The organism is Pseudomonas sp. R43(2017) (assembly GCF_002112345.1).
Classification (GTDB): Bacteria; Pseudomonadota; Gammaproteobacteria; order Pseudomonadales; family Pseudomonadaceae; genus Aquipseudomonas; species Aquipseudomonas kribbensis.
In genome coordinates, this window is record NZ_NEHJ01000002.1 from 115,343 (window position 1) to 343,506 (window position 228,164).

Annotated in this window: 213 protein-coding genes, 1 pseudogene and 1 riboswitch (2 of these 215 running past the window's edge); of the genes and pseudogenes, 97 read left to right on the top strand and 117 right to left on the bottom strand. The window is 61.5% G+C overall.

The features are described from left to right. The 4 genes from CAG02_RS05070 to CAG02_RS05085 form a co-directional block, all read left to right on the top strand. Positions 1-5 carry the 3' portion of a sigma-70 family RNA polymerase sigma factor gene (locus CAG02_RS05070; RefSeq protein ID WP_085709165.1) on the top strand. Its footprint begins 622 nt before the window's first position, so the window shows 5 of its 627 coding nt (coding positions 623-627); its start codon lies off the left edge, out of view; it ends in the stop codon at positions 3-5. Continuing rightward, a complete protein-coding gene (locus tag CAG02_RS05075; RefSeq protein ID WP_085709164.1) occupies positions 2-676 on the top strand; it encodes an anti-sigma factor domain-containing protein in 675 nt (224 codons plus the stop codon). The genes CAG02_RS05070 and CAG02_RS05075 overlap by 4 nt, the downstream gene beginning before the upstream one ends. 127 nt (positions 677-803) lie before the next feature. Further along, positions 804-1,094, top strand: a complete 291-nt coding sequence (locus tag CAG02_RS05080) for a hypothetical protein (RefSeq protein WP_256576844.1) — start codon at positions 804-806, stop codon at positions 1,092-1,094. Positions 1,095-1,134: 40 nt separating this feature from the next. After that, a complete protein-coding gene (locus CAG02_RS05085) occupies positions 1,135-1,350 on the top strand; it encodes a cold-shock protein (protein ID WP_085709163.1) in 216 nt (71 codons plus the stop codon). Positions 1,351-1,429: 79 nt separating this feature from the next. On the opposite strand, the gene fdhA is transcribed toward CAG02_RS05085, so the two are convergent. The 8 genes from fdhA to CAG02_RS05125 all read right to left on the bottom strand — a co-directional run bounded on the left by fdhA (position 1,430) and on the right by CAG02_RS05125 (position 11,150). Continuing rightward, entirely contained in the window at positions 1,430-2,629 is a 1,200-nt protein-coding gene (fdhA, locus tag CAG02_RS05090) for a formaldehyde dehydrogenase, glutathione-independent (protein WP_011336270.1), read from the bottom strand. 174 nt (positions 2,630-2,803) lie between these two features. Further along, positions 2,804-3,661 carry a formyltetrahydrofolate deformylase gene (gene purU, locus CAG02_RS05095; protein ID WP_007959808.1) on the bottom strand — a complete coding sequence of 286 codons (858 nt, stop codon included), beginning with the start codon at positions 3,659-3,661 and terminating at the stop codon, positions 2,804-2,806. A 49-nt stretch (positions 3,662-3,710) separates the two neighbouring features. Then, entirely contained in the window at positions 3,711-4,343 is a 633-nt protein-coding gene (locus CAG02_RS05100) for a sarcosine oxidase subunit gamma (protein ID WP_085709162.1), read from the bottom strand. A 55-nt stretch (positions 4,344-4,398) separates the two neighbouring features. Then, on the bottom strand, positions 4,399-7,416 hold the full coding sequence (locus CAG02_RS05105; protein WP_085709161.1) for a sarcosine oxidase subunit alpha: 3,018 nt from the start codon (positions 7,414-7,416) through the stop codon (positions 4,399-4,401). Beyond that, positions 7,413-7,742 carry a sarcosine oxidase subunit delta gene (locus CAG02_RS05110; protein ID WP_085709160.1) on the bottom strand — a complete coding sequence of 110 codons (330 nt, stop codon included), beginning with the start codon at positions 7,740-7,742 and terminating at the stop codon, positions 7,413-7,415. The genes CAG02_RS05105 and CAG02_RS05110 overlap by 4 nt, the downstream gene beginning before the upstream one ends. A gap of 13 nt (positions 7,743-7,755) precedes the next feature. Beyond that, positions 7,756-9,006, bottom strand: a complete 1,251-nt coding sequence (locus tag CAG02_RS05115) for a sarcosine oxidase subunit beta (protein WP_003206307.1) — start codon at positions 9,004-9,006, stop codon at positions 7,756-7,758. Between the two features lie 20 nt (positions 9,007-9,026). Next, a complete protein-coding gene (gene glyA, locus CAG02_RS05120; protein WP_085709159.1) occupies positions 9,027-10,280 on the bottom strand; it encodes a serine hydroxymethyltransferase in 1,254 nt (417 codons plus the stop codon). A 159-nt stretch (positions 10,281-10,439) separates the two neighbouring features. Further along, the gene (locus CAG02_RS05125; RefSeq protein WP_085709158.1) at positions 10,440-11,150 is read right to left on the bottom strand and encodes a TraX family protein; all 711 of its coding nucleotides are present in this window, start codon (positions 11,148-11,150) and stop codon (positions 10,440-10,442) included. Between the two features lie 128 nt (positions 11,151-11,278). Between CAG02_RS05125 and CAG02_RS05130 the strand changes: the two genes are divergently transcribed. Together CAG02_RS05130 and CAG02_RS05135 are read left to right on the top strand one after the other, a co-directional pair. Then, positions 11,279-12,319: a low specificity L-threonine aldolase gene (locus tag CAG02_RS05130; protein ID WP_007959802.1), complete on the top strand. Its 1,041-nt coding sequence runs from the start codon at positions 11,279-11,281 to the stop codon at positions 12,317-12,319. 120 nt (positions 12,320-12,439) lie between these two features. Next, entirely contained in the window at positions 12,440-13,264 is an 825-nt protein-coding gene (locus CAG02_RS05135; RefSeq protein ID WP_085709157.1) for an NAD(P)-dependent oxidoreductase, read from the top strand. A 50-nt stretch (positions 13,265-13,314) separates the two neighbouring features. Here the strand turns inward: CAG02_RS05135 and gbcB are convergent, their stop codons facing one another. After that, a complete protein-coding gene (gene gbcB, locus CAG02_RS05140; protein ID WP_085709156.1) occupies positions 13,315-14,415 on the bottom strand; it encodes a glycine-betaine demethylase subunit GbcB in 1,101 nt (366 codons plus the stop codon). Positions 14,416-14,708: 293 nt separating this feature from the next. Here gbcB and gbcA point away from each other — a divergent pair, with 293 nt between their 5' ends. Then, positions 14,709-16,001, top strand: coding sequence for a glycine-betaine demethylase subunit GbcA (gene gbcA, locus CAG02_RS05150; protein ID WP_085709155.1), 1,293 nt, complete (start codon positions 14,709-14,711; stop codon positions 15,999-16,001). Between the two features lie 49 nt (positions 16,002-16,050). On the opposite strand, the gene CAG02_RS05155 is transcribed toward gbcA, so the two are convergent. The 9 genes from CAG02_RS05155 to CAG02_RS05195 all read right to left on the bottom strand — a co-directional run bounded on the left by CAG02_RS05155 (position 16,051) and on the right by CAG02_RS05195 (position 31,558). Then, positions 16,051-17,295, bottom strand: coding sequence for a metallophosphoesterase (locus CAG02_RS05155; protein WP_085709154.1), 1,245 nt, complete (start codon positions 17,293-17,295; stop codon positions 16,051-16,053). A 25-nt stretch (positions 17,296-17,320) separates the two neighbouring features. Then, the gene (locus CAG02_RS05160; protein WP_085709153.1) at positions 17,321-19,189 is read right to left on the bottom strand and encodes a hypothetical protein; all 1,869 of its coding nucleotides are present in this window, start codon (positions 19,187-19,189) and stop codon (positions 17,321-17,323) included. Positions 19,190-19,353: 164 nt separating this feature from the next. After that, a complete protein-coding gene (locus tag CAG02_RS05165) occupies positions 19,354-22,806 on the bottom strand; it encodes an alpha/beta fold hydrolase (RefSeq protein ID WP_085709152.1) in 3,453 nt (1,150 codons plus the stop codon). A 985-nt stretch (positions 22,807-23,791) separates the two neighbouring features. Continuing rightward, a complete protein-coding gene (locus tag CAG02_RS05170) occupies positions 23,792-24,562 on the bottom strand; it encodes an electron transfer flavoprotein subunit beta (protein ID WP_085709151.1) in 771 nt (256 codons plus the stop codon). 9 nt (positions 24,563-24,571) lie between these two features. Continuing rightward, on the bottom strand, positions 24,572-25,792 hold the full coding sequence (locus tag CAG02_RS05175; RefSeq protein ID WP_085709150.1) for an electron transfer flavoprotein subunit alpha/FixB family protein: 1,221 nt from the start codon (positions 25,790-25,792) through the stop codon (positions 24,572-24,574). Further along, positions 25,792-27,741 carry a dimethylglycine demethylation protein DgcB gene (gene dgcB, locus CAG02_RS05180; protein ID WP_085709149.1) on the bottom strand — a complete coding sequence of 650 codons (1,950 nt, stop codon included), beginning with the start codon at positions 27,739-27,741 and terminating at the stop codon, positions 25,792-25,794. Before dgcB ends, CAG02_RS05175 begins: the two co-directional genes overlap by 1 nt. A gap of 155 nt (positions 27,742-27,896) precedes the next feature. After that, positions 27,897-29,957: a dimethylglycine demethylation protein DgcA gene (gene dgcA, locus CAG02_RS05185; protein WP_085709148.1), complete on the bottom strand. Its 2,061-nt coding sequence runs from the start codon at positions 29,955-29,957 to the stop codon at positions 27,897-27,899. A 15-nt stretch (positions 29,958-29,972) separates the two neighbouring features. Further along, the gene (locus CAG02_RS05190; protein WP_007926354.1) at positions 29,973-30,503 is read right to left on the bottom strand and encodes a DUF5943 domain-containing protein; all 531 of its coding nucleotides are present in this window, start codon (positions 30,501-30,503) and stop codon (positions 29,973-29,975) included. Between the two features lie 77 nt (positions 30,504-30,580). After that, complete coding sequence (locus CAG02_RS05195; RefSeq protein ID WP_007959776.1) at positions 30,581-31,558, bottom strand: dipeptidase; 978 nt, start codon at positions 31,556-31,558, stop codon at positions 30,581-30,583. Between the two features lie 234 nt (positions 31,559-31,792). Here CAG02_RS05195 and CAG02_RS05200 point away from each other — a divergent pair, with 234 nt between their 5' ends. From CAG02_RS05200 to CAG02_RS05215, 4 genes are all read left to right on the top strand, one after another. Continuing rightward, positions 31,793-32,194: a lysozyme inhibitor LprI family protein gene (locus CAG02_RS05200; RefSeq protein ID WP_085709255.1), complete on the top strand. Its 402-nt coding sequence runs from the start codon at positions 31,793-31,795 to the stop codon at positions 32,192-32,194. A gap of 212 nt (positions 32,195-32,406) precedes the next feature. Then, positions 32,407-32,661: a type II toxin-antitoxin system RelE/ParE family toxin gene (locus CAG02_RS05205; protein WP_085709147.1), complete on the top strand. Its 255-nt coding sequence runs from the start codon at positions 32,407-32,409 to the stop codon at positions 32,659-32,661. Next, positions 32,645-32,968 carry a helix-turn-helix domain-containing protein gene (locus CAG02_RS05210; protein ID WP_085608908.1) on the top strand — a complete coding sequence of 108 codons (324 nt, stop codon included), beginning with the start codon at positions 32,645-32,647 and terminating at the stop codon, positions 32,966-32,968. Before CAG02_RS05205 ends, CAG02_RS05210 begins: the two co-directional genes overlap by 17 nt. A gap of 32 nt (positions 32,969-33,000) precedes the next feature. Then, a complete protein-coding gene (locus CAG02_RS05215) occupies positions 33,001-33,417 on the top strand; it encodes a DUF3010 family protein (protein ID WP_085709146.1) in 417 nt (138 codons plus the stop codon). 1 nt (position 33,418) lies between these two features. Here the strand turns inward: CAG02_RS05215 and CAG02_RS05220 are convergent, their stop codons facing one another. After that, on the bottom strand, positions 33,419-34,363 hold the full coding sequence (locus CAG02_RS05220; RefSeq protein ID WP_085709145.1) for a GlxA family transcriptional regulator: 945 nt from the start codon (positions 34,361-34,363) through the stop codon (positions 33,419-33,421). 193 nt (positions 34,364-34,556) lie between these two features. On the opposite strand from CAG02_RS05220, the gene CAG02_RS05225 reads away from it, so the two are divergent. The 6 genes from CAG02_RS05225 to CAG02_RS05255 all read left to right on the top strand — a co-directional run bounded on the left by CAG02_RS05225 (position 34,557) and on the right by CAG02_RS05255 (position 39,942). Then, a complete protein-coding gene (locus CAG02_RS05225) occupies positions 34,557-35,501 on the top strand; it encodes a choline ABC transporter substrate-binding protein (RefSeq protein ID WP_085709144.1) in 945 nt (314 codons plus the stop codon). 118 nt (positions 35,502-35,619) lie between these two features. Next, positions 35,620-36,507: a 3-keto-5-aminohexanoate cleavage protein gene (locus CAG02_RS05230; RefSeq protein WP_064380223.1), complete on the top strand. Its 888-nt coding sequence runs from the start codon at positions 35,620-35,622 to the stop codon at positions 36,505-36,507. Positions 36,508-36,648: 141 nt separating this feature from the next. Then, complete coding sequence (locus CAG02_RS05235) at positions 36,649-37,614, top strand: L-carnitine dehydrogenase (protein WP_007959763.1); 966 nt, start codon at positions 36,649-36,651, stop codon at positions 37,612-37,614. A gap of 129 nt (positions 37,615-37,743) precedes the next feature. Further along, positions 37,744-38,220, top strand: a complete 477-nt coding sequence (locus CAG02_RS05240; protein WP_085709143.1) for a thioesterase family protein — start codon at positions 37,744-37,746, stop codon at positions 38,218-38,220. 24 nt (positions 38,221-38,244) lie between these two features. Next, positions 38,245-39,408: a gamma-butyrobetaine dioxygenase gene (locus CAG02_RS05245; protein ID WP_085709142.1), complete on the top strand. Its 1,164-nt coding sequence runs from the start codon at positions 38,245-38,247 to the stop codon at positions 39,406-39,408. A 273-nt stretch (positions 39,409-39,681) separates the two neighbouring features. After that, positions 39,682-39,942 carry a hypothetical protein gene (locus tag CAG02_RS05255; RefSeq protein ID WP_085688602.1) on the top strand — a complete coding sequence of 87 codons (261 nt, stop codon included), beginning with the start codon at positions 39,682-39,684 and terminating at the stop codon, positions 39,940-39,942. 76 nt (positions 39,943-40,018) lie between these two features. On the opposite strand, the gene CAG02_RS05260 is transcribed toward CAG02_RS05255, so the two are convergent. Both CAG02_RS05260 and CAG02_RS05265 read right to left on the bottom strand, forming a co-directional pair. Continuing rightward, positions 40,019-41,122 carry a GlxA family transcriptional regulator gene (locus tag CAG02_RS05260; RefSeq protein WP_065260190.1) on the bottom strand — a complete coding sequence of 368 codons (1,104 nt, stop codon included), beginning with the start codon at positions 41,120-41,122 and terminating at the stop codon, positions 40,019-40,021. 445 nt (positions 41,123-41,567) lie between these two features. Continuing rightward, entirely contained in the window at positions 41,568-42,944 is a 1,377-nt protein-coding gene (locus CAG02_RS05265; protein ID WP_085709141.1) for an L-serine ammonia-lyase, read from the bottom strand. A gap of 434 nt (positions 42,945-43,378) precedes the next feature. On the opposite strand from CAG02_RS05265, the gene CAG02_RS05270 reads away from it, so the two are divergent. From CAG02_RS05270 to choV, 3 genes are all read left to right on the top strand, one after another. Continuing rightward, on the top strand, positions 43,379-44,326 hold the full coding sequence (locus CAG02_RS05270) for a choline ABC transporter substrate-binding protein (protein WP_085709140.1): 948 nt from the start codon (positions 43,379-43,381) through the stop codon (positions 44,324-44,326). A gap of 66 nt (positions 44,327-44,392) precedes the next feature. Next, positions 44,393-45,238 (top strand): choline ABC transporter permease subunit, encoded by an 846-nt coding sequence (choW, locus tag CAG02_RS05275; RefSeq protein WP_085709139.1) that lies wholly within the window; start codon positions 44,393-44,395, stop codon positions 45,236-45,238. Beyond that, the gene (gene choV, locus CAG02_RS05280; RefSeq protein ID WP_085709138.1) at positions 45,235-46,413 is read left to right on the top strand and encodes a choline ABC transporter ATP-binding protein; all 1,179 of its coding nucleotides are present in this window, start codon (positions 45,235-45,237) and stop codon (positions 46,411-46,413) included. Before choW ends, choV begins: the two co-directional genes overlap by 4 nt. 88 nt (positions 46,414-46,501) lie before the next feature. On the opposite strand, the gene betT is transcribed toward choV, so the two are convergent. Then, positions 46,502-48,499, bottom strand: coding sequence for a choline BCCT transporter BetT (gene betT, locus CAG02_RS05285; RefSeq protein WP_085709137.1), 1,998 nt, complete (start codon positions 48,497-48,499; stop codon positions 46,502-46,504). Positions 48,500-48,924: 425 nt separating this feature from the next. Between betT and betI the strand changes: the two genes are divergently transcribed. The 9 genes from betI to yccS all read left to right on the top strand — a co-directional run bounded on the left by betI (position 48,925) and on the right by yccS (position 62,858). Next, complete coding sequence (gene betI, locus CAG02_RS05290) at positions 48,925-49,518, top strand: transcriptional regulator BetI (RefSeq protein WP_085688616.1); 594 nt, start codon at positions 48,925-48,927, stop codon at positions 49,516-49,518. An 88-nt stretch (positions 49,519-49,606) separates the two neighbouring features. Further along, positions 49,607-51,079: a betaine-aldehyde dehydrogenase gene (gene betB, locus CAG02_RS05295; RefSeq protein ID WP_085709136.1), complete on the top strand. Its 1,473-nt coding sequence runs from the start codon at positions 49,607-49,609 to the stop codon at positions 51,077-51,079. A 182-nt stretch (positions 51,080-51,261) separates the two neighbouring features. Further along, positions 51,262-52,965 carry a choline dehydrogenase gene (gene betA, locus CAG02_RS05300; protein WP_085709135.1) on the top strand — a complete coding sequence of 568 codons (1,704 nt, stop codon included), beginning with the start codon at positions 51,262-51,264 and terminating at the stop codon, positions 52,963-52,965. Between the two features lie 272 nt (positions 52,966-53,237). After that, positions 53,238-54,680 (top strand): TldD/PmbA family protein, encoded by a 1,443-nt coding sequence (locus tag CAG02_RS05305; RefSeq protein WP_085709134.1) that lies wholly within the window; start codon positions 53,238-53,240, stop codon positions 54,678-54,680. After that, entirely contained in the window at positions 54,680-56,017 is a 1,338-nt protein-coding gene (locus CAG02_RS05310; protein ID WP_085709133.1) for a TldD/PmbA family protein, read from the top strand. Before CAG02_RS05305 ends, CAG02_RS05310 begins: the two co-directional genes overlap by 1 nt. Positions 56,018-56,177: 160 nt before the next feature. Further along, positions 56,178-57,617 (top strand): multidrug transporter subunit MdtD, encoded by a 1,440-nt coding sequence (mdtD, locus tag CAG02_RS05315; protein ID WP_085709132.1) that lies wholly within the window; start codon positions 56,178-56,180, stop codon positions 57,615-57,617. 80 nt (positions 57,618-57,697) lie between these two features. Beyond that, on the top strand, positions 57,698-59,083 hold the full coding sequence (dbpA, locus tag CAG02_RS05320) for an ATP-dependent RNA helicase DbpA (protein WP_085709131.1): 1,386 nt from the start codon (positions 57,698-57,700) through the stop codon (positions 59,081-59,083). A gap of 170 nt (positions 59,084-59,253) precedes the next feature. After that, complete coding sequence (locus CAG02_RS05325) at positions 59,254-60,432, top strand: NAD(P)/FAD-dependent oxidoreductase (RefSeq protein WP_085709130.1); 1,179 nt, start codon at positions 59,254-59,256, stop codon at positions 60,430-60,432. Positions 60,433-60,674: 242 nt separating this feature from the next. Beyond that, positions 60,675-62,858: a YccS family putative transporter gene (yccS, locus tag CAG02_RS05330; protein ID WP_085709129.1), complete on the top strand. Its 2,184-nt coding sequence runs from the start codon at positions 60,675-60,677 to the stop codon at positions 62,856-62,858. Between the two features lie 153 nt (positions 62,859-63,011). Here yccS and CAG02_RS05335 read toward each other — a convergent pair whose 3' ends face one another. Beyond that, positions 63,012-63,749, bottom strand: coding sequence for an ABC transporter substrate-binding protein (locus CAG02_RS05335; protein WP_085709128.1), 738 nt, complete (start codon positions 63,747-63,749; stop codon positions 63,012-63,014). A 256-nt stretch (positions 63,750-64,005) separates the two neighbouring features. On the opposite strand from CAG02_RS05335, the gene CAG02_RS05340 reads away from it, so the two are divergent. Next, the gene (locus CAG02_RS05340; protein ID WP_085709127.1) at positions 64,006-64,458 is read left to right on the top strand and encodes a GNAT family N-acetyltransferase; all 453 of its coding nucleotides are present in this window, start codon (positions 64,006-64,008) and stop codon (positions 64,456-64,458) included. Between the two features lie 42 nt (positions 64,459-64,500). Here the strand turns inward: CAG02_RS05340 and CAG02_RS05345 are convergent, their stop codons facing one another. From CAG02_RS05345 to CAG02_RS05355, 3 genes are read right to left on the bottom strand one after another with little or no spacing between them, the layout of a single operon-like run. Then, a complete protein-coding gene (locus CAG02_RS05345) occupies positions 64,501-64,797 on the bottom strand; it encodes a helix-turn-helix domain-containing protein (protein WP_085709126.1) in 297 nt (98 codons plus the stop codon). 24 nt (positions 64,798-64,821) lie between these two features. After that, entirely contained in the window at positions 64,822-65,313 is a 492-nt protein-coding gene (locus tag CAG02_RS05350) for a M48 family metallopeptidase (RefSeq protein WP_085709125.1), read from the bottom strand. 40 nt (positions 65,314-65,353) lie between these two features. Continuing rightward, entirely contained in the window at positions 65,354-67,477 is a 2,124-nt protein-coding gene (locus CAG02_RS05355; protein WP_085709124.1) for a bifunctional diguanylate cyclase/phosphodiesterase, read from the bottom strand. 333 nt (positions 67,478-67,810) lie between these two features. Between CAG02_RS05355 and CAG02_RS05360 the strand changes: the two genes are divergently transcribed. Further along, positions 67,811-68,479, top strand: coding sequence for a polysaccharide lyase family 7 protein (locus CAG02_RS05360; RefSeq protein WP_085709123.1), 669 nt, complete (start codon positions 67,811-67,813; stop codon positions 68,477-68,479). 365 nt (positions 68,480-68,844) lie between these two features. After that, a complete protein-coding gene (locus CAG02_RS05365) occupies positions 68,845-69,204 on the top strand; it encodes a DUF6124 family protein (RefSeq protein WP_085709122.1) in 360 nt (119 codons plus the stop codon). Between the two features lie 85 nt (positions 69,205-69,289). Here CAG02_RS05365 and CAG02_RS30165 read toward each other — a convergent pair. From CAG02_RS30165 to tkt, 7 genes and pseudogenes are all read right to left on the bottom strand, one after another. Then, a pseudogene (locus CAG02_RS30165) lies at positions 69,290-69,397 on the bottom strand (fructose-bisphosphate aldolase); the annotation flags it as partial. A 984-nt stretch (positions 69,398-70,381) separates the two neighbouring features. Beyond that, positions 70,382-71,446 (bottom strand): class II fructose-bisphosphate aldolase, encoded by a 1,065-nt coding sequence (fba, locus tag CAG02_RS05370; RefSeq protein ID WP_007959708.1) that lies wholly within the window; start codon positions 71,444-71,446, stop codon positions 70,382-70,384. A gap of 125 nt (positions 71,447-71,571) precedes the next feature. Continuing rightward, positions 71,572-71,904: an MliC family protein gene (locus CAG02_RS05375; RefSeq protein WP_085709121.1), complete on the bottom strand. Its 333-nt coding sequence runs from the start codon at positions 71,902-71,904 to the stop codon at positions 71,572-71,574. Between the two features lie 57 nt (positions 71,905-71,961). Continuing rightward, entirely contained in the window at positions 71,962-72,183 is a 222-nt protein-coding gene (locus CAG02_RS05380; RefSeq protein ID WP_085709120.1) for a hypothetical protein, read from the bottom strand. Between the two features lie 34 nt (positions 72,184-72,217). After that, positions 72,218-73,381: a phosphoglycerate kinase gene (locus CAG02_RS05385; protein ID WP_085709119.1), complete on the bottom strand. Its 1,164-nt coding sequence runs from the start codon at positions 73,379-73,381 to the stop codon at positions 72,218-72,220. Between the two features lie 12 nt (positions 73,382-73,393). Next, positions 73,394-74,446: an erythrose-4-phosphate dehydrogenase gene (epd, locus tag CAG02_RS05390; protein WP_085709118.1), complete on the bottom strand. Its 1,053-nt coding sequence runs from the start codon at positions 74,444-74,446 to the stop codon at positions 73,394-73,396. A gap of 153 nt (positions 74,447-74,599) precedes the next feature. Beyond that, entirely contained in the window at positions 74,600-76,597 is a 1,998-nt protein-coding gene (tkt, locus tag CAG02_RS05395) for a transketolase (RefSeq protein ID WP_085709117.1), read from the bottom strand. Between the two features lie 271 nt (positions 76,598-76,868). Between tkt and CAG02_RS05400 the strand changes: the two genes are divergently transcribed. The 4 genes from CAG02_RS05400 to CAG02_RS05415 all read left to right on the top strand — a co-directional run bounded on the left by CAG02_RS05400 (position 76,869) and on the right by CAG02_RS05415 (position 81,387). Further along, on the top strand, positions 76,869-77,864 hold the full coding sequence (locus CAG02_RS05400) for a metalloregulator ArsR/SmtB family transcription factor (RefSeq protein WP_085709116.1): 996 nt from the start codon (positions 76,869-76,871) through the stop codon (positions 77,862-77,864). 18 nt (positions 77,865-77,882) lie between these two features. Further along, positions 77,883-79,073, top strand: a complete 1,191-nt coding sequence (gene metK / locus CAG02_RS05405; RefSeq protein ID WP_085709115.1) for a methionine adenosyltransferase — start codon at positions 77,883-77,885, stop codon at positions 79,071-79,073. A gap of 142 nt (positions 79,074-79,215) precedes the next feature. Beyond that, complete coding sequence (ligB, locus tag CAG02_RS05410; protein ID WP_085709114.1) at positions 79,216-80,895, top strand: NAD-dependent DNA ligase LigB; 1,680 nt, start codon at positions 79,216-79,218, stop codon at positions 80,893-80,895. Positions 80,896-80,991: 96 nt separating this feature from the next. Continuing rightward, complete coding sequence (locus CAG02_RS05415; protein ID WP_085709113.1) at positions 80,992-81,387, top strand: DUF1090 domain-containing protein; 396 nt, start codon at positions 80,992-80,994, stop codon at positions 81,385-81,387. Between the two features lie 52 nt (positions 81,388-81,439). Here the strand turns inward: CAG02_RS05415 and CAG02_RS05420 are convergent, their stop codons facing one another. Beyond that, complete coding sequence (locus CAG02_RS05420) at positions 81,440-81,889, bottom strand: cytochrome c (RefSeq protein ID WP_085709112.1); 450 nt, start codon at positions 81,887-81,889, stop codon at positions 81,440-81,442. Positions 81,890-82,017: 128 nt separating this feature from the next. Here CAG02_RS05420 and CAG02_RS05425 point away from each other — a divergent pair, with 128 nt between their 5' ends. Further along, entirely contained in the window at positions 82,018-83,190 is a 1,173-nt protein-coding gene (locus tag CAG02_RS05425; RefSeq protein ID WP_085709111.1) for a murein transglycosylase A, read from the top strand. A 49-nt stretch (positions 83,191-83,239) separates the two neighbouring features. Here the strand turns inward: CAG02_RS05425 and CAG02_RS05430 are convergent, their stop codons facing one another. Together CAG02_RS05430 and CAG02_RS05435 are read right to left on the bottom strand one after the other, a co-directional pair. Next, complete coding sequence (locus tag CAG02_RS05430) at positions 83,240-83,623, bottom strand: MAPEG family protein (RefSeq protein WP_085709110.1); 384 nt, start codon at positions 83,621-83,623, stop codon at positions 83,240-83,242. A 35-nt stretch (positions 83,624-83,658) separates the two neighbouring features. Further along, positions 83,659-84,492, bottom strand: coding sequence for an EamA family transporter (locus CAG02_RS05435; protein ID WP_085709109.1), 834 nt, complete (start codon positions 84,490-84,492; stop codon positions 83,659-83,661). A gap of 239 nt (positions 84,493-84,731) precedes the next feature. On the opposite strand from CAG02_RS05435, the gene CAG02_RS05440 reads away from it, so the two are divergent. Further along, on the top strand, positions 84,732-85,997 hold the full coding sequence (locus CAG02_RS05440; RefSeq protein ID WP_085709108.1) for a sodium:proton antiporter: 1,266 nt from the start codon (positions 84,732-84,734) through the stop codon (positions 85,995-85,997). On the opposite strand, the gene CAG02_RS05445 is transcribed toward CAG02_RS05440, so the two are convergent. Further along, the gene (locus tag CAG02_RS05445; RefSeq protein ID WP_085709107.1) at positions 85,998-86,885 is read right to left on the bottom strand and encodes a formate/nitrite transporter family protein; all 888 of its coding nucleotides are present in this window, start codon (positions 86,883-86,885) and stop codon (positions 85,998-86,000) included. A gap of 73 nt (positions 86,886-86,958) precedes the next feature. Next, entirely contained in the window at positions 86,959-87,366 is a 408-nt protein-coding gene (locus tag CAG02_RS05450) for an acyl-CoA thioesterase (RefSeq protein WP_007959686.1), read from the bottom strand. Between the two features lie 197 nt (positions 87,367-87,563). Beyond that, positions 87,564-87,662: riboswitch (S-adenosyl-L-homocysteine riboswitch) on the top strand. 22 nt (positions 87,663-87,684) lie between these two features. Between CAG02_RS05450 and ahcY the strand changes: the two genes are divergently transcribed. From ahcY to CAG02_RS05470, 4 genes are all read left to right on the top strand, one after another. Then, positions 87,685-89,094, top strand: a complete 1,410-nt coding sequence (gene ahcY / locus CAG02_RS05455; protein WP_085709106.1) for an adenosylhomocysteinase — start codon at positions 87,685-87,687, stop codon at positions 89,092-89,094. A 186-nt stretch (positions 89,095-89,280) separates the two neighbouring features. Then, positions 89,281-90,126 carry a methylenetetrahydrofolate reductase [NAD(P)H] gene (gene metF, locus CAG02_RS05460; RefSeq protein WP_085608882.1) on the top strand — a complete coding sequence of 282 codons (846 nt, stop codon included), beginning with the start codon at positions 89,281-89,283 and terminating at the stop codon, positions 90,124-90,126. 168 nt (positions 90,127-90,294) lie between these two features. Beyond that, positions 90,295-91,107, top strand: coding sequence for an ABC transporter substrate-binding protein (locus CAG02_RS05465; protein ID WP_085709105.1), 813 nt, complete (start codon positions 90,295-90,297; stop codon positions 91,105-91,107). Positions 91,108-91,329: 222 nt separating this feature from the next. Beyond that, the gene (locus tag CAG02_RS05470) at positions 91,330-93,204 is read left to right on the top strand and encodes a DEAD/DEAH box helicase (protein WP_085709104.1); all 1,875 of its coding nucleotides are present in this window, start codon (positions 91,330-91,332) and stop codon (positions 93,202-93,204) included. A gap of 69 nt (positions 93,205-93,273) precedes the next feature. Here CAG02_RS05470 and CAG02_RS05475 read toward each other — a convergent pair whose 3' ends face one another. The 3 genes from CAG02_RS05475 to CAG02_RS05485 all read right to left on the bottom strand — a co-directional run bounded on the left by CAG02_RS05475 (position 93,274) and on the right by CAG02_RS05485 (position 96,597). Further along, complete coding sequence (locus tag CAG02_RS05475; protein ID WP_085709103.1) at positions 93,274-93,867, bottom strand: YceI family protein; 594 nt, start codon at positions 93,865-93,867, stop codon at positions 93,274-93,276. 32 nt (positions 93,868-93,899) lie between these two features. After that, on the bottom strand, positions 93,900-94,451 hold the full coding sequence (locus tag CAG02_RS05480; RefSeq protein WP_085709102.1) for a cytochrome b: 552 nt from the start codon (positions 94,449-94,451) through the stop codon (positions 93,900-93,902). A gap of 349 nt (positions 94,452-94,800) precedes the next feature. After that, a complete protein-coding gene (locus CAG02_RS05485) occupies positions 94,801-96,597 on the bottom strand; it encodes a flavin monoamine oxidase family protein (protein WP_085709101.1) in 1,797 nt (598 codons plus the stop codon). Positions 96,598-96,820: 223 nt separating this feature from the next. Here CAG02_RS05485 and CAG02_RS05490 point away from each other — a divergent pair, with 223 nt between their 5' ends. Further along, positions 96,821-98,227 carry an adenosylmethionine--8-amino-7-oxononanoate transaminase gene (locus tag CAG02_RS05490; RefSeq protein WP_085709100.1) on the top strand — a complete coding sequence of 469 codons (1,407 nt, stop codon included), beginning with the start codon at positions 96,821-96,823 and terminating at the stop codon, positions 98,225-98,227. A 152-nt stretch (positions 98,228-98,379) separates the two neighbouring features. Beyond that, entirely contained in the window at positions 98,380-99,099 is a 720-nt protein-coding gene (locus tag CAG02_RS05495) for a 16S rRNA (uracil(1498)-N(3))-methyltransferase (protein ID WP_085709099.1), read from the top strand. Between the two features lie 11 nt (positions 99,100-99,110). Here CAG02_RS05495 and CAG02_RS05500 read toward each other — a convergent pair whose 3' ends face one another. After that, complete coding sequence (locus tag CAG02_RS05500) at positions 99,111-100,352, bottom strand: D-amino acid dehydrogenase (protein WP_085709098.1); 1,242 nt, start codon at positions 100,350-100,352, stop codon at positions 99,111-99,113. A gap of 108 nt (positions 100,353-100,460) precedes the next feature. Between CAG02_RS05500 and CAG02_RS05505 the strand changes: the two genes are divergently transcribed. Continuing rightward, positions 100,461-101,372, top strand: a complete 912-nt coding sequence (locus CAG02_RS05505) for a LysR family transcriptional regulator (RefSeq protein ID WP_085709097.1) — start codon at positions 100,461-100,463, stop codon at positions 101,370-101,372. Here CAG02_RS05505 and CAG02_RS05510 read toward each other — a convergent pair. Beyond that, the gene (locus tag CAG02_RS05510; RefSeq protein ID WP_011336351.1) at positions 101,369-101,986 is read right to left on the bottom strand and encodes a hemolysin III family protein; all 618 of its coding nucleotides are present in this window, start codon (positions 101,984-101,986) and stop codon (positions 101,369-101,371) included. The two genes, CAG02_RS05505 and CAG02_RS05510, sit on opposite strands and share 4 nt — an antisense overlap. A 141-nt stretch (positions 101,987-102,127) precedes the next feature. Between CAG02_RS05510 and CAG02_RS05515 the strand changes: the two genes are divergently transcribed. Then, positions 102,128-103,048 carry a LysR substrate-binding domain-containing protein gene (locus CAG02_RS05515; protein WP_085709096.1) on the top strand — a complete coding sequence of 307 codons (921 nt, stop codon included), beginning with the start codon at positions 102,128-102,130 and terminating at the stop codon, positions 103,046-103,048. 41 nt (positions 103,049-103,089) lie between these two features. Here the strand turns inward: CAG02_RS05515 and madM are convergent, their stop codons facing one another. The 15 genes from madM to pilG form a co-directional block, all read right to left on the bottom strand. Beyond that, positions 103,090-103,854: a malonate transporter subunit MadM gene (gene madM, locus CAG02_RS05520; RefSeq protein ID WP_085709095.1), complete on the bottom strand. Its 765-nt coding sequence runs from the start codon at positions 103,852-103,854 to the stop codon at positions 103,090-103,092. 1 nt (position 103,855) lies between these two features. Beyond that, on the bottom strand, positions 103,856-104,272 hold the full coding sequence (gene madL / locus CAG02_RS05525; RefSeq protein WP_085709094.1) for a malonate transporter subunit MadL: 417 nt from the start codon (positions 104,270-104,272) through the stop codon (positions 103,856-103,858). A gap of 64 nt (positions 104,273-104,336) precedes the next feature. Further along, the gene (gene mdcH, locus CAG02_RS05530; RefSeq protein WP_085709093.1) at positions 104,337-105,257 is read right to left on the bottom strand and encodes a malonate decarboxylase subunit epsilon; all 921 of its coding nucleotides are present in this window, start codon (positions 105,255-105,257) and stop codon (positions 104,337-104,339) included. Further along, a complete protein-coding gene (locus CAG02_RS05535; protein ID WP_085709092.1) occupies positions 105,254-105,874 on the bottom strand; it encodes a malonate decarboxylase holo-ACP synthase in 621 nt (206 codons plus the stop codon). Before CAG02_RS05535 ends, mdcH begins: the two co-directional genes overlap by 4 nt. Continuing rightward, positions 105,868-106,653: a biotin-independent malonate decarboxylase subunit gamma gene (mdcE, locus tag CAG02_RS05540; RefSeq protein WP_085709091.1), complete on the bottom strand. Its 786-nt coding sequence runs from the start codon at positions 106,651-106,653 to the stop codon at positions 105,868-105,870. Before mdcE ends, CAG02_RS05535 begins: the two co-directional genes overlap by 7 nt. After that, positions 106,650-107,501, bottom strand: a complete 852-nt coding sequence (locus CAG02_RS05545; protein ID WP_085709090.1) for a biotin-independent malonate decarboxylase subunit beta — start codon at positions 107,499-107,501, stop codon at positions 106,650-106,652. The genes mdcE and CAG02_RS05545 overlap by 4 nt, the downstream gene beginning before the upstream one ends. Further along, positions 107,494-107,793 (bottom strand): malonate decarboxylase subunit delta, encoded by a 300-nt coding sequence (locus CAG02_RS05550; RefSeq protein WP_003229075.1) that lies wholly within the window; start codon positions 107,791-107,793, stop codon positions 107,494-107,496. Before CAG02_RS05550 ends, CAG02_RS05545 begins: the two co-directional genes overlap by 8 nt. Beyond that, positions 107,793-108,665 (bottom strand): triphosphoribosyl-dephospho-CoA synthase, encoded by an 873-nt coding sequence (locus CAG02_RS05555; protein ID WP_085709089.1) that lies wholly within the window; start codon positions 108,663-108,665, stop codon positions 107,793-107,795. The genes CAG02_RS05550 and CAG02_RS05555 overlap by 1 nt, the downstream gene beginning before the upstream one ends. Further along, positions 108,665-110,335 carry a malonate decarboxylase subunit alpha gene (mdcA, locus tag CAG02_RS05560; RefSeq protein ID WP_085709088.1) on the bottom strand — a complete coding sequence of 557 codons (1,671 nt, stop codon included), beginning with the start codon at positions 110,333-110,335 and terminating at the stop codon, positions 108,665-108,667. The genes CAG02_RS05555 and mdcA overlap by 1 nt, the downstream gene beginning before the upstream one ends. Positions 110,336-110,541: 206 nt before the next feature. Beyond that, positions 110,542-111,012 carry a chemotaxis protein CheW gene (locus CAG02_RS05565; RefSeq protein WP_085709087.1) on the bottom strand — a complete coding sequence of 157 codons (471 nt, stop codon included), beginning with the start codon at positions 111,010-111,012 and terminating at the stop codon, positions 110,542-110,544. Continuing rightward, positions 111,005-116,920: an Hpt domain-containing protein gene (locus CAG02_RS05570; protein ID WP_085709086.1), complete on the bottom strand. Its 5,916-nt coding sequence runs from the start codon at positions 116,918-116,920 to the stop codon at positions 111,005-111,007. The genes CAG02_RS05565 and CAG02_RS05570 overlap by 8 nt, the downstream gene beginning before the upstream one ends. 35 nt (positions 116,921-116,955) lie before the next feature. Then, positions 116,956-119,016, bottom strand: a complete 2,061-nt coding sequence (locus CAG02_RS05575; RefSeq protein ID WP_085709085.1) for a methyl-accepting chemotaxis protein — start codon at positions 119,014-119,016, stop codon at positions 116,956-116,958. Between the two features lie 13 nt (positions 119,017-119,029). Next, a complete protein-coding gene (locus CAG02_RS05580) occupies positions 119,030-119,569 on the bottom strand; it encodes a chemotaxis protein CheW (RefSeq protein WP_085709084.1) in 540 nt (179 codons plus the stop codon). Between the two features lie 10 nt (positions 119,570-119,579). Continuing rightward, positions 119,580-119,945 carry a twitching motility response regulator PilH gene (pilH, locus tag CAG02_RS05585; RefSeq protein WP_011336365.1) on the bottom strand — a complete coding sequence of 122 codons (366 nt, stop codon included), beginning with the start codon at positions 119,943-119,945 and terminating at the stop codon, positions 119,580-119,582. A gap of 60 nt (positions 119,946-120,005) precedes the next feature. Continuing rightward, positions 120,006-120,410, bottom strand: coding sequence for a twitching motility response regulator PilG (gene pilG, locus CAG02_RS05590; RefSeq protein WP_085709083.1), 405 nt, complete (start codon positions 120,408-120,410; stop codon positions 120,006-120,008). A gap of 224 nt (positions 120,411-120,634) precedes the next feature. On the opposite strand from pilG, the gene gshB reads away from it, so the two are divergent. From gshB to CAG02_RS05630, 8 genes are all read left to right on the top strand, one after another. After that, positions 120,635-121,585 carry a glutathione synthase gene (gshB, locus tag CAG02_RS05595; protein WP_085709082.1) on the top strand — a complete coding sequence of 317 codons (951 nt, stop codon included), beginning with the start codon at positions 120,635-120,637 and terminating at the stop codon, positions 121,583-121,585. 107 nt (positions 121,586-121,692) lie between these two features. After that, entirely contained in the window at positions 121,693-122,592 is a 900-nt protein-coding gene (locus CAG02_RS05600) for an energy transducer TonB (RefSeq protein WP_085709081.1), read from the top strand. A 59-nt stretch (positions 122,593-122,651) separates the two neighbouring features. Continuing rightward, complete coding sequence (locus CAG02_RS05605; protein ID WP_085709080.1) at positions 122,652-123,224, top strand: YqgE/AlgH family protein; 573 nt, start codon at positions 122,652-122,654, stop codon at positions 123,222-123,224. Next, positions 123,224-123,661 carry a Holliday junction resolvase RuvX gene (gene ruvX, locus CAG02_RS05610; protein ID WP_085709079.1) on the top strand — a complete coding sequence of 146 codons (438 nt, stop codon included), beginning with the start codon at positions 123,224-123,226 and terminating at the stop codon, positions 123,659-123,661. Before CAG02_RS05605 ends, ruvX begins: the two co-directional genes overlap by 1 nt. A gap of 81 nt (positions 123,662-123,742) precedes the next feature. Continuing rightward, positions 123,743-124,246, top strand: coding sequence for a bifunctional pyr operon transcriptional regulator/uracil phosphoribosyltransferase PyrR (pyrR, locus tag CAG02_RS05615; RefSeq protein ID WP_085709078.1), 504 nt, complete (start codon positions 123,743-123,745; stop codon positions 124,244-124,246). Between the two features lie 27 nt (positions 124,247-124,273). Further along, complete coding sequence (locus CAG02_RS05620) at positions 124,274-125,278, top strand: aspartate carbamoyltransferase catalytic subunit (RefSeq protein WP_025109148.1); 1,005 nt, start codon at positions 124,274-124,276, stop codon at positions 125,276-125,278. Continuing rightward, entirely contained in the window at positions 125,275-126,546 is a 1,272-nt protein-coding gene (locus CAG02_RS05625; RefSeq protein WP_085709077.1) for a dihydroorotase, read from the top strand. The genes CAG02_RS05620 and CAG02_RS05625 overlap by 4 nt, the downstream gene beginning before the upstream one ends. Before the next feature lie 532 nt (positions 126,547-127,078). Continuing rightward, entirely contained in the window at positions 127,079-127,858 is a 780-nt protein-coding gene (locus CAG02_RS05630; RefSeq protein ID WP_256576840.1) for a lipid II-degrading bacteriocin, read from the top strand. Positions 127,859-128,380: 522 nt separating this feature from the next. Here the strand turns inward: CAG02_RS05630 and CAG02_RS05640 are convergent. Beyond that, positions 128,381-128,815: a TM2 domain-containing protein gene (locus tag CAG02_RS05640; RefSeq protein ID WP_085709075.1), complete on the bottom strand. Its 435-nt coding sequence runs from the start codon at positions 128,813-128,815 to the stop codon at positions 128,381-128,383. 248 nt (positions 128,816-129,063) lie between these two features. On the opposite strand from CAG02_RS05640, the gene CAG02_RS05645 reads away from it, so the two are divergent. Next, positions 129,064-129,687 (top strand): C40 family peptidase, encoded by a 624-nt coding sequence (locus tag CAG02_RS05645; protein ID WP_085709074.1) that lies wholly within the window; start codon positions 129,064-129,066, stop codon positions 129,685-129,687. Between the two features lie 51 nt (positions 129,688-129,738). On the opposite strand, the gene CAG02_RS05650 is transcribed toward CAG02_RS05645, so the two are convergent. Beyond that, positions 129,739-130,773 (bottom strand): type IV pilus twitching motility protein PilT, encoded by a 1,035-nt coding sequence (locus CAG02_RS05650; protein WP_085709073.1) that lies wholly within the window; start codon positions 130,771-130,773, stop codon positions 129,739-129,741. Positions 130,774-130,829: 56 nt separating this feature from the next. On the opposite strand from CAG02_RS05650, the gene CAG02_RS05655 reads away from it, so the two are divergent. The 11 genes from CAG02_RS05655 to CAG02_RS05705 all read left to right on the top strand — a co-directional run bounded on the left by CAG02_RS05655 (position 130,830) and on the right by CAG02_RS05705 (position 138,290). After that, a complete protein-coding gene (locus CAG02_RS05655) occupies positions 130,830-131,516 on the top strand; it encodes a YggS family pyridoxal phosphate-dependent enzyme (protein ID WP_085709072.1) in 687 nt (228 codons plus the stop codon). Positions 131,517-131,539: 23 nt separating this feature from the next. Continuing rightward, complete coding sequence (gene proC, locus CAG02_RS05660; RefSeq protein WP_085709071.1) at positions 131,540-132,358, top strand: pyrroline-5-carboxylate reductase; 819 nt, start codon at positions 131,540-131,542, stop codon at positions 132,356-132,358. A 10-nt stretch (positions 132,359-132,368) separates the two neighbouring features. Further along, positions 132,369-132,959 carry a YggT family protein gene (locus CAG02_RS05665; RefSeq protein WP_085709070.1) on the top strand — a complete coding sequence of 197 codons (591 nt, stop codon included), beginning with the start codon at positions 132,369-132,371 and terminating at the stop codon, positions 132,957-132,959. Further along, positions 132,956-133,246 carry a DUF167 domain-containing protein gene (locus CAG02_RS05670; protein WP_085709069.1) on the top strand — a complete coding sequence of 97 codons (291 nt, stop codon included), beginning with the start codon at positions 132,956-132,958 and terminating at the stop codon, positions 133,244-133,246. The genes CAG02_RS05665 and CAG02_RS05670 overlap by 4 nt, the downstream gene beginning before the upstream one ends. 109 nt (positions 133,247-133,355) lie before the next feature. Next, positions 133,356-134,495 (top strand): homoserine O-acetyltransferase, encoded by a 1,140-nt coding sequence (locus CAG02_RS05675; RefSeq protein WP_085709068.1) that lies wholly within the window; start codon positions 133,356-133,358, stop codon positions 134,493-134,495. 7 nt (positions 134,496-134,502) lie between these two features. Then, complete coding sequence (gene metW / locus CAG02_RS05680; RefSeq protein ID WP_085709067.1) at positions 134,503-135,123, top strand: methionine biosynthesis protein MetW; 621 nt, start codon at positions 134,503-134,505, stop codon at positions 135,121-135,123. Between the two features lie 26 nt (positions 135,124-135,149). Beyond that, positions 135,150-135,584, top strand: a complete 435-nt coding sequence (locus tag CAG02_RS05685) for a DUF4426 domain-containing protein (protein WP_085709066.1) — start codon at positions 135,150-135,152, stop codon at positions 135,582-135,584. Continuing rightward, entirely contained in the window at positions 135,581-136,177 is a 597-nt protein-coding gene (gene rdgB, locus CAG02_RS05690) for an RdgB/HAM1 family non-canonical purine NTP pyrophosphatase (RefSeq protein WP_085709065.1), read from the top strand. Before CAG02_RS05685 ends, rdgB begins: the two co-directional genes overlap by 4 nt. Next, the gene (hemW, locus tag CAG02_RS05695) at positions 136,174-137,379 is read left to right on the top strand and encodes a radical SAM family heme chaperone HemW (protein WP_085709064.1); all 1,206 of its coding nucleotides are present in this window, start codon (positions 136,174-136,176) and stop codon (positions 137,377-137,379) included. The genes rdgB and hemW overlap by 4 nt, the downstream gene beginning before the upstream one ends. 20 nt (positions 137,380-137,399) lie before the next feature. Then, positions 137,400-137,723, top strand: coding sequence for a DUF3392 domain-containing protein (locus tag CAG02_RS05700; protein ID WP_085709063.1), 324 nt, complete (start codon positions 137,400-137,402; stop codon positions 137,721-137,723). An 18-nt stretch (positions 137,724-137,741) separates the two neighbouring features. Next, positions 137,742-138,290 carry an RNA 2'-phosphotransferase gene (locus CAG02_RS05705; RefSeq protein ID WP_085709062.1) on the top strand — a complete coding sequence of 183 codons (549 nt, stop codon included), beginning with the start codon at positions 137,742-137,744 and terminating at the stop codon, positions 138,288-138,290. A gap of 65 nt (positions 138,291-138,355) precedes the next feature. On the opposite strand, the gene trmB is transcribed toward CAG02_RS05705, so the two are convergent. From trmB to CAG02_RS05725, 4 genes are all read right to left on the bottom strand, one after another. Continuing rightward, positions 138,356-139,081, bottom strand: coding sequence for a tRNA (guanosine(46)-N7)-methyltransferase TrmB (gene trmB, locus CAG02_RS05710; RefSeq protein WP_085646976.1), 726 nt, complete (start codon positions 139,079-139,081; stop codon positions 138,356-138,358). A 9-nt stretch (positions 139,082-139,090) separates the two neighbouring features. Continuing rightward, the gene (locus tag CAG02_RS05715) at positions 139,091-139,885 is read right to left on the bottom strand and encodes a thiazole synthase (protein ID WP_007953385.1); all 795 of its coding nucleotides are present in this window, start codon (positions 139,883-139,885) and stop codon (positions 139,091-139,093) included. A 60-nt stretch (positions 139,886-139,945) separates the two neighbouring features. After that, positions 139,946-140,146, bottom strand: coding sequence for a sulfur carrier protein ThiS (thiS, locus tag CAG02_RS05720; protein ID WP_007953386.1), 201 nt, complete (start codon positions 140,144-140,146; stop codon positions 139,946-139,948). 72 nt (positions 140,147-140,218) lie between these two features. After that, entirely contained in the window at positions 140,219-140,599 is a 381-nt protein-coding gene (locus CAG02_RS05725) for a DUF423 domain-containing protein (RefSeq protein WP_085709061.1), read from the bottom strand. 74 nt (positions 140,600-140,673) lie between these two features. Between CAG02_RS05725 and mtgA the strand changes: the two genes are divergently transcribed. Next, complete coding sequence (mtgA, locus tag CAG02_RS05730) at positions 140,674-141,396, top strand: monofunctional biosynthetic peptidoglycan transglycosylase (RefSeq protein WP_085709060.1); 723 nt, start codon at positions 140,674-140,676, stop codon at positions 141,394-141,396. Between the two features lie 71 nt (positions 141,397-141,467). Here mtgA and rpoH read toward each other — a convergent pair whose 3' ends face one another. The 4 genes from rpoH to ftsY form a co-directional block, all read right to left on the bottom strand. Beyond that, positions 141,468-142,322, bottom strand: a complete 855-nt coding sequence (gene rpoH, locus CAG02_RS05735) for an RNA polymerase sigma factor RpoH (protein WP_003229146.1) — start codon at positions 142,320-142,322, stop codon at positions 141,468-141,470. Between the two features lie 114 nt (positions 142,323-142,436). Continuing rightward, positions 142,437-143,462 carry a permease-like cell division protein FtsX gene (gene ftsX / locus CAG02_RS05740; RefSeq protein ID WP_085709059.1) on the bottom strand — a complete coding sequence of 342 codons (1,026 nt, stop codon included), beginning with the start codon at positions 143,460-143,462 and terminating at the stop codon, positions 142,437-142,439. Beyond that, entirely contained in the window at positions 143,459-144,130 is a 672-nt protein-coding gene (gene ftsE, locus CAG02_RS05745) for a cell division ATP-binding protein FtsE (protein ID WP_008065082.1), read from the bottom strand. Before ftsE ends, ftsX begins: the two co-directional genes overlap by 4 nt. Then, positions 144,127-145,653, bottom strand: a complete 1,527-nt coding sequence (gene ftsY / locus CAG02_RS05750; protein ID WP_085709058.1) for a signal recognition particle-docking protein FtsY — start codon at positions 145,651-145,653, stop codon at positions 144,127-144,129. Before ftsY ends, ftsE begins: the two co-directional genes overlap by 4 nt. A 345-nt stretch (positions 145,654-145,998) precedes the next feature. On the opposite strand from ftsY, the gene CAG02_RS05760 reads away from it, so the two are divergent. The 5 genes from CAG02_RS05760 (at position 145,999) to CAG02_RS05780 (ending at position 151,336) form a co-directional block, all read left to right on the top strand. Next, entirely contained in the window at positions 145,999-147,354 is a 1,356-nt protein-coding gene (locus CAG02_RS05760; protein ID WP_085709057.1) for a pitrilysin family protein, read from the top strand. Beyond that, on the top strand, positions 147,347-148,834 hold the full coding sequence (locus CAG02_RS05765; protein WP_085709056.1) for a pitrilysin family protein: 1,488 nt from the start codon (positions 147,347-147,349) through the stop codon (positions 148,832-148,834). The genes CAG02_RS05760 and CAG02_RS05765 overlap by 8 nt, the downstream gene beginning before the upstream one ends. Beyond that, complete coding sequence (gene rsmD / locus CAG02_RS05770) at positions 148,834-149,442, top strand: 16S rRNA (guanine(966)-N(2))-methyltransferase RsmD (RefSeq protein WP_085709055.1); 609 nt, start codon at positions 148,834-148,836, stop codon at positions 149,440-149,442. The genes CAG02_RS05765 and rsmD overlap by 1 nt, the downstream gene beginning before the upstream one ends. Before the next feature lie 63 nt (positions 149,443-149,505). Continuing rightward, positions 149,506-150,504: a hydrolase gene (locus CAG02_RS05775; protein WP_085709054.1), complete on the top strand. Its 999-nt coding sequence runs from the start codon at positions 149,506-149,508 to the stop codon at positions 150,502-150,504. A 4-nt stretch (positions 150,505-150,508) separates the two neighbouring features. After that, positions 150,509-151,336, top strand: coding sequence for an AraC family transcriptional regulator (locus tag CAG02_RS05780; protein WP_085709053.1), 828 nt, complete (start codon positions 150,509-150,511; stop codon positions 151,334-151,336). Positions 151,337-151,342: 6 nt separating this feature from the next. Here CAG02_RS05780 and CAG02_RS05785 read toward each other — a convergent pair whose 3' ends face one another. Both CAG02_RS05785 and CAG02_RS05790 read right to left on the bottom strand, forming a co-directional pair. Further along, positions 151,343-152,197, bottom strand: a complete 855-nt coding sequence (locus CAG02_RS05785; protein ID WP_085709052.1) for a sulfurtransferase — start codon at positions 152,195-152,197, stop codon at positions 151,343-151,345. Between the two features lie 27 nt (positions 152,198-152,224). Beyond that, positions 152,225-152,896, bottom strand: coding sequence for a TetR/AcrR family transcriptional regulator (locus tag CAG02_RS05790; protein ID WP_085709051.1), 672 nt, complete (start codon positions 152,894-152,896; stop codon positions 152,225-152,227). A gap of 146 nt (positions 152,897-153,042) precedes the next feature. Here CAG02_RS05790 and CAG02_RS05795 point away from each other — a divergent pair, with 146 nt between their 5' ends. From CAG02_RS05795 to CAG02_RS05815, 5 genes are all read left to right on the top strand, one after another. Beyond that, a complete protein-coding gene (locus CAG02_RS05795; protein WP_085709050.1) occupies positions 153,043-154,473 on the top strand; it encodes a coniferyl aldehyde dehydrogenase in 1,431 nt (476 codons plus the stop codon). 24 nt (positions 154,474-154,497) lie between these two features. Beyond that, positions 154,498-155,043, top strand: coding sequence for a twin-arginine translocation pathway signal protein (locus tag CAG02_RS05800; protein WP_085709049.1), 546 nt, complete (start codon positions 154,498-154,500; stop codon positions 155,041-155,043). A 41-nt stretch (positions 155,044-155,084) separates the two neighbouring features. Then, positions 155,085-156,680, top strand: coding sequence for a GMC family oxidoreductase (locus CAG02_RS05805; protein WP_085709048.1), 1,596 nt, complete (start codon positions 155,085-155,087; stop codon positions 156,678-156,680). A gap of 115 nt (positions 156,681-156,795) precedes the next feature. Continuing rightward, entirely contained in the window at positions 156,796-157,275 is a 480-nt protein-coding gene (coaD, locus tag CAG02_RS05810) for a pantetheine-phosphate adenylyltransferase (protein ID WP_003229157.1), read from the top strand. 102 nt (positions 157,276-157,377) lie between these two features. Beyond that, positions 157,378-157,629: a YfhL family 4Fe-4S dicluster ferredoxin gene (locus tag CAG02_RS05815; protein WP_003195146.1), complete on the top strand. Its 252-nt coding sequence runs from the start codon at positions 157,378-157,380 to the stop codon at positions 157,627-157,629. 38 nt (positions 157,630-157,667) lie between these two features. On the opposite strand, the gene CAG02_RS05820 is transcribed toward CAG02_RS05815, so the two are convergent. The 3 genes from CAG02_RS05820 to CAG02_RS05830 form a co-directional block, all read right to left on the bottom strand. Beyond that, on the bottom strand, positions 157,668-157,991 hold the full coding sequence (locus CAG02_RS05820; protein ID WP_085709047.1) for a multidrug transporter: 324 nt from the start codon (positions 157,989-157,991) through the stop codon (positions 157,668-157,670). 67 nt (positions 157,992-158,058) lie between these two features. Continuing rightward, positions 158,059-158,871: a bifunctional DNA-formamidopyrimidine glycosylase/DNA-(apurinic or apyrimidinic site) lyase gene (mutM, locus tag CAG02_RS05825; protein ID WP_085709046.1), complete on the bottom strand. Its 813-nt coding sequence runs from the start codon at positions 158,869-158,871 to the stop codon at positions 158,059-158,061. 26 nt (positions 158,872-158,897) lie between these two features. Continuing rightward, on the bottom strand, positions 158,898-159,710 hold the full coding sequence (locus CAG02_RS05830) for an HDOD domain-containing protein (RefSeq protein ID WP_170931573.1): 813 nt from the start codon (positions 159,708-159,710) through the stop codon (positions 158,898-158,900). Between the two features lie 266 nt (positions 159,711-159,976). Here CAG02_RS05830 and CAG02_RS05835 point away from each other — a divergent pair, with 266 nt between their 5' ends. The 5 genes from CAG02_RS05835 to ilvD all read left to right on the top strand — a co-directional run bounded on the left by CAG02_RS05835 (position 159,977) and on the right by ilvD (position 166,967). After that, positions 159,977-161,173 (top strand): class I SAM-dependent rRNA methyltransferase, encoded by a 1,197-nt coding sequence (locus tag CAG02_RS05835; RefSeq protein WP_085709044.1) that lies wholly within the window; start codon positions 159,977-159,979, stop codon positions 161,171-161,173. Positions 161,174-161,618: 445 nt separating this feature from the next. Next, positions 161,619-162,692 carry a SagB family peptide dehydrogenase gene (locus CAG02_RS05840; protein ID WP_085709043.1) on the top strand — a complete coding sequence of 358 codons (1,074 nt, stop codon included), beginning with the start codon at positions 161,619-161,621 and terminating at the stop codon, positions 162,690-162,692. Further along, on the top strand, positions 162,689-163,645 hold the full coding sequence (locus tag CAG02_RS05845; RefSeq protein ID WP_085709042.1) for a diiron oxygenase: 957 nt from the start codon (positions 162,689-162,691) through the stop codon (positions 163,643-163,645). The genes CAG02_RS05840 and CAG02_RS05845 overlap by 4 nt, the downstream gene beginning before the upstream one ends. Next, positions 163,638-164,870: an MFS transporter gene (locus tag CAG02_RS05850; RefSeq protein ID WP_085709041.1), complete on the top strand. Its 1,233-nt coding sequence runs from the start codon at positions 163,638-163,640 to the stop codon at positions 164,868-164,870. The genes CAG02_RS05845 and CAG02_RS05850 overlap by 8 nt, the downstream gene beginning before the upstream one ends. A gap of 255 nt (positions 164,871-165,125) precedes the next feature. After that, a complete protein-coding gene (ilvD, locus tag CAG02_RS05855) occupies positions 165,126-166,967 on the top strand; it encodes a dihydroxy-acid dehydratase (protein WP_085709040.1) in 1,842 nt (613 codons plus the stop codon). Positions 166,968-167,028: 61 nt separating this feature from the next. Here ilvD and CAG02_RS05860 read toward each other — a convergent pair whose 3' ends face one another. Then, positions 167,029-168,084 (bottom strand): phosphorylcholine phosphatase, encoded by a 1,056-nt coding sequence (locus CAG02_RS05860; RefSeq protein WP_085709039.1) that lies wholly within the window; start codon positions 168,082-168,084, stop codon positions 167,029-167,031. A 241-nt stretch (positions 168,085-168,325) separates the two neighbouring features. Here CAG02_RS05860 and CAG02_RS05865 point away from each other — a divergent pair, with 241 nt between their 5' ends. Beyond that, a complete protein-coding gene (locus CAG02_RS05865) occupies positions 168,326-169,717 on the top strand; it encodes an L-cystine transporter (RefSeq protein WP_085709038.1) in 1,392 nt (463 codons plus the stop codon). A gap of 40 nt (positions 169,718-169,757) precedes the next feature. On the opposite strand, the gene CAG02_RS05870 is transcribed toward CAG02_RS05865, so the two are convergent. Beyond that, on the bottom strand, positions 169,758-170,270 hold the full coding sequence (locus tag CAG02_RS05870) for a dihydrofolate reductase (RefSeq protein WP_085709037.1): 513 nt from the start codon (positions 170,268-170,270) through the stop codon (positions 169,758-169,760). Positions 170,271-170,355: 85 nt separating this feature from the next. Here CAG02_RS05870 and CAG02_RS05875 point away from each other — a divergent pair, with 85 nt between their 5' ends. Then, positions 170,356-171,729 carry a DUF2868 domain-containing protein gene (locus tag CAG02_RS05875; RefSeq protein ID WP_085709036.1) on the top strand — a complete coding sequence of 458 codons (1,374 nt, stop codon included), beginning with the start codon at positions 170,356-170,358 and terminating at the stop codon, positions 171,727-171,729. Next, complete coding sequence (locus CAG02_RS05880) at positions 171,722-173,098, top strand: GTPase/DUF3482 domain-containing protein (protein WP_085709035.1); 1,377 nt, start codon at positions 171,722-171,724, stop codon at positions 173,096-173,098. The genes CAG02_RS05875 and CAG02_RS05880 overlap by 8 nt, the downstream gene beginning before the upstream one ends. Before the next feature lie 129 nt (positions 173,099-173,227). Here CAG02_RS05880 and CAG02_RS05885 read toward each other — a convergent pair whose 3' ends face one another. The 7 genes from CAG02_RS05885 to CAG02_RS05915 all read right to left on the bottom strand — a co-directional run bounded on the left by CAG02_RS05885 (position 173,228) and on the right by CAG02_RS05915 (position 182,163). Next, positions 173,228-173,785 (bottom strand): phosphonate degradation HD-domain oxygenase, encoded by a 558-nt coding sequence (locus CAG02_RS05885; RefSeq protein ID WP_085709034.1) that lies wholly within the window; start codon positions 173,783-173,785, stop codon positions 173,228-173,230. Next, complete coding sequence (locus CAG02_RS05890) at positions 173,785-174,918, bottom strand: TIGR03364 family FAD-dependent oxidoreductase (protein WP_085709033.1); 1,134 nt, start codon at positions 174,916-174,918, stop codon at positions 173,785-173,787. The genes CAG02_RS05885 and CAG02_RS05890 overlap by 1 nt, the downstream gene beginning before the upstream one ends. Before the next feature lie 128 nt (positions 174,919-175,046). Next, on the bottom strand, positions 175,047-176,072 hold the full coding sequence (locus CAG02_RS05895; protein WP_085709032.1) for a putative 2-aminoethylphosphonate ABC transporter substrate-binding protein: 1,026 nt from the start codon (positions 176,070-176,072) through the stop codon (positions 175,047-175,049). Positions 176,073-176,119: 47 nt separating this feature from the next. Further along, positions 176,120-177,844 (bottom strand): putative 2-aminoethylphosphonate ABC transporter permease subunit, encoded by a 1,725-nt coding sequence (locus tag CAG02_RS05900; RefSeq protein WP_085709031.1) that lies wholly within the window; start codon positions 177,842-177,844, stop codon positions 176,120-176,122. Beyond that, on the bottom strand, positions 177,844-178,920 hold the full coding sequence (locus tag CAG02_RS05905) for a putative 2-aminoethylphosphonate ABC transporter ATP-binding protein (RefSeq protein WP_085709030.1): 1,077 nt from the start codon (positions 178,918-178,920) through the stop codon (positions 177,844-177,846). Before CAG02_RS05905 ends, CAG02_RS05900 begins: the two co-directional genes overlap by 1 nt. A 107-nt stretch (positions 178,921-179,027) precedes the next feature. Beyond that, positions 179,028-179,891: a LysR family transcriptional regulator gene (locus tag CAG02_RS05910; RefSeq protein WP_085709029.1), complete on the bottom strand. Its 864-nt coding sequence runs from the start codon at positions 179,889-179,891 to the stop codon at positions 179,028-179,030. A gap of 16 nt (positions 179,892-179,907) precedes the next feature. Then, positions 179,908-182,163, bottom strand: a complete 2,256-nt coding sequence (locus tag CAG02_RS05915) for a heavy metal translocating P-type ATPase (protein WP_085709028.1) — start codon at positions 182,161-182,163, stop codon at positions 179,908-179,910. A gap of 84 nt (positions 182,164-182,247) precedes the next feature. Here CAG02_RS05915 and cadR point away from each other — a divergent pair, with 84 nt between their 5' ends. Next, entirely contained in the window at positions 182,248-182,697 is a 450-nt protein-coding gene (gene cadR, locus CAG02_RS05920; protein WP_064600182.1) for a Cd(II)/Pb(II)-responsive transcriptional regulator, read from the top strand. Between the two features lie 59 nt (positions 182,698-182,756). On the opposite strand, the gene CAG02_RS05925 is transcribed toward cadR, so the two are convergent. The 3 genes from CAG02_RS05925 to CAG02_RS05935 all read right to left on the bottom strand — a co-directional run bounded on the left by CAG02_RS05925 (position 182,757) and on the right by CAG02_RS05935 (position 185,473). Then, positions 182,757-183,728: a thymidylate synthase gene (locus tag CAG02_RS05925; protein ID WP_085709027.1), complete on the bottom strand. Its 972-nt coding sequence runs from the start codon at positions 183,726-183,728 to the stop codon at positions 182,757-182,759. A gap of 50 nt (positions 183,729-183,778) precedes the next feature. Further along, complete coding sequence (gene lgt, locus CAG02_RS05930; protein ID WP_065258902.1) at positions 183,779-184,594, bottom strand: prolipoprotein diacylglyceryl transferase; 816 nt, start codon at positions 184,592-184,594, stop codon at positions 183,779-183,781. A 96-nt stretch (positions 184,595-184,690) separates the two neighbouring features. After that, on the bottom strand, positions 184,691-185,473 hold the full coding sequence (locus CAG02_RS05935) for a sulfite exporter TauE/SafE family protein (RefSeq protein WP_085709026.1): 783 nt from the start codon (positions 185,471-185,473) through the stop codon (positions 184,691-184,693). Between the two features lie 130 nt (positions 185,474-185,603). Between CAG02_RS05935 and CAG02_RS05940 the strand changes: the two genes are divergently transcribed. Then, a complete protein-coding gene (locus CAG02_RS05940) occupies positions 185,604-186,350 on the top strand; it encodes an NRDE family protein (protein ID WP_085709025.1) in 747 nt (248 codons plus the stop codon). Between the two features lie 31 nt (positions 186,351-186,381). Here the strand turns inward: CAG02_RS05940 and ptsP are convergent, their stop codons facing one another. Together ptsP and CAG02_RS05950 are read right to left on the bottom strand one after the other, a co-directional pair. After that, positions 186,382-188,646 (bottom strand): phosphoenolpyruvate--protein phosphotransferase, encoded by a 2,265-nt coding sequence (gene ptsP / locus CAG02_RS05945; RefSeq protein WP_085709024.1) that lies wholly within the window; start codon positions 188,644-188,646, stop codon positions 186,382-186,384. A 22-nt stretch (positions 188,647-188,668) separates the two neighbouring features. After that, the gene (locus tag CAG02_RS05950) at positions 188,669-189,148 is read right to left on the bottom strand and encodes an RNA pyrophosphohydrolase (RefSeq protein WP_003229203.1); all 480 of its coding nucleotides are present in this window, start codon (positions 189,146-189,148) and stop codon (positions 188,669-188,671) included. 143 nt (positions 189,149-189,291) lie between these two features. Between CAG02_RS05950 and CAG02_RS05955 the strand changes: the two genes are divergently transcribed. Then, positions 189,292-189,948, top strand: coding sequence for an HAD family phosphatase (locus CAG02_RS05955; RefSeq protein WP_085709023.1), 657 nt, complete (start codon positions 189,292-189,294; stop codon positions 189,946-189,948). 22 nt (positions 189,949-189,970) lie between these two features. Here the strand turns inward: CAG02_RS05955 and CAG02_RS05960 are convergent, their stop codons facing one another. Beyond that, positions 189,971-190,396 carry a DUF2269 domain-containing protein gene (locus CAG02_RS05960; RefSeq protein WP_085709022.1) on the bottom strand — a complete coding sequence of 142 codons (426 nt, stop codon included), beginning with the start codon at positions 190,394-190,396 and terminating at the stop codon, positions 189,971-189,973. A 39-nt stretch (positions 190,397-190,435) separates the two neighbouring features. Beyond that, positions 190,436-191,950: a threonine ammonia-lyase, biosynthetic gene (gene ilvA, locus CAG02_RS05965; protein WP_085709021.1), complete on the bottom strand. Its 1,515-nt coding sequence runs from the start codon at positions 191,948-191,950 to the stop codon at positions 190,436-190,438. A gap of 148 nt (positions 191,951-192,098) precedes the next feature. Between ilvA and rpiA the strand changes: the two genes are divergently transcribed. Next, on the top strand, positions 192,099-192,773 hold the full coding sequence (gene rpiA, locus CAG02_RS05970; RefSeq protein ID WP_085709020.1) for a ribose-5-phosphate isomerase RpiA: 675 nt from the start codon (positions 192,099-192,101) through the stop codon (positions 192,771-192,773). Positions 192,774-192,923: 150 nt separating this feature from the next. Here rpiA and CAG02_RS05975 read toward each other — a convergent pair whose 3' ends face one another. The 4 genes from CAG02_RS05975 to CAG02_RS05990 all read right to left on the bottom strand — a co-directional run bounded on the left by CAG02_RS05975 (position 192,924) and on the right by CAG02_RS05990 (position 197,195). Further along, positions 192,924-193,841 (bottom strand): SdiA-regulated domain-containing protein, encoded by a 918-nt coding sequence (locus CAG02_RS05975; protein WP_085709019.1) that lies wholly within the window; start codon positions 193,839-193,841, stop codon positions 192,924-192,926. 106 nt (positions 193,842-193,947) lie between these two features. Next, a complete protein-coding gene (locus CAG02_RS05980) occupies positions 193,948-194,871 on the bottom strand; it encodes an SdiA-regulated domain-containing protein (RefSeq protein WP_085709018.1) in 924 nt (307 codons plus the stop codon). A 223-nt stretch (positions 194,872-195,094) separates the two neighbouring features. Then, positions 195,095-195,760 carry a fumarylacetoacetate hydrolase family protein gene (locus CAG02_RS05985; protein WP_085709017.1) on the bottom strand — a complete coding sequence of 222 codons (666 nt, stop codon included), beginning with the start codon at positions 195,758-195,760 and terminating at the stop codon, positions 195,095-195,097. Positions 195,761-195,800: 40 nt separating this feature from the next. After that, positions 195,801-197,195, bottom strand: a complete 1,395-nt coding sequence (locus CAG02_RS05990) for an FAD-binding oxidoreductase (protein ID WP_085709016.1) — start codon at positions 197,193-197,195, stop codon at positions 195,801-195,803. Positions 197,196-197,401: 206 nt separating this feature from the next. Here CAG02_RS05990 and serA point away from each other — a divergent pair, with 206 nt between their 5' ends. Next, positions 197,402-198,631, top strand: coding sequence for a phosphoglycerate dehydrogenase (serA, locus tag CAG02_RS06000; protein ID WP_085709015.1), 1,230 nt, complete (start codon positions 197,402-197,404; stop codon positions 198,629-198,631). Positions 198,632-198,694: 63 nt separating this feature from the next. On the opposite strand, the gene CAG02_RS06005 is transcribed toward serA, so the two are convergent. Next, positions 198,695-199,120 (bottom strand): DUF4399 domain-containing protein, encoded by a 426-nt coding sequence (locus CAG02_RS06005; protein WP_085709014.1) that lies wholly within the window; start codon positions 199,118-199,120, stop codon positions 198,695-198,697. A gap of 134 nt (positions 199,121-199,254) precedes the next feature. Here CAG02_RS06005 and CAG02_RS06010 point away from each other — a divergent pair, with 134 nt between their 5' ends. Continuing rightward, entirely contained in the window at positions 199,255-199,839 is a 585-nt protein-coding gene (locus CAG02_RS06010; protein WP_085709013.1) for a transporter substrate-binding domain-containing protein, read from the top strand. Positions 199,840-199,957: 118 nt separating this feature from the next. Here CAG02_RS06010 and CAG02_RS06015 read toward each other — a convergent pair whose 3' ends face one another. Further along, the gene (locus CAG02_RS06015; RefSeq protein WP_085709012.1) at positions 199,958-200,443 is read right to left on the bottom strand and encodes a DUF523 domain-containing protein; all 486 of its coding nucleotides are present in this window, start codon (positions 200,441-200,443) and stop codon (positions 199,958-199,960) included. 1 nt (position 200,444) lies between these two features. Further along, complete coding sequence (locus CAG02_RS06020; protein WP_085709011.1) at positions 200,445-201,077, bottom strand: 2OG-Fe(II) oxygenase; 633 nt, start codon at positions 201,075-201,077, stop codon at positions 200,445-200,447. A gap of 108 nt (positions 201,078-201,185) precedes the next feature. Here CAG02_RS06020 and CAG02_RS06025 point away from each other — a divergent pair, with 108 nt between their 5' ends. Further along, positions 201,186-201,938, top strand: coding sequence for a DUF2059 domain-containing protein (locus CAG02_RS06025; protein WP_085709010.1), 753 nt, complete (start codon positions 201,186-201,188; stop codon positions 201,936-201,938). Position 201,939: 1 nt separating this feature from the next. Here the strand turns inward: CAG02_RS06025 and CAG02_RS06030 are convergent, their stop codons facing one another. Continuing rightward, a complete protein-coding gene (locus tag CAG02_RS06030; protein ID WP_085709009.1) occupies positions 201,940-202,890 on the bottom strand; it encodes an alpha/beta hydrolase in 951 nt (316 codons plus the stop codon). A 97-nt stretch (positions 202,891-202,987) separates the two neighbouring features. Between CAG02_RS06030 and CAG02_RS06035 the strand changes: the two genes are divergently transcribed. Continuing rightward, positions 202,988-203,563: a DUF6436 domain-containing protein gene (locus tag CAG02_RS06035; protein WP_085709008.1), complete on the top strand. Its 576-nt coding sequence runs from the start codon at positions 202,988-202,990 to the stop codon at positions 203,561-203,563. A gap of 19 nt (positions 203,564-203,582) precedes the next feature. On the opposite strand, the gene CAG02_RS06040 is transcribed toward CAG02_RS06035, so the two are convergent. The 3 genes from CAG02_RS06040 to CAG02_RS06050 all read right to left on the bottom strand — a co-directional run bounded on the left by CAG02_RS06040 (position 203,583) and on the right by CAG02_RS06050 (position 206,571). Beyond that, entirely contained in the window at positions 203,583-203,843 is a 261-nt protein-coding gene (locus CAG02_RS06040; protein WP_085709007.1) for a bacteriocin immunity protein, read from the bottom strand. A gap of 81 nt (positions 203,844-203,924) precedes the next feature. Further along, positions 203,925-204,263 carry a bacteriocin immunity protein gene (locus tag CAG02_RS06045; protein WP_371856484.1) on the bottom strand — a complete coding sequence of 113 codons (339 nt, stop codon included), beginning with the start codon at positions 204,261-204,263 and terminating at the stop codon, positions 203,925-203,927. Further along, entirely contained in the window at positions 204,175-206,571 is a 2,397-nt protein-coding gene (locus tag CAG02_RS06050; protein WP_085709005.1) for an S-type pyocin domain-containing protein, read from the bottom strand. Before CAG02_RS06050 ends, CAG02_RS06045 begins: the two co-directional genes overlap by 89 nt. 254 nt (positions 206,572-206,825) lie before the next feature. Here CAG02_RS06050 and CAG02_RS06055 point away from each other — a divergent pair, with 254 nt between their 5' ends. After that, entirely contained in the window at positions 206,826-209,237 is a 2,412-nt protein-coding gene (locus CAG02_RS06055; protein ID WP_085709004.1) for a penicillin acylase family protein, read from the top strand. 127 nt (positions 209,238-209,364) lie between these two features. On the opposite strand, the gene CAG02_RS06060 is transcribed toward CAG02_RS06055, so the two are convergent. Both CAG02_RS06060 and CAG02_RS29450 read right to left on the bottom strand, forming a co-directional pair. Beyond that, complete coding sequence (locus tag CAG02_RS06060) at positions 209,365-210,330, bottom strand: GlxA family transcriptional regulator (protein WP_085709003.1); 966 nt, start codon at positions 210,328-210,330, stop codon at positions 209,365-209,367. Continuing rightward, positions 210,327-210,533, bottom strand: a complete 207-nt coding sequence (locus CAG02_RS29450; RefSeq protein WP_085709002.1) for a hypothetical protein — start codon at positions 210,531-210,533, stop codon at positions 210,327-210,329. Before CAG02_RS29450 ends, CAG02_RS06060 begins: the two co-directional genes overlap by 4 nt. On the opposite strand from CAG02_RS29450, the gene CAG02_RS06065 reads away from it, so the two are divergent. Beyond that, positions 210,520-211,161 (top strand): HD domain-containing protein, encoded by a 642-nt coding sequence (locus CAG02_RS06065; protein ID WP_085709001.1) that lies wholly within the window; start codon positions 210,520-210,522, stop codon positions 211,159-211,161. The two genes, CAG02_RS29450 and CAG02_RS06065, sit on opposite strands and share 14 nt — an antisense overlap. Positions 211,162-211,303: 142 nt before the next feature. Here CAG02_RS06065 and CAG02_RS06070 read toward each other — a convergent pair whose 3' ends face one another. From CAG02_RS06070 to CAG02_RS30170, 8 genes are all read right to left on the bottom strand, one after another. Beyond that, positions 211,304-212,194, bottom strand: a complete 891-nt coding sequence (locus tag CAG02_RS06070) for an ABC transporter permease subunit (protein WP_085709000.1) — start codon at positions 212,192-212,194, stop codon at positions 211,304-211,306. Beyond that, positions 212,191-213,072 (bottom strand): ABC transporter permease subunit, encoded by an 882-nt coding sequence (locus tag CAG02_RS06075; RefSeq protein ID WP_170931574.1) that lies wholly within the window; start codon positions 213,070-213,072, stop codon positions 212,191-212,193. Before CAG02_RS06075 ends, CAG02_RS06070 begins: the two co-directional genes overlap by 4 nt. A 35-nt stretch (positions 213,073-213,107) precedes the next feature. After that, a complete protein-coding gene (locus tag CAG02_RS06080; protein WP_085708998.1) occupies positions 213,108-214,250 on the bottom strand; it encodes an ABC transporter ATP-binding protein in 1,143 nt (380 codons plus the stop codon). Between the two features lie 68 nt (positions 214,251-214,318). Further along, a complete protein-coding gene (locus CAG02_RS06085; RefSeq protein WP_085708997.1) occupies positions 214,319-215,416 on the bottom strand; it encodes a polyamine ABC transporter substrate-binding protein in 1,098 nt (365 codons plus the stop codon). Positions 215,417-215,603: 187 nt separating this feature from the next. Next, a complete protein-coding gene (locus CAG02_RS06090) occupies positions 215,604-216,713 on the bottom strand; it encodes a polyamine ABC transporter substrate-binding protein (protein WP_085708996.1) in 1,110 nt (369 codons plus the stop codon). Between the two features lie 171 nt (positions 216,714-216,884). Further along, positions 216,885-218,249, bottom strand: a complete 1,365-nt coding sequence (locus tag CAG02_RS06095; RefSeq protein ID WP_085708995.1) for an aspartate aminotransferase family protein — start codon at positions 218,247-218,249, stop codon at positions 216,885-216,887. 56 nt (positions 218,250-218,305) lie between these two features. Then, positions 218,306-219,664, bottom strand: a complete 1,359-nt coding sequence (locus CAG02_RS06100; protein WP_011336448.1) for a glutamine synthetase family protein — start codon at positions 219,662-219,664, stop codon at positions 218,306-218,308. 94 nt (positions 219,665-219,758) lie between these two features. Beyond that, positions 219,759-220,118, bottom strand: coding sequence for a gamma-glutamyl-gamma-aminobutyrate hydrolase family protein (locus CAG02_RS30170; RefSeq protein ID WP_139831841.1), 360 nt, complete (start codon positions 220,116-220,118; stop codon positions 219,759-219,761). 278 nt (positions 220,119-220,396) lie between these two features. Here CAG02_RS30170 and CAG02_RS06110 point away from each other — a divergent pair, with 278 nt between their 5' ends. Both CAG02_RS06110 and CAG02_RS06115 read left to right on the top strand, forming a co-directional pair. After that, positions 220,397-221,773, top strand: a complete 1,377-nt coding sequence (locus tag CAG02_RS06110) for a glutamine synthetase family protein (protein ID WP_085581012.1) — start codon at positions 220,397-220,399, stop codon at positions 221,771-221,773. A gap of 118 nt (positions 221,774-221,891) precedes the next feature. Then, complete coding sequence (locus tag CAG02_RS06115) at positions 221,892-222,524, top strand: TetR/AcrR family transcriptional regulator (protein WP_085708993.1); 633 nt, start codon at positions 221,892-221,894, stop codon at positions 222,522-222,524. 158 nt (positions 222,525-222,682) lie between these two features. Here CAG02_RS06115 and CAG02_RS06120 read toward each other — a convergent pair whose 3' ends face one another. The 7 genes from CAG02_RS06120 to CAG02_RS06150 form a co-directional block, all read right to left on the bottom strand. Continuing rightward, complete coding sequence (locus tag CAG02_RS06120) at positions 222,683-222,898, bottom strand: molybdopterin-binding protein (RefSeq protein ID WP_007953520.1); 216 nt, start codon at positions 222,896-222,898, stop codon at positions 222,683-222,685. A gap of 27 nt (positions 222,899-222,925) precedes the next feature. Beyond that, positions 222,926-223,732, bottom strand: a complete 807-nt coding sequence (gene ssuB / locus CAG02_RS06125; protein WP_085708992.1) for an aliphatic sulfonates ABC transporter ATP-binding protein — start codon at positions 223,730-223,732, stop codon at positions 222,926-222,928. Then, on the bottom strand, positions 223,729-224,511 hold the full coding sequence (gene ssuC, locus CAG02_RS06130; protein WP_085708991.1) for an aliphatic sulfonate ABC transporter permease SsuC: 783 nt from the start codon (positions 224,509-224,511) through the stop codon (positions 223,729-223,731). The genes ssuB and ssuC overlap by 4 nt, the downstream gene beginning before the upstream one ends. Positions 224,512-224,520: 9 nt before the next feature. Then, a complete protein-coding gene (gene ssuD, locus CAG02_RS06135; RefSeq protein WP_085708990.1) occupies positions 224,521-225,669 on the bottom strand; it encodes an FMNH2-dependent alkanesulfonate monooxygenase in 1,149 nt (382 codons plus the stop codon). A 25-nt stretch (positions 225,670-225,694) separates the two neighbouring features. Continuing rightward, positions 225,695-226,675 (bottom strand): sulfonate ABC transporter substrate-binding protein, encoded by a 981-nt coding sequence (locus tag CAG02_RS06140; protein ID WP_085708989.1) that lies wholly within the window; start codon positions 226,673-226,675, stop codon positions 225,695-225,697. Between the two features lie 89 nt (positions 226,676-226,764). Next, the gene (gene ssuE, locus CAG02_RS06145; RefSeq protein WP_085708988.1) at positions 226,765-227,358 is read right to left on the bottom strand and encodes an NADPH-dependent FMN reductase; all 594 of its coding nucleotides are present in this window, start codon (positions 227,356-227,358) and stop codon (positions 226,765-226,767) included. A gap of 245 nt (positions 227,359-227,603) precedes the next feature. Next, a protein-coding gene (locus CAG02_RS06150) for a peroxiredoxin (protein ID WP_085708987.1) crosses the window boundary here: on the bottom strand, positions 227,604-228,164 show its 3' portion. It continues 78 nt past the right edge of the window; 561 of the gene's 639 nt are visible here — the last part of the coding sequence; its start codon lies beyond the right edge, outside the window — the gene reads right to left on this strand; the stop codon is at positions 227,604-227,606.

Genomic DNA, 228,164 nt, shown 5'->3' on the forward strand with positions numbered 1-228,164 from the left:
CATGAACTACCAGACCCCTGCCCTGCGCCGCGCCCTCGCCGCCGATTACGCCATCGGCTTGATGGCTGCGCCAGCCCGTCGGCGTTTCGAGCAACTGCTGCTGGAGGACGCCGCCCTGCGCGCCGAACTGGCGCACTGGCAGGAAAGCCTCGCCAGCCTCACCGAAACGTTGCCTGAGGTTCCGGTGCCGGAGCGCGTGTGGCACGGCGTTACTGCGCGGATCGAACCGCAAGAACTGCATGTGCCCGAGAAACGTCCGTTCTGGAACTGGTTGCGGGTGACGGCGGCCCTGGCCTCCATCGTGGTGCTGGTATTCCTCGGCTCGCTGTACACCCACGACGATGCCCGCTACCGCGCCACCTTGCTGAGCGCAGACGCGCAACCGGCGCTGAAGGTCGAGGCCCATGACGATTACCTGCAAGTCGAGCCGCTGACGCTGGCGGCGGTCGATCCTCAGCGCAGCCTGGAGCTGTGGGCGATTCCGGCCGATGGCAAGCCGATCTCGTTAGGTGTTATCCCGGCGGGCGGCAAAGGCAAAGTTGAATTGAGCGACGCGCAGAAGGTGCTGATCGGCAAGCCGATTGCGCTGGCGGTGAGTCTTGAGCCGAAGGGTGGCTCGCCGACCGGGCAGCCCACGGGGCCGGTGCTGTATCAAGGGGCTTTGGCGGCCTTGTGAAGGCTGCTTACGCTTGAACAACGCTGCTTATTTCCAGGTTTTATAAACAGCCCGCCGGTTAATCCAAACAAGTCCCAAGGACTGTCAGATCTGACAGTTACCTACAAACTCCACATGGAATACGGTGGTGTTGCATCAACGATTCGGAAACAGCGAGGTGCAAACGCCGGCCATTTCAATGGGAGATACGGTGATGGAAAAGCAATGCGTACCGCGCAATGAACTGCTTGAACCAGACGTCCCGCCGATCATCTTTTGCATAAGCCCGGACGATCCGATCATCAAACATATCAAAGCGGGGCTGAAGGTCACTTATGACTTGGTGCGTGGTGATAACGGTCGGTATTACGCCGTAGACATCAAACTTGCTCACGAGGAGGACGTGTTCATTCCCCCCATATTTTCAGCTCTGTTGTGATGAACCAGTCAATCCATTAATCAAAGCGGGAAGCACGAACATGTCAGGCGAAAGAGAGACGGGTAAGGTCAAGTGGTTCAATGACGAAAAAGGCTTTGGATTCATTACCCGAGATTCTGGAGGCGAGGATCTTTTCGTTCACTTCAGAGCCATTGAAAAGGATGGTTTCAAAAGTTTGAAAGAGGGGGAGTCCGTCAGCTTTGTTGCGGAAAAAGGACAAAAAGGAATGCAGGCAGCGCAAGTGCGCCCCGTGTAAAAGCTCGTAGTTCTGATTTCCATATTTTTTTGCGGATTAAAAACGGCGCTCAAGAGCGCCGTTTTTCATTCGGGTAAATTTACGCCGCACTAAACAACTTATGCGGATCAATCACAAACTTCTTCGGCACGCCCGCATCGAACTCGCCGTAGCCTTCCGGCGCCTGATCGAGGCTGATGACCTGCACGCCCACCACTTCGGCGATGTTGATGCGGTCCCACATGATTGCCTGCATCAGCTGGCGGTTGTACTTCATCACCGGAGTCTGGCCGGTGTGGAAGCTGTGGGATTTGGCCCAGCCGAGGCCGAAGCGGATGCTCAGGCTGCCCATTTTCGCGGCAGCGTCCACAGCACCCGGATCTTCGGTCACGTACAGGCCCGGGATACCGATCTTGCCGGCCACACGCACCACACCCATCAGCGAGTTGAGCACCGTGGCCGGGGCTTCGGATTTGACGCCATCATGACCATGGCCGCGAGCTTCGAAGCCCACGCAGTCCACCGCGCAATCCACTTCAGGCTCGCCCAGCAGTGCGGCGATCTGTTCGTGCAGCGGGGTGTCTTTCGACAGGTCGACGATTTCAAAACCCTGAGCCTTGGCGTGAGCCAGGCGGATGGTGTTGACGTCGCCGACGATCACCACCGCTGCGCCGAGCAGACGGGCCGAAGCAGCCGCCGCCAGACCGACCGGACCGGCGCCCGCGATGTAAACGGTACTGCCCGGGCCAACGCCAGCAGTGACGGCGCCGTGGTAACCGGTCGGCAGAATGTCGGAGAGGCAGGTCAGGTCGCGGATTTTCTCCATGGCCTTGTCGCGGTCCGGCAGTTTCAGCAGGTTGAAGTCGGCGTACGGCACCAGCACGTATTCGGCCTGGCCGCCGGTCCAGTCGCCCATGTCGACGTAACCGTAGGCACCGCCGGCGCGAGCCGGGTTGACGGTCAGGCAGACGCCGGTGTGTTGCTCCTTGCAGGACCGGCAGCGTCCGCAAGCCACGTTGAACGGAACGGACACCAGGTCGCCGATTTTCAGGCTTTCGACGTCGCTGCCCTTCTCGATCACTTCACCGGTGATCTCGTGCCCCAGCACCAGACCGACCTGAGCCGTGGTACGGCCGCGCACCATGTGCTGGTCGGAGCCGCAAATGTTGGTTGAAACCACACGCAGGATGACACCGTGCTCGATCTTCCTGCCGCGCGGATCCTGCATTTTCGGATAGTCGATTTTCTGTACTTCGACCTTGCCAGCGCCGAGATACACCACACCACGATTGCCAGACATGCTTTCACCTCGCTGTTGTTTTTATGGAACCGCGCCGCCCAGGCAGGCAGCGCATTAAGTGCTCGGGTACAGATGCTGATTCTTGTGTTGCCTGTTATGGCCTCATCGCGAGCAAGCTCGCTCCCACAGGGGTACGCATTCCAATGTGGGAGCGAGCTTGCTCGCGAAAGCGATCTAGAGAACGACCGTGCGATTGGCGTTCAGGAACACCCGCCGCTCAATGTGATATCCGACTGCCCGGGCCAGGGTCAGACCTTCGATGTCGCGGCCCTTGGCAATCAGGTCTTCGGGGTAATGACTGTGATCCACCGCCTCGACGCCCTGGGCGATGATCGGCCCCTCGTCGAGGTCGTTGTTGATGTAGTGCGCGGTCGCGCCCACCAGTTTTACGCCCTTGTTGTAGGCCTGGTGATATGGCTTGGCGCCCTTGAAGCCCGGCAGCAGCGAGTGATGAATGTTGATCGCCTTGCCATCGAGCTTGCGGCACAGCTCCGGCGACAACACCTGCATGTAGCGGGCGAGGATCACCAGTTCGGCGCCGGCCTCCTCGATCACCTGCCACACCTGCCGCTCCTGGGCCGGTTTGTCGTTGGGGTCGAGGGGGAAATGGTAGTAGGGAATCTGGTGCCAGTCGGCCAGCGGCTTGAGGTCCGGGTGGTTCGACACTACCGCCGCCACGTCCATCGACAACTGGCCGATGCGCTGGCGGTAGAGCAAGTCATTGAGGCAGTGATCGGCCTTGGAGACCATGATCACCACTTTCGGCCGGTAGTTCGGCGCGGTCAGCTCGAAGATCATGCCGAACGCCTGACCGCGTTCGGCGAGGCCGGCGCGGAAGGATTGCTCGTCAAAACCGTCGGGCTGACGGAATTCCACACGAATGAAAAAACGGCCCGAGAGCCGGTCGTCGAACGAGTGGTGTTCCGTGACGTAACAGCCCTGCTCGAACAGAAAACGCGTCACCGCGTCCACGGTGCCGAGAACGCTGGGGCAGTCGGCGGTCAGAATCCATGTATCCGGGGCGCGGCTCATTGTTGTTTTTCTCCTCTACTCGTCCCCACGCACAGCGTGGGAACGATCATTACGCCTGAACGCTAAGGCCGTATTCGGCGGACGCATCCTGCAACCACAACCACCAGTAATCCGAGAAGCTGCGACGAATCAGCAGCTCCCAGGTGTCTTCGGCGGTGTGGCGAATCATCAGCTGCGACTTGGCGAACACCGTGCCCACGGCCTTGCCGACCGGGAAGTTGTTCGGGTGCACGTCGTAGCTGGTGGATTTCATCAGCACCTGACGCACGTTCGGGCCGCTCAATTCCAGAACCTGCTGGCCGCCGCTGACGTTGACGATTGCAATGTGCAGATCGCCCAGCGCTTCGCGCAATTTCTGCTCGGCAGCGAACTCTTCGCCGCTCGGCACGATCAGCAGCCACTCGTCCGGGCCCATCCATTGCAGGCTGGTTTCGCCTTTGACGATCACACTCAGGGCACCCGGCAACTCGATGCCCAGGGCCTTGTGCACACCGGCGGCGAACGCGGCATCGTGGCCGTCGCCACGGAGGGTCAGATGGCCCAGGAGTTTCTTCTCGCGCACGGTGACACCGGCGCTTTTGCGGCCCTTGCCGACCAGGCTGGCGAGGTCGGCGTGATGCAGCGACGACTCGGCCTTGGCCCCGGTGGTCGGGCGTTGTTGGTACACGTTGGCTGCGGTCATAAAGCACCCTTCCTGAATTCGGTGTCGCTCCCGCGCCAGGCGCGGGAGCGATCAATTAGATGTTCTGGCGATCGCCTTTCGGATCGAAGAACACCGAAGAAACGATTTCCGCCTCGATCACGCTGCCGTCCGCCAGCGGTGCGAACACCCGCTCGCCCAGACGCTTCAGACCGCCCTTCACTACGCCCATGGCAAACGAATAACCGAGAGAGTTGTGCGCGTAGCTGGAGGTCACGTGACCGACCATGGTCATCGGGATCGTCTGCTTGGTGTTGAACACCAGTTGCGCGCCTTCCGGCAGCCATACGTTCGGATCGATCGGCTTCAGGCCGACCAGCTGTTTACGCTGGTCACGCACGCAGTCTTCACGGTTCATGCCACGCTGGCCGATCCACGAGAACGGTTTGGTGCGACCGACGCACCAGCCCATGTTCAGGTCGTCCGGGGTCATCGAGCCGTCGGTGTCCTGACCGACGATGATGAAACCCTTCTCGGCCCGCAGGACGTGCATGGTTTCAGTCCCGTACGGGGTCAGGTTGTACTGCTTGCCCGCCTCGACGATTTTTTCCAGAACACCCATCGCATAGTCGGCCTGGACGTTGACTTCGTACGACAGCTCGCCGGTGAACGAGATGCGGAATACCCGCGCCGGCACACCGCCGACCAGACCTTCTTTCCAGGTCATGAACGGAAACGCTTCGTTGGCCAGATCAATGTCGGTCACGGCGCTGAGCAGCTTGCGGCTGTTCGGGCCGGACAGGGTCATGGTCGCCCAGTGGTCGGTGACGGAGGTGAAGTACACCTTCATTTCCGGCCATTCGGTCTGGTGGTACAGCTCCAGCCACTGCAGGACGCGAGCCGCGCCGCCGGTGGTGGTGGTCATGACGAAATGGTTGTCGGCCAGACACGCCGTCACACCGTCGTCGAAGACCATGCCGTCTTCCTTGCACATCAGGCCGTAACGGGCCTTGCCCACGTCGAGCTTGGTCCAGGCGTTGGTGTACACGCGGTTGAGGAATTCACGGGCGTCCGGGCCCTGGATGTCGATCTTGCCCAGGGTCGAAGCGTCCAGCAGGCCGACGCTGTCGCGCACAGCCTTGCATTCGCGTTTGACCGCGGCGTGCATGTCTTCACCGTTTTTCGGGAAGTACCACGGACGTTTCCACTGGCCGACGTCTTCGAACTCGGCGCCGTTTTTCAGGTGCCATTGATGCAGTGCCGTGTAACGCACAGGTTCGAAGATATGCCCGCAGTGACGACCGGCTACTGCGCCAAACGTCACCGGCGTGTAGTTCGGACGGAACATCGTGGTGCCCATCTGCGGGATGGTCACGTTCAGCGAACGGGCGGCGATGGCCAGACCGTTGACGTTGCCGAGCTTGCCCTGATCGGTGCCGAAGCCCAGCGCGGTGTAGCGTTTGACGTGCTCGACCGACTCGAAACCTTCGCGGGTCGCCAGTTCGATGGCGGCGGCGGTGACGTCGTTCTGCAGGTCGACGAATTGCTTCGGTGCCCGGGAAGTGCCCTTCTCGTGCGGCACCTGGAACAGCGCCAGCGTTGGTTCTTCGTGGCGGCTCAGAGCCTTCGGCAATACACCTTCGACGGTCTGGAAACCAGCTTCGGCTGCGGCGCGCACACCACCTTCAAAACCGTCGGCCAGGGAATCGCCGAGACCGTAGACGCCGTTGATGCCGCCGACGCACACGCGCTTCTGCGGTGCTTCGCCCGGTACAAAACCGAGGATGTCTTCGCGCCAGATTGGTTTGCCGCCCAGGTGCGACGCCAGGTGCACCACCGGGCTGTAGCCGCCGGAGCTGGCGATCACGTCGCAGTCCAGCCATTCGCCGGGACTGGTCACGGCATGGCCTTTCACATCGATGGCGGCCACGCGGGCAGCGGTCACACGCTTGCTGCCACGGGCCTCGATCACGGCGCTGCCGGTGAGGATACGAATGCCTTTGGCGCGGGCTTCTTCCACCAGCGCACCGCGCGGATTGCTGCGGGCATCAGCGATGGCCACCACTTGCAGGCTGGCGTCGAGCCAGTCCAGCGCCACGCGATAGGCGTGATCGTTGTTGGTGGTCAGCACCAGCTTCTTGCCCGGCGCCACGCCGTAACGGCGCACGTAAGTCGAAACCGCACCGGCCAGCATGTTGCCCGGCACGTCGTTGTTGCCGTAGACCAGCGGACGCTCGTGAGCACCGGTCGCCAGTACCACGCGCTTGGCGCGGACACGGTGGATGCGCTGACGCACCTGGCCGATTGGCGCGCGGTCGCCAAGGTGATCGGTGAGACGCTCGTGAATGGTCAGGAAGTTGTGGTCGTGGTAACCGTTGACCGTGGCGCGCGGCAACAGCAGCACGTCCGGGGTGTTCTTCAGTTCGGCAACCACACTGGCGACCCAGTCCACGGCAGGTTTGCCGTCGAGGCTCTCGCGGGAGTCGAGCAGGCTGCCGCCGAACTCTTCCTGTTCATCGGCGATGATCACCCGGGCACCGCTGCGCGCGGCAGCCAAAGCAGCGGCCAGACCGGCCGGGCCGGCGCCGACGATCAGCACGTCGCAGTGCTGGTTCATGTAGTCGTAGGTGTCCGGATCGACTTCGGTCGGCGAGCGGCCAAGACCTGCGGCCTTACGAATGTACTTCTCGTAAGTCATCCAGAACGATTGCGGGTACATGAAGGTTTTGTAGTAGAAACCCGGCGGCATCAGCTTGCCGCCGACCTTGCCGAGAATCCCCATCATGTCGTTGTTGACGCTCGGCCAGCCGTTGGTGCTGGTGGCGACCAGGCCCTGATACAGCGCCTGTTGCGTGGCGCGCACGTTGGGAATCTGGGTGGCTTCGGTCGCACCGATCTGCAGCACCGCGTTCGGCTCTTCGGCACCGGCGGCGAAAATGCCGCGAGGGCGCGAATACTTGAAGCTGCGGCCAATGATGTCGACGCCGTTGGCGATCAGCGCCGAGGCCAGCGAGTCGCCCTCGAAGCCTTTGTAGCTCTGACCGTTGAAGGTGAAGCTCAGCACTTTGTTGCGGTCGATCCGTCCACCGTTGGACAGGCGATTGGTCTGGCTCATACCTTCTCTCCCAGCGCCGGCGTGGCTGTTTTCGCAGGGTCAGCCTTGTCGGTGAATTGCGGCTTGGTGCCGATCTTGTAGGTTTCGAGAATCTCGTAGGTCACGGTGTCGCGGGTGACGTTGAAGTACTGGCGGCAACCGGCGACGTGATCCCACAACTCGTGGTGCAGGCCGCGCGGGTTGTCGCGGAAGAACATGTAGTCGCCCCACTCCTCGTCGGTGCAGCTGTTCGGATCCAGCGGACGCGGGATGTGCGCCTGACCGGATGCGTGGAATTCCTCTTCGGAGCGCAGTTCGCCGCAGTGAGGACAGAAGATATGCAACATGGGATTTCTCCTGTTAGTGGGCGACAGCCGCAGCGCCGTGTTCGTCGATCAACGCACCGTTGTGGAAACGGTCGATGGAGAAAGGTGCGGCCAGCGGGTGCATTTCACCCTTGGCCAGGCTCGCGGCAAACACGTTGCCCGAGCCCGGTGTGGCCTTGAAGCCGCCGGTGCCCCAACCGCAGTTGAAGAACATGTTCGGCACCGGGGTTTTCGAAATGATCGGGCAGGCGTCCGGCGTGGTGTCGACGATGCCGCCCCACTGACGGTTCATGCGCACCCGCGACAGCACCGGGAACATCTCGACGATGGCCTGGATGGTGTGCTCGATCACCGGGTACGAACCGCGCTGGCCGTAGCCGTTGTAGCCGTCGATACCGGCGCCGATCACCAGGTCGCCCTTGTCGGACTGGCTGATGTAACCGTGCACGGCGTTGGACATGATCACGCTGTCGATAATCGGTTTGATCGGCTCGGACACCAGCGCCTGCAGCGGGTGGGATTCGATCGGCAGACGGAAACCGGCGAGCTTGGCCATGTGTCCGGAGTTACCGGCGGTGACCACGCCGACGCGCTTGGCACCGATGAAGCCCTTGTTGGTTTCGACGCCGATGCACACGCCGTTTTCCTTGCGGAAACCGATCACTTCGGTCTGCTGGATCAGGTCCACGCCGAGGGCGTCGGCGGCACGGGCAAAGCCCCACGCCACGGCATCGTGACGGGCCACCCCGCCGCGACGCTGGACGGTTGCGCCCATCACCGGGTAGCGAGTGTTTTTCGAGCAGTCGAGGTAAGGGATTTCGTCCGCGACTTGCTTGGCGTTGAGCAGTTCGCCGTCAACGCCGTTGAGGCGGTTGGCACTGACCCGACGCTCGGAATCACGGATGTCCTGCAGGGTGTGGCACAGGTTGTAGACGCCACGCTGGGAAAACATCACGTTGTAGTTCAGATCCTGAGACAGGCCTTCCCACAGTTTCATCGCGTGTTCGTACAGGTGCGCCGACTCGTCCCACAGGTAGTTGGAGCGAACGATGGTGGTGTTGCGCGCCGTGTTGCCGCCGCCCAGCCAGCCCTTCTCGACCACGGCCACGTTGGTGATGCCGTGCTCTTTCGCCAGATAGTAGGCAGTCGCCAGACCGTGCCCGCCGCCGCCGACGATGACCACGTCGTAGACCTTTTTCGGGGTCGGCGTGCGCCACATGCGCTGCCAGTTTTCGTGGTGGCTGAGGGAGTGCTTGAAGAGGCCGAAGCCCGAATAGCGTTGCATAGTCATTTACTCCAGAACGCTCAGCGATAAACCGGGAAGTCTGCGCACAGGGCCGCAACCTGCTGGGCGACGTTGGCCTCGACATCGGCATCGCCGAGGTTGTCGAGGATGTCGCAGATCCAGCCGGCCAGCGTCACGCACTGCGCCACCTTGAAGCCGCGGGTGGTCACCGCCGGGGTGCCGATGCGCAGGCCGGAAGTGACGAACGGCGACTGCGGGTCATTCGGTACGGCGTTCTTGTTGACGGTGATGTGGGCGCGACCGAGAGCGGCGTCCGCGTCTTTACCGGTGAGGCCCTGACGGATCAGGCTGACCAGGAACAAGTGGTTGTCGGTGCCGCCGGACACTACATCGTAGCCACGTTTGATAAAGACGCTCGCCATCGCCTGGGCGTTGTCGATCACTTGTTGCTGATAGGCCTTGAAGCCAGGCTCCAGCGCTTCCTTGAAGCACACGGCTTTACCGGCGATGACGTGCATCAGCGGGCCGCCCTGGGCACCGGGGAATACCGCCGCGTTGAGCTTCTTCTCGATTTCTTCGTTGGCCTTGGCCAGGATCAGGCCGCCACGGGGACCGCGCAGGGTCTTGTGCGTGGTGGTTGTGACCACGTCGGCGTACGGCAGCGGATTCGGGTACAGACCGGCAGCCACCAGACCGGCGACGTGGGCCATGTCGACGAACAGCAGCGCACCGACCTTGTCGGCGATCTGACGGAAACGCGGGAAATCCAGAGTTTTGGAGTAGGCCGAGAAACCGGCGACGATCATTTTCGGTTTGTGCTCGACGGCCAGGCGCTCGACTTCGTCGTAATCGATCAGGCCGGTGTTGGTGTCGATGCCGTACTGCACGGCGTTGTACAGCTTGCCCGAGGACGAAACCTTGGCGCCGTGGGTCAGGTGACCGCCGTGGGCCAGGCTCATGCCGAGGATGGTGTCGCCTGCCTGGATCAGCGCCAGATAAACCGCGCTGTTGGCCGAGGAACCGGAGTGCGGCTGGACGTTGGCGTAATCGGCGCCGAACAGTTGCTTGGCGCGTTCGATGGCCAGCGCTTCGACCTTGTCGACGTGTTCGCAGCCACCGTAGTAGCGCTTGCCCGGATAACCTTCGGCGTACTTGTTGGTCAGACCGCTGCCTTGCGCTTCCATCACGCGCTTGCTGGTGTAGTTCTCCGACGCGATCAGCTCGATGTGATCTTCCTGACGTTGCTCCTCGGCATTCATCGCCGCCAGCAGTGCATCGTCGTAACCCTGGATCCGGTCTTGCTTGCTGAACATCGCGTCTCTCCCAGCGGCATCTGTGCGCCATTCGTCTCGGTAAGGCACTGGCAATGATGGCAGTGCCCTTTGATGCCGATGGTATGGCCGGCGCAGGGAGGTCAAATGCCTACGGACGCCACGCAAAGGTGCGTTTACGACATGGCGACAGCGACGGACTCAAACAAGCAGCTGGCGCAAGGCCAGAAGAACGAGGAAATGCGCGGGATAGAGCGCATACGCCCAGCGCCGCAGGGGTGGCGCATGGAGGTAAGTGGCATGTCGCAACAGGAACATTCCGGCCACTGGCGCGATCAGGCAGGTCGCAATGCCGAGGACCGCCACGCGGTTGCCGAACTGCGCGGATTCGAAGAGCACCTGCCACTGATTCGCCGCCAGACACACCAGCCCCGGCAGCAGGCTGAAATACCAGGGTTTGCGAAACACCAGCAACGTCGCCAATGGCAGCAGGACGCCGAACAGACCGAACATCAGTCGCTCCGGGAACAATGCGGCCACCAGCAAGGCGCCAACAGCCAGCAATCGCGAAACCAGTGCCTGATCCTGCCAGCCCCGCGCCACCAGCAAACCCAGCGCCAGCGTGGGCATCACGTTCAAGGTGTCGGGATCGGGAACGTACAAACGGTAGGGAATCTCGCTGAACAGACTGAACAGCAGCAACCAGCCCAGATAGCGCCATTCGGTCTTGCGCGCGCCGTCCCGCGCCAGGTTCGCCGCCATCGCCAGACAGAACCACGGGAACGCCAGCCGCCCCGGCACATACAGCCAATCGGCGCTGATCCCGACATATCGCAGGTGATCGAGCAGCATGCTCAGCAGCGCCAGCCACTTGAGCAGATCGAGTGCGCCGTCGCGCCGGCTCAGGTGCATAATCGGCTCGCATCCTTGTAAAGTTCTGACAGCGACATCCCGTGTGCTCCCCGGATGATCTTCGGTACAGTGCGCACCATCATTGACCCCACGAAGCGCCACAAGCGCCTCGATCACGGAAGCCGGCCATGACCGACAAGAGCCAACAATTCGCCAGCGACAACTACTCCGGTATCTGCCCCGAAGCCTGGGCTGCCATGGAACAGGCCAACCACGGCCACCAGCGCGCCTATGGCGACGATGAGTGGACAGCACGCGCCTCCGATTATTTCCGCAAGCTGTTCGAAACCGACTGCGAAGTGTTTTTCGCCTTCAACGGCACCGCCGCCAACTCCCTGGCGCTATCGTCGCTGTGCCAGAGTTACCACAGCGTGATCTGCTCGGAAACCGCCCACGTCGAAACCGACGAATGCGGCGCGCCGGAGTTCTTCTCCAACGGTTCGAAACTGCTGATCGCCGGCACCGAAAACGGCAAGATCACTCCGGCCTCGATCCGCGAAGTCGCGCTCAAGCGCCAGGACATCCACTACCCGAAACCGCGCGTCGTGACCCTGACCCAGGCCACCGAAGTCGGCAGCGTCTACACCCCGGAAGAAGTCCGCGCCATCAGCGACACCTGCAAGGAACTGGGCCTGAACCTGCACATGGACGGCGCGCGTTTCTCCAACGCCTGCGCATTCCTCGGCTGCTCGCCGGCGGACCTGACCTGGAAGGCCGGCGTCGACGTGCTGTGCTTCGGCGGCACGAAGAACGGCATGGCGGTGGGTGAAGCGATCCTGTTCTTCAACCACAAACTGGCCGAAGACTTCGACTACCGCTGCAAACAGGCCGGGCAACTGGCGTCGAAGATGCGCTTCCTGTCGGCGCCGTGGGTCGGCATCCTGGAAAACGACGCCTGGCTCAAATACGCCCGCCACGCCAACCACTGCGCACAATTGCTGGCGGAGCTGGTCAGCGACATCCCGGGCGTGGAACTGATGTTCCCGGTGCAGGCCAACGGTGTGTTCCTGCAACTCTCGGAACCGGCCATCGCCGCCCTGACCGCTCGCGGCTGGCGCTTCTACACCTTCATCGGCAAGGGTGGCGCCCGCTTCATGTGCTCGTGGGACACCGAAGAAGAACGCGTGCGTGAACTGGCCCGCGACATCCGCGAAGTCATGTCGGCCTGATCGCCTCCCCGTGGCGCGGGAGCCTGCTCCCCCGCCACAGCGCCACCCTCCCGTTTCAGCTCCATCGTCTACATTGTCTGTCGAGCCATCGCTCACATAACAATAAGCAGGAGCTTGCGCATGTCGCTAAAAGGCAAAACCTTGTTCATCACCGGCGCCAGCCGTGGCATCGGGCGCGAGATTGCGCTGCGGGCTGCGCGCGACGGGGCCAATATCGTGATCGCCGCCAAAAGCGCCGAACCCCACGCCAAATTGCCCGGCACCATCCACAGCGTCGCGGCGGAAGTCGAAGCGGCTGGCGGCAAGGCTTTGGCCCTGCAGCTCGACGTACGCGAGGAAGAGGCCGTGCGCCAGGCACTGGCGCAGGCCAACGAGCATTTCGGCGGGATCGATGCGCTGGTGAACAACGCCGGGGCGATCAAGTTGACCGGCGTGCAACACATTGAACTCAAGCGCTTCGACCTGATGCACCAGATCAACACTCGCGCGGTGCTGCTGTGCAGCCAGGCGGCCCTGCCCTATCTGAAAAAGACCTCCGGGCACATTCTCAACCTGTCGCCGCCGCTGAACATGGCCAGCAAATGGTTCGCGCAATACAGCCCCTACACCGTAACCAAGTACGGCATGAGCATGCTGACGGTGGGCATGAGCGAGGAATTCGCCAACTACGGGATCAGTGTGAATTCGCTGTGGCCGCAGACCATGATTGCCACGGCGGCGATCGAGTTTCAACTGGGCAATCGCGAGTCGTTCAAGCATGCGCGCACGCCACAGATCATGGCGGATGCGGCACATGTGATTCTGGGCAGCAGCGGACGGCGAATTACCGGGCGGCTGTTGATTGATGAGGAGATCTTGCGGGAGAGCGGTGTGACCGAGTTTGATCATTACCGCTTTGAACCGGGGAGTGATGCGAAGTTGATGACGGATTTGTTTGTCGACTGAACGACAAACCCTGTGGGAACGAGCTCGCTCCCACAGGGTTTATGCCTGCATCAGTATTCGATCCGCACATCCCCCTTCGGCACGCTGCAGCAAGAAAGAATGTACCCCTCCGCCTCGTCGTCCTCGGTGATCCCGCCGTTGTGATCCATCTCCACTTCGCCACCGAGCTTGAGCACCTTGCACGTCCCGCAGATCCCCATGCCGCAGGCTTTCGGGATCATCAGGCCGACCTTCGCCGCCGCCGCATGCACGGTCTCGCCCGGAGCCACGCGGATGCTCTTGTCCGATGAGGTGAACTCCACCAGGTGCAGATCCGCCACCGGGATTTCCGGTGCTTCGGCGGCCTGTTCGGCCTGTTCCACTGCGTCGGCGCGGGCTTCCGGTGGCGTGGCGCCAAAGGATTCCTCGTGGTAGCGCTTCATGTCGTAGCCGGCGTTTTCCAGCAGGCGCTTGACCGCCGTCATGTACGGCGTCGGGCCGCAGCAGAACACTTCGCGCTCGAGGAAGTCCGGCACCATCAGTTCCAGCATTTTGTGGTTGAGGTAGCCGCGATAGCCGGCCCACGGCTCGCCCAGCCCGTGTTTCTCGCAGATCAGGTGCAGGCTGAAGTTGTCGATCCGCGACGCCATGTGCTCCAGCTCGCGGTGGTAAATGATGTCTTTGGGTGAACGGGCGCTGTGGATGAACGTCATGTCAACGTTGCCGTTGGTGTCGTAGAACCAGCGCGCCATGGACATCACCGGGGTGATGCCGACGCCGCCGCTGAGGTACAGCACTTTCGGGCTCGGGAAGTCGATGGCGTTGAACAGCCCGACCGGGCCGTGCACCGCCAGTTCCTGGCCTTCGTGCAGCGTGTCGTGCAGCCAGTTGGACACCTTGCCCCCCGGCACGCGCTTGATGGTCACCGAAAAGCTGTACGGCACCGACGGCGAGCTGGAGATGGTGTACGAACGCATGATCGGCTGGCCTTCGATTTCCAGCTCCAGGGTCACGAACTGCCCGGGCTTGAAGAAGAACAGGATCGGCTGGTCGGCCATGAAACAGAAGGTGCGCACGTCCCAGGTTTCCTGGATGACTTTGACGCAACGGACGATGTGTCGGCCATTGGCCCAGGTCTGGGTGGTGACCGGATTCAGGAAGCTGTTCGACATGCTGTTCTCCACGGCCGACTGTCGGCCTTCATGTGGCGATTCTGCGTATAGCGCGAACGGCCCGTTTACCTATCCGCGACATTCACATACTTATCGCGACCAGCCCCCAACCACCGGGGGTTGCGCGTCGGGAACAGATTGCACCATGTCGCCCATGGATAAGGTTCTCGCCTGCGCCGGCCCCACACTCGCCCCAACACAAACAGATTCTTTACACCTTGCGTAGCACCCTTTAGCCGCACACCCGATCAGCCACTTTCGCGGCCACGCAGATGGCCTTGAGGAATTCATCGATGGACACCGCAAAACTCAGCCTGGGCGACCTGCTGGAACCCGCACGCAAGGCCACCGCGCAAATGCTGCAGGAGCGCGAGCGCACCTATTCGCTGCCGCAACCGTTCTACAGTGACGAGCGCCTGTTCGATATCGACATGCAGGAGATCTTCCAGAAAGAGTGGTTGATCGCCGGCATGACCTGCGAGATCCCGGCCAAGGGCAACTACATCACCCTGCAGATCGGCAAGAACCCGATCATCGTCATTCGTGGCGCTGAAGGCGTGGTGCATGCGTTCCACAACGTCTGCCGCCACCGTGGCTCACGCCTGTGCACCAGCGACAAGGGCAAGGTCGCCAAACTGGTCTGCCACTACCACCAGTGGACGTACGAGCTGGACGGTCGCCTGCTGTTCGCCGGCACCGAGATGGGCGCTGATTTCGACATGAACCAGTACGGCCTCAAGCCGGTGAACGTGAAGACCGCCGGCGGCTACATCTTCATCAGCCTGGCGGAGAACCCGCCGGCCATCGATGACTTCCTGTCGACCCTGAACCACTACATGGAACCCTACGACATGGAGAACACCAAGGTGGCGATTACCACCACCTTGATGGAAAAGGCCAACTGGAAACTGGTGCTGGAAAACAACCGCGAGTGCTATCACTGCAACGGTTCGCACCCGGAATTGCTGAAAACCCTGCTGGAGTGGGACGACGTCACCGACCCGCGCGCCGACCAGGCGTTCAAGGACCACGTCGCCGCGTCTGCTGCCGCGTGGGAAGCCGAAAAGATCCCTTACGCCCATGCCAGTTTCGGCCTGCGCAACCGCATCGTGCGCATGCCGCTGCTCAAGGGCACCGTGTCGATGACCATGGACGGCAAACAGGGCTGCGCCAAACTGATGGGCCGGATCAAGAACCCGGACCTGGGCTCGATGCGCATCCTGCACCTGCCGCACTCGTGGAACCACTGCATGGGCGATCACATCATCGTGTTCACTGTGTGGCCGATCAGCGCCCAGGAAACCATGGTCACCACCAAGTGGATCGTGCACAAGGATGCCGTGGAAGGCGTGGACTACGACGTCGAGCGCATGCGCAAGGTGTGGGACGCGACCAACGATCAGGATCGTCGCCTGGCCGAAGAGAACCAGCGCGGGATCAACTCCACCGCGTACCAGCCGGGGCCGTACTCCAAGACTTATGAGTTCGGCGTGGTCAATTTCGTCGACTGGTACAGCGAGCGTATGCTGAGCAACCTGGGGGCCGAGCCTGCGCCGTACCTCAAGGGTGTTCCGGTTCAGGGCTGATTCGCGTCATTGATCGTTCCCGCGTCCTGCGCGGGAACGATCAAACGGATCACTTCGATGACCACCTCACAGACCCATCCTCGCCAATAAACTCCTCGAAAATCTCCTCCCCCACCAACCTGATCTTCGCGTACCCGTTCAACACCCGCAGCGGATAGTCCGGATCCTTCGCATCCTGGGTCTCGGAAAACAGTATCCGTGGATGCCCGTTCAGCTCGCTGGTGGTGCCATAGGGAATCGCTCCGTGCCCGGCGCAGCGTGCATGCAACCCTCCCTGGGTCGCATAGACGATGCCATTGTGCAGATGCCCCCAGTACCAATAATCCGGCTCGCGCCCCAATGCATCGCACACCGGTTGATACAGCGCGGTCTTGTTGTGCCCGGTGATATCGAAGCCCTGATGATGACTGAGCACCATGAGCTTCTTGCGTTTCGGCAGCGCCTTCATCCACTCGATCTGCGGCTTGTTGAGTGTGCCGTCCATGTACAGGTTCATCACGTCCGAGGCATAGGCCGTGTCCAGTCCGACAATCAGCCAGTCGTCGTTGATCAGGGCAAAGTAGCTGGTGCCCTGCTGCCCCGGAAACCGCGCGGCCAGTTCCTTGAAGTAACCGTGGGCGCCGCTGTACATCTCGTGGTTGGAATTGAGGGTGAACGAGCCGTGGGTGCCCATCGGCCAGCCGGACATGTCGGTGTCTTCCTGGGAGTGAGTGCCCGCGTAATAGACATCCCCCAGGTGAATGGTGAAGTCGGCATTGGCCAGTTGCATCTGGTTGGCCACCGACACCGCCGGCGCGTGACTGTTGAACGGCCCGGTGCCCCAGTCGCCGGCAATCGCCAACGTCACTTCGCGATCCATGGTCACCAGCGCCGGGTCGGTACCGAAGGTCGCGTGATGACGCAGGTTTTCGATCCACTTGAGCAGCGCTTCGCTCCACAGCAGATCCAGCAGTTCCCACTTGCGGCAGCCGAGCAACGTGCCGTCCTTCAGCACCTTGGTCTGCAGTTGATCGGGCGATTGCGGCAACGGCGTTGCATTACCGATGCGCAGGATCGACAACCCGTGGGACAACTCCCACGGCACCGCCGGCTCGTCATCCGGCAACTCGCCGTTTTTCAGCACGTATTGCGCCTGATCATGACCACGCTGGAGCAACTTGATGATGGCCTGGAACTCCTCGGGTTCCAGTTCGCTGATGAGCTTCATCCAGGCCATTTCCACTCGCGTGAACAGGCCGTGCAGACGAACCTTGACCTTGTCGATTTCATGTTTCAGATGACCGACCGCTGACATGGCGTAATCCTCTATCCGTAAGGGTTCACAGGGTTTTCATGAATTCGATCAGCGCGCGTTTGTCGTCGTCCGACAGCGTCGTGCCATACAGGTGACCGCTGTTGTGATTGCCCTCCAGGCGCGTGTCGTACTTGAAGTCCGCCGAGGCTTTGGCCTGGGCGCCACTGGTGACGAAACCAACATTGACCGGGTCGTAGATGTCAGAGCCGGTGATGAACACCTGCGGGCGTTTTTCCGGTGGTTGCAGCAAGTCCCACAGGGTTGGCACCGAGCCGTTGTGCAAGTACGGCGCGCGTAGCCAGATACCGTCGGTGGGCGTGTTGCTGTAGCTCTGGGTCTTGCGGTAGGCGCCGAAATCGAACGGCGGTTTCTTGAAGGTGTGGAACGCCGCCACCAACCCGGTGGTGAACGAGTCGAGGCGATGCGGATCGGTGCCGAGCTGGTCGATGTTGGTGGTGACCTGCCCGGTGTCGGCGCGACCGAAGTCGTGGCAACCGGCGCAATTGGCTTCCCAGATCGGTTTGCCCTGGGCGACTTTGGCCTGATCCAGCGCCCACGGCCACGCGGGTGCCTTGTGTCCAAGCAGCCAGTTGGTCACGCGATTGAAACTCGGCGGCAGCACCGATTCCGGCGTTGCACCCACGGCCATCGCGGCGGCGTAGTTGCGCTCGTGGATCTTGTTGTTATTGCCGTCCCAGTGCAGGTACATCGATTCCCGGGGTTTCTGGTTCCACACTTGCGGCAGGTCGACGGTGCCGATGGTCGAGTCATCCGGGAAGCCGAACACCACCATTTTCGTCGGGTTGAAGGTGTCGGTACGCCCCGGCCCCTGCTGCGGCCGCAACTTCTGCCAGGCGTAGGCCTGCTTCTGTTTGAGCAGCGCGGTCTTGGCCATCGGGATGATCAGGTAACGGTTGTAGAGCCGCTCGAAAAAACCGAGCTGGAACTTGCTGTTGATCGCCGCCATCACCGCGTCGGTGGTGAATTTCGGGTCGCTGGCGCAATCGTAGGCGAACCACTGGAAAGCCTGCAGTTGCAGGGTGTTGGCCGGCGCACTCGGCACATTGACCGCGACGTCGCTGGCATTCGCCCGGTAGGAACCGGTGTGGCACAAAGCGCAGTTCGGCTCGACGGTCGGGTAACCGATCTGTCGCTTGGCCATGCCGATCGGCAAGTCCTTGCCGTTCTCGAACAGGAAGCCAAAGACTTCCCAGCCGCCGGGTTTCGGCATTTTCTCCGGGCACATCTGCGGCAGCACGGAGAACAGGTAATACGGAATCCGCGCTTCGATGCCCAAGCCAATGGCGGCGTATTTGTAGTGATCTTCGTCGGAGGCATATTCCTGCTCCGGCACCACCCGCAGCATCTGATACCAGGTCTGGTAACCGATGAACGCCAGCAGCGCGACCACCACCAGCGTACCGACCTTGAACGCGTGGTTCTGCCAATGCCGCGCCCACGCCGCCCGCCATTCGCGCCAGCCGTCACAGAGCAGCGCCAGCGGACGGTTTTCAGGTGTTGTGCCGAGGTACAGCAGGATGCCGAGGATCAGGAAAAAACTCAGGTCGCCCATCAGCATCGGTACGAACACCGAACCCTGGCTGCTGGTATTGATCAGGTAGATCCAGAACGCCACGGCGATCAGCCGCGTCAGCACGCACAGCCAGGAATGCACCACGTAGCGCGGTGCGTTGAAGCCCGACGGCATGTAGAACACGCTGATGCCCACCAGCAGCATCCCGGCGTTTTCCAGCCACGGGTCGGAGAGTTGCGGCGGCAGGCCGACCACCGATGTCAGCAACCCCGGCGCGAACAGCGCCGGGATCGCGAACACCATGTTCATTGCAATGCCGAGCCAGATGAAACGTTGAAACCAGCGGATGTAGCTGTCCATGTCATCCATTTCCTTGTGCAGACTGGAGAGATGTAGCGACTGACCTGTCGCCATCGCGAGCAAGCTCGCTCCCACAGAGAGCGCAGCCATGCTCAGAATTTGTGCTCGACACAGTCCCCTGTGGGAGCGAGCTTGCTCGCGATGGCAGTCGACTCGGTCCGAGATCAACCGAGGGCCGTTTTCTCCAGGTGTTCAAGGATGATCGGATACACATCGACCACCGCGTTCTTGCCGAACATGCAATCGATGTGGCCATACCCCGGCACCACATGCCGGCTATAGCGCTCCGGCCCGTGCTTCTCGCAGACCCGCTGATAGGTCTTGAGCGTGCTCTCCGGCAAATAGCACTGGTTCTCCGCGCCGCTGATGAAACAGATCGGCATGGTCAGCCGGTCGAAGTGCGGCATGTACACATCGTTGCCCTTGAAGTCCACCAGATGCCCTTTGCGCACGATTAGCGCCAGGTGCTCGAAGGTCTCGATGTTCGACTCGCCGAACAGTTCGTGCAGGTTGTCGTGCAGCGTCTCGTTGAGGGTGTCGTGGCGGTACAGCGAGGCGTACATGAAGGTGATGCGGTGGCACACCGGGTTGGTGCAATAACCCTGGGCTTCGATCCGCGCGTAGCCGTTGAGGGCCTTGTCGTAGAGGCGGTTGAACCAGTTCTCCTTGCTGTCGGCGTAGGCGGTCATGGATTTGATGCCGATGGCGTCGAGCATCCCCGGCAAGTGCAGACCGGCCTTCAGCCCCGTCGCCGTCGCGACCACCGTATCAGCGGCAATCTGCGAGCAGACCACCGAACGCACGCCCTGCAAACCGGCGAGCAACGACATGAAGAACGTGGTCGCGCCGTAGCAATGCACCACGCACTGCACGTCCTTCGCGCCGGTCTGCTGCTGGATCTGCCCGATGGCAGCCTTGAAGTCGTACTGGGCGATCTGGTCGCCGTTCCATTCCTTCTTGCTCGCCGGCAGCAGGATGCTCACGCGGAAATCCAGCAGCCACACGTCGTAGTCGTGCTTGCACAGAAATTCGAGCAGGTTGGTCTGGATCGTATCGGTAGAAAAGATGTTCGAGCCCACACCCAACCCGTGCACCAGCATCACCGGGCCTTTGCTGCCGGCCTGATAGCGGCTCAGGCGCAGTTCCACACCGTCCTCGGTGGGAAAGAAATGCACATCCGGCGTCGGCGCATCCAGCGGCCGTTTCAAGCGTGGCGGTGCGTCGGGGTTGAAGTATTTGTCGCCGGCGAACACCCCGCCGTAACTCTCCCAGAGGATCCCGGCGAAGAACTTGCCGAACCGCGCCAGCCCTTCAATGCGCTCACGCTCGTTGCGTGCATTGAGGACTTTCATGGTGGTCATCTGCTTGGCGAAATCCGCCGGTTTGATGTGCATCACACCCGAGCCGATGACTTCGCCGGACTTGTCCGGGCCGCGATACAGCGTCACATAAAGGGTGCTGGTGTCATGCCAGATGTTCAGCACGCCGTTGTCTTCCGGCACGGTTTTGAAGGCGCTGAAGAAATAGTCGTTGCCGTCCTCGGCGGTCAGTTTCATGTCGTATTTCATGTGGCGTGTGTCGACCTGCTGCTCGAATTGCTCGAACAGGTTGAACACACCGTTGCTGGCAGTCAGCGGCTGCGGCGACAGCGCCGGGGCGATCACCGTGCCGACGATGGTCGCGGCGTGTTCCGGTTCCTTGATCATCCGGTTGAGGTCGTTGGCGGTGATGGTCAGGGTGAAGTCGATCGGCGAGTTGTCCGCCTCGCCGCGTTTGGCCGCCGCTTCGTAAACCTTCAGATCGGTACTCTGCGCTGCGGTGAAGGCTCGGGAGAAGTAGCCCTTCATGGTCTCGGTGAATTGCACGCCGAGAGTCGGTGGCACCGGTTGTTTGCGCGGCGCCGAAGGCAGTGTGTAATCGATCGTCCAGCCACGGTCGGCGGCCAGCAGGCCCATGTTGCGCTCGCTGACGGCGGAGATGGTCAGCAGCGGGTTGACCGCCAGTGACGTCGGAATCACCGCGCCGTCGGTCACGTACAGGTTGGCGTAGACATCGCTGCCGCTCGCGCCGCTGAACACCTGGCCCTTGTGGTTGACCACGCCTTGCGCGGCGTCCTCACCCATCACGCAACCGCCCAGCGGATGCACCGAGACGATGCTGTGCCTGAGTAATTTGGTCCAGATCGGGTTCTCGACCCAGATCCCGCCCAGTGCCTTGGTGCTCTGGTGCAGGCGTTCGTTGCCGATCTTGAAGTTTTCCTGCTCGCCCACGCCAGGCCAGTCGATGCGCAGTTGATCCTTGCTGTCGAGGACCATGCGTCCCTGGCCGCTGTCGTGGCTCATGATCAGGTAGGTCTGCATATTGTGCAGGGCGCCGTAGTAAGGGCCGCGCAGAAAACTTTCGGCTTCGCGCTCCTTGTACTTCACTTTGCCGCTGAAGCTGTCGTCGGTGGGCACCCCGATCATCTCGGCGAACCCGGCCATCGCCGGCACCATCGGCCGCCCGAGGGCGCCGGGAATCGAACCTTCCTCGATGACCATGCGGCTGCTGCGATCACCCTCGTTGCGCATGTCGATGACCGACGTGATGCACGGGCCGACCGGTTTCATCTCCTTCGCCGAGTGCGTGCCGAAACCGATGCCGTTGATGGTCTGCTCGCAGTTGTGGCCGAAGCCGAGGATGTCGCCGTTGCCGCTCATGTTCTCGCCGAGCTGGCCGGACATCGCCAGGCCCTTGTCCCGCGAGCGCAGCAAAATTTCCGTGGAGCCCAAGGTGCCGGCAGACACCACGACAATGTCGGCCTTCACGAACAATGTCGGCGCGTCGAACTTCTCGCGGCCACTGTCGAGGTACTGGAAGTGCACGATCCAGCCATCACCGTCGCGCTCCAGATGCCGTACCTGTGCCTGGCAGAAAATCTCCGCGCCGTGATTGGTGGCGTCCGGCAGATAGTTCATCAGCGTGGTGTTCTTGGCCTTGTTGTTACAGCCTGAAACGCAGTCGCCGCAGTGGTTGCACGGCAGTTGCTCGACGCCGACGTGGTTGAGGTTGTTCGGCAGTTTGTCGAAGGTCACGTTGATCGGCGGCTTGTAAAAGTTCGCGCCTTGCTTGAGGAAGTCCGCGGACTTTTTGTTGGCATCGAGCTTGGGCAGGTTCGGTGCGCTGTCCGGATAAGCGTTGGGTTTGAGCATGGTCCGGGCTTTTTCGTAACCGGCCTTGAGCAAACCATCCTGGTCCTCACGCACCGCCAATGGCCAGCGTGGATCCTTGAACACATCGGCTGTCGGTTCCAGGGAAACGTTGGCATTGATCAACGACGTACCACCGAGGCCACAGCCGACCACCACGTTCTGCTGCGCGTTGACGTGCAGATCGAACAATCCCGTGCGCGAGCCGATGTGGCCGTCCGGGTCGTGCACCTGCAGCTCTTCGGTCGCAGCGATCATGGTGTTGGGGTATTCGCCGGGCTGGATTTCCCGACCGCGCTCCAGCAGGCACACCTTTTTGCCGGCCCGGGACAGGCGCGAAGCGGCAATGCCGCCGCCGTACCCGGAGCCGATGACGATCACGTCGTAGTGTTCCTTGATGTCGCTGATGGGCGTTGCGATCCGTGTCATGAGGTGGTTCCTCTCTCAGGCAGATGGGGCAACTCTGCGGTTGCCTGCAATCGATGGGCGAACGGGCACCTGGCCCCCGGGCAGGCCCGGCGGCAGTACAACGGCGTGGCAGAATTCAGGCGCTATAGACGGGCATGCTGATTGGCGGCACGACGCAAGGTGCGCGTGCGCGGCTTCGGGGCTGACAGCAAGCGGGGTTTGAGGGGTGAGCGATGTGGCTGGGTATCCATCACGCGTTCTCCCTGAACCAGATGTGGATAAGTGACGGCGGTCCTTGTGCCATTGGAGTGAAGACAGCGGCCGGTTTGAAGTCAAGGCAGGCTCTTAGAACTGTATGAAATCTGATCAATTGCCATTTGGACTATAGCCGGCGGGCCTTGCAGGGTTTGGCGAACAAGTTATCCACATAGCCACCCACAGCAAATGGGGACAACTGTGGATGACCTTGGAAAATAATCGGGGTTTTGTGAAGAAAAACCGTGACTTATTCAGAAGCAGCGATTCCATTAGCGATTGACTGTTTTTTGATCAAATCGCCACAAGCAACGGATTACGTGGCTTTCAGAGGATGGCGAACACCTTATCCACAGAAGCGCCAACAGAGTTCGGGGGTAACTTGGCGGGTGCTGTGGAAAAGCGTTGGAAGCGTTGATAAATCGGGGTTTGCGTCGGGTTGGTGGGGTTAAAAGGCTGAATTGATCGTTTTTTGATCAAATCTTTGTAAGCCACGATTTATATGGCTCTTGGAGGATAGCGAACATCTTATCCACAGAAGCGCCAACAGAGATTGGGGGCAAGTCGGGGAGCTATCTTGGGGAAAAAACCCGAAAAAACCGCAAGTTAGGCTGGTTGTTTTTTGATCTTCGGGCTGGAGGGCTTGGTTGGCGTGGGGTTCAGGGATGGGCGAACACGTTATCCACAGATCCGCCAACAGGGATTGTGGGTAAAAACCCTCTTCCAAAGGAAGAGGGTCAAATTCAGGACTCTAGCGGACAACACCTTCTTCTATCAGCAGTTTGAGAATAGCTTCGGCACCTGCCTCGGCAGTCACGCCCTTGAGCACCTGCCCCCCACCCCCACTGGCCTTGGCCGTAGCCGCCTTCATCCGGTCAGCCCCGCTCTTGGCCTTGATCACCTTCAACCGTTTCGGCCGGGGCTTGGCCGGTTGCAGGGTCGCTACCGCAAGCAATTCGTCATCCACCACTTCCACATCTTTTGCCTGAAGAACGCCGCGCCGCGCCGGGCCGTAAGCACTTTGCCGAGGCTTGGGCGCGGCGTTATCCACAGTTGCGAGAAACGGCAGGCGAACCTTCAGCCGGCGGCGCTGACCACGAGGCAACGCTTGCAGCACCAGCGCCGAGCCGTCGTTGATCGACTCGACCTGCGCCAGCCCCACCACCAGCGGCCAGCCCAGCCCTTCGGCCAGCAGGAACGGCAGCATGCCCGAACCTTCACCGGTTTCCGCCTGACTGCCGGTCAACACGACCTGAGCGCCGGCATCCCGCAAATAATCGGTCAACGCCGGCAACGCATCCGCACCGGCCGGTTGTTCCAGCACATGCATCTGCTCCAGGCCCATGCCCAGATAAGCGCGCAACGCAGGTTCTGCAATGTCGCCGGCGTGCAGCACTTGCAGGTTATCCCCAGCCAGTTGCAAGCCGAGTTCCACCGCGCGCGCATCCTGTTCGGCACGACGCGGGCGGCCCGAAGTCGGGTGAGCGCCGATTGAAACCAGACTGATGATCTTTGTGCTCATAACCGTTCCTTAAGCCGCATCGCGCTTGGCTTCGTTGCGGTAGGCCTCTACCGCCGCGATCAAGGCCTGAAGAATTTCCGCGCTTTCGCCGATCACCGACAGGTCGGCACGCTTGATCATGTCGCAGCCAGGATCGAGGTTGATCGCCACCACCTTGTCGCAGGCACCGATGCCTTGCAGGTGCTGGATCGCCCCGGAAATTCCCACCGCCACGTAAACCCGCGCGGTGACCCAGGTGCCGGACGCGCCGACCTGGCGGTCGCGGGTCATGAAGCCGTCGTCCACCGCCACCCGCGAAGCGCCTTCGGTGGCGCCGAGCGCTGCGGCGGTCCTGTGGAAAAGCTCCCAATCCTTGACCCCGTTGCCGCCGGAGAAAATGAACTCGGCTTCGGCCATCGGAATCGCCGCCGGGTCCACCGCCACCGCGCCCAGATCCTCGATCCGCGAAAGGCTGCGCGCCACGGGTGTGGATAACTCCACCGGCAGCGCTTCGTGACGGGTTTCGCTGACCGGCTCGGCGCATTCGGCGGACGCCAGAATCAGCCGCGCCACCGGGCGGGCAAGATCCTGCAACCCGGCACCGGCACGGCCAATGCACTCCTGATCCTTGACCTGCCACACCCGTGTCGCCGGGCGCTCGCCCAGTGCGGCGGCAAAGCGCCGACCGAGTTCGCCGCCACCGCTGCGGCTGTCCGGCAGCAGCCAGTGACGCGGGTTGAACTGGTTATCCACAGCCCGCAGGCCCTGGATCCGTTGCTCCGGTGCATAACCGCTGAATTCTTCGCCTTCCAGCACCAGCAAGCGGTCAACGCCCGCCGTGGCGAAAGCATTTTCCTTGTGCTCGCCGAACACCACGGCAAGCACCGCGCCGTCGCTGCCGGCCAGTTGATGAGCAAGGCCGAGCAGGTCGCGGTCGTGGCTGCTCAAACGGCCGCCGACCATGTCCGGCACCACGCTGATGTAGAACGCCGGGGCCGGCACCAGATGCAGCGGCAATTGCACTTCGACCGCTGCCGAACGTTTGACCGCCCCGCCCTGCTGGGCGCCGCTGCGGTCGATGCGCTTGATGCCGTTCGGCCCGATGAAACCGATGCCGTGCAGGTTCTTGCGGATGATCCCGTTAGGGCCCATCCAGCTGTGTTGCGCCGGTTGCATGGCCGCGTGCAGCGGGTGCAGGCGGTTGCGTGCGATCCATTCGGCGCGGGGGTCGCGGCGGATAATGTCGCTCATCAGTGGGCCTCCGCAGGTTCACGTTTGGCCGGGGTGGCAGGCTTGTTCGGCGCGGCGTCTTCGAGCAGCGCGTCGGCCACCAGTTCGGCGATGTCCTTGATCAACGGACGCGGTTCAACCACGCCTTCGAGCATCGCCGTGCACTGTGGACAACCCACAGCCACCAGCTCGGCGCCGGTCTCGCGGATGTCTTCCATGCGCATGTCGGGGATCCGCTGCTTGCCCGGAATGTCGGTGATCGGCGCCCCGCCGCCACCGCCGCAGCAGCGCGAACGGAAGCCGGAACGCTGCATCTCTTTCACCTCGATGCCGAGGGCGCGCAACACTTCGCGCGGCGCCTCGTACTCGCCGTTGTAACGGCCGAGGTAGCACGGATCGTGATAGGTCACGCTGTTGCCTTTGTGCTGACCGAGGTTCAGCGCACCGGCCTGGATGATTTCCGCCAGATAAGTGCTGTGATGCTGCACGAGGTAGTTGCCATCGAACGCGCCGTACTCGTTTTTCAGCACGTGGAAACTGTGCGGATCGCAGGTGACGATGCGGTTGAAACTGTATTTGGCCAGGGTCTGGATATTGCGTTTGGCGAGCAACTGGAACGTTGCTTCATCACCAAGACGCCGGGCCACGTCGCCGCTGTCGCGCTCTTCCAGCCCGAGCACCGCGAAGTCGACCTTGGCCGCTTTCAGCACTTTGACGAAGGCACGCAGGGTGCGCTGGTTGCGCATGTCGAAGGCGCCGTCGCCGACCCAGAACAGCACGTCGGTGGACTTCTTCTCGCTGAGCAGATTGAGGTTCAGGTCCGCCGCCCAGTTCATCCGCCCGCCCGGGGCGAAACCGCCAGGGTTGTCGGTGGCGATCAGGTTTTCCAGGACTTCGGCGCCCTTGTTCGGGGTCGCGCCTTTTTCCAGGGTCAGGTGACGACGCATGTCGACGATGGCATCGACGTGCTCGATCATCATCGGGCATTCCTCGACGCAGGCGCGGCAAGTGGTGCACGACCACAGGGTTTCGGCATCCACCAGACCGTTGACGATCGGTTGATGCGGATTGCCGCTGTGTTCGCCCACCGCTTTACCCGGATAAGGGCTGCCGGCGAACTGGGCATCGGTGCCGCCGGCAAGGCCGACCACCATGTCCTGAATCAGCTTTTTCGGGTTCAACGGCTGGCCGGCGGCGAACGCCGGGCATGCCGCTTCGCATTTGCCGCACTGCACGCAGGCGTCAAAACCGAGCAACTGGTTCCAGGTGAAATCCTTGGGTTTTTCCACGCCCAGCGGCGCGCTCGGATCATTCAGATCCAGCGGTTTCAAACCGGTGGAACGGCCACCACCAAAACGCTCAGCGCGACGGTGCCAGGCCAGGTGCAACGCACCGGCGAAGGCGTGCTTCATCGGACCGCCCCAGGTCATGCCGAAGAACAGCTCCGACACGCCCCACAACACACCGACGCCGAGAATCGCCGCCAGCACCCAGCCGCCGAAGTTCTCCGGCAGGATCCCCGCCACCGGCAAGGTCACCAGGAAGAACGACGCCGAGAACGCCAGCAGGCTTTTCGGCAGGCGCATCCACGGGCCCTTCGACAGCCGCGACGGCGGGTTGAGCCGACGCCGATAAACGAAGATCGCCCCGACGAACATCACCGCCGTCATCAGCAGCAACGCGTAGCCGAGGATGCGGTTATGCAGGCCGAAACCGTGGACCAGAATCGCCAGCACGATAGACGCCACCGCGCCACCGGCCGTGGCCACGTGGGTGTTGGCGATGTATTTGTCCCGCGCCACCACGTGGTGCAGATCGACCATGTAACGCTTGGGTATGGCGAACAGGCCGCCGATCAGATCGACCTTCGAGGCCCGGCCCCGACGCCACATGGCCACCCGCCGCAACGCACCCAGCACTGCGAGGGCCAGGGCTGCGAACAACAGGATTGGAAGAAGGGTGTTCAACATGGTGAAGCTCCCACCAGTACAGCCTGGAGAAACACGTTCGGCGTGTTCCTGTGGGAGCGAGCTTGCTCGCGAAAGCGCCGGGTCAGTCGATGCAGCGGTGACTGACAGAATGCATTCGCGGGCAAGCCCGCTCCCACAGGGTCATGTGCAAACCTTTAGAAGTCTTTGCACAACCGCAGGGCGTCATAGATCGCAGCGTGGGTATTACGCTGCGCCACGCAGTCACCGATGCGGAACAGCAGGTAACCGTCGCCATTGCTGCTCAACGAAGGTTGCGGCTGGATCGCGAACAGCGCCTCGACATCGATCTGGCCCTTGTTGCGCGAGCCGTCCTTGAGGGCGTAGTAGATTGCTTCGTCCGGGCGCACGCCGTTCTCGACGACCACCTGATCCACCACCCGCTCCTCTTTGGCGCCGGTGTATTCGTTCTCCAGCACGGCGACGAGCTTGTCGCCTTCGCGGTAGACCTTCTCCAGCATCATGTCGCCGGTCATGATCACTTCTTTCGGGTACATGCTGCGGTAGTAGGTCGGGAACGACGTACCGCCGATGGCCACGCCCGGCTTGATGTCGTCGGTGACGATCTCCACCTGGCTGCCCTTGTCAGCGAGGAAGTCGGCCACCGACATCCCGGTGAACTCGCAAATGGTGTCGTAGACCAGCACGTTCTTGCCCGGCGCAACCTTGCCGTCGAGCACGTCCCAGCTGCTGACCACCAGCCCTTCGGCGGCGCCCCAGTGTTCGTTCTGCTCCAGATACGGATGCCCGCCAACGGCCAGCACCACGATGTCCGGGCGCAAGTCCATGATGGTGTCAGCGTCCGCCGCCGTGCCCAGGCGCAGGTCGACTTTCAGCCGCGCCAACTCCAGCTGGAACCAGCGGGTGATGCCGGCGATCTGGTCACGCTGCGGCGCTTTCGAAGCCGTGGTGATCTGCCCGCCGATGAATTCTTTCTTCTCGAACAGGGTCACGTCGTGGCCACGTTCGGCTGCCACGCGGGCAGCTTCCATCCCCGCCGGGCCGGCACCGACGATTACCACCTTGCGTTTCGGCCCGGTGGATTTCTCGATGATGTGCGGCACGCCCATGTATTCACGGGAGGTCGCGGCGTTCTGGATGCACAGTACGTCCAGACCCTGATACTGGCGGTCGATGCAATAGTTGGCGCCCACGCACTGCTTGATCTGGTCGATCTGGCCCATCTTGATCTTGGCGATCAGGTGCGGGTCGGCGATGTGGGCGCGGGTCATGCCGACCATGTCGACGTATCCGCCCTCCAGAATCCGCGTGGCCTGGTTCGGGTCCTTGATGTTCTGCGCGTGCAGCACCGGAACCTTGACCACTTCCTTGATCCCGGCTGCCAGGTGCAGGAACGGCTCCGGCGGATAACTCATGTTCGGAATCACGTTGGCCAGGGTGTTGTGGGTGTCGCAACCCGAGCCGACGACGCCGATGAAATCGAGCATGCCGGTGTCGTCGTAATACTTGGCGATCTGCTTCATGTCCTCGTGGGACAGACCGTCCGGGTGGAACTCGTCGCCGCAGATACGCATGCCGACGCAGAAGTCGTCACCGACCTCGGCACGTACGGCTTTCAGGACTTCCAGACCGAATTTCATCCGGCCTTCAAAGGTGCCGCCCCATTCGTCGGTACGCTTGTTGACCCGCGGGCTCCAGAACTGGTCGATCATGTGCTGGTGCACGGCCGACAGTTCGACGCCGTCCAGGCCACCGGCCTTGGCGCGGCGTGCGGCTTGCGCGTAGTTGCCGATCACCCGCCAGATTTCTTCCGGCTCAATCGTTTTGCAAGTGGCGCGGTGTACCGGCTCGCGGATACCCGACGGCGACATCAGGGTCGGCCAGTGGAAACCGTCCCAACGGGAACGACGGCCCATGTGGGTAATCTGGATCATGATCTTGGCGCCATGCTTGTGCATGGCGTCGGCGAGATTCTGGAAGTGCGGGATGATCCGGTCGGTGGACAGGTTCACCGAACTCCACCATTGCTGCGGGCTGTCGATCGCCACCACGGACGAACCGCCACAGATCGCCAGGCCGATGCCGCCCTTGGCTTTCTCTTCGTAGTATTTGACGTACCGTTCGGTGGTCATGCCGCCGTCGGTCGCGTAGACCTCGGCGTGCGCGGTGCTGAGCACGCGGTTGCGGATGGTCAGTTTGCCAATTTGAATTGGCTGAAACATTGCTTCGAAAGCCATGGCGGGTTCCTCGACTTACAACGGCTTGACGGTGAACAGGCCGTCGTCGTGGCCTTCTTCGGAGCCACCGTAGACCTGCTCGGCCACGGTGCGGATCTTGCTGCCGCGAGCGGCGAGGATCTGGTCCATGGCACCGGCAAACCAGCCGGTGAACATGTAGTCGACCTTGCGCCCGACCTTGCCGTAGACGTAGACGAACGCCGAGTGTTCGAGCTTGACGCTGGCGGTGCCTTTGTCGAGATCGATGTCCTGGATCTTGAACAGGCCCCAGCCGCGCTGCGACAGGCGCTTCATGTAGTGTTCGAACACTGCGACGCCTTCCAGGCCGTGGCACTCGGCTTCTTTTTCACACCAGTGCCAGGCGGATTTGTAGCCGGCCTTGTAGAGGATTTCGGCGTAGGCGTCGGCGCCCAGCACTTCCTCGATGCCCATGTGGTTGTTGACGAAGAAATGCCGCGGCACGTACAGCATCGGCAGGGCGTCGGAGGTCCAGACACCGGTCTCGCTGTCGACTTCGATTGGCAATTGCGGGGCGATCTTGGCCATGGAAACTTAACTCCAGAAAAATTTGGGTGTTGCCCCCGGCGCGGACGGCCGGGGGAAAGTATTCGGGAAGCGGCGGCTTATTCGCCCCAGACGTCTTTCAAGACGTTGACCCAGTTTTCGCCCATGATCTTGCGCACCACACGTTCGGAGTGGCCACGCTTGAGCAGGGTTTCGGTCAGGTTCGGGAACTCGCCGACGGTGCGGATGCCCAGCGGGTTGATGATCTTGCCGAAGTTGGTCAGACGGCGGGCGTAGCCCTTGTCGTGGGTCAGGTATTCGAAGAAGTCCTGACCGTGACCCTGGGTGAAGTCGGTGCCGATGCCGATGGCGTCTTCGCCGACGATGTTCATGGTGTATTCGATGGCTTCGGCGTAGTCGTCGATGGTCGAATCGATGCCCTTGGCCAGGAACGGCGCGAACATGGTCACGCCGACGAAACCGCCGTGGTCAGCAATGAACTTAAGCTCTTCATCGGACTTGTTGCGTGGGTGCTCTTTCAGCCCCGACGGCAGGCAGTGGGAATAGCAGACCGGTTTTTTCGATTCGAGGATGACTTCCTCGGAAGTCTTGGAACCGACGTGGGACAGGTCGCACATGACGCCGACGCGGTTCATCTCGGCGACGATCTCGCGACCGAAACCCGACAGGCCGCCGTCACGTTCGTAGCAACCGGTGCCCACCAGGTTCTGGGTGTTGTAGCACATCTGCACGATGCCGACGCCGAGCTGCTTGAACACCTCGACATAGCCGATCTGGTCTTCGAACGCATGGGCGTTCTGGAAGCCGAAGAGGATGCCGGTCTTGCCCTGCTCCTTGGCCTTGCGGATGTCGGCGGTGGTGCGGACGGGGATCACCAGGTCGCTGTTTTCGCGGATCAGTTTCTGGCTGGCGGCGATGTTGTTGACCGTGGCCTGAAAGCCCTCCCACACCGACACGGTGCAGTTGGCCGCCGTCAGACCGCCCTTGCGCATGTCTTCGAACAGCTCGCGGTTCCATTTGGCAATGATCAGACCGTCGATAACGATGCTGTCGGCGTGTAATTCGGCTGGGCTCATCAGGCGTCCCCTTATTGGCGATTCATGCGCCGAATCGTCTGCCGGCGCTTTGGGGCCAGCATATGCCTCGGTGCGCGACCAGCCGGGTGCAAAAACGACAGGGGAATTGCCGAAAGCGTCAATCCGCGACAAAGCGTCGCCAACCGGTCCGACCAGCCACCTGTTCAAGCCCGCGAGCTTGAGCCAGAATCTGGCGCATCTTGGAAACACCACTGGATTAGAGCGGCGACATCAATGAAATCGATCTTCCTGGCTTTGGCACTGATTGCGACCGGCGTACACGCCGCCGAAGAGTCCGACAACAACCCGTGCGACGCAGTTGAAAACGACGTCCAGACCCTGGAATGCTCGACCTACAGCCGCACCACCGCCGAAGACCTGCTCAAGGACAACTACAAAAGCCTGAACGAACGCATGCAGGCGACCTACGGCAAGAACCCGGCGCAACTGGCCGACATCACCGCCAAACTCAAGACCGCCCAGCAACAATGGCTGAAAACCCGCGACGCCGACTGCGCCGTCGAAGCCTTCCCGGCGACGGACGGCAGCAAGGCGTTCAAGATTGCGCAGAATGATTGCGTGGCGCGGATGAGTGACGAGCGGTCGGAGTTTTTGGAGTCGATCGGGCAGGAGTAATCGCTTATTCACCGGAGAAAGCTGGAAGTATTTTCAGCTTTCTGATGCAAAAGAACCTTTTCCCACAAAACGTTCAGATCTGCCCCACATCACCTGTCCGAAGCCGCTGTTCTAGAGGCTTTGCGCGCAACATGCCGTCAAAGGTTGTTTATTGGCCACCTGAAAAATATAAGCAAAGATTCGCAAATCTTATAAAAGACTTATATTCTGCCATGAACAGCATCCACTGGACTCGAAAGGCCGTTAAGCAACTCCTGAAATTGCATTCCGTTCATCAGTGTCAGGTCAGAGATGCCATCACGGTGCTTGCTGACATGCCTGATGTGGGCAATGTGAAAGCACTGGTTGGTCATGACTACGCCTATCGGCTGCGCGTCGGTAATTACCGAGTCATGTTCGACTGGGATGGCGCGATTAAAGTGGTCAGTATTCAAGAGGTAAAAAAACGCGATGAACGCACTTACTGACATCCAAATCATCAATGATTCCGAGGGCAAACCCGCTTTCGTAGTCATTCCGTACGCGCAATATGTGGCGCAGAAAATGGAGCCTGACCTGATTCCCCATGAGGTGGTCAGTCGCATTGTCGACGGGGCAACTCCGATCAGGGCCTGGCGCGAACATCTCAACCTGACCCAGGAAGAAGTGGCTCGGCGCATGGGTATTTCGCAGCCGGCTTTTGCGCAGCAGGAAACCGTTGCAAAACCGCGCAAGGCCACTCGCGAAAAGATTGCAGCGGCGTTTGGTATCACCGCCAACCAGCTTGAGCTGTAAGCTGCACCTCTTCCGCCAATCAAGGGATTCACATGAACATCTGCGGTATCGAAATCAAAGGCAGTGAAGCGATCATCGCCGTGGCGTCCCTCGACGGTTCGGCGCTGGGCCACGTCGCTCTGAGCACCAAGAAAATCGCCCTGGACGATGACGACGAGGCGGCCAACGTCAAACGGTTCGCCGCGCAAGTGGCGTCGTTCGTGCGCGAGAACTCCATCGATCGCATCGCGATCAAGAAACGCAGCAAGAAGGGTGAGTTTGCCGGTGGGCCGACCACGTTCAAGATCGAAGGCGTTTTTCAGTTGCTGGATGGTTGCGAGGTAACGCTGCTGTCGCCGCAGACGATCAATGCCCAGGCCAAAAAGCACAATTTCGAGCTGCCGGGCACGCTGAACAAGTATCAGCATGAGGCTTACAAAGCGGCCTGCTCGGCATTGATGAAGAAGTAACTCAGGCCTGAGCAGTACGCCGATCTTCCCGTGGACACCGGGCAAACTTCGCCCGGTAGCTGCGGGTGAAGTACGACGGTGATTCAAACCCGCAGGCGATGCTGACTTCCAGCACACTCATGTCGGTCTGGCGCAACAGCTGCCGGGCCTTTTCCAGCCTTAAGCGCAGATAGAAGTTGCTCGGTGTGTCGTTCAGGTGCAGGCGGAACAGGCGCTCCAGTTGCCGCCTAGTCACCTTGATCGACTCCGCCAGCTCCAACGTGGTCAACGGCGGTTCGCTGTGCTGCTCCATCTCGCCGATCACATGCACTAGCTTCTTGTTGCTGATGCCGTAGCGCGTGGCGACTTCCATGCGCTGGTGGTCCTTGCGCGGACGAATCCGCCCCAATACAAACTGCTCGCTGACCTGGATCGCCAGTTGTGGGCCGTGGGCCTGGGCGATCAGGTCGAGCATCAGGTCGATGGATGCGGTGCCGCCGGCGGAGGTGATGCGCCGGCGGTCGATCTCGAACAGTTCCTGGGTGACGCTGAGCTGTGGATAGGATTCCTTGAACGCGTCGATGGCTTCCCAGTGCAGGGTCAGGCGATGACCATCGAGCAGGCTCGCTTCGGCGAGGACGAAGCTGCCGGTATCGATGGCGCCGAGGGTCACGCCTTCGTTGTCCAGCCGTCGCAGCCAGTGCTCCAGCGCCGGAGTGGCGAATTTCAGGGGTTCGAAACCGGCGACTACCAGCAGCGTCGCCCCTTTCTTCAGCGGCTCCAGCGCCGCATCGGCGTTGACCGACATCCCGTTGCTCGCCAGCACCGCCCCGCCATCGGCACTCAACACGTGCCAGCGATACAACTCGCCGCGAAAGCGGTTGGCCACCCGCAGCGGTTCGATCGCAGAGATGAAACCGATGGCGGAAAAACCCGGCATCAACAGAAAGTAGAAATCCTGGGACATGGTGCGCACTCGGTCAGCGGGTAGCGTGCAACGTTGATACGCCAGTTGTCGGCGGCATTCAAGAGCACAGGTCGCTGCAGTGCAAGAGCTGGTCGCCGCAGTGCGTTTTTACGGGGGCATTGCTGCGTAATTTGAGCATCACCGGCGCATCAGACGCCGGGACCCACAATAACGACCTGCCGAGGAACCCGACATGAAACGACTGATCAGCAGCTGTGTTCTCGCACTCAGCGGTACCGCGTTTTTAAGCGCCAGTGTCATGGCGGCCGAACCTGCCTCGTGCCAGAACGTGCGCATGGGCGTCGTGAACTGGACCGACGTTATCGCCACCAGCGCCATGACCCAGGTTCTGCTCGACGGCCTCGGCTACAACACCAAACAGACCAGCGCCTCCCAGCAAATCATTTTCGCCGGCATCCGCGACCAGCGTCTGGATCTGTTCCTCGGCTACTGGAACCCGCTGATGACCCAGACCATCACCCCATTCGTCGATGCCAATCAGGTCAAAGTCCTTCCGGCGCCGAGCCTGAAAGACGCCCGCGCCACCCTCGCCGTGCCGACCTATCTGGCCGACAAGGGCCTGAAAACCTTCGCCGACATCGCCAAGTTCGAGAAAGAACTGGGCGGCAAGATCTACGGCATCGAGCCAGGCTCGGGCGCCAACACCCAGATCAAGGCGATGATTGCCAAGAATCAATTTGGCCTCGGCAAGTTCCAGCTCGTGGAATCCAGCGAGGCCGGCATGCTCGCCGCCGTCGACCGCGCCGTGCGCCGCAAGGAAGCCGTGGTGTTCTTCGGCTGGGCGCCGCACCCGATGAACGTCAACGTGCAGATGACCTACCTGACCGGTAGCGACGACGCCCTGGGCCCGAACGAAGGCATGGCCACCGTGTGGACCGTCACCGCGCCGAAATACGCCGAGCAATGCCCGAACGTCGGCCGCCTGCTGAGCAACCTGACGTTCACCGCCGAAGACGAGAGCCGGATGATGCAGCCGCTGCTCGATCACAAGGACGCCTTCGAATCGGCCAAGCAATGGCTCAAGGATCACCCGCAGGACAAACAGCGCTGGCTCGAAGGCGTGACGACCTTCGATGGCAAACCGGCGGCTGAAAACCTCCAGCTCACCAGCAAATAAACCTCAATTGAAAAGCCCCTCACCCTAACCCTCTCCCGGAGGGAGAGGGAACTGACCGATGTTTCGCAGCCCGCCCCGGGCTGCGGACAGACCCATCACGCCTGAAGGAAAACGCACCATGAATCACGACGTCATCATCACCTGCGCACTCACCGGTGCTGGCGACACGACCGCCAAGAGCCCTCACGTGCCGGTCACTCCAAAGCAGATCGCCGCAGCCGCCGTCGAAGCGGCCAAGGCCGGCGCCACCGTCGTGCACTGCCACGTCCGCGACCCGCAGACCGGCAAGTTCAGCCGTGACGTGGCGCTGTACCGCGAAGTCATGGAGCGCATCCGCGAAGCCGACGTCGACATCATCGTCAACCTCACCGCCGGCATGGGGGGCGACCTGGAAATCGGCCCGGGCGAGAACCCGATGGAGTTCGGCCCGAACACCGATCTGGTGGGCCCGCTGACCCGTCTGGCCCACGTCGAAGAGCTGCTGCCGGAAATCTGCACGCTGGATTGCGGCACCCTGAACTTCGGCGACGGCGACACCATTTATGTCTCCACGCCTGCGCAACTGCGCGCCGGCGCCAAGCGCATCACCGAGCTGGGCGTGAAGGCGGAGCTGGAGATTTTCGACACCGGTCACCTGTGGTTCGCCAAACAGATGATCAAGGAAGGCCTGCTCGACAACCCGCTGTTCCAGCTGTGCCTGGGCATCCCGTGGGGCGCGCCGGCCGACACCACCACCATGAAAGCCATGGTCGACAACCTGCCGGCCGACGCCGTGTGGGCCGGATTCGGCATCGGCCGGATGCAGATGCCGATGGCCGCGCAAGCGGTGCTGCTCGGCGGCAACGTGCGGGTAGGCCTGGAGGACAACCTGTGGCTGGACAAAGGCGTACTGGCGACCAACGGCCAACTGGTCGAACGCGCCACCGAGATCCTCAGCCGCCTCGGCGCCCGGGTGCTGACCCCGGCTGAAGGTCGCAAGAAGATGGGGCTGACCCAGCGCGGCTGACGGCCACACATCAAACCCTGTGGGAGCGAGCTTGCTCGCGAAGAGGCCGGTACATCCGAAGCATCTTCATCAGCAGTGCCGCCGCTTTCGCGAGCAAGCTCGCTCCCACAGGGAATCACCGAATTTTCCTAGGAAATAACCATGAGCTTTATCACCGAAATCAAAACCTTCGCAGCACTGGGCAGCGGCGTCATCGGCAGCGGCTGGGTCGCCCGCGCCCTCGCCCACGGCCTCGACGTGGTGGCCTGGGACCCGGCGCCGGGTGCCGAAGCGGCGCTGCGCAAACGCGTGGCCAACGCCTGGGGCGCGCTGGAGAAAAACGGCCTGGCGCCGGGCGCTTCGCAGGATCGCCTGCGCTTTGTGGCGACCATTGAAGAGTGCGTGCGCGACGCGGATTTCATCCAGGAAAGCGCCCCGGAACGCCTCGAACTGAAACTGGAGCTGCACAGCAAGATCAGCGCAGCGGCCAAGCCGAATGCGCTGATCGGTTCCAGCACTTCGGGCCTGTTGCCGAGCGAGTTCTACGAGAGCTCGACCCACCCGGAACGTTGCGTGGTCGGTCACCCGTTCAACCCGGTTTACCTGCTGCCGCTGGTGGAAGTGGTCGGCGGCAAGAACACCGCGCCGGAAGCGGTTCAAGCGGCGATGAAAGTCTACGAATCCCTCGGCATGCGCCCGCTGCATGTACGCAAGGAAGTGCCCGGTTTCATCGCCGACCGCCTGCTCGAAGCGCTGTGGCGCGAGGCGCTGCACCTGGTCAACGACGGCGTGGCGACCACCGGTGAAATCGACGATGCGATCCGCTTTGGTGCCGGCCTGCGCTGGTCGTTCATGGGTACGTTCCTGACTTATACCCTGGCCGGTGGCGATGCCGGCATGCGCCACTTCATGTCGCAGTTCGGCCCGGCGTTGCAGTTGCCGTGGACGTACCTTCCGGCACCGGAACTGACCGACAAGCTGATCGACGATGTGGTGGATGGCACCAGCGATCAACTGGGCCGCCACAGTATTTCGGCGCTGGAGCGCTATCGTGATGATTGTTTGCTGGCGGTGCTTGAGGCGGTGAAGACCACCAAAGAGAAGCATGGAATGAGTTTCAGCGAGTAATCCTTGCGCCAGCAATTCTGGCCTCTTCGCGAGCAAGCTCGCTCCCACAGGAGACTGCATTTCAACTGTGGGAGCGAGCTTGCTCGCGAAGACGGCAGCCCAGACAACATCAATGTTGGAACAGATACCATGCCCACCCTCACCACCTACCAGACCCGCATCATCCCCGACTGGGTCGACTACAACGGCCACCTGCGCGATGCCTTCTACCTGCTGATCTTCAGCTACGCCACCGACGCCCTGATGGATCGTCTCGGCATGGACAGCAACAACCGCGAAGCCAGCGGAAACTCGCTGTTCACCCTCGAACTGCACCTCAACTACCTGCACGAAGTGAAGCTCGATGCCGAGGTCGAAGTGCGTACACAGATCATCGGTCACGACCAGAAACGCCTGCACCTCTATCACAGCCTGCACCTGGCCGGTGGTGACAAGGAGCTGGCCGGCAACGAACAGATGCTGCTGCACGTCGACCTCGCCGGGCCGCGCTCGGCACCGTTCACCCCGGACACCCTGAGCCGCTTGCAAGCCATCGTCGCCGAGCAGGCCGACCTGCCCGCTCCCGCTTATATCGGCCGGGTCATCGCCCTGCCACCAGCCCGGTAAATCCACCCATCGCAAGGAGCCGCCATGCAAACCGCCGCCGCAGTTGCCGATTTCCGTACTTATCCGTTGATCAGCGCGCTGAACGGCGTGCAGAACCTTGCGGATCGCGTTCTGATCGAATGGGCCGACGGGCGCGTCAGCCCGTTCCACCACGTGTGGCTGCGGGACAACTGCCCGTGTCCGCAGTGCGTCTACAGCGTTACCCGCGAGCAAGTGTTCGAGATCGTCGATGCGGCGCAGGACCTGTCGCCCTCCGCCGCGCATATCGACACCGACGGCTGCCTGCGCATCGACTGGCAGGACGGCCACCTCAGCCGCTTCGATGCGGGCTGGTTGCGGGCCCACGCCTATGACGACGAATCCCGTGCCGAGCGCCTCGCCGCCAAACCGAAAGCCTTTCTGTGGCACAGCGATTTGCAGTTGCCGGTGTTCGACTATTCAGCGCTGATGAACGACAACGCCGCACTGCTGCAATGGTTGTTGGCGGTACGCGACATCGGCCTGACCCAGGTCCGCGGCGTGCCCACCGAACCCGGCTCGCTGAAGCTGATCGCCCAGCGCATTTCGTTCATCCGCGAGAGCAATTTCGGCGTGCTGTTCAACGTGCAATCCAAGGCCGATGCCGACAGCAATGCCTACACCGCATTCAACCTGCCATTGCACACCGACCTGCCGACCCGCGAGCTGCAACCGGGGCTGCAATTTCTGCATTGTCTGGTGAACGAAGCCGAGGGTGGCGAGAGTATTTTCGTCGACGGTTTTGCGATTGCCGAAGCGTTGCGCCAGGAAGATCCCGCGTCGTTCAAGGCGCTGTGCGAGATCCCGGTAGAGTTTCGCAACAAGGACCGCCACAGCGACTATCGCTGCCTCGCGCCGATCATTGCCCTGGATGCGCTGGGCCGGGTTGCGGAAATCCGCATGGCCAACTTTCTGCGCGGTGCATTCGACACGTCCGTGGAGCAAATGCCGCTGCTGTATCGAGCCTATCGGCGCTTCATCGCCATGACCCGCGAGCCGCGTTTCCAGGTGATGCAGCGGCTCAATCCCGGCGAGTTGTGGTGCTTCGACAACCGCCGCACCCTGCATGCGCGCAACGCCTTCGACCCGACCACCGGGGCCCGGCATTTTCAGGGCTGCTACATCGACCGGGACGAGTTGCTGTCGCGGATTCTGGTGCTGCAACGCTAGACCGCGTCATCGTTATTCGCAGGCAAAAAAAGCCCCGATACAAGCCGTGACAGGATCGGGGCGAGGGTACTGTTGAGGAGCTGCCATGCCGAGGGTGACCAAACCTTCGTGAAGCGAGCTGAGGCCAGTGTGCCCACTCCCCTGGCCGGCGAGTTAGCCGAAAACGACCTGTTCATAGTCGTCGCGGCCACTGCGACAAATCGCCCTTGCCGTGCCTGTACAGGCCTACCAGAATCGAGTCACGACCTCCGTTGCCAAAGAAGGATTCGCGTCATGATGTATGCCGATTTGATCGATCAGGAAGACCTGTTGGGCCAACTCAAGTCGTTGGGATTCGAAGTACCGTCCGGCTCCACGGCCCAGCAGGCCTGCGAGTGCGCCGTGCGCGGTCTGGACGATGTGCGGGCCAACACGCTGCGCACCATGGTCAAGCAGATGTACACCAGCAGCGCGAGCATCCAGCCGATCGTGCGCGAAGCCATCGACAAGCAATTGCTGCCGGCCCTGGCGCAGTACCAGCAGACCCGCGCCTGATACCTGACCGAAAAAAGATCGCAGCCTGCGACAGTGCCTTTCCTGAAGGCGCTGTCGCAGGCTGCGATCTTTCGTTTCAGAGACGCACGCTGGCGAAGGTCGACTCGTTGCGCGCCTGGCTCAGCGCCGACATCGGCCCGGACAGCGGCGACATCACGATGGCTTGCGGCAGCGGCAGCATCGCCACCTGCTGGGTGGTGTTGGAGCCGACGCGTTCGTCACGCGGCGGAATGCCGAAGTATTCGCGGTAGCACTTGGAGAAGTGCGGCGTCGACACGAACCCGCAGACCGACGCCACTTCGATGATCGACATCGGCGTCTGCTTGAGCAGTTGCCGGGCACGGATCAAACGCAGCTTGAGGTAGTAGCGCGACGGCGAACAGTGCAGGTATTTCTGGAACAGGCGCTCGAGCTGGCGACGGGACACGGCGACGTACACCGCCAGTTCGTCGAGGTCGATCGGCTCCTCCAGGTTGGCTTCCATCAGCGCGACGATTTCCTGCAGTTTCGGCTGGTTGGTGCCGAGCATGTGCTTGAGCGGCACGCGCTGGTGATCCTGCTCGTTGCGAATGCGCTCGTAAACGAACATCTCGGAGATCGCGGCGGACAGTTCACGGCCGTGATCGCGGCTGATCAGGTGCAACATCATGTCCAGCGGCGCGGTGCCGCCGGAACTGGTGAAACGGTTGCGGTCGAGGGTGAACAGACGGGTGCTCATCGCCACACGCGGGAAAGCTTCCTGCATCGCTGCCAGACATTCCCAGTGCACGCTGCAATCGAAGCCGTCGAGCAGGCCGGCGCAGGCCAGTGCCCAACTGCCGGTGCACACGGCGCCGAGGCGACGGGACTGGCGCGCCTGGCTTTGCAGCCACGAGACGTGTTCACGGGTAACGGTGCGTTGAATGCCGATCCCGCCGCACACGATGATGGTGTCGAGGGCCGGGGCTTTGTGCATGGAGGCGTCGGGGGTGATCTGCAGACCGTCACTGGCCCAGACCTGGCCACCGTCGACGGTGAGGGTGGTCCAGCGATACAGCTCGCGACCGGACAACTGGTTGGCCATACGCAGCGGTTCGACTGCGGAAGCCAGGGAAATCAGCGTGAAATTGTCCAGCAGCAGAAAGCCGATGGATTGAGGCGCACGGTTCTGGGGTTGAGCCCCGGAGTTGAACGACGTCATCGCGGTATCTCCTCACACAAAGCAGGTGATGGCCTCAGGCGGAGGCTCTTGTTATTGCCATCGTTCTCTTGCGTGAGACGGGGCTTTGTTATGACAGAGCAATTGCCATGCCTAAAATTGAATGGCTGTTCAATAACTCCTGAAAACGACGTCGCGACGCGTCTATACAAGCCGTCCGACGAAAGGTTGTTCGAAGTGCCATCAGCGGCGGTGAAAGCCCTGCCCCGGCGTGCGTGAGCAGATCGGTAGCACTTGTGGGAACAGGGCTGCGGGGGATTGTCCTACAGTGTCACCGCTGGCACGGATGACGGACGGTAGCCGGCGCGAATCCGGCCATGCGGGTGGGAAACACTCTTATCTGATTGCGACGCGCCAAAAGGTGGCGCGTTTTATTGTCGATGCTCACTTGGTGCGCAGTTTTGACTGGTCTGGCGCTGTCGGCGTATCAGCACTCCACCGCGCTGACCGCCAATCCACCCCGTGAAGTTTCCTTATATTTGTCATGCATGTCGGCGCCGGTATCGCGCATGGTGCGGATCACCCGGTCCAGCGAAATAAAGTGCTGACCATCGCCGCGCAAGGCCATCTGCGCCGCGTTGATCGCCTTCACCGCCGCAATCGCGTTGCGCTCGATGCACGGCACCTGGACCAGACCGCCCACCGGATCGCAGGTCAGACCGAGGTTATGCTCCAGGCCAATTTCCGCCGCGTTGCACAACTGCTCCGGCGTGGCGCCGAGCACTTCCGCCAGCCCCGCCGCCGCCATTGCGCAGGCAGAACCGACCTCGCCTTGGCAACCGACTTCAGCGCCGGAGATCGAGGCGTTCTTCTTGCACAGAATCCCCACCGCCGCCGCGCCGAGGAAATAATCGACCACGTTGGAGTCGGTCACCGCTTCACTGAACTTCATGAAGTAGTGCAGCACCGCAGGAATGATCCCGGCTGCGCCGTTGGTCGGTGCCGTGACCATGCGCCCGCCGGCCGCGTTTTCTTCATTGACCGCCAAGGCGAACAGGTTGACCCACTCCATGGCGCTGAGGGTCGAGCCGATCACGTTGGGCTTGTTCAATTCCTGAAGACTGCGGTGCAACTTGGCCGCACGCCGACGCACATTGAGGCCGCCCGGCAGGATGCCTTCGTGCTTGAGGCCCTGCTCGACACAATCCTGCATCGCCCGCCAGAGCTTCATCAGCCCGGCGCGGATTTCCTCTTCGCTGCGCCAGACTTTTTCGTTGGCCATCATCAGTTCGGCCACGCGCAGGTTGTTCTGCTTGCATAGCTCCAGCAGTTCGACGGCGCTGGAGAAGTCATAGGGCAATTCGGTGCGATCCAGATCTACCACACCGCTGGACGCCTGCGCCTCATCGACGACAAAACCGCCGCCGACCGAATAGTAGGTGTCGCGATGTATCTCGCCGTGATCGCCTTCGGCAACCAGGGTCATGGCGTTGGGGTGGAACGGCAGGTTCTCGTCGATCAGGCGCATGTCGCGGGCCCATATAAAAGGCACCGACAAACGACCATCCAGTAAAAGGGTATGGGTTTCGCGCAGGGCCTGGATCCGCGGGCCGATCTGCGACGGGTCGATTGCGTCCGGCCACTCGCCCATCAGGCCCATGATCACCGCGTTGTCGCTGCCGTGACCGACGCCGGTGGCCGACAGCGAACCGAACAGTTGCACTTCAATCCGCCGCACTTGTTCCAGCAGAAATTTGTCGCGCAGCGACTCGACGAACAGCGCCGCGGCGCGCATCGGCCCGACGGTGTGAGAACTGGAGGGACCAATGCCGATTTTGAACAGGTCGAAAACGCTGATAGCCATTGATGCAGAGCTCCTGAGAGTGCCGGTCCGGGGCGTGAAGCGCCCGCTGGCGGAGCTGCTACGCTCAAGCTGCGATCCGCCGGAATGCCCGCATCATCAGGCTTTTCCCGGGTCGCACGGCGTCTGACACCGACGCACTCATGCCCACGAACGCCGTGCCGGTTTTCGCCCGTGTTTTCGCCGTTTTTATGCGGTTCAGATGGCCAAACAGGGCTGAAAAAAGCTGTAAACGACGTCACTGACACTGGATGCGACCATCCCTGTACTGGATACGACGCACCCTGTAGGCGTCAGATTTTCACTGGTACATGATCGTATCGACTCGATTGCAAGGCGCCGTGACAGAGCTGTCTCCAGAACGCCATCCAACCGCAACCTATAAGTGCGGTGGTCCAGTCGGAACACTGCCAAAAAAAACACCAAGGAGTCCATCCATGAAAGGTTCCCCGTCGTTGTTGTTGGCCGCCATGCTGAGTCTGCCGTTACTGGCTCAAGCCGCAGAACCGGCGCAGTGCAGTACCGTTAACTTCTCCGATGTCGGCTGGACCGACATCACCGCAACAACCGCGACCACCAGCGTGGTGCTCGACGCCCTCGGCTACAAGACCAAGACCACCATGATCTCCGTGCCCGTGACCTACAAGTCGCTGGCCGACGGCAAGAACATGGACGTATTCCTCGGCAACTGGATGCCGACCATGGAAAACGACATCAAGGCCTACCGCGACGCCGGCACCGTGGAAGTGGTGCGCACCAACCTCAAGGGCGCCAAATACACCCTCGCCGTGCCGCAGGCGCTGTACGACAAGGGCCTGCATGACTTCGCCGACATCGCCAAATTCAAGAAAGAGCTCGACGGCAAGATCTACGGCATCGAGCCTGGCAACGACGGCAACCGCCTGATCCAGAGCATGATCGACAAGAACGCCTTCGGCCTGAAAGACGCCGGCTTCAAGGTCGTCGAATCCTCCGAGGCGGGCATGCTCTCGCAGGTCGACCGTGCGCAGAAGCGCGACACCGCCGTGGTGTTCCTCGGCTGGGCGCCGCACCCGATGAACAAGCGCTTCAAGATTCAATATCTGACCGGCGGCGACGACTTCTTCGGCCCGGATTTCGGCGCCGCTACTGTCGCGACCAACACCCGCAAGGGCTACGTCGAGGAATGCAGCAACGTCGGTCAGTTGTTGAAGAATCTGGAGTTCACCGTCGACATGGAAAGCACCCTGATGGGCAACATCCTCGACGACAAGATGAAGCCTGAAGCGGCCGCCAAAGCCTGGCTGAAAAAGAATCCACAGGTGCTCGATACCTGGCTCGCTGGCGTGACCACCATTGACGGTAAACCTGGCCTGGAGGCCGTGAAAGCCAAGCTGAATCAGTAATCGCTTATGCCGGGCGGGCCAGTCCCGCCCGGGCTGTTATTTCCTTGCATGCGGACGTTCACTACCATGCTGATTGATCAGAAAATCCCTTTAGGCCAGTACATCGCGGGCTTCGTTGAATGGTTGACGCAACACGGCGCCAGCACCTTCGACGCAATCGCCGTGACCCTGGAAACGATGATCCACGGCGTGACGTTTGCGCTGACCTGGTTCAACCCGCTGGTGTTGATCGGCCTCATCGCTCTGCTCGCGCACTTCATTCAACGCAAATGGGGCCTGACCGCCTTCGTGATCGCCTCCTTTCTGCTGATCCTCAACCTGGGGTACTGGCAGGAAACCATGGAAACCCTCGCCCAGGTCATGTTCGCGACCCTGGTCTGCGTGGTCATCGGCGTGCCGCTGGGCATCGTCGCCGCGCACAAACCGATGTTCTACACTTTGATGAGGCCGGTGCTCGATCTGATGCAGACCGTACCGACCTTCGTTTACCTCATTCCTACCCTGACCCTCTTCGGGCTGGGCGTGGTCCCGGGCCTGATCTCCACGGTGGTGTTCGCCATCGCTGCGCCGATCCGCCTGACCTACCTGGGCATCCGCGATGTCCCGGAAGAACTGATGGACGCCGGCAAGGCCTTCGGCTGCTCGCGTCGCCAACTGCTTTCACGGATCGAATTGCCCCACGCCATGCCGAGCATCGCGGCCGGCATCACCCAGTGCATCATGCTGTCGCTGTCGATGGTGGTGATCGCGGCACTGGTGGGCGCCGACGGACTCGGCAAACCGGTGGTCAACGCACTGAACACTGCTGATATCGCCCTGGGCTTCGAAGCGGGCCTGGCGATCGTACTGCTGGCGATCATGCTCGACCGTATCTGCAAACAACCCGACGCCAAAGTAGGGGGTGACGCATGAGCATAATCCGCTTCGACAACGTAGACGTTATCTTCGCCAAGGATCCGCGCGAGGCACTCAAGCTGCTGGATCAGGGCATGACCCGTAACGAGATCCTGAAAAAGACCGGGCAGATTGTCGGCGTTGAAAAAGCCAGTCTGGACATCGAGAAAGGCGAAATCTGCGTACTGATGGGTTTGTCCGGCTCCGGCAAGTCCAGCCTGCTGCGCTGCATCAACGGCCTCAACACCGTGAGCCGTGGCAAGCTGTTCGTCGAGCATGAAGGCAAACAGATCGATATCGCCTCCTGCAGCCCGGCCGAACTGAAAATGATGCGCACCAAGCGCATTGCCATGGTGTTCCAGAAGTTCGCCCTGATGCCGTGGCTGACCGTGCGCGAGAACATCAGCTTCGGTCTGGAAATGCAGGGCCGTCCCGAGAAAGAACGGCGCAAACTGGTGGATGACAAACTTGAGCTGGTGGGCCTGACCCAGTGGCGCAACAAGAAACCCAACGAACTGTCCGGCGGCATGCAGCAGCGTGTGGGCCTGGCCCGGGCACTGGCGATGGACGCCGACATTCTGCTGATGGACGAACCGTTCTCGGCCCTCGACCCGCTGATCCGTCAGGGCCTGCAGGACGAATTGCTGGAACTGCAACGCAAGCTGAGCAAGACCATCGTGTTCGTGAGCCACGACCTCGACGAGGCGCTCAAACTCGGCAGCCGCATCGCAATCATGAAAGACGGCCGGATCATCCAGTACAGCGTGCCGGAAGAGATCGTGCTCAACCCTGCGGACGACTACGTGCGCACCTTCGTCGCCCACACCAATCCGCTGAACGTGCTCTGCGGTCGCAGCCTGATGCGCACCCTGGACAACTGCAAACGCATCAACGGCTCTGTGTGCCTCGATCCGGGCGGCGACTCATGGCTGGACCTGGCCGAAGGCAACACCATCAAGGGTGCACGCAAGAACGGCTCGGTGCTCGACCTGCAGAACTGGGTGCCGGGGCAAGCGGTGGAAGGCCTCGATCGTCGTCCGACGCTGGTGGACTCGAACATCGGCATGCGTGACGCGTTGCAGATTCGTTACCAGACCGGCAACAAACTGGTGCTGCACGACAATAACCATGTGGTGGGGATTCTCGGGGACAGCGAGCTGTATCACGCGCTGCTTGGGAAGAACCTGGGGTAAAGAGAGCAGACACAAAAACGCCGCGAGAGGATCGCGGCGTTTTTGTTTTCATCATTCCCACGCAGAACGTGGGAATGAACAATCGCTTTTAGCTGTACACCCGGCCAAGGAGCTGCCGATGGCTTTCAAACTGATCGAGCACATCGCGTGTGATCTGATCCTGCGTGAAGCCCATCAGGTCGTAATCCTGGCTGCCGTTGTGCAGGTACACCTCGGCGCGGTAGTAACGCTGGCGCGCTTCATCGGACTGGGCCGATTCGGTCGGGGTCGCCAGGTAGCCGTCCAGGCTCACTTCGTAGACGAAAGGGTTGCCCTCTTCCATCTCGACCCGCACGCCCATGCAACGCTTGGATTTACCCAGCAGCGTCTGCACTTCCAGGCCTTGGGCACGCAGCTGTGCAGCCGCATCGTCCAGCGCCGGAGTGACGTGTTTGTCCATGAAGCGCTGCACCACCGACTGGCTCGGTTGCAGGTCCAGTTGAGTCAGACGCTCGCTGAAACCACGACGACCGCGCTCAGCCAGTTGCGCTTGCTCCTGTTCGATCTGCATGTCCTGGCGCATCGCCTTGTGCAGGCCGAACATAAAGCACACCAGCACCACCGAGAACGGCAGACCGGCCAGCACCACCATGGTCTGCATGGCTTCGAAGTTACCGGCGAACAGCAGGCCGATGGTCACCAGGGTAATCACGACCGACCAGAAGATCCGCAGCCAGTGCGGGGCATCTTCGTCGACAGTGCCGCCCTTGCACGACAGGTTGGCCATCATCACCGCGCCGGAGTCGGCCGGGGTCAGGAACAGCACGAAACCTACAAAGATCGACACACCGATGACGACTTTCGACGCCGGGTAGTGTTCCAGCAACTGATAGATCGCCATCGACGGCTGTTCCAGCGCCGTTTTGCCGAGCTCCACCGCACCGTGGTTCATCACCAGGTCCAGTGCCGAGTTACCGAAGATCGACAGCCACGCCAAGGTGAAGCCCAGCGGAATCAGCAGCACACCGGCCACCAGTTCACGCACGGTACGACCACGGGAAATACGCGCGATGAACATGCCTACGAATGGGGCCCAGGAAATCCACCATGCCCAGTAGAACAGAGTCCACAGGCCCAGCCAGCGGTCGGACTTGGCACTGTCGCCTTCATAGACGTACAGGTCGAAGGTCTTCATGACCACGCCGTTGAGGTAGTCGCCGATGTTCTGCACGAAGCCGTTGAGCAGGTGCAGGGTCGGGCCGAACAGCAGCACGAAAATCAGCAGGCCGCTGAACAGGATGATGTTGAGGTTGGACAGACGACGGATGCCGTTTTCCACGCCGGACACGGCAGCGATGGTCGCCACGGTGCTCATCACGATGATCACGATCAGCAGGTTGGTGTTGCTGTGCTCCATGCCGAACAGGTTTTCCAGGCCCGAGGACACTTGCAGCGAGCCGATCCCCAGGTTGGTCACCAGACCCAGCAGGGTCACGAACATGCCGAAGCCGTCTACCGCATGACCGGCAGCGCCCTTGACCCAACGCTCGCCCACCAGCGGGTACAGCGCCGAACGCAGTGCCAGCGGCTGGTTGTGACGGTAAGCGAAATAGGCCACGGCCAGACCGACCAGTGCGTAGATCGCCCAGCCGTGCAGGCCCCAGTGCAGGAAAGTCAGCTGGACAGCCTGACGTGCCGCCAGGTTGGTAGCCGATGCGCCTTCCGGCGGGTTGAAGTAGTGATCCAGCGGCTCGGACGCGCCGAAGTACAGCAGCGAAATACCGATACCCGACGAGAACAGCATCCCCGCCCAGGCGCCGTAGCTGAAATCAGGGGTGTCGTCCTTGCTACCCAGTTTGAGTTTGCCGTAGGAGGAAAACGCCAGGCCCACCACGAAAACGAGGTAAGCGGCGATCACCACCATGTAGTACCAGCCGAAGCTGCGGGACAACCAGGCCTGAGCCACTCCCAACATTCTGCCGGCCTCTTGCGGGGCGATGATCAGAATGGCGGTCAACAACAGAATCAGCACGGTAGAGGTGTAGAACACCCAACCGTTGACCGTCACCTTCTCGGGCGGGGTCTTTATAAGCGAGGCAGAACTCATGGCACAAATGCTCCAGGCAGTGCGAGAGAAGAACACAAGGCAACACGGAACCCGACCAATCGGTTAGTTGGCAGCCGACCGGCGGGTGATATAAAGACACCCCGAAAAAAGCCCGAACCTGCAGAGATGGCACCGCGAATCGCCGTCGTGGCCGAGGTCCGGACGTTCATCCGAAACCTGGCCTCGAGCGTCTTGCCCATTCAACACGTCCATCGAACGTCGAACCGCGCCTTGCCCCGCGCAGGTTTCGAGCATTTTCGGATGTCGGTTTATCGCCACTTACTCGTAGGAAAAATCTGTAGGCAGCGACGATTTGTCGCAGATCTTATTCTTTGTTGATTGAACGTTCAATCAAAACAAAATAGACTGGCCCTCAATCCGATCGGCGTTTATCGCCCGTCGGAAGGCCTAAGGAGATGTGCAAGATGCCCAAGGTCGGTATGCAACCCATCCGCCGCCAACAACTGATCGAAGCCACTTTGCAGGCGGTCGATCAGGTCGGAATGGGGGACGCCAGCATTGCGCTGATCGCCCGTCTGGCCGGTGTCTCGAATGGCATCATCAGTCACTATTTTCAGGACAAGAACGGCCTGATTGCCGCCACGATGCGGTATCTGATGAGCGTCCTTAGCGAGAACGTCACCGCGCGCCGTCAGGCGCTGGCAGACAGCAGCCCCCGGGCGCATCTGCAGGTGATCATCGAAGGCAACTTCGACGCCAGCCAGGTCAATGGCCCGGCAATGAAAACCTGGCTGGCCTTCTGGGCCACCAGCATGCACCAGCCGTCTTTGCACAGGTTGCAGCGGATCAACGATCACCGTCTGTATTCCAACCTGTGCTGCGAGTTCCGCCGTGTGTTGCCGCTCGAAGATGCGCGCACCGCCGCCCGTGGACTGGCAGCTCTCATCGACGGCTTGTGGTTGCGCGGCGCGCTGTCGGGAGACGCTTTCGACACTGCGCAGGCGCAACAGATCGCTTACGAATACATGGATTTCCAATTGGCCAAGAAGGTGAGCTAGAGCACAGAGAAAACGCTCGGCCCCTGAACGCCACCGCAGCCTGATCGCGGTGGTCAACGCCAACCACTTATGCACTTGCGAGGACACTATGGCCCGTTTCGAACTGCAAAAACTCTACATCGATGGCGCGTACTCCGACGCCGGCAGCGATGCCACCTTCGAAGCCATCAACCCGGCTAACGGTGAAGTCCTCGCACAAGTGCAACGTGCGACCAAGGAAGACGTCGAGCGCGCAGTAGTCAGCGCCGAAAAAGGCCAGAAAATCTGGGCTGCGATGACCGCCATGGAGCGTTCGCGCATCCTGCGTCGCGCCGTCGACATCCTGCGCGAGCGCAACGATGAACTGGCTGCCCTGGAAACCCTGGACACCGGTAAAGCCTTCTCTGAAACCAAGTACGTCGACATCGTCACCGGCGCCGACGTGCTGGAATACTACGCAGGCCTGGTACCCGCCATCGAAGGCGAGCAGATCCCGCTGCGTGACACCGCATTCGTCTACACCCGTCGCGAGCCGCTGGGCGTGGTTGCCGGTATCGGCGCGTGGAACTACCCGATCCAGATCGCCCTGTGGAAATCCGCTCCAGCCCTGGCGGCCGGTAACGCGATGATCTTCAAGCCAAGCGAAGTCACCTCGCTGACCACCCTGAAACTGGCCGAGATCTACACCGAAGCCGGCGTTCCAAACGGCGTGTTCAACGTCCTGACCGGCAGCGGCCGTGAAGTCGGCACCTGGCTGACCGAGCACCCGCGCATCGAGAAAATCTCCTTCACCGGCGGCACCGACACTGGCAAAAAAGTAATGGCCAGCGCTTCGGCTTCGTCGCTCAAAGACGTGACCATGGAACTGGGCGGCAAGTCCCCGCTGATCATCTGCGACGACGCCGACCTCGATCGCGCCGCCGACACCGCCATGATGGCCAACTTCTACAGCTCCGGTCAGGTCTGCACCAACGGCACTCGCGTATTCGTGCCGAGCCACCTGAAAGCCGCTTTCGAAGCCAAGATCGTCGAGCGCGTTGCGCGCATCCGCGTTGGCAACCCGGAAGACGAAAACACCAACTTCGGCCCGCTGGTCAGCTTCGCGCACATGGAAAACGTGCTGGGCTACATCGCCAAGGGTAAAGAAGAAGGCGCCCGCGTTCTGTGCGGCGGCGAGCGCATGACCGACGGCGAATTCGCCAAAGGCGCGTTCGTGGCACCGACCGTATTCACCGACTGCACCGACGACATGACCATCGTCCGTGAAGAAATCTTCGGCCCGGTAATGGCGATCCTGACCTACGAAACCGAAGAGGAAGTGATCCGCCGCGCCAACGACACCGACTTCGGCCTGGCCGCCGGTATCGTCACCCGCGACCTGAACCGCGCCCACCGCGTGATTCATCAACTGGAAGCCGGTATCTGCTGGATCAACGCCTGGGGCGAGTCCGACGCAAAAATGCCGGTTGGCGGTTACAAGCAGTCGGGCGTCGGCCGTGAGAACGGCATCAGCTCGCTGAACAACTTCACTCGCATCAAATCGGTACAGGTCGAGCTGGGCGATTACGTCTCGGTGTTCTAAAACCCGCGTCTTGTATTGCCTGCGAGGGCCTCTTCGCGGGCAAGCCCGCTCCCACAGGTTTGTGTGTCGCCCACCAAATCCGTGGCAACTCCCAATCCTTGTGGGAGCTGGCTTGCCAGCGATTCGAGTGCACAGCACTCGCCGAGGCCCCGACCTGACCACATATAAAGAGGGTGCATTCAATGTCCCAGGAATTCGATTACATCATTGTGGGTGCCGGTTCTGCCGGTAACACCCTGGCGACCCGTCTGACTGAAGACGAAGGCGTCACCGTCCTGCTGCTCGAAGCGGGCGGCCCGGACTACCGCATGGACTTCCGCACGCAGATGCCGGCCGCACTGGCCTTCCCGCTGCAGGGTCGTCGCTACAACTGGGCGTACGAAACCGATCCGGAACCGTACATGGACGGTCGTCGCATGGAATGCGGCCGCGGCAAGGGCCTCGGCGGCTCCTCGCTGATCAACGGCATGTGCTACATCCGCGGCAACGCGATGGACTACGACGGCTGGGCAAAACTGCCAGGCCTGGAAGACTGGACTTACCTCGACTGCCTGCCGTACTTCCGTAAAGCGGAAACCCGCGACATCGGTCCGAACGACTACCACGGTGGCGAAGGCCCGGTCAGCGTGACCACGCCGAAGGCAGGCAACAACCCGCTGTTCCACGCCATGGTTGAAGCCGGCGTGCAGGCCGGTTACCCGCGTACCGAAGACTTGAACGGCTACCAGCAGGAAGGCTTCGGCCCGATGGACCGCACCGTGACGCCGAAAGGCCGTCGTGCTTCCACTGCCCGTGGTTACCTGGACGTGGCTAAGAAGCGTTCGACCCTGACCATCGTCACTCACGCCCTGACTGACAAGGTTCTGTTCGAAGGCAAGCGCGCCATCGGCGTGCGTTACCTGGTCGGCGCTGCCGAAGAGCGCGTTGAAGCCCGTGCCCGTAAAGAAGTCATCGTCTGCTCCGGCGCGATCGCTTCGCCGCAACTGCTGCAACGCTCCGGCGTCGGTCCGGCGAAACTGCTGGAAAGCCTCGATATCCCGGTCGTTCACGATCTGCCGGGCGTCGGCGAAAACCTGCAGGACCACCTCGAGCTGTACCTGCAATTCGCCTGCACCCAACCGGTCTCGCTGTACCCGTCGCTGCTCTGGTACAACCAGCCGGCCATCGGTGCCGAGTGGCTGTTCAACGGCACCGGCATCGGCGCCAGCAACCAGTTCGAAGCGGGCGGTTTCATCCGCACCCGTCCGGAATTCGAATGGCCGAACATCCAGTACCACTTCCTGCCGGTAGCGATTAACTACAACGGCAGCAACGGTGTGAAAGAGCACGGATTCCAGGCGCACATGGGTTCCATGCGTTCGCCGAGCCGTGGTCGCATCCAGGTCAAGTCGAAAGACCCGCGCCAGCACCCGAGCATCCTGTTCAACTACATGGCCACCGAGCAGGACTGGCAGGAATTCCGCGACGGCATCCGCCTGACCCGTGAAATCATGCAACAGCCTGCACTGGACGCTTTCCGTGGCCGTGAAATCAGCCCGGGCATCGAAGTGCAAACCGATGAGCAGCTGGACAAGTTCATCCGCGAGCACGCCGAAACCGCGTTCCACCCGTCCTGCTCGTGCAAAATGGGCACCGACGAAATGGCGGTCGTGGACGGCCAGGGCCGTGTGCATGGCATGCAGGGTCTGCGCGTGGTCGATGCCTCGATCATGCCGATCATCACCACCGGCAACCTGAACGCCCCGACGATCATGATGGCCGAGAAAATCGCCGACAAGATCCGTGGCCGTCAGCCACTGCCACGCAGCAAGGCGCCGTACTACGTCGCTGGCGATGCGCCGGTGAAAGGCAAGGCACTGCGTGATGTGAGTGCTGTTGCTCAGTAATTCAGCTACACCGCATCAAGGCTAATCGCGAGCAAGCTCGCTCCCACATTTGGAATGCATTTCAACTGTGGGAGCGAGCTTGCTCCGGGCGGCGTTCCGACGATGGGGTCCTCACATTCAGCACAAATCCCTCTGTTTCAAGTAAATTCTCCTACACCCCCTCTTCACTTGATCCTACCCCGACGCAGGCCTACTCTAGTCCTCGCGCAATCGTTTCACCCCTCCCCGCCGAATCCGCTTCGCCGCTACTCCCATAACAAGGAGGTTCCCTGATGTTCGATTTCCACCCCCAGCTCAAGCAGCGCTTCGCTGCCTTGCGCACGGGCGCCGAGTTTTTTTCCTTGCGGTATGTACGCGAGTCCGGCCAGTACCTGTCGGTGCGCAAGAACGTCGCCGAGCCGCCGAGCCTGAGCCGCGATGAAGGCGCGATGCTCACCGTTCGCGTCAACGGCGTCGAAGCCTACGCCGCGACCAATGACCTGTCGCAACAAGGCCTGCAAGCCGCCCTCGAGCGCGCCGAACAGCAGGCCCGGCGGATCAAGCCCCACGCCCTGCTCGACCTGAGCCGGCAGCCGGTGTCCAGCGACCGCGCCGACTACTTTTCACCCAATCTGGAACAACCCTTCCCGTCCCTGAGCGAATGCTTCGAGCTGCTCGGCGCGGAATCCGCCTCGGTGCCAAAGGATGAGCGCCTGGTGAATTGGGAAGTGAGTATCGGCATCACCCACGTCGAACAGATCTACCTGAGCAGCGCCGGGGCCGAATTGCGCCAGGCCCAGCGCTTCGTCTATCCGGGCCTGGACGTCACCGCCTACGACGGCAACGACAGCCAGACCCGCAGCCTCGGCCGCGAGAACTTCGGCCAGCAGGGCGGCGCCGACGTGATCAGCCGCTGCGGCTTGATCGGTGCCGGTCCGCAAGTCGCCGATCAGGCGCTGCAACTGCTGCTCGCGCCGAACACTCCGCAAGGCCCGCGCGACCTGCTGCTGATGCCCGACCAGATGATGCTGCAGATCCACGAATCCATCGGCCACCCGCTGGAACTGGACCGGATTCTCGGCGACGAGCGCAATTACGCCGGCACCAGTTTCGTCAAAGCCTCGGACTTCGGCAGCCTGCAATACGGCTCGAAACTGCTCAACGTGACCTTCGATCCGGACATTCCCGAAGAGCTGGCGAGCTATGGCCACGATGACGACGGCTCCAGGGCCAGCAAGCAATTCCTGATTCGCGAAGGCCTGCTGGTACGGCCGTTGGGCGGTGCGCTGTCGCAGTACCGCGCGGGCCTGGACGGTGTCGCCAACAGCCGTGCCTGCGGCTGGAACCGACCGCCGATCGACCGCATGGCCAACCTCAATATCGAGCCGGGCGACCAGTCGCTGGAACAACTGATCGGCGGCATCGAAAACGGCATCCTGATGAGCACCAACCGTTCGTGGTCGATCGACGACGCGCGGAACAAATTCCAGTTCGGCTGCGAATGGGGCCAGTTGATTGAAAACGGCGAACTCAAGGGCGTGGTGAAAAACCCCAACTACCGGGGCATTTCCGCGCACTTCTGGAAAAGCCTGCGCGCAGTCGGCAACGCCAGCACCACCAAAGTGCTAGGCACACCGAACTGCGGCAAGGGCGAACCGAACCAGGTGATCCGCGTCGGCCACGCTTCGCCGGCCTGCGTGTTCAGCAATGTTGATGTGTTTGGGGGAGACGCCTGATGAGTATTTCCAAGAGCCAGGTCGAGGCCTTCAAGGTGCTGGTCAACTGGCTGCGCGATGCCGTGCGCGAGCCGGAACAGTTCACGCTGAGTTACGACGCCGAATCGTCGGCCTTCGTGCGCTTCAATCACGCGAAGGTGCGTCAGGCCGGGCAAGTGCAACAAGCCGGTATCGGTCTGAAACTGATCGACGATGGCCGCCATGCCGACCTGCACATCACCCTGTCCGGCGAGCAATCGACCGACCTGCAACGCCTCGCCGAAGGCCTGCAACAACTGCGCGAAACCCTGCCGCTGCTGCCGCAGGATCCGTACCTGCTGCTCAACCACAACGGCTGGCAGAGCCAGAACGTGCAGGAACATCCGCTGCCGGACACCGAGCAGGTGGTCGCTGAAATCGCCGAGGCGGCCGAAGGGCTGGATCTGGTCGGTTTCTACGCTGCCGGCCCGATCAGCCGTGGTTTCGCCAGCTCTTCCGGCGCGTTCGGCTGGCATCAGGCCAACAGCTTCAACTTCGACTTCAGCCTGTTCCACGAGAACGGCGAAGCGGTGAAAGCCAGCTACGCCGGGCATGACTGGAACAGCGAAGAGTTCGCCAAACGCTTCCAGCAGGCCCGCGAACAACTCGCGTTTCTCGGTCGTCCGTTGCGCACCCTGCCACCGGGACAATACCGCGCCTATCTGGCACCGGCAGCCCTGGAAGAAATCATGGGCATGTTGTGCTGGGGCGGTTTCTCGGCGCAGTCGATTGCCAGCAAGAGCAGCCCGTTGCAGAAACTCTATGCCGGCGATCAGACGTTCAGCCCGCTGGTGTCCCTCGACGAGAAAGTCAGCGGCTCGCTGAGCCCGGCGTTTTCCGGTGAAGGTTATCCGCGCAGCGATTTGCGGTTGATCATCGAAGGCAAAGCGGGTGACCAGTTGGTGGGTTCGCGCAGTGCTGCCGAGTACGGTCTGACGGCCAACGGTGCCGGCGGTGGCGAATCACCGAGCGCGCTGAACATGGGCGCCGGTGATCTGCCGCAAGCGGAGATTCTCAAGCAACTGGGCACCGGGCTGTACATCAGCAACCTGTGGTACCTGAACTTCTCGGATCAACCGGCGGCGCGCCTGACCGGCATGACCCGGTTTGCCACGTTCTGGGTCGAGAACGGCGAGATTCAGGCGCCGGTCAGCACCATGCGTTTCGACGACAGTGCCTACAGCCTGCTGGGTTCGCAGCTGGAAGCGTTGACTGCCGAGCGTGAGTTGCTGCTGTCGGCGAGCACCTACAGCCAGCGCAATACGTCGTCGGCGTTGTTGCCGGGAGCGTTGGTGAGCCGATTGACCTTGACCTTGTAACACCCTGTGGGAGCGAGCTTGCTCCGGGCGGCGATCCGACGAATAGGCCTGTTCATCCAACATTGAAGTTGACTGACAGACCGCTTTCGCGAGCAAGCTCGCTCCCACATTGACCGAGCTCGACCATGGATATGCATTAACTCCAACTACAAGAGGTTCCATGCCCAACCGCCCGCCTCTCGACGCCATCACCGCCCGCTGGTTGCCGTGGGTCGTCGCCATCGCTTTCTTCATGCAGTCCCTCGACGGGACCATCCTCAACACCGCCCTGCCGGCCATGGCCAGGGATCTGGCCGAAGACCCGTTGCGCATGCAAGGTGTGGTCATCGCTTACATGCTCACCGTGGCGTTGCTGATTCCGGCCTCGGGCTGGATCGCCGACCGCTTCGGCACCAAGAAGATTTTCTTCGGCGCGATCCTGCTGTTCAGCATCGGCTCGCTGCTCTGCGCCCTGTCGAGCAGCCTGACCATGCTGGTCGGCGCCCGGGTGATTCAGGGCCTCGGCGGTGCACTGATGCTGCCGGTCGGGCGATTGGTGGTGTTACGCGCCTACCCGCGCTCTGAACTCGTACGGATCATGGGTTTCATCACCATTCCCGGCCTGCTCGGGCCGCTGATCGGCCCGACCATGGGCGGCTGGATGGTGCAATACCTGACGTGGCACTGGATCTTCCTGATCAACCTGCCGGTCGGTGTCATCGGTTGCTATGCGGTGTGGAAGTTCATTCCCGACCTGCGCGGCACCGAGCGCACGCGCTTCGATAGCCTGGGTTTCCTGCTGTTCGGCGCGGCGATGATTCTGATCACCATCGCCATGGAAGGCCTTGGCGAATTGCATCTGCCGCACCTGCGGGTGATGTTGCTGCTGTTCGGCGGCATGGCCTGTCTGGCGGCGTACTGGCTGCGCGCAGGGCGTGTCGAGAACCCGCTGTTCGCGCCTTCACTGTTCAAGACCCGGACGTTTGCAGTGGGGATCATCGGCAACCTGTTCGCCCGTCTGGGCAGCGGCGCGTTGCCGTTTCTGGTGCCGTTGCTGCTGCAAGTGGCGCTGGGTTATTCACCGTCGCAGGCCGGGATGAGCATGCTGCCGCTGGCCGCCGCAGCGATGTTTGCCAAGTGGATGGCGCGGCCGCTGATCGAGCGTCTCGGCTATCGTATCGTTTTGACCGGCAACACGCTGGCGCTGGGGATCATGCTGGCGAGCATGGGCCTGGTCAGCGAGCAGACACCGTATTGGCTGCTGTTGTGCCTGCTGGCGATTCTCGGCGCGATCAACTCGCTGCAGTTCACCGCGATGAACACCGTGACCCTTATCGATCTCGACGACGCCAGCGCCAGCAGCGGCAACAGCCTGCTGTCGGTGGTTGCGCAGTTGTCGCTGAGCCTCGGGGTGGCCTGCGCCGGTGCGTTGCTCGGCGGCTTCACGGCGGAAATCGGCAATGATGGCGTTGAAACCGTGCTGGGCGCGTTCCAGCTGACGTTCGTGACCGTGGGTGTCATGGCGATGCTGGCGGCGACCATCTTCTCGCAACTCTCGAAAGAGGACGGGCGGCGCGTCAAACGTCCCGATGAACATCCGGACGAACACATCGAACATTAATCGCTGTTCGTCCAGAACTTTCGAGGAAAGTGGCACGGGGCTGCTACACTGCGCGACATTTTGTTTTGCAGGCCAGTCCCGTGACCACCATCGCCACCGCTTTTAATACTTTGCCGCTGTCCGCCGCCATGCTGGCTAACCTCGAATCTCTCGGTTATGCCCAGATGACGCCGATCCAGGCGCAGAGCTTGCCGGTGATCCTCAAGGGGATGGACCTGATCGCCCAGGCCAAGACCGGCAGCGGCAAGACCGCCGCGTTCGGCATCGGCCTGCTGAACCCGATCAATCCGCGCTACTTCGGTTGCCAGGCACTGGTCATCTGCCCGACCCGCGAGCTGGCCGACCAGGTCGCCAAGGAAATCCGTCGTCTGGCCCGCGCCGAAGACAACATCAAGGTCCTGACCCTGTGCGGCGGCGTGTCGTTCGGCCCGCAGATCGCCTCGCTGGAGCACGGCGCGCACATCATCGTAGGCACCCCGGGGCGCATCCAGCAGCACCTGCGCAAGGGTTCGCTGGTCCTCGATGGCCTGAACACGCTGATCCTCGACGAAGCCGACCGCATGCTCGACATGGGTTTCTACGACGCCATCGAAGACATCATCGAGCAGACCCCGACCCGCCGTCAGACCCTGCTGTTCTCGGCGACCTACCCGGTGGGCATCAAGCAACTCGCTTCGAAGTTCATGCGCGATCCGCAGACGGTCAAGGCCGAAGCGTTCCACGACGACACCCAGATCGAGCAGCGCTTTTACGAAATTTCCCCGGAAGAGCGCATGAGTGCGGTGACCAAGGTCCTGCACCACTTCCGTCCGGCCTCCACCGTGGCGTTCTGCTTCACCAAGCAGCAAGTGCAGGAAACCGTCGACCACCTGACCTCCAAGGGCATTTCCGCCGTCGGCCTGCACGGCGATCTGGAACAGCGTGACCGCGATCAGGTACTGGCGATGTTCGCCAACCGCAGCACGTCGGTGCTGGTGGCCACCGACGTCGCGGCCCGTGGCCTGGACATCGATTCGCTGGACATGGTGATCAACGTCGAGCTGGCCCGGGATTCGGAAATCCACATTCACCGCGTCGGCCGTACCGGTCGTGCCGGCGAGAAAGGCATCGCGGTCAGCCTGGTGGCGCCGTCGGAAGCGCACCGCGCCCAGGCCATCGAACAACTGCAGAAAACCCCGCTGAACTGGGATCAGGTGGACAACCTGAAATCCCAGGGCGGTGCCCCGCTGCAACCGCCGATGAGCACGCTGTGCATCGCTGGCGGGCGCAAGGACAAAGTGCGTCCGGGCGATATTCTCGGCGCACTGACCGGTGAAGCCGGGATTCCGGGCACCCAGGTCGGCAAGATCGCGATCTTCGACTTCCAGTCCTACGTGGCCGTCGAGCGCACCGTGGTCATGCAGGCGCTGCAGCGCTTGAACAACGGCAAGATCAAGGGTCGTTCGCTGCGCGTTCGCGTTTTGTAAGCGGTCTACCATCCAAAGTAGATCCCTGTGGGAGCGAGCTTGCTCCGGGCGGCGATCCGACGAATGCAATCTGTCAGTTGATATCTTTGAGACTGACACACCGCTATCGCGAGCAAGCTCGCTCCCACATTGGTTTCCGGTGAATTTGAATTTAGTGTGAGGACACCGTTTTGCGCTCTACCGAAGTCGTGATCATTGGCGCTGGCGCCGCAGGGTTGATGTGTGCACTGACCGCCGCCGGGCGCGGGCGTCAGGTGCTGCTGCTCGACCACGCGAACAAGGCCGGCAAGAAAATCCTGATGTCCGGCGGTGGGCGCTGCAACTTCACCAACATGTACACCGAACCGAGCAATTTCCTCTCGCAGAATCCGCACTTCTGCAAATCCGCCCTGGCCCGCTACACCCAGTGGGATTTCATCGGCATGGTCGCCAAGCACGGCGTGCCCTATCACGAGAAGAAACTCGGCCAGCTGTTCTGCGATAACAAATCCAGCGACATCCTCGGCATGCTGCTGGACGAGTGCGATCAGGTCGGCGTCAACCTGCACCTCGACACTTCGATCCAGACCATCGAGAAAGTCGAGGGCGGTTACCTGCTCGACACCACCCTCGGCCAGATCCAGTGCCAGTCGCTGGTGATCGCCACCGGCGGCCTGTCGATCCCGACGCTGGGCGCCACCGGTTTCGGTTACCAGGTCGCCAAGCAATTCGGCCACGACCTGCTGCCGACCCGTGCCGGCCTCGTGCCGTTCACCATCACCGATCAGCTCAAGGATCTGTGCACCGAACTGTCCGGCACCTCGGTGGATTGCCTGGTCAGCTGCAACGACCAGAGCTTTCGCGAGAACATTCTGTTCACTCACCGCGGCCTCAGCGGCCCGGCGATTCTGCAGATTTCCTCGTTCTGGGAGCCGGGTGACACCGTCGAGATCAACCTGCTGCCCGACCACGACGCCGCGAGCTGGCTGCAACAGCAAACCGCCGAGCGCCCGAACAGCGAACTGAAAACCCTGCTGGGGGAAATCTTCACCAAGAAGATGGCCAACCTGCTGGCGGACAACTGGTTCGTCTCCAAACCGATGAAGCAGTACACCCACGCCGAACTGGCGAACATCGCCGAGAAGCTCGGCAGCTGGAAAGTCGTCCCGGCCGGCACCGAAGGCTACCGCACTGCCGAAGTCACCCTCGGTGGCGTCGACACCCGCGAAGTCTCGTCCAAGACCATGGAATCGCTGAAAAGTCCGGGTCTGTACTTTGTCGGCGAAGTGCTGGATGTCACCGGGCATCTGGGCGGATTCAACTTCCAGTGGGCCTGGGCTTCTGGCTACGCGGCCGCGCAGTACGTCTGACCCAAAGCCCTATACAAAACCCTGTGGGAGCGGGCTTGCTCCGGGCGGCGATCCGACGAATGCAATCTGTCAGTCGACACATATGCTGAATGACATACCGCTTTCGCGAGCAAGCCCGCTCCCACAGTGGTATGTGGTGCATGAAAGGAACACTTTTTGCTGTCAGATGTGATCGGCGCCATTGCGTCGGCGTCATTACTGGCTCAATTTAGCGGCATCGCCTCGGAAGGCCTTCGCACTTCATGTCCTCGACCTCGTTTCGTCAGTCTTTGCGGCGCCTGTGGGCGCTGGATAAATTCAGCTACAGCGTGCGGGTGTTCATCGCCCTGACCGGCAGCATGGCGCTGTGCTGGTATCAGGATGAAATGGGGCTGCTGATCCCGCTGTTCCTCGGGATCATCGCCAGCGCCCTGGCCGAGACCGACGACAGTTGGCAGGGCCGCCTCAACGCACTGGCGGTGACGCTGGTGTGTTTCAGCGTTGCGGCGCTGTCGGTGGAATTGCTGTTCCCCTACCCCATCGTGTTCGTCATCGCTCTGGCACTGGCCAGTTTCGGCCTGACCATGCTCGGTGCGCTTGGCGAGCGTTACGGCGCGATTGCTTCGGCGACGTTGATTCTCTCCGTCTACACCATGATCGGCGTGGACCAGCGCGGCGGCGCGGTCACGGATTTCTGGCACGAGCCGATGCTTCTGGTGGCCGGTGCCGCGTGGTACGGCTTGCTGTCGGTGTTGTGGCAGGCGATGTTTTCCAACCAGCCGGTGCAGCAGAGCCTGGCGCGGCTGTTCCGTGAACTGGGTTATTACCTGAAGCTGAAAGCCTCGCTGTTCGAGCCGATCCGTCAGCTGGACGTCGAGGCGCGGCGACTGGAACTGGCCCAGCAAAACGGTCGTGTCGTCGCAGCCCTGAACAGCGCCAAGGAAATCATCCTGCACCGCGTCGGCAACGGCCGCCCCGGCTCGAAAGTCAGCCGCTACCTGAAGCTGTACTTCCTCGCGCAAGACATTCACGAACGCGCCAGTTCTTCGCACTATCCCTACAACGCGCTGGCCGAGGCGTTTTTCCACAGCGACGTGCTGTTCCGCTGCCAACGCCTGCTGCGCCAGCAAGGCAAGGCCTGCCGGGCGCTGGCCGAATCGATCCAGATGCGCCAGCCGTTCATCTACGACGCGACATTCGCCGAAGCCCTGAGCGACCTGCACGCTTCCCTCGAACACCTGCGCATCCAGAGCAACCCGGCCTGGCGCGGGCTGCTGCGTTCGCTGCGGGCGCTGGCGGCAAACCTCGGCACTCTTGACCGCTTGCTCAGCGATGCCAGCAACCCTGATGCCCTGGCCGATGCCACCGACAGCAGCCTGCTCGACCGTTCGCCACGCAACTTCAAGGATGTCCTGACCCGTCTGCGCACGCAGCTGACGCCAACGTCATTGCTGTTCCGCCATGCCTTGCGCCTGCCGCTGGCGCTGAGTATCGGTTACGGCATGGTGCATTTGATCCACCCGTCGCAGGGTTACTGGATCATCCTCACCACGCTGTTCGTCTGCCAGCCGAACTACGGCGCCACCCGGCGCAAACTCGGCCAGCGGATTCTCGGCACCGCCATCGGCCTGACCATCGCCTGGGCGCTGTTCGATCTGTTCCCGAGCCCGCTGGTGCAGTCGTGCTTCGCCATCGCCGCCGGCGTGGTGTTCTTTACCAACCGCACCACCCGCTACACCGTGGCGACCGCCGCGATCACGATCATGGTGCTGTTCTGCTTCAACCAGGTCGGCGACGGCTACGGGCTGTTTGTGCCGCGCCTGTTCGATACCCTGCTCGGCAGCCTGATCGCCGGCCTGACGGTGATCCTGTTCCTGCCGGACTGGCAGGGTCGGCGCCTGAACAAAGTGCTGGCCAACACCCTGACCTGCAACAGCATCTACCTGCGCCAAATCATGCAGCAATACGCCGCCGGCAAGAGCGACGACCTCGCCTATCGCCTCGCCCGCCGCAATGCGCACAACGCCGACGCAGCGCTGTCGACTACGCTGGCAAACATGCTGATGGAGCCGGGGCATTTCCGCAAAGAGGCCGACGTTGGCTTCCGCTTCCTGGTGCTGTCGCACACGCTGCTCAGTTATCTGTCGGGCCTTGGCGCGCACCGGGAAACCCAGTTGCCGGCCGAGGTGCGTGAGCATCTGATCGATGGCGCCGGGGCGAAACTGGCCAGCAGCATCGACGAGATCGCCCAGGGGCTGGCGAGCAAACAGCCGATTGCGATCCAGAGCGATGAAGAAGAAGCGCTGGCCAATGAACTTGAGCAGATGGCGGACGAGATCGATGAAGGCCAACGGCTGGTGCAGACGCAACTGGCGCTGATCTGCCGTCAGCTAGGCCCGTTGCGGACGCTGGCGGCGCACTTGATCAAGGACACCGCCGAAGACTGAGTTGGCCGGACAGGCCTCTTCGTCGGATCGCCGCCCGGAGCAAGCCCGCTCCCACAGGACAGCGGCAGTTCACATACTTTGTGTACCACACCGATTCTGTGGGAGCGGGCTTGCCCGCGAAGGGGCCAGTTCGTGCACTAAAAATCTTTCAGACTACATTCCATGCTGCCTGAGCAACTTGTCATAGCTGCCATCGGCCTTCATCGCCGCAATCGCCTTGTCGAACCCGGCCACGATCTGTTCGTGCTCCGGGTTCTTCAGGCTGACCAGAATGTGCAGGCTGTTTTCGCTCAGAGGCTTGGGCAGGAACTCCACGGCGTTGCGCACTTTCGGTGATTCACGGGCCAGGTAATAACGAGCGACGTATTCATCTTCCAGGGTCAGCTTGACCCGATCCGCCGCCAGCATGCGCACGGCCATGGCGAAGTTATGCACAGGGACTTTCTGCAGCGCGGTGTCGGCATCGAACGGCGCCGAATAGGCGTAGCCGCGCACCACTGCAATCGGATAGGTGTGCAGTTCCTGCAGGTTGTTGTATTCGATGGGCGTGTCTTTGCGCTTGAGAAAACGCACGCGGTTGAGCAGGTACTCGTCAGAAAACTGCCCCAGCTTCGTACGCTCGTCGTTGTACCAGGCGTTGACCAGCACGTCGTAACGCCCCTCGCCAACCCCGAGCAGCGCCCGCGCCCACGGCACCTGTTCGTAATCGCTGGCATAACCGGCCCGGGCCAGGGCCGTGCTGACGATGTCCGTGGCCAACCCGCCGTTGACCAGTGTGTCATCGGTAAAGGGCGGCCAGACGTCGAAGACCAGGCGCAGTTTCTCCGCTGCAGCGCTTTGACCCAGCAACAGCAATCCGATCAAAGCCAACGCTCGATGCAATCGCGGCATGCTTGAAAATCCTTAGCGGGCGGGCCGCCCGGCGTGTTTTCAGTCAAAACCCCAAGGCCCCTTACCGGCGAATCCCAGGCCCTAACATTAGCTCATTGAAGCCGTTGCACAGCGCTTCTCAGCAGATTACACAAAGATGTCGGCGCCGCCAGAAGGGAATGATGGCATTTTGGCCTTTGTCACAGATTTCTCAGCCATACAGACATATTTCGACGTGGCGCTTAGTATCGGGCGACGTAGTTCAAGGAATCGGAAGATGACAATCGAGTGGGTCTGCAAACATCACAGCGATCTGGGACTGGAACAGCTGTACGCCATTTTGAAATTGCGCTCGGAAGTATTCGTGGTCGAACAGCGCTGCGCCTACCTGGACCCGGACGGGCAGGATCTGGACGGGGACACCTGCCATTTGATGGGTTGGGAGGGTGATCAACTGGTGGCTTATCTGCGCTTGCTGGACCCGGAATCCCAGGGCGGCGACGTGGTGATCGGCCGTGTACTGACGGCGCCGGCCGGGCGTGGCAAAGGGCTGGGGCATGAAATGATGGAGCAGGCGCTGAAACAGGCCGAGAAGCGCTGGCCGGAAGTGCCGATCTATCTGTCGGCCCAGGCGCATTTGCAGGGGTATTACGGGCGGTACGGGTTTGTGGTGGCGGGTGAGGAATATCTGGAGGATGACATTCCGCATATCGGGATGCGGCGTTCCTGAGATTTCCCCTTCGCGGGCTTGCCCGCGAAGGGACTACTCAGGTCAGGGATACTCCAAAACCGCTTTAATCTGCCGCAAATTCCGCTCGATCCACCCCCGATCAATCGCCCCCCACTCGCGAATCCGGTAGCGCCCCGCATGGTTGCGCGCACCCTCTTCCTGTTCGAACTCGCAGACGATATCCAGATCCGCCAGTGCCGTAATGGTGTCCTGCGCCGTGCGCCGGGGCATGCCGGTGATGTCGGTCAGCGCCGGCACGCTGCTGGCCAGGCCGCTGTCGATCAGATACGCCACGTACAAGCGCCGGTAGAAACTGCTCTTGGTCTTGCTCACGTCCATGCATGCGCTCCGTTGTTTGATGTCTTATTGCATGTCCCGCCACGTCAGGTACACCCGTAGATCGAACTCGATCTGGTGATAGCCCGGCAGCATGTGCTCACATAATTTATAGAACGCCTTGTTGTGATCCGACTCCTTGAAGTGGGCCAGTTCGTGCACGACGATCATCTTCAAGAACTCAGGCGCGGCCTCCTTGAACAGCGAGGCGATGCGGATCTCTTTCTTGGCCTTGAGCTTGCCGCCCTGCACCCGCGACACCGTAGTGTGCAGGCCGAGAGCGCGGTGGGTCAGGTCGAGGCGGTTGTCGAACAGCACCTTGTCGATGGCCGGGGCGTTGCGCAGGTATTCCTGTTTCAGGTCCAGCGCGTAGCCGTACAACGCCTTGTCGCTCTGCACATCGTGGCGGCCCGGATAACGTTGGCTCAGGTAATCACCGAGGCGATCGTCGGCAATCAATTGGCGCACCTGATCCTGCAATTGCGCGGGATAGGCCTGGAGGTATTTCAACGCGGTCATGGGCGGCACGGGTCATGAAAAGGCCGCCAGTGTAGCGAATTCAACCGGCCAACGCGCTCCAGTCGAACGGCTCGGCGAAGCGCGTCGCGTCCTCGGCGACCAACGGCCGCGCCACCAGGAAGCCTTGTACGTACTCACACCCATGGGCTTGCAGCCATTGATATTGCTCGACGGTTTCCACGCCTTCGGCAATCACCAACAACCCGTATTCCTTGCACAGCTCGATGACCGTGCGCACCAGCGAAGCATCACGCGACGAGTCGGGCAATCGGGCGATCAGATGGCGATCGAGCTTGAGCGTATCCAGCTCCAGATCCCGCAGATGCGACAGCGAGCAGGACCCGGAACCAAAATCGTCCAGCGCCACCCGCACCCCGAGATTGCGCAGCAGTTTCAGTTGTTTGCGGGTCTCGTCCGGGTTGATCGTCAGCGCCTCCTCGGTCACTTCCACTTCCATCTGATGCGGCTGCAAGCCATGGCGCTCCAGCACCTGGCGCAACTCGGTCACCAGATTTGGCAGGCCGAACTGGGTATTGCTCAGGCTCACCCCAAGCACCAAATCCCTGGAAAACGCGGACTCCCAGGCCTTACGCTGCCCGGCGCTGCGGTGATAGATCCAGCTGCCGAGCCGGCTGATCAGCGTCGCCTCTTCCAGCAACGGCAGGAACAGCCCTGGCGGCACGTCGCCGACGCTCGGATGCTGCCAGCGCAGCAACGCCTCGAAACCACGAATCCGGCCGTCACCAATTGCCACTTGCGGCTGATACACCAGATTGAAATCGCGGTTCTCGATGGCGTTGCGCACGCTCTCTTCCAGCATCAGCCTTGAGCGCGCACGGCCGTTCATTTCGTGATCGTAGAAGCGATATTGCTGACGCCCGGCGCGCTTGGCTTCGTACATGGCGATGTCCGAAGCGCGCATCAAACCGTCGAGGTTATTGCCGCAATCCGGGTACGTAGCGATGCCGATACTGGCGCCCAGGGCAATGTCCATGCCTTCGATCTGCTGACAGATCGACACCCGTTCGATGAGCTTTTCGGCAATCTTCGCCGCTTGTTCGGGGAATTCCAGATCCAGCAGCGCGGTGAATTCGTCACCGCCCATCCGCGCCAGAATGTCGAACGGTCGCAGGCAGGCTTTCAATTGTTCGGAGACCCAGCGCAATACCCGGTCGCCGGCGTCGTGGCCGAGAGAATCGTTGACCCGTTTGAAGCCATCGAGATCGAGGTACATCAGCACCCAACTGCTGTCACTGCGCTCACCGCGCAACAGCAGGTTTTCCACCGTCTGGTAGAAGCCACGGCGATTGAGCAGCCCGGTCAACGGATCGGTGACGGCCTGAAATTCCAGCTGCTGATGCAGATGCCGCACCACCGACATGTCCAGCACCGTCACCACCATCGCATGCTGTTCGCTCGGCAGCGGCGCGCAGGACAGCGCCACCGGCACTTGTTGCCCCGGCGCGGTACGCAGCAACGCATCGTGTAAGCGCAGCGTCTCGCCGCGTTTGTAACTGGCATAAAACTCGGAATCGGCCCACAGCGGAATGTGCGGTTTCTGCAGGAAATCGAGAAACTCCTGCCCTTCCAGTTCCTTCACCGGCGCATTGAGCAAGCGGGAAATCGCCGGGTTGGCGAAACGGATCAAGCCATCCTCGGCCAATACCAAAATCCCTTCGGCGGCGTTATCCAGCACCGACGCATTGAAGGCCCGCGCCGATTCCAGATCCTGACTCAGGCGCTGCAACGCCCGGCGATTGCGCTGATGCTCCAGCAACGCCTGGACCTTGGGCTTGAGAATCTGCGGGTCGAAGGGTTTGAACAGGTAATCCACCGCACCACTGGCATAGCCCTTGATCACGGCGTCCTGGGACTGTTCATTGGCGGTAAGGAAAATGATTGGAGTGAGCCGCGTTCGCTGGCTGCCGCGCATCAGGCGCGCGACTTCGAAACCGTCCATGCCCGGCATCTGCACATCCAGCAGCACCAGATCGATGTCGTGTTCGAGCAACAGGCTGAGGGCTTCGAAACCGGAAGCCGCGGTCATGACCTGCCAGTCCTGGCGCTGCAGCAACGCGCGCATGCTGATCAGATTTTCAGGGTAATCATCAACGATCAAAAGGACGGAGCTGCCTTCACCTGGCTGGGTTTGCGCGCATTCCATGCTGCTTCTCTTGTCGGGACATCCAATCGGGACGCGGCCGGTTTCTCGTGAAAACCGTACTGTTACTGAGCCTTCACTCTAGTCCTGGATCCGAAAAAGCAGTAGCTGTCATCAGGCCATCATTTAACCAAACCGGTAAGTAGCCGACTAACGGTCATCGCTGCAGCCCCCGAAAACCGGGAAACATGGCATTTCGACAGGATGTTGGCGCCAATCATCCGCCAGACGGCCGTTAACAAAAAATCCCTCTACGCTTATAAAGGCCGCCCCCAAGAACCGCGAGCTAGAGCTTCTGGCACGCGTGTGCAGCAAAAAGAGAGTGGAAGAACCGACATGATCGACCTCGCAACCTGGAACCTCAGCGTTCCCGTTGGCAGCCCGCCCTACACCGTCGAAACCTCCAAACTGGTGAACGGCTTCAAGGATCAGTACTTCCATTCCGACACCGGCACCCTGTTTTTCTGGTCCCCGGTGACCGGCTCGAAAACCGAAAACGCCATCTACCCGCGCACCGAACTGCGCGAGACCTTCAGCAACGGAACCCTGCGCAACTGGTACTACCCGGACGCCGACAACCTGCTGCGCGCGACCCTCTCGGTCAACAAGGTGCCCAGTTCCGGCAAGATCGTCATCGGCCAGATCCACGCCTATGAAAGCCAGAAGCCGCTGGTGAAACTCGAGTATCAGTACAAGAGCAAACTGGATTCCGGCAACCTGGTGATCAAGGTGAGGATGCACCCGGATGACGACGAAGGCCGGGTGATTACCCTGGCGACCGGAATCAAACTGGATCGCGAATTCAATTACCTGATACACCTCAGCCCCGGTGGTGCGCTGGGTATCAGTGCGGCCGGGTATCAGTGGGACTCGCAGATCAGCGCGACCTGGCGCAACAAGCCGCTGTACTTCAAGGCGGGCGTGTATGTGCAAGACAACACCGGGTACACCAGCGAGGGTGGGCAGGTGACGTTCAGCAAGCTGGATATTGATCACGATAAATAGTGGCGGCGTGACCGTTTAAGGCTGCTGTTTAAAGACGGCTCGCGTTACTTCCTGAAGCCTACAACGGCTTGCGTCGCGGCCTACCGGTACTCCAGAATCCGCCGGCTTGTGCGCCTGGAGGGCCGTCGGTAACTTGATTCGGGTCACTGATTCGCAGTGATCGGGTTTAGTAGCCTGTGGTGTTTTCAGCTACGTGCAAGCGCTGTCCATCAGACATTCCAGTCTGACTGTGATGGTGGCTGTGCGCAGGGCGCTTCGGCGCGCCGGTCAATGCTGAATACTCCCCGGTCTACTAACCTGCGCACAGCTGCCACCCTTCTTTTAGTAGGGAAGGACCGGCAGCTCCTTACAGGAGTTTTCAGCATATGTTCAAACCTACGCCTAACCCGCCAGAAACAGATCTGGCCTCCCCCTACGATTCCCTCGACCCCAAAAAACTCAACGAAGCCGCCGAACGCGCCCTCGACCACTACCTCTGCCCCGGCGCCCGCATCATGGCCACGGTCAACGAACCCGACCCCATGTACTTCGCCAACCCCGCCTGCAACACCGAATCCCTGCTGGCCAACGCCAGCGAAACCCTCGGCTCCGCCAGCGAAATGCTCAACAACTTCGCCGCGATACTCCCGCCATCCCACCGCAAAACCGCTCTGGGTATCGCACAAGTGGTGATGCTTGGGGAATTGGCGGTGAATCAGGCGCTGGATCACGTCGAGCCCAAGTAAGCGCCGCTAATCGGCCTGAATAATTCAGCTCAAAAAAAAACCCGCCTCTCGGCGGGTTTCTTTTAAATCAGCTCAACACCCAGTCTCAATTGACCTTGGCGTTCAACTCACCCTTCAGATAACGCTGATACATCGATTTCAGCGGAATCAGCATGATTTTCGAAACATCACCCTTAGCACCGGAAGCCTGCCAACAAATCCGCCACCGATTTAATAAATAAATCCGCAAACTATTTGAGAGACAACTCAAGGCACTCCAAACTCAAGAGACGTTATAGTCTCTCCCGGCGGTGGCAACAACGTTTCCCGCAGTATTTATTTGGTCGAAAGAAACCGTGTAGACCCCAGGAATAGTCAAACCAGCCGTCGAAAAAACATTTAGCATTTTCGAGTGCAAAAATTCATTCCAATAATTTGCACCGCGAACAGATCCATTGTTGCCACTGGAGATAAAAGAATTTAGCAAAGAAGAATCCAGTGTAATCGTTAGTGGATTCGAGCCTGAAGGTGGAGTAGAGCGTGTTGAGTTAAAATTCGCCGAATTGGAGGTTAGGGCATCTGTAAAATAAATATTCAGTATGTCACCAACTCTAGTCGACCTCATTAGGTAATACCATATTTCCGAATACGTCTGATTCGGCAATCCAGACGGACCTCCGGGACCATATATTGCTGGACCTGGCCCCCTTAAGACAGGCCCTACGTATGGCGGACTAATTATAGACGCGGGAGTGATCACAGGAGCAGGAAATGCTGCCACAGGTGCGACAGGTGTAAAGTTCATATCAGCAACCCTCTAGTCACGTATATTTAGCGCAAAAAATAACACCAGTCCGAGCCACCGCAAATTTATCAAGCTACGCCCCTATTTGGACCTGTCATTTATGACAGTTTTTTATAACATTTTGTACTTAAGGGGACTGTACTTAAGGGGGCAGATTTATTTATCTGAATAAAAGGGGACGGATTTATTTAACCGCCAACCTCACACTAAAACTGCTACAAGCTGCGCAGACCATGAAAAAGTCACCCATATCGGACTTGGGCCCAGCAAATCCAGATTTTGTCCGTTACAGGTGACATTTCACCCAATAGAAATATGAGCTCGCCATGAAATTTCAGGCAAAAAAAACCCGCCTCTCGGCGGGTTTTCTTTAAATCAGCTCAACACCCAGTCTCAATTGACCTTGGCGTTCAACTCACCCTTCAGATAACGCTGATACATGCTTTCCAGCGAGATCGGCTTGATCTTCGAAGCGTTGCCGGCAGTACCGAAAGCCTCGTAACGAGCGATACATACATCGCGCATCGCCTTGACGGTTTCGCCGAAGAATTTACGCGGGTCAAACTCGCTCGGATTGGTGGCCATCAGGCGACGCATGGCGCCGGTGGATGCCAGACGCAGGTCGGTGTCGATGTTGACCTTGCGCACGCCGTGCTTGATGCCTTCGACGATTTCTTCAACCGGTACGCCGTAGGTTTCTTTGATGTCGCCGCCGTACTGGTTGATGATCGCCAGCCACTCTTGTGGAACCGACGAGGAACCGTGCATCACCAGGTGGGTGTTCGGGATGCGTTTGTGGATTTCCTTGATGCGGTCGATCGCCAGCACGTCACCGGTAGGCGGCTTGGTGAACTTGTAGGCGCCGTGGCTGGTGCCGATGGCGATGGCCAGGGCATCAACTTGAGTCTTCTTGACGAAGTCAGCGGCTTCTTCCGGGTCGGTCAGCATCTGGCTGTGATCCAGAACGCCTTCGGCGCCGATGCCGTCTTCTTCACCGGCCATGCCGGTTTCCAGCGAACCCAGGCAGCCCAGCTCGCCTTCAACCGAAACGCCGCAGGCGTGAGCCATGGCGACGGTTTGTTGGGTCACGCGGACGTTGTATTCGTAGTCGGTCGGGGTCTTGCCGTCTTCGCCGAGGGAGCCGTCCATCATTACCGAGCTGAAGCCCAGCTGGATCGAGCGCTGGCAGACGTCAGGGCTGGTGCCGTGGTCCTGGTGCATGCACACCGGGATGTGCGGGAATTCTTCGATCGCGGCCAGGATCAGGTGACGCAGGAACGGCGCGCCGGCGTATTTGCGGGCGCCGGCCGAAGCCTGGACGATCACCGGGGAGTCAGTCTTGTCAGCGGCTTCCATGATGGCGCGCATCTGCTCAAGGTTGTTGACGTTGAAGGCTGGAACGCCGTAGCCGAACTCGGCTGCGTGGTCCAGCATCTGGCGCATGCTGATAAGTGCCATTGTGTGTGTCTCTCCCGGTTTGGGTCGTTAATCGTGCCAGCCTGCCGGAGCGGCGGCGGCTATTCAAGTGATTGCAGATCGGGGGTTGAGGCCCGGCCTGTTGATTCGATAAAGCAAATTCTGTTTTATTCGGCTTTGCAGCCCCGGCCGATCAGATCATTGGTAGCGACCCAGTAGACCAGGCCTTCATTACCTTTGATGTGAAACGCCAGCATGTCGTCGCTGTACAACGCACCCGAGGCGCCCGGCTCTTCTTTCAGGCGATAGACCTGATCGCCACCGCCCAGCCGCACATCGACTTCCTTCTGGCCGGCATCGGTGTAGCGCCACAGCACCTTGGCCTGGCTGTCGCAGGTCCAGGTGGTCCAGTTATCCACAGGGGCGGACGACTGGAACGGGTTCCACTGCGCACAACCACCCAACAATCCCAGTGCCGCAACGGCGATCAAGCCTTTCATCCGTGTTCCTCGACCGGCAGCGCACGCCGCCGGCCCTGAGTTAAAGAGTCAGACCGGTCAAGGGCAACCATGTTCCTTGGCCGGGGTTTGCGTCTCGTATTTGTCCAGGCCTTCCGGCCCCGAGCGCTTGTTCAGCACCGGGTTGGTTTCGGCCTGCCAGTCGGCCTGGTAGCAGCCTTTCTGTGCCTCGCCGGGTGCCGGTGTCGGCTCGGCCTTCGGGTTACTCCCGCAGGCCGTCAGCGTACCGGTCAGCAGCAACAGCGCTAACGACTTGACCATCTGAACACTCCTTTGCCTGGCCAAACGGGCGGCCTCAGGCCTTGGCCCGGCTTTCCAGGACTTCAACGGCCGGCAGCACCTTGCCTTCGACGAATTCGAGGAACGCGCCACCGCCGGTGGAAATGTAGGAGATCTTTTCAGCCACGCCATATTTATCGATGGCCGCCAGGGTGTCGCCACCGCCGGCAATCGAGAACGCCGCGCTTTCGGCGATGGCTTCGGCCAGCACTTTGGTGCCGTTGCCGAACTGATCGAATTCGAACACGCCGACCGGGCCGTTCCACAGGATGGTTTTCGACGACTTCAGCAGTTCGGCGAAGTTGGCCGCGGTTTGCGGGCCGATGTCCAGAATCATGTCGTCGGCAGCGACGTCAGCGATCAGCTTCACAGTCGCTTCGGCGCTTTCAGCGAATTCCTTGGCAACCACCACGTCCACCGGAAGCGGCACGCTGACCTTGGCGGCGATGGCGCGGGCAGTGTCCAGCAGGTCCGGCTCGTACAGCGACTTGCCGACCGGGTGACCGGCAGCAGCCAGGAAGGTGTTGGCGATGCCGCCGCCGACGATCAGTTGATCGCAGATCTGGCTCAGGCTGTTCAGCACGTCGAGTTTGGTCGAGACCTTGGAACCGGCAACGATGGCCGCCATCGGCTTGGCCGGTGCGCCCAGGGCTTTGCCCAGTGCATCCAGTTCAGCGGCCAGCAGTGGACCGGCAGCGGCGACTTTGGCGAACTTGGCCACACCATGCGTCGAACCTTCGGCGCGGTGAGCAGTACCGAAAGCGTCCATCACGAACACGTCGCACAGGGCAGCGTATTGCTGGGCCAGGTCGTCGGCGTTCTTTTTCTCGCCCTTGTTGAAGCGCACGTTTTCGAACAGCACGATGTCGCCGGCCTTGACGTCAACACCGCCCAGGTAGTCAGCCACCAGCGGCACTTCGCGGCCCAGGGCCTTGCTCAGATAGTCGGCGACAGGCTTGAGGCTGTTCTCGGCGGAGAATTCGCCTTCGGTCGGACGACCCAGGTGCGAGCAGACCATCACGGCCGCGCCTTTTTCCAGGGCCAGCTTGATGGTCGGCAGCGAAGCCAGGATACGCGCATCGCTGGTGACAACACCGTCCTTGACTGGGACGTTGAGGTCTTCGCGGATCAATACGCGCTTACCTTGCAGATCGAGGTCGGACATCTTCAACACGGTCATGGGTCGCACTTCCTACGGTTTTTTTGAAGTCGCTGTTTGCAGATAGTGTTCTGCAACATCCAGCATTCGGTTGGCAAAACCCCATTCGTTGTCGAACCAGGCCAGGATGTTCACCAGCCGTGGGCCGGAAACACGGGTCTGACTGGCATCGACGATGGCCGAATGTGGGTCATGGTTGAAATCACAACTTGCGTGGGGCAGCTCGGTGTAGGCCAAAAGACCTTTGAGCGGGCCGCTGGTGGCAGCCTCGCGCAGGATCCGGTTGACCTCGCCGGCGTCGGTGTCGCTCGCGGTCTGCATCGTGATGTCGAGGCAGGACACGTTGACCGTCGGCACGCGTACGGCTTTGGCCTGGATTCGCCCGGCAAGTTCCGGCAGCAGACGCTCGATACCACGCGCCAGACCGGTGGACACCGGGATCACCGACTGAAACGCCGAACGGGTGCGGCGCAGGTCTTCGTGGTGATAGGCGTCGATCACCGGCTGATCGTTCATCGCCGAGTGGATCGTGGTGATCGACACGAATTCCAGACCGATCGCCTTGTCCAGCAGACGCAACAGCGGCACGCCGCAGTTGGTGGTGCAGGAGGCGTTGGACACCAGCAGTTCATCGCCGGTCAGGCAATCCTGATTGACGCCGTAGACGATGGTGGCGTCGACATCCGCCTCGCTGGCCATCGGCTGCGAAAACAGCACCCGCGGCGCGCCGGCGTCGAGGAAACGCTGGCCGTCTTCACGGGTGTGCCAGGCGCCGGAGCATTCGAGCACCAGGTCGACGCCAAGGGACGCCCAATCGATGCCTTCGGGGGTGGCACTGCGCAGGACTTTCACGCAGTTGCCATTGATATGCAGACAATCGCCGTCGACCTTCACCTCGCCCGGAAACCGGCCGTGGGTGGAGTCGAAGCGTGTCAGGTATTCGATGCTGGCCATGTCGGCCAGATCGTTGATCGCGACAATTTCAAACCCTGCCGTCGAGCCTCGCTCGAACAACGCACGCAAGACGCAACGACCAATCCGGCCGTAGCCGTTGAGTGCAACTTTGTAGGGACGCGGTTGAGGCATGGGGTTCTCGATTACCGTGCAGATTCAGTTACAGCATTGCCTGAACTTCCGCTTTCGCGAGCAAGCCCGCTCCCACAGGGGAATGCATTCCAATGTGGGAGCGGGCTTGCTCGCGAAGACGTCAGTTCAGACGACATCCTTTCTGGATCAGTCTCAGTCTTCCAGCAGCTCTTCAGCCTGACCCAGGATGTTTTCCAGGGTGAAGCCGAACTCTTCGAACAGTGCCGAAGCCGGAGCCGATTCGCCGTAGGTGGTCATGCCGATCACGCGACCTTCCAGACCCACGTACTTGAACCAGAAGTCGGCGTGAGCCGCTTCGATCGCGATACGCGCGCCAACCTGCAACGGCAGGACCGATTGCTTGTAGGCGGCGTCCTGAGCGTCGAACGCGCTGGTGCATGGCATGGAAACCACGCGAACCTTGCGGCCCTGCCCGGTCAGTTTGTCGTAGGCCTGAACGGCCAGGCCGACCTCCGAACCGGTAGCGATCAGGATCAGCTCTGGCTCGCCTGCGCAGTCTTTCAGCACATAACCGCCACGGCTGATGTCGGCGATCTGGCCGGCATCGCGAGTCTGGTGCTGCAGGTTCTGACGGGAGAAGATCAGAGCGGACGGACCGTCCTTGCGCTCCAGAGCGTTTTTCCAGGCCACTGCCGATTCAACGGCATCGGCTGGACGCCAGGTGTCGAGGTTCGGCGTGCTGCGCAGGCTGGTCAGTTGCTCGATCGGCTGGTGCGTCGGGCCGTCTTCGCCCAGACCGATGGAGTCGTGGGTGTAGACGTGGATCACACGCTGCTTCATCAGAGCGGACATGCGCACCGCGTTGCGGGCGTATTCCATGAACATCAGGAAGGTCGCGCCGTAAGGCACCAGACCACCGTGCAGGGCAACGCCGTTCATGATCGCGGTCATGCCGAATTCGCGCACGCCGTAGTACATGTAGTTGCCGCTGGCGTCTTCGGCGCTGACGCCTTTGCAGCCTTTCCACAGAGTCAGGTTGGAACCGGCCAGGTCAGCCGAACCGCCCAGCACTTCAGGCAGCAGCGGGCCGAACGCGTTCAGGGCGTTCTGGCTGGCTTTACGGCTGGCGATGGTTTCGCCCTTGGCCGCGACTTCGGCGATGTAGGCGTCAGCCTTCTCGGAGAAGTCAGCTGGCAGCTCGCCGCTCAGGCGACGGATCAGTTCGTTGGCTTCGGTCGGGAACGCGGCGGAGTAGGCAGCGAAGCGCTGGTCCCACTCGGACTCGACGGCGCGGCCCTTTTCCTTGGCATCCCACTCGGCATAGATGTCGGCCGGGATTTCGAACGGACCGTAGTTCCAGTTCAGCGCCTGACGGGTCAGGGCGATTTCCGCGTCACCCAGCGGGGCGCCGTGGCAATCTTCCTTGCCCTGCTTGTTCGGCGAACCGAAACCGATGGTGGTCTTGCAGCAGATCAGGGTCGGCAGCGGGCTCTTGCGCGCGGTCTCGATGGCGGTCTTGATCTCTTCCGGGTCGTGACCGTCGACGTTACGGATCACCTGCCAGTTGTAGGCTTCGAAACGCTTCGGCGTGTCATCGGTGAACCAGCCTTCGACTTCGCCGTCGATGGAGATGCCGTTGTCATCGTAGAAGGCGATCAGCTTGCCCAGGCCCAGGGTACCGGCCAGGGAAGCGACTTCGTGGGAAATGCCTTCCATCATGCAGCCATCACCCAGGAACACGTAGGTGTGGTGGTCGACAATGTTGTGGCCAGGACGGTTGAACTGCGCGCCCAGTACCTTTTCTGCCAGGGCGAAGCCCACGGCGTTGGCCAGACCCTGACCCAGCGGGCCGGTAGTGGTCTCGACACCCGGGGTGTAACCGAATTCCGGGTGGCCCGGGGTGCGGCTGTGCAGTTGACGGAACTGTTTCAGGTCGTCGATCGACAGGTCGTAACCGGTCAGGTGCAGCAGCGAGTAGATCAACATCGAGCCGTGGCCGTTGGACAGCACGAAGCGGTCACGGTCGGCGAAGGATGGATTGCTCGGGTTGTGCTTGAGGTAGTCGCGCCAAAGCACTTCGGCAATATCTGCCATACCCATAGGGGCACCGGGATGGCCGCTGTTGGCTTTTTGCACGGCATCCATGCTGAGGGCACGAATGGCGTTGGCACGCTCACGACGGCTAGGCATCGCTGATCTCCTGGGTGTGAATAGATTGAAACGGAAAAAAGGAGGGCATTTTCCCTCACCCGAGCGCCTCGGGGCAATGACAGATAGTCATCCGGAGGCGTTTTTCCAATGGATAACATCGGTTTCGGCTGGTGAAACCTTTCCGCTGTTCGTCTGTAGAGTTAACCGGTCAGTGAGAAGTGCAATAAAAAGTGCCACCCATCGAGCAATATCAAAACTTTTTGATATTGGCCTTGCGGTGTTTTCCGGCCGTCTCTAGACTGCTGGCCCTATGAACTTACGCGTGCCTTCCATTCGCCATGACGATTGCGACGAGCTGGCGGCCCTGTGCAAGGCCGGCGGTGATCCGCTGCGGCTGAATGTATTGCGCGCCCTGGCCAACGATTCGTTCGGCGTACTGGAACTGGCGCAGATTTTCGATATCGGTCAGTCCGGCATGAGCCATCACCTCAAGGTGTTGGCACAGGCCGATCTGGTGGCGACTCGCCGTGAAGGCAACGCGGTTTTCTATCGCCGCGCCCTGCCCCACACCGAGTTGCTGGGCGGCAAGTTGCACGCGGCGCTGTTAGAAGAAGTCGACAATCTGGCGCTGCCGGCCGACGTGGAAACACGAATCGCACAGGTCCATGGGCAGCGCGCTGCCAACAGCCAGGACTTTTTCGCACGGGTCGCGGAGAAATTCCGCGCCCAGCAGGATTTGATTGCCGGCCTGCCGCAGTACCGTGAAAGCGTGCTGGCCCTGCTCGACAAACTGAACTTCAATGGCGCTGCCACGGCCATTGAAGTCGGCCCCGGCGATGGTGCATTCCTGCCGGAACTGGCGCGTCGCTTCGGCACCGTAACCGCACTGGACAACAGCGCGGCGATGCTCGAACTGGCCCGTCAGGTATGTGAACGTGAAAAGCTGACTAACGTCAGCCTGCAATTGGCCGATGCATTGAATGGCGTGAGCCTTCAGGCCGATTGCGTGGTGTTGAACATGGTGTTGCACCATTTCGCCGCGCCGGCCGAAGCGCTCAAGCACATGGCCAGCCTGCTGCAACCGGGCGGTAGCCTGCTCGTGACAGAGTTATGTAGCCACAACCAGAGTTGGGCCAGGGAGGCCTGCGGTGATCTGTGGTTGGGGTTTGAACAGGACGATCTGGCCCGTTGGGCCACCGCTGCGGGACTCGTTCCCGGGGAAAGCCTCTATGTAGGCTTACGTAATGGTTTCCAGATCCAGGTCCGCCATTTTCAGCGGCCGGCTGGCGACACTCACCATCGGTAAATTCAGGAAAACATCGAGATGAGCGAATACTCCCTCTTCACCTCCGAGTCCGTGTCTGAAGGACATCCGGACAAAATCGCCGACCAGATTTCCGATGCAGTGCTGGACGCCATCATCGCCCAGGACAAGCACGCACGCGTTGCCGTGGAAACCCTGGTCAAGACTGGCGTGGCCATCGTTGCCGGTGAAGTGACCACCAGCGCCTGGGTCGACCTGGAGCAGATCGTTCGTGACGTGATCTGCGACATCGGCTACACCAGCTCCGACGTCGGCTTCGACGGCGCTACCTGCGGCGTGATGAACATCATCGGCAAGCAGTCCCCTGATATCAACCAGGGCGTTGACCGTGCCAAGCCTGAAGATCAGGGCGCCGGCGACCAGGGCCTGATGTTCGGCTACGCCAGCAACGAAACCGACGTGCTGATGCCAGCACCGATCACCTTCTCCCACCAGCTGGTTCAGCGCCAGGCCGAAGCCCGCAAATCGGGTCTGCTGCCTTGGCTGCGCCCGGACGCCAAGTCGCAAGTGACTTGCCGTTACGAAGGCGGCAAGGTTGTGGGTATCGACGCTGTTGTTCTGTCGACCCAGCACAACCCTGAAGTGTCGTACAAAGACCTGCGCGAAGGCGTGATGGAGCTGATCGTCAAGCACGTGCTGCCTGCCGAACTGCTGAGCAAGGACACCCAGTTCCACATCAACCCGACCGGCCAGTTCATCATCGGTGGCCCGGTTGGCGACTGCGGTCTGACCGGTCGCAAGATCATCGTCGACAGCTACGGCGGCATGGCCCGTCACGGCGGTGGCGCGTTCTCCGGCAAGGATCCATCGAAGGTTGACCGTTCGGCTGCCTACGCTGGCCGTTACGTTGCCAAGAACATCGTGGCGGCCGGCCTGGCCGAGCGTTGCGAGATCCAGGTTTCCTACGCGATCGGTGTGGCCCAGCCTACTTCGATCTCGCTGAACACCTTCGGCACCGGCAAGATCAGCGATGACAAGATCATCAAACTGGTCCGCGAAGTGTTCGACCTGCGTCCATATGCAATCACCACCATGCTCGATCTGCTGCACCCGATGTACCAGGAAACCGCAGCCTACGGCCACTTCGGCCGCGCTCCGCAGACCAAGACTGTTGGCGAAGACACCTTCTCCACTTTCACCTGGGAAAAAACCGACCGCGCCGACGCCCTGCGTTCCGCTGCCGGCCTGTAATTTCCTGGCGGTACAAAAAGCCCCGCACGGTTCGCCGTGCGGGGCTTTTTCATGGCCGCGAAACACCCGGCAAAACAGCCGACCGGCCCGCTGGAAAATCCCGGCTAGCCTTCAGGTATCTCTCTGAGCAAGGACGCTCACGATGCTTGCCACACTGCGCCTGTTTTGCATTTTCCTGCTGCTTTCCATCCATCTCGGTGCCTTCGCTGGTGATTGCCCCACCTGGCCAGCCGACCGGGCCCGAAGCGAAATCACTGCCCTGCAACAGCAGATCGATCAATGGGACGGCGCCTATCACCGTGAAGGCCGGTCACTGATCGCCGATGAACTCTACGATCAGTCCCGCATCCGGCTTGGCGAATGGCGCCAGTGCTTCAAACTTCCATCACCGGCCAAGCCGTTACGCACCGCATCAGGCCCGGTGGCGCACCCGATCGTCCACACCGGCCTCGACAAACTTCACGACGCATCCGACATCGAAGCCTGGCTGCGCGACCGCAAGGACGTCTGGGTACAACCCAAGGTCGATGGTGTGGCCGTCACGCTGATCTATCGCGCCGGGCGGTTGCAGCAGGCGATCAGTCGCGGCGACGGCGTTCGCGGGCAGGACTGGACTGCATCGGCACAAAAGATCAACGCCATTCCCCGGCAACTGACCCAACCGCTGGATCTGTCGGTACAGGGCGAGCTCTATTGGCAACTGAACGACCATATCCAGGCCCGCGCCGGCAGCGCCAACGCCCGCGCAACAGTCGCCGGACTGATGGGACGCAAGGATCTCAGTATCGAACAGGCAGCGGGCATCGGGCTGTTTGTCTGGGACTGGCCGCTGGGACCGGACAACCTGACAGAGCGAATCACGGGTCTGGCAACACTGGGCTTTGCCACGACGGAACCTTACAGCCATCCCGTCAGTGGTCTTGCCGATGCGCAGCAGTGGCGCGATCACTGGTATCGCTCGCCACTGCCCTTTGCCAGCGACGGCATCGTCCTGCGTCAGAGTCAGCGTCCTGCTGCCGAACGCTGGCAGGCGCGCTCGCCTTACTGGGCCGTGGCCTGGAAATACCCGTTCGCCCAGGCATTGGCCGACGTACGCAAGGTGGATTTCAAGGTCGGTCGCACCGGGCGCATCACCCCTGTGCTGGAACTGGCGCCGGTCATGCTCGATGACCGCCAGATCAGGCGGGTCAGCGTCAGCTCACTCAAACGCTGGCAGGAACTGGACATTCGTCCCGGCGATCAAGTGGCGATCAGTCTGGCCGGGCTGACGATTCCGCGACTCGACAGCGTTGTGCTGCGCAGCACGGAGCGTATCGAGCTGGACGTTCCTCTCGCCAGCGACTTTCACCCGCTAAGCTGCTGGCAACCGACGCCCGGATGCGAGAGTCAGTTCCTCGCGCGCCTGGTCTGGCTTGGCAGCAAGCAAGGGCTGGCACTGCCCCATGTCGGTCGCGGCACGTGGGAGAAACTTCTGGATACAGGCCGCCTGAACAACCTGCTGGATTGGTTGGCCCTCGACGAGCCAGAGCTTGCTAAGATTGCCGGCCTCGGCGAGCGCAGCAGCGCCCGTCTGCTCCAAAGTTTTTACAGCGCTCGCCAGCGGCCGTTCACCCAGTGGCTCAAAGCCCTGGGGTTGCCGCCGACCGGTCAGGCCTCTTTGGCTGATTCATGGCAAGCGCTGGCACAACGAAATACCGAACAATGGCAGGCAGAACCCGGAATCGGCCCCGGTCGCGCGGCGCAATTGAGCGCTTTTTTCCGCGACCCGCAGGTGCTGGCCCTGATTGAAACCTTACGCACCGCCGGAATCGACGGTTTCTGAACATGCATCCCGGCAAGCCGGGAACCCAACGGTCGCCGAAGCGCTCCAACAGCGCAGTGCTTTCCCGACCCGATTGCCTTTGCACATGGAGCTTTTATGAAATTTCTCGCACCGCTCGCCATGCTGACTCTTTGCGCCGTAATGGCCGCACCCGCGATGGCTGGCGAAGACGCCCCGGGCCTGACCGGTTGTGCCGCCAAGAAGCAAGGCATCATCAATCAGATCGAACAGGCCAAATCCCGTGGCAACGCTGACCAGCAGGCTGGCCTCGAAACCGCCCTGCGCGAAGTCACCGAACACTGCACCGACGCCGGCCTGAAGAAGGAACGTGAAAACAAGGTGCTCGACGCCAAGCACGAAGTGAGCAAGCGCCAGGCCGACCTCGACAAGGCCATGAAGAAAGGCGACCCGGAGAAGATCGACAAGCGCAAAAACAAACTCGCCGAGTCGCGCAAGGAATTGCAGGACGCGCTGGACGAACTGGACAAGTAATCCGGCAGGCAATGTGCGGTGAAAGAGTCCTCTCCGTCACCGCACCTCAGGATCAATGATCCCGAAACTCTTTATGACAGGCACTGCAGGCATCTTCGACCTTCTGCACCGCCGGCCCCAGGTTGCTGGCCTTGTACGGCTGAACCTTGCTGGCGATCACCAGCTCACCGGTGGCCGTCTCAAGGGTGCGGGCCATTTCCTGGAAACGTGCCTGTCGCTGCCAGACATCGTCCTTGGCGCTGGTGTGATCTTCTTCGCGCACCGACGGGAAATGCTTCCACGGTTCATGGGACAGTGCGTCGAGCTTGACCGCGCCTTCCGTGAATTTCGGCCCGTCGAAGGGGATGCGCCCGCGCAGCATGCCGCCCAGGTCTTCGCCGGTTTTGAGCATCTGCTTGAAGATCGCCTTGCGCTGGCCCAGCGGGGAATTGGGATCAACACCGCCACAGGCGGACAAGGTCAGACAGGCCAGCAATACAACAGAAAGTCTTTTAAGAGTCATGGTGGCTTCAGGTCACGGAATTCGGCGGCCAGTATCCTCGCGTCACCGCCAAACACCAATAGCCCTATTAATAATATGGGTTGCTGGCGCGCATGGAGCACGCCTGCAACCGACACAGGAAATTCTCCATGAACAGCCGTTTCAAGGCCTGGCGCCACCCACTCATCGCAACCCTGCCGCTGCTGGCCATTCTTGCCGGCTGCACCGGAGGCGACAGTGCCAAGCCGAAAACCCACGCACTGGCCACGTACTCCAGCGCCACCTGGGAAGCCCTGCCTGCGGTTTCCGACAACGATCTGGTGGCCGGTTTCGGTTCGTGGCGCAGTGCCTGCACCCGGCTCAAGGCTGACCCGATCTGGGGCGCCACCTGCGCGGCGGCGGCCAATGTGCCGCAAAGCGCTGGCGATATCCGCACGTTCCTCAAGCAAAACCTCGATGTGTTCGGCCTGCGCGCCGAAAATGACAACCCCAACGGTCTGATCACCGGTTACTACGAACCTGTCTATCCCGGCAGCCTGACGCAAACCGCAACTGCCAATGTGCCGGTCTACGGCGTGCCCGACGACATGATCATCGTCTCCCTGGACAGCATTTACCCGGAGCTGAAAGGCAAGCGCCTGCGCGGACGCCTCGAAGGTCGCGTGCTCAAGCCTTATGACGACGCCGCGACCATCGAGAGCAAAGGGGTCAAGGCGCCAGTGGTGGCGTGGCTGACCGACCCGATGAACCTGCAATTTCTGCAGATCCAGGGTTCAGGGCGGATTCAGACCGATGACGGCCGGCAACTGCGCATCGCCTACGCCGACCAGAACGGCCACCCGTACCGGCCGATCGGCCGCTGGCTGGTGGAACAGGGCGAGCTGAAGAAAGAAGACGTGACCATGGGCGCGATCAGCAACTGGGCCAAGGCCAACCCGTCGCGCATTCCGGAATTGCTCGGCAGCAACCCGAGTTATGTGTTCTTCACCCGCAATCCGGACAGCAACGAAGGCCCGCGCGGCTCGTTGAATGTGCCGCTGACCGCCGGTTACAGCGCGGCGGTGGATCGCAAGGTGATTCCGTTGGGCAGCCTGTTGTGGCTGTCGACCACCCGCCCTGACGGCACGGCGCTGGTACGCCCGGTAGCCGCGCAGGACACCGGCGGCGCAATTGCCGGCGAGGTTCGTGCGGATCTGTTCTGGGGCACCGGCGATGCCGCCGGGCAACTGGCCGGCGACATGAAGCAGCAAGGGCAGATCTGGATGCTCTGGCCAAAAGGCGCGGCATTGCCACAAGTGCCGCAGGTGGCCGACAAGCAGTAAGCGAAACGCAAAGGATCGCAGGCCTCGTCAGCCTGCGATCCTTTCAGCGTCAGACCGAAACGAAGAAGAAACTGGCAATCAGCCCCATCCCGACAAACCACACCAGCGACCGCAGAATCGCCCAGTCCGCCAGATAGCAGATGATGTAAAGCAGACGACTGGTGATGAACAGCACTGCCAGCACATTGACCGTCACCAGCTGCGCCGTGCCCACCAGGTGCGCAACGATCACCGCCGCCGCAAAGGCCGGCGTCACTTCAAAACTGTTCAGTTGCGCCGCATGGGCCCGTCGCGCCACACCGTTCAGGCTTTCAAGAAAATCCCGGGGATCGTGATTGTCGCTGAGCCGGTAACCACCGACAGCCTTCGCCACGCCCGTGCACACATAGGGCAGAAAGATCGCAATGAAAACGCACCACAGAGCCACCGTCATAACGCCGTCCTTTTTCAGTTTTTAGAGTTGGCGGGTCAGAACTTCATCACCAGCATGCCGATCAGCACCAGCCCACAGGCTAAGAGCCGTGGCCGGCCGAAAGGTTCTTTCAGGTAGCGCATGCCGAACAGCACCACCAGAATCACGCTGATCTCGCGCAACGCGGCGGCCTCGGCAATCGACCCCAGCTGCATCGCCCACAGCACCAGAGCGTAGCTGAACAACACGCAGAACCCGACCGCCAGCCCCAGCTTCCATTGTTCGCGCCAGAACAGCATGAACGCCGGCCGCCTAGCGACCCACGCCAGCAGCGGGAACGGCCACGCGCTGAGCAGCGTGACCCAGACCAGGTAATCCAGCGGATGCGACCAGCGCCGCAAGGCCTGGCCATCGATGTAGGTGTAACAGCCGATGCACAGCCCGATCAGCGCCACCACCGGCAGCATCGACCACGGCAAGTGTTTCCCGCCACCGCCCTGCCAGAGCAGGCAAGCCATGCCCAGCGGGATCAGCATGATTCCGAAGATCTGCTGGGTGGTCAGCACTTCGCCGGCGAAGATCAGGGTCAGCGCCAGTACCACCAGCGGCGACAGCCCACGCATCAACGGATAGACCAGCCCCAGGTCACCGACCCGATAGGCCTGGATCAACAGATAGCGATAAAGCAGCTCGAACGCCGCCGACGCCAGAATCCACGGCCAGATTTCCTGCGGCGGCAGGCTGATGAAAGGAAACGCCAGCGCGACGAACAACAGCGCCACGGTGTCCATGCAGGCCACCACCAGCAACCGCTCGGCGCTGAATTTGATCAGGGTATTCCACGCGGCGTGCAACAGCGCCGCCACCAACACCAGAGCTGTCGCCAGCACGTGTCACTCCTTCATTCTTGTTTTTGAACCCGAGCCATTTGATCAGGTCTTTGATTCGCGATGTGTCAGGCGCTGTTTATACGTCAAGCGACCTCGCCACACCTGGTCGCGCGCAGACAAATGCCAAAAAAAACCTGCCCGGGCCACACAATTGTGCCCCCGTCCGGTGTCTACCCATCCAACCCTTGTGCCCATGAACAGGCGCGCTGTCTTTTCACCCCCCATCCAAAGGACCCCGGATGCTTGAACTTGTCGCCGCTTTCATCTGCCTCACCACCCTCCTCACTTTCGTGAATTTCCGCTTCATCGGTTTGCCTCCGACCATCGGCGTGATGGTTACCGCACTGATGTTTTCCCTGTTGCTGCAAGGCCTGAGTCTGCTCGGTTATCCCGGCCTCGAAGAGCGCGTGCAGCAACTGATCGGCCAGATCGACTTCGGTGATCTGCTGATGAACTGGATGTTGTCGTTCCTGCTGTTCGCCGGCGCCTTGCACGTCAACCTGAACGACCTGCGCAGCTATCGCTGGCCCATCGGCCTGCTGGCGACCTTCGGTGTATTGATCGCCACCGCCGTGATCGGCAGCCTCGCCTACTACATCTTCGCCCTGTTCGGCTGGCACGTGAGCTTCCTTTACTGCCTGTTGTTCGGCGCACTGATTTCCCCGACCGACCCGATCGCGGTACTCGGCGTGTTGCGTACGGCCAACGCCTCAAAGCCGTTGAAAACCACCATCGTCGGCGAATCGCTGTTCAACGACGGCACTGCCGTGGTGGTGTTCACCGTGTTGCTGGGCATCGCGCAACTGGGCGAAACCCCGACCATCGGCGCCACCGCCATGCTGTTTGCCCATGAAGCCATCGGCGGCGTGCTGTTCGGTGGGCTGATCGGTTATCTGGTGTACCTGATGATCAAGAGCATCGAGCAGCACCAGATCGAGGTCATGCTGACCTTGGCGCTGGTGATCGGCGGGTCGGCGATGGCCACCGAGCTGCACGTCTCGGCGCCGATTGCGATGGTGGTTGCCGGTCTGATCATCGGTAATCTGGGGCGCAACCTGGCGATGAACGACATGACGCGCAAATACCTGGACGGTTTCTGGGAATTGCTCGACGACATGCTCAACGCCCTGCTGTTCGCGCTGATCGGCATGGAGCTGTTGCTGCTGCCGTTCAACTGGTTGCACCTGGCGGCGGCAAGTCTGCTGGCGCTGGCGATTCTGTTGTCGCGCCTGCTCACCGTGGCCCCGGCCATCGTCCTGCTGCGGCGCTGGCGCACCGTGCCGCGCGGCACCATCCGCATCCTGACCTGGGGCGGTTTGCGCGGCGGTGTTTCGGTGGCCTTGGCTTTGGCCCTGCCGCTGGGCCCGGAGCGCGATCTGCTGCTGAGCATCACCTACATCGTGGTGCTGTCGTCGATCCTGCTGCAGGGTCTGACCATTGGCAAACTGGTCAAACACGCCACCCGCGATGAACCGGCAACCATTGCCGAACCTGCGCACCACTGATCATTTATTGATCTGCTGCGGGTCGGGCTTTTCCGCCTGATCCGCAGACTCCTTCGGTTTGCCGCTTTCGCTGCGGATCTGCGCGTGGCTGATCAGGGCGAAGATGAAACTGCCGCCGATGATGTTCCCCGCCAGGGTCGGCCCGGCAAACACCGCCCAGAAATCACTCCACGGCAACTCGCCGGCAAATACCAGATACGACACCTCCGCCGAACCCACCACGATGTGCGTAAAGTCGCCCAGCGCCATGAGGTAGGTGATGAGGATGATGATCCACATCTTCGCGCTCTCCATGGACGGGATCATCCAGACCATGGTGGCGATCATCCAGCCGGAAACGATGCCCTTGGCGAACATCTGGCTCGCGTGGTTTTCCATGACCTTGCGGCCGATTTCGAGGAAGGCGGCGTCGGTCTTGCTGTCGAAGATCGGCAGTTCGAGCATCACGTAGGCCACCAGAATCGTCCCGCACAGGTTGCCGAACAGCACCACTGTCCAAAGCCGTATCAGGCGGCCGAAATTGCCGAGCGTCGGTTTGGTCATGACCGGCAGGACAGCGGTCAGGGTGTTTTCGGTGAACAACTGCTGGCGAGCGAGGATCACCGCGAGAAAACCGGCGCAGTAGCCGAAGCTGGCGATCACCTTGAATTCGTCACCCTCGGGCAGACGGGAGTTGAGCAAGCCCATGCCCATCAGCGACAGGCCCATGGTCAGCCCGGCCGCCAAGGCCGACCACCATAGCGCGGCAATGCTGCGCTCCAGTTCCTGGTCGCCCTGTTTGCGAATGATTTCATGCAGGACCGCCGCCCGGGGCGGCTGGTTTTTCTCGACTTCGTGTTGTTCCTTGGCCGAGAGGTCGGGAGTCTTGCCGTCTGTTGGCGTGGTCATGGCGGGAAACCGGTGGCGGGGTCATAAAGCTACGACACGCGCCGCTCGGCTTCCGTTCTGTGGGGTGCGCCGATTACTCGGTAACGGGCGTTTCATCCTTGAACTGGTCTTTGACGTATTTGATCTCGGTCCGCCCGTGCGGTGCCGGCAGACCGTCTTCGCCGAGGTTGACGAAGACCATTTTCTCGACGGTCAGGATGCTCTTGCGGGTGATCTTGTTGCGCACTTCACAGGTCAGGGTGATCGAGGTGCGGCCGAACTCGGTGGCGGTGATGCCCAGTTCGATGATGTCGCCCTGGCGCGAGGCGCTGACGAAGTTGATCTCGGAAATGTACTTGGTCACCACGCGCTGGTTGCCCAGTTGAACGATGGCGTAGATCGCCGCTTCTTCGTCGATCCAGCGCAGCAGGCTGCCGCCGAACAGGGTGCCGTTGGGGTTGAGGTCTTCGGGTTTTACCCACTTGCGGGTGTGGAAATTCATCTTCACTCCTGAGCGTCTTGCCGAATGATGGCGCCATCTTGGCAGACTGAGCGGTCATGCTCCATGAGGCTTCTACTATGGTCGCTATTAGCGATCTTCATTTGGCCGACAGAAACCCTTTGGAAGATCAGTCTAGACGGCTATAATCGCCCCCGTTTCAAAACGGTAACGTTCACTTGATACCGTTTTCCCGCCACCTGTCCGAGGGGCGCTGCAGCAGGTTCAACCTGTCAGGCTCGGATGGGGCGTTGACTGGCTCAGGCCGGACACTAAACGCACAACGGCGCCCATTCGCATACATTACGAATGGAGGCTCTCATGAGCGCTGTTATCACGCCTGCAGATTTTAACGATTACAAAGTTGCCGACATGTCCCTGGCTGCCTGGGGCCGTCGCGAAACCATCATCGCCGAGTCGGAAATGCCGGCCCTGATGGGTCTGCGTCGCAAGTACGCTTCCGAGCAGCCGCTGAAAGGCGCAAAAATCCTCGGCTGCATCCACATGACCATTCAGACCGCCGTGCTGATCGAAACCCTGGTTGCCCTGGGTGCCGAAGTTCGCTGGTCGTCCTGCAACATTTTCTCGACTCAGGATCAGGCCGCTGCCTCCATCGCCGCTGCCGGCATCCCGGTTTTCGCCTGGAAAGGCGAGACTGAAGAAGAGTACGAGTGGTGCCTGGAGCAGACCATCCTGAAGGATGGCCAGCCATGGGACGCCAACATGATCCTCGACGACGGCGGCGACCTGACCGAGCTGCTGCACAAGAAATACCCACAGGTTCTGGACCGCGTTCACGGCGTGACCGAAGAAACCACCACCGGCGTACACCGTCTGCTGGACATGCTGGCCAAGGGCGAACTGCGCATCCCGGCCATCAACGTCAACGACTCGGTGACCAAGTCCAAGAACGACAACAAGTACGGCTGCCGTCACAGCCTGAACGACGCCATCAAGCGTGGTACCGACCACCTGCTGTCCGGCAAGCAAGCGCTGGTCATCGGCTACGGTGACGTGGGCAAGGGTTCGGCCCAGTCCCTGCGTCAGGAAGGCATGATCGTTAAAGTCTCCGAAGTCGACCCGATCTGCGCCATGCAGGCCTGCATGGACGGTTTCGAACTGGTTTCGCCGTTCATCGACGGTATCAACGACGGCACCGAAGCAAGCATCGACAAAGCGCTGCTGGGCAAGATCGACCTGATCGTGACCACCACCGGTAACGTCAACGTTTGCGACGCAAACATGCTCAAAGCCCTGAAGAAGCGCGCCGTTGTCTGCAACATCGGTCACTTCGACAACGAAATCGACACCGCTTTCATGCGCAAGAACTGGGCATGGGAAGAAGTGAAGCCACAGGTACACAAGATCCACCGTACCGGCCCGGGCGCATTCGACGCTCAGAACGACGACTACCTGATCCTGCTGGCCGAAGGCCGTCTGGTGAACCTGGGCAACGCCACTGGTCACCCGAGCCGCATCATGGACGGTTCGTTCGCCAACCAGGTTCTGGCGCAGATCTTCCTGTTCGGCCAGAAGTACGCCGACCTGTCGCCAGCCCAGAAAGCCGAGCGCCTGACCGTTGAAGTACTGCCGAAGAAACTCGACGAAGAAGTGGCCCTGGAAATGGTCCGCGGCTTCGGTGGCGTGGTCACTCAACTGACCAAGCAACAGGCTGACTACATCGGCGTGACCGTCGAAGGCCCGTTCAAGCCGCACGCTTACCGCTACTAAGAGCAGCTGCGAGCTTCAAGCTTCAAGCGGCAAGCAAGGCCACAAGCCGGGCTTGCCGTACGAAGTTTGAGAGCTCTGCCCCTATTTCAAAACAGTTTCAGGCAGCAGGAATCACGCACGAGAGATCAGCGCACCTCCGCTTCTCTCGAAGCTTGTAGCTTGCCGCTCGTGACTGGAGGTCCCCCGATGTCCCAAGACCGTCGCTACAGCTTCGAGTTCTTCCCGACCAAGACCGATGCCGGGCATGAAAAACTGCTCGCCACTGCCCGTCAGCTGGCCACCTACAACCCTGATTTCTTTTCCTGCACCTACGGCGCCGGCGGCTCGACCCGTGACCGCACGCTGAACACCGTGTTGCAGCTGGAAAGCGAAGTCAAAATCCCCGCCGCCCCGCACCTGTCCTGCGTCGGCGACAGCAAGGACGACCTGCGCGGCCTGCTGAACGAATACAAGGCTGCCGGCATCAAGCGCATCGTCGCTTTGCGCGGTGACCTGCCGTCCGGCATGGGCATGACCAGCGGCGAGCTGCGTCACGCCAATGAGCTGGTTGAGTTCATTCGTGAAGAAACCGGCAATCATTTCCACATCGAAGTGGCCGCTTACCCGGAGATGCATCCGCAAGCGCGCAACTACGAAGACGATCTCGCCAACTTCGTGCGCAAGGCCCGTGCCGGCGCCGACAGTGCGATCACCCAGTACTTCTTCAACGCCGACAGCTACTTCTACTTCGTCGACCGTTTGCAGGCGCTGGGCGTGGACATTCCGGTGGTGCCGGGGATCATGCCGATCACCAACTACAGCAAACTCGCGCGTTTCTCCGATGCCTGCGGTGCGGAAATCCCGCGCTGGATCCGCAAGCAACTGGAAGCCTACGGCGATGACAGCCAGAGCATTCAGCGCTTCGGCGAGCAAGTCGTCAGCGAAATGTGCGAACGCCTGCTGCAAGGCGGCGCTCCTGGCCTGCACTTCTATTCCATGAACCAGGCCGAACCTAGCCTGGCGATCTGGAACAACCTGAAGTTGCCACGCTGAGACCGCTGTACGCTTCAAGCTGAAGGCTTCATGCAACAACAGAAGATCGCAAGTTTCGACAGCTCCTGCGGGGTTGTCGCAACTGCGATCTTTTGCTTTTAAGGCCCGAAACAGAGCTTCTGCAGGCAGTTTCTGGCTCTTTGGCGTTTCTCGTCGTAATCTCAAGTCATGCCTTTGATCACGCAGTTATTCGCCGTGCTGGTTTTTGCTTGCCTGAGCTTTGCGGCTCGAGGCGAGAAGCTGCGTATCGTCACCGAACCGTGGGCGCCATACGTTTACGAAGAGAACGGCAAGAACCTCGGGCTGGACTACGAAACCACTGCCATCGTGTTCAAACGTCTGGGCATCGATGTCGAGTGGCAGTTCCTGCCATGGAAGCGTTGCCTGTCGATGCTCGAAACCGGCCAGGCCGACGGTGCGCTGGACATCTTTCACAGCGACGAACGCGACGCCACCCTGCTCTACCCGAGCGAACCGCTGTCGGACGTCGAGTTCGTGATGTTCTACGCCAACGACCGACCGCACCCTTTTCGCAGCCTTGAAGACCTCAAGGGCCTGACCATCGGCACCTCGCCGGGTTATCTGTACAGCCCGGACTTCAGTGAATCGACCCTGTTCAACCGGGAACCGGCCCCGACCCACGAAGCCAATTTCGGCAAACTGGTGCGCGGGCGCATCGACCTGCTGATCACCGATCGCCGCGTGGGTCAGCATTTGCTCGATGAGCTGAATATCCGCGATCAGATCACCGAAAACCCCACCGTCATTAGCCGTCAAAGCCAGTTTCTGGCCGTGCGGCGCAATGCGGGGATGGATTTGCTGGTGCAACGCTTCGGCGCCGAGCTCAAGCGTTTCAAGCGAGAGCCGGCCTATGCCGAGCTGAGCGCACGCTACGGTGCAGCCCCGGTTTCGGAAAAACCCTTGAGCAGCGCCACCGCCAGTGGCAAAACCGTTGAGCAGCAGGAAAGCGGCGCGCGGTGATTGCTCTGTTATACTCCGGCGTTCCCGCCAGGCTCACGCCCGGACGCCCGGAACCGTTACAGGCCTCCCGACCCGCTACAGCGCAGCTTTTCAGCCCGCGCGAGCGCTCCGGACGTGCCTTCGGAACCGCAGCAGGACCGGACGGGATTGCGTCCTCTTAAACGCCATTCGCGCCAGGCAAGACTCCCATTGGGCCAAGCCCTAACTAAAACAGGATTACTCATGTCCTTTGCTTCCCTCGGTCTCTCCGAGGCTTTGGTCCGCGCTATCGAAGACGCGGGCTATACCGAGCCTACTCCGGTGCAACAGCGGGCCATTCCCGCCGTGTTGCAAGGTCGCGACCTGATGGTTGCGGCACAGACAGGTACCGGTAAAACCGGCGGTTTCGCCCTTCCGATCCTGGAGCGGCTGTTCCCCAACGGTCACCCGGACAAATCCCAGCGCCACGGCCCGCGCCAGCCGCGCGTCCTGGTCCTGACCCCGACCCGCGAACTCGCGGCCCAGGTACACGACAGCTTCAAGATCTACGCCCGTGACCTGAAATTCGTCAGCGCCTGCATCTTCGGCGGTGTCGGCATGAACCCGCAGGTTCAGGCCATGTCCCGTGGTGTGGACGTACTGGTTGCCTGCCCGGGTCGTCTGCTCGACCTGTGCGGCCAGGGCAGCATCGATCTGTCCCACGTTGAAATCCTCGTGCTGGACGAAGCCGACCGCATGCTCGACATGGGCTTCGTCCATGACGTGAAGAAAGTCCTCGCCCGCCTGCCGGCCAAGCGCCAGAACCTGCTGTTCTCGGCGACCTTCTCCAAAGACATCACCGACCTCGCCGGCAAGCTGCTGCACAACCCGGAACGCATCGAAGTGACGCCGCCGAACACCACGGTCGAGCGCATCGAGCAACGCGTCTTCCGTCTGCCGGCCAGCCACAAGCGTGCGCTGCTGGCGCACCTGATCACCGCCGGCGCGTGGGAACAGGTGCTGGTGTTCACCCGCACCAAGCACGGCGCCAACCGTCTGGCCGAGTACCTGGACAAACACGGCCTGCCGGCTGTGGCGATCCACGGCAACAAGAGCCAGAACGCCCGCACCAAGGCCCTGGCCGACTTCAAGGCCAACCAGGTACGCATTCTGGTTGCCACCGACATCGCGGCGCGCGGCCTGGACATCGACCAGTTGCCACACGTGGTCAACTTCGAACTGCCGAACGTCGATGAAGACTACGTGCACCGCATCGGTCGTACCGGCCGTGCCGGTCGTTCGGGCGAGGCGATCTCACTGGTTGCGCCGGACGAAGAGAAACTGCTGAAAAGCATCGAACGCATGACCAAGCAGAAAATCGCCGACGGCGACCTGATGGGCTTCGATGCCAGCACCATCGAGGCCGAGAAGCCTGAAGTGCGCGAGCGTCCGGACATGCGCAACCCGCGCAACGGTCGTGGCCCGCGCGGCGACGGCCCGAATGGCGGCGGTGGCGGCGGTCGTAAAGACAAAGGCAAGGACAAGGGCAAGGAAAAACCTGCCGGCGAACGCGGTGAGCGTGGCGAGCGTCCAGCCCGTCAACAGAAACCGCGCGAAGGCACCCCGGCCCGCGAACAGCGCCAGCCAAGCCAGCCGCCACGTGCTGCGGCTGATCGTGCACCGGACGAGTTCCTCGACGACGATATCGATAACTTCGGCAACCGCGTTGACTACGTGCCGAAGCAGGCACCTGCAGGTGGTCGCAACCGTCGCCCGGGCGCTCCGGCGCAAGGTGCAGGTTCGGGCGCGCCACGCGGCGGCCAGTCGCAAGGTCGTCAGAACGGCCCGCGCAACAGCAACGGTTCGAGCACCGGCACCCCGCCGGGCAAACGCAACGGCCCGCGCAACGGTGCCCCGCGTGACGGCCAGGGTCGTCGCGACGAAAACTCGCGCAACCGCCGTCCGGCCCGTGACGATCAGCAACGTGCCGAACCGGCCGTGCAGAACCCGCGCAGCAGTGGCCCGAAGATCATGCACAAGGAATCGAAAGCCGACCGCTTCCCGACGCCTGAGCAGCTGGATCAACTGCCAAGCCGCCCACGCGGTGAAAAACCGGCCTTGCTGACTCGCAATCGCTGAGTTTCGACAAGGCAATAAAAAACGCCCCCGGTCGCAAGACCGGGGGCGTTTTTGTATGTCTGGCGAAAATTACTTCGCTTTGACACCTTCGAACGTCACGTACAGATCAACGGCATCGGACTGCGGGCCCAGGTCCATCATCTTGCCGAAGTCAGAGCGCTTGATGCTGGTGGTGCCTTCGAAGCCTGCACGGTAGCCGCCCCAAGGATCCTTGCCTTCACCCAGGAAAGTGGCCTTGACCACAACTGGCTTGGTGACACCGGCAATGGTCAGGTCGCCCGTCACGTCAGCAGTGACTTTGCCATCGGCGTTCTTGCCGGTGGTTTTAACGCTGGTGGACTTGAAGGTCGCTTTCGGGAAATCGGCAACTTTCAGGAAGTCTTTGCTGGAGATGTGCTTGTCACGCTCGGCGTTGTTGGTGAAGACGCTGGCGGTGTTCACGTTGAACTCGATCTTGCTGTCTTCAGGCTTGGCAGCGTCGAAGCTGAAAGTGCCGTCGATGTCCTTGAAAGTACCGGTGATGTAGCTATAGCCCAAGTGGCTGATCTTGAAGTCGACGAAGGCGTGCTGGCCTTGTTTGTCGACGGTGTAGTCAGCGGCCATCACGTTGGCGGACAGCACAGCGGAACCGATTGCCAGAGCGGCGAGAGTCTTTTTCAACATGCTTTGTTTTCCTTGGGAGTCGAGGTTGAACTTCAGGCTTTGCGACCGAGCATTCGCTTGAGGGTCACATCACGGTCGATAAAGTGGTGCTTCAATGCTGCCAACGCGTGGAGGCCGGAAAAAATTACCAGCGCCCATGCCAGGTAGAGGTGAATCGCACCGGCGTTGTCTGCCTGATCCGGTAGACCGGAAACCAGTGCAGGCACTTCAAACCAGTCAAACACCGGGATCCCGACGCCTTCTGCGGTGGAAATCAGGTAACCGGCAATCATCACAGCGAACAAGCAGAGATACAAAAAGGCATGGCCGAACTTGGCGCCCAGACGCGTCATGCGGCTGTAGCTGGCCAAGGTTGGCGGTGGTGGACTGATAAAGCGCCACAACACGCGCAATACCATGACGCCCAGCAGGATCAGACCGATGCTCTTGTGCAGATCCGGCCCTGCCTTGCGCCAAGGGTCGTAGTACCCGAGACCGACCATCCACAGTCCGAGGCCGAACAATCCGAAGACCGCCAGCGCCACAGCCCAGTGCATGAAGATGCTGACCCAACCGTAGCGCGAAGAAGAATTACGTAGCTGCATTGCCCAAATCCTGTGAGAACTGCGAACCAAGACTAGCGAGTTATCTATCGAATTAAAGCGGAAAATTTCGCTTTGAAATATCGAGAAATACGATCAAGAGTCTTGAACAGGGGAGTTAAGGAAAGATTAAAGGGAAAAGTGTGACGGGAGATTAGCTGGCGGCCGAATACTTTCAGGTGCCGGTTCTGGCCTCTTCGCGAGCAAGCTCGCTCCCACAGTGACCGGTGGCGTTCACAAGAATCACGTTCAAAGCCGAAACCTGTGGGAGCGAGCTTGCTCGCGATTGCTTTTTCACAGGCAATAAAAAAGCGCGGCCTGAAAGCCGCGCTTTTTCATTCACCGCAAAGCCTTACTGCGCTTTGGTATCGCTCGCTGCCGCCGGGGCCGCTGCCGGTTTGGCGGCTGGCTTCTTGGCCGGTTCAGCCTTTTTCGCTGCCGGTTTGGCCGGGGCTTTTTTTGCCTCGGTCTTGGCCGCAGGTTTCTTCGCTGCCGGCTTGGCTGGCGCTTTCTTGGCTGGCTCGGCTTTCACCGGGGCCGCTGGCTTCGGCGCTTCCACCGGGGCTGGCGCAGGTGCCGGAGTCGGTGCAGGCGCCGGAGCGGCTGGAGCAGGTGCCGGCTCTGGCGCTTTCACTGGCTCTGGTTTCTTCTCGTCATCCGAACCACCGAACAGGTTGGTGAAGAAGTTGCCTTTCTTCGCCGCCGTGGCCGCACCCGCTGCGCCTGCCGCTGCTGCTGCGGTGGCCGCTGCCGGGCCGACCTTGATCGGTTCGAAGGATTTGCCTGCCGCCAGGTCTTCAACCTGACTGGCCGCACGCTGACCAGTGCGCAGTGCGCCTTCCAGGGTGCCCGGATACAGGGTGTCGGTGTGCTCGCCGGCGAACGCTACGCGCTGCAGCGGACGCTCCCACAGACGCCAGTATTTGCTGATCTGACCAGGGCCGAAGGCCAGGTACGAACCGCCAGTCGACGGGTCGGTGCTGTAGCGGCGGATTTCATAACCGGTGAACGCGCCACGGGCCTGTGGATAAAACGCGTGCAGACGAATCAGCACCTGATCGACCATCTGCTTGTCGCCGAAGGCCTGCATGACGCGGGCGTTGTCGCCGGACAGGTTGATCACCACGTTCGCGCCGCCCTTCAGGGCCGGCTCGATCCACAACATGCCCAGACCGGTGTTGCTGTAGATCTCGCCGGACATCCGCGCCTTGCTTTCCCAGACCGGCGTCTTGAACTTCAGCATGATCTGGTCGCGCCAGCCGTAGTTGGTGCCCTTGATCGCGGCCAGGTGCTGGGCATCCAGGGCCGGGGTCAGCTGAATCTTGTCGAGGGCGCGCAATGGCACCGCCAGTACGACGTAGTCTGCCTGGTAGCCCACGCTGCCGACTTTGACGGTCACGCCGTCCTTGTCCTGGACGATCGCGGAAACCGGCGAGCTGGTCTTGATGGTTTTCAGTTGCTTGACGAAGGCCTGGGCCAGCACCGGGCTGCCGCCGACCAGACGCGAAGCGCGCATGTCACGGTCGGACACGCCGCGATAAACACGGCTCTGCTGTGCGTAGTACAGCAGCGACAGACGCGAAGGCTCGTCGTAATGGGTGCGGATATCCTGGTTGATCAGCTGACGCGCAGTGGCCGGCAGGTTCTGCTTGTCGAGCCAGCTCGACACGTTGATCTGGTCCAGCGCGTGCAGGGTGTTGGTCGCCGCCGGGTTCTGCGGATCGTCAATCGAGCGCGCCAGATCGTCACGGGTTTTCTCGAAGGTTTTCAACGCCTGCGCGGTGGCCGGTTGCTTGGTGGCCAGGTCGGCGGCAGAGAAATACTCGCCATCGATCAGATAACCCGGGGTACGCACGAATTCAGGGGCCGGCGTGGTGCTCAGCTTGAAAGTCGAGACGTACTTGTTCAGCACAGGCTGAGCCTTGTCGTTGCCGATCCACTCGCTGGTGGCCATGCCCGAGCGACCGCCCAGGCTCGGTTTGGCTTCCAGCAGCGTGACCTGCCAGCCCTTGTTCTGCAGTTCGTAAGCCGCGGTCAGGCCCGACAGGCCGCCGCCGATCACGATCGCGGTTTTTTCCTTGGCCAGCGCCGTAACGCTGAAAAGCCCCAACACCACAAGCGCACAGGCGCGCAGCCAACCGACAGACATTCAGCGAACTCCGGAAAAACACGTAGGAAAAAGCAGTTTTGCGGGTCAGTTGACCCAAAGAACCGCGAAGAATACGTCAGCCATCAAAACGCCGCCAGCGACGTCTATCGGCCCATACAAAGTAGCTCAATCGACGCAATGGGTTGTCCCGGCGCGACGCATTGCATAGGCTTGCGCGATTGTTTGCCCGCGCCTGACGCGAGCCGCCTCGAGGAGACTGAACATGGGCCTGAACAACCAGTGGATGCAACGCGATCTCGCGGTGTTGTGGCATCCCTGCACCCAGATGAAAGACCACGAACAGCTGCCGCTGATCCCGATCAAGCGCGGTGAAGGCGTGTGGCTTGAGGACTTCGAAGGCAAGCGCTACCTGGATGCCGTCAGTTCCTGGTGGGTCAACGTGTTCGGCCACGCCAACCCGCGTATCAACCAGCGCATCAAGGATCAGGTCGATCAGCTGGAGCACGTGATTCTCGCCGGTTTCAGCCATCAGCCGGTGATCGAGCTGTCCGAGCGTCTGGTGAAGATGACACCGGAAGGCCTGAACCGGGTGTTCTACGCCGATAACGGTTCGTCCTGCATCGAAGTCGCGCTGAAAATGAGCTTTCACTACTGGCTCAACCGCGGCCAGCCGAACAAGAAGCGCTTCGTCACCCTGACCAACAGCTACCACGGTGAAACCATGGCGGCGATGGCGGTCGGCGACGTACCACTGTTCACCGAGACCTACAAAGCGCTGCTGATGGACACCATCAAAGTGCCGAGCCCGGATTGCTACCTGCGCCCGCAGGGCATGAGCTGGGAAGAACACTCGCGCAACATGTTCGCCGCTATGGAACAGACGCTGGCGGAAAACCATGACAGCGTTGCGGCCGTGATCCTCGAGCCGCTGATCCAGGGCGCCGGCGGCATGCGCATGTATCACCCGGTGTACCTCAAGCTGCTGCGCGAAGCCTGCGACCGTTATGGCGTGCACCTGATCCACGACGAAATCGCCGTCGGCTTCGGTCGTACCGGGACCATGTTTGCCTGCGAACAGGCCGGCATCCGCCCGGACTTCCTGTGCCTGTCCAAAGCCCTGACCGGTGGTTATCTGCCGCTGGCGGCGTGCCTGACCACCGACGAGGTGTACAGCGCGTTCTACGACGATTACCCGACCCTGCGCGCCTTCCTGCACTCGCACAGCTACACCGGCAACCCGCTGGCCTGCGCGGCAGCATTGGCGACCCTGGATATTTTCGAACAGGACAACGTGATCGAGAACAACCGGGCGCTGGCGCAACGCATGGCGACTGCGACCGCGCATCTGGTGGATCATCCGAATGTTTCGGAAGTCCGTCAGACCGGCATGGTACTGGCCATCGAGATGGTCAAGGACAAGGCCACGAAAGAGGCTTATCCGTGGCAGGAACGTCGCGGCCTGAAAGTGTTCCAGCATGCCCTGGAGCGTGGCGCGCTGCTGCGTCCGCTGGGCAGCGTGGTGTATTTCCTGCCGCCGTACGTGATCACCCCGGAGCAGATCGACTTCCTCGCCGAAGTCGCCAGCGAAGGCATCGACATCGCCACCCGTGACAGCGTCAGCGTGTCCGTGCCGAAGGATTTCCATCCCGGGTTCCGTGATCCGGGCTGATTCGGCTTACTTGAGATTTGCGGTGCCTGGACCGTCCCGTTCGCGAGCAAGCTCGCTCCCACAGGGAAATGCATTCTAAATGTGGGAGCGAGCTTGCTCGCGAATGAAGTCGACTCCGATCCAACTGATTCACATTTTTTCAGAGAACCACCATGAGACTGTCCCGCTTCTTTATCGACGCCCCGCTCAGCACCGGCGAACACGAACTGCCGGAAGCCCAGGCGCATTACATCAGCCGCGTGCTGCGCATGGCCGAGGGCGATGCGGTGCAGCTGTTCGACGGTTCCGGCCACGAGTTTCGCGGATCGCTGGTGGAAGTCGGCAAGAAGCGTGTCGTGGTGCAGATCGACGAGCAGTTCGCCGGTCAGGTCGAATCACCGCTGCACATCCACCTCGGCCAGGGCCTGTCCCGGGGCGAGCGGATGGACTGGGCGATCCAGAAAGCCACCGAACTGGGCGTGAATGAAATCACCCCGATCTTCAGCGAACGCTGCGAAGTCCGGCTCAAGGACGAACGCGCCGACAAACGCCTGCTGCACTGGCGCCAGGTGGCGATCAGCGCCTGCGAGCAATGTGGTCGTTCGCGGGTGCCGGTGATTCATCCGCCGGTGCTGCTGGCCGACTGGCTGAAACAGACCGAGGCCGAACTGAAACTGGTCCTGCACCCGGTAGCCGAGCCGTTGGTCAGCCATGCCAAACCATCGACCCTGGCGTTCCTGATCGGCCCCGAAGGCGGTTTGTCCGACGCCGAAGTCGAGCAGGCCAAGGCCAACAGCTTCCACGCCGCCCGTCTCGGCCCGCGCGTGCTGCGCACCGAGACCGCGCCGGTTGTGGCGCTGGCAGTAGCGCAGCAACTGTGGGGTGATTTCTAAGCATTTGGCTTTCACGCCGCACGGGGATTGAGCCCGTGCAGATCAATGGATGTGCGCTGCTGGCCGATCAGTTCGCTGAGCAACTGCCCACTGCCGCAGGCCAGAGTGAAACCGAGCGCGCCGTGGCCGAGGTTGAGCCACAGATTGCGATACGCCGTGGCGCCCAGCAGCGGTACGCCGGTGGGGGTGGCCGGGCGCATGCCGGCCCACTCGATGGCGGCGTCGTAGTGGCCGGCGTCGGGAAAGGTGTCGCGGGCCTGGCGCTTGATCAGTGTCAGCCGCTCGGGATCCACTGCCGGGTCGAATCCGACGATGTCGACCATCGCCGCCACGCGCAACTGTTCACCGATGCGCGCGTAGACAATCTTGCGGTCGTAGTCGGTGATGCTCACGTCCGGCGCCCGATTCTCGCTGCCGATTGGCACGGTCAGGCTGTAGCCCTTCAGCGGATACAGCGGCAGGCGCAGGCCAGGCAGCCCCAGCGACGGGCTGCGATGGCCGGCGGCGATTACCAGTTGCTCGACCGGCAGGGTTTCGTCGCCTAGCTCAATGGCCGTGACGGTGCCGTGGCTGTGTCGAATACCGGTTACTGGCTGGCCGAGGCGAAACTTGCAGTGGCCCGACGCTTTCAATCGCGCCGCCAACTGTTGGCAAAAACCGTGGCAGTCGCCGACTTCTTCATCGGGTGTGTAGATCGCGCCCACAAACGGCGCGTCGGCCAGTGCCGGTTCCAGTTGCGCACATTCGGTGGCGGACAACACCTGCTGTTGTTGCGGATCAGCCAGGCCCTGGCGTGCATGGTCGAAGCTGGCGGCGTTGCGAAAGGTCACCAGTTTGCCGTTGCGCCGCCAGTTGAAGCCGGCGAGTCCGTCGTCCTCGCGCCAGCGTTTCAGCGTGCTCTGGCTGAACAGCGCCAGACGCAACAGATGCGCCGCGTTTTCGCGGTTGACCGAGGTGCGGCAAGCGGCGAGAAACGAGGCCATCCAGCGCCACTGCGCCGGGTCCAGACGCGGGCGCAGCTTGAGCGGTGAATCGCCGCGCAGCATCCAGCCGATGGCCTGCAACGGCACGCCGGCATCGGCCAGCGGCGCCACATAGCGGTAGGACAACTGGCCGCCGTTGGCGAAACTGGTTTCGCTGCCCAGCGACTGCCGCGCCTCGACCACCGTCACCTCGAAGCCGTCGCGCACCAGCGCATAGGCCGTTGCCAACCCGATCACGCCGCCGCCGATGATGCACACACGCTGAGCCATGTCCGTCCCTAATTCTTTTTGAAGACGAGGCTGAGGTTAGGGTGAGGTGACAGGCGCCGAACAATGAATAAAGATGCCAGACCTATAAACAAAGGTTATGGGATCGTCATGCGCCTTCGTCATATCGAGATTTTCCAGGCCATCCGCCAGACCGGCTCGGTCAGCGCCGCTGCGCAATTGCTGCACGTCTCGCAACCGGCGGTGACCAAAGTGCTGCAGCACGCCGAGCAACAGCTGGGCTTTCCGTTATTTCTGCGGGTGCGCGGCAAGTTGCAGGCGACCCCGGAAGCGCTGGAGCTGGAGCGCGAAGTCGACAAGGTCACGGAAAGCCTGCAAGGCGTGCGGCGCCTGGCCCAGAGCCTGCGTCGCGAGCCCGGCCACAGTCTGCGAATCGGTGCGACCCCGGCGCTGGCGCTGTCGTTGCTGCCGCCGGCGATCCGGCAATGGACAGCGCAGTTCCCGGACATCGCCTGCGAACTGTCCAGCGCCCACAGCCGCGAGCTGATGCAGAACCTGCTGATGCGCGAAGTGGACGTGGCCCTGACGTTGCAGTTGCCGGATCATCCGGGGCTGAAAGCGCAGGCATTGGCCTCGGGGGTTCTGGTGGCGCTGGCGCCGAAAGGTTATTGGCCGCAGGAAGACGCCGGCCAGCCGTTGCCGCTGATGGCTCTGGCCGGGGCGCCGCTGATCGGGCTGTCCAGCGCCGATCCGCTGGCCGCGCGCCTCGACAGTTATCTGGAAGCGGTCGAGCCACCGCCTCGGGTGCGGATCGCCGTGCAGACCTATTCTCTGGCGCGGGCGATGGTTGAATCCGGGGCCGGCGTGGCGGTGATTGATCCGTTCACCGCGCTCGGTGCCTCATCGGCCACCACCACTATCCGCCCTCTCGCCCCGCCGCTGCCGATCACGCTGTACGCCGTGACCCGCGCTACCGAACCTCCGCCCCACACCCTGAATGATTTGCTGCAGATCTTCAGTCAGCGCGCCGGGGAACAACTCGACCGATTGATGCGCCCTTAAAGGACGTAAAACAGAATCGCCACAAAGTGCAGCAGACTCCCGGCGATCACAAACAAATGCCAGATCCCGTGGGCATGCCGCAACCTGTGATCAAGGGCAAAAAAGATAATCCCCACGGTGTACAACACGCCGCCCGACGCCAGCCAGGCGAACCCCGCCGTTCCCAGCGCCGCAATCAGCGGCTTGACCGCCACCAGCACGATCCAGCCCATCACCGCGTAGATCACGATCGACAGGATCCGCGCCTCCGAGCGCGGCTTGATCTCTTGCAGGATGCCGATCAGCGCCAGCCCCCAGACAATCCCGAACAGCGTCCAGCCCCACGGCCCGCGCAGGGTCACCAGACAGAACGGCGTGTAACTGCCGGCGATCAGCAGGTAGATCGAAAAGTGATCGACCTTCTTCATGATCGCTTTCTTGCGCCCGCGCACGCTGTGGTAAACGGTGGACGCGCTGTAGAGCACCAGCAAGGTGAAAGCGTAAATCGCCACGCTGACGATCTTCCAGGGGCTGCCGTCGAGGCTGGCAATCACCAGCATCCAGACGCCCCCGACAAACGCCGCTACCGCCCCGACCAGATGCGTCCAGGCGTTCAGTTTTTCTCCGTGATACATGTGTCGCACACCTCGATTTCATTACCGCAGCGCGCAAGGCTCGGGCCTTGAGCGTAAAAGCGCAATGTTTCCGTTCAACGCGGGCCTGCACCTGTCCTGATATTTGGGCACAATCGAGCGATACCAAGAAGAGTCCGCGCCATGCTGATCGACGAAGAATTGACCCTGAAGAAACTCGAGGTGTTCCTCGCCTTCATGCGCACCGGCAACCTCGCCCGCGCCGCCGCCGAGCTACAGACCAGCAACGTCAGCGTGCACCGTGCGATCCATTCGCTGGAAAGCGCCCTGCGCTGCCCGTTGTTCAAGCACGAAGGGCGCAACCTGACGCCGCTGGAAAGCGCCTACGTGCTCGAAGAACGCGCACAGAAGCTGATTCAGGACGTGGTCGAAAGCGTGCGCCTGACCCGCGAAGCCGCCGGGTTCTCGGCCGAGCGCTTCAAGCTCGGCTCGCTGTATTCGCTGACGGTGAAAACCGTGCCGCAGCTGATCATGGGTTTGAAGATCCGCCGCAGCGAACTCAACATCGACCTGATCCTCGGCTCGAACATCGACCTGCTCTACAAGCTGAAAAACATGGAAGTCGACGCGATCCTGGTGTCGCTGGACGACAGCGTCAACGATCCGGACTGCGAGCAGATTCCGCTGTTTTCCGACGACATCTTCCTCGCCACCCCGGCCGACTCCCGCTTCGCCCAACGCAGCGAAGTGGATCTGGCGGAGGTGCGCGACGAAACCTTCATCACCCTCACCCAAGGCTTCGCCACTCATCAGGACGGCATCCGGGTGTTCCGCCAGGCGGGGTTCGAGCCGAAGGTGGCGATGCAGGTCAACGACATCTTCACCCTGCTGAGCATGGTCAGCTCGGGGGTGGGTTATGCGTTGCTGCCGGGGAGGATTGCAGCGGTGTACGAGAACCGGGTGAAGCTGATTCCGTTGCAGGAGAAGTACCGGTTGCAGCAGCACATCGGGGTGGTGTTTTTGAAGGCCAAGGAGCGGGATCCGAATTTGCTGGCGTTGTTGGCGGAGTGTCGGATGTATGCCAATCGCCAGTTGGCGGTGTGATGATCGTTCCCACGCTCTGCGTGGGAACGATCAACGATCTGTTAGCCCACAATCCCGCGGACGATGAAGAACAGCAGCGAAGGCCCAAGCAGGCACCCAAGCCCGGTGTGGAAAGTAGCGGTCAACGCCCCATAAGGCACCAACCGCCGATCCGTCGCCGCCAGCCCCGCCGTCACGCCACTCACCGTCCCGGCCAACCCGCCAAACACCATCGCCGAACGCGGGTTATCCAGGCCCATCCAGCGCGCCGCCACCGGGGTGCCGACCATCACCAGAATCGCCTTGATCAACCCGGTGGCAATCGACAGCGCCATCACATCCGAGGTCGCGCCAATCGCTGCGCCGGTCACCGGGCCGACGATGTAAGTCACCGCACCCGCCCCGATGGTGGTCATGCTCACGGCATCGCGATAACCGAACGCGTAAGCCATGCACGCGCCGACAATGAACGGCAGGATCGTGCCCAGCAGCAACGCGATCACGCCAATCAAACCGGCCTTCTTCGCCTCGGTCGCCTGCACCTCGAACGCCGTGGCGACGATGGCAAAATCCCGCAGCATCGCACCGCCCATCAGGCCGATGCCGGAGAACAACGAAAGATCCGCCAGACCCTTTTGCCCACCGGTCATGGTCCCGCCAACCCAGGCCAGCACCAGGCCAATGACGATGGCAATCGCCGAGCCGTGAATCCGCCCGAACGTCAGGCGTTTGGAGAGAATCACCGAGACCCACATGATCACGCCGACGAAGGCGAACGCCGTGATCAGACCGTTGTGTTCCAGACCCTTTTCAATGAGATCCCACATATCAGCGACCTCCTACCGGTGTGCCGACCGGGGAGACTTCCGCCGGTTCATCGGGCAACGGCTCGCCCTTGTGGGTGCGGCTGATCAGGGCAATGGTGCAGCCACAGACCACCACCGAACCGATCGCCGCCAGCACCGCCACCGGGCCGCCGTGCAGGGCGGTGACAACGTTCTGTTGCGCGGCCATCGCCACCACCACCGGAATGTACATGGCGCCCCAGAAGCCGACGCCCATCTCGCAATCCTTGGTCATGCCGCCGCGCTTCTGCATCCACAACCGCGCGCAGATCAACAGGATCATGGCAATGCCGACCCCGCCGACGTTGGATTTGACTCCCAGCAGCACGCCGAGCAGGTCACCCATGATCACCCCTGCCAACGTACAGATCGCCAGCAGCGCCACACCGTAAATAATCATTGTTGTAGTCCTCAAAGTGCATCGTCGAATGTTGTTTTTGTTGTTCGAAGCCTGAGTCGGTGATTTAGGGTCGTCGGCCCTCCTCCTCTCGCAACAGCGCCTGCAAGGTGTCGAGCCGGGCACTGTCGAAGGCAGTGACAGTCCCCTGTTCGAATACCCGGCGCGCCAGCCCGGTCAGCACCGCACCGGGCGGCAGTTCGATCTGTAGTCGCACGCCGCGCTCGTAGGCGCTTTGCACGGTGCCACGCCAGTCCACCACGCGGCACATATTGAAGGCGAGGTCGTCGCGCAGCGCTTCTACCTTGGTCACAGGCCTTGCGCGACTGCCGCTCAGGTAAGCGATTTTTGGTGTTTTCAGTTCTACCTTTTTGAACGCTTCGGCGAGTGTTTGCGCAGGTTCATCCAGCAGCGGGCAGTGCGACGGCACGCTGACCGCCAGACGTTTTGCCAGCCCGGCGCCACGACTGCGCGCCAGCTCGGCGACCGCGTGCATCGCCTGATCACTGCCGGCGATCACCACCTGGTTATCAGCGTTGATATTGGCCAGGTACACCGGCGTTTCTGCGCCGTGCACCTGCGCCAGCAGCGTTTCGACGGTGGATAATTGCAGACCGATGATCGCGGTCATGCCGAAGCCCTGTGGATAAGCCTGCTGCATCAACTCGCCGCGCAGGCTGACCAGATGCAACGCATCGCTGAAACTCAACGCGCCGGCGACCACTGCTGCCGGATACGCACCGATGGACAGGCCGGCGACGTAATCGGCGGTGAGTCCGTCCTGCAACAACTGCCGCGACGCCGCGACGCCGGCGATCAGCAGGCAAAGCTGAACCGCCCGGGTGCTGCGCAACGCCTCGGCGGAGTCCAGGCGCAAGACATCCTCACCGAGGCTATCGCTGGCCTCGATCAGCGTTTCCCGAGGCAAACGCTGGAGCATGCCGGGCTGTTGCGCGCCCTGACCGGGAAACACCAGCAGGCTGCTCACGCTGCCTGCTCCTGCGGGTTCCACGGATCAGATACCAGACAGGCTTCATGGGCGCTTTTCAGCAGCACCCGCGAAGTATTCCCGGCCCATTCGCGCAGGGCGACGGCACCGAATGGCGTCTGCAATTGCATGTCGACCCGGCAGATCGCCTGATCGAAAACCGCGACCAGTTTGCGTGCCTGATTACGGGTGATGAGTTGCGGTGTGCGCAGGATCAGATCGAGATCGCTGGCCTCATGCATTGCCGCAAAACCGCTCGCCAGTTCAAACCCGACGCTGCCACTGACGCCCCAGACCCAACCGCAATCATCGAGCACCGGCCGCAGTTGCCGGAGCACCCGCATGACCGGCAAATCACGTTCGCTCTCGACATGACAAAGTGCTTCCGGGCTGACCCGACAGGTAATCGAATCGGCAGACATGAACGCCGCCAGCCGCTGCTCGCGCAACCGACCGCGCACGCCCACCGGCACGAAACCGTCTTCACTCAGCGCCCGCCGCACCACCACCGGTTGCCCGGCCGCCAGCGAGTCAATCGCCCATTGCGGCGCATCCGCCGGCAACTGCTCAGGCGTCATGCCCCACAGCAGGTCGTGGGCGAGAAAGCGGTTCACCACTGCGCCCTCAGCAGCTCACGCACGCGGCTGGAGGCTTCGCGATTTTTAGCGCCGAGACGATTGCTCAAATCCGTCGCGCCAATATCGCCGATGGCCTGCTTCAGGCATTCGCCGACCCGCGCCAGATCCTCCGCTGTCGGCTGTTCGATCTGTTGCACCGACAAGGTTTCCCAGAGCAAGCCGAGGCTGGCGTAGCTGTCGATGTCATAAGCCATCGGCGGCACGCTGGACGCCAGGGCTTCCAGTTCTTCGACGCTGCGCAGGGTCACCCGCGCCGCCGACGCCTTGCCCATCGCATGCACCATCACCCCCGGATCACGCAGGGCGATCAAGCGGTTGGCCTGATAACCGTGGGCCAGAAACGCCCCGGACATGGCCTTGCCCACCAGCAGCGCAATCACCGGATGCCCGGCCAGGCGAGCGCGGGCGTATGCATCCGCCGCACCGGCCAGGGCCTGATGAATGCCGAGGGCTTCTTCGCGACGACCGTAGGCCTGGCTCGGCACATCGACGATGGCAATCAAGGGACGTTTTTGCGTTTTGTCTTGGTCGGCGGTGATCGCATCATCCACAGCCGTGGCCAGGCCCCAGCCTTCGAGCAAACCGACTTCGCCGTTGCGAGCCCGAGGGAAACGGTTTTGCGGATCGGCGACCACGGCGATAAAACGCCCGAGTGCCCCGTCGGCGACCTTCAACGATGGCGGCAAACCCTCAACGGCATTCGCCCCGGCGCTCAAGGCGTTGAACCAGTTCAAACCGCGCACGGAATAACCACTCATGAGCGCTCTCCTTGAAACAGATCGCGAACCACCGAAGGCTCGATTTGCTTGTCAGTGTCCAGGCTCGTCAGGCGTTGCAGGAACCACTCGGCCCGCTGACTGCGCGGTTGCAGCGGCAAGCCTTGTTGCAGCAATTCGCCGACCTGCTGGCGAATCTGCGCCACGTCATCGGCGACATAACGGTCAACCAGTCCACTGGCGAAACGTTGCTCACCGCCGGTCAGGCTCCAGATGAAAGGCCGGTCGCGGGAGTCGTATTCCTCGATCCCGGCTTCCTGCTCGATCACCTGCGGGCCGTTCAGGCCGAGGCGTGCTTCCTGAGTCACCAGCAAGTAGCTGCACAACGCGGCGGCAATCGACATACCGCCGAAACAACCGACGCTGCCAGCCACCACACCAACCACCGGTTGGTACTGCTGCAGATCGACAATCGCTGCGTGGATGTCGGCAATCGCCGCCAGGCCGAGGTTGGCTTCCTGCAAGCGCACGCCGCCGGTCTCCAGCAGCAGAATGGCGCGGGTCGGGATGCCTTTGCGGTTGTCTTCAGCCGCCAGTTCCAGTGCGCCGGCGATTTTGGCGCCACCGACTTCACCGAGACTGCCACCCTGAAACGCGCCTTCAATCGCCGCGATCACCACCGGCAAACCGTCGAGGTTGCCCTTGGCGATCACCACGCCGTCATCGGCCTGCGGCACCACGCCCTGGCGTTCCAGCCATGGCGACATCACGCGCTGAAACGGGTCGAGCAGTTCGCGGAAGGTGCCGGTATCGAGCAAGGCTTTCGCACGCTGCCGTGCGCCGAGTTCGACGAACGAATGTTTGTGCAGAAGCGTTGAGGTATCAGTCATGGCCGATCTCCTCGAAGCCTTGTTCCAGTCGCAGGCGAACCACGCCCGGCGTCGCGCCGAAGTCGTGGATATCGATGGCCATCGCCGGTGGCGTGGTGCCATCGAACATCCGCGCAAACAGATGCTGCCAGCGCTGCTGCGCGCCGTTGACCGAGGTCTGCACATTGATTGTCAGCTTGCCGGCGAGGCCCGGTTCGATCAGCACTTCCAGATCGCCCGAGCCGACACAACCGACCAGCGCCCGACCCCGTGGCGGCTGCCCGGCGGGGAATTCAAAGGATAAGGTTTCCATCAAAACGCTCCCTGAAGGATGCCGTCGCGCTCGATCCGGTCGAGCAGCAGCGTGGCGGCGAGCAAGTCGGCGGCGCCACCGGGCGAGGCATTCAATGCGATGAGTTGTTGATCCAGTTCGTGCAGGCGGCGGCGACCGGTAAGGCTGGCACTGCCCCCGGCGTCGAGCACCGCTTGAGCGCCGTGCTGCATGACGTGCAGGCCCGGTTCGCCGGCGCGGTACAGCACGCAGGTGTCGGCAAGGTCGGTCATGATCGCCAGCAAGGCATCGAGCCGGGCGTTCTGTTCACCATGGCCGGCGGCGCGGCTGCGTTTGAGCTGCGGCAGGCCACGCTGCACCACGGAGGGGAAGCCGAGCTGCGCTTCTTCCCGGGCACCGCGAGCGCCGTAACGTTGGGCGACTTGCGCGCCGTGGCTCAGTGGACGCGGCGCATGACGGTCATCGAGCAACGCCAGACGTGCGGCGCGTAGGGTAACGGCGCCAGCGCTGGTGGTTTTCGTGTCCAGCGCAGCGGCCGTGACCAGCAGGCCCAATGCCCAGATTGCACCGCGATGGGTGTTCACGCCGTGGGTGGTGGCGAGCATCGCTTGTTCGCCTTCACGGCCGATGCGGCCAATGGCTTCGCGCAGCGGCAAGCCGATCTCGCCGAACTCAAGCGCGGCCTCGGCCATTTCCTTGAACGCCGGCCACAACGCCAGCGCCGAGGCGTGCATCAATCCCAGGTGCAGGTCGGTGTGCGCACCGTTGCCACGACGGTCGACTAGCGCCGGTTTCGGCGACAGGTCGGCTTCGTCGATCAGTGCATCCACGGCCAGATCCGCTAACCGGTCGGCCAAGGAAACAGGTTTCGCTTTCAGGTTGAGTGCGTGCATTACCAGCTCCTGAACTTGGCGGGCGGGTTGTAGAGGCCGCCGGACCACTCGACCAGATCGGCCACGCTTTTCGCCGCGAGCAATTCGCGGGTGGCGTCGGTGCGGCGGATACCAAGGTCTTCGGGCAAGGCGATCAGCCCTTCGCGGCGCATGCGCTCGGTGTCTTTCGGGTTGTGGCGCAGGCCGATGACGGTGACACCCGCAACGGCGGCGATCATCGCCTGACGCTCTTCCAGCGAGCGCGCCTTGTACAGGTAGGCGATGCCTTCTTCGGTGAGCAGATGGGTGACGTCGTCGCCATAGATCATGATCGGCGCCAGCGGCATGCCGCTTTTTTTCGCTACTTCCACCGCGTCGAGGGTTTCGACGAAGGTCGGTTTGCCGCCCTCCTGGAAGGTCTCGACCATCTGCACCACGAGTTTCTTGCCGCGTTCGAGCATCGGTTGCTGCGAATCGTCATGACGCATGTCGAGCCACGCCGGGGTGCCGTGCCGGCGACCGCGCGGATCGTGGCCCATGTTCGGTGCGCCGCCGAAGCCGGCGAGGCGGCCTCGGGTAACGGTGGAGGAATGGCCATCGCCATCGACTTGCAGGGTCGCGCCGATGAACAGGTCCACTGCGTATTGCCCGGCCAGTTGGCAGAACATCCGGTTGGAACGCAGCGAGCCGTCACGGCCGGTGAAGAACACGTCAGGGCGGGCGGCGATGTAGTTCTCCATGCCCAGTTCGGTGCCGAAGCAATGCACGCTTTCGACCCAACCGCTTTCAATCGCCGGGATCAAAGTCGGGTGCGGATTGAGGGTCCAGTTGCGGCAGATCTTGCCCTTGAGGCCGAGGGATTCGCCGTAGGTCGGCAGGATCAATTCGATGGCGGCGGTGTTGAAACCGATGCCGTGGTTCAGCGACTGCACGTTGTGTTTTTCGTAGATGCCACGGATCGCCATCATCGCCATCAGCACGTGCACAGGCTTGATGTGGCGAGGGTCGCGGGTGAACAACGGTTCGATGTAGAACGGCTTGTCCGCCACCACCACGAAATCCACCCATGACGCGGGAATGTCCACGCGAGGCAGTTCACTGACGTCGTCCACCAGTTGATTGACCTGGACAATGACGATGCCATCGCTGAACGCCGCCGGTTCGATCAGCGCCGGGGTGTCTTCAGTGCTCGGGCCGGTGTAGATGTTGCCGGCACGGTCGGCCATGAACCCGGCCGAAAGCACGACGTTGGGGATCAGGTCCACCACCAGCCGGGCGTAGAGTTCGATGTAGGTGTGGATCGCGCCGACTTCCAGCAGGCCGTCTTCGAGCAACTGGCTGATGCGCAGGCTCTGGGTGCCGGCAAAGGAGAAATCGAGCTTGCGGGCGATGCCGCGCTCGAACAGGTCCAGATGCTCGGAGCGGCCGACGCTGGGCATGATCATGTGCAGGTCGTGGAGCTTTTCAGGATCGGCCTTGGCCAAAGCACGGGAAAGAAAATCCGCCTGCTTCTGGTTGTTGCCCTCCAGCACCACACGGTCGCCGGGCAGGATCAGCGCTTCGAGCGCCGCGACGATCCTGTCGGTGGGCAACACCGCACCGTCGGCCAGCCCGCGCACCTTGTCGAGGCGCCGCTGCTTCTCGTCGCGCCGCCGCGTCCAGCGCGAGTCGGGGGAAATTGTTGTTGTCATGCTCACTCCACGGGGTTCGCTGTCGTGGAGCTACCTTAGGAGTGTCGGGTGGGGGCATCAATCAAGCGCGGTGGTGAATCATTACGCTCAGCGTAATGGTTGGAATCGCTATCGCGAGCAAGCTCGCTCCCACAGGGGGAACGCATTTCAAATGTGGGAGCGAGCCTGCTCGCGATGAGGCCAAACCGAACACTGCAGACTCTGGATCAATGAACTAGTCCCGCGTCCACCAACAACTTCTCCAGCGCCAACAGATCCGGCACCTTCGCCACCTGCTCCCCGACCTGCACCGCCGCCTGCTCCAGCGCACACAGCGGCACGTCGACATAACTCAACTGGCTGTCGAGCTTGTACGAGCGCGGAATCCCCTGCACCAGCAAGGCAATGAAACGCAGCGTCGGCAATCCGCCGAGGGCGTTGAGGATGACGATCCTGGCCCGTTCGCCGATGACGATCTTGTTGCCGCACGCCGACTCGAAACTCAGCAGCGGTATCTGCCGCTCACGCCAGGTCACCCGGCCCAGATACCACGGCGGTGTATCGAGATCGAAGGCGCTGGACTGATAGTCGATCAGCTCGGCGACGGCGACGTTGGGCAGGATCAGATTCCGGTCGGCCAGCGGCAGCAACAGCCCGGTGAGCTGGCTGCTGCGCTGGTTATGACGCCGCTCATGCATGTTTTTTGCTCCACAGGGCAATGCTTTCGAGCAGCACCGATTCCTGGTACGGCTTGCCGAGGTAGTCGTTGACGCCGATGGCCATGGCGCGGTCGCGGTGTTTCTGCCCGGTGCGCGAGGTGATCATGATGATCGGCAGGTGTTGCAGGCGTTCATCGTGGCGCACCTGGGTCGCCACTTCGAAGCCGTCCATGCGTGGCATTTCGATGTCGAGCAGCATCAGGTCCGGCATGTGTTCTTCAAGCAGTAGCATCGCATCGACCCCGTCCTTGGCGGTCAGTACGTTCATGCCGTGGCGTTCGAGCAGGCGGCTGGTGACCTTGCGCACGGTGACCGAGTCATCGACCACCAGCACCAGCAGCGGCTTCTGCGGTTCACTTTCGATTTCGTGACCAGTCGGACGCTGCGGCAATCGCGCCTGCATGGCGCGGATCGGCGCCAGCAGATCGAGAATCAGCACCACCCGGCCGTCGCCGAGGATCGTCGCCCCGGACACGCCCTGCACCGCCGCGAACTGCGGGCCGAGGCTTTTGACCACGATCTCGCGGGTGCCGGCCATGGCGTCGACCTGCACCGCGATGTGCCGGTCGTTGCACTGCACCAGCAGCACCGGCAGCGGCAGGCTCTGGCCCAGCAGTTTCGGCCGTGGCGCGGTTTTCAGCAGTTCGCCCAGATAGCACAGTTCATAACGCTGGCCGCCGTACTCGTAACGCGGCGGATCGTGACGGAAATGCCCGTCCAGTTCATTCGGCAACACGCGAACGATGCCGTCGATGGTGTTCAGCGGAATCGCGTATTGATCCTCGCCGCACTGCACCATCAGTGCGCGGTTGACCGACACGGTGAACGGCAGGCGAATGCGGAAATGCACGCCCTGCCCCGGCACCGAATCGATGCTCATGGTGCCGCCCAGTTGTCGCACTTCTTCGTGGACCACGTCCATGCCCACGCCGCGCCCGGAAATCTGGGTGATTTTTTCGGCGGTGGAGAAGCCCGGTTGCAGGATGAACTGCAACACTTCGCGGTCGCTGATTTCCGCGTTCGGTGCCAGCAGGCCACGCTTGATCGCCTTGCGTCGCACGGCGTCCAGCGGCACCCCGGCGCCGTCGTCGCGGATGTCGAAAACGATGTCGCCGCCCTCGCGGGACAGGTCGAGGCTGATCTGCCCCTGAGCCGGTTTGCCGGCAGCGAGTCGCACGTCGGCAGGTTCCAGACCATGGTCGACGGCGTTGCGCAGCATGTGCTCCAGCGGCGCCGCCATGCGTTCGAGAACGTTGCGATCCATCTCGCCTTCGGCGTTGCCGACGGTGAACGCCACGTCCTTGTTCAGCTCTTCGGCGACCTGACGAACGATGCGCTTGAGTCGCGGCAGCATGCGCTCGAACGGCACCATGCGCGTGCGCATCAGGCCTTCCTGCAATTCGGTGTTGATCCGGCCTTGCTGTTGCAGCAGGTTCTCGGCGTCGTGGGTGCGCCGGTCGAGGGTTTCCTTGAGGTCGAGCAGGTCGGAGGCGGATTCAAACAACGCCCGGGACAACTGCTGCAACTGCGAGTGGCGATCCATTTCCAGCGGATCGAATTCTTCGTAGCCCAGACGTTCGGCGTCCACTTGCTGACGGCTGAGAATCCGCCCCTGGGTTTCGGTGTCGAGCCGGCGCAACTGGTCGCGCATACGCTCGATGGTGGTTTCCATTTCATTCAGCGCGGTCTGTGCATCGCTGACCTGCTGTTCGATACGCCCACGGAAAATCGAGGTTTCGCCCGCAAGGTTGACCAGTTCATCCAGCAGTTCGGCGGAGACCTTGACCATGTCCGCGCCGGCCTCGGCAGCGGGCGCGGCGGGTTCGGTCTTCAAGGGCACCGGCAATATCGGCGCTGGCGTTTCCACCGCCACCGGGTGGCTGAAATTCTGGATCGCACCGATCAGTCGATCCGCCGGCGGGCATGGCTGGCCGGCGCGCACCGCATCGAGCATTTGCGCCAACCGGTCATGGCCGCGCTGCAACAGGGCGAACAGTTCGGCGCTGCTTTGCAGGGTGCCGGAGGACAGGCTTTCGTAAAGGTATTCGAGCTCATGGGCGAGGTCGCCAATCGGGCCGATCTCCACCATCCGCGCGCCACCCTTGAGGGTGTGCAGGTCGCGCAGCAGGGTTTCCACTTCCTGGCGGTTGCCGGGTTCGGCCTGCCAGCGCAGCAGCGCGGCACCGGAGTTTTCGATGATGTCGAAACCTTCTTCGAGGAAGATCTCCAGCAGTTCCGGGTCGTGTCCGGCGCCTTCATGGCTGGCGGCCTCCGGCGGTGCCTCGGGACTGCCGGCCTGGCCCTGACGGAACTGGCGGATCGCGTCGATCAGGTCCGGCGCCGGTTTCAGCGGTTGATGGTCATGCAGTTGATCGAGGTACAACGCCAGGCGCTCATGGCTTTGCAGCAACAGCCGGCCCAGTGCATCGCTGTGGTTGTAGCGGCGATCCACCAGTCCTTCGTAAAGGTTTTCCAGCTCCTGGGCCAGGTCGCCGATCGCCTCGACCTCGGCCATCCGCGCACCGCCCTTGAGGGTGTGCAAGTCCCGTTGCAGCGACGACAGCGGCGCGCCGTTTTCCGGGTCGTTCAACCAGCGCTGCAAGGCTTGCCCGGCGCTGTCGAGAATGTCCACCGCCTCTTCGAGGAAGATCTCGACGATCTCGTCATCCGCGCCCATTCCGTGAGTGCTTTTTTGCAGTTCGGCAGTGGCGCTGCCCAGCTCGGAAATACTCAGGGTTCGGCTGCCGTCGCTGCGGATCAGGCCCATGGCCGACGGGTCGAGGCCTTCGTCGAGCAGTTCGTGCAGCGCACGGATGCGCTGGGGTTGCGGGGTGATTTCCTGGCCGGCGGCGAGTTCGTCGAGCATGTTGATCAGCGCTTCGTGGGCCTGCTGCGCCTCATGGAAAAACCGCTCGCTGACCGCGAGACTGCTTTCTTCCACCGCGCCATACAAATCCAGCAAGGCTTCGCACAACACATCCACCGGCAGCAGGTCCGCCAGGTGCGCGGCCTCGCCGAGGGTCGTCAGTTCATCCAGCAGCGCACTGAGTTCCTGGCGTTCACCGGGGTGCTGTTGCCAGCGCTGCAAGAGGTTCTCGGCGTCGAGCAGGATGTCCATGCCCTGAGCCAGGAAGTTGTTGATCAGCTGCGGATCGCGCTTGACCCGCAGGGCACTGCTCGGTGCGTTGAGGATGGATTCCAGCCGCTCGCTCAGCAGGGTTTCGGTGCGCTTGATCAGCGACTGCGCACCGACAATCGGTGCCAGCGGGTCGTGTTTGAGCTGGCGCAGGCCGACACGGAACAAGCCTTCGGCTTCCAGCAGCAACTCCACTTCGTCCAGGTCCAGGGCCAGTTGGTGGGCCTTGAACTCCCGGGCCAGTTTGTCCAGCGGCGCCGCCAGTTCGGCGATCGGCAATACACCGGCCATCGACGCACTGCCCTTGAGGGTGTGCAGCGCACGCTGCAGTTCATCGCTGGCCTGCAACGGCACGTGTTCGGCGGCCTGATCAAGGAAGCGGTTGAGGCTGGCGAGGTGGGTTTCGGCTTCGTTGCGGAAAATCTCCAGCAGCAGCGGATCGAGCGCCGCGACGTCTTCCACGTCTTCGGCCGGCAGCGGCGTGTCGCCCTTGGCCAAGGCATGGGCCCGGGCCGCGAGGTGATCGACATCCTGGCGCTGACGCTGACCATTGATGGCAAATTCAGCAATCAAATCCGGCAGCAACAACAGCGTATCGGCGAGCAATTGCTGCACCGCCGGGCCCGGCTCAACGCTGTGCTCCAGCACACGGTTGAGCAGGTTTTCCACCGCCCAGGCCAGTTCGCCGAGCACCAGCGCACGCACCATGCGCCCGCTGCCTTTCAGGGTGTGAAAGGCCCGGCGCAGCTCACTGAGAGCTGCACGGTCCTGCGGATCGGCGGTCCAGCGCGGCAGGTAGTCGCGCAGCACATCGAGCACTTCCTCGGTCTCTTCGAGGAACACTTCACGCAACTCATCGTCCACCGGCTCTTCATCGGCGGGCGGCGGCAGAAGGCTGCCGGGCGTAGTCAGTGCCGGCGGGTTGACTGCCGACACCGGGCTGGCCAGCACATCGGCCAGCGACTGGGCGATTTGCGGGTCATCGAGTTCCTGCAGGTCCTGCATCACCAGCGCTTCGCTGGGGCTGAGCACATCTTCGAGCACGGGCACGTGCTGTTCGCTGGGCGGCTCGTCAGGAAAGTAGCCGAGACGGGCCAGGCTCTTCTGCGCGACATCCAGCAGCTGCTCGCTCGGTGCCTGCGGGTCATCGGTCAGGCGTTCGAGGTAATACTCGAGACTGGTGATGACGTCCGCGAGGTTATCCAGTTGCTGCCAGCCCGGCTCGTGGGGATCGAGCAGCAGATGCTCGCGGATGAAGCCGTTGCAGGCTTCTAGCAAACTCGCCGCACGGGTCAGCGGAATCATCGCCAACGCGCCACGCACCTGAGTCAGCAGCGCCGGCAACGGTTGCAGTTGCTGGCGATCCCAGTCGGCGTCGATGTAGTCGACGATCATGTCCTTGGCCTGTTGCAGGCAGATGCGTGCTTCCTTGATCACGATCTGATGGATCTGCGTCAGGTCGGTGGTCGGCAGGCGCGAGTCTTCCGGGCTCTCCGGTTCCACCGTGCCGACCATCCCGGCCAGCGTCGCTTCGACGTAGAGCAAGGCACCGGCGACGTCCATCAGCGTGGCGTCGTTCGGTTCGCGCTGGCCCTGAGCGAGGCTGAGCACCACCGCCAATTGATCGATGATGACCTTGCGCGGCTGGCCGAAACCGAGCACCGCGAGGGTGTCGGCGATCTGACGCAGCGGCGCCAGCAGGCTGTCCAGATCCGAGGTGTGCTGACGGTCGCTGCGCACGAACAGGTCGAGGCGTTCCTTGACCCGCACCAGCTCTTCACACAACGCCGCAAGCACCGAACGCATGGCATCGCGGTCGGGGCCGGCCAGACGTGCGCGTTCTTCGTCGACTATCGCGCTGTCGGGCAACGCGTCGTCCAGAGAGTAGCGATCTTTCATGGTCAGCATCTGCCCGGTGGGATGTTCGGCTTTGGCAATATAGAACAGCAGGCTTTTGAACAGCTCGGGCGGCGGTGGCTGGTTGAGGCCGGCCATGCCTTGTTCGAGCAGGCGCTTGAGTTCCTTGTCGGCGTCCTTGAACAGGCTGCGCAGGGCCGGGCTGTTGGCGATCCGCCCTTCGCGCATGCCCTCGACCAGTGCCGAGGCGACTTGCCACAACGGACTCAAGGGTGCATCGCCGCTCAAGGCTTCGAGGCGGGTGAAGACTTTGCTCAGGTAACCGAGGTGCGTCTGATCGTCCTGTTCGCGGAGCAAGCCCACCAGCGCCATCTGCAACATCTGCCGCAACTTGCGCAGCACATTGGGCAGCTCCGCCGGTTCCAGCAGGGCCAGCGCTTGCGGGCTCAGCGGCGGCAACTCCGGCAATTGCGGGCTGAACAGGCTGGTCTCGGACAACAGGCTTTCGCCCCGGGCACTGCGCAGATCGTTGATCAGCGGCAGTACCACCAGCGGCAAGTCACGGCGAGCACTTTGCACGCGGTCGAGGTAGGTCGGCAGTTGGCCGAAGGCCTGCAACAGCAGGTGCAAGGCTTCGTCGCGGTGGCTGACACGGTCGTTCTGCAAGGCTTCGACCAGATGCTCCATCTCTTCGGCGAGCAAGGCCGCGCCGTAGAACTCGACCATCTGCAGACTGCCGTGGACCTGGTGGATACACGCCAGGCACTCGTCCAGCCCGGGCACGGACTGCGGATCGTCGAGCACGGCTTCGATGGCCTGATGCGCTTGCCTCAGCGTTTCGGCAATTTCGCCCTTGACCCATTCGAGGGCCACGTAGTCGTGCCGGTCGCCCATAACCACTCCGCTCGACATGATCTCGCCCGCAGGCCTCACGCCTTGCCCGTGGCGGGCGTTGCCGCCGCCGGCAAGGTGAACCCGGACACCGAACGCCGCAACTGGCTGGCCATTTTCGTCAGGTTGCCGATGCTTTCGGCGGTGGCCGTGGAGCCGGACGAGGTCTGCGAGGTGATCTGCTGGATCACGTTCATCGTCAGGGAAATCTGCCCGGCCGAAGACGTCTGCTGCTGCGCCGCGTTGGAAATGCTCTGGATCAGCGCCGCGAGGGTCTTGGACACGCCTTCGATTTCTTCCAGGGCCACACCGGCATCCTGCGCCAGCCGCGCGCCGCGCACCACTTCGGTGGTGGTCTGTTCCATGGAAATCACGGCTTCGTTGGTGTCGGTCTGGATCGCCCGCACCAGCGTCTCGATCTGCCGGGTCGCGGCGGACGAACGTTCGGCCAGCCGTTGTACTTCGTCGGCAACCACGGCAAAACCGCGCCCGGCATCACCGGCCATTGACGCCTGAATCGCCGCGTTGAGGGCGAGGATGTTGGTCTGGTCGGCAATGTCGTCGATCAGGCTGACGATGTCGCCGATTTCCTGGGACGACTCGCCCAGGCGCTTGATGCGTTTGGCGGTGTCCTGAATCTGTTCCCGAATGTTGTCCATGCCGTGGATGGTGTTGTGCACCACCTCGTTGCCCTTGTTGGCGATCTCCACCGAACGCTCGGCCACCGCCGAGGATTCAGCGGCGTTGGCCGACACCTGGTCGATGGACTGGGCCATGTCGTTGATCGCCGTCGAGGCTTCGGAAATCTGCTGGGCCTGATGCTCCGAGGCCTGGGCCAGGTGCATGGCGGTGGCCTGGGTTTCCTGCACGGCGGCGGCAACCTGGCCGGCGGTGAGGTTGATGGTCGCCACCAGATCGCGCAACTGGTCGACGGAATAGTTGATCGAGTCGGCGATGGTCCCGGTGAAGTCTTCGGTCACCGAGGCGGTCACCGTCAGGTCGCCGTCGGCAAGGTCTTCGATTTCGTCCAGCAGGCGCATGATCGCGTTCTGGTTGCGCTCGTTTTTCTCGGCAGTCTCGCGCAGCTGACGATTGGTTTCCCGGACCATGACCATGCCGATCAGGATGATCGACGCCAGTGCCAGCAGGCCCAGCACGTAGCCGCCGATGGTGTCGGTACTGCGCCCGCCGGCGAGGTTTTCGAAACCGGTGGCCAGGTGCGAGGCTTCGTCGAGCAGGGTCTGCGACAGGCTGAAGATGTTGGTGGCGGACTCGCGGACCTTGAACAGCTCCGGCGAGGTCTCGAGGATTTCATCCACCGAACCGGAAACGAACTGGAACAGCTCGGCGATTTCGCTCAGGCGCGCACGGGCATCACGGTCCTCGACCTGGCTGATCTTCAGCGTCGGATTACCTTGCAACATGCCGTTGAGCACCTGACCGAAGCGCGTGGCGTCACGGCCGAAGGCATCGGCGGCCTGTTGCGAATTTTCGTCGCCGGAGAGCACGGTGTTGACCGCACCGAGAATCCGCTCGGCCAACAGCGACTGCCGCTGGGCCATCGCCACCTGCGCCGCCGGGGCGCCGCGTTGCAAGAGGATCTCGACGACTTTTTCGTATTCGATCTGCAACTGCGGCACGGTTTCAGCGAGGGTCGCGGCGACCTGATGCAGGGACAGCACGGTCTGTTCGCTGGACAGGATGGCGTCAGTGTTTTTCAGCAGGCGTTCCCAGTCCAGCTGCACGGCGCGCATTTCCGGGCGCACGGTGGACGGTGCCGGCGGCAGGCCGGTGGCCGGGTCGCCCTTCTTCAGATACCCCCAGCGCTGGGCGAAATCGTTGCGCGCATCGCTGAGCAGCTTGAACGCGGCGGCCTTGCCGGCGGCGGCTTCGGTGGCGTTTTTGGCGATCCGCTGCGACAGCACCCGCAGCTCGCCGGCGTGGCCGATGTACTGTTTGTCGTAGTTGGCCTGGGTGTTGAGGTAAGCGAAATTGGCGAACAGCAGCATGATGAACACGATCAGCGCGATGAACAGCACGATGATCTGCGAGCGGCTGCGCGAGCCTTCTGCGGGCTTGCTGGTTTTTGCTTTGATCATCGGTCCTCGCCTGTTAAACCGCGACGTGCATGAAACTCGGTGACTGCGCCAGCGCAAACAGGCTGAACACTCGCCAGTTCTGCTCGCGCCGGAAATAGCCTTTGACGAACTCGCCCTTGGAGCCTTGCCGCTTACGGATCGAGACGGGTTCGAAGCTGTCCTGCTCGAAGTGCTGCAAGCCGAAAACCTCATCGACCAGCACACCGGCAAACACGTCCTGATGCTCCACGACCAATACCCGCCGCTGCTTGCGCATCGGTGACAGCTCATGGCCGAAGAATCCGCACAGGTCCATGATCGGCAACAACCGCCCGCGCAGATTGGCGACGCCCTTGACCCAGGGCTTCACCCCCGGCATCTGGGTGAAGCGCGGTTCGGGCAGCACTTCGCTGACCTCGCCCATCGGCGCGACGTACCAGTGCTCGCCGAGGCGAAAGCCGATGCCGCTCCAGCGATCCTGGCGCGCCGGTTGCGACGGCAGGTCCGCCGCCAGCAGGCGACAGCGCTGGTCGATCTGCCACAACAGTTCGAACGCGGTCAGCGACTCGCTCATGGCGGCGCGATCAACCGGCCAGCACGTTGTTCAGGGTCTTGATCAGCGTGTCTTCGTCAACCGGTTTGGTCAGGTAATCCCTGGCGCCCTGGCGGGTACCCCAGACCTTGTCGGTTTCCTGATCCTTGGTGGTGATGATGATGACCGGGATGTGGCTGGTTTCAGCGTCCTTGGTCAGTTGGCGGGTCGCCTGGAAGCCGTTGAGGCCGGGCATGACGATGTCCATCAGCACCGCGTCAGGTTTTTCCTGACGGGCCAGGGCCACGCCGTCGGCGCCGTTTTCGGCTTTCAACACTTCGTGGCCATGCTTTTCCAGCATGCCGGTCAGTTTGTACATTTCGGTCGGCGAGTCATCGACGATCAGAATACGTGCCATGGTCTTCCCCATTTTTCTTGTCGACACCGGGCCCGCTGGCCGAGCGTCACTGTGCGTGTCTTACTGCGGCAAATCAGCGGCAAAGCCCGGAACATGGGCCGCAATCGCGTCGAGCAGTTCTTCCTTGCTGAAAGGCTTGGTCAAAAATTGATCGGAACCGACAATCCGCCCCTTGGCCTTGTCGAACAGCCCGTCGCGGGACGACAGCATGATCACCGGCGTCGCCTTGAAGGCACTGTTGTTCTTGATTAAAGCGCAGGTCTGATAACCATCCAGACGCGGCATCATGATGTCGACAAAAATGATCCCGGGGTGGTTGTCGGCGATCTTCGCCAGGGCGTCGAAACCGTCGATCGCCGTGATGACTTCGCACCCTGCATTTTTCAACAGGGTCTCGGCGGTGCGACGAATCGTTTTCGAGTCGTCGATCACCATGACCTTCAAGGCGCTGGACTGCTGTTCCATAAGGGGGCTCTACCGTCGCCTTTGCGAATCAATTTGTCCGTTTTGCGATGACTGATGGCTGGAAACCCTTGATGTTCAAGGGCCAGCACGGCTGGGAGCCTTTTTAGCACAGTCTCCTGACGCAATCTATCGACGGGTTTTTCCTTGACCGAAAACCCGCCCGGAGCCACTCTGGCGGCACTTTTTTCATACCGATCCGGTAGCCAATTTTCGAGGAAAACCCAATGAGCGTTCGCGTCGGGATAGTCATGGACCCAATCGCCAGCATTTCCTATAAAAAGGATAGCTCGCTGGCCATGCTGCTGGCGGCGCAGAAGCGCGGCTGGGAACTGTTCTACATGGAACAGAAAGACCTTTATCAAGGTGAAGGTCAGGCACGGGCACGGATGAAGCCGCTGAAAGTCTTCGCCAACCCGGAAAAATGGTTCGAACTGGGCGCCGAACAGGATTCCCTGCTGAGCGACCTGAACGTGATCCTGATGCGCAAGGATCCGCCGTTCGACATGGAGTTCGTCTACTCCACCTACCTGCTCGAACAGGCCGAATCCGCCGGCGTGCTGGTGGTCAACAAGCCGCAGAGTCTGCGCGACTGCAACGAGAAGTTGTTCGCCACCCTGTTCCCGCAGTGCACGCCGCCGACCGTGGTCAGCCGCCGCGCCGACGTGCTGCGTGAATTCGCCGCCAAGCATGGCGACGTGATCCTCAAGCCGCTGGACGGCATGGGCGGCACGTCGATCTTCCGTCACCGCGTCGGCGACCCGAACCTGTCGGTGATCCTCGAAACCCTGACCGCCCTCGGCACCCAGCAGATCATGGGCCAGGCCTACCTGCCGGCGATCAAGGACGGTGACAAGCGCATCCTGATGATCGACGGCGAGCCGGTGGATTACTGCCTGGCGCGGATTCCGGCCCAGGGCGAAACCCGTGGCAACCTCGCCGCCGGCGGCCGTGGCGAAGCCCGTCCGCTGACCGACAAGGATCGCTGGATCGCCGCTCAGGTCGGCCCGACATTGCGCGCGAAGGGCCTGCTGTTCGTCGGCCTGGATGTGATCGGCGAGCACCTGACCGAAATCAACGTCACCAGCCCGACCTGCATCCGCGAGATCGACAACGCGTTCGGCACCGACATCGGCGGGATGCTGATGGATGCCATCGAGAAAAAGCTGCAAGGTTGATGTGTGTCACATGCAGCCTGTCGCTTGATGCTTGAAGCCCAAGGCGTGAAACCAACATTGCGTTATCATGCGCGGCCTGTGAAAAACGCGATGTTGGTTTTCTTGTCATGACACTTCCGTCCGATCTGCCTGCTGAACTCGCCCACCGCGGCGTGCGCCCGGTCGATCGCCTCGGATTTACCCTGTTTCTCGCGGCGCTGATCCATCTGGCGCTGCTGCTCGGCGTGGGTTTCACCATGGTCGAGCCCAAGCAGATCAGCAAAACCCTGGAAATCACCCTCGCCACCTTCAAGAGCGAAACCAAGCCCAAGAAGGCCGATTTCCTCGCTCAGGAAAACCAGGAAGGCAGCGGCACCCTCGACAAGAAGGCGATCCCCAAGACCACCGAGGTCGCGCCGTTCCAGGACAATCAGGTCAAGAAAGTCACGCCACCACCAGCCGCCAAGCCGGAAGTGCAGGAAGCCGCGCCCAAGGCAGCGGTGACCACCGTCGCGCCGAAGCCGAAAAAGGCGCCGACCAAGAAAGAAGAAGCCAAGACCGAGACCAAACCGACGGTCGATGCACCGACTTTCGACAGCTCGCAGCTCTCCAGCGATATCGCCAGCCTCGAAGCCGAACTGGCCAACGAACAACAGTTGTACGCCAAACGCCCGCGCATCCACCGCCTGAGCGCGGCCTCGACCATGCGCGACAAGGGCGCCTGGTACAAAGACGAATGGCGCAAGAAGGTCGAGCGCATCGGCAACCTCAATTACCCCGAAGAAGCCCGGCGCCAGCAGATTTACGGCAATTTGCGCCTGATGGTGTCGATCAACCGCGACGGCTCGCTGTATGAAGTACTGGTGCTGGAATCTTCCGGCCAGCCACTGCTGGATCAGGCGGCGCAGCGCATCGTTCGCCTGGCCGCGCCTTTCGCACCGTTTACCGGCGACCTGTCGGACATCGACCGGCTGGAAATCATACGCACCTGGAAATTCGCCCGGGGCGACCGGCTGTCCAGCAACTGAGCCGATCTTTTGACCGCTCCAGCTTGTCAGTTCGCCCCCCGAACGCCACACTACCGCACATGAAAAACGTCAGCCCCAGCTACCTCAAGCATCACTTCCTGATCGCCATGCCACACATGGCCGACCCGAACTTTGCCCACACCTTGACCTACATCGTCGAGCACACGGCCAATGGCGCAATGGGGCTGGTGGTCAACCGACCGCAAGAGCTGAATCTGGCCGACATCCTCGAGCAACTGCGCCCGGACATCGATCCGCCAGCGCTGTGCCAGCATGTGCCGATCTTCATCGGCGGCCCGGTGCAGACCGATCGCGGTTTTGTCCTGCATCCGGCGGGCAAGACGTTCCAGGCCACCGTCGAGCTGGAGGGCGACCTTGCACTGTCCACCTCGCAAGACGTGCTGTTCGCCATCGCCGACGGCGTCGGCCCGGCAAAAAGCCTGATCACCCTCGGCTACGCCGGTTGGGAAGCCGGGCAACTGGAGGCTGAAATGGCCGACAACGCCTGGCTGACCTGCCCTTACGACGCCGACATCCTGTTCAACACCAGCAGCGAACTGCGCCTGGAAGCGGCGGCCAAGCACCTGGGGATCAACCTCAACCTGCTGACCAGCCAGGCAGGGCACGCCTGATGGCCCTGCGCCTGATCCTCGGCTTCGACTACGGCACCAAACAGATCGGCGTGGCGGTCGGCCAGGTGATTACCGGCCAGGCCCGCGAACTGTGCACTTTGAAGGCGCAGAACGGCGTGCCGGACTGGAATCAGGTCGAAGCCCTGATAAAGGAATGGAAACCCGACGCCGTGGTGGTCGGCCTGCCGCTGAACATGGACGGTACGCCCAGCGAGATGTGCGCCCGCGCCGAGAAATTCGCCCGCCGCCTCAACGGCCGCTACAACCTGCCCTTCTATACCCACGACGAGCGCCTGACGACCTTCGAAGCCAAGGGCGAGCGACTGGTGCGCGGCGGACAGAAGGGCAGTTACCGCGACAACCCGGTGGATGCCATCGCTGCTGCCCTGCTGCTGCAGGGCTGGCTCGATGAAAACACCGCACTGTTTGAATCCTGACAAGCGCTACGGCGCTTTTCTTTTGGCTACAACCCGAGCCCCGGTTCGCGAGAACCGGCTCGACCCCGAGAAGGAGCAACCATGAGCCTGCCCAATCCCGCCGATCTGATCAGCCAGATGGCGACACGCCTCAAGGCGCACCTTGCCCAGCGTGGTATCAGCGAACCGCGTTACATCGGCATCCGCACCGGCGGCGTCTGGGTCGCCCAGGCCCTGCTCGCAGAGCTGGGCAGCGATGCGCCCTTGGGCACGCTGGATGTTTCCTTCTACCGCGACGATTTCAGCCAGAACGGCCTGCACCCGCAAGTGCGCCCGTCCGCCCTGCCCTTCGAAATCGAAGGCCAGCATCTGGTGCTGATCGATGACGTACTGATGAGCGGCCGGACCATCCGCGCCGCCATGAACGAACTTTTCGACTACGGCCGCCCGGCCAGCGTGACGCTGGTCTGCCTGCTGGACCTGGACGCCGGCGAGCTGCCGATCCGCCCGAACGTGGTCGGCGCGACCCTGTCGCTGGCCGCCCACGAGCGGGTCAAGCTGTCCGGCCCGGAGCTGGCCCTCGAACTGCAAGACCTTGCCCTTTAATCCGCCCTATTGAGAGTCCCCTTCGCGATGACGCCTCTAGATACCAAGCGCCCGCTGCAGCTCAATGATCAGGGCCAGCTGCGCCACTTCCTCTCGCTCGACGGCCTGCGCCGCGAGTTGCTGACGGAAATCCTCGACACCGCCGACTCGTTCCTCGAAGTCGGTGCCCGGGCCGTGAAGAAGGTCCCGTTGCTGCGCGGCAAGACCGTGTGCAACGTGTTCTTCGAAAACTCCACCCGCACCCGCACCACCTTCGAACTGGCGGCCCAGCGGCTGTCGGCGGACGTGATCACCCTGAACGTGTCGACCTCGTCGGCCAGCAAGGGCGAAACCCTGCTCGACACCCTGCGCAACCTCGAAGCCATGGCCGCCGACATGTTCGTCGTGCGCCACGGTGATTCGGGCGCCGCGCACTTCATCGCCGAGCATGTCTGCCCGCAGGTGGCGATCATCAACGGCGGCGACGGCCGTCACGCGCACCCGACCCAGGGCATGCTCGACATGCTGACCATCCGTCGGCACAAGGGCAGCTTCGAAAACCTCTCGGTGGCCATCGTCGGCGACATCCTGCACTCGCGGGTCGCGCGCTCGAACATGCTCGCCCTGAAGACCCTCGGTTGCCAGGACATCCGCGTGATCGCGCCGAAGACCCTGCTGCCGATCGGCATCGAGCAGTACGGCGTGAAGGTATACACCGACATGACCGAAGGCCTGAAGGACGTCGACGTAGTGATCATGCTGCGCCTGCAGCGTGAGCGCATGACCGGCGGCCTGCTGCCGAGCGAAGGCGAGTTCTACCGCCTGTTCGGCCTGACCACCGCGCGCCTGGCCGGCGCCAAGCCCGATTGCATCGTCATGCACCCGGGGCCGATCAACCGTGGCGTGGAGATCGAGTCGGCGGTGGCCGACGGCCCGCACTCGGTGATCCTCAATCAAGTTACCTACGGCATCGCGATCCGTATGGCCGTGCTGTCCATGGCCATGAGCGGGCAGACTGCCCAGCGCCAATTCGAGCAGGAGAACGCCCAGTGAAGCTCAGCATTCTCGGCGCCCGCGTCATCGATCCAAGCAGCGGCCTGGATCAAATCACCGATATTCACGTTGAAGCCTGCAAGATCGTCGCCCTCGGCGCGGCACCGGCCGGTTTCACCGCTGTGGAAACCATCGACGCCCAAGGCCTTGTCGCCGCTCCGGGTCTCGTCGACCTGAACGTTGCCCTGCGCGAGCCGGGCTACAGCCGCAAAGGCACCATCGCCAGCGAAACCCGCGCCGCGGCGGCCGGTGGCGTGACCAGCCTGTGCTGCCCGCCGAAGACCAAACCGGTACTCGACACCTCCGCCGTGGCCGAGCTGATCCTCGACCGCGCCCGCGAGGCCGGCAACACCAAGGTGTTCCCGATCGGCGCCCTGAGCAAAGGCCTGGATGGTGAACAACTGGCCGAGCTCGTTGCCCTGCGCGACGCCGGTTGCGTGGCGTTCGGCAACGGTCTGGAGAGTTTCCGCAACACCCGCACCCTGTGCCGGGCGCTGGATTACGCGGCAACGTTCGACCTGACGGTGATTTTCAACTCCCAGGATCACGACCTTGCCGACGGTGGCCTGGCCCACGAAGGCGCCACCGCCAGCTTCCTCGGCCTGCCGGGTATCCCGGAAACCGCTGAAACCGTGGCCCTGGCCCGAGACCTGCTGCTGGTCGAGCAGACCGGCGTGCGCGCGCACTTCAGTCAACTGACCAGCGCTCGCGGCGTGGCCCTGATCGCTCAGGCCCAGGCCCGTGGCCTGAAAGTCACGGCGGATGTCGCCCTGTATCAGCTGATCCTGACGGATGAAGCGCTGATCGACTTCAGCAGCCTGTATCACGTGCAACCGCCGCTGCGCACCCGCGCCGACCGCGACGGCCTGCGTGAAGCGGTGAAGTCCGGGGTGGTTTCGGCGATTTCCAGCCATCACCAGCCCCATGAGCGCGATGCGAAACTGGCACCGTTCGGCGCTACCGAGCCGGGCATCAGCAGTGTCGAACTGCTGCTGCCGCTGGCGATGACGCTTGTCGAGGATGGTCTGCTGGACCTGCCGACCCTGCTGGCACGTCTGAGCGCCGGCCCGGCCGACGCCCTGCGCCTGCCGGCAGGCAAGCTGGCAGTAGGTGGCGCGGCGGATATCGTGCTGTTCGATCCGAAGGCCTCGACCGTGGCCGGCGAGAGCTGGCTGTCGAAGGGCGAGAACTGCCCGTTCCTCGGTCACAGCCTGCCGGGCGTGGTGCGTTACACCCTGGTGGATGGCCGGATCAGCCATCAGGCATGAAGACTGGAGGTAGCAGGCTGCAATGGCCTGCTACCTCTTGAACTTCATTTGATAGCGACAAACATCCTTATTGGAAAATTTTCGCTCAAAGTCACTGTTCGCAACATCAAATCTCCCTCACCGGTCTTCTGCCGTTAGATCTGCACCAAGTGGCGCAGGAAAGCGGCTACCCGCCATAAAGAAATCTCCGACGTTTTACACCCGCCCTGTAAAAACAGCCGCGAAATAATCAGAAACAGCCTACAAAGTTCTCGTAGGTAACATCTACATAGAGTCATTAACATAAAACCGTCAGAAGGATAACTAATACCCACAAGGATGAGCACATGAAAAATGGACTTACGCTTCCCCCTATTATCACCAAAGGTACAACAGGAAACTCTGGCGGTTTACAGTCGACTCCGGATTCAGATGGGGGACCTATGCAACAGCAGATTGGCAGGGCGCAGGAGAGGCCATCATCACCCATGACGGTCAAACCTATTCACTGCCACTGAGCAATGGCCCCGTAATAACCTCAGCAGAAATGGATATGTTTCATGCCTGGCTTGAGATGAAATCCGGAATCAAAGCCTTCACCTATGAACTGCAAATGGTGAACAAGGCAATTAACAACGATGCTCTGGGTGGAATCCGCGACCTCTGGAGGATCACGGAAAGCGACAACTACTTATTGAACAGCTCCACCATTATCAGCCATGGTTATTTCAAGAACAAAGTCATCAACTTCAGCTTGGCTGACTCATTTGCGGCACAGCAAAAACTAAGCCCCATAGAAGCACTGATCAAAGTCGCAGCGACGGCTCCGTACAACCTGAATTACGAAACGCTCACAACCGAGCTTTCCGGAGGTACCTTCAGCCCGATCAAAGCCTTCGCTCATTATCTCTGGGGAAAGGGTGAGAGGATGAGGGTCAACATCAACAACATTGGCCTGAACGTCAGAGCCAATGAACTACCATTACTGGCAAGCTCTATTGCAAGCACTCGAGAAGCTGGTACTTATTACTTGTCCGACCCCAGGATTCCTTACGCTACCATCAATGACAGCAACGTCACCGGAGCTTATCTAGGAAGAATAACGATAAAAATGGAGGGAAACTTCATCAGAGACAACACAGGATCCTGGGTTTTCGATGGCGTTATCAGAGCATATACTGACACTTACGATTTCGACGCAAGCAACAGATCAACTGCCCTTGAGTTATTAACGACAGCAGGCAGAGTATTTTCTGGAACACATTACGAAATCGACATTTTTGGTGAGCATAAAATAAGGCTAAGCGGAACTGGGTTTAATCCTGCCCAGTAAGCTTCAGCATTCTTACAGACATCCGAACGATGGAGAGCGAATGGACAGGACCTGCAGATTATTGAGATATCTATACCCGATCGCTCTCGTACTTACATCTGGCGCAGGAGTGCTCGTACTAATAGAAAATCTCAAATCAGAAACGTATGACATAAGCCAGGATACAATCGGCTTGCCCATTGGTGTGACGCTGATGATTTTCCTGACACTTGCACTAATGCACCTACTGCAGATTCTCCTATTAGGCTGGGCAAACACCAATTCGCTCAGAGGTCTGTTATTGAAAATATCAGCCTACTTGATAGCGACACTATCGCTATTGATTCTGGTTGACAGGATTGTGTATTGGTCCATGCCCCATCACACCGTCATTGCAATACTTTATGGTGTCACTGCCCTTACGTTTGTCGCTTTCCAAATGCAAACCTTCGCGCAATCGAAATAGCACAGATGCAAAACCGGAAGTCGAAGGGGGACCTGCCAGCGCACGAACTGCGCCGGCGGTTCTCCCCTCGCCATCACTTACTGAAAAGCGCCCCGCCCTTCGGCATTACGCACCGACACCTGATCATTCAGCGTCCAGAAGTCATACAGCACGCCCAGAAAGAACAACCCGCCGGTCAGCAGGTACAGCAAGCCTGTGATCCACTTGCCCTGATACATCCGGTGCACGCCGAACGCGCCGAGGAATGTCAGCAGAATCCACGCCACGTTGTATTCGATCGGCCCCGCAGCAAAGCGCAGGTCCGCTTCCCGGTCCATTGCCGGGATCAGGAACACGTCGATCAGCCAGCCAATCCCCAGCAGGCCGAAGGTGAAAAACCAGATCGTGCCGGTCACCGGCTTGCCGTAATAGAAGCGGTGCGACCCGGTAAAACCGAAGATCCACAACAGGTAACCGATCACCTTGCTATGGGTGTCCTTTTCCTTCACTTGTGGCAGTTGATAGCGGTTCATGAAGACCTCGATACACGCGATAGATAAATTTTCTTTAATTCTTTGTGACTTTTTTACATGTAGCCGACGTACGGCAAATGCTACCTTGTGGTCCGTCAAAGCCTTATAGCACCTGACTTCTGTCCGACAATTGCGTCTATTTGCCGCTTGTTTGGTTCCGTTGCCCGCCTTTTGAATCGACCAACGGCCTCGGAAGGGACAAAAAAGCTGTTATAAAGTTGCGCGCTAACACATAAGAGCCCTGCCTAATGCGTCCATTTTTCAAGACATGGCTAACTATTTGCCTATTAATGCCACTGGCCGCCCACGCCACCAATCGTGAGCAACGTCTTCCCAACGTTAACGGTTTCACTCCCAAATCCCATGCCTCTGCTCCCTCGAACAAAGGCAAGCAAACGAAACACACCACGCTCGCCAGCAAGGGTCACGGCAAGCTGGTTCCACCGATGGCGAACAAGGAAAGCAGCAACGTCCTCAGTCGTGCGGTGAACGTCCTCGGTACACCTTACCGTTGGGGCGGCAGCAGCCCGAGTAAAGGCTTCGACTGCAGCGGCCTGGTGAAATACGCGTTCAACGACGCGACTTTCGACCTGCCCCGCACCTCGAATGCCATGGCCAGCGGTCATGGCGAGAAAGTCGAGCGCAAGGATCTCAAGCCTGGCGACCTGATTTTCTTCAACATCAAGAGCCGTCGGGTCAACCACGTTGCCATCTACCTGGGCAACGACCGCTTCATCCACGCACCGCGCCGTGGCAAAGCGGTGAGCATCGATACGCTGAACAAGCCGTATTGGGAACAGCATTACGTGGTTGCCAAGCGCGTGCTGCCGAAAGAACCGGGCGGCAAGCAGATGCGCGTCGTACAGCGCTGATCCTTGCAGATCACAAAAAACGCAGCCCTCTGGCTGCGTTTTTTTTCGTCACTAGAAATTATCCGGTGTCCGCGCCTTCTCCCGCGCATGTTCGCGACTGATCAGGCCCTTGGTCACCAGATCCTTCAGGCACATGTCGAGCGTCTGCATCCCCAGCGACCCGCCGGTCTGGATCGCCGAATACATCTGCGCCACCTTGTCCTCGCGGATCAGGTTCCGGATCGCCGACGTTCCCAGCATGATCTCGTGGGCCGCCACCCGGCCGCCGCCGATCTTCTTGATCAGCGTCTGCGACACCACGGCCAGCAACGACTCCGACAGCATCGAGCGCACCATGGACTTCTCATCCCCCGGGAACACGTCCACCACCCGGTCGATGGTCTTGGCCGCCGAGGTGGTGTGCAGCGTGCCGAACACCAGATGCCCGGTTTCCGCAGCGGTCAGCGCCAGGCGGATGGTTTCCAGGTCGCGCATCTCGCCCACCAGGATCACGTCCGGGTCTTCACGCAGCGCCGAGCGCAGTGCCGTGGCAAAACTGCGGGTATCGCGGTGGACTTCACGCTGATTGATCAGGCATTTGCGCGATTCGTGGACGAATTCGATGGGGTCTTCGATGGTCAGGATGTGGTGATGACGGTGGGTGTTGAGGTAATCGATCATCGCCGCCAGGGTGGTGGACTTGCCGGAACCGGTCGGCCCGGTCACCAGCACCAGACCACGCGGGGCGTCGGTGATCTTGCGAAAGACATCACCCATGGCGAGGTCTTCCATGCTCAGCACTTTCGACGGGATGGTGCGGAACACGGCGCCGGCGCCACGGTTCTGGTTGAAGGCGTTGACCCGAAAGCGCGCCACACCCGGCACTTCGAAGGAAAAGTCGGTTTCCAGATGTTTCTCGTACTCCACCCGCTGGGTGTCGTTCATGATGTCGTAGATCAGCTCGTGCACCTGTTTGTGATCCAGCGCCGGCAGATTGATCCGCCGCACATCGCCATCCACGCGGATCATCGGCGGCAGTCCGGCCGACAGGTGCAGGTCGGAAGCGCCCTGTTTGGCGCTGAAGGCCAGCAGTTCAGTGATATCCATAGCGTCCCTCAATTCCAGTAGAATGCCGCGAACCTTCAGACCGCTGGCGCCTCTTGATGTCCACGATAGCAGACAACATTCTCCAGGTTAGTTCGCGCATTAAGGCAGCCGTCAAAGCCGCCGGCCGCGACGAAAACAGCGTCCAGCTGCTGGCCGTGAGCAAGACCAAACCCGCCCAAGCCCTGCGCGAAGCGTACGCCGCCGGCCTGCGCGACTTTGGCGAGAACTATCTGCAGGAAGCTTTGGGCAAACAGCTCGAACTGGCCGACCTGCCCTTGATCTGGCACTTCATCGGCCCCATTCAGTCGAACAAGACCCGCTCGATTGCCGAGCACTTCGCCTGGGTGCACTCCGTGGATCGTCTGAAAATTGCCCAACGTCTCTCCGAGCAACGTCCGGCGGATCTCCCGCCACTGAATATCTGCATTCAGGTCAATGTCAGCGGTGAGGCCAGCAAGTCCGGCTGCACCCCGGCCGACCTGCCGGCCCTGGCCCAGGCCATCAGCGCCCTGCCGCGCTTGAAGTTGCGCGGGCTGATGGCGATTCCCGAGCCTACCGAAGATCGCGCCGAGCAGGATGCTGCATTCGCTGCCGTCCAGAAGCTGCAGGCAGGTCTCGATCTGCCGCTCGACACACTTTCCATGGGCATGAGCCACGACCTCGAGTCGGCCATTGCCCAGGGCGCCACCTGGGTCCGTATCGGTACGGCCCTGTTTGGCGCTCGCGACTACTCCCAATCTTGATGATTTCCAGATAAGGACCTGACATGAGCAACACGCGTATTGCCTTTATCGGTGCCGGCAACATGGCCGCCAGCCTGATCGGCGGCCTGCGGGCCAAGGGTCTGGAAGCCGCACACATCCGCGCCAGCGATCCGGGCGAAGAGACCCGCAACCGGGTCAGCGCCGAACACGGCATCGAAACCTTCGCCGACAACGCCCAGGCCATCGACGGCGCTGACGTTGTCGTGCTGGCAGTCAAGCCGCAGGCCATGAAAGCCGTGTGCGAAGCGATTCGCCCGAGCCTGAAGCCGAACCAACTGGTGGTGTCCATCGCCGCCGGCATCACCTGTGCCAGCATGACCGCATGGCTCGGCGAGCAGCCGATCGTGCGCTGCATGCCCAACACCCCGGCGCTGCTGCGTCAAGGCGTGAGCGGTCTGTACGCCACCGGCGAAGTGAGCGCCGAACAGCGCCAGCAGGCTGAAGAGCTGCTGTCCGCCGTGGGCCTCGCCCTGTGGCTGAACGAAGAGCAGCAACTGGACGCGGTCACTGCCGTCTCCGGTTCCGGCCCGGCCTACTTCTTCCTGCTGATCGAAGCCATGACCGCCGCCGGCGTCAAACTCGGCCTGCCGAAGGAAACCGCCGAGCAACTGACCCTGCAAACCGCGCTGGGCGCCGCGCACATGGCCGTTTCCAGCGACGTCGACGCCGCCGAACTGCGCCGCCGCGTGACCTCGCCAGCGGGCACCACTGAAGCTGCGATCAAATCGTTCCAGGCCGGCGGCTTCGAAGCCCTGGTGGAAAAAGCACTCGGCGCCGCCGCGCACCGCTCGGCCGAGATGGCCGAACAACTGGGCAAATAAGGAGCCTTACATGATTGGATTGAACACCGCAGCGGTCTACGTGCTGCAAACCCTCGGCAGCCTGTACCTGCTGATCGTGCTGCTGCGCTTCGTCCTGCAACTGGTACGGGCGAACTTCTACAACCCGCTGTGCCAGTTCGTGGTCAAGGCCACCCAGCCGCTGCTCAAGCCACTGCGCCGGATCATCCCGAGCCTGTTCGGCCTCGACATGTCCTCGCTGGTGCTGGCAATCCTCGTACAACTGGCACTGATGGCACTGACCCTGCTGCTGACCTACGGCACCACCGGCAACCCGTTGCAACTGTTCATCTGGTCGATCATCGGTGTGACCGCGTTGTTCCTGAAGATTTTCTTCTTCGCCCTGATCATCAGCGTGATCCTGTCGTGGGTCGCTCCGGGCAGCCATAACCCGGGCGCCGAACTGGTCAACCAGATCTGCGAACCGGCCCTGGCGCCGTTCCGTCGCTTCCTGCCGAGCATGGGCGGCCTGGACCTGTCGCCGATCTTCGCCTTCCTCGCGCTGAAGCTGATCGACATGCTGGTGATCAACAACCTCGCGGCGATGACGATGATGCCGGAAATCCTGCGCCTGTTGATGTGAGCTGGTTCCGTTGGGACGGTGACGACTTGATCCTCGAGTGTCACCTGCAACCTGCAGCCCGCAGCGATGACTTCGCCGGGCTGCACGGTGATCGCCTGAAGATCCGCCTGACCGCGCCGCCGGTCGAGGGCAAGGCCAATGCGTATCTGATGGGGTTTCTGGCCAAGGCTTTTGGGGTTTCCAAGAGCCAGGTCAGCCTGATCAGCGGTGAGTTGAACCGGCAGAAGCGGGTAAAGATTTGCTCACCGAAGAAACTCCCGGATTTACCCGGTTTAGCTCTTCCTTGATCGCTCCCACGCTCCGCGTGGGAACGAGCGCAAATCAGGCCTGATCGTTGCTTGCCGCTGGGGGCAGCGGTCTTTAGACTTACGCCTCATTTCAACGAGAGCAGGGTCGATGCCAGCTGCCTTTCCCCCCGATTCTGTTGGTCTGGTGACGCCGCAAACGGCGCACTTCAGCGAACCGCTGGCCCTGGCCTGCGGCCGTTCGCTGGCCGCTTATGACCTGATCTACGAAACCTACGGCACGCTGAACGCGCAAGCGAGCAACGCCGTGTTGATCTGCCACGCCTTGTCCGGCCACCACCACGCCGCTGGTTATCACAGCATCGACGACCGCAAGCCCGGTTGGTGGGACAGCTGCATCGGCCCCGGCAAACCGATCGACACCAACAAGTTCTTCGTGGTCAGCCTGAACAACCTCGGCGGCTGTAACGGCTCCACCGGCCCGAGCAGCCTTAACCCGGACACCGGCAAGCCATTCGGCGCCGATTTCCCGGTACTGACCGTGGAAGACTGGGTGCACAGCCAGGCACGCCTGGCCGACCTGCTCGGCATCGGCCAGTGGGCGGCGGTGATCGGCGGCAGCCTCGGCGGCATGCAGGCGCTGCAATGGACCATCACCTATCCGGATCGCGTGCGTCACTGCCTGGCCATCGCCTCGGCCCCCAAGCTGTCGGCGCAGAACATCGCCTTCAACGAAGTGGCGCGCCAGGCGATTCTCACCGACCCGGAATTCCACGGCGGCTCGTTCCAGGAACAAGGCGTGATCCCCAAGCGCGGCCTGATGCTGGCGCGGATGGTCGGGCACATCACCTACCTGTCCGACGACTCCATGGGCGAGAAATTCGGCCGTGGCCTGAAGAGCGAAAAGCTCAACTACGACTTCCACAGTGTCGAGTTCCAGGTCGAAAGCTACCTGCGCTATCAGGGCGAAGAATTCTCCGGGCGCTTCGATGCCAACACCTATCTGTTGATGACCAAGGCGCTGGACTACTTCGATCCGGCGGCGAACTTCGACGATAACCTGGCGAAAACCTTCGAAGGCGCGAAAGCCAAGTTCTGCGTGATGTCGTTCACCACCGACTGGCGCTTCTCCCCGGCCCGTTCGCGGGAACTGATGGACGCGCTGATGGCCGCGCGCAAGGACGTCAGCTACCTGGAAATCGACGCACCCCAGGGCCACGACGCCTTCCTGATTCCGATCCCGCGCTATTTGCAGGCGTTCGGCAATTACATGAACCGAATTACGGTGTGAACAAGCCATGAGAGCTGATCTGGAAATCATCCAGGAATGGATCCCCGCCGGCAGCCGCGTGCTCGACCTCGGTTGCGGTGACGGCGAGTTGCTGACCTGGCTGCGCGACCACAAGCAGGTCACCGGTTATGGCCTGGAAAACGACCCGGACAACATTGCCGAGTGCGTGGCCAAGGGCATCAACGTCATCGAACAGGACCTGGACAAGGGCCTGGGCAACTTCGCCAGCAACAGCTTCGACGTGGTCGTGATGACCCAGGCCCTGCAGGCCGTGCACTACCCGGACAAGATCCTCGACGAAATGCTGCGGGTCGGTCGCCAGTGCATCATCACCTTCCCCAACTTCGGCCACTGGCGCTGCCGCTGGTATCTGGCGAGCAAGGGCCGGATGCCGGTGTCCGAGTTCCTGCCGTACACCTGGTACAACACGCCGAACATTCACTTCTGCACCTTCGAAGACTTTGAAGAACTTTGTCGCGAACGTGAGGCGAAGGTCATTGATCGGCTTGCCGTGGATCAACAGCACCGCCACGGGTGGGCCAGTAAGCTATGGCCTAATCTGTTAGGTGAGATCGGTATCTACCGCGTCAGCAGCCCGGGGCTGCAGGATCACAAAATCGCGGTCTGAACCACGACATTGCGAGGAGAACGAACATGGGACGCCTGATTACCACGCTGCTGGCCGCCTGCCTGAGCCTGTCGGCCATGGCAGCCGATGCCATCAAGAGCGAGCGCCAGGAAACCTTCGGCGACGTGACGGTGCACTACAACACCTTCAACTCGACCTACCTGCAACCGGACATCGCCAAGGCTGCCGAGCTGATCCGCAGCAAGAATCAGGGCGTGATCAATGTCTCGGTGATCAAGGACGGCAAGCCGTTGATCGCCAACGTCACCGGCACGGTGAAAGATCTGACCAGCCAGACCGTGACCCTGAATTTCCGTCAGGTCACCGAACAGGGCGCGATCTATTACATCGCCCAGTACCCGGTGGAACAGCAGGAAACCCGCACCTTCGAAATCAAGGTGCAGAACGGTGACAAGATCAACACCATCAATTTCAACCAAGAGCTTTTCCCCGGCGAATGATGAACCTCAAGCAACTCGTACTGGCCAGCCATAACGCCGGCAAACTCAAGGAACTCCAGGCCATGCTCGGCGAATCGGTGCAATTGCGCTCGATCGGCGAGTTCAGCAGCGTGGAGCCGGAAGAAACCGGCCTGTCGTTCGTCGAGAACGCGATCCTCAAGGCCCGCAATGCCGCGCGTATCTCCGGGTTGCCGGCGCTGGCCGACGATTCGGGGCTGGCGGTGGATTTCCTCGGCGGTGCGCCGGGCATCTATTCCGCTCGCTACGCCGACGGCAAGGGCGACGCGGCGAACAACGCCAAGCTGCTCGACGCCTTGAAGGATGTGCCTGAAGCCGAGCGCGGCGCGCAGTTCGTCTGCGTGCTGGCCTTGGTGCGTCACGCCGACGATCCGCTGCCGATCCTCTGCGAAGGCCTGTGGCACGGGCGCATCCTGACCGCCGCCAGCGGCGAGCACGGTTTCGGCTACGATCCGCTGTTCTGGGTGCCGGAGCGTAACGTGTCCAGCGCCGAACTGAGCCCGAGCGACAAGAATCAGATCAGCCACCGCGCCCGTGCAATGGATCTGCTGCGCCAGCGTCTGGGCTTGAAATGACCCGTGATTCTTCTGCGTCGCCACTGATCGTCGGTGGCGCCGCCCCCTCGCCTCGGGCGCCGTTGCCGACGCTGCCGCCCCTGGCACTGTACATCCACATCCCGTGGTGCGTGCGCAAATGCCCGTATTGCGACTTCAACTCCCACACCGCCAGCCCGGTGCTGCCGGAGCAGGAATATGTCGACGCGTTGCTTGCCGACCTTGATCAGGATCTGCACGCGGTGTACGGCCGTGAGCTGAGCTCGATCTTCTTTGGCGGTGGCACGCCGAGCCTGTTCAGTGCCGAATCACTGGGCCGCTTGCTCGAAGGCGTCAAACAACGCATCCCGTTTGCCGAGGACATCGAAATCACCCTGGAAGCCAACCCCGGGACTTTCGAGCAAGAGAAGTTCGTCGCCTACCGCAAACTGGGGATCAATCGCCTGTCGATCGGCATCCAGAGCTTCCAGCAGGAAAAGCTCAAGGCCCTCGGCCGCATCCACAACGGCGACGAAGCGGTGCGTGCCGCCGGCATGGCGCGCCAGGCCGGGTTCGATAACTTCAACCTCGACCTGATGCACGGCCTGCCGGACCAGTCACTGGACGATGCCTTGAGCGATCTGCGCCAGGCGATCGAGCTGCAACCGACGCACATCTCCTGGTATCAGCTGACACTGGAACCGAACACCGTGTTCTGGAACCAACCGCCGGTGCTGCCGGAAGACGACACGTTGTGGGACATTCAAGAGGCCGGACAGGCGCTGCTGGCCGAACACGGTTACGCGCAGTACGAGGTTTCGGCCTATGCGCAAGCCGGTCGTCCGGCGCGGCATAACCTCAATTACTGGAGTTTCGGCGACTTCATCGGTATCGGCGCCGGTGCTCACGGCAAGCTCAGCCATCCGGACGGGCGCATCGTGCGCACCTGGAAAACGCGCTTGCCGAAGGACTACCTCAACCCGGCCAAAAGTTTCCAGGCCGGCGAGAAAGCCCTGACCAACGAAGAGATGCCCTTCGAGTTCCTGATGAACGCCCTGCGCCTGACTGCCGGCGTCGAATCACGCCTGTATCCCGAGCGCACCGGCCTGCCGCTGGAAAGCCTCGACGAACACCGCCGCGAGGCCGAACAAAGCGGTCTGTTGCAGGTCGAACCGTCACGTCTGGCGGCTACCGAGCGCGGACAACTCTTTCTCAACGATTTGCTGCAGAAATTTCTGAGCTGAATGGCTCCCGGGGAAACCGCATGGATTTGATACTCGACCTGCTCGCCACTGTCTCCCGCTGGAGCCGCAGCAACCTCTCGGAAATCGCGCTGGCCCTGGTGGGCTGCCTGCTGGTGCTGTTCGGCGCCGACTTCAAAGGCTGGGTCGAGCAACGCCTGGGCAGCATCGCCGGCGCCCTGCGCGTCCCGCTGATGGCCCTGCTGTGCATGGTCGGCAGCGGCGCGGCGCTGATCTACGCCACACCGTGGGTGGTGAAGGGGCTGAGCCAGTTCAACAACTACAGCCTGGCGCCGGTGTTGTTGGTGGTGCTGGTTTTGATCGGCGTAGTCGCCGACCGCCGCTGAATACCGACAGGGAAGTTCATGAGCAAGAAACTGCTGGACGAAACAAGCAAATTTCTCAGCTTCGTGCTGCGTCATGAGCCACAGGCGATTGGCCTGACGCTTGACTCTGAAGGCTGGGCAAACATCGACGCCTTGATCGATGGCGCGGCACGGGACGGTAGAACGCTGGATCGCACGCTGATCGAAAACGTTGTGGCCAGCAGTGACAAAAAGCGCTTTTCGATCTCTCCGGACGGTCAGTCGATTCGCGCCGTACAGGGCCACTCGACGAAAAGCGTGGAGCTGCAGTTCGAAGAAAAGCAGCCTCCGGAAACGCTTTATCACGGCACCGCGACGCGTTTCATGGACTCGATCAACGAACAGGGATTGATCCCGGGATCACGTCATCACGTGCACCTTTCCCAGGAAACCGCCACGGCTTCGGCGGTCGGGCAACGTTACGGAACGGTCGTGATTCTGCAGGTCGCCGCGCGGCAGATGCAGGAACAGGGGTTCAAGTTCTATCAGGCCGAGAATGGTGTCTGGCTGACAGAGCGGGTACCGGCAGAATTCCTTTCTACGGTGTAATGACCGAGTACTGCTAAAACAACTGTGGGAGCCAATGGCTCCCACAGTTTTTTATTGCATAAGGCTTAAGCGAGCTTTTCGAACTTCAGATCCCACACGCCATGCCCAAGACGTTCGCCACGGCGTTCGAACTTGGTGATCGGACGTTCGGCCGGGCGTGGCACGCACTTGCCGTCTTCGGCGAGGTTGCGATAGCCCGGGGCGACGTTCATCACTTCCAGCATGTATTCGGCATACGGTTCCCAGTCGGTGGCCATGTGCAGAATGCCGCCAACCTTCAGCTTGCTGCGCACCAGTTCAGCGAAGGACGCCTGGACGATGCGGCGCTTGTGGTGACGGCTCTTGTGCCACGGATCCGGGAAAAACAGCATCAGGCGATCGAGGCTGTTGTCGGCGATGCAGCGGTTGAGCACTTCGATCGCGTCGCAATCGTAGACCCGCAGGTTGGTCAGACCCTGGGTCAGCACGCCATTGAGCAGCGCGCCGACACCTGGACGGTGAACTTCGACACCGATGAAATCCTGTTCCGGCGCAGCGGCTGCCATTTCCAGCAGCGAGTGGCCCATGCCGAAACCGATCTCCAGCGAACGCGGCGCGGAACGGCCGAACACCTGATCGTAATCCACCGGCGCATCGGCCAGTGGCAGGACGAACTTCGGCGCGCCCTGATCCAGGCCGCGCTGCTGGCCTTCGGTCATGCGCCCGGCGCGCATCACGAAACTCTTGATGCGGCGGTGTTGGCGCTCGTCGCCTTCTTCCGTCTGGATTGGCGTGTCGTTCGATTCAGTCATCAATAGCTCTTACTTGATCAGACCATCCAGCGGCGAAGAGGCGCTGGCATAGAGTTTTTTCGGCATGCGGCCGGCGAGGTAGGCCAGGCGGCCCGCGACGATCGCGTGTTTCATGGCTTCGGCCATCATGATCGGCTGCTGGGCGTGGGCGATGGCCGAGTTCATCAGCACCGCGTCACAGCCCAGCTCCATGGAGATGGTGGCGTCGGAAGCGGTACCGACACCGGCATCCACCAGCACCGGGATCTTGGCTTCTTCGAGGATGATCTGCAGGTTGTACGGGTTGCAGATCCCCAGGCCCGAACCGATCAGGCCGGCCAGCGGCATCACCGCGATGCAGCCGATTTCCGCCAGTTGCCGGGCGATGATCGGGTCATCACTGGTGTAAACCATCACGTCGAAACCTTCCTTGACCAGTACTTCGGCGGCCTTGAGGGTTTCGATCACGTTGGGGAACAGGGTTTTCTGGTCAGCCAGCACTTCCAGCTTCACGAGGTTATGGCCATCGAGCAGCTCACGGGCCAGGCGGCAGGTGCGCACGGCTTCGACCGCGTCGTAGCAGCCAGCGGTGTTCGGCAGGAAGGTGTAGCGATCCGGCGACAGCACTTCGAGCAGGTTCGGCTCGCCTTCGATCTGGCCCAGGTTGGTGCGGCGCACGGCGAAGGTGACGATCTCGGCACCCGAGGCTTCGATGGCCAGGCGGGTTTCTTCCATGTCACGGTACTTGCCGGTACCGACCAGCAAACGCGACTGGTAAGTACGACCGGCCAGAACGAAAGGCTTGTCGCTACGAACGATGCTCATGGGAAATCCTCTGTTGGGGTGAGGGTCTTGCAGAATTCTCGGCCCATGCAGGCCTGGCGACTAGCCGCCGCCGATGGCGTGCACCACTTCGACGTTGTCGCCGTCATTCAAAGTGGTGTCGGCATGCTGGCTGCGCGGGACGATATCCAGATTGAGCTCGACCGCGACGCGGCGTCCGGTCAGGTCCAGACGGGTCAGCAGGGCCGCAACGGTTTCACCGTCGGGCAGTTCAAAGGATTCACCGTTCAACTGAATGCGCATGCGCAACGCCGCCATCACTTTTTAGGGGGTGGCATTCTAGCCCGATCATGACCTAAAGGTCAGCACCAAGCGTCAAGCGGTTGGCTGCAGGCGCCAGGCGGCGAGTCCGAGGCACAGCCAACCGATCAGGAACGCCAGGCCGCCGAACGGAGTGATGATGCCGAGCTTGCCGATGCCGACGGTGGTCAGCAGGTACAGACTGCCGGAGAACAGCAGGATGCCGATGCTGAACGAGATACCGGCCCAGGCGACCAGACGCCCCTGAAGCTGCGTGGCCAGCAGCGCCACGCCGAACAGCGCCAGCGCATGCACCAGTTGATAGGTGACGCCGGTGTGGAAGATCGCGAGGTACTCGGGGGTCAGGCGGTTTTTCAGGCCATGGGCGGCGAATGCGCCGAGGCCGACACCGGTGAAACCAAAGAAGGCAGCCAGCATCAGAAAGCTACGCAGCATGTAGAACTCCACTCAGACTCGATCGGCAGGGTCTGTATAATGGCCCGCTCAACCGGTTCGGCCAAGCCATCTCTATGCTGCGTTTATTTCTCCGTCGTTTCACGAAGGCCCTGCTCTGGTTCGCGGGCGGCAGCGTATTGCTGGTGTTGGTGTTTCGCTTTGTGCCGCCGCCGGGCACGGCGCTGATGGTCGAGCGCAAGATCGAATCCTGGGTCGACGGCGAGCCGATCGATCTGCAACGTACCTGGAAGCCGTGGGACGAGATCTCCGATGACCTGAAGGTCGCGGTAATAGCCGGCGAAGACCAGAAATTTCCCGAGCACTGGGGTTTTGACCTGAGTGCGATCAAGGCCGCACTGGCCCACAACGAACTTGGCGGTTCGATTCGCGGTGCCAGCACGTTGAGCCAGCAAGTGTCGAAGAACCTGTTTTTGTGGTCCGGCCGCAGTTATCTGCGTAAAGGTCTTGAGGCGTGGTTTACCGCGCTGATCGAAGTGTTCTGGCCCAAGCAGCGAATTCTTGAGGTGTATCTGAACAGCGTCGAGTGGGATGACGGCGTATTTGGCGCTGAAGCGGCAGCACGGCATCACTTTGGCGTTTCTGCCAAGTCTTTGTCCCGCCAGCAGGCGAGTTATCTGGCGGCTGTGCTGCCCAATCCCCGGGTCTGGAGTGCCAGTCACCCGACTTCCTATGTTTCACGTCGGGCCGGATGGATTCGCCAGCAGATGAGCCAGCTGGGTGGCGACAGCTATCTGCTGACACTCGATGATTCACGCCGCGCGCCCTGGGCCCAATGAGCTTCTGAAGCGCACACAAAAACGCCCCGATCATCACTGATCGGGGCGTTTTTTTATTGCCGGACTACCGGTTACGCGGCAATCGACAACTTGAGCTTGTTCATCGCGCTCTTCTCGAGCTGACGGATCCGCTCGGCCGACACGTTGTACTTCTGCGCCAGGTCGTGCAGCGTGGCTTTCTCTTCTGCCAGCCAGCGCTGGTAGAGGATGTCGCGGCTACGTTCGTCCAGCACTTCCAGCGCTTCGTGCAGGTTGTGATTGGAGTTGTCGCTCCAGTCGGCATCTTCCAGTTGACGCGCCGGGTCGTACCGGTGGTCTTCCAGATAATTGGCCGGCGACTGGAAAGCACTGTCGTCGTCGGCTTCGGCAGCCGGGTCGAAGGCCATGTCATGACCGGTCAGGCGACTTTCCATCTCACGCACTTCACGGGGCTCGACACCGAGGCTTTCCGCCACACGGTGGACTTCCTCGTTGTTCAGCCAGGCCAGACGTTTCTTCTGGCTGCGCAGGTTGAAGAACAGCTTGCGCTGGGCCTTGGTGGTCGCGACTTTCACGATCCGCCAGTTGCGCAGGATGAACTCGTGAATCTCGGCCTTGATCCAGTGCACCGCGAAGGACACCAGACGCACGCCCATTTCCGGGTTGAAACGCTTCACGGCCTTCATCAGGCCGACGTTGCCTTCCTGGATCAGGTCAGCCTGAGCCAGACCGTAGCCGGAATAGCTACGGGCAATGTGTACGACAAATCGCAGGTGGGCGAGCACCATCTGCCGAGCCGCCCCAAGATCCTGCTCATAGTAGAGACTCTCGGCCAGTTCACGCTCCTGCTCCGGCGTCAGCAATGGAATGCTGTTGACGGTGTGCACATAGGCTTCCAGGTTTGCGCCCGGAACCAATGCATACGCAGGTTGCAAAGAATTGGTCATACGAAAAAACCTCCGACTTACATACTCGCGCCTTTCGGCACTGCGAAAAATTGACCGGGAACTCAGGTACAAGTTCCCAAAAAACCGCAAGGTCAATCACGCGCAAAAAAGATTCTACTTCGGCGCCAGCTCCCTGAGATGACGTGCGACTGCAATCCATGCACCGATATAACCCAACAGCACCGCGCCAAGCAAGAGCGACAGACCGTCGGCAACTGGCACTCCGGCCAGTGCGAAATCACTGCCGTACAAGCCGGCCAGCCCGACCACCGCGTCGTTCAGCCAGTTCAGGCCGAACGCCAGCACACCCCAGGACAGCAGCCCCGCACCGAAGCCATACAACGCGCCCATATAAAGGAAGGGACGACGCACATAGCTGTCGGTGCCGCCGACGAGTTTAATCACTTCTATCTCTGTGCGGCGGTTTTCAATATGAAGACGAATGGTATTGCCTATCACCAAAAGTAATGCGGAAACCAGCAACACCGTCAGACCGAAGACAAAGCGGTCGCCGAGCTTGAGGATGGCAGCCAGACGCTCGACCCAGACTAGATCAAGTTGCGCCTGTTGTACCTTGGGCAGCTCGGAAAGTTTTTGTCTTAATGCTTCCAGGGTCGGCTTGTCGACCTCGTTCGGCGTCACCAGCACAACGCCCGGCAGCGGGTTTTCCGGCAGCTCGCGCAAGGCTTCGCCCAGTCCGGACTGCTGCTGGAATTCTTCCAGTGCCTGATCGCGGCCGACATATTCAGCATCAGCTACGCCGGGCATGCCCTTGATCTGGTCACGCAGCGCTTCGCCCTGAGCCGGGCTGGCCTCAAGCTCCAGATAGAGCGAGATCTGCGCCGCGCGCTGCCAAGAACCGCCCAGGCGTTCGACGTTGTTCAGCAACAACGACAAACCCATCGGCAGGCTCAGCGCAACCGCCATCACCATGCAGGTGAAGAAGCTGCCAATCGGCTGCTTGCCTAGACGGCGCAGGCTGTCCAGCAGGCTGGCACGGTGGCTTTCGATCCAGGCGTGAAACAGCGTGGCGAAATCCGGACCATCGTCCTCGTCGTGCTTTTTCTTCTTTGGCGGCTGTGGATCGGCGGCCTTCGGGGCCACGCGCTCGGAAACCTTCGGACTACGTGTTGCACTCATTCGCCAGCCTCCCCGTCGCCGATCAATCGGCCGCGTTGCAGGGTCAGCATGCGATGGCGCATGCGCGCAATCAGGGCCAGGTCGTGACTGGCGATCAGCACGCTGGTGCCCAGACGGTTGATGTCTTCGAACACACCCATGATCTCGGCCGCCAGACGCGGGTCGAGGTTACCGGTTGGTTCGTCCGCCAGCAGCAGGGCCGGGCGGTGCACGATGGCGCGGGCGATGCCGACGCGCTGTTGCTGACCGGTGGACAGGTCGCCGGGGTACAGATCGGTCTTGTCCGACAGCGCCACGCGCTCCAGCGCCGAATCGACGCGCTTGGCGATTTCCGCCTTGGACAGCCCGAGGATCTGCAACGGCAGTGCGACGTTGTTGAACACCGTGCGATCAAACAACAGTTGATGGTTCTGGAACACCACACCGATCTGCCGGCGCAGGAACGGAATCTGCGCATTGCTGATGGTGCTCAGATCTTGCCCGGCCAGCAGCAGTTTGCCGCTGGTCGGACGCTCCATCGCCAGCAGCAGGCGCAACAACGTGGATTTACCGGCACCGGAGTGGCCGGTGACAAACAGGAACTCGCCGCGACGGACTCGAAAGCTCAGCTCATGCAAGCCGACGTGACCGTTCGGGTAGCGCTTACCGACCTGTTCGAAACGAATCATGAACGCTCCCGCTCGGCAAACAGTGCCTGGACAAAGGGTTCGGCTTCAAAGGTACGCAGATCGTCGATGCCTTCACCGACGCCGATGTAGCGGATCGGCAGGCCGAATTGCTTGGCCAGGGCGAAAATCACCCCGCCCTTGGCGGTGCCGTCGAGCTTGGTCAGCGCCAGGCCGGTCAGTTCGACGGTCTGGTTGAATTGCTTGGCCTGGTTGATGGCGTTCTGGCCAGTGCCGGCGTCGAGCACCAGTAGCACTTCGTGCGGCGCATCGGCGTCGAGCTTACCGATCACCCGGCGAACCTTTTTCAGTTCTTCCATCAGGTTGTCTTTGGTGTGCAGCCGGCCGGCGGTGTCAGCGATCAACACATCGATGCCACGGGCCTTGGCGGCCTGCACGGCGTCGAAAATCACCGAGGCCGAGTCCGCGCCCGTGTGCTGGGCGATCACCGGAATCTTGTTGCGCTCGCCCCAGACCTGCAATTGCTCGACCGCCGCAGCGCGGAAGGTGTCACCGGCGGCGAGCATGACTTTCTTGCCTTCCAGTTGCAGCTTCTTCGCCAGCTTGCCGATGGTGGTGGTCTTGCCGGCGCCGTTGACGCCAACCACGAGGATCACGAACGGCTTGTTCTGCGAAGCAATCTTCAGCGGCTGCTCGACCGGTTTGAGCATCGCGGCCAGTTCGGCCTGCAGGGATTTGTACAGTGCGTCGGAATCGGCCAGTTCTTTGCGGGCGACCTTCTGGGTCAGGCGCTGGATGATCACCGAAGTCGCCTCGACGCCGACGTCGGCAGTCAGCAGACGGGTTTCGAGGTCGTCGAGCAGATCATCATCGATGGCTTTCTTGCCAAGGAACAGGCTGGCCATGCCCTCGCCGATGCTGGCGCTGGTCTTCGACAGTCCTTGCTTGAGGCGGGCGAAGAAGCCGGCCTTGGTTTCTTCGGTGCGCGGAGCCTCCACCGGCGTTTCGACGACAGCGACTGGCGCTGCGACGACCGGTGCAGGTGCAGGTGCAGGTGCAGGTGCAGGTGCAGGTGCAGGTGCAGGTGCAGGTGCAGGTGCAGGCTCGGGCGCAGCAACAATCGGTGCAACCGGCGCAGCGACCACAGGCTCGGGAATGACAGGAGCAGGTTCGGCCACCGGCGCTTGAACAGGCTCGGGAGTGAATGCAACCGGTGCCGGAATCGGCGGCGTGATGTGCGGCGCAGCCTCTTCGACCAGCGCCACCGGCTCTTCCGCCACGGGCAAGGTCAGCCATGGCTGGGCAGCCGGGGTCAGCGGCAGTTCAGCGGCAGCCGGCGCTTCAGGCTCGACTTCGGCCACCGGTTGCAACACCGGTTCGGCAATTGGCAGCACAACCGGGGCCGGCGCTTCTTCTATTACCGGAGCGGGCGCCGGGGCAGGCTCAGGAATGGCAGTCGGCTGTTCGACGACGGGTTCCTGCGGCTTTTTGCGCAGCCATCCGAACAGGCTTTTCTTCTCGCCAGCCGCAGCTGGGGTCTTCTTGTCGTCGTTGGAACCAAACATGGAGGACGGCTATCTCACGGTAGCGACGCGCCACAGGGGCGCCCCGGCAAATAAATATTCGATGCAGAACAGACTGTGTTTCACCCAGCTTGTTCACGCGCAACATTTTGTCGAGGCGCCAAAAGCACCTCAAAGGTCTTTAAATACGAAGGACTGGAACGGCATCGTCGGCGAAAACGCAGAGTTTAGCTGACAAACTCAAAGCTTCTGCCGGTAACCCGTACAACCTATAGACCGATCAGTGGCCTGATAGGCGTGGCCGCCAGTAAAACGGATCAGTATCCTAGCACCTCCTCGCCCGCCTAGGCTAAGACCAAGCGGGCAGCCGAACAGGTTTAAAAACGAATGAATGCTCTAGCCCGCCGCGCCGCAGGCCTGCTGCTCAGCACAGTCTGCCTGCCCCTTTCGGCCCTGGCGGCCGACCCGCAACCGACCCACGAATTCACCCTCGACAACGGTCTGAAAGTCGTCGTGCGCGAAGACCATCGCGCGCCAGTGGTGGTGTCGCAGGTCTGGTACAAGGTCGGTTCCAGCTACGAAACCCCGGGCCAGACCGGTCTGTCCCACGCCCTCGAGCACATGATGTTCAAGGGCAGCGAGAAAGTCGGCCCCGGCGAAGCCTCGCTGATCCTGCGCGACCTCGGCGCCGAAGAGAACGCCTTCACCAGCGATGACTTCACCGCCTATTACCAAGTGCTGGCCCGCGATCGTCTGGGCGTAGCCTTCGAACTGGAAGCCGACCGCATGGCCAATCTGCGCCTGCCGGCCGACGAGTTCGCCAAGGAAATCGAAGTCATCAAGGAAGAGCGCCGTCTGCGCACCGACGACAAACCGATGTCCAAGGCCTACGAACGCTACAAGGCCATGGCCTACCCGGCCAGCGGCTACCACACGCCGACCATCGGCTGGATGGCCGACCTCGACCGGATGAAGGTCGAAGAGCTGCGCCACTGGTATCAGTCCTGGTATGTGCCGAACAACGCCACGCTGGTGGTGGTCGGCGACGTGACCCCGGACGAAGTGAAAACCCTCGCCCAGCGCTACTTCGGGCCGATCCCGAAACGCGATGTGCCGCCAGCGAAGCAGCCCCTGGAACTGGCCGAACCCGGCGAACGCCAGATCACCCTGCATGTGCAGACCCAATTGCCCAGCCTGATGCTCGGTTTCAACGTGCCGAGCCTGGCCACGGCCGAAGACAAACGCTCGATCAACGCCTTGCGCCTCATCTCGGCGCTGCTGGACGGCGGCTATAGCGGGCGCATCCCGACCCAGCTGGAGCGCGGCGAAGAGCTGGTGTCCGGCGGTTCGTCGAGCTACGACGCCTACACTCGCGGTGACAGCCTGTTCACCCTGTCGGCCACGCCGAACACCCAGAAGAAAAAGACCATGGCCCAGGCTGAAGCCGGCCTGTGGAAACTGCTGGAACAGCTGAAAACCACTGCACCGTCCGCTGAAGAGCTGGAGCGCGTGCGGGCGCAAGTCATCGCCGGCCTGGTTTTCGAACGCGATTCGATCACCAGCCAGGCCACCGCCATCGGCCAACTGGAGACCGTCGGTCTGTCGTGGAAGCTGATGGACACCGAACTGGCCGATCTGGAAAGCGTCACCCCGCAAGACATCCAGAACGCCGCCAAGCTGTATTTCACCCGCGAACGTCTCAGCATCGCCCACGTCCTGCCACTGGAGACGACTCATGAGTGAGCGCAAAACCCCACGCCTGCTGCTCGGCCTGATCGCCGTGGCAGTCATTGGCTCCGCCGCGCTCTATCTGGCGCCGAGCGACAACAGCAAGGCCAGCGAAGCGCTGGATAACGCCAAATCCAGCCAGAAGCTGCAATCGCTGGCCGAACTCGACGGCAAGGCCCCGGCCAGCCGCAAACTCGACGTGCAGACCTGGAACACCGCCGAAGGCGCCAAGGTGCTGTTCGTCGAAGCTCGCGAATTGCCGATGTTCGACATGCGCCTGATCTTCTCCGCAGGCAGCAGCCAGGACGGCAACGCGCCGGGCCTGGCCCTGCTGACCAACGCCATGCTCAACGAAGGCGTGGCCGGCAAGGATGTCGGCGCCATCGCCCAAGGCTTCGAAGGCCTCGGCGCGGATTTCGGCAACGGCGCCTACAAGGACATGGCCATCGTTTCATTGCGCAGCCTGAGTGCCGCCGACAAACGCGAGCCGGCACTCAAACTGTTCTCGGAAGTGATCGGCAAACCGACCTTCCCCGCCGATTCCTTCGCACGCATCAAGAACCAGATGCTCGCCGGTTTCGAGTACCAGAAACAGAACCCCGGCAAACTCGCCAGCCTGGAATTGATGAAGCGCCTGTACGGCGATCACCCGTACGCACACTCCAGCGATGGCAGCGCGCAAAGCGTGCCGAAGATCACCCTGGCGCAACTGCGTGAGTTCCATGCCAAGGCCTATGCCGCCGGCAACGTGGTGATTGCACTGGTCGGCGACCTGTCCCGCAGCGAAGCCGAGGCGATTGCCAATCAGGTTTCCGCGGCCCTGCCGAAAGGCCCGGCGCTGGCGAAGATTGCCCAGCCGCAAGAGCCGAAGGCCAGTGTGGGCCACATCGAGTTCCCGTCGAAGCAGACCAACCTGATGCTCGCGCAACTGGGCATTGACCGAGATGACCCGGACTACGCCGCACTGTCGATGGGCAACCAGATCCTCGGTGGCGGTGGTTTCGGCACCCGTTTGATGAGTGAAGTCCGCGAGAAGCGTGGCCTGGCCTACGGCGTGTATTCGGCGTTCAGCCCGATGCAGGCGCGCGGCCCGTTCATGATCAATCTGCAGACCCGCGCGGAAATGAGCGAAGGCACTCTGAAACTGGTGCAGGACGTACTCGCCGACTACCTGAAGACCGGCCCGACCCAGAAAGAACTCGACGACGCCAAGCGCGAACTGGCCGGCAGCTTCCCGCTGTCCACCGCCAGCAACGCCGATATCGTCGGCCAGCTTGGTGCCATGGGTTTCTACAATCTGCCGCTGAGCTATCTGGACGACTTCATGCGTCAGTCCCAGAGCCTGACCGTCGAGCAGGTCCGCGACGCCCTGAACAAACACTTGAGCACGGACAAAATGGTCATCGTCAGCGCTGGCCCGACCGTGCCGCAAAAGCCGTTACCGGCCCCATCTGATAAACCTGCCGAGCAGCCGCTCGGGGTTCCGGAGCATTAATGGCCAGCCCAAAGAAACCTGTACAAAAACTGCACAACGGTGTGAACCAGTTGCGCATCATCGGCGGCGAATGGCGCAGCCGAAAGCTGAGCTTTCCTGATGCGCCGGGCCTGCGCCCGACGCCGGACCGTGTGCGTGAAACCCTATTCAACTGGCTCGCGCCGTACGTTGCCGGGGCCAAGGTGCTCGATCCGTTCGCCGGCAGCGGCGCGCTGTTTCTGGAAGCGCTGTCCCGTGGCGCGTCCATGGGCCAGGCGCTGGATGCCAGCCATGTCGCGGTCTCCAGCCTGAAAGAACACCTCGGCACCCTGCGCTGCACCAACGGCCAGGTGCAGACCGCCGACGCCTTGCGCTACCTGGAAACCCAGACCGCGACCGCGTTCGACCTGGTGTTCCTCGACCCGCCGTTCAACCAGAACCTGCTGCCCGCCGTGTGCACATTGCTGGAAGAGCGCCAATGGCTGGCCGATGATTCGTGGATCTACACTGAAAGCGAAGCCGCGCCATCGACCCTCGGCCTGCCAGGCAACTGGCGCCTGCACCGCGAGCAGAAATCCGGGCGGGTGTACTACGCGTTGTGGCAACGTATGGCAGTGATCGCCGGTTAACCGACCGGCCTGAAAAAGCGGCGAGCCTCAGCCGAGGCTCGCTGCGCTGCATCGAGAGCAATCGTGTCCCCTTCGTCAAAACCGTTCATCCCCGCCTTCGGCCTCGGCAACCCGCACCTGCAAACCTTGTGGGGGCCGCTGTGGCGCAAGACCGTGCACCTTGATCGCCAGCGCGAACGCCTGTGGCTGGAGGACGGCGACTTCCTCGACCTCGACTGGCACGGCCCGCACAGCGCAAACGCGCCTCTGGTGCTGGTGCTGCACGGGCTGACCGGATCTTCCAACTCGCCTTACGTCGCCGGGATTCAGGCAGCGCTCGCCGCCCAAGGCTGGGCCAGCGTCGCATTGAACTGGCGTGGCTGCTCCGGCGAACCGAATCTGTTGCCGCGCAGCTACCACTCCGGGGCCAGCGAAGACCTCGCCGAAACTATCAAACACCTGAAAGCCAAGCGGCCACTGGCGCCGCTGTATGCGGTCGGTTACTCCCTTGGCGGCAACGTGCTGCTCAAGCATCTGGGGGAAACCGGCAGCGCCAGCGGTGTACTCGGCGCGGTGGCGGTGTCGGTGCCGTTTCGACTGGATCAATGCGCCGACCGTATCGGCCAGGGGTTTTCGAAGGTCTATCAGGCGCACTTCATGCGCGAGATGGTGGCCTACATCAAGAACAAGCAGCGCCAGTTCCAGCATGACGGGCGCGAGGATGGTCTTGCCGCACTGGCCGCCCTCGGCTCGCTGGAAAACATGCGCACCTTCTGGGATTTCGATGGCCGGGTGACCGCACCGCTGCACGGGTTTGCCGATGCCGAGGATTACTATCGCCGGGCATCGAGCCGCTACTTTCTGGGCGAAATTCGCACGCCAACCCTGATCATTCAGGCAGCAGACGATCCGTTCGTGTTTCCCCACAGCCTGCCGCAGGCCAGTGAGTTGTCGAGTTCGACCGCGTTTGAATTGCAGGCCCGGGGCGGGCATGTCGGCTTCGTCGACGGCTCATTCCGCCAACCGGGTTATTACCTGGAGCGGCGCATTCCCCAATGGCTGGCCGAATCGGGGCGCGGGTGACGGCATGAGCGATCAGGGCGAGTCGATCCGTTTCTGGCAAACCGCGCCACTGGCCGGCGTCGAGCTGCTTTCGGCGCGCTACATCGAGCATCGTTTCGCCCCGCACGTCCACGACGGCTATGTGATCGGCATGATCATGGCCGGCGCCCAGCGCTACCGTTATCGCGGTGCCGAACACCTGGCTGGCAGCGGCACGCTGGTGCTGATCAACCCGGACGAATTGCACACCGGCCACAAAGGCACCGAGGACGGCTGGCTGTACCGGGCGTTCTATCCGGATACCGACAAGATTGTTTCGCTGCTTGAAGAACTGGAGCTGCCAACCGCACCAATGCCGGCCTTTGGCGCGACGCTGTATCGCGACCCGGATCTGGTCAACGGCTTCAGCCAGTTGCACCGCTTGCTGGAAAGCCCAGCCACCGCGCTGCAGCAGCAGACGGTGTGGCGCGAAATGATGATGCTGCTGTTGCAACGCCACGCGGCGGTGCAGATCAACGGCAAACCCGGAAAAGAACACCGCGCAGTAGTAATGGCCAAGGAGTTGCTGCACGCACAACTGGCGGCGCCACCCTCGCTGGAGGAACTGGCGGCGGTGAACCTCTCGCCCTTCCACTTCGCCCGGGTATTCCGCCGCGCCACCGGCATGCCGCCGCACACCTGGCTGATGCAACAGCGGATCGCCTGCGCGCGGGGCTTGTTGCAGAGCGGCTGCCTGCCGGTGGAAGTTGCCACGCAACTGGGCTTTGCCGACCAGAGCCATCTGAGCCGGCAGTTCAAACAGGTTTACGGCGTGGGGCCAGCGGCCTATCGCAGTGCGCGACTGGAGCGCTGAACGCGCTTACTCGCCCGTGGCGATACCACGCGACGGCTCGTTGATCCATTCGCTCCACGATCCGGCATACAGCGTACCCAACGGATAACCCGCCAGACACAGGGCAAACAGGTTGTGACACGCCGTCACCCCGGAACCGCAATACGCCACCAGATCGCTCGGCGAACGCTCACCGAGTTTCGCGGCAAAGCGCTGCTTGAGTTGATCAGCGGGAAGGAAACGCCCATCGCTGCCCAGATTCTCGGTAAACGCTGCGCATTGCGCGCCGGGAATGTGCCCGGCAATCGGATCGATCGGCTCCACTTCGCCCTTGAAACGCGGCAAGGCGCGGGCATCGAGCAGGGTCAGGGCCGGTTGGCCGAGGCGCTGCTGCAATTGCTCGGCGCTGAGCAGCAAATGCTTGTCCGGCTGACCGCTGAACGTCCCCCGCGCCACCGAAGGCGCATCCAGGCTCAGCGGCAGGCCGGCCGCGTGCCAGGCCTTGAGTCCGCCATCGAGAATGAACACGCCGTCGCGCTTACCCAGCCACGCCAGCAACCACCAGGCCCGTGCCGCATAGGCACCGGGGCCGTCGTCATACAGAACCACGTCGCTGTCGTTGTTGATGCTGAACGCTTGCAGACGCTCGATCAACGCCGCCGGCTCCGGCAGCGGATGACGTCCGGTCACGCCCTTGGTCACCGGTCCGCTCAGGTCACGTTCAAGATCGGCGAAACTCGCCCCGGCAATGTGCCCTTCGGCATAACTGCGCTGGCCGTAATCCGGGTCTTCGAGGGCAAAACGGCAATCGAGAATCACCAGCCCCGGTTGCTCCTTGCGGGCATCCAGCGTGGTCGGGCTGATCAGTTGCGCAATCGGCATAGCGAACGACTCCTGTGAGCGGATGGGTCAGGACCTTTCTTCGAGGGCCTGGGCCAACGGTACGTAGAATTCTTCGAACAGTGCATTGACCTCATCGCGGGCCTGCTCGGTGACAAATCCCGCTTCCAGCACCAGCACCTGATACACGCCACGTTTAATGGCCTGTTCGCTGAGGTGGTTGGAGTTTTCCCGGGTGGTGCACAGAAAGCGTACCCAGGAGGTGAGGATGATCCACGCGTTGAGGGTCAGGGATTCGATTTGCACCCGGTCCATTTTCAGGATGCCGGCAGCGACGAAACCTTCATAGATCGCCGCGCCCTGAATCACGCAGCGCTGGGAAAAGCGCCGGTAACGCCCGGCCAGGTCCGGGTCGCTGTCGAGCAAGTGCTCGAGATCACGGTGCAGAAAGCGGTAACGCCACATCGCTGACAGCAGTTCCTTGAGGTAGAAACGCTTGTCTTCGACCGTCGCCGCACGCCCCTGAGGCGGGCGCAGGAAGCTGTCCACAAGGCTTTCGTACTCACTGAACAACACGGCGATGATCGCCTGCTTGTTGGGGAAGTGGTAGTACAGGTTGCCCGGAGAAATCTCCATGTGGGCGGCGATGTGATTGGTGCTGATGCTGCGCTCGCCCTGCTGATTGAACAGCTCGAGGCTGTTCTGCACGATGCGCTCGCTGGTTTTGATCCGTGGGGCCATGGCTTGAGCTTTAATTCAGAGTGCGTTGGGGGGCATCTTACGACCTAACCGGAATTGGATAAAACCATGATGCCCAAGGAAGTCATTTGACTTTCTAGAGCATAGACTCTAGAAAGTTCCTCACGACAACAAATCCGGAGCCGACAATGACCGCCGATATTGCCTACCTGCAATCGTTGCAACAGCCGCTGGAAGAGCTCAACCGGTTGTTCGACGCGCAGCGCGCCGCCTACGCCGCCAACCCGATGCCGCCGGCCGCCCAGCGTCAGCAGTGGCTCAAGGCCTTGCGCGATCTGCTGAGCAGCGAACGGCAGGCGCTGGTCGAGGCGATCAGTTCGGATTTCAGCCATCGCAGCGCCGATGAAACCCTGCTCGCCGAGCTGATGCCGAGCCTGCACGGCATTCATTACGCCAGCCGGCATATCAGCCAGTGGATGAAGCCTTCGCGGCGCAAGGTCGGCGTCGCCTTCCAGCCGGCATCGGCAAAAGTCGTGTATCAGCCACTGGGCGTGGTCGGCGTGATCGTGCCGTGGAACTACCCGTTGTTCCTGGCCATGGGCCCGCTGACCGGCGCGCTCGCGGCAGGCAACCGGGTGATGCTCAAGCTCAGCGAATCGACCCCGGCCACCGGCCTGCTGCTCAAGGAATTGCTGGCGCGGATTTTCCCTGAAGACCTGGTGTGCGTGGTGCTGGGCGAGGCCGATGTCGGTGTGGCCTTCTCGAAATTGCGCGTTGATCACCTGCTGTTCACCGGCGCCACCAGCATCGGCAAGCACGTGATGCGCGCGGCGGCGGAAAACCTCACGCCGGTGACTCTGGAGCTGGGCGGCAAATCCCCGGCCATCGTGTCCCACGACGTACCGCTCAAGGACGCCGCCGAGCGCATCGCCTTCGGCAAGACCCTCAACGCCGGCCAGACCTGCGTGGCCCCGGACTACGTGCTGGTGCCGGAAGAGCGTGTCGGCGGTTTCGTCGAAGCCTATCGTCAGGCCGTGCGCGGGTTTTATCCGACCCTCGCCGACAACCCGGACTACACCGCCATCATCAACGAGCGCCAATTGGCGCGGCTCAACAGTTACCTCAGCGACGCCACCAGCAAGGGCGCGCTGCTGATTCCGCTGTTTGAGCAGGGCCAGGGCCGACGCATGCCTCACAGCTTGCTGCTGAATGTCAGCGACGAAATGACAGTGATGCAGGACGAAATCTTCGGCCCGCTGCTGCCGATCGTGCCGTACCGGGACCTGGATCAGGCATTTGCTTACATCAATCAGCGCCCACGTCCTCTGGCTCTTTACTACTTCGGCTACGACAAACGCGAACAGAACCGCGTGCTCCACGAAACCCACTCCGGTGGCGTCTGCCTCAATGACACGCTGCTGCATGTGGCTCAGGACGACATGCCCTTCGGCGGTATCGGGCCGTCGGGGATGGGGCATTACCACGGACACGAAGGCTTTCTGACCTTCAGCAAGGCCAAGGGCGTCCTGGTTAAACAGCGCTTCAACGCGGCGAAGCTGATTTACCCGCCGTACGGCAAATCCATTCAGAAACTGATCCAGAAACTGTTCATTCGCTAACGTCACCGCCGGGTAATAACAACAATGCACCCAAGCCTGACCGAAACACCCGCCCTCTCGCGCCGTGGCCTGCTGAAATTCAGCCTCGGTGCCACGGCTTTCCTCGCCACTGCCGGCCTCGGCGCCAGCCTCAGCGGCTGTTCGTCGAGCGTATCGGCCAACGGATTCGCCGCGTTGCGCAGCGGTGACCTGCTGTTTTTGCGCGCGCTGATTCCGGTAATGCTCGGGGGCGCCGTCGCGGTGGAAAAGATGCCCGCCGCTGTCGATGGAGCGCTGAAGTCCCTGGACTACAGCCTCGATCACCTGTCGCCGGAGATGCTCAAGCTCACCCGACAGCTGTTCGATGTGCTGGGCATGGCCGTGACCCGGGGACCGCTGACCGGCATCTGGGGCAGTTGGGAAAATGCCAGCCCCGAGGCGATCCGCCACTTTCTCGAGCGCTGGGAAAACAGCTCGTTGAGCCTGCTGCGCATGGGTCACAGCTCCCTGCAGCAAATGGTGATGATGGCCTGGTACACCCGCGCCGAATCCTGGGCCCACTGCGGTTATCCCGGCCCGCCCACGGTTTAAGACTCGCGCCTCCCCCGAACAATAATAAGAGAGCCTGATTGATGCCCGTACCCGACCCGTTTCGCGAAGGCCTTGCCCGTGGCTGGAAAACCTACAACGGCGCGCAACTCACCGATGACCTGACCCTGGAAGCCGACGTGGCCATCATCGGCAGCGGTGCCGGCGGCGGCACCACGGCGGAAATCCTCAGCGCCGCCGGCTACAAGGTGCTGCTGATCGAAGAAGGCCCGCTCAAGACCAGCAGCGACTTCAAGATGCTGGAGGACAAGGCTTACAGCAGCCTCTATCAGGAAGGCATCGGCCGTATGAGCAAGGACGGCGCGATCACCATCCTTCAGGGCCGCGCGGTCGGCGGCACCACCCTGATCAACTGGACCTCGAGTTTTCGCACCCCCGAGCCGACCCTCGAACACTGGGCCAAGGAACACAACGTCAAAGGTCACAGCCCTGTCGACATGGCGCCGTGGTTCGAAAAAATGGAGCAACGCCTCGGCGTCGCCCCGTGGATGGTGCCGCCCAACGCCAACAACGACGTAATCCGCAAAGGCTGCGAACAACTCGGCTACAGCTGGCACGTGATCCCGCGCAACGTGCGCGGCTGCTGGAACCTCGGCTACTGCGGCATGGGCTGCCCTACCAACGCCAAACAGTCGATGATGGTCACCACCATTCCGGCGACCCTGGAAAAGGGCGGCGAACTGCTCTATCTGGCCCGCGCCGAAAAACTGCTGATCAACGGCGACAAGGTCACCGGGCTGCAATGCGTGGCGATGGACGAACGCTGCGTCGAGCCGACCGGGCGCAAGATCACGGTCAAGGCTCGCCATTACGTGCTGGCCGGCGGCGGCATCAACAGCCCCGCCCTGCTGCTGCGCTCGGATGCGCCGGACCCGCATCAACGCCTCGGCAAGCGCACGTTCTTGCACCCGGTGAACATGTCCGCCGGGCGCTTCGACGAGGTCATCAACCCGTTTTACGGAGCCCCGCAGTCGATCTACTCCGACCATTTCCAGTGGAAGGACGGCACCACCGGGCCGATGGCCTTCAAACTCGAAGTGCCGCCGCTGCACCCGGCGCTGGCCGCCACCCTGCTCGGCGGCTTCGGCCAGGAAAACGCACAGCACATGGCCGATCTGCCCCACACCCACGCCATGCTGGCGTTGCTGCGTGACGGCTTTCATCAGGACAGCCAGGGCGGCAGCGTCGAATTGCGCGGTGATGGTTCGCCGGTGCTCGATTATCAGGTGTCGCCCTACGCCTGGGACGGTTTGCGCCGGGCCTTCCACGTCATGGCCGAGATTCAGTTCGCCGGCGGCGCCAAAGCGGTGATGTCGATGCACGCCGATGCGCGTTATGTGAACAGCCTGGCCGAGGCACGCAAAATGATCGACGGCTTGAGCCTTGAGCTGTATCGCACCCGCCTGGGCAGCGCCCACGTCATGGGCGGTTGCGCGATGGGCGAAGACCCGAAAAGCGCCGTCACCGACAGCCTTGGCCGCCATCATCAGTTGCGCAATCTGTCGATTCACGACGGCTCGCTGTTCCCCACCAGCATCGGCGCCAACCCGCAATTGTCGGTGTATGGTCTGACGGCGCAACTGGCGACATCCCTCGGCGAACGGCTGAAAAACCCGTGAAAAAGCCGAAGATTCGTACCGTCCATAGTGCTTTCTTACCCAAAAGGCGACTTGGCCGACCGGGACGGCTGCGATACCATCCGACTCCCCAACGGATTCCCGCCAGGACGACGCGATGAACCGAGTGTTGTACCCAGGTACCTTCGACCCTATTACCAAGGGCCATGGCGATCTGGTCGAACGCGCCTCGCGCCTGTTCGACCATGTGATCATCGCCGTCGCCGCCAGCCCCAAGAAGAATCCGCTGTTCCCGCTGGAACAACGGGTCGAGCTGGCCCGCGAGGTCACCAAACACCTGCCCAACGTAGAAGTGGTCGGCTTCTCGACGCTGCTGGCGCATTTCGCCAAGGAACAGAACGCCAATGTGTTCCTGCGTGGTTTGCGCGCGGTGTCGGACTTCGAATACGAATTCCAGCTGGCCAACATGAACCGTCAGTTGGCGCCGGATGTGGAGAGCCTGTTTCTCACCCCGTCCGAGCGTTATTCGTTCATTTCCTCGACCCTGGTGCGGGAAATTGCAGCCCTGGGCGGCGATATCAGCAAGTTCGTCCACCCGGCCGTGGCTGACGCCCTGACCCTGCGCTTCAAGAAGTAACGACCGTTCAAACGGCGCCCGCGTGCACTGCGGGCGCCAATGCGGCACAATTGCGCGCATTGATTCATAGCGCCCGGGCTCCCCGCCCCGGCTGGAGTTAGCATGTCCCTGATCATCACCGACGATTGCATCAACTGCGACGTCTGCGAACCCGAGTGCCCGAACGCCGCCATTTCCCAGGGCGAAGAGATCTACGTGATCGACCCGAACCTGTGCACCCAGTGCGTCGGCCACTACGACGAACCACAGTGCCAGCAGGTCTGCCCGGTGGATTGCATTCCACTGGACGAAGCCCATCCGGAGACTGAAGAACAGTTGATGGAGAAGTACCGCAAGATTACCGGCAAGGCTTGAGTCGCTGACCGTGATCGCAGCGCCAGGCTGCGATCACGTCATTCACGCTGCTCGAATCCTTCCCCGGTACAGCCCAGGCAACGCACGAACGCCGCTTTCGCCGGCGCCACCACCAACGCCTCCCCCGCATCGCCGACACCGCCACCCAGCGCGGTAAACGGCAACGACACCACAAACACGCCTGCACCGATCACTGTCGCCGCCACCAGCAAGGGGCGGGCAATCAGCAGATCGCCGATCATGGCGTAGGCCGGTGGATTCTGGATGGCGTATCGCGGATCACCACTGCCGCCTTCCGTGGCCTGAACGATCAGGCTGGAACACAGCAGCAGTGCGAGGAGCAGGGCTTGCGAGGACTTCATGGCACGATCCTTCGGGCTGAACAGTGAGACAACTCACTATAGACCGTAGGACTTTTTCAGCTTTTCGTCAGGTCTGGCAGCGCGGGCAGAAGACACTGGCCCGCTGGCCCAGCTTCACTTCCCGCAGGCCGGTGCCGCAGACCTTGCAGTGTTCGCCACCGCGACCATAGACAAACAGTTCCTGCTGGAAATACCCCGGCTGCCCGTCGCCACCGATGAAGTCGCGCAACGTGGTGCCGCCGCGCTCGATGGCGGCGGCGAGGATGCGTTTGATCTCGATCGCCAGCTTCAGATAACGCGCCCGGGAAATGCCCTTGGCTTCGCGGCGCGGATCGATGCCGGCGGCGAACAGCGCTTCGGTCGCGTAAATATTGCCGACCCCCACCACCACCGCGTTGTCCATGATGAACGGCTTGACCGCCATCGACCGGCCGCGTGACAGCTGATACAACCGCTCGCCGTCGAACAGATCGGTCAACGGCTCCGGCCCCAGACGAATCAGCAATTCGTGATTGAGCGGATCGTTGCTCCAGAGCATCGCCCCGAAACGTCGCGGATCGGTGTAGCGCAGGGCCAGACCCGACTCCAGTTCAATATCCACATGTTCATGCTTGGCCGCCGGCATCCCGACCTCGACCAGCCGCAAATTGCCCGACATGCCCAGGTGGCTGATCAGCGTGCCGACTTCGGCATTGATCAGCAGGTACTTGGCGCGCCGCTCGACCAGCACGATGCGCTGCCCGGACAGGCGCACATCGAGGTCTTCGGGAATCGGCCAGCGCAGCCGCCGGTCACGCACGATCACCCGGCTGACGCGCTGGCCTTCCAGGTGCGGGGCGATCCCGCGACGGGTGGTTTCGACTTCCGGCAATTCAGGCATGTGGGGTCTCGAATCAGTTTGCTAAATCAGTGTGCGCCGAGTTCGCGGATCGTCTGCTTCAGGGTTTCGAAGTCGTAATCCGAGAGACCGATGTATTCCAGCACCAGCGGCCCGACAGCCTGCCACTCGAAGTCTTCGCTCTGATTGCCCAGCACCCGGTACGACGCGCAGATGTGCTCGGCCATTTTCAGGATCGCCAGCAGGTTTTTCATCTGGCTGTTGCGCGAAGTCTCATCGCTGAAGATCGCCATGGCGTTGTGGTGATTGGCGATGGCCGCACTGACATGCTCCGGCAGGCGCCAGGACTTGGCCGTGTAGTAACCCACCACCGAATGGTTGGTGTTGTAGACACGGTTCTCAGTGTCCACCACCCGGCAATCGGCACTGGCGTTGGCATAAGCCTCTTCAAGTGTCTTCATATAATCCGGGAAACGCTGAAGCATCAGCGGCACGCCGCAGTCATGGAACAGGCCCAAGGCGTAGGCCTCGTCACTCGCCTCGGTGCCGACGCGCTTGGCCAGGGTCAGACAGGTCATGGCCACGTCCTGGGCGGTATCCCAGAAGCGGTTCAAGGTGACGATGGTGTCGTCATTCATCTCGCCCTTGATCGACATCGCGTTGATCAGATTGATGATCGAACGACTGCCCAGCAGGTTCACCGCGCGCTTGATCGAGGTGATCTTGTTGCTCAGGCCGTAATACGGCGAATTGACGATTTTCAGCAACGAGCCGGACAGGCCGGGGTCCTGGGAGATCAGCTTGGCGATCGTCTCCAGGTCCGGGTCGGGCATGTACTGCTCCATTTGCAGATCCACCATGATCTGCGGTTGCGCCGGCACGCTGATGCCTTGCAGGGATTGTTGAATCTGTTCGGTGGTCAGCTCTTGGGACATAAGTACATACTCTTGGACAGGCGGCGATTCTAACCCCTAAAAACCGACGAACGACACATCAGGGGTAGATCGGCGGAAACTTTCATTCAAGACCATGGACAGAATTCTGCCTTCGTCCGTTTGCGCGCCGCGCCTGTGCGCCACATGTCCAGCACCGAACCCGCCTGCGTCGCAACACGGTATACTCCCGCTCTTTTTTCCGGAGCGACGTCATGTCCCTGCCTAGCTTGCGCCTCAAAGCCAACGCCGACCGTCGCCTGCGCGCCGGCCACCTGTGGGTCTACAGCAACGAAATCGACGTGGCCGCCACCCCGTTGCACGGCTTCAAGGCTGGCGACCAGGCCATCCTCGAAGCCGCCGGCGGCAAGCCGCTGGGCATCGTGGCCATGAGCCCGAACAACCTGATCTGCGCCCGCCTGCTGTCGCGCGACATCAAGTTGCCGCTGGACAAGTCGCTGCTGGTGCACCGCCTGAACGTGGCCCTTTCCCTGCGTCAGCGCCTGTTCGACAAACCGTTCTATCGCCTGGTCTACGGCGACTCTGACCTGCTGCCGGGCCTGGTGGTCGACCGCTTCGGCGACATCCTCGTGGTGCAGATCGCTTCTGCCACCATGGAAGCCCATAAAGATGACGTGATCGCGGCGCTGACCCAGGTGCTCAAGCCGAGCGGCATCCTGTTTAAGAACGACTCCGCCGCCCGTGACGCCGAAGGTCTGGAGCGCTACACCGAAACCGTGTTCGGCCTGGTGCCGGAGTGGGTAGCTCTGGAAGAGAACGGCGTGAAATTCGAAGCCCCGGTGATCCAGGGCCAGAAGACCGGCTGGTTCTACGACCACCGCATGAACCGCGCACGCCTGGCGCCGTACGCCAAAGGCAAACGCGTGCTGGACCTCTACAGCTACATCGGTGGCTGGGGTGTGCAGGCTGCCGCGTTCGGCGCCAGCGAAGTGTTCTGCGTCGATGCCTCGGGCTTCGCCCTCGACGGCGTCGAGCGCAATGCCGCGCTGAACGGTTTCGCCGACAAGATGACCTGCATCGAAGGCGACGTCTTCGAAGCCCTGAAGGAGCTCAAGGCCAGCGAAGAGCGCTTCGACGTGATCGTGGCCGATCCGCCTGCGTTCATCAAACGCAAGAAGGACATGAAAAACGGTGAAGGCGCCTACCGCCGCCTGAACGAGCAAGCCATGCGCCTGCTCAACAAGGACGGCATCCTGGTCAGCGCTTCGTGCTCGATGCACCTGCCGGAAGACGATCTGCAGAACATCCTGCTGACCAGCGCTCGCCACCTGGATCGCAACATCCAGTTGCTGGAGCGCGGCGGTCAGGGCCCGGATCACCCGGTGCACCCGGCCATTGCAGAAACCCGCTACATCAAGAGCATCACCTGCCGTCTGCTGCCGAACAGCTGACAGACGCACGGCATTGACGCTATCGAAAGGGGAGCCCATGGGCTCCCCTTCTTTTTGTCTTGCACTTTGCTTTCCTACATTTATCGTCCTGCCGTCGTGCAGGATATTTCCTTAACTATTCTATTTAGTGACATTCAACTTACACACTTACTTCCAGCCAAAGATCACTCCGACAAAATTACTGGATTATTCCTACTTAATATTTGCTTGCGATTAATCCATTACAAACTATTATTAAGTCGTCACCACGAAGGTGGCACCAACTAACCACGAAGCAACAATGAACAAGGAGTTCAATCATGAAAGCAATTACTCTGGAATCCCGCACCCTCGCAAACCTGGCTTTTCTGGTCGCACCTAAAGCCCGTTAAGTAAGGTGGGCGCTGGGTATGCCGGCTACCCAGCGCCTCTGGCAAAACACTCATCCAGAGCAGCGTGCCCCAACATGCATATAAATCCTTATTTATTCATACTGCCACGAACGCCCGGCCAGATAGTCTGGAACTACAAAGACCATACTCAGCACGAACTTGATTTCGAATACTCTTCTCGACTGGCACAACTTATTCACGAGCCGGCTTTATATGACAGCAACAACACAATAGACACGCAACTTCTAAATGCCGGAATACTGACTTCCTTAAAAATCGCAGCGCCGGTCTGGGGCTGGGATGAACTGTCCAGGATCTACCATATCGGCACCCGGAATATTCCCTGCGAACACACGCCCCGAAATATTCAGGAATGGTCCAGGCAATACCTCGAACACTGCAACACCGTGCTTGCCACGTCGCCTCCGGCCGATGTCCCTCTGGACACCGCCCCGAACGCACTCATCGCCCTGCCCGCACCACTGGCACTGAATGACGACAGCCTGTCGGGTTCACTGATGCGGCGAAAGACTTGCCGATCCTTCACCGGCGCCCCCCTGTCGCTGGACGATGTCGGCACCTTGTTATACCTGTCCCTCGGTTACCTGCGAGAACGCGAAGCCGACTGTGACGACAGCATCGCCGAAGGGCTTGGCGCGCGGCGCGGCAGCCCTTCCGGGGGCGGTCTCAATGCCTGCGCCGGGTTTGTGCTGGTGCAGAACGTCGACGGACTGCCACCCGGCATATACGCCTATCACCCGGCCGAACACGCCCTGAGCTTCATCAACCCCTGGCCCGACACAGCACTGGGTAATCTGCTGGGAGGCCAGCACTTCATCAATAACTTGCCACTGGGCCTGTTCATCACCGCCCGCTTCGACAGGCTCTGGTGGAAATACCCGCACTCGCGCGCCTACCGAATGGCATTCGCCGAAGCCGGGCATCTCTCACAGACGTTTCAACTGGTGGCCACGGCCCTGGGCATGAACACCTGGCTGACCGGTGCGTTTTCCGACGACCAGGTCGAGAGCTTGCTGAAACTCGAGAGCAGTGCGGAACAACCCTTGTTCTTCGTCGGTTGCGGAGAAAGCGACGGTCAGGCGATGTGCCAGGAAATGCGCGACCTGCTGCGCGAGACGCCAGCATGAGCCTTCTCTCCCAGGCCCCGGTCTTCGAGTTTTCACTGGGCGACTGGAGCACTCGCGCTTCAGTGCGTGCCAGCGCCCACGATTACCGCTTGCCGGATGACGTAGCGCAACAGCTGGAAACCCGTCACTGGTTCCCGCCGGCATTTCTGCCCTACCTCGCCCACCCGGCCATCGAAGCTGCGGGCCGCTCGGTAGTGCACCGGCTCACGGCCAATCATCTGGTGCACTTTCTCGATTACACCACCCTGCTCGAACACCGCATCGTCAATCGCGCCGTGGAAGTCATCGTCCACGGCGAATTGCCGGTCGATGTTCCGCCCCCCATGAAAACCGCCGCGCTGCAACTCTACACCGATGAGGGCTACCACGCCCTGTTCTCCCATCAGGTCGCGGAACAGATCGCCAGGTTCTACGGCATCAACGGGCGCCCGGTGATGCCCAGGCGGATCACTCGCATGATCAGGCTGATCGACGAAACCCTTCCGCAGCAGCGACCGCTGACATGGTTTCTGCTCGGTTTCGTCTCGGAAACCATCATTGCCCGGGAACTGCTCGACGTCTGCCGGGACAGCCTGGTGTCCGGGGTCAACGACATGCTGCGCGACCACCTCACCGACGAGGCGCGACACAGTCGCTACTTCACCGAAGTGTTCCACTATCTCTGGCTGCATCTGGGGCTGCAGCAAAGAACGTTCGCCGCCACCACCCTGCTCGAGATCTTCGGGATTTTCTTCGAAACCGATGAACAGTGGCTGCGACAAAGCCTGTGCGATGCCGGGATTGCCGACGGTGCCGTGCTGGAAATACTCGAAAGCCTGACAACAGCGCAAGCCTCCCGACGACGTGCCCGGACGGGCAGCATCGCCACATTGAATGCACTGAAGAAAGCCGGATTTTTCGCTGAACCTAACAACCAGATACTTTTCGCCAGGGCGGGATTGATCGATGGATAAAGGAAAATCCGGGGTGACGACCCGACAGCGTCGCGGGGCCGTCAGCCTGTTGCTGGCGATGGTGTTGCTGGGTGTTTTTCCGCTGGATGTCGTGCTTCCTTCGTTTCCGGCGCTGGCCGAACACTTTCGCAGCACCCCGGCCGACATCGCGCTGTCCATCAGCCTGTTCGCCGTCGGCATCGCCTTCGCCCAGTTGCTGATCGGGCCGCTGTCGGATGTGATCGGGCGCAAAGGCCTGTTGCTCGCCGGCATGAGCGTTTCAATGCTCGGTGCCCTCGGCTGCGTGATGACCACCGACTATTCGCTGTTCCTGATGTTCCGGGTCGTGCAGGCACTGGGTTGCGGTTGCTTCGTGCTGTCCCAGGCGCTGGTCCAGGACCTGTTCGAAGGCGAGGAACGCGATCGCCTGCGAATCCTGATGGTCACCGCCGGCGGGATTTTCATCTCGGTATCGCCTCTTGTCGGTACTTTCCTGCAGGCGACACTGGGATGGCGTGGCAGCTTCTGGGTGTTCATCGCATTATCGGCCGTGGTGCTGCTCAAGGCCTGGCTGTTTCTGGAAAACAGCCGACCGACCACCCGTGGCACACGCACGAACTTCCTCACGGCTTACCGACGGGTGCTGGGAGATTTCGACTTCGTCGGCTACTGGCTGATTTCGGCCTTTGCGTTCGCCTGCCACTTTTCATTCATCGTGATCTCGCCGCTGATCTTCATGGACCGGCTGCAATTGTCCGCCTACGAGTTCTCGTTGATTCTGCTGATATACGGTGCGGCTTACGTCACCGGAGGCATCCTCGCCAGCGTGCTGAGCAGGCGCATCAGCAGCGGCCAACAGATCGTCGTCGGTCTGAGCCTGATCCTGTTTGCCGGCGTGACCATGTTGTACCTGTCGTCGAGTTTTGCACTGGCACCGGCAACCGTGCTGATCCCGATGCTGATCTGCACCGCCGGCACCACCATTGCCCGGCCGGCTGCCACCTCCCGGGCCATGAGCCTGTTTCCGGACAACGCCGGCACCTCGGCCTCGGCCGGCAGCACGATCATCTTCATCTGCGGCGGGTTGATCAGTGCCTTGATCAGCCTGAGCCCGGCCAATCTGCAATCCACCCTGGGTTACAGCTTTGTCCTGCTCAGTTGCGTGGCGCTTGCCCTGAGCAACCGGATCAGCCGTCGCGCCAAAGTCCTGCTAGCCGACGCCATCGCACAGACGGGCGGCGATTAAACCTGCCAGTCGTCATTCCACACGCGGCGTCAGCACTGGAACAACGTTTTGCGCCATTCCCTCCTGACGCCAGCGGTGTAGAATCGCGAGATTCATCGCCATTCATCCCCGGCGGGTTTATGAGCTCAGGCTGAGACCAGCGGCGATCCCGCAACGTCATCGGCAACTTCAGGACACACGGCCATTTCTGAGTGTTCCAGACGTCAATAGAAGCTCACTCCCTTTTGATACCTGATTAGCCGCCCGGAGTGCTCCATGCCAGATTACCGCTCGAAAACATCCACCCACGGCCGCAACATGGCCGGCGCCCGCGCACTGTGGCGCGCCACCGGGATGAAAGATGACGACTTCAAGAAGCCGATCATCGCCATTGCCAACTCCTTCACCCAGTTCGTACCGGGCCACGTGCACCTGAAGGATCTGGGCCAGCTGGTTGCCCGTGAAATCGAACGCGCCGGTGGCGTGGCGAAAGAATTCAACACCATCGCCGTGGACGACGGCATCGCCATGGGCCACGACGGCATGCTGTATTCGCTGCCAAGCCGCGAGATCATCGCCGACTCCGTCGAGTACATGGTCAACGCCCACTGCGCCGATGCCATCGTCTGCATCTCCAACTGCGACAAGATCACCCCGGGCATGCTGATGGCCGCCCTGCGCCTGAACATCCCGGTGATCTTCGTTTCCGGCGGCCCGATGGAAGCCGGCAAGACCAAACTGGCCAGCCACGGTCTCGACCTCGTCGACGCCATGGTCATCGCCGCCGACTCCAGCGCTTCTGACGAGAAGGTTGCCGAGTACGAGCGCAGCGCCTGCCCGACCTGCGGTTCGTGCTCCGGCATGTTCACCGCCAACTCGATGAACTGCCTGACCGAAGCCCTGGGCCTCGCATTGCCGGGCAACGGTTCGACCCTGGCCACCCACAGCGATCGCGAACAGCTGTTCCTGCAGGCCGGCCGCACCATCGTCGAACTGTGCAAACGCTACTACGGCGAGAACGACGAGTCGGTACTGCCGCGCAACATCGCCAACTTCAAGGCGTTCGAAAACGCGATGATGCTCGACATCGCCATGGGCGGTTCGACCAACACCATCCTGCACTTGCTGGCCGCCGCCCAGGAAGCCGAAATCGACTTCGACCTGCGTGACATCGATCGTCTGTCGCGCAAGGTGCCGCAGCTGTGCAAGGTCGCGCCGAACATCCAGAAGTACCACATGGAAGACGTGCACCGCGCCGGCGGCATCTTCAGCATTCTCGGTTCGCTGGCCCGTGGCGGCCTGCTGCACACCGACCTGCCGACCGTGCACAGCCGCAGCATGGAAGAGGCCATCGCCAAGTGGGACATCACCCAGACCGACGATGAAGCCGTGCACCATTTCTTCAAGGCAGGCCCGGCCGGCATTCCGACGCAAACCGCGTTCAGCCAGTCGACCCGTTGGGAAACCCTGGACGACGACCGTGAAAACGGTTGCATCCGCAGCTTCGAACACGCTTATTCGAAAGAAGGCGGCCTGGCCGTACTGTACGGCAACATCGCCCTGGACGGCTGCGTGGTGAAAACCGCCGGCGTCGACGAGTCGATCCACGTCTTCGAAGGCAACGCGAAGATCTTCGAAAGCCAGGACAGCGCCGTGCGCGGCATCCTCGCTGACGAAGTGAAGGAAGGCGACATCGTCATCATTCGCTACGAAGGCCCGAAAGGCGGCCCGGGCATGCAGGAAATGCTTTACCCGACGTCGTACCTGAAATCCAAAGGCCTGGGCAAAGCCTGCGCCTTGCTGACCGATGGCCGTTTCTCCGGCGGCACATCCGGTCTGTCCATCGGCCACGCTTCGCCAGAGGCAGCAGCCGGCGGCGCGATCGGCCTGGTGCAGGACGGTGACAAGGTGCTGATCGACATTCCGAACCGCTCGATCAACCTGTTGATCAGCGACGAAGAACTGGCGGCACGCCGGGTCGAGCAGGACAGGAAAGGCTGGAAACCGGTCGAGAAGCGTCCACGTAAAGTGACCACCGCCCTCAAGGCCTACGCCCTGCTGGCCACCAGCGCCGACAAGGGTGCGGTGCGTAACAAGGCCATGCTCGACGGCCTGTAAGGGTCAAATCGCAGAAACAAAAATGCCCCGCCAAGTGCGGGGCATTTTTTTGCCTTGAGGCTTACTGAATCTCTTCCGGCTTCACGATCACCCAGTTCTTGTCCGCCGTCACCGGCAAACCTTCGTTCGCCTGGGCCGCCGCGTGCTTGGCCATCATGCCGTTGAGCTGGGTCATGTATTTGTCCTTGCGGTTGACCCACAGGTGAATGCCGCCCTTGGCCACGTCGACGCTGTGGAACAGCATGTAGCCGTCGCTGCTCGGAGTGTCGCCGCCTACCAGTACCGGTTTTTTCCATTCGTCGATGTAAGTCAGGATCGCCGCATGCTTGCCGGCCATCCAGGTCGCCGGGGTCCACAGGTACGGGGTCAATTCGAGGCCGAGGTTGGCCTTCTCGTCATACTTGCCGGCGGTGATCTGCTTGCGCGCAGTGGTCAGTTCGCCGGTCTCGCGGTTCTTCAGCAAGGTGGTTACACCGATGACGTTCTGCGGTTTGACGTTGTAGCCGTACTTCGGATCGGCCGCGACCATGCGCACCAGTTCTTCGGAGGCGGCGGTCATCACGTAGACCTCGATGCCGTTCTCCATCAGTTTGTTGTACAGCTCGGCCTGACCGGCGAAGACTTTCGGCGGCTGCACGTCGATGTTCTTCACCACATCGCCTTCGTAATAGGTCGCCGGTACCGGCTTGCCCGAGGCCATCAGCTCGTCGACGTAGCCTTTGAGTTCCTTGAGGGTGAAGCCGGAGAACACCTGCGCCACCCATGGGTAGCAGACCATGTCGTCGACTTCACAGAGGCGGTAGTAGTAGCTGAACAGGCTTTCCTTGTGGTCGGCGGTGTCCTTGAACGGGATCAGTTTCAGCGACGGGTCCAGCTTGTCACGGGTGATCAGGCCCTTGTTTTCCATGAACGGCAGCAGCGACTCTTCGAGGTCGTAGCGGTAACTGGTGTTGTCCATGTCGAACACCGCGTAGTTACCCTTGTTGGCGTTGGCCGCAATCATCGCGTCCAGTGCCTTGGCCTGGTCCGCCGGCCAGTGCTTGAGGTCAGTGGCGAACGCTTGGCCAACAAGGCCGAAGCAGAGTGCGGCAGCCAGCAATTTAGGTGCGAACTTCATTCTGCGTTTCTCCCCGATTGAAAGAGATCGACGCTAACAAATCAGTGTGACAGTTACCGTCTGTCAGCGACTGTCCACGTCCCTTTTGCGCCAACTGCATCCCCGAGAGCGACACCCGCTTATTCCAAAAACGACGGACAACCTTTGATTTCGGTATTAAATCATTGGAAATCAAACTGTTAGGCTTGCCGGTTCGCAACAGCCCCGGAAGGTTGTTGGCACAGTCTTTTCTGGAGTCCTCATGAATCTGCCCCTGATTCTCAACTTGCTGGTGTTCCTCGCCCTGCTCTTCGGCCTGGCGCAAACCCGTCACACCACGTGGAGCCTGGCGAAAAAAGTCCTGCTCGCCCTAGTGCTGGGCGTGGCGTTCGGCGTCGCGCTGCACACGATCTACGGTGCCGGCAACCCGGTGCTGAAAGCCTCGATCGGCTGGTTCGATCTGGTGGGCAATGGTTACGTGCAACTGCTGCAGATGATCGTGATCCCGCTGGTGTTCGCCTCGATCCTCAGCGCCGTGGCCCGTCTGCACAACGCATCGTCGCTGGGCAAGATCAGCTTCCTGACCATCGGCACGCTGCTGTTCACCACGGCGATTGCGGCGCTGATCGGCATCGGCCTGACCAACCTGTTCGGCCTGACCGCCGAAGGTCTGGTCGCCGGCACGCAGGAAATGGCCCGTCTGCAAACCATTCAGACCGACTACGCCGGCAAGGTCGCCGACCTGAATGTGCCGCAACTGCTGCTGTCGTTCATCCCGCAGAACCCGTTCGCCGACCTGGCCCGGGCCAAGCCGACCTCGATCATCAGCGTGGTGATCTTCGCCGCGTTCATGGGGGTAGCCGCGCTGCAACTGCTCAAGGATGACGCCGAGAAAGGTCAGAAAGTGATCAACGCCATCGACACCCTGCAAGCCTGGGTGATGCGTCTGGTGCGCCTGGTGATGAAGCTGACCCCGTACGGCGTGCTGGCGCTAATGACCAAAGTGGTCGCGGGTTCCAACCTGCAGGACATCATCAAGCTCGGCAGTTTCGTGGTGGTGTCGTACTTCGGTCTGGGCCTGATGTTCGTCGTGCACGGCCTGCTGGTGTCGGCCGCCGGGATCAACCCGCTGCGCTTCTTCCGCAAGATCTGGCCGGTGTTGACGTTCGCCTTCACCAGCCGCTCCAGCGCCGCAAGCATTCCGCTGAGCATCGAAGCGCAGACCCGTCGTCTGGGCATTCCACAGTCGATCGCAAGCTTCGCCGCTTCCTTCGGCGCGACCATCGGCCAGAACGGTTGCGCCGGCCTGTACCCGGCAATGTTGGCGGTGATGGTTGCGCCAACGGTCGGCATCAACCCGCTGGATCCGCTGTGGATCGCGACGCTGGTGGCGATTGTGACCCTGAGTTCGGCCGGTGTGGCGGGCGTAGGTGGCGGCGCGACCTTCGCGGCACTGATCGTGCTGCCGGCCATGGGCTTGCCGGTTTCGCTGGTGGCGTTGCTGATTTCGGTCGAGCCGCTGATCGACATGGGACGTACGGCGCTGAACGTGAGCGGTTCGATCACCGCTGGCGCGATTACCAGCCAGGTAATGCAGCAGACCGACAAGGCCCTGCTGGATGCCGATGAGCATGCGGAGCTTGCTCAGGCTTGATTGAAGCTGTGGCGGGGGAGCGTGCTCCCTCGCCACGGATTCAGGCTTTTTCCCAGACTTCGAAGTGGTAAGCCGGCTTGTCGCCTTCAGCCGGATTCGGCACGTTCGACACCAGTTTCCACTGGTTCAGATCGAACTCCGGAAACCACGCATCCCCTTCCGGGCTCAGCGCCACACGGGTCAGATACAGACGATCCGCCTGGGCCAATCCCTGCGCATACAATTGCGCCCCGCCAATCAGCATCAACTCGTCGACGCCCTGCTCTTTCGCCCATTCTTCGGCGCGAACCACGGCGGCTTCCAGCGACGGATAGACTTCCGCCCCTTCCAGCACCAGATCGGCCTGACGGCTGACTACGATATTCAGACGGCCCGGCAACGGACGACCCAGCGAATCCCAGGTCTTGCGACCCATAATGATCGGCTTGCCGAGCGTCGTGGCCTTGAAGTATTTGAAATCCCCCGGCAGGTGCCAGGGCATGCTGTTGTCGACGCCGATCACGCGGTTTTCACCGAGGGCTGCGATCAGGCTGAGGGGGAGTGATTTAGTCATGCCGGCGAGGATACCAGAGCCGCGCTTACCCCGATAAGCGCCACAGCGGTTATGCTCACGGCTCAATCAAGCATCGGGATGCCGCGTGACTGAACTGACTCCACTGCAAAACCTCTGGCTCACCGAAACCGTGCGCCTGCGCGAAGAACACGCAGGCCCGCTGGACGATCAGGAAGCCAATCGCCTGGCCCGCGCGGCCGGCGGCGATCTGCCGGGACGCATTCAACGCCGCGCCCTCTGGCTGGCCGAGCGCGATGGCCTGACCTCCGCGCTCAAGCACTGGCTGCAAGGCGCGCGCCTGGCGCTGGTGCTGCTGGCGATCCTCGCGGTATTGAGCGGTGCCGGTCTGGCCTTCGCCGCACTGGGCCAGACGCCGGTCAACGTGTTCTGGGCCTTGGGCAGCCTGCTCGGGCTGAATCTGATCTTGCTGTTGAGCTGGGCGCTGGGGCTGGTCTTCGCTGGCGAACACGGCGCCACCCTTGGCCGCTTATGGTTGTGGCTCAGTGAAAAACTCGCCCGTGACGCCAAGGCGGCGCAACTGGCTCCGGCCTTGTTGCTGATGCTGCAACGCAAGAAACTCAATCGCTGGGCGCTCGGCACACTGGTCAATGGCCTGTGGTTGCTGGCGATGGTCAGCGCGCTGGTTCTGCTGCTGACGCTGATGGCGACCCGGCGCTACGGCTTCGTCTGGGAAACCACGATTCTCAGCGCCGACACCTTCATCAACATGACCCAGGCCCTCGGTGCCTTGCCGGCGTTGCTGGGATTCAACGTGCCAACCGTGGACATGATCCGCGCCAGCGGCGACACCGCGCTGAACATCGAAAGCGCCCGTCAGGCCTGGGCGACCTGGCTGGTCGGCGTACTAGTGGTGTACGGCGTGCTGCCGCGTCTGCTGCTGGCGCTGTTTTGCTTCTGGCGCTGGAACAGTGGCAAAGCAGCGTTGCGTCTGGACCTGAACCTGCCCGGCTACGCCCAACTGCGCGAACGCCTGATGCCGACCAGCGAACGCCTCGGCATCACCGACCCCGAGCCTGCGCAATTGCACCGCGTCGAAAGCGCCGTCGGCGAACACGCCAGCGATGGAGCGTTGCTGGTGGCAATCGAACTCGACGATCAACACCCGTGGCCACCGACGCTGCCGAAAAACGTCAGCAACGCCGGCATCCTCGACAGCCGTGAATCGCGCAACAAACTGCTCGAACAGCTCAGCCGTTTCCCGCCGGCGCGTCTCGCGATTGCCTGCGACCCACGACGCTCGCCGGATCGCGGCAGCCTGGCGCTGATTGCCGAGCTGGCGCGCAATGCCGCCGCGACCCGGGTCTGGCTGTTGCAGGCGCCGCAAGGACAGGCGCTGGACGCCGAACGCCTTGGCGACTGGCATGTAGCGCTGCAACAGCTTGAGCTGGAGTTTGCCGATTGCGCCCCGTTGAACTGGCTGGAGCACGGACATGACTGATGCCTGGAAAGCGCCGCTGAAACTGGCAGTGGTCGGCCACACCAACGTCGGCAAGACTTCGCTGCTGCGCACCCTGACCCGCGACGTCGGCTTCGGCGAAGTGTCCCATCGCCCGAGCACCACGCGGCATGTCGAAGGCGCGCGGTTGTCGGTGGATGGTGAGCCGTTGCTTGACCTCTACGACACACCCGGCCTGGAAGACGCCATCGCCCTGCTGGATTTTCTCGAGCGACTGGAGCGCCCCGGCGAACGCCTCGACGGCCCGGCGCGGCTGGCGCGGTTTCTCGACGGCAGCGAAGCGCGCCAGCGTTTCGAACAGGAAGCCAAGGTGCTGCGGCAACTGCTCGACTCCGATGCCGGCCTGTATGTGATCGATGCCCGGGAACCGGTGCTGGCCAAGTACCGCGATGAACTGGAAGTGCTGGCCAGCTGCGGCAAACCGTTGCTGCCGGTGCTGAATTTCGTCAGCAGCGCCAACCACCGCGAGCCGGACTGGCGTGAAGCACTGGCGCGTCTCGGCCTGCATGCGCTGGTGCGCTTCGACAGTGTCGCTCCGCCCGAGGATGGCGAACGGCGGCTGTATGAAAGCCTCGCGTTGCTGTTGGAAAACGCCCGTCCGCAATTTGAACGGCTGATCGCCGATCAACAAGCCCAACGCCTCGCCCGCGAGCAAAGCGCGGCGCGCCTGATCGCCGAACTGTTGATCGATTGCGCCGCGTGCAGACGCAGCGTGGCGAGCAACGCCGAGCAGGAACAACAGGCCATCAGCGAACTGCGCAAGGCCGTGCGCCAGCGCGAACAAAAATGCGTCGAAGCGCTGCTCAAGCTCTACGCCTTCCGCCCGCAAGACGCCGCCGCCAGTGATCTGCCGCTGCTCGACGGCCGCTGGGGCGATGACCTGTTCAACCCGGAAACCCTCAAACAACTGGGCGTGCGAGTCGGCGGCGGGATTGCGGCCGGTGCAGCCGCTGGTGCGGGTGTGGATTTGCTGGTCGGCGGCATCACCCTCGGTGCCGCCGCTCTGGCCGGCGCGATTGCCGGCGGCGCCCTGCAAACCGCCCGCAGCTACGGCAATCGCCTGCTGGGCAAGATCAAAGGGCAGCGAGAGCTGACGGTCGACGACAACGTGTTGCGCCTGCTGGCTCTGCGTCAGCGGCAACTGCTGCAAGCGCTGAATGCCCGTGGTCATGCGGCGATGGATGCCGTTCAGGTGGCGACACCGCAGGACAAGACCTGGCGCGAAGGCAAGCTGCCCGAAGCGTTGAACAAGGCCCGGGCGCATCCGCAGTGGTCTTCGCTCAACCCACATCCGAAGCTGAATCAGGCTGAGCGGCAGGAGCAGATTGAGTTGCTGGCCACAGAGCTGTAGTGCCTGAGCCATCGTCTTCGCGAGCAAGCTCGCTCCCACAGGTACTTTGAGCGTTCACAGGGTCTGTGTTTACCAAAGATCATTGTGGGAGCGAGCTTGCTCGCGAATGCAGCACCTCGATCCAAAGACTTACGCAGCAAGCAGCCGAGCTGCTTTGTCTTTCAGCACGCCCAGATCCATCACCGGCACCGCCATCTCCTTCGCCAGTTCATCCCACTGACGCATCCGCAGGCTGACGGCGCACAGCGGATCCTGCTCGAACGCATCGGCTTCGGCCTCGGTCATCACCCCGCCCTGATATTCCAGGGTGCGGCGGCTGGCTTCGCTCAAGCGCTCGTAATAACCCGGCTCCCTGAGCGTCAGATAGCGCTTGGCCTGGACGTGATACTCCACCAGCCGCGCCAGGCGCTCGCTGAATCCGGCTTCACGCAAATAGTCGGCACCGAGGCGCTCGTGGCTGACCACGCCGTAACCACCCATATTCTCCGCACCTTCGGCACACAAGTGGCCGATGTCGTGGAAGAACGCGGCGAGCACCACTTCGTCGTCGAAGCCCTCGGCGATGGCCAGTTGGGCCGCCTGGGACATGTGCTCGATCTGCGACACCGGTTCGCCGATGTAGTCGCTGGCGCCGAAACGCTCATAGAGGCCGAACAACCGGTCGATGACTTGTTCGTGATTCAACATCAACGCTCTCCAAAAAGCTGTGCAACATTGCGCTCGGCCATGGCCGGGCCGACGCTCATGCCGACGCCGCTGTGCATCAGCGCCACGCTCAGCCCCGGCACCGGACGCAGGAACGAAAACGGCCCCGGCCCCCGGGAACCATAGACACCCTGCCAGCGCTCGACCACTTGCACCTTGCAGCCAAGGGTCTGCTCGGCCAGTTCGAGCATCCAGTTGTCGACCTGCTCGGCGTTGAACGGTGAAGGATCGCTGCCGTAATGGTGCGAGTCGCCGATGATCAGTTCGCCGTAAGGCGTCGGGCTGATCAGCAGGTGAATGCCGTTTTCCTGCAGGTGCGGTTGCTCGCGCAGGATCTGCGCCTGCACTGCGGCCGCTTCGGGCAGATCGGCGAAGGCGCCGTAATGCACGCAGCTGAGGCCGGTGAGCAAAGCGTGTTGCAGATTCAGGTCGATCTGCGGCCGGGCGCGGAGCATTTGCAGGCGGCAGATCTGCGGGTCGAGGGCGGCAATCGGCTCGGCCAGCAGGGTCTGATAATCGTGGCCGGAACAGACGATGATCTGCTCGGCGGTGAAAGTGCCGGCAGTGCTTTGCAGCCTCCCTGGCTCGACGTCGCGCACCAGCGTCGAGAAGTGAAACTCGACGTCGAGTTCACGACGCAGGTATTCGATCAGCGCCGGAATCGCTTCCCGGGAATACAGCTGTTGATCGTCCATGCCGTGCAGCGCGGCGCGGTGATGGCTGAACTGGCCGCCATACAGATCACGCAGCGCGGCACCGCGCAGCAGTTCGACGCGGTAGTCGTGCTTCACGGCGCGCCCGGCACAGAAGGCTTCGAGCAAGTGCTCTTCGGCCTCGGTGCGAGCGAACAGATACGAGCCGTTGCGCTTGAGTTGCAGGCCGGCGAGCTGCGCCCACTGGCCCCAGATTTCGCGACTGGCCTTGGCCAGTTCGAGCATCGGGCCCGGTGGCTGGCCGGTGACCAGTGCCTGGCCGAAGTTGCGTACCGATGCGCCGATTGGCGTGGCGGTACGTTCGAAAACCCTGACCTTGAGACCGCGCCGGGCCGCGGCGTAAGCGTGGGACAGACCCAGGATGCCGGCACCGACGATCAGCAAGTCTTTGTGTTGTGTCATCTAGAGGTGCTCTGAATGAGAGACCGCTTTCGCGAGCAAGCTCGCTCCCACACTGGAACGCATTCACAACGCAATTCCCTGTGGGAGCGAGCTTGCTCGCGAAGAGGCCCTGTCAGTCGATGAAGTTTTTACTTGGCAGCGACTTTCTCGGACTTGCCGTCATAGCGCTTGCGCCATTCGGTCAGGATCTCGTCGCGGTTCTTCGAGGCCCAGGCAAAGTCGTTCTTGATCAGGCGCTGCTCGTAGTCGGCCGGCAGTTCGGTCTGCGGCTTGGCGATGCCCGGCTGAGCGAGGACGGCGAAGTTTTCCTTGTACAGATCCATCGCCGGGGCGCTGGCGGAGAAGTCGGCCAGTTTCTTCGCGGCCTCTTCATGCGGCGTGCCTTTGATCACGGCAGTCGCTTCGATCTCCCAGCCCAGGCCTTCCTTCGGCAGGATGATGTCCAGCGGCGCGCCCTGACGCTTCAGCTGAACGGCCGGGTACTCGAAGGAAATCCCGATCGGGAATTCGCCAGCGGCCGCCAGTTTGCAAGGCTTGGAACCGGAGTGAACGTACTGGCCGATGTTCTGGTGCAGACCGTCCATGTAGGCCCAGCCCTGTTTCTCGCCGAAGGTTTGCAGCCAGGCGCTGACGTCGAGGAAACCGGTGCCGGACGAGGCCGGGTTCGGCATCACGATCTTGCCTTTGTACTCAGGCTTGGTCAGGTCCTGCCAGCTCACCGGTTTGGTCAGGCCCTGCTTCTCGGCCTCGACAGTGTTGAAGCAAATGGTCGCGGCCCAGACATCCATGCCGACCCAGGCTGGCGGGTTGGCGGCGTCGCGATAGTTCGCGCCGATCTTGCCCAGGTCCTTCGGCGCATAGCTTTGCAGCATGCCTTGCTGATCGAGGATCGCCAGGCTCGAAGCGGCCAGGCCCCATACCGCGTCAGCCTGCGGGCGATCCTTTTCGGCCAGCAGTTTGGCGGTGATGATCCCGGTGGAGTCACGCACCCACTTGATCTCGACGTCCGGGTTGGCTTTTTCGAACGCAGCCTTGTAGGCGGTCAGCTGTTCGGCTTCGAGGGCGGTGTACACCGTCAACTCGGTTTTTGCCGCGAAGGCATTCAGGCTGAAAGTAGCGAGCACAGCAGCGGCCAGGGCCATAGGCTTGAACATGATCGTTTTCCTGTAGGTGAGTTGAGGCTAAAGGGACAAGTCGTGGATCAGTGGCCGGGCGCCGTTTGCCGCCAGGCCTGGGAACGGCGCAGCAAGCCGCGCGAAGCCCACGCCAGCAGCAAGGACACGCCCGCCGAGGTGAACAGAATCAGGGTCGACATCGCCGCCGCACCGCCGACGTTGCCGGCGTCATCCATGTTCAGCACCGCCACCGCTGCGAGGATGGTGTCGGGGCTGTAGAGGAAGATCGCGGCGGAAACGGTGGTCATGGCCGAGACGAACAGGTAGCGCACGATGTCCAGCAGCGCCGGCAGGCAGATCGGCACGGTGACCCGCAGGTAATGCCGGTACAGCGGCGCCTTGAGCGACAGCGCGGCGGCTTCGAACTCGGCGTCGAGCTGGCGCAGCGCGGTGGTGGCGGTCATCTGCGCAGTGGTCAGATAGTGAGCAATGGTGCAGACGATCAGCAGGGTCATGGTCCCGTACAACACGTGCAGCGGGTTGCCGGTGAGGTTGAAGAAGAAGACATAACCCAGACCCAACACCAGCCCCGGCACCGCCATCGGTACGAAACTGAGCATGCGTAGCGTCAGATTCAGCCCGCGCTGGCTGCGGGTCTTTTCCATCAGGTAGGCGCCGGTGAAGATCAGCACACTGCCGATCAACGCCGTACCCAGCGCCATTTTCAGACTGTTGCCGTAGGCCAGCCAACCACCGCCGGCGGTCTCGTTGAACTGGTAGTGGTTGAGCGACAGCGACAGGTTGTACGGCCAGAACTTCACCAGCGACGAGAACACCGCCATGCCGAACACCAGCAGCAACGCCGCGCTGATCAGCAGGACGATGGCCAGATAACAAGCGTCGCGCGTCTTCGACGGCGCCGGTTTGAACACCTGGGCACGGCCGCTCATGGAGTCGCCGTGCCGCCGACGCAGCCAGGCATCGACACCAAAGCTGAACAGCGCCGGCAGCAGCAGAACCATGCCGATCAACGCACCGCGACCGAATTGCTGCTGGCCGACCACCGCTTTGTAGGCTTCCAGCGCCAGCACTTGATAGTCGCCACCGACCACTACCGGCACACCGAAATCGGTGATGGTCAGGGTGAACACCAGACAGAATGCGGCGAACACAGCCTGGCGTGTCGCCGGCCAGGTGATGCTGCGGAAGGCTTTCGCAGGACTGGCGCCCATGCTCGACGCAGCGTCGAACAGTCGCGCATCCGCCAGCGACAGGGCTGACAGCAAAATCATCAAGGCGTGTGGGAAGGTGTAGATCACCTCACCCAGAACAATCCCCCAGAAGCCGTAGATGTTGTCCGACAGCAGCCCGCGCAACATCCCCTGATTGCCGAACAGATACACCAGCGCAATCCCCGGCAGCATCGACGGCGCCATCAGTGGCAGCAGGGAGATCCCGCGCCAGATGCCCTTTGCCGGAATCAACGTGCGCTGCAAGGCGTAGGCAAACAGGTAGGCCAGCGGTACGACGATGGCCGCCACGCTCAGGGAAACTTTCAGGCTGTTACCGAGCAGCCAGTGGAAGTTGTCACTGGTCACCAGCTCCTTCGCGGCGAGCCAGCCTCCGCCCTGCCCGGCTTCGCTGCTGAAGCCGCGCCAGAAGATCGCCAGCAATGGCAACAGCACCGCCACACCGAGCAGCACCAGCAGCAGAAGTTTGCCGCCGAGGACAAAGATCCGGTCGCCGACCTCGGCCCCGGACACCTGCCGCGCCTGCTTTTGCGGTAGCGGCAGTGCGAGGTTGCTGTTCATCAGGCAAACACCTGCAGGCTGCGCGGTGGCAAGGCGACCATGATCTGCTGGGCGCCAAGACGCGGCATGGCTTCCGGCGCCAGTTCAGCAAGCAAGGCATGACCGGGCAATTGATCGAGTTCGAAGCTCATGCGGCAGCGGTTGCCGAGGAAGGTGATCTCGCGGACCTTGGCCGGGAACAGGTTTTCCTCATGCACCAGCGGATTGACGTTGATTGCTTCCGGGCGGCAGAACAGTCGGCCTGACGGGCTGTGGACGCTGCCATCGGCCAGACGCAGGTTCATCCCGCCGACCTTGGCGTGGCTGTCGCTGCTGCGCTGGAACGGCAGCCAGTTGCCCTGGCCGACGAACTCGGCCACGAACGGCGTGGCCGGGCGGTTGTAGATTTCCTGCGGGGTGGCGTACTGCTCGACCTTGCCGTTGTTCATCACGGCGATGCGGTCGGCCATCAGCATGGCTTCGTCCTGATTGTGGGTGACCATCAGGGTGGTGATTCCGAGGTTGCGCTGCAGCTGGCGCAGCTCGGTGCACAGATGCTCGCGGACCCGGGCGTCTAGGGCCGACATCGGTTCGTCGAGCAACAGCAGCGACGGCGCCGGCGCCAAGGCACGAGCCAGCGCCACCCGTTGTTGCTGGCCGCCGGACAACTGACCCGGGTACTTTTTCTCACTGCCGCTGAGGCCGACCAGTTCCAGCATCTGACCGACTCGACGACGTACTTCATCGCGACCACTGCCGGCGAGGCCGTAGGCAATGTTCGCTTCGACGGTCAGATTGGGGAACAGCGCGTAGGACTGGAACAGGATCCCGTAGTCCCGAGCCTGGGGCGCGAGGTGGGAAACATCGCGATCGCCGAGGTACAACTCGCCGCTGTCCTGTTTCTCCAGACCGGCGATGCAACGCAGCAGCGTGGTCTTGCCGCAGCCCGAAGGGCCGAGCAGGCACACCAGCTCACCGGCCGCGACATCGAGGGAGACGTTATCCAGCGCCGTGAAGGCGCCGAAGCGCTTCTGCACGCCGCGCACTTTCATCGGAGCGCCGGGGTTGGTCAGGGCAGTTGCGATTGCAGGGTTCATGGACAGGCCTCATCAAGCAGATGAGACGAATCCTAGAGTTGTAATGCGTCGGTCATATGGCAACAAGGCAAAAACGACCGATAGTGGTATTCAGGGATTTTGGTTGATCAGGCCGGAGACATTTCCTGCGCCAGCCCGAGAAACGCTGCCGGCAACCGCGCGTTCTTGCGTTCCTTGAGGCAGTAGAGGTATTCGGGGATCTGCGGCGCATTCTCCAGGGTCAGCACCCGCAACTGCGGATCGTGCGGCACTTCCTGGCGGGCAATGATGCTGATGCCGATGTTGCGCAGCACTGCTTCGCGGATCGACTCGCGGCTGCCGATTTCCAGCAACGGGCCGAAACTGACTCCGGCGCCGGCCAGCAATTCTTCAGTCAGACGACGGGTGGTCGAGCCCGGCTCGCGCATCAACAGGGTATGCCCGGCCAGCGCGTTCAGCGTCACATGGTCGTGCGCCGCCAGCGGATGATTGCGATGCACCGCCAGCACCAGCGGATCGCTGCCGAGCACCCGACGGATCAGCCGCGCATCGTCGAGCAATTGCGACGACGCCGCGACATCCACCCGGTAATCCTCCAGCGCTTCCAGCACTTGCTGTGAATTGCCGATTTCCACCGACACTTCCACCTGCGGCAAACGCTCGCGGAAGGTCTTCACCAGATCGAGGATGTAATACGGCGCCGTGGCGGCGATACGCAGCGTGCCCTGCACCTGGCCGCTGTTGCGCAGGAAGAACTCGATGTCGGCTTCCTGCTGCAACAGCGCCTTGACCATCGGCAGCAGCCGCGCGCCTTCATCGCTGACACTCAGGCGCCGGCCGCCACGGTAGAACAGCTCCACCGAGTACTGGCTTTCCAGATTGCGGATCTGGGTGGTCACGGTCGGTTGGCTGAGGCTGAGCTTCTTCGCCGCCAGCGTGATGCTGCCCAGCCGGGCCACCATGTAAAACGCTTTCAGCTCGGCACTCAGCACAACTGTCCCTCTTCCTCTATTTGCGCAGCAGGCGCAAACCGTTGAACACCACCAGCAGGCTCACGCCCATGTCGGCAAACACCGCCATCCACATGGTGGCGAGCCCGGCGAAGGTTACCCCAAGAAAGATAGCCTTGATCACCAAAGCCAACGCAATGTTCTGTTTCAGGATGCTGGCCGTGTTGCGGGACAGGCTGATGAAGGCCGGAATCTTGCGCAGATCGTCGTCCATCAGGGCGACATCGGCGGTTTCAATCGCGGTATCGGTGCCGGCTGCCGCCATCGCAAAACCGATCTCGGCCCGAGCCAGTGCCGGCGCATCGTTGATGCCGTCGCCGACCATGCCGACCCGGCGCCCCTGCGCGTACAGGTCTTCGATGGCCTGCAGTTTGTCGGTCGGCAACAAGTCGCCCTTGGCCTGATCGATGCCGACCTGCGCCGCAATCGCCTGCGCGGTGTGGACGTTGTCGCCGGTCAGCATCAGGGTTTTCACGCCCAGGTCGTGCAGTTGGCGGATCGCCTCGCGGCTGGTTTCCTTGACGGTGTCGGCCACGGCGAACAGCGCCAGCGGGCCGGAACGGTCGAGCAGCAACACCACGGACTTGCCCTGTTTCTCCAGCGCGAACAGCTTTTCTTCCAGTTGCGGCGAGCACAAGCCCAGTTCTTCCACCAGTCGGTGATTGCCCAAATGGTAGGCCTGACCGTTGACCTCACCCTTCACACCGCGCCCGGCCAGCGCTTCGAAGTTATCCACAACCAACGTGGCGAAACCTTTATCCACAGCGGCATTGGCGATGGCCAGGGACACCGGGTGATCGGAACGCCCGGCCAGCGCGGCGGCAATGGTCGGGGCTGTGGCGTCGGCAGTCGGGTCGAGGGACAGGTAATCGGTCTGCACCGGCTTGCCGTGGGTGATGGTGCCGGTCTTGTCGAGGGCCAGATAGTCGAGCTTGAAACCGCCCTCAAGGTACACGCCGCCCTTGACTAGAATGCCTTTGCGCGCCGCCGCGGCGAGGCCGCTGACGATGGTCACCGGGGTGGAAATCACCAGTGCGCACGGGCACGCGACCACCAGCAGCACCAGCGCACGGTAGATCCAGTCGAACCATACGGCGCCCATGAACAGCGGCGGGATGATCGCCACGGCCAGGGCCAGAACGAAGACCACCGGGGTGTAGATCTTCGAGAACTGATCGACGAAGCGCTGGGTCGGCGCACGTGCGCCTTGCGCCTGTTCCACGGCGTGGATGATCCGCGCCAGGGTGGAATTGTTTGCCGCTGCGGTCACTGTGTATTCCAGTGAGCCGGCCTGGTTGATGGTGCCGGCGAAGACTTTGTCGCCGACGGTTTTTTCCACCGGCAGGCTTTCGCCGGTAATCGGCGCCTGATCGATGGTCGAACTGCCGCTGACGACTTCACCGTCCAGCGCAATGCGCTCACCGGGTTTCACCCGCACGCGGGCGCCGAGATCGATGCTTTTCACATCCAGTTCGACCCAGTTGCCGTCCGCCTGCAACACAGTCGCCTGCTCCGGCGTCATCTGCATCAGACCGCTGATGGCGTTGCGTGCGCGATCCAGCGAGCGCGCTTCGATCAGCTCGGCCACGGTGAACAGGAACATCACCATCGCTGCTTCCGGCCACTGGCCGATCAACACGGCGCCGGTCACGGCGATGCTCATCAGGGCGTTGATGTTGAGGTTGCGGTTCTTCAGGGCGATCCAGCCCTTCTTGTAGGTGGTGAGGCCGCCGCTGAGGATCGAGATCAGCGCAATGATCGCCACCACCCAGGTCGGGGCAGCGCTGGTGAAGTGGATCACTTCGGCAGCGAGCGCACCGACGCCGGACAGCGCCAGCGGCCACCAGTGTTTTTTCACCGGGGCGGCGGCCGGGGCATCAACGCCCGCCTCCAGCGGCTCGGCCTGCATGCCGAGGGATTTGATCGCGTCGATGATCGGCGCGGTGTCCGGCAGATTGTGGGTCACGCCGAGCACGCGGTTGATCAGGTTGAATTCCAACTGCTGGATCCCGGCCAGTTTGCCGAGCTTGTTCTGGATCAGCGTCTGCTCGGTCGGACAGTCCATTGCTTCGATGCGGAAACTGCTCAACCGGGCGTCGGCGCTTTTCGCTTCGCTCAGTTGAATCAGCGACGGGGCCGCGGCTTTTGATGCACAGCAGGAATCAGCGCCATGGTCATGTTTATGCACAGGCTGCAATTTGTGGCTGTGGTCGTGTCCCGCGTGGGATTTGTGGGTGTGCTGGGAATCGCTCATTGGTCGCGTCCATGAAGGTGCCTGTTGCCAAGTAAAGACCCTGTAGCCACTATAGGGTCAAGCACCCATTTGGAGATTGCCGTCATGAAGATCGGAGAACTGGCGAAACAGACCGATTGCGCCGTGGAAACCATCCGCTACTACGAGCGCGAAAACCTGCTGCCGGAGCCGGCCCGCAGCGACGGCAACTACCGCGTCTACACCCAGGCCCACGCCGAGCGCCTGACCTTCATCCGCAACTGCCGCACCCTCGACATGACCCTCGAAGAAATCCGCAGCCTGCTCGCCTTGCGCGACAGCCCGCAGGATCAGTGCGAAAGCGTGAATGCGCTGATCGACGAGCACATCCAGCACGTCAAGGCGCGGATCGACGGGTTGCTGGCGTTGCAGACGCAACTGCTCGACCTGCGCCAGCGCTGTGGCGAAGGGCCGGAGGCGGATCAGTGCGGGATCCTGCAGCGGCTTGAGGTGAGTGGCGGGGTTGTGGCGACGGAAGTCGAGCATTCGCATGTGGGCCGCAGTCACGGCCATTAAGAACCCCGGAAACGACTGAGGGAGCCATTTGGCTCCCTCAGCGTTTTGTCACTCGTGCATCAGACCGCCATCGGCGCAGTCATCGGCGCATGGTGCTCGTAGCCTTCCAGCGAGAAGTCGCCCGGCTCCACCAGCTCCAGCCATTCCGGCTGATAAACACCCGTCTTGGCGAATTCCGGCACACGATCCGAAATCTTCAGCTTCGGCATGGCGAACGGCTCGCGCTTGAGCTGTTCGTTGAGCATGTCGAGGTGGTTTTCGTAGACGTGGGCATCACCGATGAAATAGGTGAACCAGCGCGGCGTGTAGCCGGTCAGGCGACCGATCAGGCTCAGCAGCGCGGCGCCTTCGGTGAGGTTGAACGGCGTGCCCAGGCCCAGATCGTTGGAGCGGATGTAGAGGGTCAGAGAAATCTCTTTGGTCTCGACATTCGGGTGGAACTGGTACAGCAGATGGCACGGCGGCAGGGCCATTTCATCGAGCTGGGCGCAGTTCCAGCCGTGGAACAGGATGCGGCGGCTGCCAGGGTCCTTGATGATCGTGTCGACGCACTGGCGCACCTGATCGATGGCTTTGTACAACACCACGTAGGCCTGGCCGTCTTCTTCGCCCTGGGCAATCTGCTTATAGCCATTGCTCAAGGTCTGTTCGATGGCGGCGGAGTTGCTCAGCGGGATCTGCTTGTACGCCGGCCATTTGCGCCATTGCACGCCGTAGATTTCGCCGAGGTCGTCTTCGCCCTGGCGGAACGGGTTGGCCAGCCACTGGGCGTTTTCGTTGGCGTTCTGATCCCAGACCTTGCAGCCCAGCGCACGGAATTCGGCGGCGTTGTTCACGCCACGCAGAAAGCCGCACATCTCGCCGATGGCCGATTTGAACGCCATCTTGCGGGTGGTGATCGCCGGGAAACCTTCCTGCAGATCGAAGCGCAGCATGGCGCCCGGAAAGCTGATGGTGTTCACGCCGGTACGGTTGGCCTGTTTGGTGCCGTTGTTGATGACGTGCGACACCAGATCGAGATATTGCTTCATGAGTTACCTGTGTCCTTGAGCCCCGGCCAACTGCGCCGGGGTTCGAATATTTAAGCTGTCGGTGCAACCGGCGCCGACGGGGCACGGCGGTAGGCCAGCCAGATCAGGAACAGCCCGCCGATGATCATCGGTACGCAGAGGATCTGACCCATGGTCAGCCAGTTCCAGGCCAGGTAGCCCAGTTGCGCGTCCGGCACGCGGACGAATTCGACGATGAAACGGAAGATGCCATAGAACAGCGCGAACATGCCCGAGACCGCCATGGTTGGACGCGGCTTGCGCGAGAACAGCCAGAGGATCAGGAACAGTGCCACGCCTTCGAGCGCGAACTGATACAGCTGCGACGGGTGACGCGGCAGTTGCGCCGGGTCGCTGAACGGCGGGAACACCATGGCCCACGGCACGTCGGTGGCCTTGCCCCACAGCTCGGCGTTGATGAAGTTGCCGATACGCCCGGCGCCCAGACCGATCGGCACCATCGGCGCGACGAAGTCCATCAGCTGGAAGAACGACTTGCCGTTACGCTTGCCGAACCACAACGCCGCCAGCATCACGCCGATGAAGCCGCCGTGGAACGACATGCCACCCTTCCACACTTCGAAAATCAGTGTCGGGTTGGCGATGTAGGCGCTCAGATCGTAGAACAGCACATAGCCCAGCCGCCCGCCGACAATCACCCCCATCGACAGCCAGAACACCAGGTCGGAGAGTTTCTCCTTGGTCCAGGTCGGGTCGAAACGGTTGAGCCGGCGCGACGCCAGCAGCCACGCACCGCCGATGCCGACCAGATACATCAGGCCGTACCAATGGATTTTCAGCGGACCGATGGCCAGGGCCACCGGGTCGATCTGCGGGTAAGGCAGCATTGCGACTCCTCGTTAGAGTTCAAATCTTCAAAATTCCCGGGCGACGCTGCCACCTCAGGATTAAGCCAGGATTGTGGCCTGCTCGGAACAGACGCCTCAGAACAGAAAGCTCAGCCCCACGCAGAACAGCAAAGCGGCGAACAGCCGTTTCAGCAACTTCGGCGACAACTTGTGCGCCAGCCGCGCGCCGATCCGGGCGAACACCATGCTGGTCAGCGCAATGCCCAGCAGCGCCGGCAGATACACAAACCCGAGACTATGGGCCGGCAGCAACGGATCATGCCAGCCCAGAATCATGAAACTTATTGCACTTGCCAAGGCGATCGGCAGGCCACAGGCCGACGAAGTCGCCACGGCCTGCTGCATCGGCACGCTGCGCCAGGTCAGGAACGGCACGGTCAGCGAGCCGCCGCCAATGCCGAAAATCGCCGACGCCCAGCCGATCACACTGCCGGCCACGGTCAGACCGAGTTTGCCCGGCACCGTTCGGCTGGCCTTGGGTTTGACGTCCAGCGCCAGCTGCGCCGCGATCACCAGGGCGAACACACCGATGATCTTCTGCAGGTTGGGCCCGGAGATCGCTTCGGCGGTCAGCGCCCCGAAACCGGCACCCAGCAGGATCCCGACGGTCATCCAGGCGAAAATCGGCCAGCGCACCGCCCCGCGTCGATGATGTTCACGCACGGCGTTGACCGAGGTGAAAATGATCGTCGCCAGCGACGTGCCGACGGCCAGGTGGGTCAGGATCGACGGATCGAAACCCTGCAAGGTGAAACTGAACACCAGCACCGGGACGATGATGATCCCGCCGCCAACCCCGAACAGCCCCGCCAGCACGCCTGCACAGGCACCCAGCGCCAGATAGAGCAGAAATTCCATGACTGCCTCCAGAGGCGCATCCCAAAACCGGAGCGGCATGGTAACGGATGCATGGCCTTCGGCTCCACTGGCGATGGATGCACGGACGATGTCTGCGTAGAGTGGGCAAAAAACACACAAGGACCACCTTATGTGCCTGATCGTTTTCGCCTGGCGGCCGGGGCATGCCCAGCCGCTGATCGTCGCGGCCAACCGTGACGAGTTCTATGCCCGGCCCAGCCTGCCGCTGGCCCAGTGGCCCGAGTCGCCGCACGTCCATGCCGGACGGGATCTGGAGGCCGGCGGCACCTGGCTCGGCCTCGGCGCCAGCGGCCGTTTTGCTGCGCTGACCAACATCCGCGATCCGCATCAGCCTCCGGCCCGGCGCTCCCGGGGTGAACTGGTGGCGGGATTCCTGACCGGAAACCTGTCGATCGATGACTATTTGTCCGACGTTGTCGCCCGCTCGCCGGAATATGCCGGGTTCAATCTGCTGCTGGGCAATGCCCACGAGCTGTGGCATTTCAACGCGCGGTCTTCGGAACCGGTGATGTTGCAGCCGGGCATTTATGGACTTTCAAATGCGGAGCTGGATACGCCGTGGCCGAAACTGCTCAAGGCCAAGGCGGCATTGAGTGCGATGCTGGATGATCCGCAGCCCGAGCAATTGCTCGCGCTGCTGGGGGATGCGCAGACGGCACCGTTTGCCGAGCTGCCGGATACCGGCGTTGGGCTGGCGACCGAGTCGTTGCTGTCGAGTGTGTTTATTGCCAGCCAGAGTTACGGGACCCGGGCGAGTACGGCGCTGATCGTGCAGGCGGACGGGACGCGGCGGATGGTGGAACGCAGTTTCGGGCCGTACGGCGGGCATTTGGGGGAAGTGGAGATCAACCTTTGAAGATCGCAGCCCGAAGGCTGCGATCTTCTGTTCAGAGCGGTTTGACCATCCGCGATAACCCGAGACTCTTCAGCGCCAGTTGCAGCGAGCTGTGGATAACTTGCGGGTTGTCGATGGTCATCAGTTCCGCCAGCAGATCCTTGGCCTTGCTCAGGTTGATCTGACGCAGCATCCACTTCACTTTCGGCAAGTTGGTGGCGTTCATCGACAGGCTGTCGAAGCCCATCGCCATCAACAGCACCGCTGCCGCCGGGTCACCGGCCATCTCGCCGCAGATGCTCACCGGCTTGCCTTCGGCATGGGCGTCGCGCACGACGATCTGCAAGGCTTGCAGCACCGCCGGGTGCAGGTAGTCGTAGAGGTCGGCCACGCGCGGGTTGTTGCGGTCCACGGCCAGCAGATACTGAGTCAGGTCGTTGGAACCCACCGACAGGAAATCCACCATCCGCGCCAGTTCTCGGGTCTGGTAGACCGCCGCCGGAATCTCGATCATCACGCCCACCGGCGGCATCGGCACATCGGTGCCTTCGTCGCGCACTTCGCCCCAGGCCCGGTGGATCAGGTGCAACGCCTCTTCGAGCTCATGGATGCCGGAGATCATCGGCAACAGGATCCGCAGGTTGTTCAGGCCTTCGCTGGCCTTGAGCATCGCACGGGTCTGCACCAGGAAGATTTCCGGGTGGTCGAGGGTGACGCGGATCCCGCGCCAGCCAAGGAACGGGTTGTCTTCCTTGATCGGGAAGTACGACAGCGCCTTGTCACCGCCGATGTCCAGCGTACGCATGGTCACCGGTTGCGGGTGGAACGCGGCGAGTTGCTCGCGATAGATCGCCAGCTGTTCCTTCTCGCTCGGGAAGCGCTGGTTGATCATGAACGGCACTTCGGTGCGATACAGGCCGACACCTTCGGCCCCACGCTTCTGCGCCCGCGCCACGTCCGCCAGCAGGCCGGTGTTGACCCACAGCGGCATGCGGTGACCGTCGAGGGTCACGCACGGCAAATCGCGCAGGGTATCGAGGCCCAGGGCCAGTTGCTTCTCTTCTTCCACCACGTCGGCGAATTGCTTGATCAGCACTTCGCTCGGGTTGGTGTAGATTTCGCCCTTGATCCCGTCGACGATCATCGGGATGCCATCGACCTTGGCGTACGGCAAGTCGACGACACCCATCACCGTCGGAATACCCATGGCCCGGGCCAGGATCGCGACGTGGGAGTTACCCGAACCCAGTACCGAGACCAACCCCACCAGCTTGCCTTCCGGCACTTCACCGAGCTGGGTGGCGGTCAGCTCTTCACTGACCAGGATGGTGTTGTCGGGGAAAACCATGTTGGTCGTACGGTCTTCCTGCAGGTAGGCCAGCAGACGGCGACCGAGGTCGCGCACATCCGACGCCCGCTCACGCAAGTATTCATCGTCCATCAACTCGAAACGGTTGACGTGGTCGGTCACCACCTGACGCAGCGCGCCCTGGGCCCACTGACCGGTCTTGATCACGGTTTTGACTTCGTTACCGAGGGACGCGTCATCGAGCATCATCTGGTACACGTCGAACAACGCGCGCTCTTCGGGACGCAACTGGGTGGCCAGTTTGGTCGACAGGTTGCGCATGTCGGCGCGCACGCCTTCAAGCGCCTTCTTGAACAGTTTTATTTCGGCATCGATGTCGTCGACAGACTTGTCCGGCACGACATCGAGGTCCGCCGGCGGCAGCATGACCACCGCCGTACCGACCGCCGCGCCCGGCGAACCCGGCACACCGACGAACTTGGCTTCCTGGATGCCCTTGCCCTGACGGCCCAGGCCACGGATCGAACCGGTGGCCTCGGCGTGGGCGATTACACCGGCGAGCTGCGCGCTCATGGTCACGAGGAAGGCTTCTTCACCTTCATCGAACTGGCGGCGTTCTTTCTGCTGGATGACCAACACGCCGACGACGCGGCGGTGGTGAATGATCGGCGCCCCGAGGAACGAGGCGTAGCGCTCCTCGCCGGTTTCGGCGAAGTAGCGGTAGCGCGGGTGATCCGCGGCGTTTTCGAGGTTCAGGGGTTCTTCACGCGTGCCGACCAGACCGACCAGACCTTCGTTGGGTGCCATGCTGACCTTGCCGATCGAGCGCTTGTTCAAGCCCTCGGTGGCCATCAGGACGAAGCGGTTGGTCTCGGGATCAAGCAGATAGACCGAGCAGACCTGGCTGCCCATGGCCTCTTTGACGCGCAACACAATAATCCCCAACGCCGCCTTGAGATCCTTGGCGGAGTTAACTTCCTGGACGATCTTGCGCAGCGTATTGAGCATGGCTCGGGGTCGAACTCCGTCGTCAGTCGCGCGCTAAAAGGCGCGGGGCAAGCTCTTTGAGAGCGCGGCGATACACCTCGCGCTTGAATGTCACCACCTGGCCCAGCGGATACCAATAGCTGACCCAGCGCCAGCCATCGAACTCCGGTTTACCGGTCAAATCCATCCGCACCCGCTGCTCGTTGGAGATCAGGCGCAGGAGAAACCACTTCTGTTTCTGGCCGATGCACAGCGGTTGGCTGTGGGTTCGCACCAGACGTTGCGGCAAACGATAGCGCAACCAGCCCCGGGTACAGGCGAGAATTTCAACATCTTCGCGTTCCAGGCCCACTTCTTCGTTCAACTCGCGGTACAAGGCGTCTTCCGGCGTTTCCTCGGGATTGATTCCTCCCTGTGGAAACTGCCAGGCATCTTGATTGATACGGCGAGCCCATAGCACCTGTCCGGCGTCATTCGTCAGAATGATCCCGACATTAGGACGGAAACCATCGGGGTCGATCACGGCAACAACCTCGCAAACGCATGTCGCCGCATTGTTCCACAAAGCTTGTGAAGGCGGCAACGAAGGTTCCGAGCTTATGTGCACTCTTGTGAAAAGACCGTATTCTTGTGGCCTTTTTACTGACTTTTCAGCGGGTAACTGCAATGCGCCTGGCTTTATTCGATTTGGACAACACCCTTCTGGGCGGCGACAGCGATCACGCCTGGGGCGACTATCTGTGTGAACGCGGCTTCCTCGACCCGATCGCCTACAAGGCGCGCAACGACGAGTTCTACCAGGATTACCTGGCGGGCAAACTGGATAACGCCGCGTACCTGAACTTCTGCCTGGAAATCCTCGGCCGCACCGACATGGCCGTGCTCGAGCAATGGCACAGCGACTTCATGCGCGACTGCATCGAGCCACTGATGCTTCCAAAAGCGGTCGAGCTGTTGAAAAAGCACCGCGACGCCGGCGACAAACTGGTGATCATCACTGCCACCAACCGTTTCGTCACCGCACCGATTGCCGTGCGACTGGGCGTTGAAACCCTGATCGCCACCGAGTGCGAGATGCAGGACGGCCGCTACACCGGCCGCAGCACCGACGTGCCGTGCTTCCGCGAAGGCAAGGTGACGCGCCTGAACCGCTGGCTGGAAGAGACCGGGCATTCGCTGGAAGACAGCTATTTCTACAGCGACTCGATGAACGACTTGCCGCTGCTGGAGCAGGTTGTGAATCCGGTCGCTGTTGATCCGGACCCGAATCTGCGGGCCGAAGCCGAGAAGCGTGGCTGGTCGGTCATCTCGCTGCGCGATTGATGTCGAGACCGGGCGTCGGGCCTTAAACCGGCTTGGCGCCCATCAATCCGGCAATCGCGACAAAGCAGACGAAACTGAACAGCGCCAGGGCAAAGCTGAACCGGCCGACGCCGCCCGGCGCCTTGCGCAAGCGGTTCAAGCGCACCAGCAGCCAGAACCACGCCAGCGCCGCCACGGTGTACAGCACGCTGGAGGCCAGAATCCACGTCTGCCCCAGCGGCCAACCCACCAGATGCACCATCCACCAGCCGGTGAACGGCATGCTCAGCAGCGCCAGGCCCATCAGCAGCCAGACAAACACCCGTGGTCGCTGCAACGTGCGGCTGCCCGCCGTCGCATCACCCTTGCGTCGGGCCAGTAAAACCCAGACGCCCAGCCCCAGCGCACTCGCCAGCAGAACCACGGTGGCGACCATGTGCGCCGTTTTCAGGGCAGTTAACGTTTCCATTGTCGAATTTCCTTAAGGCCTGCCCATCAGCGTAGCCGCTCAGCCAAGAAACAGCTGATAGGCCGGGTTGTCGCTTTCGTCCCAGTACGGGTAGCCGATTTCCGCCAGCGCAGCGGGAACCAGATGTCGCTCGTCGTGAGGCACCTGCAGGCCGGCGACCACACGACCGTCCGCCGCGCCGTGGTTGCGATAGTGGAACATCGAGATGTTCCAGCGCCCGCCGAGCTTGTTGAGGAAGTTGAACAGCGCGCCCGGACGCTCCGGGAACTCGAAGCGCAGCACCACTTCATCGACCACCTGCGCCGCGCGCCCGCCGACCATGTGGCGGATGTGCAACTTGGCCAGTTCGTTGTCGGTGAGGTCGAGTACCGGGAAACCCTGCTCGGTCAGGCTCGCCAGCAGTGCGCTGCGCGGATCGTTTTCCGGGTGGGTCTGCACGCCGACGAAGATGTGCGCTTCGCTGCCGGTGTTGTAGCGATAGTTGAATTCGGTGATCTGGCGCTTGCCGATGGCTTCGCAGAACGCCTTGAAGCTGCCGGCCTGCTCCGGGATGGTCACGGCGATGATCGCTTCACGGCCCTCGCCCAGCTCGGCGCGCTCGGCGACGTGGCGCAGGCGGTCGAAATTGACGTTGGCGCCGGAATCGATGGCGACGAAAGTCTGGCCGCTGACGCCGCGCTGTTCGACGTACTTCTTGATCCCGGCCACACCCAGGGCGCCGGCCGGTTCGGTGATCGAACGGGTATCGTCGTAGATGTCCTTGATCGCCGCGCAGATTTCATCGGTGCTGACGGTGATCACTTCATCGACGTAATCCTTGCAGATATCGAACGTGTGCTGGCCGATCTGCGCCACCGCCACGCCGTCGGCGAAGATGCCCACGGTCGGCAGCACCACGCGTTCGCCCGCAGCCATCGCTGCCTGCAGGCAGTTGGAGTCGTCGGGCTCGACGCCGATGACCTTGATGTCCGGCCGCAGGTATTTCACGTAGGCCGCAATGCCGGCGATCAGACCGCCGCCGCCCACCGGCACGAAGATCGCGTCCAGTGGCTGCGGGTGCTGGCGCAGGATTTCCATCGCCACGGTGCCCTGCCCGGCAATGGTGTGCGGATCGTCGTACGGGTGGATGTAGACGTAGCCTTTTTCATCGACCAGTTTCAGCGAGTAGGCCAGGGCTTCCGGGAACGAATCCCCGTGCAGCACCACTTTGCCGCCACGGGAACGCACGCCTTCGACCTTGATCTCCGGGGTGGTCTTGGGCATCACGATGGTCGCCTTCACGCCCAGTACTTTCGCCGCCAGGGCCAGCCCCTGCGCATGGTTGCCCGCCGACGCAGTGACCACGCCACGGGCGCGTTCTTCGTCGCTCAACTGGGTCAGCTTGTTGTAGGCGCCGCGAATCTTGAACGAGAACACCGGCTGCAAGTCTTCGCGCTTGAGCCAGATGTCGTTGCCCAGCCGCTCGGAGAGCTGGCGGGCGTTCTGCAGCGGGGTTTCTACGGCAACGTCATAAACGCGCGAGGTGAGGATCTTCTTGACGTACTGTTCGAGCATCGGAAAGCATCACTGAGCGGGTTGGGCAGGGCCAACGAGTCTAACCCGGCTTTCGGCCGGACGACCACACGATTGCAGAGGTTTTACCCCGGCTTGCGGCTATAATGCCGGCCTTTCCGTTCTTACCTTGCCCGCTTCCGGAGCCCGCATGACCCAGGATCAACTCAAACAGGCCGTGGCCCAGGCCGCCGTCGACTTCATCCTTCCGAAACTCGACGACAAGAGCATCATCGGCGTCGGCACCGGCTCCACCGCCAACTGCTTCATCGACGCCCTCGCCCAGCACAAGGGTGCGTTCGATGGCGCGGTCGCCAGCTCCGAAGCCACCGCCGCGCGCCTCAAGGGCCACGGGATTCCGGTGTACGAGCTGAACACCGTCAGCGACCTGGAGTTCTACATCGACGGCGCCGACGAAAGCGACGAGCACCTGAACCTGATCAAGGGCGGCGGCGCAGCCCTGACCCGCGAGAAGATCGTAGCGGCCGTGGCCAAGACCTTCATCTGCATCGCCGACGGCAGCAAACTGGTGCCGGTACTCGGCGCGTTCCCGCTGCCGGTGGAAGTCATTCCGATGGCTCGCAGCCACGTCGCCCGCCAACTGGTGAAACTGGGCGGCGATCCGGTCTACCGTGAAGGCGTGCTGACCGACAACGGCAACATCATCCTCGACGTGCACAACCTGCAGATCACCAACCCGGTGGAGCTGGAAGCGCAGATCAATGCGATCGTCGGCGTGGTCACCAACGGCCTGTTCGCGGCGCGTCCGGCGGATCTGCTGTTGCTGGGGACCAGCGAAGGAGTGAAACCCCTGAAGGCTGAGTAACCCAGTCTGCCCACATTCTTGTAGGCGAATGCTTCCCCCTGTGGGAGCGGGCTTGCTCGCGAAAGCGGTGGGGCAGTCGACATCTGCATTGACTGATCCACCGCTTTCGCGAGCAAGCCCGCTCCCACATTTGGTTTTTTGGGGCGTCAGTCAGTTCTGCGCAGTCTTCTTGAAGACGTAGAACAGATTAGGTTCACTCACCAGATACAACGTCCCGTCGTCATCCATCGCGATACCTTCCGCCTGCGGCACGGTTTTCTTCAGTCCTTGCCGGCCACCGCTCAACGACATCGTGCTCAACGGGCGTCCGTCCACATCCAGTTCCAGAATCAGCCGCGACTCGTCCGACAGCGCCAACAGATGGCCGCTGCGCTCGTCGTATTGCAGGCTCGACAGGTCACGCACGAACATCCCGGCATCGCGCTTGGGGTTGTTGATCACATGCACTGCGTAGGACTTTTCCGGGTTGAAGTGCGGAAAGCCGTGCACTTCGTAAATCAGCATCGGGTCGCGCTCCTTGGCCACGAACAGACGCTTGCCCACCGAGTCGTAAGCCAGGCCTTCAAACCCTTTATTACCGCTCATGTGCACGCCGAGCGTCATCTGCTCGGCGTCCGCCGCATCGAGGAACGTGGTGTCGTGCTCCAGATGGATCTTGATCAGACGCTGCTGACGCTCGTCGCTGATGACGTAGGTATCGGCGCTGATGAACTCCACCGCCTCCGCATCGCCGAAGCCGATCAGTGCGACACGGCGCAGGATCCGGCCCTCCAGCGACAGCTCGATCAGCTCGGCATTCTTGTTGGTGACGGTGAACAGGCTCTTGCGCAACGGATCGAAGGTCAGCGCGGAGACATCGTCGTTCAACCCCTCAATAGTCCGGGCCTCGATGTCCACGCGGTACTGATCCAGATTGATGGCTTCAATGCTGTGGGGCTGCCAGTGACTTTGCAGGTTGAACCAGGCGCGCTCGAACAGACGCAGGTATTGGCCGATCGCAATCAGTGCGATCAGGGCAATCACCGAAAGGATGATCAGAAGTGGCTTGGGACGGGCAAATCGACGCATGCGGGTTGGGCTCGGGATCAAAACAGGCGGATGAAATATCACGCCTGTCTGAATCGAAGCTTAAAGGCCACTTGCCCGGAAGGACAACCTTGCGGCGGCGGGCTGGTTATTTCTGCTTTTCGAAGCGGTAGAACAGGTTCGGTTCGCTGACCATATACAGCGTGCCCTGCTCGTCCATGGTCACGCCTTCGGCGCGGGGAATGGTGTTCTTCAGACCGTTGAAACCGCCGAGCAGGGTCATGAAGCTGACTTGCTCGCCCTTCTCGTCCAGCTCCAGCAGCAGGTGCGAGTCGGCGGACAGCACCAGGGTATGGCCGGTACGCGGATCAATGGCCAGCGCCGAGAGGTTGCGGATGTCCAGATCGTCGTTCGGCAGCTTCTGCTTGTCGCCGGTGAGGATCTGGGTGCCGTCGCTTTTCCAGGTAAACAGCGCCGGTGGCCGCTCTTCGCCCAGCAACAGTCGTTGATTGCGGGCGTCCCAGGTGATGGCTTCGAAGGCCTTGTTCTGGTTTTTCGACGGACCGAGGTCGTATTTCGGGAAATCGTCGCGCTTCAGCTCGCGGGTACCGGCATCGACCTTGACGATCGACAGCATGTGCTCACGCTCGTCGACGATGGCCAGCAAGCCATTGCCCATGACCGTCACGCCTTCCGGATTGATCCAGCCCACCAGCGGCATCTTGCGCAGCACGTCGCCCTGCAAGGTCAGCTCGACCAGGAACGGGTTCTTGCCCATCACCGAAAACAGGGTCTTGGTCTGCGGGTCGTAGGACAGGTCCGAGGCCTCGTCCTTCTCCATGCCCGGCAGCAATTTGCCGTCGATCACCACCCGATAGTCCGGCAACCAGACACTTTCCTTGCGCTCGGTCGGGCTTTCAAAGCGCTCGCGCACCCAAAGCAGGCCGCGGTCATCCCAATGCATGGCATGCGCCAGACCGTAAGCGGCAGCGACCACCAGCAACAGCCAGTAATACCAGCGCAGGGCGAAACGTGAACGACGGGCAGGGTTGAGCTGAGTTTGAGATGACATCAGAGGACGCGTTCCGAAAATTCAGGCTATGGGTAATAGCACAAAGAGGCCGGCTCAGACGCCAGGATGACCGGAATTATCCGGACAAGATGTGAAAAAAACGGCAAATGGCGGGATTGCCCTGCGTCTTTGCAGGCTCGATCACAAAACAAAAACGGGAGGTTGCCGGCTTGAGTACTCAACTCGAACCGGCGACCTCCCGCTCGGGAACGCGATGCCCGGATCAGCGCACGCTGCTGGTGAAGCGACTGGCGCCCGGCAGTTCCAGCACGATGTCATCGCCAACGTTCAGTGGCCCCACACCCACCGGCGTACCGGTCAGGATCACGTCACCGGCCTGCAGCGAGAAGCAGCCGGCCATGTGCTGGATCATCGGCACGATCGGGTTGAGCATCGCGCTGCTGTTGCCGTCCTGGCGCACTTCGCCATTGATGGTCAGGCGGATGCCGATGTCGGTCAGGTCGGCAAAGGTGCTGCCGGCCACGAACGGTGCGATCACCGCCGCGCCGTCGAACGACTTGGCGATTTCCCACGGCAGGCCCTTGGACTTGAGTTCGGCCTGCTTGTCGCGCAGGGTCAGGTCCAGTGCCGGAGCAAAACCGGAGATCGCGTCCAGCACTTCTTCACGGCTTGGCTTGGTCGACAAAGGCTTGCCGATCAACACGGCGATTTCCGCTTCGTAATGCACGGAGCCGCGCTCGGTCGGAATGCTGAAACCGCCTTCCAGCGGCACCACGCAACTGCCCGGCTTGATGAACAGCAGCGGCTCGGTAGGGACCGGGTTGTCCAGCTCCTTGGCGTGCTCGGCGTAGTTACGGCCGATGCACACCACTTTCCCCAGCGGAAAATGAATCCGCGTACCGTCGACATACTGGTGCTGATAGCTCATTACCGACTCCTGCCTTCATTGATTCATCAGGGATTGCCAATCAAACCGCGAAGATCTTGCCCGGGTTCATGATGCCGTTCGGGTCGAACACCGCCTTGACCGCTTTCATGTATTCGATTTCCACCGGCGAGCGGCTGTAGGTCAAGTAGTCGCGCTTGGTCATGCCCACACCGTGTTCGGCGGAAATCGAACCGTTGTACTTCTCGACGGTTTCGAACACCCACTTGTTGACGGTGGCGCACTTGGCGAAAAACTCGTCCTTGCTCAGGTTGTCCGGCTTGAGGATGTTCAGGTGCAGGTTGCCGTCGCCGATGTGGCCGAACCAAACGATTTCGAAATCCGGGTAGTGTTTGCCGACGATCGCGTCGATTTCCCGCAGGAACGCCGGGACTTTCGAGACAGTGACCGAGATGTCGTTCTTGTACGGCGTCCAGTGGGAGATGGTTTCGGAGATGTACTCGCGCAACTTCCACAGGTTCTGCAACTGGGTTTCGCTCTGGCTCATCACGCCGTCCAGCACCCAACCCTGCTCCACGCAATGTTCGAAGGTTTCCAGGGCGCTGTTGGCCACTTCTTCGGTGGTCGCCTCGAACTCCAGCAGTGCGTAGAACGGGCAATCGGTTTCGAACGGTGCCGGGACATCGCCACGGCCCATGACCTTGGCCAATGCCTTGTCGGAAAAGAATTCGAACGCGGTCAGGTCGAGCTTGCCCTGGAAGGCGTGGAGTACCGGCATGATCGAGTCGAAATCGGCGGTGCCGAGGACCATCGCGGTCAGGTTTTTCGGCGCGCGATCCAGGCGCATGGTGGCTTCGACCACAAAGCCGAGGGTGCCTTCGGCGCCGATGAACAGCTGCCGCAGGTCGTAACCGGTGGCGTTTTTGATCAGGTCCTTGTTGAGTTCCAGCACATCGCCCTTACCGGTGACCACTTTCATGCCCGCCACCCAGTTGCGGGTCATGCCGTAGCGAATGACCTTGATCCCGCCGGCATTGGTGCCGATATTGCCGCCAATCTGGCTGGAACCAGCGGAAGCGAAGTCCACCGGGTAGTACAGGTGATGTTCTTCGGCCGCGTTCTGCAGTTGCTCGGTGACCACGCCCGGCTGGCACACGGCGGTGCGGTCGGTGAGGTTGATGTCGAGAATCTGGTTCATGTAGTCGAACGACACCACCACTTCGCCATTGGCGGCCACGGCAGCGGCGGAAAGACCGGTGCGCCCGCCCGATGGCACCAGCGCCACCTTATGTTCGTTGGCCCAGCGGACGATGGCCTGCACTTGCTCGATGGTCTTGGGAAACACGATGGCGCTCGGCGCCGGGGCGAAGTGCTTGGTCCAATCCTTGCCATACGCGTTCAGGGAGTCGGCATCGGTCAGGACCTTGCCAGGCTCGACCAGGGTCTTCAGTTCATCAATCAGGGCAGGATTGGTCATCGACAGAACTCTCGAACAATTCATGGTCATCCTGAGAACGCTTCACGTCGCAGGAATGAGTGATTAGCGGGGCGGCTATGCTAGCATACCGACCCCGCAGGCCAGTGCCCAAGGCCTGTTCTGCGGCGACGGCATTCTTGCCGTGCGGGTCAGCTCCAGGCTGCTCCCCTCCCTGCCATTTTTCTCCGGGATACAGGTTTACGCAGATGAGCAAGACTTCTCTCGATAAGAGCAAGATCAAGTTCCTTCTTCTCGAAGGCGTCCACCAATCGGCTGTCGACGTCCTCAAGGCGGCGGGCTACACCAGCATCGAATACCTGACTGGCTCCCTGCCGGAAGACCAGCTCAAGGAAAAGATCGCTGACGCTCACTTCATCGGCATTCGTTCGCGCACCCAACTGACCGAAGAGATCTTCGATCACGCGAAGAAGCTGGTCGCAGTCGGCTGTTTCTGCATCGGCACCAACCAGGTCGACCTGGAAGCGGCCCGCGAGCGCGGCATCGCCGTGTTCAACGCACCGTACTCCAACACCCGCTCCGTGGCCGAGCTGGTGCTGGCCGAAGCGATCCTGCTGCTGCGCGGCATCCCTGAGAAAAACGCTTCCTGCCACCGTGGCGGCTGGATCAAGTCCGCAGCCAACTCCTTCGAGATCCGTGGCAAGAAACTGGGCATCGTCGGCTACGGCTCGATCGGTACTCAGCTGTCGGTCCTGGCTGAAGGTCTGGGCATGCAGGTATTCTTCTACGACACCGTGACCAAGCTGCCGCTGGGCAACGCGACCCAGGTCGGCAACCTGCACGAGCTGCTGGGCATGTCCGACATCGTCACCCTGCACGTTCCGGAAACCGCTGCGACCCAGTGGATGATCGGTGAGAAGGAAATCCGCGCCATCAAGAAGGGCGGCATCCTGATCAACGCTGCACGCGGCACCGTGGTCGAACTGGATCACCTGGCCGCTGCGATCAAGGACAAGCACCTGATCGGCGCCGCCATCGACGTGTTCCCGGTCGAACCGCGCTCCAACGACGAAGAGTTCGAAAGCCCGCTGCGTGGCCTGGACAACGTGATCCTGACCCCGCACATCGGCGGTTCCACCGCTGAAGCGCAAGCCAACATCGGTCTGGAAGTGGCAGAAAAACTGGTCAAGTACAGCGACAACGGTACTTCGGTATCGTCGGTGAACTTCCCGGAAGTGGCCCTGCCGGCTCACCCTGGCAAGCACCGTCTGCTGCACATCCACGAGAACATCCCGGGTGTGATGAGCGAGATCAACAAGGTCTTCGCCGAAAACGGCATCAACATCTCCGGTCAGTTCCTGCAGACCAACGAGAAGGTCGGCTACGTGGTAATCGACGTCGACGCCGAGTACTCGGAGCTGGCGCAAGAGAAGCTGCAACACGTCAACGGCACCATCCGTAGCCGCGTGTTGTTCTGATCCGGCGCTGAGCCACAAAAAAGGGAGCCCTTCGGGGCTCCCTTTTTCATGCCGGTGGAAAAATCATTCCACGGTGATGGTGATTTTCTTCGAGACCACGGGCGGATCGAAAGCCATGTGGTTCTTGTCGCCCAGCTCCAGCTGCAAGGTGTGCTTGCCTGGCGCCAGTTTGATTTCTGCGAACGTCTGGGCCTTGCCGAAGTGCATGTGGTTGGCGTCGGTCGGCACCACTGCGCCGGCCGGAACAATCTCCTTGGCGTCGATCAGCAGATGGTGGTGACCGGTATTCGGTGTGGCATCACCGGCCGGTGCCAGCGCGACATCCTTGGTGCCGAACTTGACGGTGAAGGTTTGCGAAACCTTTGCTCCGTCTTCGGGAGAAACGATGAACACTTCGGCTCCCTTCGGCGCCGGCGTGGCCGCACTGGCCAGCACCGAAACGCCCATCAGCAAACCAGCCAAAGCAGCACGTGACATGAATGTTTTCATTCTCTTCTCCAGTTTTTCCGTAAAATCCGCGCGGTCATGACAACTTCATGACCATTCGTTGTCGAAGGCACTCGACAACCATAGCAAAGCGAGCCTGACCAACAGGCCGCGACAATGATTTCAAAGGAGTGACCATGCGTTTTCTGCCTGGCCTGATCTGCCTGCTACCCCTTCTGAGCCCGCTGGCTCACGCCGAACTGATTGATGACGTCTACGACCGTGGCGAGATGCGCATTGCCATTGAGGCTAATACACCGCCCTTCAATTTCAAGGACGGCGACACACTCACGGGGTTCGAGGTCGAGCTTGGGCAACAGCTGGCCAACGAGCTGGATGTACGCGCCGACTTCATCGTCACCGACGAAGCCGATCTGCTCCAGGGCGTCGAAAGCGGCAAGTACGACGTCGCGCTCAACCACATAGCACTGACCCCGGAACTCAAGGATCGTTTCGACGTGAGCCAACCTTACACGCAGGTCAATGCGCAGCTGCTGGCGAAAAAGGATGAACAGCCCCGCCCGCTGGTGCTGGTCCAGGCGCTGACGGAAGAGAAACCGAAGGTCGGGCCGCCGGTGGATCTGGCGATTCCGTTTCAGAAGGGCAATCCGGCGTTTCACGCGAGTTTAGATAATGCGTTGCAGCGGATCAGGGCGGATGGGCGGCTGGAGGCGTTGTCGCAGAAGTGGTTGAGCGTGCAGGCCACTGAAGACCTGAAGTGAACACAATTACCATGTGGGAGCGAGCTTGCTCGCGAAAGCGGCCTGTCAGCCACAAATATCGGTACTGACAATACGCAATCGCGAGCAAGCTCGCTCCCACAGTGTTGTTGATATGTGATTAGTCGAGAAGTGTCAGCGCTTGTGCAGCCTGCGGCAGTTCGAGTTCGCTGAAGACCTGCACCCCATGGCGCTTCAACAACGCAGCAGTAACCCCCTCGCCACTCACCTTCACCCCACTGAACGTCCCGTCATAGGTCAGCAGATTCCCGCACGAAGGGCTGTTGGCCTTGAGCACCGCCACCCGAATTCCGTGTTTCTGCACCAGCTCCAGCGCCTGGCGGGCACCATCGAGAAACTGCGCACTGACGTCCTCGCCTTCGGTGGTGATCACCGCCGCAAGGCCATCGAGCACTTCACCGCCCTGCCCACCCGGAATCTCCGCCGCCGCCCGAGGCGTCGGCAAACCACCGGCGACTTCCGGGCACAACGGCACGACGCGCCCGTCGGCAATCCACTGTTCCAGCAGATCGAACGGCCCGCTGGCGCCACCGTCGTAACGCACGCGGTGACCCAGCAGGCAGCGGCTCACAAGGATTTTCTGCATCTCAGAACGGCTCGTTGCCGCGACGGCGGAACCAGCCGGTCAATGACAGGCGCTCGCGCTGCGCCGGCAACACTTCGTGGGGCACTTCACCGGAGAGGAACACCACCAGACAACCGCCGGTGGGTTGCACGTCATGGACCCGATCACCTTCCAGATACATGCGCAACTGTCCGCCATCCTCCGGCAGCCAGCCGTCGTTGAGGTAGATCACCGCCGAGACCATGCGCCGGTCATCGTCGCGAAAACGGTCGACATGCTTGCGGTAGAACGCACCCGGCGGGTACAGGGCGAAATGGCATTCGAAATCTTCCAGACCCAAGAACAACCCACGATTGAGGGCCTCGCGCAGGCTGTCCATCAGGTTCAGATAACGGTCGCTGGCCTCGGCCTGACCAGGATCGATCCATTGGATATGGTCGCCGCGAATGCCCTCGCGGACCTCCGAAAACGGCCCGCGGCCGACGCCCGCCGGTGCCAGTTCACCTTCGGCCTCACGTTTACGGCACTCGGCGGCCAGCGCGCGGGTCAGATCCGCAGGCAGGAATATGTTCTGCTGCGACCAGCCACGCTCGGCCAGGTCGTCGACGATACGTAACAGCAGCGGGTGTTCAGAGGATATTTGCATGGCGCGCATAGTATGCCTGCGGCAAGAATTCCGACAGAGCCACGCGGCGGCTTGATACGAATTCTCGACAAGTACTGGCACCGCACGGAGAATAGTCCGCTGCCGACAGGAGTCCCTATGCGCCGTTTGCTTTTTTCACTGTTGATGTTCTGCGTTTTGCCCGCCTGGGCAGACGGCCACGACCAGTTGTACAAGGTCGCCGGCTGGCCGGACCAACGTGCGCATTTCAATGACGCCCTGAGCGCCGCGCAACAGCGTTACCAGAGCAGCCTGCCGCCGGCGGTGTTTCAGGCGCTGGTGAACAACAGCAATCAGCGTTTTGCTCCTCAAGCCGTGGATCAACGCGCCGAAGCGCAACTGCGCAAGAACCTTGCCGATCCGAAACCGGCCCTGTCGTTCTTTCAGTCACCGCTGGGCAAGAAGATCGCTGCCGCCGAACTGTTGGCGACCCGTCGCGACCAATTGGCGAAAAACGCCAAGGGCCTGCCGAAGATGCCGGCCAGCGACAGTCGCCTTTTGATCATCGGCCACCTCGCCCAGGCCCTGCCCGCCCGCGAAGCCGGTGCCGAAGTCAGCCTGGCGATTGCCGGCGTGGCGGCGGACAGCCTGAGTTCGATGATTCCCGGCCTGCTCGGCGGTGGTCAGGCCCAGGGAATGTTGAACGGTCAACGTCAGCGTCTGATGGATCAGATCGGCGCCGACCTGAACAACACGCTGCTGTACGTTTATCGCGACCTGTCGGATGAAGAACTGGAAGAGTTCGCGACCTTCGCCGAATCCACCGAAGGCAAGGCCTACTATCAGGCCGCGCTGTCAGCAATCCGCGCCGGGCTGGCCGTGGGGCAAAGCACCTCGAACCTCAGCCAGTGATCTAGGGATTACGGCCCTTGATCCGCTTGTTCAAGAACTCAAAATACTCCTCGCGCATCTCTGCCGTTTCATTGGCCAGGTGATGCCGCGCCTCGGCCAGCAGCAGAATCTGCGGCCGGTCGAACTTCCATTTCATCACTTGCAGGTTGTGCTGCCAGTCCACGGTCATGTCTGCCTGGCCCTGGACGATCAGCGGCCGGCGCGGACTTTTCTTCGCGTATTCCACCCGTTTGATCCAGCGTGACAGCGCCCCGACCCAAGCCGTTGGCAGGCGCTTGGGCTGCAACGGATCGGCCTGCAGGAACGGCAGGAAATCCGGGTCGTTGGAGTTCTCGCTGAAACGCCGGGCGATGCCCCGGACGAAGGGCCGCAACAGGTAATAACTGAACTGCGACCAGCCCCAGGCCCGTGGGCGCACCAGCGGCGCCAGCAAAATCAACTGGCCCTGGGCCGGGCTGTTCTCACCGTGATTGAGCACGTGATCGACAATGATCGCCCCGCCGGTGCTTTGCCCGCACAGGTGCCACGGTTGCGGCAACGCAATCGAGCGCGCCTCGGCAAACAGACCTTGCAGCGCATCCTGATACTCGGAGAAATCGCGGATGCTCGCCCGTGGCCCGCTCGACAGACCATGCCCGGGCAAGTCACAGGCAATCACTGCGAACCCCAGATCCAGCGCCCACTCGATCACATGCCGGTAGAGGCCGGTGTGATCATAAAAACCGTGCACCAGAAACAGCGTGGCCTTGGCCGTTTCCGCCGGCCACCAGCAATGGCTGACCAGTTCATAACCATCGACGTCGAAGCGACCCATGCCGCGCCAGACATCGCGCTCCGGGAAGTCGGTCTGGTAGAACCGCTGATACGCCTTCGCCTCCTCGGACAACGGCTGCCACTCGGCCAACGGCTTGAGGCTCGCGCGCAGATGATCGGGATCGAAAGCAACAGACATGGGCAATTCCAGAACGGTAAACGGACTTTATCGGCCTGCGATATTCATCTGTCGCGGCAAGCATGGCAAGCTAGCGCGCTCTCAAGGAACCAATTCCATGCGCCCGCCCTACCGCACCGCACTGTTTGCCAGCCTGCTCGCCATCGTGTGTGCCGGTGTGCTGTGGGCTGCGTACGACTGGTTTCAGGGCCGCTATCTGCGGGCCTTCAGCGAACACACCGCGGTGTTTTCCGGCGATCCGCTGCGCCTGCCCGACGACCTCGCCGGCCCCGGCAATATCCGCCTGGTGCATTTCTGGGACCCGGCCTGCCCGTGCAACGTCGGCAATCAACAGCACCTGACCGAGATGGTCGAACAGTTCGGCCCCAAGGGTGTGGAGTTCTTCGCCGTGCAGAAGACCGGCAGCCACGGTCAGTTGCCCGCCACTCTCAGCAATCTCAAGACCATCGCGGTGCTGCCCGGCTCCGAACAGATCCCCGCCAGCCCGGCCGTGGCGATCTGGGACCGCAGCGGCAAACTGGCTTACTTCGGCCCTTACAGCGAGGGGCTGACCTGTAATTCCAGCAACAGTTTTATCGAACCGATCCTGCAGGCGTTGAGTGATGATCGTCCGGTGAATGCCACCCACACGCTCGCGGTCGGTTGCTACTGCCCGTGGTTGAGTGGGGAGTGAGAATTTTGCCACTCCACAACTAAACCACTTTAAAACCAGGCTTGCCGTTGGCGGCCCGCCATGCCTTCACCCCTTCAACCACTGCTGTTGGCCCACTTTTTCCTGGCTCCGGATAAAAGATCAGATCTGAACCGGATGGATGCTCGCTCAAAGCCTTGAACTCTAAAACAGCATCAATATGCTGCTCCTCAGTATCGTAGTCATTATTATAAACTCTTGTAATAAAGCTCAAAAATTCAGACTCCGACAGATCGCCTATTCGCTTATTACCCACCGACATGGCAATCACCAACCTAATTAATGTCTCACCACAAAAAAGTGCCCTTACCGCCACTCAGACAACAAGGGCACTGCTAACGATCTACTCCGATTTAAATCCAGACTTTCCGTTCGAAGCCCGCCACTCTTTAACTTCCCGTACAACTCCCTCCGGACTATCTTCCCTACCTTCCCGTGGGTAATAGATCAAATCTGAACCACTCGGATGCTCTGTTAAACGCCTAAACTCCGAAACCATTGCAACACCTTCCTCCTCCGTGCGTGAGCTTGGATCGAATATTGCGGAAACAAACTCCAAAAACTCTCTCTCCGTAAAGTCTGAAATCGTCTTGTTAATCATTTGGCCGCTGTCCTCTGTGGATTTCTTTATGTCGGCTAGGCGTGACCACAGTAATATTTTCCAAACCATAGACACTGCCATTATTCGAAATATAAATTTTATGATGTAGCTCGAATTTCCCGGCACCTCCTGCCCGTTCTATTTCTGGAGCAAAAGGCGCATTTCCATTTGCCATTTCAAGAGTGTTTACTGTTTTAAATTGACGAGACAACTCCGGATCCCCGGCCACAGCCTTCCAAAACGCCTCCCGAAACGCCCGAAAATTCCTGAACTCCCGCCCTCGCAACTGATCGGCGATCTGTACTGGCACCGGCGCACCTTCGCCCTGCGATGCACTGGCAAGCCAGTTCCCCGACACCACCTGCCCTACTCCTGTCGCGACGCCCGGATCCTCCCGCCGGTCCCGAAACATGATGTAGTTCGGCGGCAGCCCGGAGTCCAGCGGGAACACCAGGACATAGTCATCGAATCCGGCTTCGGTAACCGCCGGGAACGAATCGAGGCGGCCCTCGACCGGGATTACAGTCGCTCCGGTGTAAGCAGGTGAATCCGTCGGTTCGGCCGGTGAGATCGTCGAGCTGTTGCCCGGATTGACGATCGGGGTCCAGGTCAGGGTGCGTGGCGGAACATCGGCGGTGGTCGCGGTGTAGACGTTGCGTTCGGCGTCGTAAGCAGCCGCCACCACCCTGGTGGCCGACGGAATACTCCGCCCATCAGTCTTGACGACAAAAACCTCTGACTGCCCATTCGTGTCGGTCTTTGAACTGACACGGTAAGGCAGATCAACCGTCCCGCCAGCCGCCGCGATGGCGTACAGATCTGGCGCAAATTCTGGCGCGAGGTCCGACAGTGGCGTACTGAACGCGTAACGGTCCGGCAACTCCCCGTTGCCCAGCTTCGACGAGTAGACCAACGCTGAAACACCGACGACAGCGCCCGCCCCGACGCTGGCCGCCAGACTGCCCAAAGCCGCGATGGCGCTGCGAACCGCCGCTTGCAGGCTGGCCGAAGCGGCCTCGGCAACCGCCAGGACTCCCGCCGACGTCATGAACAGCGGCCCGACCGCAGAAGTGACACCCGGCGCGCGGAAGGTATGGGCGGAACGAAGAGCCTCTGCCGCTACCCGCGCTTGCTCATCGGCTATGCGTCTTGCTTCTGCCTCGGCGGCAATTCGCGCTTCTTCCCGTATACGCGCCTGCTCCTCGGCAACACGCCGGGCTTCAGCCTCCGCAGCTAAACGCGCCTGCTCCTGCAACTGCCGGGCTTCCTGCTCCCGGGCAAGGCGTATCTGCTCCTGCAGACGCTCCGCCTCTTGGGCCCGGGCGATCAGACCGGCAAAAGCGTCCGCAGCCGCAGCCATGTGCCGGGCGCTTTCCGAGTGCAGAAGTGACGCGTGATAGTCCTGCCAGCGCTTGCCCAGATCCGTAGTGGCCTGCAGGTCCACCAGGTTCTTCAGTGCTTCGAGCTCAGGCTTGCTCAACGGTGCGTTGATGGCCGGGTTGGCGATTGCATAGGGCCGGACTGCGGCCTGCTCGGCGGCGCTGATACTGTCCGCTGCAAATTTATAGTTCGTGAGCGTTTGAGAGAGACTGCCGCCGGTTGTGCCCGCAATGGCGGCCATTCTTTCAACGAGAAAACCCGGCAGAAACTGGAAGCGGATATTCGTTTCCAGATTGACCACGGAGAGCCTTTCAGCAGAAAGAATTTGCTGGGCGTCCCGAGTGGTTTGAGTCGCAGTTTCGACCTGGATTCTTCTTGCCGCCAACTCCGGAAGCTGATTGGCGATAATCGCCATCACCCAAGAAAGCCGCCTCAGCTCCATTGCTGCGCGGTAGGCCCTGTCGATGGCGGCATACGCAACGGAGACATCCGGAACGGGCGACGCCAGACTTTCCCGGATTTTCCTGAAGGACAGATCCTTCATCAGAAAGAATGGATTATGGCCATACAACGAGTAAGCAGTCTCGGCATGCGCGCGATATTCCAATAACTTTGCGTGAACAACCTGAAGGGTTATTTCCTGATCGGCCTTTACTTTCTGAACCGGAGACAGGCCAACACCGGCAACTTGCCTGGCGTGTTCTACTTCATTGTTCGAGGCCATCAGGATATTGCTGAATACTCCAGCGTACTCAAGATCAATATGTGCCTGAGCATTCTGCTGCTCATGCATCAAGTCATCCCAAATGAACGGGGTTAACGGATCAAGTTTGCCGGAGCCTTGCCCGGTGCCTCTGTGCGGTCCTTCATTCAACCCCCAACTTCCCGAAAAATAGCCACCCTGCCCCAATCGAACCGGCGCAAATGTCCGAACGGGTATCGGTGCCAGTTCATATTTCCCCGGTGCGATTTGTTTGTGCGGCCCAAGATAATTTCCAACATCACTCATACGACTTCTCCATGTCAGTTATTCCATGTATCGAATTCGCAAACTTTGTTTTGGTCCTCTGTTTTTTCTCGAGGTCTTTTATAGGCCTGCCCCGTTAAACGCCGCAATAACAAACCTGTAGTGCACTTCCCGAAAACCTGAAGGAAACTTCCTATTCGAGAAATACTGTGTTATGAAATCCCGGTTGCGAGCTTCAACTAGATCAGCACCATCAATGCCTTCATATAAATAGAACGACAGGGAGCAGAATTTTCATGAAACGAGGCCTGACCGTACTTGCGTTGCTGATCGTCATTCCCGCCATCGGGGTTGGCGGCTACCTCTACAGCAAGCAACCGACGCGTCAGGGCCAGGTGGAACTGCGCAACCTGCAAGGCTCGGTGACCGTGCGTTACGACGAGCGCGGTGTGCCGCACATCCGTGCCGAAAACGAAACTGACCTCTATCGCGCCCTCGGCTACGTGCATGCCCAGGACCGGTTGTTCCAGATGGAAGCCATGCGCCGCCTGGCCCGGGGCGAACTGGCCGAAGTGCTGGGACCGAAACTGCTCGACACCGACAAGTTGTTCCGCAGCCTGCGCATCCGCGAGCGCGCCGCCAGTTACGTGGCCGGCCTCGACAAGCAGTCACCGGCGTGGAAGGCCCTGCAAGCCTATCTGGACGGCATCAACCAGTATCAGGACTCGCACGCCGCCCCCGTCGAGTTCGACGTGCTGGGCATCCCCAAGCGGCCGTTCACTGCCGAAGACACCATCAGCGTCGCCGGCTATATGGCCTACAGCTTCGCCGCTGCGTTTCGCACCGAACCGCTGCTGACCTACGTGCGCGATCAACTGGGCGCCGACTACCTGAGCGTCTTCGACCTCGACTGGCAGCCCAAGGGCGTGCTCGCCAAGGGCCGTGCCGGCACCGCACCGGCTCTCGCTGCCGAAGACTGGAAAGACCTGAACGCCCTCGCCCGCCTCAGCGAACAGGCACTGATCGACAACGGCCTGCCGCAGTTCGAAGGCAGCAACGCCTGGGTGATTGCCGGCAGTCGCAGCAAGGGCGGCAAGGCGTTGCTGGCCGGCGACCCGCACATCCGCTTCTCGGTGCCATCGGTGTGGTACGAAGCGCAGCTGTCGGCACCGGGTTTTGAACTTTACGGCCATCATCAGGCGCTGGTGCCGTTTGCGTTCCTGGGGCACAACCTGGATTTCGGCTGGAGCCTGACCATGTTCCAGAACGATGACCTGGACCTGATCGCCGAGAAGGTCAATCCGGACAACCCGAATCAGGTCTGGTACCACGGCCAGTGGACCGACATGGTCAGCACCGAGCAGCAAATCGCCGTGAAAGGCCAGGCACCGGTGACCATCACCCTGCGTCAGTCGCCCCACGGGCCGATCGTCAACGACGCCCTCGGCACTGCCGCCGGAAAAACCCCGATTGCCATGTGGTGGGCATTCCTCGAAACGCCAAACCCGATCCTCGAAGGTTTCTACCAGCTCAACCGCGCCGACACCCTGGCCAAGGCCCGTGCCGCAGCGGCCAAGGTGCAGGCGCCGGGGCTGAACATCGTCTACGCCAACGCCAAGGGCGATATCGCCTGGTGGGCTTCGGCGCTGCTGCCCAAGCGGCCGGCCGGGGTCAAACCCGAGTTCATCCTCGACGGCAGCAGCAATCAGGCGGACAAGGACGGCTACTTCCCGTTCAGCGCCAACCCGCAGGAAGAGAACCCGGCGCGGGGCTATATCGTCTCGGCCAACTTCCAGCCCGTATCGCCGACCGGCATGGAGATTCCCGGTTACTACAACCTCGCCGACCGTGGCCAGCAACTCAACCGCCAGCTCGCCGACAAGAACGTGAAGTGGGACAACGAAGCCAACCAGAAGCTGCAACTGGGCACCACCACCGGTTATGGCCCGCGCGTGCTGGCGCCGTTGTTGCCGGTACTGCGTGAAGTGGTGACCGCCCCGGCGCAGCTGACACTGGTCGAGCAACTGGCGCAGTGGCAAGGCGACTACCCGCTGGATTCGGTCAGCGCCACGGTGTTCAACCAGTTCCTCTACGACCTGGCCGACGCGGCGATGCGCGATGAGCTGGGCAACGACATGTTCGAGACTCTGCTGTCGACCCGCGTGCTCGATGCAGCGCTGCCACGCCTGGCGGCGAATGCCGATTCACCCTGGTGGGACAACCGCAACACCCCGGGCAAGGAAACCCGCGCCGACACCGTGCGCACCGCGTGGCAGGCCAGCATCACGCACCTGAAACAGACCCTCGGCGACGATGCCTCCGGCTGGCAATGGGGCAAGGCCCACACGCTGACCCACGGTCATCCGCTGGGGCAGCAGAAACCGCTGGACCGGATTTTCAACGTCGGCCCGTTCGCCGCACCCGGCTCCCATGAAGTACCGAACAACCTCTCGGCGAAGATCGGCCCGGCGCCGTGGCCGGTGACCTACGGCCCGTCGACACGGCGGCTTGTGGACTTCGCCGACCCCGCCCACAGCCTGACCATCAACCCGGTCGGCCAGAGCGGCGTGCCGTTCGACAGCCACTATGACGATCAGGCGGAGGCGTATGTGGACGGGCTGTATGTGCAGGCGCATTTCAGTGATGAAGAGGTGACGGCGAATACGCGGAGTACCCTGAAGCTGTTGCCGGCACGGGCAGCTCAATAGATTTTTGCTGACTGGAGCGGCCCCTTCGCGAGCAAGCTCGCTCCCACATTGGATCGCGGTTTCCTGTGGGAGCGAGCTTGCTCCGGGCGGCGTTCCGACGAAGGGGTCAGTCAGAACAAAACAGATCTCAAACCATCGCCGCAAAATTCAACCGAAACTGCTGCGGCGTCACCCCCAACCGCCGGTTGAAGACACTGCGCATATGTTGCGCATCGCGAAACCCGCATTGATACGCCACGGTCTTCAGCGGCGCCGTGGTGCTTTCGAGCATCACCCGCGCCGCATCCACCCGCGCCCGTTCGACGAACTCCGCCGGGGTGACTTTCGCTTCGCGAGCAAACACCCGGGAGAAATTCCGCGCACTCATGTTCGCGGCATTCGCCAGGTCGGCGATGGTCAGGTCGCCGGTGAGATTGGCCAGTACATACAGCTGCACCATCGCCACCGCTGACGTCGGTTCGGCGTGAGGCGTGAGGAACGGGCTGAATTGCGACTGCCCGCCCGAGCGCTGGGTAAACACCACCAGCCGCTTGGCCACGCTCAGCGCCACTTCGGCTCCGTAGTCACGCGCCAGCAGGTACAGCGACAGATCGATCCCCGCCGTCACCCCCGCCGAGGTGTAGAGCTGGCCATCCTCGACGTACAACCGATCGGCCTCAACACGACTCGACGGGCACAACTGCGCCAGCGCCTCGGCGTCGTTCCAGTGGGTGGTGACCGTGCGCCCTTCCAGCAACCCGGCACGGGCGAGCATGAACGCTCCGTTGCAGATCGAACCGAACCGCCGGGCCCGCCCGCAAGCCTCGCGCAACCAGGCATCGAACGTGCTGCCGAAATCCAGGAACGGCAACTGCGGCCCACCCGCCACCAGCAGCAAATCGCAGGCTTCCTGCACGTCGCTGAAATGCCGATGCGCACTCAGGGTCAGCCCGTTGGAACACGCCATCGGCCCGCGTTCGACGCCGATCACTTCAAGCTGGTAATGATCCTCCGGCGCCAGGAAGCGGTTGGCCTCGGCGAACACATCCATGGGCCCGCTGACGTCCAGCGCCTGCACGCCGGGGAACACCACGATGGCGACGGTTCTGTTCATGGCGATGTCGGCTCCCGGGAATGGCGGATCAGCGCCAACCCTAGCCAATCCGCGCCGCAGAAGCGAGCTGGCACGATTTGCAGGTTGAATGGCAAGGATCGCAGCCATGGATCGATTGTCCGGTTTTGCCCCCGGGAACAGACTTTCTCCATCAGCGCCGCAATGGCGTTTTCGACGAGGAAGCTCAACATGACCACGACCATCGCCGGTATCCAGATCCCCGACAGCGCCCTGGCCCGGGCCACCACCGAGTACATCCGCGACATCGAATCCGACCTGCTTTACCACCACTCGCGCCGGGTGTTTCTGTTCGGTGCCTTGAGCGGCGAACGCCGGCAACTGGCCTACGATCCGGAGCTGCTGTACGTCGGCGCGATGTTCCACGATCTGGGTCTGGTCGACGGCCACCGCAGCGACGACGAACGTTTCGAAGTCGATGGCGCCAACGCGGCAGCGGCGTTTCTCAAGCCCTACGGGTTGAGCGACGACGACATCGAACAGGTCTGGCTGTCGATCGCCCTGCACACCACGCCGGGCGTACCGAAGCATCTGCGTCCGACCGTGGCGCTGGTGACGGCGGGTGTCGAGATGGATGTACTGGGCATGGACTACGCGGCGTTCACCACGGTGCAGCGCGAGGCGGTGGTGCATGCGCATCCACGGGGCGAGGGTTTCAAGGAGTGCATCATCTGCGCGTTTGCCGACGGCTTGCGTCATCGCCCTCAGACCACGTTCGGCAATGTGAAGACCGATGTGCTGAAAGATCAGATGCCGGGGTTCAAGCCGATGAACTTTGTCGAGGTGATCCGCAACTCTCCTTGGTCGGCCTAAAACCAACTGTGGGAGCGAGCTTGCTCGCGAAGGGGGCGTATCTGCCAACATTGATGTTGAATGACACACCGCTTTCGCGAGCAAGCTCGCTCCCACAGTTTGGATTGGGGTTGATCACAGAGTTGTGATCAACCCCACTTACTTAAGCCGCTTCCGGCGTCTGCGCCCGGCGCACGTCCGGTTGTTTCCACGAGTCGGCAGCGCCTTCTTCGATGGCTTGCTGGATCGCCTTGCGCCGCGACTCTTCGGCACGGCGGCTGAAGAACCAGACCATGAAGGTCACCAGCGACACCGCCAGCAGAATCAGGCTGGCCACAGCGTTGATCTCGGGCTTCACGCCCAGACGCACGGCCGAGAACACTTCCATCGGCAGGGTCGTCGAGCCCGGGCCGGAGACGAAGCTCGCCAGCACCAGGTCGTCCAGCGACAGCGCGAACGACATCATGCCGCCCGCCGCCAGCGACGGTGCGATCATCGGGATGGTGATCAGGAAGAACACCTTCCACGGCCGCGCACCCAGGTCCATCGCCGCTTCTTCGATCGACAGGTCCAGCTCACGCAGACGCGCCGACACCACCACCGCCACATACGCCGCACAGAACGTCGTGTGGGCGATCCAGATGGTGACGATGCCACGCTCCTGGGGCCAGCCGATCATCTGTGCCATGGCCACGAACAGCAGCAACAGCGACAGACCGGTGATCACTTCAGGCATTACCAGCGGCGCAGTGACCAGACCACCGAACAGCGTACGGCCCTTGAAGCGGGTGATGCGGGTCAGCACGAAGGCCGCCAGCGTACCCAGCGCCACTGCCGCGACGGCGGTGTAGCAGGCGATTTCCAGCGAGCGCACCACCGAGCCCATCAACTGGGTGTTGTCGAGCAGGCCGACGTACCACTTGATCGACCAGCCGCCCCACACCGTCACCAGTTTCGAGGCGTTGAACGAGTAGATCACCAGGATCAGCATCGGCAGGTAGATGAACAACAGGCCGAGCACCAGCATCAGGCTGGAGAAACGGAAGCGCTTCATTCTTTACCCTCCATTTCCTTGGCCTGACTGCGGTTGAACAGGATGATCGGCACGATCAGGATCGCCAGCATCACCACCGCCAGGGCGGACGCCACCGGCCAGTCACGGTTGTTGAAGAACTCTTGCCAGAGCACTTTACCGATCATCAGGGTTTCCGGACCGCCGAGCAGTTCCGGGATCACGAACTCGCCCACCACCGGGATGAACACCAGCATGCAGCCGGCGATGATGCCGTTCTTGGACAGCGGAACAGTGATTTTCCAGAAGCTGTTGAAGGTGCTCGAACCCAGGTCGGACGCGGCTTCCAGCAGGCTGGTGTCGTGTTTAACCAGGTTGGCGTAGAGCGGCAGGATCATGAACGGCAGGTACGAATAGACGACGCCGATGTACACCGCGAGGTTGGTGTTGAGGATCTGCAGCGGCTCGTCAATCAAGCCCATGCTCATCAGGAAACCGTTGAGCAGGCCGTTGTTGCTGAGGATGCCCATCCACGCGTAAACGCGGATCAGGATCGCGGTCCAGGTCGGCATCATGATCAGCAGCACCAGCACCGTCTGCACTTCCTTGCGGGCGCTGGCGATGGCATAGGCCATCGGGTAGCCGATCAGCAGACACAGCAGCGTGCTGAAGAACGCCATCTTCAGCGAACCGAGGTACGCCGAGATATACAGTTCGTCGTCGCCGAGCATCGCGTAGTTGCCCAGGTTCAGCAGCAATTGCAGCTTCTGCTCGGCGTAGGTGTAGATCTCGGTGTACGGCGGAATGGCCACGTCCGCTTCGGCGAAGCTGATCTTCAGAACGATGAAGAACGGCAGCATGAAGAACAGGAACAGCCAGATGAACGGCACCCCGATGACCAGTTGGCGGCCACCGGGAATTATTCGATTGAGCCGGCGTTTGAATTTGCGCATGTTCATGAGCGAAGTACCACGCCGCTGTCATCTTCCCAGTACACGTAGACCTGATCGCCCCAGGTCGGACGTGCGCCACGGCGTTCGGCGTTGGCCACGAACGACTGCACCAGCTTGCCGCTCGGCAATTCGACGTAGAACACCGAGTGCCCGCCGAGGTAGGCGATGTCGTGCACCTTGCCGCTGGACCAGTTGTACTCGCAGGTCGGCATTTCGGCGGTGACCAGCAGCTTCTCCGGACGGATCGCGTAGGTCACGGACTTGTCCTGCACCGAGGTGCTGATGCCGTGGCCGACATAGATCTGCCGGTCGAGGTCCTTGCAGGTGATGGTCGCGTGACCTTCGGCGTCGTCGATCACTTCGCCTTCGAAGATGTTCACGTTGCCGATGAATTCGCAGACCAGACGGCTGGTCGGGGTTTCGTAGATGTCGATCGGGCTGCCGATCTGGGCGATCCAGCCCAGGTGCATGATCGCGATGCGCTCGGCCATGGTCATGGCCTCTTCCTGGTCGTGGGTCACCATCACGCAGGTCACGCCGACGCGCTCGATGATCTCGACCAGTTCCAGCTGCATCTGCGAACGCAGTTTCTTGTCCAGCGCGCCCATCGGCTCGTCGAGCAGCAACAGCTTCGGCCGCTTGGCCAGCGAGCGCGCCAGCGCCACACGCTGACGCTGGCCGCCGGACAACTGGTGCGGCTTGCGCTTGGCGTACTGGCTCATCTGCACCAGCTTGAGCATCTCGGCCACGCGGGCGTCGATCTCGGCTGCCGGGATCTTGTCCTGCTTGAGGCCGAACGCGATGTTCTGCGCCACGGTCATGTGCGGGAACAGAGCGTAGGACTGGAACATCATGTTGATCGGTCGCTCGTACGGCGGCATGTCGGTGATGTCGACGCCGTCGAGGAAAATGCGCCCCTCCGTGGGCCGTTCGAACCCTGCCAGCATCCGCAGCAGAGTGGATTTGCCCGATCCCGAACCGCCGAGCAGGGCGAAGATCTCGCCCTTCTTGATTTCCAGGGACACATCGTCCACGGCAACCGTCTCGTCGAACTTCTTCGTGACCCGGTCGATTTTAACCAGCACCTGTTTCGGTGTCTGGTCGCCCTCGAGGGCTTTCTTATAGGCGCCGGAGGCAACTGCCATTTACGAAACTCCCAGAAAAAAAAGAGTGCAGTTCGCCCACGCAAGACGAACCCAGGATGGTTTGCGCGTTATTTACCCGACTTGACCTTGGTCCAGCTGCGGGTCATCAAACGCTGAATATTCGGTGGCAACTCGATCGACACATAGGTCTTGTCGAGGACGGCCTGCGGTGGATAAACCGCTTCGTCGGTGCGGATGGACTGCTCCATCAGCTTGTCCGAACCCGGGTTGGGGTTGGCGTAACCGACGTAATCACTGACCTGGGCAATCACCTCAGGTTTCAGCAAATAGTTGATGAAGGCGTGGGCTTCTTTGACGTTGGCCGAATCCTTCGGAATCGCCAGCATGTCGAACCAGAGCGCGCCGCCCTCTTTCGGGATGGCGTAGGCGATGTTGACGCCCTTCTTGGCTTCTTCGGCACGGTGTTTGGCCTGGAAGATGTCGCCGGAGAAACCGATGGCCACGCAAATGTCGCCGTTGGCCAGGTCGCCGATGTATTTCGAGGAGTGGAAGTAGGTCACGTAAGGACGCACCGCCAGCAATTTGGCCGTGGCTTTCTCGTAATCCTTGGGATCGGTGCTGTTGGCGTTCAGGCCCATGTAGTTGAGCACGGTCGGCATCATTTCATCGGCCGAATCGAGGAACGCCACGCCGCAGCTGTGCAGCTTCTTGATGTTCTCGGGTTCGAACAGCACGCTCCAGGAATCGATCTTGTCGACGCCGAGCACGGCTTTCACTTTGTCGACGTTGTAGCCGATGCCGTTGGTGCCCCACAGGTACGGCACGGCGTACTGGTTGCCCGGGTCGTTCTGTTCCAGGCGCTTGAGCAGCACCGGGTCGAGATTGGCGTAGTTCGTCAGCTGCGCCTTGTCGAGCTTCTGGAACGCGCCCGCCTTGATCTGCTTGCCGAGGAAGTGGTTCGACGGCACGACCACGTCGTAACCGGTGCGCCCGGCGAGCAGTTTGCCTTCCAGGGTTTCGTTGGAATCGAACACGTCGTAGACCGGCTTGATCCCGGTTTCTTTCTGGAAATCGGCCAGGGTGGTCTCGCCGATGTAATCCGACCAGTTATAAATATGCACAGTACCGGCGGCTTGGGCACCGACAGCGAACGTCAGGCCGGCAGCGGCCAGCAGGGCATTGCGCAAAGAAGAAAAAATAGGCAAGTGGAGGTCCTCTAATTTAGTTGGGCCCAAGTTGCCCCGCGCTGCATGACAGCCACGGTTGCCCGGCAACAAAACCGGCGCGCAACTTACCCTCGAAAAACCGTTCCAGCAAAACTTTCTGTCATTTAATTGCACCGCTGGCCGCCCGGGTGAAGGCGACGGCCAGCGGTTGCGGCTTCAAACCGGCTTATTTGCCGGATTTGATCTTGGTCCAGCTGCGCGTCATTTCACGCTGGGTTGCCGCCGGCAGATCGGCGATGGCATACAGCTTGGCCTGCACGTCGGCTGGCGGGTAGATGCCTGGATCGCTGGTGATGTCTTTCTCTACCAGTGGTGTTGCAGCAGCGTTACCGTTCGGGAAGCGTACGGCGTTGGTGATGCCGGCCATGACTTCAGGCTTCTGCAGGAAGGTCATGAACTTGTAGGCGCCTTCAACGTTTTCGGCATCCTTCGGAATGGCGACCATGTCGAAGAAGCTGCCAGCGCCTTCCTTCGGAATGGCGTAGCTGACTTTCACCTTGTCACCGGCCTCGGCGGCACGGGACTTGGCCTGCTGCACGTCACCCGAGTAGCCGACCGCTACGCAGATGTTGCCGTTGGCCAGGTCCGAGATGTACTTGGAGGAGTGGAAGTAGGTGATCGAAGGACGAATCTTGAGGAACAGGTCCTCGGCTTTCTTGATGTCTTCTTTCTTCTGGGAGTCGGTTGGCAGGCCCAGGTAGTGCAGCGCGACCGGCAGCATCTCGGTCGGCGAATCGAGGAAGCTCACACCGCAGCCCTTGAGCTTGGCGATGTTTTCCGGCTTCAGCAGCACGTCCCAGGAATCGATCTTGTCGACGCCCAGCGCAGCCTTGACCTTCTCCGGGTTGTAGCCGATGCCGATCGAACCCCACATGTACGGGAAGGCGTGCTTGTTGTCCGGGTCGCTGACCGACACGGCCTTGAGCAGGTCCTGGTTCAGGTTCTTCCAGTTAGGCAGCTTGGAGCGATCCAGTTCCTGGTACACGCCGGCCTTGATCTGCTTGGCCAGGAAGTTGTTGGACGGCACGACCACGTCGTAGCCGGACTTGCCCGCCAGCAGCTTGGCTTCCAGGGTTTCGTTGGAATCGAATACGTCGTAGACGACCTTGATCCCCGACTCTTTCTCGAAGTTCGCAATAGTGTCCGGAGCGATGTAGTCGGACCAGTTGTAGACGTGCAGCACTTTGTCGTCCGCGTGAACCGCGCCCGCCATCATGCCCGCGACGGACAGGGCCAGAAGTGTCTTGCCAGCAAGCTTTTTACCTAATGCCTTCATGCGTCATGCTCCAAATTTTTCTTTTTTGAACCACTTTGTTCAGCGGCCGAACCCGGACAACTGGAACCGCGGCTAGTCTGGCAAGATACGAGGCGGTCTTTCAAGAAAAGACCAGCCTTTCCAACTGCTCCGAGCGACAGCGCAACAGCTCCATCGCTCGAAGCCTAGCACTTAGCCCTGCAATGCACTGAGGGTCAGGTCCAGGCACTTGCGTGCTTTTGTAACCAGCTCATCGATCTCCGCCTTGCTGATCACCAGCGGCGGCGCAATGATCATAGTGTCGCCCACGGCGCGCATGATCAGTCCGTTGTCGAAGCAGAACTGGCGGCAGATCATGCCCACACCCTTGCCTTCGTAACGCTTGCGAGTGGCCTTGTCCTGCACCAGCTCGATGGCCCCCAGCAGACCAACCCCGCGCACTTCCCCCACCAACGGGTGATCGTTCAGTTCGCGCAGACGTTTCTGCAAATACGGTGCCGTTTCGTTGTGTGCGTTCTCGATAATTTTTTCGTCGCGCAGGATCCGGATGTTTTCCAGACCCACCGCCGCCGCCACCGGGTGACCGGAGTAGGTGAAGCCGTGGTTGAAATCGCCGCCCTCGTTGAGCACCGCCACCACTTCGTCACGCACGATCAGGCCACCCATCGGGATGTAGCCGGACGTCAGGCCCTTGGCGATGGTCATCATGTGCGGCTTGAGGTCGTAGAAATCGCTGCCGAACCATTCGCCGGTACGGCCGAAACCGCAGATCACTTCGTCCGCCACGAACAGGATGTCGTACTTGGCGAGGATTTCCTTGATGCGCGGCCAGTAGGTGTCTGGCGGAATGATCACGCCGCCGGCGCCCTGGATCGGCTCGGCAATGAAGGCACCGACGTTGTCGACGCCGACTTCGAGAATCTTTTCTTCCAACTGATTGGCCGCCCAGATCCCGAACTCTTCCGGGGTCATGTCGCCGCCTTCGGCGAACCAGTACGGCTGGGCGATATGGACGATGCCCGGGATCGGCAGGTCGCCCTGCTCGTGCATGTAGGTCATGCCGCCCAGGCTGGCGCCGGCCACGGTGGAGCCGTGGTAACCGTTCTTGCGGCTGATGATGACTTTCTTGTTCGGCTGGCCCTTGATCGCCCAGTAGTGGCGAACCATGCGCAGCATGGTGTCGTTGCCTTCGGAGCCGGAACCGGTGAAGAACACGTGGTTCATGCCCTCAGGCGCCACGTCGGCAATGGCCTTGGCCAGCTCCAGTGCCGGCGGGTGCGCGGTCTGGAAGAACAGGTTGTAGTAAGGCAGTTCGCGCATCTGTTTGGCGGCAGCATCCGCCAGCTCATCGCGGCCATAACCGATCGCCACGCACCACAGACCCGCCATGCCATCGAGGATCTTGTTGCCCTCACTGTCCCACAGGTACACGCCCTTGGCGTTGGTGATGATCCGCGGACCCTTTTCTTTCAGCTGCTTGAAGTCGCTGAACGGGGCCAGGTGGTGCTCGCTGCTGAGGGCTTGCCACTCACGGGTTTGCGGGTTGTTGCTGGTCATGCCAATTCTCCTTGTTATCGGTGAAGGCGCGGCGGCTGGCCACCGCGCCCGGCGTATCAGACGGCGAAGAGCAGGTACTCACGCTCCCAGGAACTGATCACGCGCTTGAAGTTTTCATGCTCGGCCCGCTTGACCGCGACATAGCCGGTGATGAAGGTCTTGCCCAGGTATTTCTCGATGGTTGCGCTGTTTTCCATACGCTCCAGCGCGTCTTCGATGGTCAGCGGCAGGCGCAGGTTGCGGCGCTCGTAACCACGGCCCACCACCGGTGCGCTCGGGTTGATGCCTTCGACCATGCCGATGTAGCCGCAGAGCAGGCTCGCGGCAATCGCCAGGTACGGGTTGGCGTCAGCGCCCGGCAGGCGGTTTTCCACCCGGCGGTTCTGCGGGCCGGCATCCGGGACGCGCAGGCCCACGGTGCGGTTTTCTTCGCCCCACTCCACGTTCACCGGTGCCGAGGTGTCCGGCAGGAAGCGGCGGAACGAGTTGACGTTCGGTGCGAACAGCGGCAGCAGTTCCGGGATCAGCTTCTGCAGGCCACCAATGTGATGCAGGAACAGCTGGCTCATGGTGCCGTCGTCATTGGAGAACACGTTCTTGCCGGTCTCGATGTCGATGATGCTCTGGTGCAGGTGCATGGCACTGCCCGGCTCGCCGGTCATCGGCTTGGCCATGAAGGTCGCGGCCACGTTGTGCTTGAGGGCGGCCTCACGCATGGTGCGCTTGAACACCAGAATCTGGTCAGCCAGGGACAGGGCATCACCGTGACGGAAGTTGATTTCCATCTGCGCGGTGCCGTCCTCGTGGATCAGCGTGTCGAGGTCCAGCTCCTGCAGTTCGCACCAGTCGTAGACGTCTTCGAACAGCGGGTCGAACTCGTTCGCCGCTTCGATGGAGAACGACTGACGACCGATTTCCGGACGCCCGGAACGGCCGACCGGCGGCTGCAACGGATAGTCAGGGTCGTCGCTGCGTTTGGTCAGGTAGAACTCCATTTCCGGCGCCACGATCGGCTGCCAGCCTTTGTCGGCATAGAGTTTCAGGACTTTCTTGAGCACGTTGCGCGGCGACAGCTCGATCGGGTTGCCTTGCTTGTCGTAGGTGTCGTGGATCACCTGGGCGGTCGGCTCGATGGCCCATGGCACCAGGTACACGGCGTTCTGGTCGGGGCGGCAGATCATGTCGATGTCGGCCGGGTCGAGCAGTTCGTAATAGATGTCGTCTTCGACGTAGTCGCCGGTCACGGTCTGCAACAGAACGCTCTCTGGCAGGCGCATGCCTTTTTCGGCGATGAACTTGTTGGTCGGCGAGATCTTGCCCCGGGTAATGCCGGTCAAGTCGCCGATCATGCATTCGACTTCTGTGATCTTGTGGTCTTTCAACCAATCGGTGAGCTGGTCGAGGTTGTTGCTCATAAATGCCTCTGGGCTGAGTCTCCTGACACGTGTCAGGCAGGTTTGACGCACGGGGCGTCGCGTTAAAGGGGGCTTGTTTGCGCGCAGTACCGGCTTACGCCTGGCACCGCGCATCGACAATGAAGGAGGAGCTTACCTGCCCTTTACGCTGGCGTTGCATTTCCTGTGCACATCCAGGGTGTGCAGAATCACGGGCACGGCGACGGGCGCGGTGCAGGCCGGGAGCAGGAAAGAGATCTATATTGAAAGGAGAACCGCTGAAGAGGATGCCCTTCCCCGCGTCCAGAATATCGGACGCCGGCGCCTGATCCGCCATGGACAAAGAGATCACTGGCAGAATGCGAGCCTGGCTGTCGGCTGCGCTGCGGACGGACGTGTCGCCACTGATGTGATAAGCATGCAGACCGCACTGCACGGAGCAGCCGGTGACGCCGATTAACGGCAGGCGAGACATGAAGCACCCCGGTATTATTGCTGTTATGGGTTTGACCCGAGCTTAGCCTTGTTCATTTTTTTACACAACACCCCCGTAAAAAATACAACACGGCCTGCTCAAGCCTGCGGGTGGCGCGTCTTTCACGGATAAAAAAATGCCCCAAAGTGCCCCATAAATGCCCTCGTGGCGCTTTTTCGGGGCAAAAAAGGCCTCGCTTGACTTCGGCATGCCGTTCGGGTTGACTGAAACCAGAAAAGATCAATGATTGATATTTTTAACAACAAAGGTGTTGCATCATGTCGGTACCCCCGCGTGCCGTTCAGCTTAACGAAGCGAACGCGTTCCTTAAGGAACATCCTGAGGTTCTGTACGTTGACCTTCTGATTGCGGATATGAATGGTGTGGTGCGCGGCAAGCGCATCGAACGCACCAGCCTCCACAAGGTTTACGAGAAAGGCATCAACCTGCCGGCCTCTCTATTTGCTCTGGATATCAATGGTTCGACGGTGGAAAGCACCGGCCTGGGCCTGGACATCGGCGACGCCGACCGTATCTGCTATCCAATCCCCGATACCCTGTGCAACGAGCCATGGCAAAAGCGCCCGACCGCGCAACTGCTGATGACCATGCACGAACTCGAAGGTGACCCTTTCTTCGCCGACCCGCGCGAAGTGCTCCGTCAAGTTGTTGCAAAGTTTGACGAGCTGGGCTTGACCATCTGCGCCGCATTCGAACTCGAGTTCTACCTGATCGACCAGGAAAACGTGAACGGCCGCCCTCAGCCGCCACGCTCGCCGATCTCCGGCAAACGTCCGCATTCGACCCAGGTCTACCTGATCGACGACCTCGACGAATACGTCGACTGCCTCCAGGACATTCTGGAAGGTGCGAAAGAGCAAGGCATCCCGGCCGACGCCATCGTCAAGGAAAGTGCCCCGGCGCAGTTCGAAGTGAACCTGCACCACGTCGCCGACCCGATCAAGGCTTGCGACTACGCGGTACTGCTCAAGCGTCTGATCAAGAACATCGCCTACGACCATGAAATGGACACCACCTTCATGGCCAAGCCGTACCCTGGCCAGGCAGGCAACGGTCTGCATGTGCACATTTCGGTTCTCGACAAAGATGGCAAAAACATTTTTGCCAGCGAGGATCCCGAGCAGAACGCCGCGCTGCGTCACGCGATCGGCGGTGTGCTCGAGACCCTGCCCGCGCAGATGGCTTTCCTCTGCCCCAACGTCAACTCCTACCGTCGTTTCGGCGCACAGTTCTACGTGCCGAACTCGCCGAGCTGGGGCCTGGACAACCGCACCGTGGCCCTGCGCGTACCGACCGGCTCCGCCGATGCGGTCCGCCTGGAACACCGCGTTGCCGGCGCCGACGCCAACCCGTACCTGTTGATGGCTTCGGTCCTGGCGGGCGTGCATCACGGCCTGACCAACAAGATCGAGCCACCGGCCCCGACCGAAGGCAACAGCTACGAGCAGAACGAGCAGAGCCTGCCGAACAACTTGCGCGATGCCCTGCGCGAGCTGGACGACAGCGAGGTGATGGCCAAGTACATCGATCCCAAGTACATCGATATCTTCGTCGCCTGCAAGGAAAGCGAGCTGGAGGAGTTCGAACACTCCATCTCCGACCTTGAGTACAACTGGTACCTGCACACCGTTTAAGCGGACTGCAGCACATGAAAACGCCGTTGGCTTCCCAGCCCGCGGCGTTTTTTTATTGGCCTCTGTGGCAGAGATTCAAGCTCTGCGTACAATGCCCGCTGCCCCGCAGGAGACTTTCATGACGCGTCCCGCCCCCGTCCGCAAACCCCGTGCCCGCAGTCAGGCACGAATCGATTCGATACTCGACGCCGCGCGCACGCTGCTGGCCGCCGAGGGCGTGGCGAGCCTGTCGGTCTACAGCGTGGCCGAACGGGCGCAGATCCCGCCCTCCTCGGTCTACCATTTCTTCGCCAGCGTTCCGGCCTTGCTCGAAGGCCTGACGGCAGATGTCCACGCCGCCTTCCGCGCCTGCCTGCAAGCGCCGATCGATCACGACGCCCTGCGCGACTGGCGCGACCTGTCCCGGCTGGTCGAGCAACGGATGCTGGAGATCTACGACGAAGACGCCGCCGCCCGCCAACTGATCCTCGCGCAACACGGCCTGACCGAAGTCACCCAGGCCGACCGCCAGCATGACCTCGAACTCGGCGACCTGATGCACAAGCTGTTCGATCATCACTTCGAACTGCCCAAGCTGCCGGATGACGTCGATGTGTTCGCCCTGGCCATGGAACTGGGCGACCGCGTCTACGCCCGTTCAGTACAGCAGCACGGGCAGATCACCCCGCGCATGGCCGAGGAAGGAATGCGGGTGTTCGATGCCTACATCGGGCTGTATCTGCCGCCCTATCTGCCCAAGAGAATTCTCTAGCGTCCTGATCGGCCTCTTCGCGAGCAAGCCCGCTCCCACATTTGGAATACCATCCCCTGTGGGAGCGGGCTTGCTCGCGAAGGCAGCACCACCGATCTCAAACCATGAAAAAACCCCGAAGGGCTCACACCCTTCGGGGTTGTTTTTTACTCACAGGCTTACAACTTGGCGATGGACACCTCGGTGGATTTCACGAAGGCGATCACTTCGCTGCCGACCTCCAGTTCCAGCTCCTTGACCGAACGGGTGGTGATCACCGAAGTGACGATGCCGGAGGCGGTCTGCACGTCGATTTCCGACAGCACGTCGCCGAGAACGATCTCCTTGATCGCGCCTTTGAACTGGTTGCGTACGTTGATGGCTTTGATAGTCATGGCATTGATTCCTGTCGTTTGCTTGAGTTATTGAGCCCAACGCAGTTGCGTAGGCAAGGGTGAAACGGGTTCCGGCGCCGGCGGCTCGCCGGGCAGGGACAACACACGGTTGAGCACTTCGGTTTCCAGCGCGGCCAGCCGATGGGAGCCACGGACCCGAGGGCGCGGCAGCTCCACTTGCAGGTCGAGGCCGACTTCGCCGTCCTCGATCAGAATCACCCGGTCGGCAATCGCCACCGCTTCGCTGACATCGTGGGTCACCAGCAACACGGTGAAACCATGCTGTTGCCAGAGACGTTCGATCAGTTGCTGCATCTCGATCCGGGTCAGCGCGTCCAGTGCGCCCAGCGGCTCATCGAGCAACAGCAGACGCGGTTGATGGATCAAGGCCCGGGCCAACGCCACACGCTGCTTCTGCCCGCCGGACAAAGCCGCCGGCCACTCATTGGCGCGATCCGCCAGGCCGACGGCATCCAGCGCCTCCAGGGCTTGCGGACGCCAGTTGCCTTTAAGCCCGAGACCGACGTTGTCGATGATCTTTTTCCACGGCAGCAGCCGTGCTTCCTGGAACATCAGCCGGGTGTCTTCGCGGGCATCGCTGAGCGGTGCGGCACCCGCAAGCAGATCGCCGCCGGTGGGCTGATCGAGGCCGGCGAGCAGGCGCAGCAAGGTGCTCTTGCCACAGCCGCTGCGCCCGACCACGGCGACGAACTGCCCCGCCGGAATGTGCAGGTCGATGTCACGCAGCACCTGCCGCGCGCCGAAGGTCTTTTGCAGGTTGCGCACCACCAGCGGAATCCCGCGCAGCAGACGTGGAGGTTGTTGAGCCGTCATGCCGCACCTCCTTTCGCCACTTGATAGGCCGGATGCCAACGCAGCCACACACGTTCAAGTCCACGGGCCGCGAGGTCGGCCAGTTTGCCGAGCACCGCGTAGAGCAGAATCGCCAGCACCACCACGTCGGTCTGCAGGAACTCCCGGGCATTCATCGCCAGATAACCGATGCCGGAGCTGGCGGAGATGGTTTCCGCCACGATCAGCGTCAGCCACATGAAGCCCAGCGCGAAGCGCACACCGACCAGAATGGAAGGCAACGCGCCCGGCAAGATCACCTGCCAGAACAGGCTGAAACCGGACAGGCCATAGCTGCGCGCCATCTCCACCAGCGCCGGGTCGACGTTACGGATGCCGTGGTAGGTGTTGAGGTAGATCGGGAACAGCGTGCCCAACGCCACCAGGAAAATCTTCGCCGACTCGTCAATGCCGAACCACAGGATCACCAACGGAATCAGCGCCAGGTGCGGCACGTTGCGGATCATCTGCACCGAGCTGTCGAGCAGGCGCTCGCCCCACTTCGACAGACCTGTGATGAAGCCCAGCACCAGACCGATGCTGCCACCGATGGTGAAGCCCAGCGCGGCGCGCCAGCCGCTGATTGCCAGGTGCGTCCAGATTTCACCGCTGCGCACCAGACTCACGCCGGCTTCTACCACCGCCACCGGTGCCGGCAGAATCCGCGTCGACAACCAGCCCGCCGACACCGACAACTGCCACACCGCCAGCAGCAACACCGGCAACGCCCAGGGCGCGAGGCTGTGGATAAATTTCTTCATGGCGGCGCCTCAGCTCTGGGACGCGGCTTTGGGAAGAATGTCGTTGGCCACCATCTCGCCGAACGGGCTGACATAACCGGCGCTCTTCGGCAGTTCCGGACGCTCGACGTCGAGGTGCGGGAACAGCAGCTCGGCCACGCGATACGACTCTTCGAGGTGTGGATAACCGGAGAGGATGAAGGTATCGATGCCCAGCGCCGCGTATTCCTTCACGCGTGCAGCCACGGTCGGGCCATCGCCCACCAGCGCCGTCCCGGCACCGCCGCGCACCAGACCGACGCCGGCCCACAGGTTCGGGCTGACTTCGAGGTTGTCGCGGCTGCCGCCGTGCAGCGCGGCCATGCGCTGCTGGCCGACCGAATCGAACCGCGCCAGCGAAGCCTGTGCGCGCTTGATGGTGTCGTCGTCCAGATGCGAGATCAGGCGATCCGCCGCCTGCCAGGCTTCAGCGTTGGTTTCCCGCACGATCACATGCAGGCGAATGCCGAAGCGTACGGTGCGCCCGAGCTTGGCGGCTTTGGCGCGAACCTGTTCGATCTTCTCGGCCACCGCTGCGGGTGGCTCGCCCCAGGTCAGGACCATTTCCACTTGTTCGGCGGCCAGATCCTGCGCGGCTTCCGACGAACCACCGAAGTACAGCGGCGGACGCGGTTGCTGGATCGGCGGATAGAGTAATTTGGCGCCCTTCACGCTGATGTGCTCGCCGTCGTAATCCACGGTTTCGCCTTCCAGCACACGACGCCAGATCCGGGTGAATTCCACCGAGGCCTGATAGCGCGCTTCGTGATCAAGGAACAGACCATCGCCGGCCAACTCCTCCGGATCGCCGCCGGTCACCAGGTTGAACAGTGCACGACCGCCGGACAGTCGATCCAGGGTCGCGGCCTGACGCGCCGCCACTGTCGGGGAAATGATCCCGGGGCGCAGGGCGACCAGAAACTTCAGACGCTGAGTCACTGGAATCAGCGACGCTGCCACCAGCCACGAATCCTCGCAGGAGCGGCCAGTGGGAATCAGCACGCCGCCGAAGCCCAGGCGATCCGCCGCTTGCGCGACCTGTTGCAGATAGCCGTGGTCGACGGCGCGGGCGCCTTCGGCGGTGCCAAGGTAATGGCCGTCGCCGTGGGTAGGCAGGAACCAGAAGATGTTGAGGCTCATGGAGTGGTCTCCTTGGGAATTCGATTTACTGGGCTTGGGTAACCGAGCTTTGGGCCACAGCGGCCGGTGGGGTCCAGATCACGTCCTTGATGCTCAACGGCTTGGGAATCAGCTTGAGCTGGTAGAAGGTGTCCGCGATTTTCTGTTGCGCGGCGACCACTTCCGGGGTCAGGAACAGCGCGCCATAGCCCTGGCGTTTCACCGAGGTCAGGGTGATGTCTGCCGGCAGGCCCAACAGTGGCGCGACCTGTTGGGTGACGTCTTGCGGGTTGGCTTTCGACCACTCACCGACGGCGCGCACTTCTTCCACCAAGGTCTTGATCACCTCGGGATTTTTCTGTGCGTAGGGTTTGGTCGCCAGGTAGAACTGGTGGTTGTCGACGATGCCTTTGCCGTCGCGCAGGGTGTGCGCTTGCAGCTGTTGCTCGGCGGCGGCCTGGTACGGGTCCCAGATGACCCAGGCGTCGACACTGCCACGCTCGAACGCGGCGCGGGCATCGGCCGGCGGCAGGAATACGGTTTGAATGTCGGTGTACTTGAGGCCGGCGTCTTCCAGCGCACGCACCAGCAGGTAGTGGACGTTGGAGCCTTTGTTCAGGGCGACTTTCTTGCCCTTGAGATCCGCCACCGATTTGATCGGCGAGTCTTTCGGCACGAGGATCGCTTCGCTGTTCGGCGCGGGTGGCTCGTAGGCCACATAGAGCAGATCGGCACCGGCTGCCTGGGCGAAGACCGGCGGGGTTTCGCCGGTGACGCCGAAGTCGATCGAGCCGACGTTCAGGCCTTCCAGCAGTTGCGGGCCGCCGGGGAATTCAGTCCATTGCACGTCGACGCCTTGGGCGGCGAGACGTTTTTCCAGGGTGCCTTTGGCTTTGAGCAGCACCAGCGTGCCGTACTTCTGATAACCGATCCGCAACGTCTCGGCTTGAGCTTGAGTGATGGCGCCGAAGGTGACAGCCGCAGCAAACAGAGCGACCAGACCACGACGCAAAAATACAGTGCGCATAGCGCTCTCCTTTTTGCTGTTGGGTTTTGGCTGCACCTGCTTGCCCGTTGGCGGGCGAGTAAGGCCAGTACTTCAAGTTTCGATGTGGCTCAAATGCTCCAGCGAGCACTCAACAAACGTTCATTCAACAGCCCCGGCTCCAGCGGCTTCGGCCGGCGGGCCATGGCGCTGACAAACTGATCCAGCGCTTCGTGCAGCCGCTGTTCCAGGGCTGGTGCCAGTTGCGCCGCAGCACTGCCTTCGCCGTAAGCGATCTGGCTGTCCTCGGCAAAAATCCCTTGCAGCATTTCCTGGGCCTTCAACGCCGACAGCACCGGTTTGAGCGCGTAATCGACCACCAGCATGTGGGCGATGCTGCCGCCCGTGGCCATCGGCAAGACAATCTTGTGGTTCAGGGCGCGTTCCGGCAGCAGATCGAGCAGGGTCTTCAGTGCACCGGAGAACGACGCCTTGTAGACCGGGGTGGCGATCAGCAAGCCATCGGCGTTTTCAATCTGTTGCAGCAGGTCGAGCACCTTCGGGCTGTCGAAGCGGGCGTGGAGCAGGTCTTCGGCCGGGAAGTCCCGCACCTGATAACTCACCACTTCCACCCCTTGCTGCTGCAACCAGCGTTGCGAGCGCTCCAGCAACACCCCGGAACGGGAGCGTTGACTGGGACTGCCACCGAGTGAGACGACCAGCATTCAGATGATTCCTTGAGCGTTACCGGCGATTCGCGGGTTGCGATCTCGCTTCAATGAGAGTGACCTTATCAGCTGATTCATATATCCATAAATCATATTTATTCATTTGGTTATTCTTTATGGAGATATGCGTTACACTTTCTTCCGGGCAAAAAAACAGGCCGTGAAAACGGCCTGAAACCCTGCATCGTGGTTAGTAGTGACTGATCGTTCCCACGCTCTGCGTGGGAACGATCCGAGGAAGATTATTTGTTCGGCTGTGGGGTGAGGCGCAGGTACGGCTTCACCGCGCGATAGCCTTTCGGAAAGCGTTGCTTGATTTCGTCTTCATCCTTGAGCGATGGCACGATCACCACCTCTTCACCGTCCTGCCAGTTGGCCGGCGTGGCCACCTTGTAGTTGTCGGTGAGCTGCAGCGAGTCGATCACCCGCAGGATTTCGTGAAAGTTGCGCCCAGTGCTCGCCGGGTAGGTGATGGTCAGGCGGATCTTCTTGTTCGGATCGATCACGAACAGCGAGCGCACGGTCAGCGTGTCGCTGGCGTTCGGGTGGATCAGGTCGTAGAGATCGGACACCTTGCGATCGGCATCGGCCAGGATCGGGAAATTGACGATGGTGTTCTGGGTTTCGTTGATGTCTTCGATCCACTTGTGGTGCGAATCAACCGGGTCGACTGACAGCGCGATGGCTTTCACGCCGCGTTTGGTGAACTCATCCTTGAGCTTGGCGGTGAAGCCCAGCTCGGTGGTGCACACCGGGGTGAAGTCCGCCGGATGGGAAAACAGCACGCCCCAGCTGTTGCCCAG

Bases quoted from the DNA above. Each gene is read 5' to 3' on its own strand.
- CAG02_RS05900 (WP_085709031.1), bottom strand. From the start codon at position 177,844: ATGAACAGCAACCTCGCACTGCCGCTACCGCAAAAGCAGGCGCGGCAG.
- CAG02_RS06070 (WP_085709000.1), bottom strand. From the start codon at position 212,194: ATGAAGCGCTTCCGTTTCTCCAGCCTGATGCTGGTGCTCGGCCTGTTG.
- CAG02_RS05600 (WP_085709081.1), top strand. From the start codon at position 121,693: ATGACACTTCCGTCCGATCTGCCTGCTGAACTCGCCCACCGCGGCGTG.
- CAG02_RS05500 (WP_085709098.1), bottom strand. From the start codon at position 100,352: ATGGCTCAGCGTGTGTGCATCATCGGCGGCGGCGTGATCGGGTTGGCA.
- CAG02_RS05440 (WP_085709108.1), top strand. From the start codon at position 84,732: ATGCTTGAACTTGTCGCCGCTTTCATCTGCCTCACCACCCTCCTCACT.
- CAG02_RS06110 (WP_085581012.1), top strand. From the start codon at position 220,397: ATGTCGGTACCCCCGCGTGCCGTTCAGCTTAACGAAGCGAACGCGTTC.
- CAG02_RS05605 (WP_085709080.1), top strand. From the start codon at position 122,652: ATGAAAAACGTCAGCCCCAGCTACCTCAAGCATCACTTCCTGATCGCC.
- CAG02_RS05310 (WP_085709133.1), top strand. From the start codon at position 54,680: ATGAGTATTTCCAAGAGCCAGGTCGAGGCCTTCAAGGTGCTGGTCAAC.
- CAG02_RS05620 (WP_025109148.1), top strand. From the start codon at position 124,274: ATGACGCCTCTAGATACCAAGCGCCCGCTGCAGCTCAATGATCAGGGC.
- CAG02_RS05220 (WP_085709145.1), bottom strand. From the start codon at position 34,363: ATGTCCCAGGATTTCTACTTTCTGTTGATGCCGGGTTTTTCCGCCATC.
- CAG02_RS05705 (WP_085709062.1), top strand. From the start codon at position 137,742: ATGAGCAAGAAACTGCTGGACGAAACAAGCAAATTTCTCAGCTTCGTG.
- CAG02_RS05195 (WP_007959776.1), bottom strand. From the start codon at position 31,558: ATGAGCCCAGCCGAATTACACGCCGACAGCATCGTTATCGACGGTCTG.
- rpoH (WP_003229146.1), bottom strand. From the start codon at position 142,322: ATGACCAATTCTTTGCAACCTGCGTATGCATTGGTTCCGGGCGCAAAC.
- CAG02_RS05475 (WP_085709103.1), bottom strand. From the start codon at position 93,867: ATGTTGAAAAAGACTCTCGCCGCTCTGGCAATCGGTTCCGCTGTGCTG.
- CAG02_RS05360 (WP_085709123.1), top strand. From the start codon at position 67,811: ATGATCGACCTCGCAACCTGGAACCTCAGCGTTCCCGTTGGCAGCCCG.
- CAG02_RS05785 (WP_085709052.1), bottom strand. From the start codon at position 152,197: ATGCCGATTGCGCAACTGATCAGCCCGACCACGCTGGATGCCCGCAAG.
- CAG02_RS06050 (WP_085709005.1), bottom strand. From the start codon at position 206,571: ATGAGTGATGTTGGAAATTATCTTGGGCCGCACAAACAAATCGCACCG.
- glyA (WP_085709159.1), bottom strand. From the start codon at position 10,280: ATGTTCAGCAAGCAAGACCGGATCCAGGGTTACGACGATGCACTGCTG.
- CAG02_RS05645 (WP_085709074.1), top strand. From the start codon at position 129,064: ATGCGTCCATTTTTCAAGACATGGCTAACTATTTGCCTATTAATGCCA.
- CAG02_RS05515 (WP_085709096.1), top strand. From the start codon at position 102,128: ATGCTGATCGACGAAGAATTGACCCTGAAGAAACTCGAGGTGTTCCTC.
- mdcA (WP_085709088.1), bottom strand. From the start codon at position 110,335: ATGACAACAACAATTTCCCCCGACTCGCGCTGGACGCGGCGGCGCGAC.
- CAG02_RS05260 (WP_065260190.1), bottom strand. From the start codon at position 41,122: ATGACGTCGTTCAACTCCGGGGCTCAACCCCAGAACCGTGCGCCTCAA.
- CAG02_RS05550 (WP_003229075.1), bottom strand. From the start codon at position 107,793: ATGGAAACCTTATCCTTTGAATTCCCCGCCGGGCAGCCGCCACGGGGT.
- trmB (WP_085646976.1), bottom strand. From the start codon at position 139,081: ATGACTGAATCGAACGACACGCCAATCCAGACGGAAGAAGGCGACGAG.
- ligB (WP_085709114.1), top strand. From the start codon at position 79,216: ATGCTTGCCACACTGCGCCTGTTTTGCATTTTCCTGCTGCTTTCCATC.
- epd (WP_085709118.1), bottom strand. From the start codon at position 74,446: ATGCCTCAACCGCGTCCCTACAAAGTTGCACTCAACGGCTACGGCCGG.
- CAG02_RS05570 (WP_085709086.1), bottom strand. From the start codon at position 116,920: ATGGGCGACCGGCACGACTACGTGGCCCTCGAATGGGTCAAGGGCGAA.
- CAG02_RS06100 (WP_011336448.1), bottom strand. From the start codon at position 219,664: ATGAGCAACAACCTCGACCAGCTCACCGATTGGTTGAAAGACCACAAG.
- proC (WP_085709071.1), top strand. From the start codon at position 131,540: ATGAGCAACACGCGTATTGCCTTTATCGGTGCCGGCAACATGGCCGCC.
- CAG02_RS05355 (WP_085709124.1), bottom strand. From the start codon at position 67,477: ATGGAATGCGCGCAAACCCAGCCAGGTGAAGGCAGCTCCGTCCTTTTG.
- metK (WP_085709115.1), top strand. From the start codon at position 77,883: ATGAGCGAATACTCCCTCTTCACCTCCGAGTCCGTGTCTGAAGGACAT.
- CAG02_RS05265 (WP_085709141.1), bottom strand. From the start codon at position 42,944: ATGGCTATCAGCGTTTTCGACCTGTTCAAAATCGGCATTGGTCCCTCC.
- CAG02_RS05860 (WP_085709039.1), bottom strand. From the start codon at position 168,084: ATGAAGTTCGCACCTAAATTGCTGGCTGCCGCACTCTGCTTCGGCCTT.
- CAG02_RS05990 (WP_085709016.1), bottom strand. From the start codon at position 197,195: ATGACCAATCCTGCCCTGATTGATGAACTGAAGACCCTGGTCGAGCCT.
- rsmD (WP_085709055.1), top strand. From the start codon at position 148,834: ATGGCCAGCCCAAAGAAACCTGTACAAAAACTGCACAACGGTGTGAAC.
- CAG02_RS05255 (WP_085688602.1), top strand. From the start codon at position 39,682: ATGATGTATGCCGATTTGATCGATCAGGAAGACCTGTTGGGCCAACTC.
- betA (WP_085709135.1), top strand. From the start codon at position 51,262: ATGTCCCAGGAATTCGATTACATCATTGTGGGTGCCGGTTCTGCCGGT.
- metW (WP_085709067.1), top strand. From the start codon at position 134,503: ATGAGAGCTGATCTGGAAATCATCCAGGAATGGATCCCCGCCGGCAGC.
- ssuC (WP_085708991.1), bottom strand. From the start codon at position 224,511: ATGAAGAAATTTATCCACAGCCTCGCGCCCTGGGCGTTGCCGGTGTTG.
- CAG02_RS05925 (WP_085709027.1), bottom strand. From the start codon at position 183,728: ATGAAGCAATATCTCGATCTGGTGTCGCACGTCATCAACAACGGCACC.
- ssuB (WP_085708992.1), bottom strand. From the start codon at position 223,732: ATGACGGCTCAACAACCTCCACGTCTGCTGCGCGGGATTCCGCTGGTG.
- CAG02_RS05305 (WP_085709134.1), top strand. From the start codon at position 53,238: ATGTTCGATTTCCACCCCCAGCTCAAGCAGCGCTTCGCTGCCTTGCGC.
- CAG02_RS05115 (WP_003206307.1), bottom strand. From the start codon at position 9,006: ATGCAACGCTATTCGGGCTTCGGCCTCTTCAAGCACTCCCTCAGCCAC.
- CAG02_RS05105 (WP_085709161.1), bottom strand. From the start codon at position 7,416: ATGAGCCAGACCAATCGCCTGTCCAACGGTGGACGGATCGACCGCAAC.
- CAG02_RS05565 (WP_085709087.1), bottom strand. From the start codon at position 111,012: ATGCATGAGCGGCGTCATAACCAGCGCAGCAGCCAGCTCACCGGGCTG.
- rpiA (WP_085709020.1), top strand. From the start codon at position 192,099: ATGACCCAGGATCAACTCAAACAGGCCGTGGCCCAGGCCGCCGTCGAC.
- ilvD (WP_085709040.1), top strand. From the start codon at position 165,126: ATGCCAGATTACCGCTCGAAAACATCCACCCACGGCCGCAACATGGCC.
- CAG02_RS05155 (WP_085709154.1), bottom strand. From the start codon at position 17,295: ATGTCAGCGGTCGGTCATCTGAAACATGAAATCGACAAGGTCAAGGTT.
- CAG02_RS05760 (WP_085709057.1), top strand. From the start codon at position 145,999: ATGAATGCTCTAGCCCGCCGCGCCGCAGGCCTGCTGCTCAGCACAGTC.
- CAG02_RS05415 (WP_085709113.1), top strand. From the start codon at position 80,992: ATGAAATTTCTCGCACCGCTCGCCATGCTGACTCTTTGCGCCGTAATG.
- CAG02_RS06090 (WP_085708996.1), bottom strand. From the start codon at position 216,713: ATGAAGGCATTAGGTAAAAAGCTTGCTGGCAAGACACTTCTGGCCCTG.
- CAG02_RS05630 (WP_256576840.1), top strand. From the start codon at position 127,079: ATGTTTCATGCCTGGCTTGAGATGAAATCCGGAATCAAAGCCTTCACC.
- CAG02_RS05800 (WP_085709049.1), top strand. From the start codon at position 154,498: ATGCACCCAAGCCTGACCGAAACACCCGCCCTCTCGCGCCGTGGCCTG.
- CAG02_RS05400 (WP_085709116.1), top strand. From the start codon at position 76,869: ATGAACTTACGCGTGCCTTCCATTCGCCATGACGATTGCGACGAGCTG.
- CAG02_RS05240 (WP_085709143.1), top strand. From the start codon at position 37,744: ATGCCCACCCTCACCACCTACCAGACCCGCATCATCCCCGACTGGGTC.
- CAG02_RS05640 (WP_085709075.1), bottom strand. From the start codon at position 128,815: ATGAACCGCTATCAACTGCCACAAGTGAAGGAAAAGGACACCCATAGC.
- rdgB (WP_085709065.1), top strand. From the start codon at position 135,581: ATGATGAACCTCAAGCAACTCGTACTGGCCAGCCATAACGCCGGCAAA.
- madM (WP_085709095.1), bottom strand. From the start codon at position 103,854: ATGTGGGATCTCATTGAAAAGGGTCTGGAACACAACGGTCTGATCACG.
- CAG02_RS05345 (WP_085709126.1), bottom strand. From the start codon at position 64,797: ATGGACGTGAGCAAGACCAAGAGCAGTTTCTACCGGCGCTTGTACGTG.
- CAG02_RS06025 (WP_085709010.1), top strand. From the start codon at position 201,186: ATGCGCCGTTTGCTTTTTTCACTGTTGATGTTCTGCGTTTTGCCCGCC.
- CAG02_RS05850 (WP_085709041.1), top strand. From the start codon at position 163,638: ATGGATAAAGGAAAATCCGGGGTGACGACCCGACAGCGTCGCGGGGCC.
- CAG02_RS05375 (WP_085709121.1), bottom strand. From the start codon at position 71,904: ATGAAAGGCTTGATCGCCGTTGCGGCACTGGGATTGTTGGGTGGTTGT.
- CAG02_RS06010 (WP_085709013.1), top strand. From the start codon at position 199,255: ATGCGTTTTCTGCCTGGCCTGATCTGCCTGCTACCCCTTCTGAGCCCG.
- CAG02_RS06005 (WP_085709014.1), bottom strand. From the start codon at position 199,120: ATGAAAACATTCATGTCACGTGCTGCTTTGGCTGGTTTGCTGATGGGC.
- CAG02_RS05655 (WP_085709072.1), top strand. From the start codon at position 130,830: ATGTCCACGATAGCAGACAACATTCTCCAGGTTAGTTCGCGCATTAAG.
- CAG02_RS05270 (WP_085709140.1), top strand. From the start codon at position 43,379: ATGAAAGGTTCCCCGTCGTTGTTGTTGGCCGCCATGCTGAGTCTGCCG.
- lgt (WP_065258902.1), bottom strand. From the start codon at position 184,594: ATGCTGCCTTACCCGCAGATCGACCCGGTGGCCCTGGCCATCGGTCCG.
- CAG02_RS05840 (WP_085709043.1), top strand. From the start codon at position 161,619: ATGCATATAAATCCTTATTTATTCATACTGCCACGAACGCCCGGCCAG.
- CAG02_RS05420 (WP_085709112.1), bottom strand. From the start codon at position 81,889: ATGACTCTTAAAAGACTTTCTGTTGTATTGCTGGCCTGTCTGACCTTG.
- CAG02_RS06015 (WP_085709012.1), bottom strand. From the start codon at position 200,443: ATGCAGAAAATCCTTGTGAGCCGCTGCCTGCTGGGTCACCGCGTGCGT.
- CAG02_RS05960 (WP_085709022.1), bottom strand. From the start codon at position 190,396: ATGGAAACGTTAACTGCCCTGAAAACGGCGCACATGGTCGCCACCGTG.
- gbcB (WP_085709156.1), bottom strand. From the start codon at position 14,415: ATGTCGAACAGCTTCCTGAATCCGGTCACCACCCAGACCTGGGCCAAT.
- pilH (WP_011336365.1), bottom strand. From the start codon at position 119,945: ATGGCACGTATTCTGATCGTCGATGACTCGCCGACCGAAATGTACAAA.
- ssuD (WP_085708990.1), bottom strand. From the start codon at position 225,669: ATGAGCCTCAACATCTTCTGGTTCCTGCCTACCCACGGCGACGGCCAT.
- CAG02_RS05445 (WP_085709107.1), bottom strand. From the start codon at position 86,885: ATGACCACGCCAACAGACGGCAAGACTCCCGACCTCTCGGCCAAGGAA.
- CAG02_RS05200 (WP_085709255.1), top strand. From the start codon at position 31,793: ATGAAATCGATCTTCCTGGCTTTGGCACTGATTGCGACCGGCGTACAC.
- CAG02_RS05700 (WP_085709063.1), top strand. From the start codon at position 137,400: ATGGATTTGATACTCGACCTGCTCGCCACTGTCTCCCGCTGGAGCCGC.
- CAG02_RS05820 (WP_085709047.1), bottom strand. From the start codon at position 157,991: ATGAAGTCCTCGCAAGCCCTGCTCCTCGCACTGCTGCTGTGTTCCAGC.
- CAG02_RS05795 (WP_085709050.1), top strand. From the start codon at position 153,043: ATGACCGCCGATATTGCCTACCTGCAATCGTTGCAACAGCCGCTGGAA.
- CAG02_RS05160 (WP_085709153.1), bottom strand. From the start codon at position 19,189: ATGGACAGCTACATCCGCTGGTTTCAACGTTTCATCTGGCTCGGCATT.
- CAG02_RS05245 (WP_085709142.1), top strand. From the start codon at position 38,245: ATGCAAACCGCCGCCGCAGTTGCCGATTTCCGTACTTATCCGTTGATC.
- yccS (WP_085709129.1), top strand. From the start codon at position 60,675: ATGTCCTCGACCTCGTTTCGTCAGTCTTTGCGGCGCCTGTGGGCGCTG.
- CAG02_RS05130 (WP_007959802.1), top strand. From the start codon at position 11,279: ATGACCGACAAGAGCCAACAATTCGCCAGCGACAACTACTCCGGTATC.
- CAG02_RS05665 (WP_085709070.1), top strand. From the start codon at position 132,369: ATGATTGGATTGAACACCGCAGCGGTCTACGTGCTGCAAACCCTCGGC.
- CAG02_RS05575 (WP_085709085.1), bottom strand. From the start codon at position 119,016: ATGATCAAAGCAAAAACCAGCAAGCCCGCAGAAGGCTCGCGCAGCCGC.
- ftsX (WP_085709059.1), bottom strand. From the start codon at position 143,462: ATGAGTGCAACACGTAGTCCGAAGGTTTCCGAGCGCGTGGCCCCGAAG.
- CAG02_RS05235 (WP_007959763.1), top strand. From the start codon at position 36,649: ATGAGCTTTATCACCGAAATCAAAACCTTCGCAGCACTGGGCAGCGGC.
- CAG02_RS05210 (WP_085608908.1), top strand. From the start codon at position 32,645: ATGAACGCACTTACTGACATCCAAATCATCAATGATTCCGAGGGCAAA.
- CAG02_RS05765 (WP_085709056.1), top strand. From the start codon at position 147,347: ATGAGTGAGCGCAAAACCCCACGCCTGCTGCTCGGCCTGATCGCCGTG.
- ahcY (WP_085709106.1), top strand. From the start codon at position 87,685: ATGAGCGCTGTTATCACGCCTGCAGATTTTAACGATTACAAAGTTGCC.
- CAG02_RS06120 (WP_007953520.1), bottom strand. From the start codon at position 222,898: ATGACTATCAAAGCCATCAACGTACGCAACCAGTTCAAAGGCGCGATC.
- CAG02_RS05175 (WP_085709150.1), bottom strand. From the start codon at position 25,792: ATGAGCGACATTATCCGCCGCGACCCCCGCGCCGAATGGATCGCACGC.
- CAG02_RS05790 (WP_085709051.1), bottom strand. From the start codon at position 152,896: ATGGCCCCACGGATCAAAACCAGCGAGCGCATCGTGCAGAACAGCCTC.
- fba (WP_007959708.1), bottom strand. From the start codon at position 71,446: ATGGCACTTATCAGCATGCGCCAGATGCTGGACCACGCAGCCGAGTTC.
- CAG02_RS06055 (WP_085709004.1), top strand. From the start codon at position 206,826: ATGAAACGAGGCCTGACCGTACTTGCGTTGCTGATCGTCATTCCCGCC.
- tkt (WP_085709117.1), bottom strand. From the start codon at position 76,597: ATGCCTAGCCGTCGTGAGCGTGCCAACGCCATTCGTGCCCTCAGCATG.
- CAG02_RS05465 (WP_085709105.1), top strand. From the start codon at position 90,295: ATGCCTTTGATCACGCAGTTATTCGCCGTGCTGGTTTTTGCTTGCCTG.
- CAG02_RS05650 (WP_085709073.1), bottom strand. From the start codon at position 130,773: ATGGATATCACTGAACTGCTGGCCTTCAGCGCCAAACAGGGCGCTTCC.
- CAG02_RS05915 (WP_085709028.1), bottom strand. From the start codon at position 182,163: ATGAGCGATTCCCAGCACACCCACAAATCCCACGCGGGACACGACCAC.
- betI (WP_085688616.1), top strand. From the start codon at position 48,925: ATGCCCAAGGTCGGTATGCAACCCATCCGCCGCCAACAACTGATCGAA.
- CAG02_RS05555 (WP_085709089.1), bottom strand. From the start codon at position 108,665: ATGCACGCACTCAACCTGAAAGCGAAACCTGTTTCCTTGGCCGACCGG.
- CAG02_RS05350 (WP_085709125.1), bottom strand. From the start codon at position 65,313: ATGACCGCGTTGAAATACCTCCAGGCCTATCCCGCGCAATTGCAGGAT.
- CAG02_RS05425 (WP_085709111.1), top strand. From the start codon at position 82,018: ATGAACAGCCGTTTCAAGGCCTGGCGCCACCCACTCATCGCAACCCTG.
- CAG02_RS05100 (WP_085709162.1), bottom strand. From the start codon at position 4,343: ATGACCGCAGCCAACGTGTACCAACAACGCCCGACCACCGGGGCCAAG.
- CAG02_RS05545 (WP_085709090.1), bottom strand. From the start codon at position 107,501: ATGACTGATACCTCAACGCTTCTGCACAAACATTCGTTCGTCGAACTC.
- CAG02_RS05365 (WP_085709122.1), top strand. From the start codon at position 68,845: ATGTTCAAACCTACGCCTAACCCGCCAGAAACAGATCTGGCCTCCCCC.
- gbcA (WP_085709155.1), top strand. From the start codon at position 14,709: ATGGACACCGCAAAACTCAGCCTGGGCGACCTGCTGGAACCCGCACGC.
- CAG02_RS06030 (WP_085709009.1), bottom strand. From the start codon at position 202,890: ATGTCTGTTGCTTTCGATCCCGATCATCTGCGCGCGAGCCTCAAGCCG.
- CAG02_RS05725 (WP_085709061.1), bottom strand. From the start codon at position 140,599: ATGCTGCGTAGCTTTCTGATGCTGGCTGCCTTCTTTGGTTTCACCGGT.
- CAG02_RS05085 (WP_085709163.1), top strand. From the start codon at position 1,135: ATGTCAGGCGAAAGAGAGACGGGTAAGGTCAAGTGGTTCAATGACGAA.
- CAG02_RS05125 (WP_085709158.1), bottom strand. From the start codon at position 11,150: ATGCACCTGAGCCGGCGCGACGGCGCACTCGATCTGCTCAAGTGGCTG.
- CAG02_RS05480 (WP_085709102.1), bottom strand. From the start codon at position 94,451: ATGCAGCTACGTAATTCTTCTTCGCGCTACGGTTGGGTCAGCATCTTC.
- CAG02_RS05905 (WP_085709030.1), bottom strand. From the start codon at position 178,920: ATGAACCCTGCAATCGCAACTGCCCTGACCAACCCCGGCGCTCCGATG.
- CAG02_RS05380 (WP_085709120.1), bottom strand. From the start codon at position 72,183: ATGGTCAAGTCGTTAGCGCTGTTGCTGCTGACCGGTACGCTGACGGCC.
- fdhA (WP_011336270.1), bottom strand. From the start codon at position 2,629: ATGTCTGGCAATCGTGGTGTGGTGTATCTCGGCGCTGGCAAGGTCGAA.
- choV (WP_085709138.1), top strand. From the start codon at position 45,235: ATGAGCATAATCCGCTTCGACAACGTAGACGTTATCTTCGCCAAGGAT.
- CAG02_RS05955 (WP_085709023.1), top strand. From the start codon at position 189,292: ATGCGCCTGGCTTTATTCGATTTGGACAACACCCTTCTGGGCGGCGAC.
- CAG02_RS05940 (WP_085709025.1), top strand. From the start codon at position 185,604: ATGTGCCTGATCGTTTTCGCCTGGCGGCCGGGGCATGCCCAGCCGCTG.
- CAG02_RS05845 (WP_085709042.1), top strand. From the start codon at position 162,689: ATGAGCCTTCTCTCCCAGGCCCCGGTCTTCGAGTTTTCACTGGGCGAC.
- CAG02_RS29450 (WP_085709002.1), bottom strand. From the start codon at position 210,533: ATGGTCGTGGTCATGTTGAGCTTCCTCGTCGAAAACGCCATTGCGGCG.
- CAG02_RS05985 (WP_085709017.1), bottom strand. From the start codon at position 195,760: ATGAGCTATCAGCACCAGTATGTCGACGGTACGCGGATTCATTTTCCG.
- CAG02_RS05865 (WP_085709038.1), top strand. From the start codon at position 168,326: ATGAATCTGCCCCTGATTCTCAACTTGCTGGTGTTCCTCGCCCTGCTC.
- betT (WP_085709137.1), bottom strand. From the start codon at position 48,499: ATGAGTTCTGCCTCGCTTATAAAGACCCCGCCCGAGAAGGTGACGGTC.
- metF (WP_085608882.1), top strand. From the start codon at position 89,281: ATGTCCCAAGACCGTCGCTACAGCTTCGAGTTCTTCCCGACCAAGACC.
- thiS (WP_007953386.1), bottom strand. From the start codon at position 140,146: ATGCGCATTCAGTTGAACGGTGAATCCTTTGAACTGCCCGACGGTGAA.
- CAG02_RS05835 (WP_085709044.1), top strand. From the start codon at position 159,977: ATGTCCCTGCCTAGCTTGCGCCTCAAAGCCAACGCCGACCGTCGCCTG.
- madL (WP_085709094.1), bottom strand. From the start codon at position 104,272: ATGATTATTTACGGTGTGGCGCTGCTGGCGATCTGTACGTTGGCAGGG.
- CAG02_RS05335 (WP_085709128.1), bottom strand. From the start codon at position 63,749: ATGCCGCGATTGCATCGAGCGTTGGCTTTGATCGGATTGCTGTTGCTG.
- CAG02_RS05075 (WP_085709164.1), top strand. From the start codon at position 2: ATGAACTACCAGACCCCTGCCCTGCGCCGCGCCCTCGCCGCCGATTAC.
- CAG02_RS05935 (WP_085709026.1), bottom strand. From the start codon at position 185,473: ATGGAATTTCTGCTCTATCTGGCGCTGGGTGCCTGTGCAGGCGTGCTG.
- ruvX (WP_085709079.1), top strand. From the start codon at position 123,224: ATGGCCCTGCGCCTGATCCTCGGCTTCGACTACGGCACCAAACAGATC.
- mtgA (WP_085709060.1), top strand. From the start codon at position 140,674: ATGCTGCGTTTATTTCTCCGTCGTTTCACGAAGGCCCTGCTCTGGTTC.
- gshB (WP_085709082.1), top strand. From the start codon at position 120,635: ATGAGCGTTCGCGTCGGGATAGTCATGGACCCAATCGCCAGCATTTCC.
- CAG02_RS06065 (WP_085709001.1), top strand. From the start codon at position 210,520: ATGACCACGACCATCGCCGGTATCCAGATCCCCGACAGCGCCCTGGCC.
- CAG02_RS06040 (WP_085709007.1), bottom strand. From the start codon at position 203,843: ATGTCGGTGGGTAATAAGCGAATAGGCGATCTGTCGGAGTCTGAATTT.
- CAG02_RS05975 (WP_085709019.1), bottom strand. From the start codon at position 193,841: ATGCGTCGATTTGCCCGTCCCAAGCCACTTCTGATCATCCTTTCGGTG.
- CAG02_RS05470 (WP_085709104.1), top strand. From the start codon at position 91,330: ATGTCCTTTGCTTCCCTCGGTCTCTCCGAGGCTTTGGTCCGCGCTATC.
- CAG02_RS06020 (WP_085709011.1), bottom strand. From the start codon at position 201,077: ATGCGCGCCATGCAAATATCCTCTGAACACCCGCTGCTGTTACGTATC.
- CAG02_RS06060 (WP_085709003.1), bottom strand. From the start codon at position 210,330: ATGAACAGAACCGTCGCCATCGTGGTGTTCCCCGGCGTGCAGGCGCTG.
- CAG02_RS06140 (WP_085708989.1), bottom strand. From the start codon at position 226,675: ATGCGCACTGTATTTTTGCGTCGTGGTCTGGTCGCTCTGTTTGCTGCG.
- serA (WP_085709015.1), top strand. From the start codon at position 197,402: ATGAGCAAGACTTCTCTCGATAAGAGCAAGATCAAGTTCCTTCTTCTC.
- CAG02_RS30170 (WP_139831841.1), bottom strand. From the start codon at position 220,118: ATGTCTCGCCTGCCGTTAATCGGCGTCACCGGCTGCTCCGTGCAGTGC.
- CAG02_RS05215 (WP_085709146.1), top strand. From the start codon at position 33,001: ATGAACATCTGCGGTATCGAAATCAAAGGCAGTGAAGCGATCATCGCC.
- mutM (WP_085709046.1), bottom strand. From the start codon at position 158,871: ATGCCTGAATTGCCGGAAGTCGAAACCACCCGTCGCGGGATCGCCCCG.
- CAG02_RS05715 (WP_007953385.1), bottom strand. From the start codon at position 139,885: ATGAGCATCGTTCGTAGCGACAAGCCTTTCGTTCTGGCCGGTCGTACT.
- CAG02_RS05885 (WP_085709034.1), bottom strand. From the start codon at position 173,785: ATGTTGAATCACGAACAAGTCATCGACCGGTTGTTCGGCCTCTATGAG.
- hemW (WP_085709064.1), top strand. From the start codon at position 136,174: ATGACCCGTGATTCTTCTGCGTCGCCACTGATCGTCGGTGGCGCCGCC.
- CAG02_RS06115 (WP_085708993.1), top strand. From the start codon at position 221,892: ATGACGCGTCCCGCCCCCGTCCGCAAACCCCGTGCCCGCAGTCAGGCA.
- CAG02_RS05230 (WP_064380223.1), top strand. From the start codon at position 35,620: ATGAATCACGACGTCATCATCACCTGCGCACTCACCGGTGCTGGCGAC.
- pyrR (WP_085709078.1), top strand. From the start codon at position 123,743: ATGAGCCTGCCCAATCCCGCCGATCTGATCAGCCAGATGGCGACACGC.
- CAG02_RS05510 (WP_011336351.1), bottom strand. From the start codon at position 101,986: ATGTATCACGGAGAAAAACTGAACGCCTGGACGCATCTGGTCGGGGCG.
- CAG02_RS05895 (WP_085709032.1), bottom strand. From the start codon at position 176,072: ATGTTCAAGCCTATGGCCCTGGCCGCTGCTGTGCTCGCTACTTTCAGC.
- CAG02_RS05580 (WP_085709084.1), bottom strand. From the start codon at position 119,569: ATGAGCGAGTCGCTGACCGCGTTCGAACTGTTGTGGCAGATCGACCAG.
- pilG (WP_085709083.1), bottom strand. From the start codon at position 120,410: ATGGAACAGCAGTCCAGCGCCTTGAAGGTCATGGTGATCGACGACTCG.
- betB (WP_085709136.1), top strand. From the start codon at position 49,607: ATGGCCCGTTTCGAACTGCAAAAACTCTACATCGATGGCGCGTACTCC.
- ftsE (WP_008065082.1), bottom strand. From the start codon at position 144,130: ATGATTCGTTTCGAACAGGTCGGTAAGCGCTACCCGAACGGTCACGTC.
- CAG02_RS05205 (WP_085709147.1), top strand. From the start codon at position 32,407: ATGAACAGCATCCACTGGACTCGAAAGGCCGTTAAGCAACTCCTGAAA.
- CAG02_RS06035 (WP_085709008.1), top strand. From the start codon at position 202,988: ATGCGCCCGCCCTACCGCACCGCACTGTTTGCCAGCCTGCTCGCCATC.
- CAG02_RS05225 (WP_085709144.1), top strand. From the start codon at position 34,557: ATGAAACGACTGATCAGCAGCTGTGTTCTCGCACTCAGCGGTACCGCG.
- CAG02_RS05505 (WP_085709097.1), top strand. From the start codon at position 100,461: ATGCGCCTTCGTCATATCGAGATTTTCCAGGCCATCCGCCAGACCGGC.
- CAG02_RS05170 (WP_085709151.1), bottom strand. From the start codon at position 24,562: ATGAGCACAAAGATCATCAGTCTGGTTTCAATCGGCGCTCACCCGACT.
- CAG02_RS05110 (WP_085709160.1), bottom strand. From the start codon at position 7,742: ATGTTGCATATCTTCTGTCCTCACTGCGGCGAACTGCGCTCCGAAGAG.
- ssuE (WP_085708988.1), bottom strand. From the start codon at position 227,358: ATGCTGGTCGTCTCACTCGGTGGCAGTCCCAGTCAACGCTCCCGTTCC.
- CAG02_RS05450 (WP_007959686.1), bottom strand. From the start codon at position 87,366: ATGAATTTCCACACCCGCAAGTGGGTAAAACCCGAAGACCTCAACCCC.
- ftsY (WP_085709058.1), bottom strand. From the start codon at position 145,653: ATGTTTGGTTCCAACGACGACAAGAAGACCCCAGCTGCGGCTGGCGAG.
- CAG02_RS05490 (WP_085709100.1), top strand. From the start codon at position 96,821: ATGGGCCTGAACAACCAGTGGATGCAACGCGATCTCGCGGTGTTGTGG.
- CAG02_RS05980 (WP_085709018.1), bottom strand. From the start codon at position 194,871: ATGTCATCTCAAACTCAGCTCAACCCTGCCCGTCGTTCACGTTTCGCC.
- CAG02_RS06045 (WP_371856484.1), bottom strand. From the start codon at position 204,263: ATGGCAGTGTCTATGGTTTGGAAAATATTACTGTGGTCACGCCTAGCC.
- cadR (WP_064600182.1), top strand. From the start codon at position 182,248: ATGAAGATCGGAGAACTGGCGAAACAGACCGATTGCGCCGTGGAAACC.
- CAG02_RS05135 (WP_085709157.1), top strand. From the start codon at position 12,440: ATGTCGCTAAAAGGCAAAACCTTGTTCATCACCGGCGCCAGCCGTGGC.
- ilvA (WP_085709021.1), bottom strand. From the start codon at position 191,950: ATGCTCGAACAGTACGTCAAGAAGATCCTCACCTCGCGCGTTTATGAC.
- CAG02_RS05485 (WP_085709101.1), bottom strand. From the start codon at position 96,597: ATGTCTGTCGGTTGGCTGCGCGCCTGTGCGCTTGTGGTGTTGGGGCTT.
- mdtD (WP_085709132.1), top strand. From the start codon at position 56,178: ATGCCCAACCGCCCGCCTCTCGACGCCATCACCGCCCGCTGGTTGCCG.
- CAG02_RS05340 (WP_085709127.1), top strand. From the start codon at position 64,006: ATGACAATCGAGTGGGTCTGCAAACATCACAGCGATCTGGGACTGGAA.
- choW (WP_085709139.1), top strand. From the start codon at position 44,393: ATGCTGATTGATCAGAAAATCCCTTTAGGCCAGTACATCGCGGGCTTC.
- CAG02_RS05685 (WP_085709066.1), top strand. From the start codon at position 135,150: ATGGGACGCCTGATTACCACGCTGCTGGCCGCCTGCCTGAGCCTGTCG.
- CAG02_RS06095 (WP_085708995.1), bottom strand. From the start codon at position 218,249: ATGACCAGCAACAACCCGCAAACCCGTGAGTGGCAAGCCCTCAGCAGC.
- mdcE (WP_085709091.1), bottom strand. From the start codon at position 106,653: ATGAGTGGTTATTCCGTGCGCGGTTTGAACTGGTTCAACGCCTTGAGC.
- CAG02_RS05870 (WP_085709037.1), bottom strand. From the start codon at position 170,270: ATGACTAAATCACTCCCCCTCAGCCTGATCGCAGCCCTCGGTGAAAAC.
- dgcB (WP_085709149.1), bottom strand. From the start codon at position 27,741: ATGTTGAACACCCTTCTTCCAATCCTGTTGTTCGCAGCCCTGGCCCTC.
- ptsP (WP_085709024.1), bottom strand. From the start codon at position 188,646: ATGCTCAATACGCTGCGCAAGATCGTCCAGGAAGTTAACTCCGCCAAG.
- CAG02_RS05165 (WP_085709152.1), bottom strand. From the start codon at position 22,806: ATGACACGGATCGCAACGCCCATCAGCGACATCAAGGAACACTACGAC.
- CAG02_RS05495 (WP_085709099.1), top strand. From the start codon at position 98,380: ATGAGACTGTCCCGCTTCTTTATCGACGCCCCGCTCAGCACCGGCGAA.
- CAG02_RS05805 (WP_085709048.1), top strand. From the start codon at position 155,085: ATGCCCGTACCCGACCCGTTTCGCGAAGGCCTTGCCCGTGGCTGGAAA.
- CAG02_RS05780 (WP_085709053.1), top strand. From the start codon at position 150,509: ATGAGCGATCAGGGCGAGTCGATCCGTTTCTGGCAAACCGCGCCACTG.
- CAG02_RS05880 (WP_085709035.1), top strand. From the start codon at position 171,722: ATGACTGATGCCTGGAAAGCGCCGCTGAAACTGGCAGTGGTCGGCCAC.
- coaD (WP_003229157.1), top strand. From the start codon at position 156,796: ATGAACCGAGTGTTGTACCCAGGTACCTTCGACCCTATTACCAAGGGC.
- CAG02_RS05385 (WP_085709119.1), bottom strand. From the start codon at position 73,381: ATGACCGTGTTGAAGATGTCCGACCTCGATCTGCAAGGTAAGCGCGTA.
- CAG02_RS05815 (WP_003195146.1), top strand. From the start codon at position 157,378: ATGTCCCTGATCATCACCGACGATTGCATCAACTGCGACGTCTGCGAA.
- CAG02_RS05430 (WP_085709110.1), bottom strand. From the start codon at position 83,623: ATGACGGTGGCTCTGTGGTGCGTTTTCATTGCGATCTTTCTGCCCTAT.
- CAG02_RS05675 (WP_085709068.1), top strand. From the start codon at position 133,356: ATGCCAGCTGCCTTTCCCCCCGATTCTGTTGGTCTGGTGACGCCGCAA.
- purU (WP_007959808.1), bottom strand. From the start codon at position 3,661: ATGAGCCGCGCCCCGGATACATGGATTCTGACCGCCGACTGCCCCAGC.
- CAG02_RS05190 (WP_007926354.1), bottom strand. From the start codon at position 30,503: ATGGCCAAGATCGCCCCGCAATTGCCAATCGAAGTCGACAGCGAGACC.
- CAG02_RS05890 (WP_085709033.1), bottom strand. From the start codon at position 174,918: ATGACACAACACAAAGACTTGCTGATCGTCGGTGCCGGCATCCTGGGT.
- CAG02_RS06080 (WP_085708998.1), bottom strand. From the start codon at position 214,250: ATGGCAGTTGCCTCCGGCGCCTATAAGAAAGCCCTCGAGGGCGACCAG.
- dgcA (WP_085709148.1), bottom strand. From the start codon at position 29,957: ATGGCTTTCGAAGCAATGTTTCAGCCAATTCAAATTGGCAAACTGACC.